This is a genomic window from Snuella sedimenti (assembly GCF_016428595.1).
GTDB classification, from domain to species: domain Bacteria; phylum Bacteroidota; class Bacteroidia; order Flavobacteriales; family Flavobacteriaceae; genus Snuella; species Snuella sedimenti.
In genome coordinates this window covers 1-219,915 of the sequence record NZ_JAELVQ010000004.1, presented here as the reverse complement: position 1 = coordinate 219,915, position 219,915 = coordinate 1, and the positions used below count along the sequence as shown (strand labels likewise).

Here is a 219,915-nt window from a genome sequence, read left to right as displayed (position 1 = left end):
ATATTCACATTTATATATAACATGACTAAGTTTCTTATATTTGTTCATAGTACAAATATAGGCATAGCCTTCAGAACATGACCACCAGCAAAGCAGGTGGTTTTATAAGATGAAATAAAAAAACAGGTGTTTACCATTTAACAAGGAGGGAAATGCACAACTAAATCACAGTCAAAAAACAATACCCAACCTATGATAATTAACAACTTACCCTATATCAAATACTCATTAATTGTTATTGAAGCAAACGTTTTTGCTTTCTTTCTTTCATAATATTTTTTATGAGCGCAAATAACTTTGTTTTAAGCGCTCTATAACGTTTCATAAAGGCACTAACCTCCAAAATAAGTTTTCTATGGGTGTCCTTATAATGTGCTTCTTCTTCCTGTTGATCGACACCATCAACCATAACTTTAAGACCATTTTCATGTGCTCTGATAGTCTCTATCAGGTTTTTTGTTTCTACTTGTAAAGCACTTAATACTTCAATTAAATGCTTACTTTCTTTATAATGCTTAGAATCTATAAGCTGCAGTGTGTAAGCCACTACTAAATCATCAAGAAACAGCTGTTCGTCCTTAACAAAATTTAGTTCGGACAGCCATTCTCGTGAAGCATTATGCATGGTCTCTGCACTTAACCATACTTCGTACTTAGCTTTGTTGCCTATCTTTTTCATCTTATTCTTATTAATGTTAATGCTTTTTATTGCGCAAATGTAATATCCATACAATCATTATATTTTACAACTAATCCTTAAGTCATGGACATTTCATTTTACAACTATTTCAATGAACCAAAAGAGCAGAACATAATATTTTTATTGTGCCCAACATTATCTTCTGCTCCATCCATTTACCATTTACAATTGGTACTATCAGGATTAACTAACCTCAATCACCTTTTTTGGTGCTACCTTTGCTTCTTTTTTCTTTAAAAGATTTAATTTTAGAATACCATTTTTGTAAGTGGCATCTACTTTACTTTCGGGATCAACAGTATCTGGTAACTTTAATGATCTTTTAAAAGCGTCGTAACTAAACTCTTTACGCGTATAGTCCACTTCTTTTTCCTCGACTTCATGTTGCTTTTCTCCACTAACGCTTAAAACGTTATCGTTTATGGTTATTTCAAAATCTTTTTTAGAAAAACCCGGAGCGGCGAATTCAACTTCAAAGTTTTTCTCGTGCTCTTTTACATTCATTGCTGGCATTAAACTGTCTTCTACAAAGAAATCGTCGTTAAAAAAATCGTCCGAACTCAAGAAGCTTTTCAAGCCGCTGTTATTCCAAGGGAATAACCTGTTTCGATTGTTAAATTTAATAAGTGTCATTGGTCTAATATTTTAAATTAAACTTGATTTCTCGTTTCTAATATATCTATTGAAGTCGTTTTAAACAATGATATATATCAGACAGTTAAATGATTTTAAAAAAATCTATTCGTTTTTAACAACACCTTGAATATATTGATACATGTTTAATTTAAAATTGGATACTTGTTGATTGAAGTTATGAACTTCATGTTCCAATGTATCGTGCTTTTTTATGAAGAAGGCATCGCAAGCAACATCTTCACATTCTATTTTATTTGCAATTTGATTGCTATGTGCGCCTATCTTATTTAATAGCCCCATACGATTCACCTCCATCTTTTTTAGCTTGCTTTTAAATTGTTCAAGCATTTCGAATAAATTTATGACATGCGGTTTAAAAATAGCCGCCTCTACTAAGAATTTATAAAACTGGAGTTCAGACTTTAAATTTCTTAGTTCAATTTGATAAGCTTCCATTATATATTGTAATTCTTCAATAGGCTTATCGGCATTAAAACTTCTATATACTTGAAATGCTTCCATTGGTACTTGCTTTTAAATAATTACTTCTACCACATCCAATAGTTTGGGAATTGATACCTTCCAACGGAAAGTGTCTTTTATTTTTACTCGAAAAATATCGAGTGCTTCAGGTTCTCCATGCACTAAAAACACATTTTCAGGAATGTTTTTAATAAGACCAAGCCAATCTATGAGTTCTGCCTGATCGGCGTGGGCCGACAAGCTCTCAATACTCTTAACAGTAGCTTTTACGGGATAATATTTTCCATAAAACTTAATTTCGTGAACACCGGACAATAATTGATGCCCCCGAGTTCCCTCCGCCTGGTAACCCACCAACAATACCGTTGTTAATGGATTATCTATAAGCTGTTGCAAATAGGTTAGCACTCGCCCACCTGTAACCATACCACTACCTGCTATAACTATTTTAGAACGGTTATCGTCTATCGTTTCCCAGGTTTCTTTATACGACTCAATAATAGTAACATGGTTACACATGGCTCTGTAATCGGACTCCGAAAGCCTGTGCCACTCTGGAAATCTACTAAAAACCTCCAATACATTGTTTCCCATCGGGCTATCAATAAAAATAGGTATATTAGGTATTTTATTCTTTTTATAGAGCTTCCAAAGTATGTACATTAAAGTCTGTAAACGTTCTACCGCAAAACTTGGGATGACAAAGTTACCATGCTTATGAAGCGTTTCATTAATTATAGTAGCCAGTACCTGTTCGACATCCTCTTTAGGGTGCAGCTTGTTACCATAGGTACTTTCAACAAATAGATAGTCGGCCCATTCCGGTTTTTTGGGCACATCCAGCAAATAGTCGTTGTTTCTTCCAATATCTCCTGAAAAGACAAAACGTTTGCCTTTAATATCCAATTCTATGAAAGTAGCCCCAATAATATGTCCATTAAGCCGAAAACGACACGAAATATTTTCGGCTAAGACTATCCATTTATCTATAAACCCAACTTGAAAAAAACGTAATGTTTTTTCAACATCGTATATGGTAAACAAGGGCAATGCGGGATTATGCTTTGTATAGCCTTCCTGATTGGCCTTTTTAGCTTCTTCCTCGTATATCTTTGCACTGTCCCTTAAAATAATTTCTGCAATAGATAAGGTGGGAGCCGTTCCAATAATCGCCCCTTCAAAGCCTTGTTGAATCAATCGAGGTAAATAGCCTACGTGATCCAAATGCCCATGGGTTAACAACACCATATCAATTGTTGTAACATCTATGGAGAGATCGAGCCAATTCATCTGCCTCAGCTCCTTAATCCCTTGAAACATACCACAATCTATTAATATATTTTTCTCGGAAGTTTCTATAAGAAATTTTGATCCGGTAACCGTACCCGACGCTCCAAAAAAATGGATTTTCACATATGCATCCATAACTTACTATTTGTGACATAGTGTTTTTATTTCCTCCAACACTTTATCCTTTCTTACATCCGACACTCCTAAATGATCCAAATAAAAAGCATCGGTTATTAGCTCTCTACACAATACAATATCCCTGCTTAATAAAAACTGTTTTCGTGATTGGTTAACAAGGTTGAAGCAGTAATAGGGTACAGTCCTAACCTATCTATTCTATCTTTTAAACCGTTATCTTTGGGATAATCCCAACTTAACAAATACAAATTTGCACATGCACCATAGGCTATTGCATCTTTGGTAAATCGGGTGTTTGTTACAACCCATCCTTGGGTTAATTTGGCATTATTTGCTTTAACTCCCCAATTAGTTTTTACATCAATATACCTACTATGGATATACAATGGTATCTTAACATTACAATTAAGCCCTTGTTCACTATGAAACTTACATTCTACCAAAATAAACTCATTATTTTTATGGGCTATAACATCTATTTCATGAGAAACGCATGCACCTTGTAAAACCTTTCCTATCTCAATTTCGTATCCTGAGTATTTTAAAATGGCTCCAATAAACCGTTCAAACGGAAACCCTGTTGGACCTAATTCGTAAATTGCCCTTTTTAATTTATATTTTGAGGCTAGATAACTTTTTTTACTCTTAAGCAAAGCATATGCTCTATTATAAATTTCCTTTGTTGAAATCCCTTGATACAATTCATCACGAACCACATCAATAATCCTTGAAACGGTTTCATTATCGGCGCCAGAATATTTTAAAGACCGCCGTAACTTTTCCAATGAAAACTTCACCTTTTCACCTGAAAATTTTATGACATCTATAGCTTCTTCTTTCATACAACATCCAATGCTTTTTATGAACGTAACACAATCCTTAAAGTTAGGAACTACACATTCTCTACTGTATATTACTACTACCTACTCTGGAATCACCAAAAAGGGTATTTTAAGGTGAAAGCCTATCTTTTCAATAACTGCTTCTTTTACAAAATTTTCAATAAAACCGTGCTTGTAATTAAGCATAACGAGAATTTCTATACCTAATTCCTCAATAAAATCATTAATCTCTTCTGCTTTCTTTGCATATTTTGGCATCCAGTGAAAACTATGGTCATAATCCTCTAAATAACTTTTTAATTTACTTAAATTATAAGTCTGCACTTCACTTAGTTTCTCTTCAACATTAATATGTACAATCCTAATCTTAGAACTGTACAAATCGGCCAATTGCTTTAACGGATCCAACTCTTTATCGCTATAAAATCGGGTAAAATCTGTAGGGAATGCTATTTGCTTAGGCGTTACAAATTCGTAAGCTTCCGGCACGATTAAAACAGGACAAATACGCATGGCCTTAATAATATTTACCGTATTGCTTCCAAAGAAAATCTCCTTTACCCCAGAAGATCCTTTTGTTCCCATAACAATTAAATCAATATGGTATTTAGTTACAGCCATATCAATAGCATCCTTTAGCGTTTTAGTGCTTAAAATAATTTTAAAGTCATGATTCGCATTGGTATTGGTTTTTTCTGCCAAGTCCTTTAAATCTTCTAACTCCTTTAAGGCAGCATCGTTAACTGTTTTTGCCAACTTGTTCGACAGATCGTACATAGTAGGCATCTTAATGGCCGTTGAATTTAAAAAATAGAAGGTGCAAACCGCATCTGCATAAAGTTTCATAACATAAACTGCGGCACTCCAAGAATTATCTGAGAAATCGGTTGGTAATAAAATGTGTCGTTCCATAACTTAAATTTATTTGTTCTTTGAAGGGATCACTAAAAATGGGACTTTTAGATGAAACCCTATTTGATTTATTTTAGATTTAAAGAATACATTCTCAAAAAAAGAATGTTTATTATTAATCATAGTCAATAAATTAACTCGTGTACTTAATTGAAAATTAGCAATGGCCTCTTGCACCGTTTGGTTACTTACACTATGAAACACATGTGGCACCTTTTTTATTAAACTTTCCAGTTTTTGCTTATTGCTTTTTTGATTGTGGGACAGATCATAACCATAGGACACATTTAAAACATGAACCTTAGAATCGTACCGACTTGCTATCTGGACAATAGATTGCATTTGGTGCTCATCATAATCTATTTCGTAATCAGTTGGAAACAAAATATCCTGCGGATGCTCGAAAGTAAAATCCTTTGGTATAGCTAGTACAGGGCACGTCATGTTTTTAAACACATGCACGGTATTGGTACCAAATAACACTTCTTTAGCACCCGTTGCCCCAGTAGTTCCCATGACTATATAATTAATGTTCTTTTCCTTAACAACATCCTTAATTTCGGGTATCAAGGTGTTAAATGCTGAAATGCTCTCAAAACTATGATTTGCATTGCGAAATGTATTGTTAATTCTATTTTCCAACGCACTTAACGCTTCTAAAGAAGCTTCTCTTACAGCATCTCCCAAACCATATTGTGTCGGATTGGCCAGTACATATTCAACATGATATACTACAGGCGTATAGGTGTTTAGCAAATAAAACCGACAAATATCATGTTTAAAAAACTGTAACGCATAAGCTATGGCATTCCAGGAATTTTCAGAAAAATCGGTGGGAAGCAATATCTTTTTCATCTGTTTAAATTTTATTGTTTTTCATAGATCAGATGTAATTCACCAATAATAATCTCGGTGGGTATCAAGATTTGTTATGGCTCATTTCATAACATTAATAATTTAATAGTTAGTCTCTTCTTATATTTTGAAATGCCAAAAACGGCATATTCAAATTCATCGCATCTATATTGTTATCCTTATTGTTATCCTTAATATTGAAGTGGCTTAAACTTTTACAAATTATCTGAAAAACCACAGGAATCATTATTTCCTCATGACCTAACTATTACCCCTTTAAAATTAAATAAGTGATTCCCAAAAAACAATGATATTTGTCAGATAGCTAATAAAGCATTCTAAGCCGAATTGCCTATTTTTTTCAACACGCCCCAAGCAGTACCAAAATGAAGGTTAATATCATCTTTCTATACTTTTTAATGGTTTCCTCATAATTATTCCATTTAAAATCTTTTGTTTCACGGGAATGACAACTCGAAAGAAAACCTCGAGGATCTACCACAAGGAATTCTTATCGATTAAGCGAATAAAAGCTTATTAAAAGTACGAAAAAAATGGCTGTTTTTAATTGTTAATAACTGATTAATATCATATACAATGCAGCTATTTATGCGTAACTTTATTAAAACAATAATGTTTATTAAAATGAGAACTAAGAAGCATATGACATTAGGGTTTTATCAAAACCTTGGCAAGTTATTTTATGCTATCGCGGCTGCCGATCATGTTGTTAACCCTAAAGAATTTGAAACCTTGAAAGAGCTTGTAAAAAAACAGTGGCTTGAGGTTGATGACATTAATGACACTTTCGGTACAGATGCTGCCTATCAAATCGAAATTGTTTTTGACTGGCTCAACACCCATGAAACAGATCTTAGCATTGAACAATACTTTAACGATTTTGTGAACTATAAAAATGAACAAAAGCATTTATTTACCGATACCGTAAATAAATTAATAATAAAAACGGCAAGTGCCATTGCTGCTTCGTTTTCTGGAATAAATAAATCGGAACTCATCCTGTTGGCCAAACTTGATATGGAACTAAAAAAATAACTTAAAAACCATTAAATTTATAATTGATTTATATAATAGATTCCTTCATTTAACTAAGTAGAATTATATAATCACCAAACGATATACAAATAAGCAAACTCATGAAAAGTAACTTCGACACAATTATAAATTCGGACCAACCAGTACTCATCGATTTTTTTGCACATTGGTGTGGTCCTTGTAAAATGTTAACTCCCATATTAAAAGAAGTAAAAGATGAATTGGGTACAGCTATAAAAATCATTAAAATTGATGTGGACAAAAACCAAAACCTAGCTACTAAATACCAGGTACGCGGTGTCCCTACCATGCTACTTTTTAAAAATGGTCAACAGTTATGGCGGCAATCGGGGGTGCTTCAAAAAAATGACATTATAGCGGTTATAAGATCACATTCATAAACAAAAACTCATCTCTATGATAAAAAGAACGGTACTTATAGGCATGCTTCTTACTCTTGTTTCCTGCAATAAATCCAGGCGTATATTATAGCAAAATAAAAGAATTTATTGAAACGAACTAACCTTGAAACAGAGCCTCGAGGAATTCTTTTTGAACAAGCCCTTTTAATGGCATCCTCCTATTGATTGACATTTGTCATTCATTTTTTCAAAATTTTAAACTATTTTTAAGTAATAACATCACGGTCTATCCTAATTCTGTCATACCCTAAAATAAAAACAAATGGCATTTATAGATTACTATAAAATATTAGGTATTTCAAAAAATGCTACCGAAGCTGAAATTAAAAAAGCTTATCGGAAATTAGCTCGTAAATACCATCCAGATCTCAATCCTAATGATAAAGTTGCCGAAAAAAAATTCAAAGAAATTAACGAGGCCAACGAAGTACTGAGCAATCCTGAAAACAGGAAAAAATATGATGCTTACGGTGAACACTGGCAACATGCCGAGGCCTATGAAGCAGCTAAACAGCAACAACAAAAGCAAGGGCAAGGGCAAAGACAAACATACTATCAGAGTTCCGGTAATTTCTCCAAAGACGATTTTTCTGATTTTTTTGAAAGCATGTTTGGTCAGGATCGAGACTCAAGATCTGGTCGCAACGTAAAATTCAGGGGACAGGATTTTAATGCCGAATTGCAACTCGACTTAAAAGATGTTTACACAACCCATAAACGGACCTTAACCGTAAACAATAAGAACATTCGCATTACCATTCCAGCGGGGGTTGAAAATGGACAGATCATAAAAATTAAGGGGCATGGAGGCAAAGGTATCAATGGAGGCCCTAACGGCGACTTGTACATTCAGTTTGCAATTACCAATACATCAAAGTTTAAACGAGATAAAGACAACCTATACACAACCATAGACCTTGATCTCTACAAAGCGATGTTGGGAGGAGAACTTACGATCGATACTTTTGATGGTAAGGTAAAGCTTAACATTAAGCCTGAAACCAAAAATGGGACACAGGTAAAACTAAAAGGCAAAGGGTTTCCTAGGTATAAAAAAGAAGGCCAGTTTGGCGACCTATATATTACCTATGCCATAAAATTGCCTGAAAACCTTAGCGAAAAGGAAAAAACATTATTTAAAGAATTATCAAAATTGAGATAATCATGGACACTCAAAACTTAATTTCAATCCAACAATTTTGCACGCATTACAATGTTCCCAAAACATTTATAAATGCCCTGAAAGACTACGATTTGATTGAAATTATTATCATTAAAGAAGAGCATTACATACACCTTACCCAAATAAACGAAGTTGAAAAAATGATGCGTTTGCATTACGATCTTGATATCAACTTTGCTGGTATTGATGCGATTTACAATTTGTTAAAACAAGTAGATGCCTTAAAACAGGAAATAAATACGCTTCATAACAAGTTACGTTTCTATGAAGATCTATAACATATTAGCTACAAATCAAAAACTTATTTGTTATGCTTCCTTTCTGTCCGTTTAAGCTCTCTTTCCATCTTTTTAAAATAACGGCGTGTTAAAAAACTATGCTTCAAGGCTTCCATATTTTCATTAAACTTATTAGTGCCTTCATTAATATTTTTAATGGAAGCTTCTAATTCTCTTACAAACAGTGAATCGTTAAGTAGATAATTGACTGCCCCATCACCAGACCTGAAGTTAGTTAGTGTTTCATTTAAATTAGCAATTACGGCTTTTACATCATCACTGGAAGCTTCATAATTTGAAATGATGCGTCGTATGTTATTAGCTTCTATTGTATCGTTTAACAGGACACCTACCACACTATTTTTATAGTTTATACTAGTAATTATAGAATCGGCTTGTTGCACGGTTTTTCTAACTTCAATACTAACCTGTTTTAAGTTATTAATAGTCTCCTTAATGTTATTGGCTGTAATGGTATCGTTAATAAGCATACCAACGGTTCCCTTTCCATTCGTTATGGCATTGGTAACTTCCAACAACTTTGCAGTTAACAACGCTGCATTTTCATTGGTAACATTCAAAGTATTTAGCATGTCATCGGCTCCTATTTTTGTATAGGATTCAATACGATCTCCCGCCGAAATAGGAGCTCCATTGCCATTACCCGGGATAATATTTACGATCATATTTCCGACCAAACCATCTGTACCTATTGTAGCAATAGCGTCTTTCTTTATATGTTGCTTCATTTTTTCATCAATAAACATATCCACCCGAATAGTGGAGTCATTCAACATGAGAATTGTTTTTACCGTACCTACGTTGATTCCCGAATAGCGTACATTATTTCCTTGCATCAGTCCGTTAACATTGTTAAAATTAGCACTGATACTAAAATTTTTAGCAAACATATTTTGGCGTTCCCCAATTAAATAGATTGCAACTATAAAAAGTAACAGTCCTATAATAACAAAGACACCAAGTCTTAATTTTTCGTTAGCTGTTTTTCTCATCTGTTTAATACTTTATAGTTTACTCGATAATCGAAATTTAAAGGCTCCAGGGCTTGTCTCGAAATCAAAAAATAATTTCCTATAAATGCCTCGTGTGCTTGCACCGAGGTAGTATACTCAAAATGAAAAATCCAAAAAATTCAACACCTTCAGGATTATTCATCGTTTTCGATCTTTTCAACGAGTCTATAAATCTCCGATTCCATAGAACAATTTAGTTATTTAAAAAATGCTTGTATTTTTCCATCGTCCGAAGCAGCCAATTCTTCAAACGTTCCTCGCGCATAATCAACCCCATCCACAAGCAACACAATGCGTTCAGATACAACACGAGCGCAATCAATATCGTGTGTAATAATAATTGATGATGTTTGATACAGGCGTTGCACCCGTCGCATAAGGTCAACAATTTCTTTGGCCGTTATGGGATCTAATCCACTGGTCGGTTCGTCGTATAGGATTATTTTGGGTCTTAATATTAATGCTCTGGCCAAGGCTACACGACGTTGCATACCTCCAGAAAGCTCGGCAGGCATGAGCTCTATTGTATGCAACAACCCTACATTCTCCAAAGCTTCCTCTACTAGCTGATTAGTGTCTACAACATCCCCAAACTTGTGTTTATGCCTTCTTAGAGGGAATTCTAAATTCTCTCTTACGGTCATAGAATCATACAAAGCACTTCCCTGAAATAAAAATCCTATTTCGGTACGCAAGTCATCCAAATCTTTTTGATTAAGTGTTGCAATATCCTTATCCATTATTTTGATGCTTCCAGAATCAGGCTGCATTAACCCTACCAAACACTTAATCATAACCGATTTACCCGAACCGGACTTACCCATTATAACCACATTTTCACCTTCATAAAGTTCTAGGTTAAAACCGTTTAAAACATGCTTATTCCCAAACGCCTTTTTTATATTTTTAATCTCAAGCATTCGCTTTCCTGAGCTTATAGTTTCAACTTTTCCTTGTATGTTTTCTATAGGATCCATCATTTAAATTTCATAAAAATATCGGTTACAAAAACAGCTATAAAGTCGATTATAAATAGTAACATTGATGAGAATACAACTGCCGAATTAGCAGCTAAGCCAACCCCTACAGTGCCTTTATCACAATAAAACCCTTTAAAGCACCCAACCAAGCCAATAGCAAAACCAAAAAAATACGTTTTAATAGTCGCTGGAATAATATCACTGAATTTTAAGGCTTTAAACACTTTATTAAAATACAATTGAAAGGACACATCGCCCTTAATGTTCTCAATAATATAAGATCCATAAAGAGCTATGGCATCTCCCAAAATAACCAAAAGGGGCAACATAAGTGTAGCTGCCAATATTCTTGTAACCACTAAAAATTTAAAAGGATTTGTACCCGATACTTCCATAGCATCGATCTGTTCGGTAACACGCATGGAACCAAGCTCGGCTCCAATACCAGAGGCAATACGCCCAGCAAAAGTTAAGGCTATAATTACCGGGCCTATTTCCCTGATGATGGAAATACTCACCATAGAAGGCATCCAGGATTCGGCTCCAAACTCTTCTAGAGTTGGTCTGGTTTGTAAAGTTATAACCAAACCTATTATAAAACCGGTAACGCATACAAGCATAAGCGAACGATTCCCAATACTATAGCATTGCCTTAAAAGTTCTTTAAACTCAAACGGTCTGGAAAAAAGTTCTTTAAAAAACCGACGCGTAAAATAAGTAAGCTCGCCAATTTCTATGAAAAACGACCCTATTTTGTTCGATCTTATCATAAAAACATACTGGTTATGATAACTAAAATTATAACAAGAAAACCTCGCACAAAATGATTAATGTCAGCCGTTATTCCTTTTAATTACCAAGAATACTCTTACTAAAGATACAAAGAGTTTTTTACTTATGGTAAAAACAAAAGAGCGCACATTTAAAATGTACACTCTTTACTAAAAATATCAGACCCACATAAGGTCTATAATGGTTTTATAATATAACTATATATTAAATCCCTAGGTTGGATCTGGTATTCCTTATGAGCCATATGTCCCCAGCTGTTATCGCCTCCTACGCCCATCTGTTTGTAATCGATATTGATATTTACCAAATCACGCTTTTTAATGTCAGTGGTATGACGCTGTTGCTTGCTCTCTCCGGCATCAAAATCGTCGTTATACTGATGGTGTGCGCTAAAATTAAACAGATCAACACCTAACACTTCTATACCATGACCTTCACCATTTGTAAAAGACACCCAGCGTACATCGGTTCTGTTACCGTTTTCCTGCGGACGGATATATGGGAAATACAAATCTGAAACGGAAGCCTCGTATTCTCCCACTAAAGCAGCCGTATAACGATCCTGATAATTCTCAAACGGTCCCCTACCAAACCACTTCACTTTCTTGTATTCGTTCTTAATTATAAATGTATTACCAAACTTTGGAAGCACAGGCAGATCAGATGCCACACCCGATAAACTGGTTTCTATTTGCAAGGCACCGGAGGTATCGATCGTATAATTAATAGCCACCTCTCCTTTTACTGCCGGTAATTCGTATTTGGTCTGTACCTTAACTGTATTATTGGAAGCTGACTTTGCATCTATAGCTATCAACTTCTGCTCTTTGGTTGCTGCTTTCCATACCCCTAATTTCTTAGGCATTCTATAACCAAAATCATTATCGGTAGGGGCTCTCCAAAAATTAGCTTGTATGCCTTCAAGAAGTATATTGCCATTACCATAATCTATGGAGCTAAGGGCTCCTGAAGCTTTATCAAAAACAATAGTAAAGCCCGTTCCTGATAGCGTAATCGCATTATTTTCTGTATTTAACTGTATTGAGTCTCCTCCATCTTGTAATTCCACATCGGTACTAGGCCTAACCAATTCAAATTGTTCGTATGCTACAACATGCCCTTCAGGTACTAAATCGGTAGCCGCTTTGGTTCTTGCATAAATATTTAAATGGTACTCGGCTTTCTTGTCTTGTAATGCGGGCAAATCCACTTTAACTTTCTTCGTTGCATACGGCGCAATATCTAAAACAGGTAGATCACCGGACGCTTTTTCCTCTCCATTTTCCAATAGTTTCCATGAGAAATCAAAGCCGTTAAGATTTGTAAAGTCGTAGATATTCTTTATTTCTAATTCTCCAGCCTTTAGGTTTAATGGTTTGAACTTAATGTACTGGTATACTTTTTTAACCTCATAAAGTGATGGGTGTGGTGTTCTATCGGGGTTTACTATACCGTTCAAACAGAAATTCTTATCATTTTGAAGGTCGAACCCTCCCAGGTCACCACCGTAAGCCCAATACTTCTCTCCATTTTCGTTCTCAGTTAGAAGTCCCTGGTCCACCCAATCCCAGATAAAGCCTCCCTGCATAATATCGTAAGCTTCGATAACATCCCAGTAGTCTTGCAGGTTCCCAACGCTATTGCCCATAGCATGGGCATATTCACACTGAATTAAAGGTCGGGTATCTTCTCGTTCGGCATAGCTGATCATATGCTCAATTGTCCAGTACATTGGAGGTGTAATATCGGTGTTCTCATAGTTTAAAGCACCTTCGTATTGGGTTGGTCTGGTGGTATCCTGTTCTTTAAGCCATTTATAGGTAGCGAAAAAGTTTTGACCATTACCGGCCTCGTTCCCTAACGACCAAGTAACGATACAGGGGTGGTTCTTATCGCGCTGGTACATTCTTACGGTTCTGTCCATATGCATCGCCTCCCATTGCGGTAAGTACGCAGGATGCTTTTTTTGCGCTTCCAAATTATTGTCCAATCCCTGGTTCGTAGCCCCCATACCATGTGTTTCTATGTTGGCCTCATCAATCACATAGAAACCGTACTCATCGCATAGCCTGTAAAAAAATGGGTTCTTAGGGTAATGACTACAACGAATAGCGTTCAGGTTATTCTGTTTCATCACTTCCAGGTCTTTCATGGTTAAGGCTTCGGTAACCACATGGCCTTCGGTATCACTATGATCGTGTAAATTGGCTCCTTTTATCAGAACAGCTTTTCCGTTAACCAAGAACTGACTGTTCCTAATGGCGATGTTGCGGAACCCTACTTTAATAGCAGTCGACTCTCCGTTTACGGTTAGAAGTAGGGTATACAGATTGGGATGTTCTGCATTCCAAGTTTTAACCTCCGGTATGTTTTTGGCAAAATCAACAGTATTGCTTTCGGGCTTTAATTCGATTGTTTTAGCCTCGGCATAGACTTCATTCGCTCCATCCAACAACTTTACGATGACTTCCTTTTCTACGGTGGCTTCTGTATTGTTATCTATCTTAAGGGATGCATTAAACACGCCGTCTTTAAAATCATTCGTCAGATCGGCAATTACTTTAAAATCTCTCAGGGTTACTTTATTGGTCGCGTAAACATAGACGTCACGCTCGATACCACTCAATCTCCAAAAATCCTGATCTTCCATGTAACTGGCATCAGACCAACGCATCACCTGAACCGAGACATCATTAGTTCCTGGCTTAACAAATGTGGTTATGTTAAACTCGGCTGCTGTTTTGCCGCCTTCATTATATCCTACCCGCTGACCGTTTACCCAAATATACATAGCACCACTTACACCAGCAAAATGCAAATAGATGTCTTTACCATTCCAATCTTCAGGTATTTCAAAATTACGCTTGTAACTTCCATTGTTGTTCATGTTGTGTGGGATATATGGCGGGCGAGCCGGAAACATGTACTTTACGTTGGTATAAACGGGAATACCGAAGCCTTTTATCTCCCAGTTGGAAGGCACGGCAATAGTGTCCCAACCCTTCAGGTCAAAATCAGTTTTATAAAAATCAACCGGTCTTGCCTGAACACTATCGGCATAATAAAAATGCCAGGTACCATTTAAACTCTTATACAGAGGAGAATTGTTCCAGGATGCATTACCTAACGCCGATTGGGTATCGCTATATCTGTAAAACGAAGCTGTTGGGGTTTCCCTGTTAATTTGAAAAATTTCCGGATTTTCCCATTCCGGATTTTCCCAGTTTCCTGCGGTGTAAATCGGTTTTGTAATATCCTTTTCTTTACATGAAAACAATGATATTAATACTAAAAGTATACATGCATTTTTTAACTTCATTATTAGAGCTCGTTTAATGTTGTTTTATGATTTTACTCCCAAATATACATTATAGCTTATGTTTTAAGAAGTTATCTCCATCAAAACAGGTTCTGCCAAACTGATTTTTAAGGAAAATAAATTTTTTGGTTAAAATCGGTATGAGTTTTCTAAAAAAGCTTACACTTATCTATTTTTTTTACAAACCAGTACCTACCAGTTGTTTTTGTAGCCATAACTATTTCTCCATAATATTTACCTTATGGACTTTGGGTTTACTTCTCATAATTGCTAAGTTAATAACTAGCAAACTTATTCTCTCAACTTTATGTCCAGTCTAATGTAGTAATTCCAGAAACTAATGAAGGTGACCCCAAATACGTATCGAAAGAACAGTCTTTCATAACAATTGTCTCTCTTCTTCTAAATTTTCGATATACAATTAACACCACTACCCCTTACTTTTTAGCATATATCTATACTTAAAAAATAAAATATGGTATCGCAGTTGGTTTGCTGTATTGAATTCGTTTTCAAACCGATAAAAAACACTAAGCCTACCATTGCCTTTAAAATCATAGCTTGTTCCAATGTTTATTCTATACTTATCAAATTCGTTGTTGTTAGTAGCTTTTTTAAACTTGTTAAAGATTTCACCCGATATTTCAGGATCCAACTTCCATTTTCTAAAATTGTATATCGAACCAACTTTTAGCCGCATGCGCTGAACGGGAATATCGCCTTCTTGATTTGATATTCCTAATTCATTCTTGTTTTGATAGCGCAACCTAGATTTGAACACCATACGTGCTATCTTATATTTATGAGATAGGTCTATTTGATACCTTACATGATTCTCATACCCTTGAACACGCCCTTGATTATCATTTTCCCTGATATACCTTAATCCCATTCCCAATTTAAGTCCGAACCAGAGATCACGACTTACATCAATCTGTCCAAAATAGGCATCGACTGTCGAGGCTTCTTCTTTTAACCGGAATTGTGTTTCTATACCAAAGTCCCATTTTTTATTGGGTTTGTATTTAAATTCAAGGGCAGACCAGCTGTTAAAATCATCTTGGCTTTGTTGACCAAAACCCGTCAACACAAAAAAAACAGACACCAATATAACACTGCTTAACCTAAAAACCTTTTTGCTATTACTACTTCCCATTTTTAATTACTTTTATAATAAATAGTGATCTTGACCGTGTTTACTAATATATTAATGTCATTAACCACAATTTTTTGAATTGCCAACCCAGTTTTCTCTTCGAGTTTTGCTTTTAAAACCTTTAAATTTTCAGGCTTGGTATCTTCTATATTGTCATAAACTATTTTTTTGCTCTCAACCTTTTTTGATAGCCAAAGACGCTCAATAACAATTATGGAAACTACAATAATGGCATTAGCAAGAATAAGCTCTGAATAGCTCATTTTTTTGTTGGCCAAGGAATTTATTACAGACACTCCAATAACGACAAACAAATAGGTCATTTCTTTTATTTCTATGGTATCTGTCCTATATCTTATAATTCCAAAGATGGCAAATAGCCCAAGTGCCATTCCTAAATCGAGTTCAAACTTCTTTAGCGTAAAGCACAGAAAGAAAACGATAATCCCTATCATAAAATAGGTAAACAAAAAGTCTTGTCGACGTGATGAAGTGTAATATAAAAATCGGATAATGACCACTAGAAACAGCATATTGATTCCGAACCTTATTAGCATTTTAAACAGGTCGTCATCAAAAAGAGGGATTTCTAAAAATTCCATAAGTATATACTTTTACGTATTTAAAAAACTAAACTAAAGGAGGGACTATAGATTTTGGATAGCTCCATCCATCCAAAGCAATCTTTCATGAATCCATTGCTTTAAAAAGTTGACCTCATCATTATAATCTGACCCCACAAAGCTATTAGGCCAAACATAGGTTCCCATAACATTCCAAATCTGAAAATTGCTGTCTAATGCCCCAGAAGTTTTTAAAAGCGTTACATATCCCTCTATTTTAGATGAAATAAATGATTCCGAAAGCGTACTGCCCCTCAATTCATTCCATCTAGCTTTTAACTGTGATACAAAAGCAGGATCCTGCAATAATCTACCCCACCAAAATGGCACGTTGCCGTATTGCGGGCAGTGATCATTAAATTGATAGGCCCAGGTATTGGTCTTATCCCCATTACAATAATCGGCATTTCCTAAACCCAGATTAAAATCCCATATGGGTCCCATTTTTAATTTCCCGTTTATATCCTTCGACATAAACGTACTTAACCTATAAGCATCAACGTTATTTGCCAATTCGTTCAACAGTAAAAAATCTATAAAACTTGCCGTATCAATATATGCGGCATAACCTAGCTGAGTGTCTTTAAAAGCATTTGAAGCCAAGGCATCTTCAAATTGATTAACATAAGTTTTTATATATGTCTTTTGCTCTGGAGTAATATATTCTGGCTTTGGATATTCGTACAAAAAATAAACGTCCTGTCCTCCTGATGTATTAACCGAGACATGTTCTGACTTAAAGGAATTAGCTTCGTTATAACCAGAACCTAAATTGCTCCCAGCTAACTTATCAATTTTTAAAATATAGCCCCCAGTTACACCCTCTCCAGTATTTTCATCGGGGTTTAATTTATTAACAGCAATTCTATTTTTATCACGCTTTAGTTTCTCCATCAAAACATAGATCCCCTGATTCGTATTGTTTATATACAATTCAACAAATAAAGTCTTGCTGGCATACCTTCCCATCTCCCTTGAAAGATCATACATCAAGACATTGCGGAACAGTGTTTTATCACTATAAGGTCCTTGTAAAATCCAATCTTCTTCTTCAGGAAACCCTAAAAACGAAACGTTTAGGTCATTATTATTGGCATCCCACGTTTCGAATCCATAGGATTTTTTAGGAAATGATTGTGATGTTGCACCCCTTAATTCAATACCTATATTACCCTTAAATGTAATCGTCCCTAATTCATCTATTTCAATTGATGCATTTATCTTGGGTTCATCAATAATAGTAGATCCATGAGTATTAATCTTTACTTTTGGTACATAGTCTATACTTTCTTGTTCAGTAGTTTCATTACTAACTACATCTTCAGATACATTATCTTTTTCACAACCTAAAATTTGTAAAAAAATACAACCTAACACCAATAATTTGTAGCATTGAAGTTTTTGTTTCATAATCATTGTAATTATTAAGATGTATAAGCTAAAAGGTTATTTTACAGCAATGCTATATAACAATCTATTTTTACAAACAAAGCATCCCTTTTTGATCCTTTTAAAAGTTTATTATCCAAAAGCACTGAAACAATTTCATGAACTTACATTTAACTCCATCCTATCTTTCTATACCCCACTGTTGGTTTGGCTTCGACCCCATAAGAAGCTCCAGTTTGCCCCCGTTCACGATATCATCAAATTTAATTTGAAAGCCGTTTAGCTTCTTTCCGTTTAAACTTGCGGACTGGATATAGATATTTTCTTTAGAATTGTTTTTAGCCTCAATAACAAACGTTTTTCCTTTATAGAAAGCATTATCCAGATGAATTGTTATTTTTTCGAATAAGGGGCTACTGATATCCACTATAGGTTCGGCATCACCACCACCATTCATTTCAAAAAACCCCATAGAGCTCATAACAAACCAGGCGCCCATTTGCCCTTCGTCTTCATCGCCTTCCCAACCATGATACGGTGTAGATCCGTAATAGGTTTCCATAATATCCCTTGTATATTTTTGGGTTAGCCAGGGTTTTCCTGAGTAATTGAATAGCCAGGAAGCTTGCATATTCACCTGATTGCCCTGATTTATATAATATTCCGACTTTTGCCCCCCTGTTCTATCCAAGGCATGCGCCGCATATTTATGTGCTTTAGACGCTTCAAAACCTTTTTCCAATCGGTCATTAAACAGGTCTTTTCCAACCATATTAACCACACTGGGGATGTCATGTGGAACATATAAGGTATATTGCCAGCCATTACCTTCTATGAGGTTATCATTATCAAATGGATTGTAATCTTCTTTCCATTTGCCCTGACTGTCTTTAGGCACTATATATTTAAGCTCTGGATGAAAATTATTTTTATAACTCTCCGAGCGTTTTAAGAAAAATTTATAGTCTTTTTTGTTTCCCAATGCCTTCGCCATCTGCGCCACACACCAATCATCGAAAGCATAATCCAAGGTTTTATTGGTCACACCTAAATCCCTTGGCATATACCCATATTTAATATAGGTATCCAAAGCTACATTTCCTACCCATCCACCGCAATCATTATGACCGCCCTGTACGGTTACATTTTTTTTCATGGCGGCGTATAATTTTTCAGGGTTTTCAGTATAGATGCCCTTTTGATAAGCACTTAACATGAGTGCCATTTCATGTGATCCTTCCATAATTCCGGAATACTCCAAACCGGTAGGGCCTTTACCGGTCCACCCTGTTTTATCGAATAACTCCAGTTGGGTAATCACCCAATTTTTCATAATATCCGGCGATACCATCGATAGCAACCCGTTAAGATTCCAAAACGAATTCCAAAAGGCATCCCCGCCATAAATGTCGGCACCTGCGGGTAGTTGTTGTACATTTTCGCAAGGGTCTACATATTTGCCATTAACATCGTTCCAGGTTTGTTTTGCCGCATACACACGATATAAATTGGTATAAAACTTTCTTTTATCTTCTTCGGTACCCCCTTCTACTTTAATGGTTGAAAGACGCTTATTCCATACATCGCGCGCATTGTTTTTCACAGCTTCAATATCCCATCCAAAAGGTTCCATCTCGGTTTTTAAATTCAACCGGGCCTGTTCTATGCTAACTAGAGAAATACCAGAGCGCACGTAAACCTGCTCGCCTTCTTTTGTGGAATACGTTACAAATGCCCCAACATCTCCTTTACCGGACACTTCATTATTATTAGGTTTTAACTTTGAACCTATCCAGGTATTCATACTTTGAAAAGGTTTATCGAATTGCAGCACAAAGCATAATTTATAATCGTTAAAACCTCCTGTATGCGACATGGCATAGCCTTCAATCTCTGTATCTGATACTTTGGTTATTTTAGCCTCGCTTATATTAAAATTGTATTCCGCAGGAAAAAGCAAATCAATTAATATTCTGGATTCTTTCTTTTCTGGAAAGGTATAACGTTGTAATCCACATCTGGTTGTTACCGCCATTTCTGCTTGTACATCATGATCGTACAAATAAACCGAGTAATACCCTGGTGAAGCCTTTTCTGAATCTTTTAAAATACGTGAATGTGGGCCTGCACCAGCACCTTTATAAGGCGCATCGGTTGGTTGGTCGGTAAATGCCAAATCTGCCGTGGTAGGCATTATGCGTAAACCTGCCATCGTCCAGGCATGTATATGGCTAAAACCATCCACACTATTTATGGCATATTCATAACCTGCCATCCAGTTATATCCTTGATTGGCGCCTTGATTGTCCGGCCCCAACTGTACCATTCCAAATGGCATCGTGGCATGTGGTCCCAACATCCAACGGGAATTGGAGGTTCCCATAAACACATCTACATAGTCTACGGGTTCTTTATTGGGTTGTCCAAAGACAGTAAAACCATATAAAAATGCTATAATGACCGAAAGTCTAAAATTTGTATTCATTGGTTAATCGTATTGTTTAATAATTAGATTAAAATTATTCATGACACCCTATCTAAAGGATACTCTTTAAATTTTATAGGCAAGCCAATTCAATGGCCAAACTGTACTTTCATTATAAACAGTCAATAGCAATTTGAAAAATAGTCTTTTGCCAAAAGCAAATATAATATTTTATATGTATAAACATATTAACATTATTGATTTTAACATCCTCCATTTATATTGGGATTTCATATTTTATGTTTTTCAACATCAGTCAAAAGGATACTGGACATCTTTTAACTTGCAGGTGCAAAATATCTATCACATTCCACTGCTACAGGGCACAGCGTTAATTATACCATTTCAATTTGGATAACGGACTAACAAAAGAATCTTTTGAATCAAACACCTTAGTGACTTTGTTTTGCCCTTGCTTTACTTTCATAAAAACACCGTACTTATTTAATTTTAAATGTTGCCAAGACTCCTTTATGATCCGTAAGCCATTTGCCCATAGGTTCCAAAAATTTATCTGAAGCCCCTTCTTCCATTCTTTCTCCTTTTAAAATACTTTCAGAAGGCCCCACTATAATAACATCCTCCAAAACCAAACGCTCATTTTTGTTATAATAAATAAAATCGATGCGATCCCTCTCATCGGCTTCCTTAGCCCATGACAATTCAGACAGTTCTACGTCTGCAGTAAAAGCTGGCCAGGTGAACCCTGGGTGGGTTACAGGATTAGGATATTTTACACGGTAGGCATCAAGATAGCCATTTTCCTGTAATGTTAAGCTATTCTGCCACGGCACTATGGCACCATTATGGTCGAATTGGTTTTTGGTCGCTTCTGTCCAGTCTAAATGCGAGGGTTCGTTAAAATCGCCAGCTAAAAGGATTATGTTCCCTTTATCTTGCTCCTGCTTAGCATCCTTCACAAAAACATCAATGGCCTCATCACGAACCGACGCCAAATTTTCTTGTAATATTAAGTTAACATCAACTATAGGCTCTGGCAGCTTCTTCCAGGAATTTCCATCATAACCTCTTGGCAAATAGCAGGCATAGTGGGTATAATCTAAATGGGCTGCGTAAACCGTTAGGCTTTTATTTTCTCCCAGATCAACAATAGCCTTAGTAATTAATTGTCCCACCGCTTTTGATATCGTTTCAGAGCCATCCTTAATTGGCCACTTGGAAAGCACCATTGTTGATATTCCTGAATCGAAATAATAGTATGTCTTTCCTTTGTTTTTCAATGCACCAACCATCTGTTCTCCAAAATCCTTGGCGTTATTTACCTCACAAAACATCATTATATCTGCTTGAGACTGTAAAATAACTTCTACCAGTGCTTCAAAAGCACCTTCGGCCTCTTCTTTCCAAATATTTAATGATAAAACCTTAAATGCAATGCTAACAGATGCTTCAGAATTTAAACTCAGCTCCCGTTGTTCTTCAGTTTTCTTACTTCCTAGCGAATTACAACCGTAGCTTACTATTATAACGATTATATAAATAAACGATGTTTTTAACTTTTTAGTTAGATTGTCCATATTATAATTTTTTCTTTAATATTCGTATTTAAATCCCCTGATTATTTAAATTCAAGATCAATTATCTTGATTAATAAGCCCTGCTCCCTTTTTTTAATCTATAGGTAACACAAATATATGTGTAAAACAGAGCACCATTTGTTACTATGCTTAATGGCAGTCTACAATTTGTATGCATTGGTTAATCGCCACTGTATTACAACTTCATTAAAAATATTAAGGTCATCCTCCTGTAATTTTTTATTTAATGTCCGTAAACAAACCAACATCAACATACATATTATATTTGCGCTCTAAGTGTCTGGCAGTAGTTTGGTCTATTTCGGTTTGCCAAGCATAGATCCGGTCCGGAGTTATGGAACTCAATAGTTTTTTTAGACCAGTACTGCTAATACTGGTATTATAAAGCGTAATTGCCCTTAGTTGTTCCAGTTTTGCCAATCTGTTCAATGTTTTATCTGTTATTTTAGTGCCGTTAAGGTCTAACTTGACAATATTTTTCATTTTTTTCAGGACGCCGGTCATATCATCAGACAAATTGGTATTTCCCAAATCGAGTTCTACAATTTGGTCTTTAAGCTCGGATAGGCTATTAATTCCATCCTTAGGTAGCTCCTTATTCTTATAAGACACCCACAATCCTGCTTCTTGAGGAGCGATCTTTCGAACCAGAAACCCTTTATCTATTACGGCATTCAATGCTTCAGCAGTAGCCTCTTCTATAAATACTTTATCAATAACAAGATAATCTTTAAGGAATGTTCTCAAGGTATCATTTTTAGGAAGTGAAGCGACTCTATGGTTCGTATTATCATCCTGGTTAATCCAGTATTCAACCAACCACAGTTCCTTTTTAGTCAATTGGGGCTTCCCTTCCGGAGGCATATGCTTATCGTCTGATATGGGCAGTATACAAAGCTCATACAGCAAGCTTTCCTTAGCATTTTGCTTTATGATTGCCTTTCCGGAATCCCCTCCAGAAAACAAACTTTCCTTCGAACTTAAAGATAGTCCTCCTTTTCGTTTTGTCGAATTATGGCATTGTATGCATTTAGCATCAAAAATTTTAAAGACGACATCATCATACAACCGAAGACTATCTACGTGGGTTATTGGTTTAACCGGCTCTGGAGCCTTTATAAATTCGGTTAAAAAATCCGATCCATGGGTCAATACGCTTCCATAATGCCCTGCTATACTAATAGAACAAATGGTTAGTATAAAAAAAGGCACAAAAATCACTTTTGCTTTTTTACTCTTTACAAAACTTAAAACAAATAACACGGTTGTTAAAACGGTTGTAAGGATCCCCATCCACAAATGGAGTTTTAAGGTTTGCTCTGAATACCCGCCTTCCAAGGACAAAATGTAACCAAAAACACAGGCTATAATTGAAAAAACAGATGAAAAGCCCAATGCATAAATAATAATTACTTTAGGATAGTTCCCCTTTACACGTCCCAAAATATCAAGAAAAAAAGTTACAATAAGGGCTCCAATTGGCAAATGCAAAATTAAAGGATGTAAACGTCCTAATGTTAATATAACCCGGGGGGCCATATCGACACTAAGCAGTAATAAAATCAGTAATGTTAATAACACCACCCCAATAATATAATATTTACTATGTCTGTGTCTCATTTACTCATTGTTTGAGCTCCATATTATTTGAGCTTTTAATACCAATACAGCCACCCAATCGGCTATTCTATGCGATCATTTAAGTTAAAATATCATGTACCACATGTCCTCCAATATCCGTTAAGCGGAATCGACGTCCTTGGTGCTTATAGGTTAATTTAGTATGATCTATTCCCATTAGATGCATGATGGTGGCTTGTATATCGTGCACATGTACGGGATCCTGTGTAATATTATATCCGAATTCGTCTGTTTGACCATAGGAAAACCCCGGTTTAACACCACCTCCGGCCATAAACATCGTAAAGCATTTAGGGTGGTGATCACGTCCGTAATTAGTCCCTGTTAGCTTCCCTTGACAATAATTGGTTCGCCCGAACTCCCCTCCCCAAATGACCAACGTATCTTCAAGCAAGCCTCTTTGTTTCAAATCCTGTATCAATGCTGCTGTTGCCTGATCTATATCTTTAGATTGCTTTTCAATTTGAGCCGGCAAGTGTTCATGCTGATCCCATCCCATATGATATAACTGAATAAACCGCACATCTCTTTCTGCAAGTCTTCTGGCTAATAAACAGTTTGCTGCATAGGTTCCCGGCGTTTTGGCATCTTCTCCATACATATTTATTATATGTTCGGGCTCGCTTGCCACATCCATGGTTTCTGGCACCGAGGTTTGCATACGATAGGCCATTTCGTACTGAGCCACCCTGCTCCTAATCTCGGGATCGCCAAATTCCGCCTCTTGTTTAAGATTGAGTTCACTAATATGATCCAGAATTAAACGTCGATCTTTTCTGGTAATGTTTTCAGGGTTTTTGAGATACAGCACGGGATCTTTACCCGATCTAAACTGTACGCCCTGGTGCAGGGAATTTAAAAATCCATTGCCCCAAAGCCTGGAATACAATGGCTGGGAAACCGGCCGTCCCGTTCCCCTAGACAAAAGCACGGTGAATGTTGGCAGGTTCTCATTTAAACTTCCTAATCCGTAACTAAACCAAGAGCCTATACTGGGCCTGCCTGCTTGCTGCGAACCGGTTTGAAAAAAGGTAATTGCCGGATCGTGATTAATAGCTTCGGTATGTACCGATTTTATAAAACATAATTCGTCCACTATCTTTGCGGTATAAGGCATTAACTCACTTACCCAAGCTCGGGATTCTCCATACTGATCGAATTTAAAATTACTGCCTACCAAAGGAAAACGCTCCTGCCCCGATGTCATTCCTGTTAATCTTTGTCCTTGCCTGACCGAATCCGGAAGATCCTCACCTCTCATTTTATTAAGCAATGGTTTATAATCAAAAAGTTCTAACTGTGAAGGCCCTCCACTTTGAAAAAGGTAAATCACACGTTTTGCCTTGGGAGCAAAATGAAGTGAGTTAACAGGCAATATGTTTTGAGCAAAATTATTTTTCCCATCAATAATAGAAAAAGGATCGACCATGGAGGCTACTGCCAACCCGCCAATACCTACTCCTAATTTCTTTAGGAAATGACGTCTGTTGTTATTGATTAAATGTTGCGTGAATTCATCCATATTACTATCCTTTGATCATTGATTCGTCTAAATTGAAAATTAAGCTTATCATTGTAGTGTAAGCCTTTAAGTCTTCTGAAGACATGGTTGATCCTTGTTTTTGTGAATCTATATTACTATGGCTGGAGCCTTCGTCGTTACGCTTTACTTTACTAATGTAGCCTCTAAGTGTTTCTACTTCTTTTTCATCAGGGTAACGAGACGTTATTTTCCTGAAAATATATTTTATGCGTTCCTCTTCAGGTGTCTGGGTGTCTTTTAATATACTGCGCGCCAACGTTTCTGATGCTTCCATTAACTGCGGGTCATTCATCATGACCAATGCCTGTAAGGGCGTACTGGTTTTTTGACGCTTTACTTCACAAAAATCCCTAGTAGGCGCATCAAATATAGCCATGGACGGTGGTGGTATTGTGCGTTTCCAAAATGTATATAAACTTCTTCGGTACTTATTTTCTCCTTTATCGGGCTTATACTTGATAAGCTGCCCCTGTACCCCCGATGAAGTCTCTGCCCATAAGCCCTCGGGCTGATAAGGTTTTACACTGGGACCACCAAGCTTATTGACCAATAACCCACTTACTGCCAAAGCATTGTCACGTATCATTTCTGCTGTAAGCCTGCTTCGGGTACTTCGGGCCAACAACACATTATCGGGATCTGCCTCTAATAGTTCCAAACTCACTTTAGAGGTCTGGCGGTAGGTACTCGACATGACCATACGCTTGTACATTTTTTTCATATCCCATCCTTCTTCCCTAAAAGTAACGGCCAACCAGTCCAAAAGTTCGGGATGGGAAGGCAAAGCGCCCTGGTTCCCAAAATCATCGGAAGTCGACACGAGGCCCACTCCAAATACTTGCTGCCACATTCTATTTACTGCAACTCGCGCTGTTAAAGGGTTCGTTTCATCGAAAAACCACTTGGCCAGTCCTAGTCGGTTATTGGCGTAGGTCTCAGGAAATGGTAAAATACTTGTTGGGGTACTAGGTGCAACTTCCTCCTTTGGAGCATCGTATTGTCCCCTGTTTAAGACAAAGGTCTTACGGTTAGCTGCATCATCTTTCATTACCATTAACTTTACCTCTTTTATGGAATCGGGCATGTTTACAAAGGCCAAACTTTCTGCTATCTCTTTCTGTGTTATGCTTATATTGGGTTCGGGTATTTCTCCAAAGTTAATCTGTCCCCTTTCTTTTACTTTATTGAAAAAGCCATAGAAACCATAGAATTCCTTTTGAGAAATGGGATCGTATTTATGATCATGGCAACGTGCACATTCCATGGTTAAACCCAGCAATGTTTTAGCCGTAGTGCTGGTTCTGTCCATTACATACTCTACGCGGTATTCTTCATCAATTACACCACCCTCCTGTGTAATTTTATGATTTCTGTTAAACCCTGTGGCAACGATTTGTTCTAAACTCGCATCGGGCAGTAAATCACCTGCCAATTGCCAAGTTATGAACTTATCGAAGGGCATGTTTCTGTTAAAAGCACTAATTACCCAATCGCGCCATGGCCACATAATACGTTCCAGATCGTCCTGGTACCCATGCGTATCGGCGTAGCGGGCAATATCAAGCCAATCTGCTGCCATACGCTCTCCATAAGCTGGGGAAGCCAATAGTTTATCGACCACTTTTTCATAGGCATTCGGGTCTGAATCCGCTAGAAAGGCATCGATATTTTCTGGTGATGGCGGCAATCCGGTAAGATCAAAATATAACTTTCTAATCAGCTTTTCTTTTCCTTCCTGCGGCGAAGGTTTTAACCCTTCCTGTTCCAAACGTTTAGCTATAAAAAAATCAATTTCATTACGCTGCCAATCCGCATCGGTTATGTGTGGGACCGGTTTCTTTACCGGGGCAATGAAAGCCCAATGCGCTTTCCATTTAGCGCCTTGCTTTACCCACTTGGCCAATATTTGTTTTTCGGTATCTGTTAGCATCAGGTTTGAATCTTTAGGAGGCATCACTTTTTCCTGATCTGTTTCATTAATACGCGAAATCATTGCACTTTTCTCAGGGCTTCCGGGCACAATGGCATGTCTATCCAAGTGTTCACCTATGGCGGCATAGGCTCCTTCTTGCGTATCTAAACGCAATCCTCCCTCTCTTGTCCCTTCATCCGGTCCATGACATAAATAACAACGATCTGACAGAATAGGCTTTACATGAAAAATAAAATCGATGGTATCGGGCAATTTGGCCTGCGAATGCCCTACCTCCCCATTCATATTCATTATCGGATTGCCTAACGAAACATACCCCATTTCAGATTTCTGAATGGCATACTTAATAATTAAAAGTAAAATGAGAGGTGTTATAAAACATACTAACAAACCTTCTGTACTAAATTTCTTTTCATTTTTCATCTGTTTATATTTATTGCTTTTCATGGGTCAGATGTAATTCGCCAATAATCATCTCGGTGAATATCAAGATTTGTTATGGCTCATTTCACACGTTTAAATTTTAGTAATTAATTGATTTTATTGTAATTATAAAATTAAGAACGTGTGCAACCACGCCTTACACTCGTTCTCTCATTAAAAATTTTAAACATTTCCTTTTGTGAAAAAATGCTTAAATTTTGTTAATGTTCGTTTCATGCGTCAACAATTCTTATTCTAAAACATTTAATATGAGCATTTTGCCTTTAAGAGCAAATATAATATTTTTTATGTTTAAACATATAAACATAATGTGTTTTACTATTTTTTTTTGACCGTGATTCTATACATTATTCCTGTACAACACAAAACATAACAACGCATGGCATTGACATTCAAACACCCCACACTCCAATTCTGGTCTAACTTGTAATATTTCATTACAAAATCTGGTTCTACTTCCCCTGAAAAGTATCCTGCTGACGCTCTACTTCTTTAAGACGGAGTTGAATCAACTCTTTCTCCAGCTCTTTGATTTTCTTTTCCTGATCTGATAGGGACTGTGTCTTTATCTCGCTACTTCCCTTATATCCATAGGAACTTTCACTTACTTCATCAAAAACGAAAGCATTGCTTGAAGCGATGGATTCAATTTCCAAAACACCACTTGCTGGACAATTTACCCCTTCCTTAGTAAGGAATGCCCTTATTGTTATCTTACCGGGTGTTATGGATGACCGTACTAAAATAGGGGCATTACCCCATTCAACCCGTCTGGGATTTCCACCGTTTTCAACATTACCAATAAGTTCCCCTTCTCCTTCAATTTCGAAGCGCATGTCTGCATTACTAAGGCGTTTTACAATACCGTCCTTATCAGTGATCGAAGCCACCACCACGGCAATATCGGAACCATTGGCCACTAACGGCGTCCCTTGATCCTGTAATGTTAACACAATCTTTTCTGCGCGTTTGGACGGCATGCGCTTGTGCCTCACTACCACCTTACCATCTATCAATCCCTCGGCCACCAGACTGGCTTTATTAGCTTGCTCATGACCATACAGTTCCTTCATATCCATAAAGTCATAAACATCTTTAAACCGAATGACCGGATGCGGCATCTTCATGTGTTCTTTATTGGGTTTGGCATAAAGTGTATCGGTTTCGTATACTATCAATCTTACCTCATCACAATTGGTCAATACCGTTACATCGGGTTCAGACATGGGAGTCATCTCATGGGCGATAAAGATCATGGGGTTGTCTTTTGAACGCTGACTCTCAAAAAGCTGGTAGGAATATTTAGTCTGACGAAAAACATCGGTTATACCACCATAAAAAGGATCTGGATGATACCCACGCTGATGGTCAAAGGAATGCCAAAGCGCTCCTCCAATATGTTGCTTGGGTGCCTTATGTAAGGCTTCCCAACTGGGATATACAAAATCGGGATTCTCGTAGTGCTTTAACTGTACCAGCTGTCCATGCTCCCCCCAATTACGGGCAATACGACTCGGCGAATTATGTGCACTCCAATCATCGGGGCAATCTCCAAACTCTCGGGTAAACACACAGCGCGCCTCACTTTCGTAATCGATCTGTATGCGTTTACTGTTCGCTTCTGTATTGGGGAAGTTATTATGAAAAAATGCAACTTTATGTGGATTGGAATACACCACATCAAAATGTTCTTGTCCTTTAGCCTGTTGGTCACAAGCTGTAAATACACCATTACCGGGCAATTCTTCATGTACAATATCGTGTACGTTTTTGGCAAAACGATCCGGATACCATGTTTCGTTCAATATGGGTTCCCACATGATCACACAGGGGTGGTTACGGTCACGACGCACCATGTTACGTACATCTTTATACACACGTTGTTCGAAAATGGGTTTGTCATTCCAGAATTGCCAACCGGGTGTAGCCACAATGTAAAATATGCCCAGTGCATCGCATGCTTCCATGAATGAAGGATCTACTGGATAGTGTGCCGCCCGTATAATTTCTGTTCCCGCATTTTTTAGCAGCACGGCATCGCGCCATTGGCCATTATTGGGAAGTGCATTACCCACATAGGCGAAATCTTGGTGACGGTTTACCCCCATCAACTTTCCTGGATAAGGTTTGTTATTCAACCAGAACCCGTCCTTACCTCTCATTTCCAGTTTCCTGATGCCAATATGCTGGGCTACGCCGTCTACCACATCTCCCCTATCATTTTCAATAATAAGCTCTAATCGGTATAATGAAGGCGACCATGGTGACCATAATAAAGGTGAAGCTACTTTTAACCTACTGGAAAGTGATTTATCATCATTGCCACCAATACTAACATCCTGGCTTTTAACTGAAACCGTTTTACCGCTTTTATCCTTTAGAAGTACTTTAACTTTTAGGTCTTGGGATTTTGAATTGTTGTTTCTGATGTGTACACGGCATAAGACATCAGCGCTTTTTTCGGAAATATTTTCATACCGAACCAACAAACCGCCACCAGCTACTATATTCTCGTCGTTGGCATTGGTGACAAATATATCGTTGGTTGAAACCAGCCATACATCGCGATAGATGCCTCCAAAATAACTAAAATCCAGAGTACTTTGTGGTTTCCCTGGAGGAAAATCTGGATCGTCCGAATTATCGGCCCATACGGCAATGACATTTTCTTTTCCATATTTTAATCCCTTACTTAAATCGACTGAAAACGGAAGATAACCTCCATAGTGTTCGCCTGCCAATTGCCCGTTTACCCAAACCTTACATTTTCCCATAACACCTTCAAAATGTAACTTCAACTGTTTTCTTTTGAGGGAGTCTGAAGGCGTAAAATGTTTACGGTACCATGCTGGCCCTTGATAATTAACCCCGCCACTGGCCTCTGAACCGACCAACTCCAGACCATGCGGACAATTGACCAGTGACCAGGATGAGTCATCAAAGGTTTCTGATTGTGCTCCTGTGACATCGGCTTTTATAAACCGCCAACCTATATTAAAGTCAAATACATTGCGTCCGGCATCCGGCACTTCCAAATAACCGGCTTTGGTATATACTATGGGTTGTTGTGCAAATGCTATTGATAATTGAAGAATACTAAATAGCAGTACAATGTTCTTTTTCGTCATAATGATTGGTTTCATCTTTCGCTTTTTAAATGCTTTTCTATTTGAAACAAATATAATGTTTATATGTCTATACATTTAGATATTGTGTCTTTAATAACTTCTATCTGAATTGAGGTTTACTATTTTTACAACACATACAACTTTCGGTTATACCACATTCAACAACTGTGTAACCAGCTCTATCAACGCCTCTCTTTCTTCTGCCGTTAGATAATGGAATTCGAAGTCGGTTAAATGCGTATTTGACTTCTCAATAATGATTACTTCACTGCCCTCCTCCATGGCTATATTGTGCCAGGTATTTTGTGGAACATTATAAGTAATGTTTGGTTTCATTAATTCCATTTCAAACACAGGACTATTCTCAATAAAACGCGCTCCAATTAAAACAGCCTTCCCCTTTAATAAAATAAAGACCTCATCGGTATGATGATGGATGTCCAGTTTATCGATATTTTTAATTTCGTATGTGTCAACATAATTTAATTGGGCTACTTGCCAACCCTCTCGAATCAAAAAAGGATGGTACCCTTCTTCTTTTATTCTATACGCTTCTATTGTTTTCATCAATGTTATTTTAATTAAATATGGTTCCCAAGAAATGCTATAAGCTCATTCCTAACTTTTCTAACATTAATTGTGATTCTCCAAACCATTTTCATAACCAACAAATATTAACCGGGGTTTCTGCAACAGTTTCCATGTGATAACTTAATCTTCCATTTTTAGGGTTTAGTTTAAAAACAACCAAAGCATTCGAATCCTGATTGGCCACGATCAACCATTTTCCAGATGGGTGAATATTGAAATCCCTTGGGGTTTTGTCTCCTGAATTATAATGAGCAACTAGAGAAAGTTGGCTTGTGACCTTATCGATTGCATATACCGAAATGGAATCGTCTCCCCTATTGGACGCATATAAAAAATTGCCATTGGGGTGAATTCGTATCGCTGCCCCACTAAATGCACCTTTATAATCGTCTGGACATAGGCTTATTTTTTGAACTGAGGAAAATCCGTTGGATTGCCTTACTAAAACAGAAATCTCACCAGACAATTCCCCTAGAACATAAATAACATCTTTATTCGGGCCCATAACCATATGCCGTGCTCCCATTCCTTTTTCAAGATATACATCTTCTCCTGCCAATGCCTTCCAAGTATTGGTTGTGTTATCAAGTCTATAGGCTTTTAGCATATCGATTCCTAAATCGACCGCATACATAATGTTATCATCTATGGGATACACCATATGAACATGGGGTCCTTCCTGTCTTATCCTATCTGTTCCCTTCCCTTGGTGTTGTATGGTCTGATGGCACTTACCCAAACTACCATCGTTCATTATTGGAAAAGAGAGCCAATTCCCTGATGTATAATTGGCCACCACCAATGTATTTCCGCATTCGGCAAGATAACAGGCATGATCTCCAGCAAGTACTTGATAATTGATTAGTGAGAGGCTGCCTTGACTCCCGATTTTATAGGAACAAACACGGGGTTTTTCATTTCCTAACAGTTCTTCTATAGCAAACAAATAATTTCCGTCTCTGGAAACTGTCAAATAACTAGGGTTACGTTGATCTGTGGATCGCAAAAACGCTATGGTTCCTTCATTATGATTAAACCTATAACAACCTATGCCTTTACCAATAGGCTTTGGAGCCGGAGCACCCTTTTGTGTGTAACTGCCTGTATAAAATAGTGAGTCATCCATATTACCTTACTGAAGTCTAAAATTAATCTGTACCTCTATTGCCTTCCCCTCTAAAGGCTCTATACAGCTCGTTTAAATCCTTGACCAACTTTTCGGATGCTGTTCCCAATTGTATGCCTTTGTGCAATAGCTCTGCCCCCTGTTCCTGAAATTGATTCCAACCAGGGTGTTGTGGGCGAACGTATGCCTTTTGCATTGTTTTAAGGATGTCCTTAAAAAAATGATGACAAAGCCTATTATTGCTTTCGTCTTGCCATGCTACCAAATTACCGGGTTGGCCTCCATTATTAGTATAGGTTCCCTGTTGTGTTTGTGCATTTGCCACATAAGACGCGAACGCCACGGCCCAATTTGCATGTCTGCTTTTGGAAGAGATTGCCAATCCCACGCCTCCTAGAATTGTTGAAACATTGGTTTTGGGGTTTGTTGGGCTATTGCCAAAACACACCCTATTTTTTGCATATCCTTCTCTGGAGTAATTAGTATAACCGAACACAAAAGGGGCATATATGATATGATCGCTGCTTGCCATATGATCCAAGACCTGGATTGGATTCCAGTTAATCGATTCTGGATGTAAGTACTGTAAATGCTTTTTTAATTCATCCAGAACGTTTATTCCTGTTTTTTCATCAATGGTGCCGTTTTTTATAAAATTCCTTCCAGCATCCTGGGCACACAGGCTCAAGAAAGAGCACCACAAATCGGTAGCACATAAGGGCCATGCGACGCTATATTCTTTTGGTATTCTTTTATAAAATCTGAACAGATCCGCCCTAGTTTTGGGCAATTCTACATGTATTTTTGTAATTAGATCTTCTCGGGCAGCCGCAACCAAAGCTGCAGCATCTATTGGTAGGGCATATAGATGTCCTTTGTAATAATAGGACTTAAAACTTGGGCCTACCGATTGGGTTTCTAAGGCCTTTAAAAATGTATCTAACAAGCTTCCTTCCAATGGTAATAATAGTTGATCGACATGCGCTTGTCCCATATAGGGGTGATCTATTGTAATGAGATCGTATGTATCTATTAAATCTTCAATTGGTGTGTCCCCAAATTCCTTTAGGGATCGAATATCCCATGCTATGCTTACTTCTGGATGTAATGTCGAAAATTCCTTGGAGGTGGCTCGAAGGGGTTCATATCCTCTAGGATGGTCCCAGGCTATGCCTTTTAATTCAATTATATTTGATGCTTTATTTGTATTCATTATTTTCTATTGGAACTTCAACCCCATACATCTGTAGTTTTTGTTTTTACGGGTTGACTATATTCACACCAGTACTTGAAGTCTTGAATTCATAACTTTTATTTCCATATCTAACATTCTTAAGGCTTGCCTTGAAAAATCGCTGTGAATCTGACATATAAGGCTTAAACTCCCCGTCTATTTCTGGCATATAGCCCATTAATCCATCAATTATGGCATTCGCAAAATTGGCTCCAACAATTAGGAAGGACGCACCGGCACGATCACCAATACGATTAATACGCTCACTAGATCCAATTGGTGTTAAAAACTCAATAGCCTGCCCCATACCAGATTCAACAAAAGCGTCCCTAAAGTTACTCATTAGGTTTCTGGCTTTTCTAAACTCCCCAAATTTGGCAATAGCTTGTATGGTCATAGGCGGCCAACCAATATAACAGCCCACAGGCCCATGATCTGAACGGTCGGAATTGAGCGCGGCATGATCTTTTAACGACATGGCTCGCATAAAATTGGAAGTAGAAAGCAGTTCGTCTTCGACGAAGGTTACCATCTCTTGCTTCATACTTAGTGAAAGATCTTCGGTCATTGTTTTTCCTATCGTAAAAAAGTCATAACTATGTCGGCTAACAATGGTATGACCGTTAGGATATTTGACTTTCCATACCCCTTCTCCGGGCACATAGAGCGATTTTACCGCTTCTGCGAGCTTTGCAGCCTTATCTCTTAGGTCTACAGCACGTTTTCCATCGCCATAGTGTTCATTATACGCTGCCATCTGCCGGAGCATCCACACGTTTTGGGCATTCATGGCCGGCACTAAATGGATATAATCGGGGTTGGTCTCAAAAAACGACCAGGGATTATCTCCATAATCTGCCAGGCCATATTCGGAGTTAAAGCGCTTCTCCCATGCCGTGGCATGACCATATAAATGCTCCATTACGGTCTTACCATTATGCTTTTCTTTAAGGAAATTGAAATCTTGATTTATTCGGATATAACTATCAATTGCCTTGAATATCTGATAGTTGTTCACGGCATACCAATGGCCTGCTATTTGACCATTCCTATAATTAAGGGCATTGCCATGGTCGACATTCAAATTAAACCACATAAGTATTTCCTGTTTCATCCCTTTGGGTTCAAGTAATGCATATATATCGGCAAACTGCCCCATTTCCCAAAAATAGCCTACAGAGCGTGCCCACTCATTGTTTGTTGCAAATACGGTATCTAGTGTTGGATAGACATTATTGAACTGACACTGAAGCATACTGGCAATGGATAAGTAATATATCTCATAAAGGTTTTTATCTGTGGTTTCAAAGATTGGCAGATGGCCCGAATAACTTTTATTGCCAGGGGTAAACACATCATGCCACTGGTTTTCCCAGTCCGTTTTAACTTGCTTAAAGGAAGTATCAAAACTATTGGCAATCTGCTTTGCCTTTGACTTTGCCCTTTGACTATCATCATCCATATAAACTACATAGGAAATATGCTTTTGTTCTCCAGGTTTCAGTTTTATTTCCCAAGCAACCTCGGTTCTTTTTTGAACTGTCCTGATCGCGACGGGTTCATTATTGGCGAATGCGTAAGCGTAGTTATTGGTTCCCTTTGTAATCACCGGATTGATCTGATTGGTTGTTCCTAAAACGCCCTCAACAAGATCCATAGTTAAAGGAAAATCAATCTCCACTTCACCTTTATTTTTCAATGACACATCCATCAACACAGCACTTTTTCCAACTATCAAGCGCATGGTAGAGGTATATTCCACGCCTTGATGGTTCGATCTATTGATGATTTGATAAGGAAACCACTTTGATTGCTGACTAAAAACTACAGAATCTCTCACCTTAAATGTACCGGCTGGATGAACAAGGCCTTCCCCATAAAGAAAATCTGTACGGAATGCCCCCAGGCATTTGGAAGACTTAACAGATCCCAAAAAATTAGACAGAGCCGGGTAACCTGTTAATGTTTTTGTCTCGACCCATTGCCCTGCAAGCGAGTCTAACAAAGGAATGCCCGTATATTGTTTTTCAGGTTCCAGTGTGAGTTTCACATCGTCTAACAAAAAGCCTTCTATCATGTCCCGCTTATCGCCCTGGTTATCGGAAACGATTTCACAAGCATCCATTTTGAATTCAAGTGTATGCTTTCCTGCTTCCAGATAAAATTGCGGGACATTGATCACTCTCCAGTCCATATGGTCGGTGAGTATGGTGTTGTCCTGTGTCCAAAAATCGGAATAATACCATCTTCCAACGGGGTTGCCATCTACAAGTACCCTAAGCCTTCCGTTCTCCATTCGCGAAGCTGCCAATGCAAAAGAAATGGCAACTGTTCCTGCTTCTTTAGAAACAAACTCTTGCCTTATATAAGGCTCCTGTTCTGGAGCATGTTGTAAAAGTATAGACTGGTAATTAGAATATGGAAATAACCGTAAATGGTTGACCATTAAAAGCGGCGTCTCCGAAATCCACCCTGGAATGGCGTTAGCTCCCTGTACTTCCATGGAGAGCTTATCGGTAATCGGATACTCGAAATCGCCATTTTGTATGAGATCTTGGGCTGATAATTGCATTCCCGAAATCAAAAATAGCGTTACTAAATATAGGTATTTATGTCTGGATCCCACTTCTGTCTTTCTTTCTGTTCTGTTACTTATTTCCGCTAGATTTTTATTGCACATCTGATTTTTGTGTTAAAGGCATGAATTACTTCATTTCATCCATTGCAGCTTTTTTCATTAATGCAATCGTCTTTCCCAATGCCCCGGCAGCTCCAAGAAACGTATTGGAACCATGTGGCTGATGGTCCTTAACTGAATACCACTCATAAAATCCTTTATTCTTTATCACCCTGTCGAGAAAAGGACTTATTTCCTGATACGCTAAATCCAGATGCCCAGTTTTTATCATGGCTTCAATGGTTCGTCCTCCCCACCAGGTCCAATCGGCAGCATTAACATATAGAAACGGTTGAGCCATAGGATTAGCAAAGCTTCCTTCCGGATAAGGGGGCCAATTAATAACAGCGATGGTCATAGAGCCGGAAGCTTTTTTCATCTCCAGCATTTTATTGTAAGAAGCTTCTATTTCTTGTTCATTTAAGATTCCTGCCATGATTGCATATACCGTTCCTCCTAAATAAAATATTTCATCTTCATTAAATCCGGAAAAAGGAGAGTCCTTCAAATAAACGTGAGGGATAAACTTTTGGTTTTTTTCGTCCCACAAGTACTTTTTTACATTTTCGGCAACCGATTTTTTTTCTTTGCTCCAAAAGTCATACTTCACTTTATCTTCTTTTGTCCACTCTAAATATTCGTTAATAGCAAGTATGTATAACGCATTGTCGTAAACATCAACACACCAGTGTGTGTCTTCCGTAGTAAAAACACCCCACGGGGTTTCTGGTTGAACATCTGTCCAGTCGATAGTTGTCGCTCCATATATCAATCCGTATTTTTCTGAAAACATGTTTTTCTTCAAAAAATTAAGAGCCATTTCACAACGTTCCAGGACTGTTTTTCCATTCTTCTCCTCTAATAGAATACTCTTATCTCCAGTAGCCCTAATATATCGGGCAATGGCCAAGATTAATGAGGATTCCTGATCTGTTTCCACAGTATTTTTGTGGGCTTTATAATCTGGTGCTGTTTTGGAGTAGATATAATCGTATCCGGCTTCATTTTCCAGTTCCGTATATCCATCTACAATATTGCCATCCTCGCCTTGAAAATCAAAGAACAACAGCAGTCTGTCTTTGATTGCTTCTTTCGAATTAACTTGAAGTGCTACCTCAATAAATGTTGCAAAGTCCCTTATCCAGGTCTCTGGATAGTTGCTACCCGCCTTAAATTGACCGCTTTCAGGTTTTAAGGTTTTTTCTGCCATTTCCAATACCATATCCAACCTCTTGTCTGCAAGTATTTTTTGGGCCAACTCTATATCTTGCCCCTTTTTCTTTTCTCCACAACTTACAAATAGTAACGCGATTGCAATCAGTACCAGTAAGTTTCTTTTACCTAAACAAATTTGATTCATAACTTAAGATTTAATTATTTACCTATTCCTTAATTTTTTTAATTGTAATGCTTATCAACAGAATCTAATTCAACTGTTAAATATTTCTCAATCAATAATCTATTAGACAAATCCGACATACTTCAAAACAAGAACAGAACAAACTGCCTGAGAATTCTACTTTTTTAAAAATATCTCGGAAGTGTACACAGCCCCCCATCTATTTTAATATCATCTCCCGTGATAAAACGTGCTTCGTCTGAAGCCAAAAACACAGCGGTCATGGCTACCTCTTCGGGTTTACCACATCGTTGCATCGCTGCTTGCTTTTCGGAGGCCTTTAAAAACTCCTGTCCTTCATTTTCCACTCTTTCAACTAACATCGGGGTCATTATCGGTCCGGGAGAGATACTGTTAAACCGAATGTTTTTGTTTCCAAATTGACCTGCCAGTTGATTGGTCATGGATAATATGGCACCTTTGGCTGCCGCATAAGCCGTCCAGTCGTCCCAACTTCTGTGTGCCTGCGTGGATGACAGGTTGATGATACTTCCCTTTTCAGCAGAGAGCATATGGGGCAAACAGGCCTTTATACATCGAAATACCCCTTTGAGGTTTATGTTCATAAGCCGGTCCCAATCTTCTTCGGGCATTTCCGTAATGCGTCCCGGTATGGCGACAGCTGCATTATTTACCAACACATCTATTTTTCCATAGGCTTGTATACAATGGTCTACAACCGCTTTCACCGATTCTGTTTTGCCTACATCGCAAAATAGCGGTAACACCGTGAAGCCCTCTTCTAAAAGATTATTTGCTTCTTCTTTGCATTTCTCGGCATTAACATCGGCCATGATAACAGTTGCCCCTTCTTTAGCAAAAGCCTTGCAAATGGCAAGACCTATGCCATCGGCTGCTCCGGTTATTATGGCCACTTTTTCATTTAATCTAGACATACTATTTCTTGTTTAACCAGTAATGTTCAATTTCCTCTAGGGTTTTTCCTTTGGTTTCAGGCAATATTTTTATAACTAAATATATGGATGGCAAAGTTAAAAGCGCAAAGAGCCAAAATGTCCCATATGGCTTTAGGTTTTCTAAAAGCCACGGTACGAGTTGTCCAATACCTGTTGCGCCTATCCAAAGCGCAAAAGTTGCTATGGACATAGCAAACCCCCTTATGTTTGTGGGATATATTTCAGATAATAACACCCAAATAACAGGCCCAAAAGAAAACGCAAAACAAGCTACGAAAATTAAAATAAATCCAATGAGCAAGTACGGATTATCGACCTCCATATAAAACAACAGACCTATAATAACTAATGACAAAATGATGCCTGATATACCGTAAACGAGTAGTTTCTTTCGACCAAACTTGTCTATTTTCCATATTGCTATTATAGTAAAGAGCACATTTACTATACCTATAATAACCTGGCCTCCAAGGGCATCTCCCAATTGCAAACCGGTCTCCTCCAACAATCTTGGCCCATAATAAATTACTGCATTTATACCGCAAAGTTGTGTAGAAACAGCCAGGATAACACCAACCATCAAGGCTGTTTTAAATCCTCCTTTAAGAATTGACCTAAAATTTATAGCAATGCTTTTTATATTGCTTTTGTATATCGCCAATTCCTGTTTGGCTTCTTTTTCACCAACAATTCTTATCAAAATACGTTCGGCCTTATCAACTTTATTTCTACCCAAATACCATCTTGGACTTTTAGGTATTATGAGCAACAAGACCAAAAACAATAAAGCCGGTATGGTCTCACTCCCCAACATAATGCGCCATACCTCACTTATAAATATGTTTTGAATGGCACCGTTAGAATTTATAAAAACATTGGATTCACTTATTCCCAAAAACCATGCATTGGTAAAATAGGCCACTAATATCCCAAAGGTGATTGCGAATTGATAAAGCGAAACGAGACTTCCCCTGATTTTTGCCGGCGCAATCTCAGAAATGTAAAGTGGCGATAAAATAGAAGCCAAACCAACACCTATACCCCCTAGTAGGCGATAGACAATAAGCGCTTGAAAACTTTGGGACATCATACAGCCAAAAGCTGAAACCCCAAATAAAATAGCCGATACAATAAGTATTTCCTTCCTGCCATATTTATCGCCCAAAATACCGGCAAGTAAGGTACCTGTAATTGTACCTACCAAAGCACTGCTCACATACCAGCCTTCCATCACAGCATTTAAACTAAATTGGTCCCGTACCAGACTAATGGTTCCGGATATAACTGCTGTATCAAAACCAAATAAAAAACCGCCTAGGGATGCTATAAATGCTAATTTGTAAACAATGCTTTTATTCATAGAGTATGTTATTTTATAATCCTTGGTTTAATGCCGCTATGATTCCTTTTATATACCCAATGGTAAAGGAACGTCCTCTTTCTTCCCAGGATCCGTCTCCAATCATTTTGGGGACATGTCCGGGCATGATCATGCCATTGAAGCCTACATCCTTTAATTTTTTGAGTACGGAAACGGGGTCATAATACCCTGGCATATCTACAAACACCTCGTTTAATTTATCATTATTAACCAACGAGTTTGATACCGTTTGAAAGTGTACATACACTAATTTATCCTGCTTTGCAAAATAGTCTGTTACGGCATTGATATCTTCTCCCATAGCTGAAAAGTTACCCAGGCAATACTGTAATCCATGGTTTTCACTTTCTACTATAGACATGGCCTTTTTATAGGCTTCAAAACTTCTAAAAAGTTGGGGCACACCTGCCAAACTTGGTACTGGCGGGTCATTGGGATGTAAGGCCAATGTCACTCCAGCTTCTTCGGCCACGGGCAAAACGCCTTCAAGAAAATATTGGTAATAATCCCACATTTCTTCTTCTGAAAATACACGCCCATGGGAAAGTGGTGCCTTTTTAAAATCGTTAAGGTCTATACTCATAGAATGCGCGCCTCCTCGAATTGGGTAGGTAGTTGAGGAACGCCAAACGCCTGTGGGCGTCCAACCATAACCTAAAACTGGAATTCCGGCACTACCCATGTTAGCAATGGTTTCCTGTACATGTTTTAGTTGTTCTTCTCTACCGGGTTGTCCCATCATTATTTTATCGTAAAACGAAAATGGCATGTTTTCCAATGCCAAAAATCGAATGCCAGCATTTTCTACCGTATTGCGAAGCATCAATAGGTCCTTGTATTCCCATTGACGGTCACCTGGCAGTGGTAAATGATCAAAGTTGGTATCAATCAGATTATTTCTGTACATGTTTAGGATGATATCATCGACACCCAATTGCTTAATGAGTGTCAACTTTTCCTCGGTTGGATGCATAAATGATCCAAAGCCCGGGCGCATGGGTAAATTTGCCCATTTTTCTGTTTTTAACAGTCTTACCATATTTGCTGTATTTTTCTTATTGGTGGTTATTTATTTTTTGATGGTAAACGATTCACCGTAAAACTTTGTGGCCATTAATTTATCATCTTCATAAACAGAAAATGTCTTTCGCATTAATTGAACGCCAAATTTTCTTCCTTTCCAAACTACATTCGTTAATGTTGCCTCGCCAATATCCTCATGATTGAAAGGTTTAACCGTTAATTCGTCCGCTTCCATTTTTATCCCAAAAGTTCCAAATACAATGGCCTCTAGACCTGCGCCTGCGGCAATTTGAACTGGCATGGACGACCTATCTTGCTCTGGCTCGTCAATACGCGGATTTTGAGGCAAATAAGGAAAATGGTCAATATACCTAATATTACGCTTTAACACATCCCAACCTTTTCCAGCAAAACCTTTCTGATACAGGTTACGCGAAATACGTCCCGGCATTCCGGCATATTGACCGCCACCGCCCCAATCGGAGTCGATTAAATCCCAATGCACACTGTCGCGACGAGCTATGGAATAAACGCCATATTTGCCTAAGAATTCGCCTTCCTGCAAATGGCTTACCAACTTATACGCCTGATGATCGGGAAGATAATCGGTACCCAGTAAATCGAATAAGTGATAAGTCCATATAGTGCCTTTGGTTCCGTTAGGGTAATAATTATCAAACCAACCCAGCTCTTCATTCCACATGTACTCATCAACCAACCCTTTAAGTTTTTCAGCATCCTTAAAGAATTTCTGTTCCAATTTACTTTCGTTTCTTTTCTTAGCCCAGTCGGCCATGGTATAAAGCAGATCGATAGTAAGCGTATTTGTAATTGGTACAGCATGGTTGTAGCCATCGGTGCGTATTTCAATAATCTTTTCGGTATTGTAGCCCACATCAATTAGCCCTAATTCGTTAGTGTAGTTGTCCTGAAGCTCATCTACCCAGGCCTGCATCCATTCCCATACAGTTTTTCCAGCTGCTTTTTCATCAAAAATAGTATTGTCTCCTGTATGCCTTAAATAGGCTTCGAGCATAGTTTGAAGAGCAAATGGTTCCTGAATATAGAGCATGTCCCAATAAGCACCGTTCCACCCCACATAGGTCCTTTTCATCTTTACTTGCTCAAAATCGGTAATTATTGCTCCTTTTAAGCTTTCTGGTTCTAACATGGCCAGTAAATCGGACGTGTATGAGTTGTCCCAGCTAATGGTATAAGGCCAGGTCCCCACAGCCCAAAACACATCTGAAATGAAATTGGGGTTTTCATAACGGCACATTAGTACGGACAATAAGCAGCGATAGTAATAAGCTTCAAGTTGTTTATTGGTACTCGTGAATTTTGGTAGTTTATTGTAAGACCAAGCCAACATTTCTCGTGTTTTTTTATCGGCCCTTTCCATACGTTCTTTAATGTCCGACTGGTAAATTTCGGGCGCCCCGTTTTGAGGCTCGAAAAACTTAACGGCAAAATAGTAGGCTTCGGTTTTACCCGGGGCAATGCTAATTTCAAAGCCTTTGTCACTGGTTTCTTTTATAGAAGAAGACACCCTAGCACGTGCTACATCACTTCCAAAAGTGAACACATCAACAGAGGAGGCTTTGGTATTGCCTTGTTTAAAATGACATTCCATGGTTTCAACAAACTGATTGGGAATGATGGTCATATTCAAATCCTTGGAATTCCGGTTGGTAAGCACCAGTTTGATGAACACTTCATCATCATCAAACGAAACATTGGTCCAGCTTTTGGCTGAAAAACTTACCCTTTTATGGTTGTATTCCTTATGGAATGTAGCCGATCTGAAATATTGGTTGGGCTGCCATTTCTCGTCCTGTGTGACCATAATGGAGGGCGAGTTTGGGCGGAAGTTAGAACCCAAGGGATCATAAGCTGTACCATCGTCTATATACGATTTCCATTTCGTGGGCACATCATCTTCAATTAGTCGACCAGTACCTTTATCAAAAAAGTTAAGGTTGAATTCGTAACGTTGAGCACTAAATGGTAGAAACTGAACGTTTGTAAACTGGGTTACGCTATACTGCCTAGGAGACACATAGCCACGATAGTTGACCAATAGTACTTGCTCATCATCGAAAGCCATATCTTCCCTGTCCATGGCATAATATTCTGGATCGGCTGGCGTAAATGCCCTTTGCGCCGAAGCCTCTATGACCGATCCAAAAAACAGTGCCAAAATAAACAATACCAATCTTTGCCTTTTCATAATATCTGTAATTTAATGTTTCTATTTTATCCAAACACAGCGTCGCTAATAACACCAGTCGCTTCCATGATTGCTCTACCATGCCAGGATTAAGACTACTTTGCTCAAGACATTTATTGTATAGAGATCTATACCTATTTAAAATAACTAGTACTTTATAACTAGTGTTAAGTTAAATATGAAAAAATCATTTCCCACTAATAAAAACATTGAACTTCAGCAAATTTAGCCACCACATAGTGTTAAAAGTGATATGATAATTTCCAATGTTGAGTCAATATTAACATAAGAACCAAAGAAATTAAATCATTGAGATTCCATTTTATTCATTGGTTCTTCTTTCATTTTAATGAGTTTATGAATCTTCGGTTTTACGGAAATGAGAATTCCAACGAAAACCCCGATGCATAATACCAAGGGATTTTTGTCGATCAAGGCCATTTTCTCTTTAATACAAAACACGAAACCCAAGCTTTTAAACTTAAAAACACTTGTTTCCAATGCCTTTAAAATGCTTTTTTATTTTTTTCTATATATTGAGAAGGTGTTTGCCCACCATTAAGTTCTTTGAATTTCTTATTAAAATGTTGAATGGTAATGAATCCTGAATGCAACGCTACATCTCCTATGGGCATCTTTTTGTTTTCCAATAACATTCTTTTTGCGTTGTTTATTCTATATTCGTTAAGAAACACAAAAAATGACTTTCCGGTTTTTTGTTTGAAAAGTCGACAAAAAGAAGGTTTGGTTAAACATGCCATGTCGGCCATATCCTGTAAGGTAATTTTATTTTCAAAATTATTCCTGATATGGTTAAATACTTTATTCATAAGGTTGTGGTCCTTACTGGTTAATTGTGGGGTATAGCCCGGGCTGGCCAGGAGATCATAATCTGTGGCTTCTGTTAACTGAAACAGAAGGTCGAATACCGCAATCCATTTTCGCAAGCCATTTTTTTCATTAATTTCCAAAAACAACGATTCAATTTGCCTACTGGTCTTTTTGGAAAAGCTTATGCCCCTCTCTGCCAATTTGAAAAGTTGAACCAGTGGTTCCAATTCCTTAGCCCTTTTAAACATGCCATTCATAAAGTCTACTGGAAACTGAAGCGTAATCCTTCTGCTTCTTTCTTCCACATCCTCCAAATGAGCCTTGCTCTTATTGTTGTTCATCCATATATGCGGCAAATTAGATCCCACTAATATCAAATCCCCAGCCTTAAACCTGGATGTATGGTCGCCTATATACCTAATGCCCTCACTTTCCAAGATTAGGGTCAATTCGCACTCGGGATGAAAATGCCAAGGATGATTAAACGCGGGAAGGTCTATATAGGTACATCGAAATGGTGTTTCCTCATCAAATATTATTTTGTAAAAAGAAGCCTTCATTTTTAATTTTAACGCTAAAACTACCTTTAAATTTACTCAAAATTCACCTAATTTAATTAATCCAATCGACTAAAAATGGTATACTTGTATTACCTACCAGCGTTTGTTAGAGGTTATGAGCAATTACGCCATACCTATTCCTTATTATAAATTTGTTGTTCTTATACACTTCATAGGACTCTGGCTTCAGGATAACATCATACAAATGCCCTCGATATCTAAAGCCCCTAAGTTCAGATTCACCTATCTCCTTGTTATAGTTGGGGTTGACACTAATTGAGCCATCCTCATGAAGCGCTATCCCAAAAATGCCATACCAAATGGCTTCCAGTGCCGCTCCCGACGAGATTTGCATAATCCCTCCAGTCTTAATTTCAAAAGGTTCATCGGCTCTGGGCGATTGTGGCATAAACGGAAAGTGGTCGGGCAATAAGGCTATTCTTTTCATGATCTCCCATGCCCGTTGTGGCTCGTTATGCGCGTATAAACTCTTAGCTATACCCAGTGGCGATCCCATATAAAAACCACCGCCACCAAAATCGCAGTCCAATACATCCCAGTGTACCTCATCTTTAGGCGAAATGGAGTACATGCCATATTTTCCCAAGAATTCGCCCTCCTTAATATGGGCACTTAACTTGCTCCGCTCATTAGGTGTTAGCACAGGTGTCCCCAAAAGATCGAATAAGTGAATCGTCCAGATGATGTCCTTTGATCCATCATTATACATATTATAAAACCATCCTTCTTTATCGTTCCAAAGCTCTTTATGAAAAGCTTCATTCATTGCGCTGGCCCATGTATCGTATTTTTTCGAATCTTTATCTTCTCTTGTCTTAGCCCATTGTGCTAAAGTGTGGTAAAAATCAATGGCCAATCCGTTAACCACGGGTACGATATGATCGTAACCGTCGGTCCTTATTTCTATCAGCATCTCATTGGCATCCCCCATATTGATTAATGGACCTGAAGTACGAAAATTGTCATTTATGAAATTGGCCCATTGTTTCATCCATTCATAAACGGTATACTTTCCGGCCTTTGTATCCAGTATGGATGTATCTCCAGTATACTTTATATACGATTCAATAAGGATTTGCAAGGCAAAGGGATCCTGTATGTAAAGAATATTTGCAGCATGCTCACCATTCCTCCCTATGTAGGAGGATTCCATTTTTCCGTATTTTAAAACATCTACAACAATAGTTTCAACTATTTTAGGGTCTACCATGGCCAAAGCATCTGCCGTAAAGGAAAAATCCCAGGCAACGGTTAGCGGGAACCAACCAATCTGCCAGTAAGGATCATGTATAAAATCGTCTCGTTCCCATCGGCTAAGGTACATGGTACCAATAACCCGCTTATAGAGGTTCATTAGCTTTTCATTGTCGGAACGGAAAGCAGGAAATTTAGATGCAATGGTATTAAATTGTCGGTTGGCATCTGCTATGGCCTCATTAATTTTATTTTCAATTTCCGGCTGAAAGTATGCAGGTGCCTGTTCGTTCAAATCGGTCGCCTGAATTGCAAAATGCTTGGTAATGGTTGATTTAGGGGGAAGCACCCATTTGATCCCAGCTTCGGTTCTTTCCGGCAAATCGGAGGAAACGGTCATCCTAGCCTGCTCTGTATCTACCACAAAAGCCTCCTGCCCCATTTGATAGGGCTTTAATATCAGTTCCAAACTAATGTCGGCTCTGTTTTCCAAGGTAATAGCCATTAAAACCTCATCTGTCTTATTGGACACATAGGTTTTGGTTAGAATACCGAATGAAATCCATTTACCATCTATCTCCTTATGAAAAGTTCCATTCTTTTCATAGTAATATGGAAACCAGGTCTCATGTTGCGGAACCGTAACATAGGGCGCTCCTGGCCGGAAATTCCATCCTAAGGGATCATGGGTTTCTATGGTTTCATGAACATTATCCCTTACTACCGTGCCTGTCTTTTGATCTACAAAGTTAAAATGAAACCGATAATCGGCTATATGGTGCTTAAACTCAAAACCGTTAAACCCGGTAAGTGTATATCTTCTTGGGTATACTTTGCCCCTACCGTTAAATATCCACAATTGCTGATACGCATGTGGTGCAATGTGTTTTCTGTCCATAGCAAGGTCATCTATTACTATAGACTGAGCGTTTCCATTTAGAATGATTGCAAAAAATAATATTACAAAACTTAATGAACTTCCCCTTGTTGTTGAAGTTTTTAGTAATAAACGACCTTTCATCTGTTTATATTTATTGATTTATATATGCTTATCTTACAAGTAATTTCAAAGTTTGACTTTTTTCATCACCTCTCAGTTTCACCTTAACAAAATACAATCCGGATTTATATCCCGATGTATTAATCTCTACAAAATTTTCATTGCCGATATGGTCTTTACGGAAGTATACTCTTGCTCCCAATTGATTTAAAACCGTAATGGATTCTATTGGATCTTTAGCTCGCACGGTCACCATATTGCTGGCTGGATTTGGATATAATCTCAATTGATCTTTTATTATCAAATCTTGCTCTTCGGATGAAGCTTTAGTTCCATTTGCAAATTTTGAGGTTACTGTTGATATTAGAGTTGGGACATTAGCGTTTATCTCAGTGTTTAAAGCCCTCAGTAAACATTTGGAATTTGTGTAATCGGTATCGGTCCTGCTGTCCCAATACATGATACCACCCATGTTTTGAGCTGCTACATAGGCGGCCTTCTTCTTTACCGTGTCCACTCCATTAAAAATTGCAGGATAATTATTTATCTGTACGGTATCTTTTTCTGTTTCAAGATTAGGATACACATCAAGAATACTTTTATACGTTATTTCGGTACCATTGTTCATTGCATAAAAGGGAAGCCCCATAACCAGTTTTTTCGCTGGATAACCATAATTAATGAACTTATTGTAATCGGCAACAAAACGATCGTATGGGAACAGTTCTGTTTGGGGACCATAAATTTGCATTCCAATAAAATCTACGGCATTCATTGCTGAGGGGGTTAAGCTATAAAAATAGGAGTGCAACGACACGCTAAATATACTACTAGCTGGTAATGAATCATTCACCGTTTCAATTAGGGTATTGTAGTCTGCCCATTCCTGTGAGGTATAGTTCCATTCAAAATCAAGGTCTACCCCATCTAAATTATATTCGTTCAGGAAATCTTTAACATGGTGCGCAAAGTTTCTCCTTCCGGTTTCGGTTTTCATCATCTTCTTATAATCTCCTGTTGCTAAACCTATCCTGAACTTAGCACCTTCTCTTCCATTAAATATCTGCTTTATAGTATTGATGTCGGTTCTAATATTCTTCAAATCCTTGGCTGGCGCAACAGAATCATTCACCTTCCAGTAAGCACTCATCAGGCTATAATCCCACCAGGTTTTATTAATCTCCCCATTCATATAGCTTGCTATTTGGCCTGGTGTTCTGTAAACACCCCACATCCTGATCTCGTCCAACTTACCCTTGAAACCATTCCCCAAGTAGAAATTATCATTGCCACTAGGGCAAGTTGCAGGAATGGTAGCTCCTGAAGTATTATACCATGGTGTTACAGCCGAACCATTGATTGTAATAGCGATCTGACCAAAAGCTGGATTAGAACCTTTATAGGAAAAAGCGATATGGTTCCAGCTTCCAACCGTAATGCTGTTATCGACAGCAGCATAAGTGTTTCCATTATTGTTTACATGGAAATACAGCCGTTTACTGGCTACTTCCCCCAATTGGATATCTACTTTATTGGTCCAATCATTACCCTGCTTTAAGAAGATGGTACTATTTTCTACCCATTCGTCAATATAGACCCAGGCCTCGAAAGTAAATTCACCCGTAGCGTTTAATAATCCTTTATTACAATTTGCACTTGAGCCAGCTCCGTTAAACTTTAACACGCCGTTTCGCCCTGAGTAGCTACTAAGATAATCTACATTGGTTAACACACCATCGTTATCTGGATAGGACACACGAATCTGCCCTTCACTATCGGGAGCTGCTCCAAATAGAATAAGATCATTATTGTTTAAAAGGTATTCATCTTTTATTTCACCTATTTGATAAAATCCTTCCCTTATATAAGCACTAACAATTTTATAATTAAAATTATCATTTCCAGATACGACACCTTTGGTAACATTTCCGGAAACAGAGCCATGATGAGTTCCTTTATAATCCACGACATTAGTTGATTGGTACTGGTCTCCTGTATAATATACAACAAGGTCGCTGTAATAAGGGTGGTATGTATTGATGGTATTTCTATACTCTATTTCCAAACCGCTTAAAGTTCTGGACCATACCCTAAGTTCATCAATTTTCCCGTTAAAGTCTCTTCCTATTACTAAATCACCCGTGGTTGAAGGTGTTAATGAAGGGAGTACGCCTTCATAATTTGAAAACCACTTATTGGTAACCTCTGTTCCATCAATATACACCTTCATTTGGTTATAGGCTGACCCTCCTCCATTATAGGCCACGGCAACATGGTGCCAGTTTCCAACACTTATTGCCGAATTATCTATAGCCATATAGGTATTGATGCCATCTGAAACGTGAAAATAAAGACGCTTAGAAGCAACAGGACCAAGCGACATACTAATCTTATAAGTCCAATTTGCGCCTTCCTTCTTATAGATATAGGCACCTTCATTCCATTGATCTATATATATCCATGCTTCGACCGTAAATGCAGAAACGCCATCAAGCGCATTAACGTCTCCTGCAGACACATAGGTGTTAGATTGTCCATCGAACTCTAAGCAACGGTTGGTTATCTGAGCACTTAATGTATTTGTAAGCAATACACTTATAAGCAAAATAAAATTTCGCCATAGCATAGAGGTATTCTTGATCTTTTTAGGGTAAAAGCTTCCTGTGCAATAAGGTTTATTGCATGATAATTTACAATTCATGATTTATGGTTTAGTTTAGTTAATACATTTTCAACGAGTAAATAATCTCTTTTCTTCTATAATAGCTAAGTAGAGGCTGGGTCTTTACTGGCTAACTTTTTATAGTCCTATTCCTATAACGAAACTAAAATTGCATACCACCACGCCTGTATAAAATTTATTATTCCTTTTTTATTCTTACCAACTGCAAATAATCGTTATTCTTGGCAAACAGGATGCCTGTTTCGCCATTTGCCAATCGCATTTTTTTAGCTGCTTTTACTTCGCCTTTTATCATTAAACCACTTTCATAAGGCATTTGTGACTTAAAGCCTCCTTTCCCATCTCCTAACAACAGACCACCGTAACTGGCATCTCCCCTTGGGGTCTCAACTTCCGAACCATATAAATTACCTGCATATACCACATCGGAATGTCCATCCTGATCGATATCGTCTACAACCATTGTATTAATAGCCGCCAACTGGGCTAAGTTATCTAGGGGCTTTAATTTAAATTGTCCATTTCCTAAGTTTTCCACATAACAACTGGCAAAACTTTTTACTTGGTAATGGGTTGACTTTTCTAAATGCTCTGTAGAATAAATATCCTGTAAACTGGCCGTTGCAAAAGAGTGATAATCTTTAAATTTCACTTTAATGGCCGGTATTTGTTGCGAGGAACATTCCCTACCTCGTACAGGTACTTGAACACCTTTACTAATGTAACTTAATACGATATCCTTTTTACCATTATTATCGTAGTCGTAGGTGTATAAGCTGAAAGGTGAATCGGGTTTGGCCTTGTATTTATAGTTCTTACCCAAATTGCCCATGATAAAGTCCTGATCGCCGTCGTTATCAAAATCATAACTTTGCATACCAAACCACCAGCCAGTAGTATCTGAAAAACCAGCGGCATCACTTTTGTTTATAAACCTACCGTTTTCATTTTTTAAATAGGTAATGCCCATCCATTCCCCTATAATGATCAAATCCTTATGGCTATCGCCATCCATATCCAGCCATTCGGCTTGGGTTACCATGCCTAAGTTTAATAAATCGGGGGCTACGGTTTCGGTTACATCAACAAATTTAACCTCGTTGGAAGTACTTTCATTTTTTAAAATGTAGCTTTTAGGGGCTGTTGGGTAATTTCTGGGTGTTATTCTTCCGCCTACAAACAAATCCAAATCCCCATCATTATCATAGTCTGATGCAACCACTGTAGAGCCGCTTTCGGTCATTTCAGGTAAGGCCCCAGTAGATTTTTCAAAAACACCATTCCCTTTATTAAGGTAAAACCGGTCTTGGTAATAGGCATTCCCCCGTCTGTATTCGTTACCTCCAGAAACCACATAAAGGTCTAACAATCCATCGCCATTGGCGTCAAAAAATGTAGCGCTTACATCTTCTTGCTGCTTGTCGTTATCCCATATTTCAGTTGCTATTTCCGAGAATGTCCCATCTTCATTTTGACGATACATTTTTCCTGAAGCCCTGTTAGCCCCTCCAATATAAAAATCGTCCAACCCATCATTATCTATATCTCCAACAGCAAGGGCTGGGCCATACTGTGAGGTTTTATGCGGCAATAATACTTGGTAACGAAAATCATCGAACCAATTTTCTTCGTGCTTATAATTTAATTGCGCCGTTTTTGTTATATCTGAAAAATAAGACTTTGTGGTCTTCGCTGTTTTAGATTCAGTTAATACCGCGCTTTCATAATTGACATTAAGCGTCTGGTTTGCTTTTACATTATGAAGTATTTCTTCTTTACCATCCTGCCAAAGTATTCTAACTTCTTTTACTGTTTCACTTTTACCAACTCCAAAATGGACGATCGGTTCTACAGACGATTGAAACCCTCTTGTTAATGTTACTTCTTGAAATTGACTGTTCGCTCCATCCTCAATCCATATTTTGGTTCCCAATCCAAACGCATTGGCTTGGGGCCCTTGTAACTTTAATCTTAAATAATGGTTCGATTTGTTGTTGCTTACTTTATTTTCATAGATGGTACTTGTATCGTCCAAATTATTAACCACCAAATCCAAATCACCATCGTTATCTAAATCGGCATAAGCCACACCGTTAGAAAAGCCTTTTAAATTAATACCCCAACTTTTAGATACATCTGTAAATGTTAAATCTCCATTGTTTTTAAAGGCATAATTTTCAATTTTCTCTGAAGGTATCTTTTTGGTAAGATCTAAGGGGTTGCCTTTTTCAAAATCCTTGATCTCATCACTCCTAAAATAATCACTGTTGTTTATGTCCCTTCTTACACCATTGGTAACATATAAATCCTTGTAGCCGTCGTTATCAAAATCGGCAAATAGAGAAGCCCAACTCCAATCTGTAGAGGAAACACCAGCAATTTTAGAGATATCTCCAAAATGGGGCAATCCTATACTATCATTCCCCATATTTAATTGTAAGGTATTGATAGAGTACTGATGGTGCATATCGTGGTTTACAATATTATAAAACCGTTCGGGATCCATGCTATCCATATTTTCTTTGGCCCTTCTATAGCTTTTGGGCATCATGTCTACCTGGTAAAAATCCAGCAAGCCATCATTATTAAAATCGGCTACATCTGAGCCCATACCAAAGTAAGCCGTATGATTTGTCAAATTCAGGTTTTGGTCTGAAAACGTCCCATCTTGGTTATTTATTAAGAAGTAATCTGGGGTACTAAAGTCGTTAGAGACATACACGTCTGGCCAACCATCTTGATTATAATCCCCTACGGAAACGCCAAGAGATAAAGCATATTTTGCCAAGCCCGATGCTATGGTAACGTCGGTAAATTTCCCATTGCCTTCATTTTTGTATAGCCTGTCACTTTTATCGTAAGGGGACCGGTCGCGATATGCCAAATAATCTGAAATACTGGTACGCGAATCAACAATTGGGTAGTTTATCACATACAGATCCTGATCGCCATCCAGATCGTAATCGAAAAATACGGCCTGTGTACTGTTTCCGGTATCGGCTACACCATAAGCTTCAGCGGCTTCGGTAAACGTTGGTATACCATTCTCATTAGCGTCGTTTATATAGAGTAAATTTTTTGTAGTGGTCCATTTTCCGGAAACACTAACATAAATATCCAGCCAACCATCCTGATTGGCATCACCCATGGTAACGCCTGTTACCCAACGGTCATCTCCCGCAACTTTTGCTTCTTCTGTAATATCCTTAAATTTTAAACCGCCTTGGTTCAAATACAATTTATTCTCTACCATATTGCCGGTAAAATAGATATCCTGCAAGCCATCATTATTCACATCGCCAATAGCCACGCCACCTCCCATGTAAATGTACATATACTCAAAATAGTTTATGGAATCGTTTTCTGTAAGATTATTTGCAAAATTAACCCCTGTTTGTTGAGCCGTTAATGCTGCAAATAATTTTTCATTCTTAGATTCCCTTTTATCAACAGTACAATTGATAAAAAGCATTAAGACTACATTTAATATTGACCACTTAATAAAAGTTGACTTAGATATTGGAGATACTCTTAAATTCTTATTTAACATCATCACTCTATTTTTTTAAGATCCCACTTATTTTTATTTTATATAGAAACTATCTTAATCTATTCCTAAAACCCCAGGCACAACATACTTTTCCTGTTTATGTTTAAGAAAAATAGGTCATCAAGACTACCTTGTGTTTTAAATGCCACAAGCCCAACTATAAAATATAGTTGAACTTGCAGCCAATTAATAAAAAATATTAACTCAAAATCTTTTAGTTATACCCTGGGTTTTGTTCCAAGGTGTTATTACTTCTTTGAACTTCATCTCTTGAAATAGGCATCAAATAGTAATGGTCTCCTGGCCATGCTGTTCTATTATCTGTCTCTGTTCCGTAAGTAAAATGCAATACGCCGCCATTAGAGTAATCTTTGGTTACCAACTCAATACCTCTTGTTGGATTCATATCGACCTTACCAGGGGCGTCTTTCCAACGCATTAAATCGTAAAAGCGGGTATCTTCCAAATGCAACTCAACCGCTCTTTCCCTTTTATATACCTTAACAAGTTCTGCTCCTGAGGCTGTAACATTTGGCATGTTAACCGACGCTCTTTGGCGTACTTTGTTGATATACTCACGCGCTTCAGCTTCATTTCCTAAGGCAATTTGAATCTCGGCATAGTTTAAATACATTTCTGCAAGCCTTATATAAGACGTTACTTGATTATATTCAAAATCTGTACTCGCTCTAGGCCCTGTAAAGTCCATTAACTTTCTAAAGGCATAGCCCGTTTGTAAACGCCAGTGAAACGGTGTTCTTCCTTCTAACCAATAGGTTTTAGAATCTCTACCAAAATCAAATAATTCCTGGCCGTTTATTGGATCTACGGCATCTGGATTTTCATCCTCGATATCTGGATTGGCATCTTCCCAATATTCGAAAGTACGCACTGTAGATTTTGATCCATCCACAATATTTACAGGCTCACAACCAGGATACAAAATGGCATCATAAAACCTTGGATCCCTGCCTGCTCCTGGATCTTGATCGTCATAACCTGATGTCGGATTGATGGTTATCCCATCATCCATATAGGGGTATTCTCCGTTGGCCATTTGGAACATGTTAACAAACTCTTGTGATGGTGCAACTTTGTATTGGGCATCAAAACCACTAGGCCAATACTCATAATTATACCCCCAGGATAAGCCAAAAGACACAGCTCCAACACCATTGGTTCCTGTAAACGATCGTCCAAAAATTACTTCTTCTTCTTTAACAGGGCTTTTAAATACTTGAGCATAGTTGGGGTGCAACGCATAGCCCATATCGATTACTGCTTTGGTTGCCGTAGCTGCCGCTTGCCATTTCGAGGCATCATTAGATGGGTTGTTTAATGGACTTGCCATATATAATAACATTCTGGCCTTTAAAGCCATGGCCGCTCCCTTACTCGCCCTACCACTAGGCATGGCTTTACCATCTAGTTTAGCTATAGCATTATCACACTCACCAATTACATATTGAGCTACTTCGTCATAGCTGTTTCTAGCAACATCGTACGATTCATCATTTAATGAAAACGGCTTTGTAATTAAAGGCACACCTCCAAAATGACGGGATAACTCAAAATAGATATGAGCTCTTATAAAATGCATTTCGCCTTGAAACCTATCTAACACATCCACATCGATTGATGAATCTGCTGTACTTTCAAAAAATAAATTAATTCTGTTCAACCAAGAATATTGATTTCCCCACAAGCCTCCAGTAATGCTGTTTACGTTATCTGGAGTCATCCCACCGGTTAAATATTCGTTATAAGGATTAGCAACCAAATGAGTATCTTCGTTAAGAATCCCAATATCGGTCAAAGAGATAAACCCTCCTGTTTCGGGTTTCCAATGTGGCTTTATGCCATTATAGTTATTGTTTACATAATTCTGTAAATAGTTTGGATCTGAAAAAACCGCTCCTTCCGAAATAGCGTCCAAAGGCTGTTTATCTAACACTTCTTCACTACACGACGTTGTTAAGAGTCCCACAACAAACAGTACAAATACAGATTTTGCCCTTACTTTACTATATATTCTATTTTTCATATTCATTGTTTTAGAAAGTTAAATTAAGCCCTAAATTCAGCGTTCTCATATTAGGGTAGTATGCTCCCTTTCCACTTAAGAATTCAGGGTCACCAGCTCCAAATTTCTTTAGACTGTTATATACCATAAACAGGTTTTGTCCAGAAACATACAACCTTAAATTGGTGATCCCTACAGCCGACAAAGGCTTTTGTGGTAACGTATACCCCAATTCAAAAGACTTTAACCTTACAAAGTTGGAGTCATGATACCAAAAATCACTGTTTTGAGCTCCGGTACCTGTAGGACGTATTCTTGGTAGTTCGGCATTAATATTATCGACTGTATAACTATTGTTGGCTACATAAGCCAAACCGTTACCATTGGCATCTGGAGAAAACCCATTATCCAATCGCCATTTGGCACCCGCTTGTCCTTGAAACAACACGCTAAAATCGAAGTCTTTATAATCTAATCCCAAACTCAAACCAAACTGAGTTGTTGGAATACCTTGTGCTATAACTCGCCCTGTATTATCCCTTGCTACACTTGTATCAAATCTGTACCTATCATTTCCATTAATCTCGCCATCACCATTTAAATCGGCAAAGATTAAATCTCCCAAACCGGCACCGACATAATTCACATTATTATCTAAATCTTCCTGGGTTCTGTAAATCCCAATGGCTTTATATACTAAGTTTGAACTTATGGTCCTCCCTTCTCTTTTCTGATATTCTTCGGATTGAGGTGCTTCGTCGAAGTAAATCACTTTATTTTTGCTATATGAAATATTTCCACTGGCTTTAAATACCAAATCATCTCCAAAGTTTTGTCTGTAACTGGTTTGGAATTCAAACCCTTTGTTCTCCATTTTTCCAATATTCTCATCTGGCAAGGATAATCCGGTATATTGTGGGATTGAGGCCTGTCGCCTTGCCAATATGTCTTTTGTTGTTGTTTTAAATACATCTAATTCAAAAGTCAAACGGTTATTTAACACACCTACCTCGAGACCTAAATTGGTGGTTTCTGAAACCTCCCAGGTAATATTAGGGTTTGGCGTGGTGGTTGGTGCAAGACCTTGAACATCATTACCATCTACAACATATCCTTGATCAAATCCAAAAGCAGCCAAATACTGGAAAGGATCAACCCGATCATTACCCATTTGCCCCCAGGAACCTCTTAATTTTAGGTTACTAAATACATCGGGCATAAACGCTTCTTTACTAAGTACCCAACCTGCAGATACCCCTTGGAAGAAGCCCCAGCGGGACTCTTTGGGGAAAATGGTAGAACCGTCGTATCTAAAATTATAGCCAAACAGGTATTTTCCTTGATAGTCGTAAGTTAAACGCCCAAAGTAATTCTGACGCGCATTTTCTCTTGCCGTCCCATCATTCCCCCAGTTATTTCGGTTTGTACTCCCTGCAAACAATTGGTCTATTAAAGGCGAATCGTACCCCAATCTAGAGGCCTGAAATTCGTTAAACTTAAATTCCATTTGCTCAAAAGCTACAAAGGCACTAATGTTATGGTCTTCTGCTATAGTTGTATTGTAGTTTAACTTAGTATTGACCGTAACTCTGGAATCTCTACCAAAATATTCGGCTAATCCTATATCCTCAATGGTTCTGGAAGGTACTTTTACAATGTTACCATCGCCATCTTTCTCGTAAAAAAACCAAGTGTAATTAAAGGCCTTTTCATAATTCGTATTTTTAACTACCGAAGCAAAACCTTCTAACGACAAACCTTCTATAACAGGAATATCATATTTATAGCGAAAGGTACCACTGGATATTTGCGCATCAAACTTTCTATAGCCAGGACTTAACAACCTTGCCGCAGGGTTTGAATGTGACCAGCCTTCAGCAGGTAAATCATAATTATTATCAATATAGGCCACCCTTAACGGGCTATAAGTAGCAACATAAAACAGGTCTCCTCCCGGGTTCATCTGCGGTGTATTGGTAAGCTTTTGCCTGTATGACAAATCAATACCCACTTCCAGGTTTTTGGTTACCGAAATGTCTAAATTACTTCTTACGTTATATTGCCTAAGCTTTGTTTTATTATCGCCACGTAGAATTCCCCCTTGTGATAAGGCTCCTAAAGAAGCAAAATACCTAACATTATCATTACCTCCTCGTAAGGTAAGAGATTGTCTGGACTGTGAGGCTGGCGCATCTATTAATGCATTGTGCCAATCTTCAGATCGCAACTCACCACTAGTATATTTATCAATTAATTCTTGTGGATAATCCAAATCGGTACCATCTAAAACCCTAGAAGAATTCAATATAGACATATACTCTAGAGCATTGGCTGTTTTCACCTTAAAGGTTGGAAAATCAAAGGCTTGTGTCGAAGTAAAATTTACCGATGTCTTACCTTTTTTACCACGTTTGGTCGTTACCAAAATAACCCCTCCGGCCGATTGCGATCCGTAGATAGCTGCCGATGCATCTTTTAATACCGATACACTTTCAATATCGTTAGGATCCAATCGGTTAAGCCCGTCCGGATCGGCACTGGCTACCCCGTCTATTACTATTAAGGCGCCATTATTACGATAGGTATTGAACCCTCTAACCAAAATTGTAGCATCATCAAAACCTGGTGCCGAACTTTGTTGGTTTACGGAAAGTCCTGGTAATCTACCTGCTAATGAATTTGACAATGACGGCGCCACCGATTTTTTAATTTCTTCCCCCGATGTTTGCACTACGGCATTGGTTACTTCCGATTTTTTCTTGGTTCCGTAACCAACTACAACCACTTGTTCCAATTGTTGCTGGTCAGGTTCCATGGCAATATCTATTGCCGTTCTTGATCCTACAACTTCTTCTTTGGTTGTATATCCCACATACGAAAACACCAACACACTGTTGGATGCACTTAATGTTAGTGTATAGTTTCCGTCAAAATCTGTAGCTACACCATTGGTAGTCCCTTTTTCAAAAACACTAACGCCTGGCAACGGCACGCCATTTTCATCGAGCACCGTTCCTGAAACACTTTGCTGTACAGCAAGATTGGAGCTTATACTTTCTGTACGCTCATTGACATCAAAACCCTTAGCTATTTCAGAAGGATTCTTGTCGATTGCCCATGCACTAACACACAGGAAACTCGAGAGAACAACTCCAAACAAATGATGCTTGGAATAACACCTGGAGTTTAGTAATAGTTTACATTTCATAGTTTTAGCTTAATTATTAGTTAATATTGAGTTGGATTTTAATTTAGGATTAGTTAATTCCTGGTACTTACAATACCGATTCTTTGAGTAGTTTTCTATCATATAATGGTTTAATTAGTTAATTAATTGTATGAATGTATATACATATTAGCCAATAATGAATCAATACAATTTTGCTCCTTACCGAACAAACACAATGTTCATATGTATATACATACTTCAAAATTAATAAAAAAACTGAAGTAAGCAAGTTTTAATTAAATTATTTTAAAGTTTTAACAAACAACGCATTATAAATATTATAAACTAAACCACTTAATTTACAATACGTTAATTCTAATTTACTATGAGTAAACTTAAAAGTTGTATTCTATTCATATAGAATTGAATCTTGACAAAATTCGTAACTATTTATTATTTAATTTGATATGATAATTTCCAATATTGAGTCAATATTAACATAATCACGGCCTTAAAGCCCATAACCTATTAACTTAAAACAACTTAACAACGCTTCAACTGTTTTTTAAACCCAAAACACTTAATTGAATCTTCAAAAAAGAATCGCCTATAAATTACTTTATAGACGATCGCTTTGAATGTTGAAGAAACTACTTCTTTTTAATGATAACCGTAAAATCTCCCCAATAGTCTCCTCTATCCAGGTTATCAATATGTAACCGGACACTAATGATGCCATTACAAGCATAATTATCATTACTCTCTATGCTTTCGGCGGTCATGTACCAGGGTGGGCCAAAATTACCGATCTCCTGCAGTTCCACCGATGTCACATGGGTATCTGGATCCACATTTATAACTAGCGGCACCTGGTCTGATGCGACCGTTGATAGGATATATGAAAACTGGGTATCGCTTATCTGTGTAACTTCCCTGGTCTGACCCTGCTGGGGCATCCAGGTATGCGCCGTATTGTTTACCGTTATGACCTCATACGTACCACTTGATAGACTAATGTCATTAGACAAGATCGTTTTAAACGGTGTATAAAAGGTATCTATTGAAAGGGAGTCCGGCTTATAGGCGGTACGGTACTCAAATGTTTCACTGGCATCAATATCCGACAGGGTTGAAGTATCCTGGTCATTTTCTACGAACACCACCTGGCCATTGCCCGATGAGTCGGTATAACTTACCTCAACACCTAACATAATACTGTTGGCCTCTCCCCATCTTATATTCCCACAGGCTGCAGTTAACAAAGGCCTGTCCAATAGTGACGCTTCATAGGTAGTTCCATAAACGGTACCCGAAACATTTGTGACGACCGATCTATTTCCAAAATCATCGAACGCAAACAATTCAAAGTTGTAAGTCCCTTCAATAAGGTTTTCAATTACCAAGTCTAAAGTATCTATGGCGCCTGTTCTGGCAAACGTTATTTCCGTAGAGTCCTGCCTGTTCTTCCAATAGGCCTTTATCTTATTCACTGTTGGGTCGGCCCCTAGTATCATGCCCAGTTTAATCCTTTCCTTTCCCGGATACACAATTACGGAATCTACCTTCCCGGGATAGGTTATCGCTCCCCCAACCCTGAATTTTTCAAACTCATCCATTTGCGTACAGGAACCTGCCAATACACCCACTGTAATCGATACCAGTAAAGCTAAATATTGTATATGTTTCATCATTCTATTTTTTTGTTATACATTTAAAGATGTCCACTAATTCTGTGGCTGCCCCCATACCGTGATTTCATTGAAATTCACATAGGTTCCGTTAGACCAGTTACGCAGTGTTTTAAAACGAATATATCTATAGGGTGGGGTATCTAATGGAAAGGCCACCGTTTCACCCGCCTCCGCTGCAGCAAGATCATCATTGGTCAATTGGCCGTTAGGCAAGCCTGATGGCTTGATCTGCTCGTACTCTATGAGTAAGTCCCAGGAATCCCAGCTTCCGTCGGGTGCCGGGTTATTAGATCCCCAAATCTCAATATCTCGCGGATTGTGCAAACTATACAACCAACGGGTACCATCGGATCGCATCCACCAGGCAAGCCTGCTCAACTTCACTTCTTTCCCTAAATCGAACGTAAACCATTGTGGCATTGCAGCGGCATCACCACTGTGATAATAACCACTTCCCTCGGTAACATCATCAGTAAATAGTGCATCGACATCTCCCGAATAGCCTAAAACAGCATCATTAGGCAAGGTATATCCTGAAATCCCACTTTTGTCTATCAACTCTTCAAAGAATGGCGTTAGCCTTACCATGGTGGTATCCGAAATATTCCCCCATCTATCCCGTACATACACCCCAAAATCGGATTCTACAGGGTCAAATCCCCTAGTGGAAAACCTTCCGGCTTCTAATTTGGTGTAAAAGGTATTATAGGGGATGAAATTCCCCAGCGTATCGTTAGCCAAAACAACAATGGCTATATTTTCCTCTTCAGGGTTCTCAAAACTGACGAAAAGCCCACCAAAATCGGGGCCGATCTCCAATTCTTCTCCTACTATTTGATAGGGTGGTTCTAACGGATTAACGGTTACAGATACCGGCTCTGAGGCATTTTCGCCCTTATCCACGGCGTAGACCTTAACCTCATATGGCTTGGCCGCCCCAAAACCTATCAGGGCAACCTTATTGGTATAGTACGACGACTTGGCCTCACGCTCCACACCCCCCTCGGTTGTATATACCGCCTTAACAGAGAGCACATCCGAATCCTCAGGCAGTGTATAAGTAAGAATGGCCTTGCCCGCCAAGTTCTCTACCTGAATATTGCTTACCGGACCAGGTGCCTTACCGTCGTTCTCAACGGGTCCAATAACGTCTGTCTTTGTACATGCAACGACCACAATTAGCAGTATTGCAGTACAACATATATATGTTAATTGTTTCATCTGTTTTATCTATTTTGTTTGTATTTCAAGTTTATGTTATCCTTATCGCTACCAGCCCGGGTTTTGAACCAGGTTTGGATTAACAATAAGCGCTCCATCTGAAAGGGGCCAAAAATAATCCCGCGGCGCATTGAACTTCTGGTCAAATAATAACACCCTGCGATTATAGTTCTCATAATCCTCCTGAATGATATCCCATCCATAAATAGGTGTATTCAATCTTAAAGCGGCTTTCTTCCATCGTCTTAAATCCCAAAAACGATGGCCCTCAAGAGCCAATTCTATCAAGCGTTCCTGATGGATTATTTCCCGCAACCCGTCTTTCGTTTGGTACTTATCTGGAGTAATGGAATAATTCGCCCATGCACTCTCTACGGTTTCCAAACCGGCCCGTTTGCGCACTTTGTTCAAATATGTTAAGGCTGTGACCTGGTCTCCGGTTTCGTTTAAAGCCTCTGCGTACAGCAAATAGAGGTCTGCCAAGCGCATAATGGGCCAGGGGTAGGGCTCTACGCTCACACCGCCACCAGGAGAAATCACCATTTCCCAGTTCACCAGTTTTTTGGCATAATAACCCGTAACCGAATACAGCACACTTTGCTTTTTCCCTGTGGGTTGCCCAGATTTACATTGTATGTCCCAGGTATTGTTTTGCATGAACCATTTGGCGCCATCAAAAGCCAGATCGGCATAAAAACGGAGCTCCCTGTTAAAATGAAGGCCAACGGTCTTGTAGCCCTCCTGTAAGGAACTATCGGCTGCTGTTGCTGTACGAAGGTCGAACCTTTTCTCATAGTCCCATGTTTTATCCTCGGTTATTGGCACCCCATTTTCTGTATAGAACAACTCGGCCATACGCATCGTTGGTGCCAAATGGGCTGAAACCGCTAAGCTTATTATATTGGGGTCAAAATTTGCGGCTGCATTTAACTGGATCTGTCTTGAAGGCGCTCCCGATTCGACACTTCCCCATATGAGTTCCGGGTTCCATTTCTCGCAAACCGCATTGCGGATGCTCATCTCTGTTTTGATCCTGTCTGTGGCACCTTGTATGTTCTCGTTAAATTCATACAAGCTAATCCCCACCTGTTCACAGACTTCCACTGCTTCCCTACAGGCTTCCACGGCCCTGATCCATTTTTCATCACTTACTGAGGCGTTAAAAAGCGGTGTTCCATCCGAATCGTTAAAGTTGGCATAATCGGAATTCCCATTAAACAAAGGACTGGCTGCTGTTACTAGGATACGGGCTTTGATTGCCAAAGCAATTGGCTTGGTGATTCTACCCAGCTCTGTAGTCTTGTTGTCTATCTTATTTGGCAAGACTGCATTGTCGTCTCCTTCTTCTGCGGTCGAATCGATTAAATCTATAATATAATTTACAACCTCATCTACAGGCTTTCTCTTTACCCTTACCTCGTTAGATGATGCCGAAATAGGCAGATTCTCGTCTACAATGGGGATAGGACCATATAATTTTAATAAGTACCAGTGGTAATAGGCCTTTAAAAATTTAGCTTCGGCAATCCATCTGGATTTCATAAAAGGCGCTAGGTCCCTGACCTTATCCACATTTTCAAGAAAAATATTACAGGATCGAATTCCCTGCCATAAGGGTTGTGTAAGATTTCCACCGTCCCAGAAGTTCATCAATGGCCTTACCCTGTTCTGTTGCCCCCTTGCTATGTTATAGGGATCCCACGAAGAAGAATAACCGCTCGGTATGGGCCAAAACATCCAAAATTCGTCGCCTGCATAAAACCCGGGGTTTCCCTCTGTATGGTCTATGGTAGGTAAGAACGAATAACAGGTAAATAGGTATTTCTCGGCTTGTGTCTTATCGCTAAATGCATTGTCTATGGTAGCCACATTATCCGGTACCACATCAAGGTAATCGCTGCATGCATTGAACAGGCATGCCATTATTAATATATATAATAATCGTATATTTTTCATCTCGTACGTTTTAATCAATTAAAAGTTAACACTTACACCCATATTAAACACGCGTTGGATAGGATATCCCAGGCCATTGCCGCCCATCTCTACGTCCCACAACTTAAATCCGCTAAACGTTAGCAGGTTCGTGCCATTAAAGTAAATGCGCGCGTTGGTGAGGTGCAGTTCGCTAATCAACTTCTCCGGTAACTGATATCCCAGCTCAACGGATTTCAACCTTAAGAAGGCACCATTGCGCATAAACCAGGTACTGGTCTGTGTGTTATTAGTATTTAACGTACTGCTGAGTCGCGGCCAAAGCGCATAGGAATCCCGGTTATCCTCGGACCAATGGTTATTGGCATACACATCAAGCAATGCATTTTGGGAACCTGACCCCAAGTCCGGGTTGGCAATAAACGGCGCCGTTCTAACTGGGTCGATCCAAAACGAGGAGCGCGCAGACCCCTGTAGGAAAAATGAAAAATCAAAAGCCTTATAGCCCATCGACAAGCCTCCACCATATATGATTTCAGGAACCGTGGGATGCCCGATAGGGACCCTGTCTAGGTTTGTTATTTCCCCATCACCGTTAACGTCCCTGTATTTAATATCGCCCGCAGCGTACTCTCCAAAATTTTGTCGGGGAGCATTGGAAACATCGTATTCATCAATAAACAAACGTTCGGCAATGAGCCCCCATACCTGTGAAAGCGACTGCTCTTTGTGAAATAAATGCGCCTCACTTTTTGCATACTGTGGCTCTTCGAAAAACAGGTATTCGCTATGGGCATAGGTAAAATTAGCACGCCCCTGTAGCCAAAGACCATTCGTAAATGCCTTATTATAGTCCATAGAAATATCTACACCATTGGATTTGGCCTTCCCAAGATTGGCCCTAACCCCTGCCGTTAGTCCCATGGTAGTGGGGATATAAGCCCTGTCCATCAAAATATTGCTCCGGTTCTCGGTAAAATAATCTGCTTGTATCTCCAGGTTATTGAAAAGGTTTATTTCAAACCCGGCATTGAACTTACGGGCCGTTTCCCAACTAATGTCGTCATTGGCATATCGGTTTACATTGACCCCAAAACGGGAATAACCATAATTGGTACCAAATCGTGCGCCTCGCCATGAGGCATTCATATTAACTTCCGAAAGGTAGAAAAAACGATCGTTAGCACTTCCAATGGCATCGTTTCCCACCAAGCCGTAGGTTGCCTTTAATTTTAACTTGGGTATCGTGTTTTCCAAACTGCTCCAAAAGGGTTCGTTGGACACGAACCAACCAATGCCGGCAGAAGGAAAAAACCCATAGCGATGCGACTTATGGAAACGTTCGGAACCATTATACCCAAAATTTAATTCAGCCATATATCTGGTGTCATACCCATAAGTAAACCTTCCTGAAATTCCCTGGTTACGATAGGGCAAGGATTTTTGCAAGGAACCCTGATTGGCAAACAGCTGGTTTCTCCTGGTCCCAACCAATAATCCAGAAACCTCATGTTTCTCTGAAAACACGTTGTGGTAATTTATGGCCACTTCGGTATAAGTAGACGTATTGATACTTTTCAAACCTTCAGTATAGTTTAAGTATTCGGTACCTGTAAGCTCGTTCAACACATTTACCTTATAAGCATCCTCTGTTTTATCATAGCCGTATGCCGAATAATAAAAGGGATTATAAAACCTGGAAACGTCAAAGTAAGAATAGCGTTCGGTATTGAACAACATCCGCGCTGAAAGCCCTTCCAAAATAAAATAAAAATCCTGCTTTAACTCAAACTGGGCAGACATGTTGGACTCGGTATAATCTCGATAACCCTTTACCATATCGGCATAGGGGTTTATAAAACTTGGGCCTACGCCCCCCCCTCCTAAAACATTGCTATTCCCAAAAAGGATATGGTTTGCTAGGGGCTTAAGCTCCGACGGGTAATATGCCGGGAACAATACAGGGTTTGTGCCCAGTATCTTTCTAAACATTCCCGATCCGCCATCAATTGGCCCCCTATAGTCATTAAAGGCTCCAGATAACCTTACAACGGCCTCGGTGGTCTTGGTCAAATCGATATTGACATTGGACCGAAGCTGGTAATTCTTCAAATCGATATTACTGTTGAAGTTATTGCGCTTGTCCACTTTTAATATACCGTTATCCTTGCTAAAAGTCCCTGAAATATAATAGCGCGCCACTTTACCTCCCCCGCTTACATTGAGGTTAACTCGCTGATTACTGGTATTGTCCTTAACCAAGTCGTCCAACCAATTATTTGCAGGGTAGACATAAGGGTTCAAGCCCGCAATGGTATTATCGATCTTATTTTGAGAATAGGGTAATACCCCGGATGGATTGCGGGTTAGTACCGATTCGTTCTCTAACCTCATATAGGTTATCGGATCGGCTATCTTAATATTTTTGGTATTGCTTGAGAACGAAGATTCAAAACGCACAAAAACCTTAGCTTCCCCGGTTTTACCTTCTTTGGTAGTAACCAATATGACACCATTGGCTCCCCTGGCTCCATAGAGTGAGGTTGCCGTAGCATCTTTCATTATGGAAAATGCCTGTATATCGTCTGGCGATAATTGCGCCAGCTCGTTGGTCGTGGACTCCACCCCATCGATTAGTATCAAGGGATCTACCTTATAACCAAAAGAGGTTACGCCCCTAATGAAAAATGAGGCATTGTCCTGTCCGGGCTCTCCACTGCGCTGGTACGAAATAATACCGGCCATTCTCCCGGCCAGTGCTGTGGTTAAGTTACTTGAGGGCACTTTTAGCTCACTTGGCTGTATAGTCGTAATTGATGCCAATACACTGGATTTCTTTTGTTTGGCAAAGGCAACAACCATCACTTCGTCCAACTCGTCCTGGTCGACCGCCATTTTAACATTAATAGCCGTCTTAGTACCTACTACTTCTTCCTTTGTTACATAACCTACATAAGAAAAAACCAGTACGCTGTTTGCTCCCCTAACCGTTAAGGTATAGTTCCCGTCAAAATCTGTGGACACACCATTTTGGGTGCCCTTTTCGAGCACGCTAACCCCGGGCAAGGGAACGCCTTGTTCGTCAACAACTGTTCCTGTAACAATTTGTTGATTAATCAAATTAACGTTTTGGATTATAGGGTGGGGCTTGACTTTTAATATAATTTGCTTCTTGTAAACGCGATAAGAGACATCAGTATCCGAAAACAGCTTATCAAGAATGTTCTTTATGCGTTCTTGTCGCCCTTTAATTGAGACAATTCTTTTTGTGTCAACTTTTCGGGTATCTATAAAAAATTTAAATTCTGAAAGCGCTTCAATTCTATCAAGTACTTCTAGCACACTTACCTGATCCATATCCAGTGTTATTTTTGTGTTCTGGGAATAGGATGTATGCGCATTAATATTTAGAAGTGTCAGAAATAAAAAAAGTGAGGTTAACTTCATTTTTAAATCAATCTTTTCCGGAACTTTAAACGCGTTCCAGAACTTAGCGGATTTTTTCATACTTTTGAATAATCTATAATTTTGGTTAATTAATTTTAATCAATCTTTATCATCGGGAAATGTTCGCAGCATTTTCCGATTTTTTTTTAGTTGATTATTTTCTATCTAATGTTTGTTTGTAGTTTTATTTATCCATAAGCAAATGTTGGTTGTTTGGTTTAGTAAATAATAATTTCATTGTTAACAATTTCATATTCAATTCCGAAATTGATTTTAAAAACCTCAAGTACCTCCTGAATGCTTTCAACATCAAAACTGGCATTGAAGGTATGTTCGTTTAAAGCATCGTTCTTATTGATAATGGATACGTTATAATGTCGTTCCAATTTCTTTGTGATCTCTTTAAATTGCATTTCCCTAAAAATGAGTTTCCCTTCTACCCAACCGGTATAAATCCCTGTATTTACTTCTTTTACAGACATGTTATGCTGATCCTTATTCCATACAGCCATGTGGTTTGGCGTTAATTTTAAAGACGTATCTGCATTGTAGCTGGAGTACCTATCATATAGTCTTACTTCACCCGAAACCAAAACGGTATTAATAAAGCTATCTTCTTCATAGGACGACACATTAAATTCCGTACCTAAAACGCGAACGCATAAGGTATTAACATTTACAATAAATGGGTGTTTAGCATCTTCTGCCACTTTAAAAAAAGCTTCTCCTTTTACATAAACATTCCTGTCCTGTCCTTCCAAAAAGGTTACGGGATACTTTAGGGAAGACCCTGAGTTTAAGTGTACCACTGTACCATCTGATAATTCTAATTGAAATTTTTTACCATAAGGGATATTTAAAGTATTGTACAACAGTTCTTCAGAATTAGCTTTTCCTGTGTATACTAATTTGTCCTTTTGCTGTTGTACTACAACCTCCCCATTTGCTTCTACAATTTGGGTATTCCTTTCTGTGTTAATTTTTTCTATTTTACCATTTTCAAGTTGAAGCGTTATGGCTTCATCCTCAATTTCAATGGGAGGCGATATGGGATTTGATTGTAATCCATTTTGTAAAATTACAGCATAGGTGAGCCCTATTATACCAATAAATAAGGCAGCGTATTTAAACACTACAAACGGTCTTTTTTTAGGTTGACGTCTATTAAATCGTTGGTCTTCAACTTTCTTTAATAGTTTCTTATATGATTTAAGTGAATCTAAATCATGTATGGTTTTTGGAGAAATAAGAAAATGTATCTCTACCAACTCATCAAATAGTAACCTGTTTTTTGGATCTCTTAGAAGTCCTTCAAGAATCTCATACTCATGATCCAATAGTTTGTTTTCAATAAACTTGATTATTAATCTATTCACCTCTATTTCCATAGTCATAAAAAAGCATCTATTGGTACAATACGATTAATTATTCCAATACCCCCAAAAAAGTTTTATTTTTTTTGTATAATTGTTTATACATAAGCAAAATTATTTCCCTAAATGACCAGAAACCCACAAAATGAAAGAATTTTACTGGAGCTTATAAAAAAAGGCGACCAAAATGCTTTTGGGAAAATATTTAATATTTATTATAATGTAATTCTTGTGTTTATTTATAAACTAACCAAAAATCGTATGCAGGCCGAGGATATTGTTCAGGAGACCTTTGCAAAGTTGTGGGCATTTAAAGAAAGAATAGACATTAATCGCCCTATTAAGAGTTATCTCTATAAAACATCTTATAATCTATATATAGATATATACAGGAAAAGTTTACGGGCAAAAGAAATGCTCAAAGAATTATATTATCAAAAAATTATAAGCTTAACGGAAGAGGACGATGCCATTAAAGAAAAAAAAATGGCACTCATTGAATATACCATCAATGAATTGCCCCCCAAATGTAAAGCCATTTTTATGATGAGTAAATTTGATGGGTTAACCTATAATGAGATTTCTTCTGAATTAAATATATCTGTTAAAACAGTAGAAAATCAAATCGGGATTGCACTCACAAAACTAAGAACAGCATTAAAAACACAAGTATTCTAGTTATTCTCCCCAATTTTTATTCGGTTTTGAATCCATCCACAATTGTAAAACGCCTCCTTTAGAAAATTCGGCGTGTTCAAACCAATATTTGTTTAACGGCTTTCCATTTAAAATGGCTTTTTGGATGTACATATTCTCCTTAGAATTATGATGCGTTTTAATTACAAATTCATTCCCCTGATAATAATCTGGGTTTAATTTAATTGTTATCTCGTCAAAAACCGGACTCGTTATCTCATACACGGGGTGTAATGATGTGTTTCCTTTTAAACTAAAAAGTCCTAACGACATTAAAGCGCTTACGCCTCCCATTTGCCCTTGGTCTTCATCATGACCACCATAACCTTTATCCGGTGTAATGCCACCGTAAGCTTGTTCATTAACTTGACGTACCCAATACTGTGTTAACCACGGTTTTCCTGCATAATTAAACACATGGGCATTGCTACACCCCGGTTGGTTAGCATAACTAACGTAACCATTGCCATAGGCAAATACAAAATCGGTGGTATCTGCTTGTTCGAAAGCATAATTTAACTTATTACACAGTGCATCATTACCTCCCATTAACTTAGCCAGACCTTTAATATCATGAGACACCGACCAGGTGGCCTGCCAGGCATTGGCTTCAATCCAGCCTTGACCGCTTAACGGATTGGTATGCAACCAATCGCCTTTTTTGTCTTTTGGAAAAATCAGTTGGTATTGTTCATTAAATAACGTTTTCCAACCCTGGGAACGTTTTAAAAAATAGGCGGCATCTTTTTCTTTTCTCAATCCCAAAGCCATCTGCGCCAACGACCAATCTTGAAAGGCAGCTTCTAACGTCTTACCGGCATTATTAACAAAGTAGCCTTTTTCGATATAATCGTCATCTGCCTCCAACATCCCCCCTGGCATATGGTTTTGCTTCATTACTTTATAGGCGTGTTTATGGTCTACCTTTGTTAACAAACCTCTGGTATAAGCAGATACAATAAGTGGTGTAGCAGGACAACCCGTCATAATATAAGAATACCCCCCAACATTAGGTCCCCTTGGCAAAAGTTTACCATTATCGGCATATTGCACTAACGAGGCTGAGAAATCATCCAAGACCTCCGGCCATGCTAATCCCCATAAAATATTTAAGTTCCATTGGGTTAACCAAAAGGCATCGGAACCTCCTTTTACATCAATTTTACCCAACCAATCATTCCATTCCGCTTTGGCTTCTTTTCTTACCTGATCAAAATTCCAATGATTACATTCCTGTTCTAAATTGTTTCTGGCATTTTCAATTGAGGTATACGAAATAGCCATCTTCACCTTTAATTCACTACCTTCCTTAACATTGTAAAGCGCACTTATTCCTGAGGTAGGCGCATCGTAATAGGTCCATCCTTCTGGTCTTCTAGGTGTTTTTTCGGAGCTTCCAACAAGATCCTCTATATGTTCATATTTGTTTTTGTCTGCCCACCCGTTCATTTTTTCGAAAGGCTTATCAAATTGAATCACAAAAAACAAGGTAACATTATCGGGGCCTCCCCATAACCTGCCCATAGTGTTTACAGAACCGTGTATTTCGGTATCACTAATCTTTGTTACCTTAGCATCCGTCATCGTACTCGTACCAATATACCCTCCCAGATTTATCAAGATGTTCGATACGGCATCTTTAGCGTACTTGAAACGATACAGACTTACACGATCGGTAGTAGTTTGCTCTACCCATATATTATAATCTTCCAAAAAGACTTTATGGTATCCGGGCTGTACAATTTCATCGCCATGCGAAAAGCGCGATTTCCAGTTTTGTTCTCCCAATGACGGATCAACGTCACCCGTAGTAGGCATGAGGTCTAATCCTGAAAGCATCCAACCGTGTACTTGAGGGAATCCTAAAATTTCAGTCGTATTATAGTTATAGCCACCCCCCATTTGATTTTTATTTCTGGTCATTGGCGCCGCACTTATCATTCCGAACGGACGGCTGCCCGTAACAAAATAAAAATACCGTCCCCTAGTGGTTTCAATGTAAGGATCCACCCATGATACGTAGTCTTCATAATCGGCTGGAGCAGGGAATACTTCAATTTCCGATAATCCCAAATAATCACCATTGCCATCGGTAACCTCAAACTTAATCCATTCTACTTTCTTATCAGGAAACACCACTGTTTTCGGGCTTCCATCATTCGGTATGGCCGTAACGCTTATTTGGGAGCCGTCACTAAAGTATAATGTCCCACCAGCCGTGTGCGAAAGCAAGGTAGTTCGATCGTAAAATACAACTTTATTGATGGTTTGTGGGCTATCCCAATCGAGTTGCATCCATGGATAGTTTACACCACCCCAGAAATTCATTTTGCTATCCGAGGCCCATTCGCCCAAATTAGCATAGCGCGCCACACCATCCTTTACCTGGCTAATATCAAATCTGGAATTTAGACTGGCACTAGCCGTAGCTTTTGCCTTATTGGCAATATTTTCTGGACCGGCCTGAACGGTATTCGTAATAGCCACAACCATTATAAAAAACAAAAACAACTTAAACTGCCTCTTAAAAAATCGTATTACATCAAATATGTATGCTATAACATTGTTTTTGTCTACGCTCATTTTAACTTATTTAAAGATACTTTTCTTAGGGGTACTTTTCATATCCAGGATCAATTCGCCTCCCTTTATTAGTTCTTTTTGGGAAAATTTCCATGTTCTTAATGGTTTTCCATTGAGTTCTGCCGCATGTATATATTTGTTTTCCCTTGAGGCATTTTTGGCTTTAATCACAAAGGTGTTCCCATTGTAATAAGTTTCACTTAAATGAATGGTTACTTTATTAAATCGGGGACTCCCCAGCTCGTACTGCGGATTTACGGCTGCACCACCATCCATTTGAAACAGTCCCATGGTACTCATAACATACCAGGCACTCATTTGCCCCTGGTCTTCATCGCCTGGATAAGCATCCCGTGGCCCCAAACCATAATACTTTTCCTGAATGGCCCGTGCCCATTTCTGGGTTAGCCATGGTTCCCCGGCATGATTAAAAAGGTATGCCGATTGCATGTTGGATTCATTGCCATGGTTAATTGGATATTTGGTGAAATTATCGGCCAATGCATTGAAATACACTTTCTCTGAAGACACCATCCCTTCATTTAATACATTTAAAAACCGTTTTCTTCCCATAACTTCTACCAAACCTTTTACATTTTGTGGTACATACCAGGTATATTGCCAACTATTGGACTCACAAAAGCCAGGAGCATGATAGGGGCTAAAATCTTCAAGCCAACTGCCATCTTTATGTCTGGGACGCACAAACCCTGTTTCTGTATCAAAGATATTTCTCCAGTTCTCCGAGCGTTTCATAAAAGTTTGATAGGTAGCGTCTATCCCGATAGCTTTGGCATATTGTGCAAAACACCAATCCTGATAGGCATACTCCATGGTATTGGACACGTAACTTTGATACTCGTCATTAAGCGGCACATACCCCTTATCAAGATAATAGATATAGCTTTCGTTACCTACTTCCCCACCTCCAGGGTGCTTTTCCATTAATGCTGTTTGCTGATGGTACATGGCCTTGAACATCTTATCTTTATCAAAATCCCTTATCCCGTGCTGGTAGGCCGAAACAATGAGTGGAATCTCGGGCTGCCCTATCATTACCCGAATATATTCCATCCCCGGATTTCCTATAGGCAGCCAACCTCCGGCATCATACATTTCTAAAAAACTATGGATCCATCCCGAGGCATATTCTGGTGCTATTAAATTATAGAATTGGACCAGGTTCCAATGCCATCCCCAATACCCATCACTTCCATAAACGGGTTTAGACGGATCGGTTTGCTGTACCTTTTCATTCATATCCATCCATTTGCCGTTTACATCACTCCAGGTGGTTCTAGGGCTCAACGCTCTGTAGAAATTGGTATAGAATTTTTTCTTTTGAAGTGCATCGGGTGTTTCAATTTCCACACGATTTAAAAGTGTATTCCAAACAGTTTTTTGATTTTGCACAACAGCCTCAAAATCCCAATTGAACGGTTTTACCATTTCTTTCTGGAGGTTCAACCTGGCTTGCTCTGTACTTATTAAGGAAATCCCTGTTCTTACTTTTACTTCCTTCGTGCCTTTGGCAAAATTAATAATGGCTCCGGCGTCTTTTATATCATACTTTTGGGGATACCTCCGTAGCCAATCCGGGTCGTAGGATATGCTATTAATTTTGTTGACATTTTCCTTAATACGATCCAATACCCAGCCGTCCATCTGCGCTATCGGTTGGTCGAACTGCATTACAAAATGCAACTTATAATCCTGACTCCCTGCATAGCCCGTTGCAGAACAATGCGATTGGGCCCAGCCTTCTATTTCGGTATCGCTTATCTTTTTTATTTCGGCATCCTGCAAATCCCAAATATATTCAGCCGGAAAATGAAGGTCTATCAGCACCCTGTTTTCTTTGTCTTCAGGAAAAGTATAGCGCTGCAAAGAAGCTCTGGTCGTAGCGGTTAGTTCAACTTCGATATCATAATCGGTGAGATAGGTGCTATAGCGTCCTATTTCAGCCTTTTCTTTTTGTTTGTCTATTCTGGAGCGATATCCCAAATCTGGATTGCTTGCCGGCCCCGGTTGAATTCGTATTGGGCCATTGGTTGGCATCATTAACAAACCAGCCATTGTCCATTCGTGAAGGTGACTAAAGCCCATCACATTTTCTATTTGATATTCATATCCTGCTTTCCACTGGCTATCCTCATTCTCTGGGGCTATTTTCACCATTCCCATAGGCATCCAAGGCCCTGGGGCGATCATCCATCGAGAGCCACTGGTTCCCATAAACTGATCTACATAATCGACCGGTTGTACCATCGGTGCGGGCTTACGGTTTAACTTGGCATCGTATTTTAGTTTGCCATCTACAAAAACTTCCACCCTCGACGTATTTTGACTGTCTACTGCCGGAAATTGAAATTCCAGTATGGAGTGCCCAGCTTCCATCATGCGTTCTAATGGCATACCATCGACCACCGCCTTGATCTTTACTTTCTTTCCTGAATGTCGCAAGTCGATCCTTAATGGCAACGTTTTCTTGCCTTCCTGTTCTTGTTCTTTATCGGCAAATTTAACCGCATGCAAAAGGGTGTTTCTTGGGGCAACTGTATTTAATGCTTCTGGACCATAGAAAGTTATAGCATCGAAAGCACACCAATTTCCTGTCATATTCTGAAAGACAATTTCGTTAATGCCTTCATTAAGAACTGAAACAGGAATATTAAATGAAACGTTTTGTTGCTCTGGGGTTAAATTATCGGGAGCTGAAGAGCTACCTTCATGAAGTTGTTGCTCGTAAACCTCACCATTTATGGTACATCTAAATAAAGGGGCTTGTTTCGAATTAACTGCTATAAAATCTATAGATAAAACACATTCCCCTTGCTCTGGAAGTTTTGCTATTTCAAAATAAACAGGTAATTTGTTTAGGGCTAACCCTGCCCAGTACCCATACCCAGAAAAAGCATCTTTAGGGCCTGGTAACACATACGGAAAATCCTCTTTCGTACTGGATTCTCCAATCACAAAATAGCTGTTGGCTCCACCAAAACCATTGGGAACAAATTCTTTATAACCATCTGGCGCTAAAGCAAATTCGGAAATAGCATTATCTGAAATGCCAATATTCCATATCGTTTTTTTTGGTAAAGATTGTGCAACAATGCTTGCATCCCAATGAAAAATTAGAATAAAAAGAAATAAAATTAATTGCTTAAGAGCTTCTGTTTTTTGCTCATATAAATCTATTATCACGAAGCATCAGATTGGTTGTTCTTAATCAAGGGTAACACAAACATATAGGCAAAACATAAAATCAATACCAAAATACTACCTATAACACCTGCCACCGACGTTACCGCTCCCATAATTGGTGGTACCACTGCACCTCCAACAACGGCCATAATTAAGAGTCCAGATATTTCATTGGCTCTTGTGGGCATTTTGTTAATGGCTATAGAAAACACCAACGGAAATAAGTTTCCTGCGCCCAAGCCTACAATAAAAATACCTGTTTGCGCTAAAAATTCATTTGGTGAAAGCAAAATCAAGAGGGTGCCCGCAATAGCCAACACCGTGGTACTTATTAAAAAAAGTATGGGCTTAAAAAACTGTAATAAGATAGCCCCCAGAAAACGACTGATCATTAGCGCCGTAAAATAAACACTTATACCATAGGATGCATTTTCAAGGGTCATCCCGTGCAATTTCATCAAAAAACTTTGGATATTGGAATTCATCCCCACATCGGCACCTACAATCAGGAAGATGGCTATCACAACAGCTATGATAAACTTATTTTTAAGCAAACCCATGCATGACGCAAATGTTGCTGGCGTATCGGACTTAATAACCTCTTCTATTCTTGTGGTGTATAACCATAACAAAGAAATAATGGAAACCACGCTATAAACAACAAACACCAATCGCCAATCGCCATATTGTAATGCCATATAAGTTGCTATAATGGGGCCTAATAAAGAGGTAATCGCTTTTACAAATTGTGACAGGCTTAAAAAACTTGATAATTTTTCTTTTGGAATTACTTCCTGTAATAAGGGATTTGCAGCTACTTGAACAATGGTATTGCCTATCCCAATAAATACAAAAGCAATTAACACCATGATGAAGGAGTAATAAGCAAAAGGTAGTAACATACCAAATAGGGTGACTACAATACCAATGTTCATCATCTTCTTTTTACCTATTTTGTCCTGTAACAATCCAACTGGTATTGAAAACACAAAAAACCAAATGAAGACCATGGAAGGAATGAATTGTGCCATAGCATCGGAAAGTTCAAAATCCTTTTGCACATAACCTGTTGAAACCCCAACAATATCAACAAACCCCATAACTATAAAGGTTAGGAATACGGGTAAGATCTTATTTAAGTGTATTTTTTTTGAAGTCATTTGTTTATGTATTAAAGGTTAGGCAAATCATGCTTTACATGCTCCCAAAAATGAGCGTCAAATAGTTTGGCGCTGCCTATAATCGCAGCATCTTCCATAAGTTTAGATATTTCAAATCCTGTTTTCAATCCAGCTTCTTCTATTTTTTGTTTCAAGATAGGTAGGAAGAAATCATGAGCCAACGATACATTTCCGCCCAAAATAATGAGATCTGGCTGGTACTTCTGAAGAAAGGGAATCATAAATTCCGCCATATTTTCTCCAAATTCCGTAAATACTTGCCTTGAATACTCATCATTTGCTTCAGCAATCTCCTTAACACCATGAACTTGTTTTGAAGTTATTTCATAATATCGTTTAATACACCAACGCGTTGAAAAATAATCATCTCCAATACCTTCCTTATAAGGTTCATCCCATAAACAGCCTCCCTCGGGCACATCATCAGCATTAACCTGAGGCACGCCATTCTTTATAAATGCAGAACCAAATCCGGTACCCAAGGTAACGGCAATGGTCTTACTATAGTTTTTTGCTTTTCCCATAGCGGAAACCCCTACTCCAAAGGCTGTAGCGTCATTAATAAACCGCATATTTACCGAATTGGCGTTAAGATATTTTGCCAATTCATCGGGGATGGATACATTATACAGGTTTTCATATTTGTCATTACCTTCAAACATGGCCAATCCAGTTTTATAATGAAATGGGCCTGGCATCGCAAATCCAATATTAATATCTGTTGCTTTGGAAAGATGGCCTATGGTTTTATTAAGAGCCTGGCTCCAATTCTCAAGAATGTCTTCCTTTGCAGCTTTATTATTGACTTTTACGGAATGCGTTGTTCCCGAAATGATTTCAAGGGTATTAATATCTACGGCGGCACTTGTAATATGGCTTCCACCTATATCAACGCCAATAGCTATGTTTTTGTTCATCTAATTAAATATTTAGCGTGTATAATCAATGTTCGAATGTATATACAATTTAACTAAAACCATGTTTAAGCATTTTGGTTGCCTATTATGCTTAAAGTTCTCTTTTAATATCTATATCGTAAGTAAAATAATCGGTATGGTAATATACCGTGTTATATTCTACGGGTCTATCCCCTACATCCAAAACCAATCGTTCTCTTTTTAAAATAGCCATCTCTTTTTTAACATCTAACATCTCTGCTATTTTAGTATCGGCCGAGACCGCTTTTAATTTTTCTTTGGATGTGGAAACAATAATGTCGTGTTCTCTCTCTAATAGTTCATACAAGGGAACCATGAAATTCTCATCACCTGTAATTCCAATCCGCGGGTGGAAATAAGAAACGGAATATAGGTATTTGGCTTCCTTAGACCCTCTTATTTTTTCCAGTTTCCAAACCTTTTTGGTTTCTGGAACACCTAATGCATCATAGACTTCCTTCTCTGCCTGTACCAAAGCAACATTCACTAAGTAATTAACAACTTCAATACCTTGGTTGCGCATTTCTTTGGTAAAGCTTATCCAATTATCTAAGCGTGTTGATATCTTTTTTGCAATAACCTTGGTTCCAATACCTTTTTTACGTTCAATTAATCCTTCGTGTACCAATTTGTTAATGGCTTGTCTTATGGTATTTCTAGATACCCCAAGTTTTTTAGACAAGGCAACCTCTTTTGGCAAAAGCTTGTCTCCTTTAATGTAATCTTCCCTTTTAATTAACTCTCTTAGATATACTTCTATTTGAGCATGAAGTGGCACAGGGCTATTTTGATCTAATTTAAAATTCATTATTGAAGCCTTAGATTTTTTACATATTAATGAATGCTAAATATATGACATTTTTAATTTATTCATGAGCCCAATAGTAAAACTGTTCTAGAGCAGTATATAATACCCCGGCCGATCCCCTAAAAGTCCCTGAACCTTCGGGCTTATTATCGACTGTATACCACTCAAAAAAGCCATCGTTTTTAATGACACGATCCGTCATAGGTTTCATTTGCTCGTAGGCTTCCTGTACAAAACCATATTTTATTAATTGTTGAATCATACGACCTCCAAACCAAGTCCAGTCACCGCCGTTTTGATAACCATAAGGATACATCCCTTTGTTCTCGAAAGCCCATTCTGGGTATGGTGGATACATGGTAAGCCCAATAGAACCGGCTCCAGATGCTTTCACATTGGCTACCATTTTATCTAAGGCTGTTTTAATCTGCTTCTTATTTAACAAGCCTGCTTCTATGGCTACCGCTGTTCCTCCATGGTAATAGATCTCATTTTCATTAAAATCCTCTGGATATGGCGATTTATCCAAATACACATGGGGAATAAATTTTTGATTCGCTTCATCCCAAAGCACTTTCATGGAATTTTTTGCTATGTCATCGCGAATCGTTTGCCATTTCCCTTTGGTTTCTGGAATGAGTTCCATCATATTATCCAAAGCGATCAATAGCATGGCATTATCGTAAATATCTACACAATACACCGTATCATCGGTTATATAAACGCCCCAAGGATGGGTGTGCTGCACATCGCCCCAATCGGCTGTAGTTGCGCCATATATCAGTCCATATTTTTCTGACCAGCGGTGATTCATTAAAAATTCCATGGACTGTTCCATACATTCGGCAACCGTAGCATTACCCACTTGAACATTTAAAATAGCTGTATCTCCTGTTTTCTTAATATACTTGTACACGGCCTGCACCAAAGAGGTCTCATGATCGGTTTCTACCGTATTTTTATGTCCAGCATAGTTGGGTTCAAGATCGTTAAATATGTATTCATACCCGCCTTCGGTCTGTACGGCTTTTTCCTTTGGAATAAAACCATCTATAATATTGCCATCGTCTCCTTGTAACCTAAAAAAGACCAGCAAATTTTCTTTAAGAGTTTCCTTGTCAAAAACTTCTGCCGACAATTCAATAAACGTATTATAATCCCTAATCCAGACTTCGCCATAACCATCGCCTGCATTAAACCCAGTCTTAACAACCTTAAGGGCTCTTTCTTTAACTTCTTTAAAATCCTGATCGGCTAATATTTTTTGAGCTAATTCCTTATTAGCTTTGTTCCCTGAACATGCTATTAGAACACATGCAGTTATTGTAAGCACTAATTGTTTCATCTGTTAATTTTTTATTATTAAAAAGATTCTTCGCTTTGACTTCGACTGGGCTCAGTCTGACAAGGCCCTTATAATATTTATTATTTTGTGTTAGACATCGATGGGGGCATTGTCTCTACCCCCCAATTTGTATTTGGCACTTTACCTAAATTAAATTTTAAGGTTCCTCCTTTCATAAGCTCCTTATGAAACATCCAGTTATTTTTCAGGTCTCTCCCATTCCAGGATGCTTCTTGGATATAATGGTTTTCTGGTGACTGATTGATCGTTTCAATAACCAGTTCCTTTCCAGTGTAATACGCATCATCCAACTTAATCGTCATTTTATCAAACAACGGACTGCCAAACTGAACCGTTGGATTGGCGGCACTATGCCCCTGAACATCGAATAATCCCATAGATGCCATGACATACCAGGCGCCTAATTGCCCTTGATCTTCATCCTGCCCCACACCGTAACCATGCAAAGGCTCTGTTCCATAAAATTCATTGCAAATGGTACGTACCCATTTTTGGGTTAACCAGGGCTTTCCTGAATAGTTAAACAACCAGGCATCGTGCAAGCAAGGCTGATTGCCATGGTTATACAATTTTTCTACACCTGAAAAACTATGTATTTCCTCAGATCCACCTCCAAACATACTCTTTTGTGCATTGCTAAACATCTCTTCTAAACGCTTATTAAAAAGATCTTTCCCTATTAAACCGATTAACCCTGCTATATCATGCGGCACATACCAGGTATATTGATAGGCATTACCTTCCTGAAATCCATCCCATCCCCGCATGGGATCAAAATCTTTTATAAAGGTTCCATCTTCTAATTTAGGTCTTATATATTTTGTCTCGGGATCAAACAAGTTTTTATAATATCCCGCTTGCGCCATAAGCTTGCTATAACTAGCGGTATCGTTCATGCTTTTAGCCATTTGCGCCACAGCATAAGAACTGAAACTGTATTCTAAGGTATGGGAGGCTCCAAAGTTAAACACCCACCCGTTGGATATAATGGTATCTTTATAGGGTACGTAATGTTCCTTTACAAAATAAGCCAGATCGTATTTACCATTTCCTAGATCGCGACCACGGTATTCCAGCTCATTTTTAATGGCCGCTTTATACCCTGTTTTTACATCGAAATCGCGAATCCCTACATTGTATGCAGATGCTAATAAAAGCCCCTGAAAATTGGTCTGTACACCATTTGTAAACACGCCATTAGCCCCTCCATCGTGTAACCAACCACGATCTTTGTAATAGTCTATGTTCGATTGAACATAGTCGCTAAAATAATCGGGATAGGCCAAACTCCAAAGCTGACTTAAGTTCCAGAACCCTCCCCAAATACCATCGGTATTGTAATGGTTGTAAAGCGGCTTATTATTTTCATCCAAAGGTATCTGTCCTATGTCATCATTAGCTTTAGGATAATGTCCATTAACATCATTGGCAAGACCTCGCCCTAGTAGGGCATGGTATAATCCGGTATAAAATTTAACTTTATCTTTTTCCTGACCACCTTCTACAACAATGCTGTTTAACTTTTCGTTCCAGATATCCTTAGATTCTTGTTTAACTACATCAAAGGCTTTCCCATTGGACTCTGTTTGCAGGTTTAAACGTGCATTTTCTATGGAAGTATAACTCAATCCTGTTTGAATCTCTAGTATATCATCTTGCTCCATATTAAAAGTAAGATACAGACCATTATTGATCCCTTCTGTTTTAAGTGCCCCTTGCTTTTGAATGGAATCTATAAAACTTCCTGTGGCAATTGGTTCTTTATTGAACCGGGCTACAAAATACATTTTCACTCTTTTCCCAGGATCGCAAAATTTAACATATTCCGGATAGGTTTCAATATAGCCTTCTAACTCCGTACCATTTACAATGCTGCCAAAGGCTTTGGTAACATCACCACTTTCGCCTTGTTTATGTCCTAAATCGACAACAACATGGGTCTCCTTGGTTTTGGGATATGTAAAACGTTGGTAGCCCACACGTTCGGTCGCCGTTAATTCGGCTTTAATATTATAATCTTTTAAAAGTACGCTATAGTATCCCGTTTCGGCGTGTTCGGTCGTTTTATCGAAACGTGAACGATAACCTGTATCGGGATTTTCTAGAGTACCCGGTACTGTTTTTAACGCTCCAACCGTAGGCATGAATACCAAACCTCCTATTTGAAATTCATGAAAATGGCCAAAGCCTTCAATAGAGGTATGCCGGTCGTCATAACCCGTAGGCCCCCAGCCTCCGGCACTGTTATAACCATTGGTATGTGGTGCTAATTTGGCCATTCCAAAAGGGCGTGCTGCTGGCGTGTAAAAAAACCATCGCCCATGTACAGAACCTATTTGTGGATCGACATATTGTGTTAGGGAAACTAATGGTTTTTCTTGAAAAACTTCTTGTTTCTTACATGCCATAAACTGGCTAAGCAATAAAACACCTATTATCAACTTACATCCCTTCATCTTAATACTTATTTTGGGCTAGGAGGCATCTCGTTTACACCCCAGTTTTTATTTGGTTCAGGTCCCATTTCCAGTTCCAGTTTCCCTCCTTTTAACAATTCACTGGCTGGAAACCAAAAGTTCTTCAATGCTTTCCCATTAAGCGTTGCACTTTGTACATACTTATTATTGAAAGAGTTATTTTTTGCTTCAATTACAAATTTACGACCTCTATTGTATTGGTTTCCCAGATCGATTTCTATTTTTTCGAATAATGGGCTTCCAATCTCATAGATAGGTTCTGATCTTGTACCGCCATCAGTTTGAAACAACCCTAAAGACGACATCATATACCAAGCACTCATTTGCCCCTGGTCTTCATCTCCCAGATAGGCATTAGAAATACCATAACCATAAAAACGGGATAAAATGTCCCTGTTCCATTTCTGGGTGAGCCAAGGTTTTTTCACCCAATTGAACATAAACGAAAAGTGCATAGACTGTTGGTTCCCTTGGATTACAGGGAAATCCCAGTATTTTTCATTTGGTGCATTGTAACGCCAATTACTGCTTACACTAAACCCGCCATCCAAACGCTTTACAAACTCCTCTTCACCAATTATCTTTGCTAATGCCGGGATATCCTGCGGTACGAAAAAGGTAAGTTGCCATGCATTTCCTTCTGCAAATTGATGATTCCCACCTGTTTCAATAGGATCAAAATCCTTAAACCAGCTACCATCTGAATGCCTCAATCTGGCAAATCCAATCTCTGGATCTATGGCATTTTTCCACCAATAGGCCCTATCAATAAATTCATTGTATTCTTTGGTTTTTCCAAGTGATTTTGCCAGTTGCGACACAGTAAAATCGTCGAATGAATATTCCAAAGTATTGGAAAAACGTCCCTTATTATACGGTACATATTTGTGCTTTAAATAGGTTTCTAAATCCCTGTTTCCTGCATAGCCGCCACCTACCTGCTCGCCTTTGGTGGTTTGCATTTTATAAACAGCATTAAAAGCCTTTTCGGCATCGTAATCCCGAATGCCCATTTGGTAAGCTCCCACAATAAGTGGAATTTCATGTTCGGCCACCATTACCGGAATATATTCCATTCCTGCTGGACCTTTGGCCAACCAGCCATTGGCATCGTACATAGCCAATTGCGATTTTACCCATTTGGATGACCATTCGGGCGTCACTAAATTCCAAAACTGGTTCAAATTCCAAAAGGTGTTCCAAAAAGCATCACAACCTAAAGCTACGTCATTAGGATTGTTAAATTTCTGAATGTTTTCCTCGGCATCTACCCAGCTTCCATCTACGTCACTAAATATATTTCTACTTACCAAAGCACGGTACATATTGGAATAGAACCTCGTTTTTTCCAATCTATTATTTGATGCAACTTGTACCCTTCTAAATAAATTGTTCCAAGTATTTTCCTGATTTTCGCGAACCTTTTCAAAATTCCAACCGAAAGGCTTCGTTATTTCTTCTTCCAAATTCAATGCAGCACTCTCTATGCTCACATACGATATTCCGGTTCTTGTTTGCACCACCTGATGTACAGATGTATCAAACTCAACAAAGGCTACAATGTCCTCCGGATTAGCAACTGTTAATTCGGCATCATTTATTATTTCAGCATCCCCTTTACCTGTTTCACTACCATTTACCCATGTACCAAAGGTTTTTATGGGTTGGTCAAATTCCATTACAAAATGAACTGTATACTCTTGTGCTATGATATCCCATTCCCTTGTTTTATCACCACCTTCAACCATTTTGCTTCGGTAATACTGTTCTCCCCAAACAGACGGAGAAACTTGTTTACTATACCCCACAATCTTATGGTCGCCTATCTTTTTAAAATGGGCTTCTTTAATGGTATAATTATATTCTGAAGGGATTTGAAGATCGACCAATATTCTGGAGTTTGGAACATCCTTCGGATAGGTATAACGCTGAAAACTGGCGCGCGTTGTAGCGGTCAATTCGGCCTTGATATTATAATCGCTCAACAGCACCGAATAATATCCCAAAGGTGCTTCTTCGGTAGTTTTATCTACTCGCGAACGGTATCCAGAATCGGGCTCTCCCTGATTGCCAACTTCGGTAACCAATGGTCCGTTGGTAGGAAATGTTCCCAAACCTGCCATGGTCCATTCATGAATATGACTGAAGGTCCCCACACTTTCGAAGGTGGGCTGATATCCTGCCTGCCAGCCTTCATTTTGATTATCGGGGCTTATTTTAACCATTCCAAAGGGCATCCAAGGTCCCGGTGCGATCATCCATCTGGAATGTCCTGTTCCTATCTTGGTGTCCACATAGTCCACCAATCTATTGGTCTTATTTGGAGCTCTTTTTACAGTACCTTTTTCTATTAGCATACCATCCAGAAAAACAGCATATTGACTCACTTTTGACCTCGTAACAGCAGGCATAGGTGCTTCATAAATAATTCGACCATGCTCAACTTCCTCTTCAAAAATAACCTTACCATCCAGTTGTACCTCAAGTTTCGGGCTGCGTTGAAGATGCTGAACATCCACTAACAGAGGCTGCACCTGGCTCCCATCAACCATTAACTCATATTCTGCTGGGGTAACACTTCTTATAAATGCCGTTTCTGGTTTTAATAGTTGTACGTTCTCTGTCCCTACCAGTCTTACTTGGTCAAACACCATCCAGCTGCCTTCCAACGTGGTAAGCTGAACATTGTTCCCTCCATTCGTTATGAGATCGACGTCTAATGGGATTTCTATTATCTGCTCTTTAGTATTGGCGACCTTTCCTTTTAAGGCTTCGGCATTGCTCCCTTTGTCTAATCTATACTTCCAAGATTTGCCGTTTACCGTAACCTTAAGATAGGGTGGTGTTTCGGGATTACAATCCAGCACATCTACAACCAATTTCCAATCACCGCTTTTAGGTTTATCTTTTATACCAAATAAAATATTGATTTCATGAGGGCGTATACCAGCCAACGTTGAAGTTCCGCCCCAATAATCTATCGCTCCGGGCAATACAAAAGGAAAATCGGTCTTGTCCTCGGAATATCCTACCACGTAAAATCGGTCTTCCCACCCAAAATCCTTTTCCAAAAATTTGCTATACTCACCATTTGCTAAGGCAAACTCAGCACTACTATCATCAGATTTTCCTATTTGCCATACCGTTGTGTTTTGTGCATAACCAACTGTAAAAGACATTACAACAGCAATCAAGAGTTTAAATTCCATATAATTTCAGTTTAGTTTTTTAACAGGCCTCATCTTTAACAAAAGATACAATTACTTTTGCAGCTTCCTTTCCTTTATTAACCAAGCGATAGCTATTGGCAGCTGCCGATACTGCAAAGGTCTCGGCATAATGAAACGTTTGGGAATCATTCACTAAATCCAATTCTACAGCCGTACCTTCAACAAGCATTAAGACATGACATTGATTTAAAGTTTCAATGACAACCTCATCATCAAACTCATATCGATATATATCATAAAAGTGGTCTGGATGCGTTGGTAAATGTATTTTTTTCCAATGGTCTCCAGACGATACCACATATGGTTTAGACACCAAGGTATCTTGTACAACTTGTCCTTTTCTGTTAAAGTTCAAATTATCATAGGCGCGGTCTATATTTAAGGGTCTCGGGTTTCCATCCATATCCATACGCTGCCAATCGTACATTTTAAAGGTAAAGATGTATGGGGTTGCACTAATCTCCAGCACAAGGTTATTTATTCCAGAACAGTGAACCGTTCCGTGTGGGATAAGGAATAGGTCGTGTTTTTTGGCAGGCAATTTTTGCACATACCTTTCGACGTCCAGTTCTTCCTTGGTCTCATAACTATGCTCGAGCGCCTTTTTGAAGGCTTCTGGATTGATATCTTCCTGAAATCCCAAATACACATCGGCACCTTCCTTGGCGTCCAAAATATAATAGGTCTCATCCTGTGTGAAGTTTTCTCCAAATTCCTTTTTAATATAGTCTGGCTTCGGATGGCATTGCACCGAAAGGTTACCGCCATCGAAGGTATCCAGAAAATCAAACCGAATAGGAAACTCATCCTGAAATCGCTTAGCTGCTTTGCCTAATACGTTCTCTTGTTCCTGGAACATTAACATATCAAACGACACTTCCAACATGCCATTTTCATCTCCAAAAACCAATCCATTTTCGGGCACGATCATTTCAAAAGACCATGCATAATTGGGCACTTCTTGATTCAAGCCTTCAATGCGTTCCCTCATCCATTGTCCTCCCCAAATACCGGGCTCAAACCAGGGTCTTACCCTGAAATATCCTTTAGATAATTTTGATAAACTAGATCTTAAAGCCTCTCCTTCTGTCCATATAGGCATCCCCGGACGCTGTTGATCTACTATAATATCTATTTGGGGCAACAACCTTTTCTTTTCTTGGTTTAACACGACCCAATCCACAAAGTAGAAATGCTTATACATTTGTTTGTGAGCCTTAGGTGAAGAAAACCCTAAATTGGTGATGGCATCTGCCCTCATTCTAAATTGCAGCTCATTTTTTGGTAAATCGAAATACACCAAACAACCTTCTATATTAGCCAGACTTGCTCCAGTTCCGTATATAATATTGATATCTTTACTTTGGTCCAAATCAATACTTATAAGCTTTTCCCTATCAAAGTAATCATTAAGTACTAAGCTTGTCTTACGACCAAAAACAGGATCGTCACCTCCTAAATATGGTGTAACCAATGCATTAATATCCATTTCGGATTTTAAACAATCCTTAATGTTATATGCACATATAGAAAGTTTCGCAGCTTTAAAGACTTCGACTAAAGACGTTATTACCTCATCCCAATCTACTCCTACATACCCATCTAAAATTATAACTTTCTCATTTACCAACCTATCGGCCAAAGCACCATATCCTTGTACTATTTCACCATTGACCACTTCATGGACCGGATTAATATCATAGCTACCACTAACTGTCTTTTTCTTTTTAACCGGCATCAAATATTGACTTGTCTTTCTTTCCATTTTTTTAATTAAGATTACGCAAATATACAAAACATGTTCATATGTCCATACATTTAAATTATTTATTTTTATGCCAATACCATTTCTTGTTTTACAATAAGTCGAGTAACTTCATAGACAAAACAAAGGTATTACATGTGGAAATCAGTTAATATAAGTAATATAGTCAAATTATAACATTATTTTGTCGTACTTGATCATTACAGCATAGTGGAGTTAAAATTTGTATTATATACTAGCAAAGGTTGTTTCTGTGATTTTCATTAATCTATTTCAATGTTGTTTTTAACGAAGTGATTTAAACTTTTACAAATCCTTATAGATATTTAAGAGACTGCTTAAATTCCACCTTTTGGTTTTGTTATGCTCCTTTTTTCTCCACTTTTCGTTATGAAAATCCTCATTTAGCGCTGCTAAACTCCGGTTTTAAAGCCTTAATTGGCAAAAAAATGACCTATAACTAATTTCAAAAACGAATTTTAAACAGTCTCTAAATATAATACTCGGTAGTCTGAAAAATTTCTTTAAGCACAAAATAACTTTCCAAAACACCAATGTTCTCAATTTTAGATAGCTTCGTCCTTACAAACTCATGGTATACATCAAGGCTTTCCAAGTTGATTTTTAAAAAAAAGTCAACTTTTCCAGCCATATGATAGCATTCCTGCACCTCGTGCAAGGCTCTAATTTGTCGATCAAATTTATCAATAAATCCTTGGTCATGATAACGCAGGGACACCATACAAATAGCAGTAACTGGTCTTTGAATTTTCTTTTTATCCAAAAGTGCCACGTAATTTTTTATAAATCCTTTTTTCTCTAAACGCCTAATACGCTCATATACTGGTGAAGCCGTTAGATTTAACATTTCTGCTATTTCTTTCGTTGTCTTTTTGGAATCCTTTTGTAGAATACGCAAAATATTTAAATCGACTTCATCTATTTTTTCCATATAAAGATAAATTTACTTTTAAGCTTTTATTTAATACACCACAAAAGTAAATAATAATAAATAAACCTTAATAAAAAGATTATTTTACTTTTTTTATTATTTTAAAAAGACATTTTAATTGTAAAATATTGTTTTTAAGTAATTTTGTTCTTTATTAATATATAATATAATGCAGCAAGAAACCATATTAATAACAGGAGCCAGCGGACAACTAGGTTCTGTTCTATCAAAAAGACTTCAAGATAAATTCGGTGTAAATAATGTTATTGCTACCGACTTAAGGGACAATCCTTCATTTGTTGGTCAATTTGAAATATTAGACGCTACAGATTTTGAAGCTTTAACTACTATTGTTATAAAATATAATGTTACTCAAATTTACCATATGGCCGCTATTTTATCGGCAAATGGTGAAAAGAATCCGCTATTAACTTGGGATATCAATATGAAAACCCTTTTTAATGTGCTTGAAGTATCTAGAATACATACTATTAGTAAAGTATTTTTCCCAAGTTCGATTGCTGTGTTCGGAGCAAATGTAAATCGTGACAACACCCCTCAAGATTCCAACCTAACACCATCAACAGTATATGGTATGACCAAAGCTGCTGGTGAAAATTGGGCCAATTATTATTATGAAAAATACGGATTGGACATTCGTTCTATTCGTTATCCAGGTGTTATAGGCTACCAATCCTTACCGGGTGGAGGCACTACAGATTATGCTGTGGACATTTTTCATAAAGCTATTAAAAATGAACCTTTTGAATGCTTTTTAAGCGAAAAAACCACACTTCCAATGATTTATATGGATGATGCCATAAGAGCAACTATAGAGGTTATGGATGCGCCTTCTGTAAACATTAAAACCAGAACCTCATACAATGTTGCGGGTGTAAGCTTTAATCCTGAAGAAATAACAAATGCAATCCGAACTATTTATCCCGATTTTAAAGTAACTTACAAACCCGATTTTAGACAAGGTATTGCGGATTCGTGGCCAAAAAGTATTGATGACACAAATGCCAAAAATGATTGGAATTGGAAACCAAATTACAATTTGGAAGCCATGACAGAAGATATGATTGAAAACCTAAAAGCAACTTATTTAGAAAAAATTTAAATCTAAAGACATTATGTACAGTATTAAAAACGACTTATTAAACGATATTCAAGATATAAAAGATAGTGGTCTTTATAAAGACGAACGTATTATAACCTCTAAACAAGGTGCTCAAATAAGTACGACAACCCAAAACCAAGTACTTAACTTCTGTGCCAACAACTATTTGGGGCTAGCGGCAAACCCCGATGTTCTTGAAGCTGGAATTAACGCTATTAAAACCCACGGATTCGGACTTTCATCGGTGCGCTTTATTTGTGGCACACAAGACATCCACAAAGAACTGGAGAAAAAAACTGCCGAATTTTTGGGCATGGAAGACTGTATTTTATATGCTGCCGCTTTTGATGCCAACGGTGGACTTTTTGAGCCTCTGTTAAAGGCTGAAGATGCCATTATATCAGATGAACTTAATCATGCTTCAATTATTGACGGTATTCGCCTTTGTAAAGCGAAACGGTTTAGATATAAACACAACAACATGGACGATTTAGAAGAACAGCTTAAAGCTGCTAGTTCTTCAAGACGTATATTGATTGTTACAGATGGTTCTTTTTCTATGGACGGCACCATCGCACAACTCGACAAAATATGTGATTTGGCTGATAAATACAATGCGCTTGTAATGATTGACGAATGTCACTCTACTGGGTTTTTAGGAGCTACCGGAAGAGGTTCTCATGAGTACAACAACGTTATGGGACGTATTGACATTATAACCGGCACTTATGGGAAAGCCCTTGGTGGTGCTTCTGGAGGGTTTACTGCGGCCAGAAAGGAAATAGTAGATATCCTAAGACAACATTCACGTCCGTATTTATTTTCAAATACCTTAGCTCCTGCAATTGTTGGAGCAACTTTAAAAGTGTTAGACATTCTTAAAGGATCTACACATTTAAAAGACAAATTAGAAGCAAATACCAAGCAGTTCCGCTCTGGCATGACAGCTGCCGGTTTCAATATTGTTAAGGGTATCCACCCTATAGTTCCTATTATGCTTGGGGAGGCCACCATAGCACAGGAGTTCGCTAAACGCCTTTTAGACGAAGGTATTTATGTTATTGGATTCTTTTATCCGGTTGTTCCTAAAGGCAAAGCTAGAATAAGGGTTCAATTATCAGCAGCACACGAACCTGAGCATATTGATAAAGCGATTAAAGCATTTATTAAAGTAGGAAAAGAATTAAATGTTATTGCATAACACACTCAATCTAATATATCTCTAAATTAATAAGCCCTTGAAATAATTACCAAGGGCTTATTTCATTATATACTGTATCTTATTACAAATCGAACAATCGTGGTAACAACATCGATATTTCAGGAATATAGGTAACCAATAACAACACGATAACCATAATTATTAAAAAAGGAATTAAGGGCTTTACAACTTGGGTAACTGATATATTGGCTATACCACTTCCAACAAACAGAATGGTACCTACTGGTGGTGTACACAGTCCAATACATAAATTAAGTACCATAACAATACCAAAGTGTACAGGCTCCATACCCAATGCCACTACAACTGGCAAAAATATAGGTGTAAATATAAGTACCGCTGGGGTCATATCCATAAAAGTCCCTACAAGCAACAACACAATATTTATCACCAAAAATATAGCAAACTTATTACTAAACTGACCCAATAAAAAGTTACTCATTAATTCCGGGATACCTTCAAAAGAAAACAACCACGACATGGCCATCGACGTACATATTAAAAACATGACCACGGCTGTAGTTTTGGCACTTGTGAGCAAAATATCGGGAAAGTCCTTAACGCCAACCTCACCATAAATCAACGCCAAAACGGCGGCATATAAAACTGCAATAACGGATGCTTCAGTGGCCGTAAAAATTCCGGCAACAATCCCCCCTACAACCACAACCAAAAGTAATAAACTAAAAATAGCTTTGCTAAAATACCCCAATACTTCAGACAAACTCGCCCTTGTTCCTTTTATAAAATCCCTTTTTATCGCAACAAAAGCCACGTAACCCATCAGTGCTAATCCCAATAAAACACCTGGTAAATAACCCGCTATGAACAAAGCCGCTACCGATGCTGATCCCCCACTCGCTAAAGCAAAGACAATTAAGATATTACTTGGCGGAATTAATAAGCCAGTTGTTGAGGCCGTTATATTTACGGAAGCACTAAAAGCTCTTGGCAGACCTTCCTTCTCCATTCTATCTGTCATGATACTACCAATTGCAGAGGTAGCTGCCAATGCCGACCCCGAAATAGCACCAAATAACATAGATGCCAATATATTTACATAAGCCAAACCTCCCGGAAGACTCGCCACTAATGATTTTGCAAAATTTATGAGCCTATTGGCAATACCGCCACGCTTCATGATTTCACCGGCTAACACAAAAAACGGAATGGCCAGTAATGCAAAGCTGTCTATCCCTGTCGTCATACGCTGGGCAATAGTAGTGATCCCCGGCAATTTATCAATATTCAACAATAGGCTGACCGTTGTAGATATTCCAATACTGTAAGCCACCGGCACTTTTAACAACAGTAGTATAAAAAAGCTTAAAAATAGAACTAATATACTTATAACTTCAATGCTCATAATTAATCGACTAGTTTATTTGTATAAATTTTTGACATGTGATATACCGAAAAACACATAATTAACAAGCCGCTAAAAGGCATGATAGCATAGATATATCCTAGAGGTATTTGTAATGTTCCAGAAAGCTGATTTAATTTTAAAGTAATATATACCAAATTAAACCCACCAACAACCATCACGATGGCAGCAAATAAAAATATAAGCACTTCTATAATTAAAGAAACCTTCTTTTGTTTTTTAATGGATAACTTTTGGTAAACAAAATCCATTGACAAATGCTCTCGCTTTGCATTCAAATAGGCTGCTCCTAAAATAGACAGCCAGATTAATGAAAACCTTGCCAACTCTTCTGTCCAAGAAAACGATGTTTTTAAAATATACCGCGAAAAAACTTGCCAAAGCACATCTAAAACCAAAAGACCAAAAATGCTAACTAAAAAAATTTCGATAAAACGAATTATCTTATTAAACAAAAAATCTATATGTTTCATAATTATTGTGCTTTTATCTGATGTACTAAATCTGCCAACTCAGGATACTCTTTTTCAAAGGCTTCTAATACTGATTTTGATTGTTCTGCAAATAAGGATTTATCTGGAATGATAATTTCAACACCTCTGTCTTTCGCCTTTTGCATGGACTCGGCAACCGATTCGTTCCAATATTGTTTTTGTGCTTCAGAAGATTCAGCCGCGGCTGCTTCTACCCATTGCTTTTCTTCATCTGTTAATTTATCCCAATATTTAGTCCCCATAATCAACACATCTGGTACGGACGAATGCTGATCTAGGGTATAGTACTTACTTATTTCGTAATGATTGGACGACACGAATGATGGTGGATTATTCTCGGCACCATCTACAACCCCTTGTTGGATAGCTGTATACAATTCACCATACGCTAATGGTGTTGCCGACCCTCCCAGAGCATTAACCATATTAATAGCCATTTGATTGTTCATGACCCTTATTTTAAGCCCCTTTAAATCTTCCGGGGTTCGTATCGCCTTATCTTTGGTATAAAAACTTCTGCTACCAGCGTCATAATAACACAATCCACGTAACCAAAACTTACTTCCTTTTTTCAAAATAGACTTGCCTATCTCACCTTCCAACACACTAAATTGATGTGCTTTGTCCCGAAACAAATAGGGAATACCCAAAACATTGTATTCGGGCACAAAATTAGACAAGGTCGCCGCACTTACTTTAGTAATAGCGACGCTTCCAATTTGTAATAACTCCAATACTTCACGTTCTGACCCCAACTGACCGTCTGGAAAAATCTTAACGGCCAACTTCCCTCCTGACTTTTTATGGAGTGCTTCCTGAAACTTTAAAATACCTTTATGAACCGGATGTGTTTGTGGCAAGCCATGGGCCAAATACATTATTTTTGTGCCAGATTCTTTTTTACAAGACCAAAGTCCCGACAAAAGCATTAAGATGATTAGTGTTTTATATCGCATCATACTAATTAAAATCAAAATAATTTACTGCATTGTAATAACAAATATCCTGTATCATTTTACCTAAGAACTCCAAATCATTAGGCACTAAGCCCTTATTTACATCCTCTGCAATCAAGTCACATAGAATGCGTCTAAAATATTCATGCCTTGGGAAAGACAAAAAACTACGGCTATCTGTTAACATGCCTACAAACCTACTCAATAATCCCATATTGGATAGGGTGTTTACTTGTCTTTCCATGCCGTCTTTCTGGTCTAAAAACCACCATGCAGACCCCCATTGCATTTTCCCAGGTATACCGCCTTCATTAAAATTCCCCATCATCGTTACAAACACTTCGTTTTGCGATGGGTTTAAATTATAGGTTATAGTTTTCGCAAGCTGATCGCTAGAGTTTAGTGTATTGAATAATTTAGACATCGCTTCCGCCATTGAATAATCGGCAATGGAATCGCAACCAGCATCGGCACCAATTTGCTCTTGCAATCGCGTATTATTATTTCTCAAAGCTCCTAAATGGTATTGTTGCACCCAATTTTTCTTATGGTATTGTTTGCCTAAATACAACAATAGGTAACTTCTGTATTTATTAATTTCGGAATCGGATAAGGTTTCTCCCTTTAAAAACTTCTCAAAAATAGCAGTCACATCTTCTGTGGTTACTTCCTGCATCACAATTGGACCTGCAATGCCATAGTCACTTAATCGGCAGCCATTGTCATGAAAATACGCTATCCGGTTGTCAATAGCCTTTAAAAGAGCTGAAAAACTATCGACAGCAAACGCAACGCAGTCTTCTAACTTTTTTAAGTAATCTATATATTTTGATTCTCCGATAAAAAATAACGCGTCTGGTCTAAACGTTGGTAATACTTTTGTAAAAAACTTACCAGCAGCTATTTTTTTATGGTACGCCAAGTTATCTGTAGGATCATCAGTAGTACATACTACTTCCACCTTCATATCCTCTAATAATTGTGCCGGTGTTTTTGTTGCCAGTACAGCATTCGCTTTTTTATAGATTTCCTGTGCTGTACTTGGTTGTAAAATAGCATCGATATCAAAATAACGTTTTAACTCTAACTGTGTCCAATGGAACAAGGGATTACGAACCGTATGCGGTACCGTTTCTGCCCATTTAAGGAATTTTTCTTCCAAAGAAGCAGTACCCGTAACAAATTTTTCTTCGACGCCATTGGCTCGCATACCCCGCCATTTATAATGATCTTCGCTCAACCAAGCCTCCGTTATATTACCCAACGGCCTATCTTGGGCTATTAATTTAGCCGATAAGTGATTATGATAATCTATAATAGGCATGTCCTTTGCATACGCGTGATATAATATCTCTGCTTCTTTAGATTGGAGCAAAAAATTATCCGTAATAAAGGTTTTTGTTTTTATCTGAGTCATTTATATTGATTGTCTGTCTTATTCGTTAACCTGAGTCACTTTGCCTTAAATAATTAAATCCACTACAAGTCCAAACTTCGTTTAATTCCCATGGCAAGACCTCGAATTTCCGCTAGACCGCGTAATCTTCCAATAGCCGAATAGCCTGGAATCTCTTCTTTCTTTAAATCGTCCAACATTTGATGCCCGTGATCTGGTCGCATTGGAATAGAAATACCTCTACGGTTTTCAACTTTTAAAACGGCCTTTACAATTTCGTACATATCGGACGACCCCTCTAAATGGTTATCTTCATAAAAACTACCATCGTGTTCTCTTTTTACATTGCGTAAGTGCAGAAAATGAATGCGGTCTCCAAATTTTTCTATCATGCGTGGCAGATCATTTTCTGGATTGGCTCCTAATGAGCCAGTACAAAATGTTATACCATTTGAAGGACTATCAATAAAATTCAATAAATCTTCTAAATCTGCTTCGGATTTTACAATTCTTGGCAAGCCCATAATATCGAATGGAGGATCATCGGGATGAATGGCCATTTTAACACCATGTGCTTCGGCTACTGGAATGACCTCATTCAAAAAGTACGATAGATTTGCTTTTAAATCTTCATGGGTAACACCTTCGTACTGTGCGATCATATCTTTAAACACTGGAATTGTAAGATCATCGACCGTACCGGGCAAGCCTTTTAAAACACCATCTTCTAACCGCTGTTTTTCTTCAGGGGTCATGGAAGCAAATCTGTTTTTGGCTTTTTTTAAAATGGCTTCAGAATAAGATGCCTCACTACCTTCCAAGGCTATAATATGACATTCAAAAACAGCCATATCTACTTTATCGAAACGCAAGGCTGTACTCCCATCCTGCAATTCCCAAAATAGATGGGTACGTGTCCAATCCAATACCGGCATAAAATTATAACATACGTACTTAATACCACATTGTGCTACATTAATAATGCTTTGCTTATAATTTTCAATGCGCTCTAAATAATCACCTCTTCTTAGCTTTATATTCTCATGAATGGGAATACTTTCTATAAAGGTCCATTCCAACCCTGCCTCCTCAACTGCATTTTTTACTTTTCTAATTTCTTCAACTTCCCAAACCGCTCCATTTTGGACATGATGTAATGCCGTTACTACACCCGTTGCCCCAGTCTGCTTTATGTCTTGCAAACTTACCGTATCCTTAACACCATACCACCTAAACGTCTCTTTCATGTTTATTTTTAATATTTAAACCCCACTAAAAACACTAAACCCTCCATCTACGGGTATAACAGCCCCTGTAATAAATTTAGAAGCTTCGCTACATAAAAAATGAACAGCTCCATGCAATTCATTGGCCTCTCCAAAACGCTTCATCGGTGTGTTTCTAATAATATCGTTTCCTCTTTCTGTATAAGAGCCATCATCATTAATCAATAAACGGCGGTTTTGATTTCCAACAAAAAAACCTGGTGCTATGGCATTCACCCGAACGCTATCTCCAAATTTTGTAGCCATCTCAACAGCCATCCAACGTGTGAAATTTTCCATTGCCGCTTTTGCTGCAGAGTACCCTGCCACCCTAGTGATCGCTCTATCTACAGCCATGGACGAATAATTAATAATGACACCTTTCTTTTGTCTGGCCATAACTTCTCCAAAAACGATTGAAGGAATCACCGTTCCGTTTAGGTTTAAATCTGTTACAGCCTTGAAATCATCCATATTTAAATCAAAAACCGTTTGATCTTCACCAATGGTCGCTCCCGGTCTGTTACCCCCTGCGGCATTGATAAGCACATCAATTCTATGGTATTTTGCTACAATTTTTTCGCGAACCAACCTCAAACTATTTTCCTCCAGAACATTACAAACAAATCCATCAACATTATACCCTTTGGCCTTTAACCCCTCTATAGCTGTCAACAAAGGTGCTTCTTTGTAATGCAAAAGCACCACTATTGCTTCTTTTTTCAATAAGTATTCTGCAATACTTCCTCCCAACACCCCACAGGCTCCTGTAACTAGAATAATCTGATCCTTAATATTAAAAAGCGAATTCATTATTTTTTTGTTTATTTGTATTTTATTTTCGTGTTCGCACACGCAAATATAACATAAAAAATGATTTTATTAGTACAAACAATAGTTTTGTATACCTTTGGAGACCATATAGAGCGTATCTTAAAGAAAAACAGATGGTAACAATAAGTGACATAGCAAAAGAAGCCAATGTATCTGTTGGAACAGTAGACAGAGTCCTCCACAATAGGGAAGGCGTGTCTAAAAAAACGGCTAAAAAAGTCAAAGCTATTATAAAAAAACACAACTTTAAAACCAATAAAATTGCAAGCTCACTTGCTCTTAACAAAAAACTTAAAATAACTACTTTAATCCCTCAATCTAATGCCGACAATACGTTTTGGAAAGCGCCTTTAATGGGCACTCAAAGTGCTCAAGAGGAGGTTGAAAAATTTGGCATTACTGTAAACAACTTTAGCTTCGACCAATTTGATGCCTCTTCCTATTTAAATACTTTCGAAACTTTAATGCAATCCAATCCAGACGGTGTTGTTATTGCTCCAATATTTATTAAAGAAACGCATCAAATAACCAAAACACTAGACGACAATAACATTCCTTATGTGTTTATTAACGTAGAACTTGAAGGCTTTAACAACATTTCCTTTATAGGTCAGGATGCTTTTAAAGCTGGACTTTTAGCGGGAAAACTAATGCACTTATGTTTAAAAGACGATTATTCTATTTTAATTATTCACACACGGTTAAACGTAGATAATCACCAAGCAATTTCCGAACGTATTCACGGTTTCAATGACTATTTCCTAAACAATAGGTTACCCATAAAAAGCAGTATCGCAAACATTATCGACCTAAACAACACCGAGCAACTCAAAAAGGACCTCAAGCTCATTCTAGAAGAGAACCCCTCCATAAATGGTGTTTATGTCCCTAGTAGTCGAATTTCGGTTTTCGCCAATTGCCTAAATAATATTACGTCAAAAGAACTAGCACTAATAGGCTTTGATAATACAGAACAAAATATTAAATGCCTAAACGAAGATAAGGTTTCATTTTTGATATCGCAGCAACCTTTTATCCAAGGACACAAATCCATTACCTTAATGACCAACTACTTAATTGAAAAGAAAACGCCAGAACAAAAAATTTATTCGCCCATAGAAATACTAACCAAGGAAAATGTAAATTTTAGCTAAAGAATGGGGTTAATTATCAATTATTTCATATTTTCGTGTGCGAACACGTTTTTTTAACTTAATCATAATTCATATAAACTTAAAACCATAAGTCATACACTTAAAGCACAATACTAAAATGATATCTAACATGAAACAACTAAAAATGACAGCATTCTTTTCATTTATTGCATTGTTATTGTTTACCAACTGTAACAATACTAAAAAAGAATCAGAACCGTGGGTTTACTTATTTGATGGCAAAACATTAGATGGGTGGCACATTAAAGGAGGAAAAGCAACTTATGAAGTAAAGGACAATACAATTATAGGAACCTCTACACTTAATACCCCTAATACCTTTTTATGCTCTAACGAGATGTACGGCGATTTTATCCTAGAACTCGAATACAAAGTAGACCCAAAACTTAACTCAGGTATTCAAATACGCAGTAATAGCCTCCCTTCCTATAATAATGGAAGAGTTCATGGGTATCAAATAGAAATTGACCCTTCGGAAAGAGCTTGGAGCTGCGGCATTTATGATGAAGCGCGAAGAGGCTGGTTATATCCTCTATCGAATAACCCTACTGCACAAAAGGCATTTAAACAAAATGATTGGAATAAATATAGAATTGAAGCTATTGGAGACACCATTAAAACATGGATTAATGGCACACCTGCTTCTTATTTAATAGATGATAAAACTGCGAGTGGTTTTATTGGTTTGCAGGTACACGGCATTGGAAATAACGAAGAAAAAAATGGCACACAAGTCATGTGGAAAAACGTAAAAATAATAACAGATCAAGTAGAAAAGTATAGTACACCATCAACGGCTCCACCTATTACCACTAAAAACAATTTAACTGCTGATGAAGAAAAAAATGGCTGGAAACTGCTATGGGACGGAAAAACCACCAATGGATGGCGTGGCGCCAGACTAGATACGTTTCCTGAAAAGGGTTGGAAAATTGAAAATGGCGTACTAGCTGTTCTTGCATCGGGTGGTGCCGAATCGAATGCAGGCGGCGACATCGTTACGAACGAACTTTTTGGTGACTTTGAATTGAAAGTAGATTTTAAATTAACCGAAGGTGCCAATAGTGGTATTAAATATTATGTAGATACCGAACTTAATAAAGGCCCTGGATCTTCGATCGGGTTAGAATTCCAAATACTCGACGATGCCAAGCACCCAGATGCAAAACTTGGAAATCACGAGGGCAGTAGAACAGTTGCCTCTCTTTACGATTTAATACAAGCAGATCCTACTAAGCCTGTAAACCCAATAGGCGCATGGAATACTGCTCGTATTATCTCTAAAAACAACCATGTAGAACATTGGTTAAATGGTGTAAAGGTGTTAGAGTACGAACGTAAAAGTGAAGCCTATCGCAAGCTAGTAAAAGAAAGTAAATATGCCAAATGGCCAAATTTTGGAGAGGCAGAAAAAGGCCAAATTTTACTTCAAGACCACGGTGATCTTGTATTCTTTAGAAATATAAAAATACGCCCAATTAACAACGACAAAAAGTAATGAGTTATGAGTACAGATAGAAGAGATTTTATAAAAAAAACAACAGCAGGAGCCATGGGGCTTGCTTTTAGTAACGGCATTAATGCCATGTCTGCAAAAAGCTATTCTAACATAATAGGTGCCAACGATCGTATTAATATAGCTATTCAAGGCTTAGGAAGGCGTTATGGCGCTTACATAGAACCCATCGCTCACAGAAAAAGCAACGTTCGCCTACTCTATTTGTGCGATGTTATGAAAAGCCAAAGAGAAAAGGCCGCCACCTATGTAGCAAAGCATATTAAGAAGGCGCCCATTTTGGAAAATGATATTCGTAAAGTACTAGAAGACAAAGAGGTGGATGCCGTTTTCATGGCAACTCCCGACCATTGGCACACCCCCGGAGCGATTATGGCCATGCAGGCGGGGAAACATGTGTATTTAGAAAAGCCATGTAGCCATAACGGACGCGAAAACGAATTGGTCGTAGCCGCCCAAGAAAAATACAACAAGGTGGTCCAAATGGGCAACCAGCAACGTTCTTCCCTAGAAACTACGGAAATTATAAAGGACATCCACAACGGAATAATTGGTGATGTTTATAAAGCCATAGCCTTTTACGTTAATAGCCGAGGTGAAGTTCCTAAACAAACGCAAACAGCACCTCTAGATGGGCTGGATTGGGATCTGTTCCAGGGACCTGCACCACGAAGAGCGTATACGGACAATACATGGGACTATAACTGGCATTGGTACGGTTGGGATTACGGAACAGCCGAAATGGGAAATAATGCCACCCATGAGCTTGATATTGCGCGTTGGGCCTTAGATGTAGAATACCCAGAACATGTAGATGTATTATCAGGGAAATACCATTATAAAGATGATGGCTGGGAGATGTACGATACCATGGAAGCAACTTTTAGATTCGCCAACAATCGCGTTATACAATGGGATTGCCAGAGTAGAAACAACTACAACAAATATGGAAAAGGACGTGGTACCATTATTCATGGTTCTAATGGTTCTGTATTTGTAGACCGCAGTGGTTACAGCTTATATGATCTGAAAGGAAAACTGGTTAAAGACAGCCAATCCGCAAGTAAAGAAAGCGGTATTGCTCTTGGTGGTGGCGGTAATTTAACAACACGACATGCCGTTAACTTTTTTGAAACCATTCGCGGTAAGGAAACCCTAAACTCACCTATACTGCAAGGTGCCATCAGTCAGGCGATGACGCATTATGCCAATATTGCTTCCCGAATAGGAAAATCATTTGATATTGATGAAACAAGTGGTCGCATATTCGATCGCGATGCCATGAAATTATGGTCCCGTACTTATGAGCCCGGGTGGGAGCCTAAGTTGTAAATGCCATTTTTATAAAAAGTCTGAAAAGTTCATTCTGAATGAAGTGAAGAATCTTAAAATATAAATCACTAGTGATTTATATTTTAAGATTCTTCACTTTAGCCTGTATTGAGCCACAGCTGAAAGGCTCTGGGTGACAAAATAAATCACTTTTTAGACCAGTTTAAGAATATAGCATTTAAACTAATTTTTAATAACCTTGAATACTTGTAGTATATCATTATTGTTTGCTACAAGGAGTAATTTTTGATTTTTATAGGATAATAATTTTGCCTTTTTTGCATCTTTATTACAAAATATACCGCTCTCTAAAAAATGTAAGGATTTAAAATTATTCTTACCGTCTCCTAAGAGCACCAAACCATGACCTGCATCATTACGTGTCGTCTCTATTTCTGAAACAAATAAATTACCAACACACAATACATCTAAATTTCCATCTTTATTAAAATCGTCTATTACGAAATCGTTAATATTTGACAATTGTGCCATATTTGGTAGACTAGTCACATTAAAATTACCTTTTCCTTTGTTTTCAATAAACACAGAAGCAAATGTATCTGTCTTATAATGCAAAGCCTCCCGAAGCTTATCTTCTCCATATACATCCTTTAATTCCAATGAGGCAAAAACATCATATTTTTTAAAGGTTTTTTTTAAGCTAGGCACCTGTTGGGATGAACAAGAAAAACCTCTTAAAGGGTAGTGTTTATTTTCTTGATAATACCCCAAAACGATATCTAAATTACCATTATTATCGAAGTCATGATAATATACATCGAAAGGATTATCTGTTGCTGTTTTGTATTTGTAATTAAGCCCCAAATTACCTGCAATAAAGTCCAAATCCCCATCGTTATCAAAATCGCCTTGTTCGATACTAAACCACCAACCCTTCGTCGCCTCCAAATCTTCTATTGACTGTTTCTTTAATATCCCTTTGTTGTTTTTAAACAAGGTTATGGGCATCCATTCGCCAACAACAATTAAATCGGTCCAGCCATCTTGATCATAATCACTCCAAACCGCATCTGTCACCATACCAATATCATTCAATTCTTTGGCTATAGTATTCGTTTCATTAATAAGTTCTCCCTCGTCATTTTTTAAAATAAAGGATGAAGTAGGTCTTGGATAGTCACGAGGCGACAGCCTTCCTCCTACAAAAACATCGAGGTCGCCATCCTTATCAAAATCGTTAGCTTTAACAACACTCCCACTTATACTTGGCAGATCTTTTATTGTCGTTTTTGTAAATATTCCTTTTCCATTATTTAAATATAACCTGTCTGCATAAGTTTTATTATTTGCTTCAAATTCATTACCACCACTCACAACATAGAGATCCAAAAACCCATCACTGTTAATGTCTATAAACGACGCATCTATATCTTCATATTCTTTTTCATTCTGCCATAATAATTCGTTCGATTTAACAAAGGCATTATCCTTGTATGTGTATAACGTTGCTTCCTTATTGGCTGCACCACCAATAAATACATCGTCAAAACCATCATTATTGACATCAGCCACAGCTAATGCAGGTCCAAACTGGGATAGTTTATGAGGCAATAACACCTGAAAATCATAATCATTAAATATATTTTCGATGTGCTTATGCTTTAGAGCTGCCGTTGAAGTTATATCATTGAACATTTGATGTTCATTACTTTTATTGTGTAGTTCTTCACTAGCATCTTCTAGGTAAAGCGTGAGTTCTTGATTGGCTTTTACTCCTTCTAATATTGTTACTTTTCTATTGGGCCAAATAACCTTAAGAGAATCAACTTCTAATGTCTGCCCCAATCCAAAATGTACTATATCTTCACTTGTAGAATATATGCCCCTTACATTAGTTGTTTCAAAAAATTGCTTTTCTCCATTAACACGAATTTCAACTCTGGAGCCAAGGACAGGTCTATTATTTTTTGATTTTAAGTTTATTCTTAAAAAGTTTTTATTGGTTAAATTATTTCTGTACAAAAAAGCTGTTTTGTTAATATTATTGACAACAATATCCAAATCTCCATCATTATCAAAGTCGGCATAAGCTGCACCATTAGAAAAGGATTCATCATCAAGCCCCCAACTTTCACTTGTCTCTGAAAAATTCAAATTGCTTAGATTTCTATAAGCATAATTTTTAATAGGTTGTGAAGGTAAAAGTGATAAGGTTTCATCTAAATCGAGAATATCCCAAATACTGATGTCTCCCCCTTGGGGGTTTTCCTTCACCCATTTGTTGGCTACTTCTATGATATGTTTACCAACTTTTTTATCGGCATCGGTATTTCTTATGTCCCTTAACAAACCATTGGTAATATAGACGTCCTTATGACCATCATTATCAAAATCGGCAATTAAATTAGCCCAACTCCAATCTGTAGCCGCCATACCCGTTATTTGAGCTATATCACTAAAGGTGTTATTTCCATTATTCAAATGAAAATTATTAAACATATATTGGTAATGCCCCCCATCTTTGACCACTTTCCAAAACGCATTTGGATTCATGCCACTCATATTAGCCTTTAGCCTAAAGTTATCCTCTGCTACCATATCTACAACAAACACGTCTAAAAACCCATCATTATTGATATCAGAGACATCTACTCCCATGCTGTAATATGACATGTGGTTTAACGCTTGATTTCCTATATTGGTAAATGATCCGTCCTGGTTATTTATAAATAAAAAATCTGGAGCATAAAAATCGTTTGCTACATAAAGATCTGTCCAACCATCATTATTAAAGTCACTTGCAGAGACAGCATTGGGAAATCCGGTCATATTTACTCCCGCTTCTTGTGTTACTTCAATAAACTTACCTTTTCCATCGTTTTTATATAAGACCAAATGAAATTCGGGCTTTAAAAGTGTAGATCCAAAAAATTCTGAATAACTTCCTGGATTTGGTGGTTGTGTCAATAGAAAAAGATCTAAAAAACCATCTTTATTATAATCTAAAAACGTAGCATGTCTAGTCCTCCCCCTGTTAGCAACCCCATACTTTTCTGCTAACTCTGTAAAAGTTAAATCTCCATTATTTATATATAGCAAATTCCTCCTAAGTTCTGGCTTATGGTCGAATAGTTCCCTACTTACATAGATATCATCAAACCCATCATTATTTACATCTGCTATAGTTACACCAGTTGACCAGCCTCCATCATTAATTAATCCAGCTTTTTTTGAGATATCTTTAAATGTTAATCTTCCTTCATTTAAATAAAGTTTATCTTCAACGATGTTGCCTGCAAAAAAAATATCTTCTAAACCATCATTATTGAAATCTCCAACACCAACACCTGCTCCTCCATAAAAATTAGAATAAATTAAAATATTTTTCTCTTTGTCATCCTTTATGGTATTATTAAAGCTTAAGCCACTCTTTGATGCAGAAACCTTTGTAAATAATTTACTGTTTTGAGCACAGACCCCCACAGAATAAATCACTATTAAGGACTTTAATAAAAACATTAAAAACCTGCTCATTATTTCTTTTAATTTAAATACTGGATATTTTATTTTCCAAAAAATTACGCTATCAACTAAAATAAAATAACTCTTAATAAAAACGAAACACTAAATGGATAAAAAAAGGGAGGGTACAAAAACCACTCCCTTTTTTAACATTATTTCTTGCATACAACTTACTGTTTATCCCACCATACTCTAGTAGTAAGTTCGTCTGGACCTTGCGCTGCAACAGCAGCTGCATAATTTTCAGGGTTATTACTTTGATCACTTTCTGGGTAAGTTAAGCGTCTTGGGATTGTTCCGTTTGTAACGTTACCAGGATAATTTACAGGTGTTAAAACAGGAAAGCCCGTTCTTCTCCAATTTGCAAAGGTCTCATACTCATTTAAAAATGTAGCTGCCCAATATTGATTATTAATTTGTTCTATGGCATTTCCAGAATCGTACGGATTATTCGCTAAATAATCGGCAATATCAAAATCACTAATAACCGCCCCATCACCATACATAGATAAAACTTTCATTGCAGCTGTTACTCCTGCATTATAATGTGCTTCCGCATCTGTACCAATACCCCATCTAACATTAGCTTCAGCTAACATAAATTCAACCTCAGCATAAGTTTGAAAAAACATCGGCGCATTCATTTGCCCTATATTTGTAATGTTTGGTTCTGCAAATGCATCCGTACTTGTTTCACCTGTCGCCCCTTCTAATGTATTAGAATCCAAACCATTTGGCAAACCTTTTAAATCGACAGGATTAGTACTCTCATCACTATTTCTTCTAGCAAGCACAGGCAACCTTGGATCTCCTGTTGCTTGCATCCAATCGACAAATGTTTTACTCAAACGTTGATTTCCATCAGCATCAAATGCCTCACTATTTCCATTTCTGTTATTAGTATCATCATGAGGAAAAAAGAACACATCATCATTAGACTGCATTACACCTCCATTTATAGCTTTAGTAACCCAAGCTTGAGAACTACTTGGATCCACCTTTATTAACCTAAATCCTAACCTTAACATTAATGAGTTTGCTAAACGCTTCCATTTTGCTTGATCTCCTTGATAAATTACATCAGCAGCACCAAAACCAGATGTGCCGGAACCCAATGCCGCAGCAGATTCTTCTAATTCTTTTAATAAATCTGGATATATTACACTTTGTGCATCATATTTAGGTTTCAAAATACCACTAATAAAGGCTTGCCCTGCCTCAGAATAAGGAACATCTCCATATAAATCTGTCAATCTAGAATAAATATATACTCTCATTATTCTGGCGATAGCTTTCATCTCATCTGGAGCTTCTTCTGCATTCAATTGAAACATAACATCTTCAATGCTTTTTACTGCATTTTCATAATATCTATCGATTAAAGAAGATGCATACCCTTTATTCCAAGTATATTTATCACCACTCCAATAACCTGCAGTCGTAGATATATGCTGCATCATGGTAGATTGATAAATTAGATTTGCCCTCCAATTATCATAACGTTCACTTGACATGAATTTTTGTGTAGCTGTTAGTTTATTCGCTACACTAACTTGTACTGGCTTAGTCGGATTAACATTTAGTTCCTCAAAACCATTGTCACATGCACTAAAAGAAAGCAGTGCAATTAGTAATATATAAATTGAATTTCTCATATCTTTTTTTTTAAAACTTAACATTTAAATTAAATCCATAACTCCTAGCAGAAGGCACACCAAAATATTCAAGCCCTTGAGAATTTCCAACATTATAAGCACTTTCAGGGTCAATATTATCTACACTTCTTTTCAAATAGAATAAATTAGAAGCTATAAAGGAAATATTGACATCCTTTAAAAAGATATTTTCCAAAATACTTTTAGGAAAAGTATATCCAATACTTAACTGTCTAAACTTAATATAATCTGCATCTTCAACAAACTCTTCTGCAATATCATTAATTCTACCATAGTAAGTTGCTAGGTTTTCTGGTGCAACAGTAGTTGTAAATTCGTTTCCAGTATCTACATCAATTCCTGTAACAGACAACCCATTCTCTCTACCTTCGAGAGTGACTTTATGTAATCCGTTACCATATAGAGATGTATTCGTTCCAGAGAAAACTTGCCCCCCAAATTTACCATCAATTAAAAAGCTTAAACTAAAATCTTTATATCTAAATGTATTGCTTAAACCCAAAGTTAATGGAGGCACACCTTCTCCTAAAATTTTACGTGCTCCAAGAACTGCTAAAGGCACACCATCTCCGTCAATTTCATAAATAATATTACCATTATTATCTCTTTCATAAGACACTCCTACAATAGTTCCATAAGCTTCTCCAACAATATGCGTTATACGAACATTTCTAGAGCGTGGCTCATCTAAATTAACATCGGAGTTAGTTTCATTTGTAGCTAATATTTTTCCATTATTATGAGCACCATTAAAACTAGCTGACCATGTAAAGTCCTCTGTTTTTATAGGTGTGAATCCTAATAAGAATTCAAAACCTTTATTTTCAATTTTTCCTAAATTAGCTTTTGCCCCATTATATCCTGAAAAAACAGATGTTGAAACATCTACTATATCATTCGTTGTTGTATTAGAATAATAAGCTAAATCTAAAGATAATCTATTATTAAACAATCTAGCATCTATACCAATCTCTGTTTCTTCTTTACTGAAGGGCACTAAGTTAGCATTTGGTACAGTCCCCCCATTAACGCGTCCTAAAGGTTGTCCATTTACAGGGTTCCCAAAAATTTCATACGTCAAAGATAAAGCATAAGGATCTTGAGCTCCTCCTGCTACTTCAGAATAGCCTCCTCTTAACTTTAAGAAGTTAACAAAATCTGGCATCTCTAAAACTTCTGAAAGAATTAAACTTGTATTTATTGAAGGATAAAAATCATCATTAGGAGATGTTTTCCCAGGTGCCGACAGAGTAGAGAACCAGTCGTTTCTTCCTGTAAACGTAAGGTAAGCCCAATTATCATATGAAACTTCTACTGAACCATATAACGAGCCTATTTTTCTTTGACCAAAATCACTAATGCTTCTACTTTGGGTTAATGTATTACCAATATCTTCTAAACCAGGGACAATAAAATCATTACCTCCCAAATTTAACTGTTCAGTTTTCACGCTATTGCTATTTGCTCCAAATACAGCTACGGTAGAAATTTTATCTGTAATATCCTTTTCCGCACCTATCATAAAATCTGCATCAATCTGAGAGTAACGTATTTCTGTTTCATTTATTCCTCCCAAGGGTTTATATGCTGTACCAAAAGGTTCAACTGCCGTTCTTCTAATAGTGTAATGATCAACTCCCCCTCTAACTAGGGCATATAACCAATCTGTAATATCATACCTTAATGTAGAATTAGCTATAATTCTATTTTTAGTATCCTCATTTCTAAAATTATAGGCCGCAAAGTATGGATTTTGCGAAAATGTATTAGTAGAATAGGTTCGCTCTGTCAAGTCCTCATTTGCACCTGGATTCATAGTACGAACATCTACGTTAGCAGGTAAATTGGCTACAGTAAAATTAGCATTTCCAGGAGCATCAGACAATCTTGGTCTATTTTGAACATTTTCTATAATGTATTTAGCATTCACTGTTGTTGTCAACTTATCGGCTAAAATAGCACTTGAATTTAATGAAAAAGTTTTTCTGTTTAATCCTGCATTTGGCATGATATCCTCATTTGTTAAGTCTGAAGCAGAAAATCTATAATTCATTTTATCTGATGAATTTGTTAAAGCTAACGTATTAATAAAGGTCGTTCCAACTCTATAGAAATGATCCAAATTATTACCAACATAAGAATAAGGTCTTGATTCACCGTCCCATTGTACAACACTACTGCCATCCAATCGTGCTCCCCAAGATGACAACCCATTATCTCTAGCTTCGTCAATATTTGCAGGCTTTCTTGCCTGAATACCATGCCCATATTCTGTTTGATAATCTGTAAGTGACGTATCTACGTTATCAAAAGTCACAGAACTACTAATCTCTACTCCTAATCCTTCTTGACCCTTTCCAGATTTGGTCGTAACAATAATAACTCCATTGGCTGCACGAGAACCATATAATGCTGATGCAGCACCACCTTTAAGAACATTTATAGATTCTATATCATCTGGGTTAAGACTTGAGATCCCATCTCCACCATCAGAACCACCCCATAGACCGGCAGAACCATTATTTCTATTACCTATTGGCACACCATCTACAATATATAATGGTTGGTTGTTACCTGTTAATGAACTGTTTCCCCTAATTATCACTCTACTGGATCCCGCAGCACCTGTTGCATTTTGAGAAATGCTAACTCCCGCAATTTTCCCTTGCAAAGAATTAATTGCATTAGTAGTTTTTACTGTAGAAATTTCCTCTCCACCAACTTCAGTTAAAGAATAACCAAGTGCTTTAGTGCTTCTTTTTATACCCAAAGCAGTTACAACGACTTCTTCCAATTGGCTTGCATCTTCAACCAACGACACATTAATAACCGTTTGGTTATTAACAGCAACTTCCTGTGTAACATAGCCTATATAGGAAATTACAAGTGTTGTTGATTGATCGGAAATCGTTATACTATAATTTCCATCAAAGTCGGTAGACACCCCATTCGAGGTCCCCTTCTCAATAATGTTTGCCCCTGCTAGAGGGATTCCACTGTTACCATCGGTAACAGTTCCCGTTACTGTTGTTTGTGCTTCGGCATAATGAAAACCGAACAAACAAAAAATTAACAGTAATTTTAGTACTTTTTTAATCATAAGTTTAGTTTTTGAGTTAATAATTAGTAATTTAACAAAAATTAAAGAAAAAAACTATTTTTTTTTCGACCAACGACAGTCTTGAAATGCTGAAGGTTGTCAAAATTATTGATCAAACGTTTGATCAATTTAATTAAACATGAATTATTTGTTCCTAAAGAAACTTTAAAGTTATGCTCTAAAAAAATGCCTAAAGGGCAAGTAAAAAGGTAAATCGATAAAATAATAGAAAATAACTACTTACCCTGAGTCTTGGATAATGAATTTGAGTAAGTTAGAGTGCCAAATCTTGATTTGGTGTACTTCGACTTAGTTTGTCCTGAGCGAAGCCGAAGGGTTCAGTAGAGCTTTCGACAACATGTCTACCGATGAGCAGGTAAGAAATTCATAAGTTTAAAACACTTCTCAAAAGTTCCGCTGAGATTGCCGAAGTACAAAATTCTTGCAGAATCTTACTAGAAAATACATACTTGAACTTTAGCATAGAAGATTCACATTATTAAAGGTTAATTAAAACCAAAAAACAACACCTTACATAGTGTTGTCGCAACTTATATTCATCTATTATTACAAAAGAAGTAATAATTACTTAAAACTTGATTTCAAGACATCGTATGATTAATACAAGTTCAATTTATATTAAAAGCTAAGGTCAATAATTAATACTCATCGAACCTTAGCTTTCAAAATTAACAATCAAGTCTTTCTATCTACTGTTTTTGTGTGAGTGTTAAAGCAACTTCTTCAACAATTTCATCACTTACATATACAATACGAGGTCTATTCCCTGTATCCCAAACATCGCCCTCTACTGTAACAGTCGCTCCTATATAATAGTTGCCTGACTCAAGACCAGTAAACGCAAAGTTACCTTCACTATCGGTTTGAGTATCCCTGAGAAATGATGTGTTCTCCGAGTATAATTTAACAGTGATTCCCGATAAAACAGTTCCTCCACCTGCTGATGCAGTTCCTACAATTGAACCATCGTTCTTCTTGCTACACGAAACAAACAAAATAAGCGAAAGTATTAATATTAATATTTTTTTCATATTACTAAATTATAATGTTAATAAAGATTTATTCAAGAACATTCGACCATTTCGTCTGGCGTCCCGTAAACCAAAGTGGTAAATTATAGTCATCGTGCTGACTAATTTGAGCCCAAGCTTCCGGATCGGTTGCCTGTATATTTGGATTGTACAGCATGCGCTCTTTCCAAGCAAAAGTATCAAAAGGCGCACCAGGGTTATCGCCTAAGTATTTAATCAAACGTCGTGCTGTTGCATAAGGTGTTTCAAAATTAAACATATTGTAATGCAATTGCATTTGATCGAATATAGCTTTTACCTTCTCTTGATCTGTCATAGCATTAAACTGTTGGGCAGCAAAATCGGCATAAGCACTTGAGTTATACTCCATTGATGGACGGTCTCTATCAATCCTAGATTGATCCATATTACTTGGGAACGATGGCGTAGTCTGTTGTGAGTATGTATTATTTGCATTTTTATCGTACCAATATGCACATGATAATTCTATTGCTTTTTTGTAATGATCGGCAGCATTACCACTACCAAATCCTCTAACTGCAGCCTCAGCCAATAAAAGTTCCGACTCAACAGCATGTAAGGTAGGATAACGAATATCAAAATTATACTGAGGACGAACATTATACTCAGAGATCATATTTCTATCTGTTCCAATTGTCCAACCTATATCTTGATACTGAGAACAATACGTTCTAAACGCCTTTAATAAAAATGCCTCACGCTTGGTTAAATCTCCAGCAGCCTCTTCACTTAGCTTTATGGTCATTTCATTGCCAGGCTTTCCAAAAGTAATTTCAGTTACACTAATATCTGTCATAATTGGATGGTTAATATAATAACCCCTCATGGCTTTACTGTAATAGCTATTTGGATCACTTCCATCATCCCAACCTGTTTCCGCTCCTACATATCTTCCTAAAATATCTTTAGAAAACAAATAAGCTACTCTAGGGTCAACCGTGCCATCCATTAGTCCTTGTGCAGAGTTATCACCATCAAAGTAATATAACAGCTCTCCATTTACTAAAGCACTTTTCTCTATAGGCTCACAATTCAATACATCTTCTAAAAAGCGTTTAGGAGCACGACATTCATCAGCACGTTCTCTAAATGCTCTGGTAATCCCTAATTCTACTTGTAATCTGTAAGGTTCGACAATCGCAATATCGGCCAAACCTGCAACATCTTCAGCCTGATCAAACAATGGTTTTCCATTCAACTCTGCAAGTACAGTAGACGTTAAGCTAGGCTGTACTTCACTAACATTCATTGCCCATCTTAAACGAAGCGAATTGATATACTTTCTCCATTGCATGATATTGCCATTAAAAATAACATCTTGCTGAGAAAAAGAGGTCTGTTCTGACGAACCAAGTTGTAAACTCGCTAAGTAAGCTTCAATTTCCTTGGCTTCTTCAAGAATAATTGGATATATTTCTTCCTGACCGATCCATTCAGCTTTTTCACCATCTAGAGCTCCTGCTGTACCTGTTTGAAAATAGGGTACCTCATCATACAAATCGGTTGCACGTTGGTATGCTACTGCTTTCAAGATATGAAGTAATCGCATATAAAGTTCATCACTTGTTGTACGATCCGCCTCTGGAATTTTATTATATTCCTTTTGAGCCCATAAATATTGCTTTATCCAGTCACTATTAATCTTATTAAAAACCGTACGATTAAAAGCATTGGATCCCCAGTCATTTTCTACATCCCTAAGTACAAGAGACAATCCGTAATCGGCAGTAGTATAATAAAGCTGAACACCTGTTCCCATAACGCGAGAGCCACTTCTTAACTGATGGTAAGAAGCTCCATATTCTCCTCTTAGGAAAAACCCTCGAGTGAGTTGTGATGTAAAGTACCCTGCAATAATACTAACCCCAGCAGCATCTGCCTGAGCCTTTGAAAATCCATCAGGGTCTTGATACAAATCCTCCAGTTCACTACAATTAGTAGCACTGAATACCATTAATATTGACAGCGTCAATCTTAAAAATAAATTCTTCATAGTGATATTTTTTTTAATTAAATTTTGCCTTTAATCGACAATCCAAATGTACGTTGTAAAGGTAAAGCCGTAGTTCCATAAGAGCTATCCGACCAACCTGTACCGTTAGAAGATTCTGGCACTGTATTTGGAGCTGCCTTGTAAAGATAACCAACATTGTTGGCAAAAACAGACACAACAACATCTCTCAACCCAATTTTTTTAGAAAAATCTGGTAACCTGTAGTCTAAGGCTATATTACGTAAAGCAATGTAATCACTTTTAAACAAACGATCTTCTGGGTAAAACCCATTAGAAAAATAAGAATCGTAATAGTAATCCTGTGCCGCAACAACTTGATTGTTAGGTGTACCATCTGCTTTGACACCATCTAACATTACACCATCATAATACGTAGGACCACTAGGGTTTGTTCCTGCTACCTTTGTACTACCATTTAAATAATAGGCCATACCACCTGTATCTGCATCTCTATACTTCAAGCTTTCATTTAAAACACCGGCAGCCATCATATAAGTTTCTGCTTCATGAATAAAAGTAGCTCCGAAAGAGTAATCCATATTCAACACTAAACTGAAGTTCTTATAACTAAACCTACTGAAAACACCACCAAACACATCTGGCAATAGTTTTCCTACTACGCGGTTACTGCTCGTAGAATAACTATAACGTGTACCACTATTATCTACAATACGTTCACCATTATTGGAATCGTTATCATCAGAAGGATTTATATAATGCTGCCAACCTCTTTGTTGATAAATTAAACCATATTCGCCACCAACTCTTGCTACAGCATTTAAGCCATTTGTTGACCAAAGATTTAACCCTTGTAACTCACCATCTAATCGCTTAACTTTCGTTTTGCTACCAGAGAACGTCATATCCAGATTCCATTGGAAATCGTTGTTAAAAATTGGTTTTGTCTTAATACCTAATTCCCAACCAGTGTTGGCAACGTCACCTGCATTAATTCTAATATTGTTTACACCTAATCCTGGAGGCGCCGTTATTTTCATAATCTGATCGTAGGTATTAGAATGATACACAGAGAAATCAAGCCCCAAACGTCTATTCTCAAAGAAATATCCTTCAAGACCTACTTCAAATTCACGCTTTCTTTCAGGCTTTAAGTTAGGAACAAAATTATCATCAATTGGAGGAAGGTCACTAGGAGGCGATAAAATAAAGCCTCCTCCAGAGGCAGACACACCAAGATTCACATTACTAAAATAACGTGGCCCCGGACGTCCTACATCTGCCCAAGATGTTCTTAATTTCAAAAACTTAACTGCGTCTGGCAACTCCAAAGTATTAGAAGCAATCCATGTTGCACTTAATCCTGGATAAAAATAACTGTTGTTTTCTGGAGGTAAAATTGATGACCAATCCTGACGTGCCTGAGCTTCAACATATACCTGACCTTTCCAATCTACTTGGAAAGAACCTAACAAACTGTATAAAATATCCTCACCGTTATCAAAATTATAAACAGGCTGTACACCAGAAGGTAGGTTAGTAAATGAAAAATAGTTAGGAATAACAAAACCTCCTATTTTTTCAGCACCTTTAGATTCAGAATAATTTTTTCTTATAACACCACCAACAAACCCAGACAGGTTAAAATCATTAACTTCAGTATTAAAGTTCAATGTAGCCTGTCCATAATTTTTACGGATAATCCTGTTCGTATCCCTATATACTGAACCACTATTAGGACCTATAAGCGCAGGATCCTGCAGCTTTCCTTTGTATTCGTTACGTTCAACAGTATTATCTAAACCTCCTAGTACAGTAAGACTTAAATTATCAGAAAACGTAAAATCAACAGTTAGCGATTGGAGACTGTGGACACGGTTAAAAATGGATTCATTTTGTGTCCAATCCCAAAGCGTACCTACAACAGACGCTCTACCCGGCGAAATAAAATTGCTATTAAAATTTGGATTCGCAAAATAATTATATCCATTTTCAGTTACTAAAGACCCTCTTAACAAATCTACATCAATGTCTCTTGCATAGGCTCCTAAGCTCGCTCTGGCTCCTTGAGCATCAAATGAACTAGCATAAGAAGCATTAAGGTTGTCTGTTGTATAATAATTACCCGAGTATTTTACAGATATAAAATCATTTAAATCATACGAAGTAGCTATACTAAAGGCATTTTTGGTATACTTAGCACCCAAGTTTATTGGGCTATACTGCGTATTCGTATACGAAAAACGCACAGACCCCTTGTCACTACCTGAACTTAGAGAAACATTAGCTACCTGCTGTGAGCCCGTTCTAAATAATTGCTCGTAAACCGATTCCTTATTGGCGACCCATGGTCTAGTCGACCCATCCCACCATTTTAAGCTAACATTGGGATCAAATCTTGGCCCAAATGCCGCTCCAGCTGGATCCAAGGCTCTTTCCAAATTTTCATCAAGAAAATAGCCTTCATCATCTGTCACACTTAAACTGGCACTTCTACCAGTACCGTACTGATCTTGAAACTCTGGGAAAAATGCTGCTTTTTCCATAGTAGTCGTCAATGAAAACGACACACCTAGTCCACGACTTTTAGATCCTGTTTTAGTTGTAATTAACATAACACCATTAGCTCCTTCACTACCATATAATACAGATGCTTTGGCTCCTTTAAGTATTTGAACAGATTCGATATCGTCAGGGTTAATATCATTAATCCCCGTACCATTATCTCTCCCTGATCTAGCATTATAGCTGATATTTGAATTCTCATCATGAATTGGAATACCATCTACAACAATTAGCGGTCTCGTAGTGGAAGCTGCATCAAAAGAAACAGCATTACGAATGTTAATTTTCATCCCCCCAGAAGGCCCCGTAGCCGTTGCAGCAACAGTAACACCAGAAGCTGCTCCATACAATGACTGTAATGCATTAACAGGTGTACCACTGGCAAGAATACGTTCGCTATCGACTTTAGCAACAGAATAACCAAGTGCTTTTGCCTCCTTTTTAATTCCTAAGGCAGTTACAACTACCTCGTCTAATTGGCTTGCGTCTTCAACCAAAGACACATTAATTTTCGTTTGGTTTTCGACAGTAATCTCCTGCACAACATAACCTACATAAGAAATTACCAAAACAGACGATTGACTGGAAACTTTAATACTATAATTTCCATCAAAATCAGTGGACACCCCATTCGAGGTTCCTTTTTCGACAATATTAGCTCCTGCAAGAGGAACTCCGCTATTACCGTCGGTAACAACTCCAGTTACTGTTGTTTGAGCTTCGGCATATTGAAAACCGAATAAGCAAAACACAAACAGTAATTTTAGTACTTTTTGAATCATACATTCTTAGTTTTTGAGTTAATAATTGCTGAATTAACAATTTTAAACAAAAAAAACAGGTATTTTTTCGACCAGTAACAACTCTAAAATGACGGAGGTAAAAAAAACAAGATCAAACGTTTAACTAAACGCTTAAAATACGATACAAATGTTGTGCTACTAACTTTTTTATTGGATTCAAATCACATTAAAAAAAAGCAAGAATTATATTATAAATTGTTTCAGTTTAAGTAAAAACATCATACTAAAAAACTGAGTTAGATTTTATAAATATTGTTTTTAAGCACAGTTCATCCAAACGTTACTGAAATTAAAATATATTTTGATTGAAAGTACTTTACGAAACAAATGAGGGGAATCATATAATTATGGTATTTCTCGTCATTCTTTCCTCACTCCGTCATAATGACAAGCGCCTAAAAAACAGGTATTTATAACAATTTTAACCGCTCAATTAACATAGAGTTTGTATGTTTAAAGCGTCGTTCTAAAACCAGGAGGTATTATTAACTTGTTAAAGATAAAATTAACTTAAATAATACCACCTGACATGAAAGAACTACAATTTACGAAAAAAGAAGATTATTCCAACGAGAGCATCTACGTTGGAATAGATGTGCACAAGAAAAGTTGGGGCATCTGTATTTTGACAGATTACTATGAACATAAAGTGTTTTCACAACCGCCAGAACCTTTAGTTCTGATGAACTATCTTCATAGAAATTTTCCAAAGGGAAATTATTATAGTGCCTATGAGGCAGGTTTTTGCGGATTTTGGATAGCTCACGAGCTAGAAAGGTTGGGTATTCGTAATTTGGTAGTGAACCCATCGGACATTCCTACTACCAATAAAGAAAAGAAACAGAAAAGTGATAAACGGGATGCTCGTAAGATTGCGAGATCGTTAAGAAATAAAACGTTAAAGGGGATTTATGTTCCCAACCAGAAAATATTGGAGGACCGGCTTTTAGTTCGCACAAGGCAAAAACTGTTATCCGATATAAAACGGTGTAAGTGCAGGATAAAGTCCCATTTGAATTATTTTGGCATAAAAATACCTAAAGAGCTTGATAAACCTTATTGGAGTAAAGCATTTCGTCTTTGGTTGACCACAAAGTTGTTTACTGGTTCAGCACAAGTGTTAATTCAGGCCTTGCTGGAAGAAATGCAACAAATTGAGCATCAAAAGAAGGTATTGGAAAAGCAAATAGTCACATTGGCCAGTAGGGATTATAAGCCCATAATCACATTATTGCAAAGTATTCCGGGAATAGGGCTCTTAGGAGCCATTACCCTAGCTACAGAAATTGCAGATATTAAGCGTTTTAAAACACAAGATCAATTACATAGTTTTGTAGGGCTGGTTCCCAATGTGTATGCTTCAGGAGAAACTGAAAGAGTAGGTAGAATTACCAAAAGGCACAATGCATTTTTAAGGCCTGTGCTTATACAATGTGCATGGAGGGCCGTGAAGGCCGACCCCCGATTGGGATTGGACTATATCAATCTATGCAAGACGATGAAGAGCAATAAGGCTATTGTTAGGATTGCCAAAAAACTAATGAACAGGGTAAGGTTCGTTTGGAAGAACCAACAAAAACATTCTTATAACCTATAGACCTTAATTTGGATGGGAGATCTGTTCACCTGAGTTGCAGCACTCTGTCGTAGAGAAGTCTGTTTTAATCGAGTTTACAGCTCCCTTCCTACTTATCCATAATACAAAGTTGCAGCTAATTGTAAACAAATTAGTCTGTTGATAGAAGTCTGGGAGGTAGGTTATTTAAGAAATAGGGCAAAAATATAAAACGGAACTGAAAATCGTTCCTAGGATTTCAATGCCATAAAACAACAAATAATGCCTTTTTATTTGGTTTTTAACATAGAAACTCAGGTTAAAAGTACATGGCAAAAACCAATTTTACCTCCATAAAACGTTAGTAGTGCTTCTTGGAACCTGTCAAATCTATAAAAATAAAAAAAATATACTTATTAAAAATCAGCGCATTATATATGATGTTTCAATTTTTGTCATGTACTAAACATAATATTATAGCTTATTAAATTGAACCGCAACAAATACAGGTAAATGATCTGAGGGGTATTTACAATCCTTAGAATCGCTCAACACTGCATACTTATTTACCTTAATATTATCCTTACTAACAAAAATATAATCAATTCTATTTTTTACCGGTTTTTTAAACTTAAAACCGTTAAAGGTTCCTTCTGGCCCAAAAGGTTTAGATTGACTTACTTCCTTTGTATCATTAAAAATACCTGACAAATATGCTATTGAGACGCTGTCTGGTTTTAAATTAAAGTCTCCCATAAGGATAACCGGTAAGTTGTTCTGATTTAATGCATTAACTTTTTTTACTATAAGTTTGGCACTTTCTTCCCTTGCCTTTAGCCCTCTATGGTCAAAATGAGTATTGAATACCCAAAATTGCTGTTTAGTGTCTATATCTTCAAATAGAGCATATGTACAGATACGCTCCATAGATGCGTCCCATCCAACAGATATTCCCTGAGGTGTTTCTGATAACCAAAAGGTATTACTATTAATGACTTGTAACTTGTCTGAATTATAAAAAATAGCACTGTATTCTCCTTTTGTTTTTCCATCATTTCTTCCTACCCCAATATAATTATAATCTAAAAGCGTACTATCTATATATTGTACTTGATGCTGCAAACCTTCTTGTATACCAAAAACATCTGGTTTGTAAAAAGCTAGTTGTTGACACAAAAACGCTTTTCTCTTCGACCATTGGTTCTCACCATCATTTGGATTGTCATAACGAATGTTATAAGTTATAAACTTGTAATTCTGCCCAAGGGCAATTTGAAAGGCTCCAAATACTATAAGTACCAGGAAAAAATGTTTTTCTGATTTCATCTTATACATGTTTTACTTAATTAACAATAACCTCATCGGCAAAAATCCACGAAGGAAGCCCGGCCGCATGATGCCAATACGGTGGTTCATTCCTATTTTCACCTATTATTTTAATATACCGTGCTTTCACCTCTGGAAACTCCAATTCAAAATATTTAATATCGTTGATTTTACTTGTTTTACTTAACGGCGCATCATTAACGACTGTTCCTACTTTATAAAAATGTTCATTATCGTTAGAATAGTAATACGTAACTGATTTTGGAAAAAACACCACATGATTGGTAACTTGTAAAAAGGCCGTAGAAATGGAACGGATGCTTTGTTCCTCTTCAAGATCGATTACAGCTTCCAGATGATTACCCTCAAACCCCAACCAGTTGGCATAAAAACTATTGCCTCCTAGAGCCCCATCTGTTAACACTTGCGAATCCTCGTTAGCATATTTTTTCGGCTTCGTAAGCAAAGTAACCTTCTTCCCAAGTGCCTTATTAGGTTGCGTGGCTACTGTCATGGTGTTTTTGTAATTTGCATAATACTCGTCAACCGTAAACCGCATTTCGTTCATTAAGGTAATATTGGCACCTTTGCATGTTTGGTAAAATCGTTCTAAACGTTTAACTACATCTGGATTAATCATTTTACTGTCATCGGCATTCACGAGCACCATAGAAAAATCGTTGTCCAAATTCTTTTTGTAGGCTTCAAGAATAGCATAGTCCACACTTAACCTTGCTTCTTTCACCCGTTTTAAAACAGTATTATTTTGGGCAACCACTTCCTCTGCCTTGTTAAAAAAACCATCGTATGTTGCTAATAGTTCAGAATTTAAAAATGATGAAAACGCCTGCGACGGATCGCCATATAAAAAAAGGAAAAAGTTATTATCTTCTTGTATTTTATCATGGATCAAATCGACGTATTGCTTTATATAAACGCCTGCCTCTTCATAATAACCATTGGTAAATTCGGTGATTAATTCATCCATATTCCTATCAGGATTCCATAATAACTTGGCCATAATATAAGACCGTAGTTCGAACAACTCACTCGGGTTACTACTATGCTGCTCAAAGATCCATCTCGCATGGTTCTCCCTAAAGAATTTAATGTTAGGTTGAAGGGTATAAATGTTAGGAAAAGGTGCTAAAAAATTAGTGAACTGGGTGGTATAATCCCAAATTCTGATGTTTTCGGTTAGCTCCTTCCAACCTTTCAAATCGTTGGCAAAATCGACACATTTTTCCTCTATGGGTCCACTTCTATCGCACTCAATGGAGCACAATGTAATCAATACATTATCCAGAGGTCTGGTCTTTGAAGGCTTTCGGGTGTATTGATAGGCTAATGTTGAAACGGTCTTATCCGGATAGTCTGCAGCTATTTTATTTACAAACTGAATCATAGTCCCCGAGGGGCTTCCTTCTGCTGCATCAATAGCTTTACAATGCTCACAAGTACAATACTGCTGATTATCATTCTGGCTCACCGAAATAACCGAAGCCTCTGGGAATTGATCAAATAAAGCAGCAACAGAATCTCTAACAATGTTATAGACCTCCTCATTAGTTAGACATAATTGTGTGGGTAACCGCTTATTTCCGCGTAAAGCAAAATACTCCGGGTGTGTCTTATAAAAGACTTCTTCCGGCACAAACTTGTGAAACGTATGTACCCTGGCCGTAGGGACATAATAAGGAAAGGCCTCTGTTGTAACTTTATGCTTATCTGCAAAATCAGGGTTTTCGTAGAACAATCTGGAATGTACCGTTCGTGTGGTAATTTCCGGAGTATATTTATAATCAATCGGTTTATTTAATGCGATGATTTTATTATTTGGAACGGCTTCTGCATCTGGCGCATACCATTTACAATTTAAAAACACCTCTAAAAATTCATAAACGGCTTGCCGAACCGTCAAATCCGAACCACCAGTAATAATCAGATTATCTTTATCCGTATAAATATGAATGGCATGTTCCTCAATATTTTCTTCGGATGGGGTGCCAACATAAATTTTAGCAATATCCGCACTTTGCGCACTCTCACTAACAATGGCAAGGTTAACCCCACTTATTTGTCGAATATAATTTTGTAATATTTCGGCTGACCCGTGACTCTTCTTTGAAGCATTGTCAAGGACTACAATTTCATAATTTGCCTCGCCGTTAGTCACTAATTCTAACTTATTACTAGAAGTACAGGATACAATTATGACAGCAAAAAAACATACAAATAGGTGGTTTAAAACAGTATTTTTCATCTTACAGGTATTTTAATTTCATTGCTAATAACCTCAGTTTTGAATAATTTAACGCGAATCCTATTTAGGAGTTCAAGATGTCACTTCTGTAAAATTCTGAAAGAATTTTGTATCGAGAAGCTTTTTTAGTCGAAAAATTTACTCGTTTTCGATACGATTTTTTTCAAAAATCACTCAAACTGGCATAAATTTTCTTATCCAAGATTCACGTTAATTTAAAGTGTTGATACAACTTGTCAAATTCGACAGCGTAGGGAACAAACTAAGCCTGCACTGAGCGAAGTCGAAGTGAGACATCTTAATAAGATCGAGATCCCTCCTCGTTCCTCGTTCGGGATGACAACATTAAACACCCAACACGCCAACTTAAATCGTGGCACGCCACAACATTCGGATCATTTTAATATAATCTCCAATGTGTTTCCATTAACCAATGTTCCATGATCTATAAAATACCCTTTATGGATCTTACCGTTAAGCTTTACTTGTTTAATGTAACCATCATTATTGCGTGCTTTCTTTATTACTAATTCTTTATTCTTATAGTATTTTGAATCCAATTGAATGGTGATCTTATCAAACATAGGGGTTGTTATGGCATACTTTGGTTCTCCGGGAGCTACGGGGTAAATTCCCATCATGGAATAAACCAACCAAGCAGACATGGTTCCTGTATCGTCATTACCGGGAACGCCTCCTGGCTTGTTTTGAAAATACTTATGAACAAGTTCCTTTACCAATTTCTGTGTGCGCCATTCTTCTCCTTTTACATAATTGAACAAGTACGGATAGGCGATGTCAGGCTCGTTAGCCATATCAAATTGATCCATATCAAATACCTTTTGCAATTGCTTTGAAAAGGCTTTTTTTCCTCCCATTAGTTTTGCAAGGCCTTCAATATCATGAGGTACCATAAAGGCATATTGCCATGCGTTTCCTTCAATAAAGCCAACATTTTTGGTGAAATTAGCACCTGCATTGGGGTTAAATGGTTCATACCAATTGCCATTGGGTAATCTTGGCCTTAGTAACTTCAAATCTTTATCAAACAGTTTTCGATAGGATATTGAACGCTTTTTAAACCGCTTATAATCTTCATCTTTTCCCAGTGCTTTCGCTAACAGCGCAATGGAATAGTCCGCTGCATTATACTCCTGGGTTGTAGAAACCGGCCCTCCATTATCTGTGGTTAAATACCCTTTTTCAATATAGTCCTTTAATCCGGGGCGTAGGGGATTTTCTTTAATTTGATCGGCACTTTTCAGCATAGCCTCGTAGGCTTTTTCCACATCAAAATCCTGAATGCCCTTTAAATACGTATCTGTAATGACAATACTTGCCGGGTCACCAACCATAGTAAAGGTTTCTGTTGAGTTTAATTCCCATTTGGGCAACCAGCCATTTTCATCGTACATATTCAACATGCTATTAACCATGTTTAATTGTTGTTTGGGATACACCAACGACATTAACTGATGTAAATTTCTATAGGTGTCCCAAAGTGAAAATACGGTAAACCGTGTTCCGGAGGTATTACCTATCTTACCTGTTTTTATCTCTGGGTAATCACCATTACTGTCGTTGAGCGTATTGGGATGGATTAAAGTGTGGTATAAAGCGGTATAGAAAATGGTTTTATCATCTACAGTGCCTCCTTCAACCTTAATTCTTGAAAGCAGTTTATTCCATTCATCATAAGTCTCCTTATGAATGTCCTCAAACGATTTGTTTGCCGTTTCTTTTTTTAAGTTTTCTCTGGCGTTCTCAATACTTACATACGATACACCTATTTTAACCTCAACGGTTTCCTGCTTATCAAATTTATAAGTAAAGTAAGTCCCTATACTGTCTCCTACCACCATTCTGGTCGCGTTTTCCATAATACGGGTTTTTCCATTGTAACCCATCCATTGTGCTTCCACACCTTCGTATGTATATGGTGTTTTCCAAACACCATAACGATCGGCAGGTTTAGAAAATTTAGCAACAAAATAAACCGGATAAGCCGCTTCAGGGCTATTATAACAAAATGAACCAACGGTGCGCATGCCTTCTATTTCTGTTGAAGACACTATTTTAACCATCGCTCCTTGCTCATTGGTAAGGCCTAATCCTAAATTCAGTAAAATATTAGCCTGTCCTTTTGGAAAGGTAAATTTACTCACACCCACACGTTTAGAGGTTGTAAACTCTGCCTTTGTATTGTACTTATCTATTTCTGTACTGTAATAGGCTGTTTTTGCAACTTCGTTTGAATAGGTGGATCCATACTTTAAATGATTCGTCTCTAACGTCCCAGTAGTAGGCATCAATAATAAAACACCCAGGTCGGGGCAACCAACACCACTTAAATTCACCTGACTAAATCCTGTTAGAAAAGTATTCTGGTGTACATAGGGATTAGACAACCAACCACTATCCTTTTCCGATGGTAGGTTTTGAGGTCCTGCCACATTAAAGGGACTGATACTCGCCATCCCCCTGGGCGCTATGGGTCCTGGGTATGTAGCTCCATAATTTGAGGTGCCAATAAACGGATTAACATAATCGGCGGGTTGTTGAGCATGCATATCGCAAAGCGATAACAGCACAATTATGGAAAGTAAATAACTGTATTGGAATCTTTTCTTTAAACAAAAAATTTTGAGACTAAGGATCTTCATCTGTTTCTTTTATTTTAAAAAAGGCTGACATGTTCTACTGCTCTTCTTAAACATGCCAGCTTAATATCTACTGATTTACGGCTTCAATCTTTAATGTCCAAGCATATTTAGAAGGCAAATTATTTCTCAAACTTTCGGGGATGATCACTTTAAAGCCTTCATCCTGTTTTACCCATTTTAATCGCTTATTCGATCCCAGCATGGTAATCTTTGATCCTCTTTTTGGTGTAATGGATTTTACGGTTACTTCTGACGGAATTTTATCTTCTCCTTCTGCTGCCAAATAGAATAAAAAGACATTACCTTTTTTATTCTGAGTCATACAAATATTATTTTCCTTGAAGGGTGCAATTGGTTTTGTTTCATAAATGGCACTACTATTAACAGCCATCCAATCGCCATAGGCCTTTAAAAGATCGTAAGCGCCTTGTTGCCACGCTCCTTCGGGACTTGGTGCTATATTTAATAACAAATTCCCTCCTTTAGCAACAACATCAACAAGCATATGAATGCCTTCTCTGGCACTCATATATTTTGCATTTGGGGTGTAAGACCATCCGCCTCCGGAAATAATACAGGACTCCCATGGATAGGGCAATGTTTTCTCTGGCACTCGGTTTTCGGGTGTTAGGTAATTTTGGTTTTTACCGTGAACGGCGCGATCGACTACAATTAAACCAGGTTGTTTTTTACGAGCTTTAACAACCAATTCGTCCATCTTTATATCCTGATTGATAATTCGATGCTTTAAATAACCTTCTTCGTCATTAGCAACAGTATGCTTATACCATTCGGTAATCTCTGCTTTAGGTGTTTTAGCCACCCAACCGCCATCTAACCAAAGGATATCGATCTTTCCGTAGTCTGTCATCAATTCCATAATTTGATTATGGGTAAAATCTACATATTCCTGCCACTTTTCGGGATAATCAACAGGTGAATAATTTACATTCCTGTCTTTCGGTGGAAAATACGGATCCCAGTAACTTTTAACATTCCAATCGGGCTTTGAAAAATAGGCTCCCGCCCAAAGTCCTTGATTCCTAAAGGAACTAAAGATTTCTTTTGCAATGTTTGCTTTAGGATTGGTCGAAAAAGGGGTTTTTGGGGAGGTTATTTTATAGTCGGTATATTTGGAGTCGAACATGCTAAATCCATCGTGATGTTTCGTTGTAAAAACCACATATCGCATTCCTGCATCCTTAGCTGCATTTGCCCATTTATCTGGGTCGAATTTTACTGGATTAAACGTGGTTTGTAATGCTTCGTATTCCTTTTTATAGGCAAAATAGTCGTTTGGATTACTTCCTTTTTTGCGTTCGCACCAACCATACTCTTCCGGACATAACGACCAGGACTCCACAATACCCCATTGACTATAAGTACCCCAGTGCATTAACAATCCAAATTTAAGTCCCTGCCATTGATCCAATTTTTCCAAAACCAAAGGATCGGTTTCCGGAACATAACGTTCATCCTCATAAATTGCCTGTGAGAACAATTGCATTGAAAATAGTACTGTAACAATGAGTAATTTCTTTTTCATCTTTGCTTATAATTATTTATTGATTACTATATGAATACGGGGCATTCTCTGGTTTACTTGCCCAGTCTTTATTTGGTGTGTTTCCTAAATTAAATTGTAATTCGCCTCCTTTTTGAATGGTTTCAAAATTCAGGTAACTATTATTGTAAGATGTACCGTTCGAGGTTACAGATTGAATATAAAAATTAGCATCTGAATTGTTTTCCGAAAGGATTTTGAAGGTGTTCCCATTTTCAAGGTGCAGTGTTGCTTTCTTAAATAATGGGCTTCCAATTACATATTGGTCGGTTCCCGGGGTTACTGGATAAAACCCTAAAGAGCTAAATACATACCATGCCGATGTTTGTCCGTTATCCTCATCACCACAATAACCATCTGGCGTAGCTGAATATAACTTAGTAAGTACCTCACGAATACGAGCTTGTGCCTTATAAGGGGCTCCTGCATAATTATACAAATAGATCATATGCTGAATAGGCTGATTACCATGCGCATAATTACCCATATTTACAATTTGCATTTCCCTGATCTCATGAATGGTTTGTCCATAATAGGAATCGTCAAAATCTGGTGGCATGGAAAATACTCCATCCAATTTTGCAATGAAGGCGTTTTTTCCTCCCATAAGATCTATAAGTCCCTGAACATCTTGAAAAACGGACCAAGTATAATGCAGACTATTACCTTCGGTAAAGGCATCTCCCCATTTAAGCGGATTAAAAGGCGATTGAAAAGTTCCGTCCTCATTCTTGCCACGCATTAAACTACTTGAAGGGTCGAACAATTTCTTGTAATTCATGGCCTTCTCAAAATATTTCTGAGCGATATCTTTTTTTCCTAGCTTTTCGGCCATTTGGGCAATGGTATAATCGGCATAGGCATATTCTAAAGTTCTGGCTGCATTTTCATGAATCCCAACATTGTAAGGCACATAACCAAGCGAATTGTAATAATCCAGTCCGGCGCGACCCACCGAGTTAACGGGACGGCCTTCGGATACGGTTGCATTTTTTAGCATAGCCTCAAACAGTATATCGACATCTTTTTCTTTTACATTCCCTTTCAAAAAAGCATCGGCTATGATAGGGGCCGAATTGGAGCCAATCATACAATCACGATGTCCCGGGCTTGCCCACTCGGGCAACCAACCCGATTCTTTGTAGGTGTTGGCCAAGCCTTCCATTATATGACTGTTCAGCTCTGGATACATCATATTAAAAAATGGGAATACAGCCCTAAACGTATCCCAAAAGCCATTATCAGTAAACATATATCCGGGTAATACCTTGCCATTATAAGGACTGTAATGCACAATTTCGTTATTGGCATCGAATTCATAAAATTTTCTTGGGAATAATAACACCCTGTACAGGCTAGAGTAAAAGGTTTTAATATGATCTATATTGTCATCTTCAATTTGAATACGGTTCAATTCCTTCTCCCAGGCTTGTTTTGCCTTTTCTTTAGTTTGATCGAAGGTATCATCTCCTATTTCTCTTTTTAAATTTAAAGCTGCCTGCTCAGGACTGATGAAGGATGACGCTACTTTTACATGAACAACTTCGCCCTTTATGGTTTTAAAACCTATGATGGCCCCAACATGTTCGCCCTCACTTTCATTAGCATTTTCTTGTAATTCCCAGTCATCGTGCCAAGTATGTGTTATCTCAAAATCCCGATCGAATTCTGCAACAAAATAGTTATGAAAATTATCGGGTACACCACCGCTATTATTTCTGCAATAGCCTATTATTTTTCGTTCGTTCGGCAAAATTTTAACCATAGAGCCTTTAAAAAAAGCATCCAAAATAATATAGGATTGCTCAGATTCAGGAAAGGTAAATTTGAACTGCGATGCACGCTCTGTCGGAGTCACTTCGACCACTACATCATGATCGGCTAAATACACCGAGTAGTGGTAAGGTTTTACCGTTTCGGCCTTATGGGAAAACCAAGAGGCGCGCTCATCTTCTTGAAACTTCAAGTCACCCGTTACGGCCATTAATGAAAAGGCTGCATAATCATTAATCCACGGACTGGGCTGATGGGTTTGCTTGATTCCTCTTATTTTGGTGTCATCATATTTATAAGCCCAACCATCTCCCATTTTAGCTGTTTGTGGCGTCCAGAAATTCATGGCCCATGGTCTTGCTATTGCTGGGTAGGTATTCCCATTAGACAATTTGAACTCAGAATCGGTTCCCATAAGTGGATTGACATAATCTACAAGCTCATTGGAAGTTCGTTTGTTTACCACTATTTCCTCTGTCTGATCTTTACAGGAAAAACATACTATTAGTATCAGGAATCCCAAATATTTTAAATTCATCGTATTCATTTATAATCTTTAATTTACTCTTTTACTTTAATCAACTATTTACCAAAACATGATTTCACTCACAAAAATCCAGGATGCATTTCCCTCGCCTTCATGCCCCTTAGGTAACACCTTTGGATTCTTGACTACAACTTTATAATATCTTGCTTCTGTTTTGGGAATTTCAACGAAAAACCTTTCAATAAGTGGCATATCGTTGGTATTGTCCTTATTTGTTTTCATCGTTCCAATTCGTTTAAAACCAGAGGCTTTATTGTTAGAAGCATAAACCTCTACAGCTGTTGGAAACAAAATCCACTGTTTTGGTTGTCCTAAACAATCGACCGCTATTTTGGTTACGGGCTTTACAGCTCCTAAATCGATAACCGTATTAATATCATTACCCAAAAACCCAGTCCACTTATCATCTTTAAAATTTAAAGTTCCCAATTCTAGATCAAATAGTTTATCGGATCCGGGATATTGTTTTTCTGGTTGATGTGTGATTGTATAATCCGAAACTTTATGGTTTACTTTATAGAAATCACGCTTTAATGTCTCACTTGGATTCCATCCTTTTTTAAAGGCTTTAACTGCAATAGTTGCATTTGTATCAAGCATGATAGGTTTGGTATACTGTAAGGCAGTGGTATCTGGTTCGTCCCCGTTTAAGGTGTAAAATATTTTTGTGTTTCTTAACTTGGAATCGAGCTTAATGCTTATGGTATCAACAAACAATGCCTTTTTTGTTACCATAAAAGGTACTTTTAACTGCGTCGTTTCTACAAAGCCTGTAACACCACTGTTTATCTTAACATCAAAGTCATTACTTAACTTTTGAGCCAGCCTTTGGTCTATTTTTGTTTTCCAGGCATACACGTGCTCGGGAGTTATGGAAGTCAACAAATTCTCCAACCCTTGTTCACTAATATCATTGCCGACAAGATTTAAAATTTTAAGTGCTTTTAAATGTTTTAAGTGTTTTAAAGCTTTATCTGTTATTTGCGTATTATTTAATTCCAGCTTTTCCAGATTCTTTAGTTTTCTCAACCCGCTTGTCATATCGTCGGTTAAAGACGTATTGCTTAGATCCAATTCAACAATTTGATCTTTTAGATCGACCAATGTCTTTACTGCTTCTTTTGCAATTACCTTATTATTATATTTCACCCAAAGTTCGGGTTCTGTAGGCACCAGCTTTCGGACTAAGAAACCTTCGTCTTCTACATCTTGGATAGCTCCTAAGGCAGCTTCCTCGATATGCTTTTCTTCAAAGACCAGATACTTCTTCAATAACTTGTTTAAGGTATCATTTTTTGCGATGGCAACCACTTTATTATCTACCTCTCCACTATTATCTAACCAATATTTTATAAGCCATAACTCATCTTTTGTTAGTTGGGGTTTACCTTCCGGCGGCATATGATCCTCGTCTGAAATGGGAAGCATGATATGCTTGTACAGCAAACTCTCCCTGGAATTCCCCAAAGAGATCACGTCTCCCGATTCACCACCCTCTAGTAAACTTTCTTTAGAAATTAATGCCAAATCCCCTTTTCTTTTTGTGGTATTATGACACTGCGTACATTTATCATCAAATATCTTTAACACCACATTGTCATACATATTTAGACTGTCTATATGCTCTATAGTTTGTAGTTTAGGTGGTGCTTTTATATATTCTGTTAAAAAATTATCACCACGTGTTAAAACACTACCGTAGTGGCCAGCGACACTTATACTAACAATCGTTCCAACAAATAGCGGAAAGAATAATCGTTTTAATTGTTTATTCTCTTTATCACATAATAAAAAAAGCAGCGTAATTAATGTAGCTGATAAGATACCTGTCCAAAAATGGATATCTAGGGTTTTTCCAGAATAACCATCTTCTAAAGAAAGAAAATAACCAAAAACACACGCCATGATTGAAAATAGCGACGAAAAACCTAATGCATATTTTATAATTTGCTTTGGGTAATTCTTTCTTATTCTTCCAACAATATCCAGAAAAAACGTTAACAGCAAGGCTCCTATAGGCAAGTGTAAAATCAACGGATGCAAACGTCCTAAAGCCAGTATTATTCTGGGAACATCATCTCCATTAGAAGCATTGGAATAACCCGATACTAATAAACATACTGCAAATAAAAGACTTTCCTTAAAGTTTCTTAAATCTTTTAACATACTTTCTTTAGTTTAAAATCCATTCATCCATAAACAACCACGCTTTTGTACCATGTCCCTCATGCCATTCTGGTATAGACTGTAAATTATGTACTTCTACCCTTAAAGACTTAACTTCTGCTTCAATAGGAATCTTTACAGTTTCCATTTTTCTTGCCGTTAGGGAATTTAAAGATTTTATAGTTTCTGTTTTCTTGGTAGATATATCTTCGTTTAAAATCACGGTTATAGACTCTGGAGGGAATATCCAAGAGCCTGCATCGTTTAAATAACTTACGGTTAATAATTTCACAAACGTATTGTCTTTAAATGAAACGGTTGCGGAAGCAATGGTATCAAAGCCAACCCATTGGGGATCACTAAAATTCAATGAGGCTTTGGTTTGATTAATTAACGTGTTTTCACCTTGTCCTTTATATTTTTCACTGCTTTTAGAATGCCATACAATAGTATCTGCATCCAGCCCCTTTTTATAGAGTGTCAGCGCGGTAAATTCACTGGGATTCCAATCGGTATGATAGGCCTTAAATTTAAAGGTTCCTGGATTTGACACCTTGATTGGATGTTCATATTTTGTTGTTGACCTGCTAGGCTCTTCTCCATTAGAGGTATAATAAATAGACACGTCGTCCAATTTTAAATTGGCTTTAATAGTAACAAAAGAATCTATTAAGGTACTGTTAGCTACTACTCTGGGCTGTGCCAAACTAACCTGATTGGGTTGTAAAAATTGCGTACTTCTTTTTTGGGTACAGTTAAAAAACACCAAACAATAAAACACCAGTAACAGTCTCATACACGTATTAGTTTTATTGGATAGGTATGACCTGAATTCCATTGTGCTACATACATGTTTTCATCATCATCTATACAGACATCATGCGGGTGTTGAAACAACCTAACCGTTTGGTATAATTCTTCCAATTTGTTATTGGCATATGATGGAGCGGTAGCTCCCGGACAAGAAACCACTTCGTTCTTTTCATTCATAATCAACAAAAAGCCCGAATCGCTATTTGGTGCATTTTTCGATTTTAGGACGGCAAAATAGATGTCGTTCTTATGGATTACCGGTCTGCAGATCAAAGCTCCGGGTACGGGAACCGATTCTAAATAGTTACCTTGTAAATCGAAGCGCTTTAAAATATTTAATTCTCTAGCCGATATTAACAGCGAGGGGTTATTCTTGTCCCTGTTATCGTAACAAATACCATGTGCATTTAAAAACTTGTCATCTTCAATCCCCCTGCCACCAAATATATTGAGCAACTCTCCTTTATGATTGTAATGTGTAATATACTGGTTACCATAGCCATCAGCCACATAAAAATCGCCATTCTCCAAAACGGTTGTTTCTGTTGGCTTGAACTCGTTTTTGTTATTGTATTTTCCAGTATCTGCAGGGTAATTTATTTCAAAAACGACTTTACCATCAATTGTCGTCTTTATGACCTGATGTCGCTCGTAATCGGTTATCAATAAAAAATCCTCACCATTTTCCTTAACTAAAGTAAGACCGTGCCCTCCGGGGTATTCGGTTCCCCAACTTGAAATGAACTTCCCGGACTTGTCGTAAATAATCACATTGTTTTTAGTGTGATTGGTAAGTAAAACGATACGTCCTTTGGAATCCTGTACCATCTCATGGCAGTCTTTAACCGGCGTTTTGGATGCATCCAAATTCCCCCATGCCATATCCACTTTGTAGCGATGCGAATTATGGCCTATTATCACATCACTGTTTGCATTAAAGGAAAAGGCACTACCATACATTGAAGTAGTTAACACACCAAGTGACAATAAAGAGGATTGTTTTAAGAACTTTCTACGACTCATAATTAGTTAAGATAAAAGATCGTGAACAACATGTCCGGATACGTCGGTAAGTCTAAATCGTCTTCCCTGATGCTTATAGGTAAATTTTGTATGGTCAACTCCCATTAGATGCATAACCGTAGCTTGTAAATCGTGTACATGTACCGGGTCTTTTACAATATTATACCCAAAATCATCTGTCTCACCATATGTAAAGCCTGGTTTTACACCACCTCCTGCCATAAACATGGTAAAACATTTAGGATGATGGTCCCTACCATAATTTGTTTCCGTTAGCACACCCTGACTGTAATTTGTTCTTCCAAATTCACCGCCCCATATAACCAAAGTATCTTCTAACAAACCACGTTGCTTTAAATCCATGATTAAGGCTGCTGTCGCCTGATCGATGTCTTTGGCTTGTTTTTCTATCTGTGAAGGCAGATCAAAATGTTGATCCCATCCCATATGATACAACTGAACAAACCGAACATCGCGTTCTACCATACGTCTTGCCAACAAACAATTAGCGGCATAAGTCCCCGGTGTTAGGGCATCCATACCGTACATCTGGATAATATGCTCGGGTTCATCATCAATATTCATGGTATCCGGAACTGATGTTTGCATGCGGTATGCCATTTCGTATTGCGCAATCCTGCTATTTATTTCCGGATCTCCAAATTCTGCTTCTTGCTTCTGGTTTAACTCATTTATATGGTCTAACATCTTTCTACGTTCACTCCTGGACATACCTTCCGGATCCTTAAGGTATAGTACGGGATCTTTACCTGACCTGAACTGTACACCCTGATGCAAAGAACTTAAAAAGCCATTGCCCCAAAGCCTAGAGTATAGGGGTTGTGAAAAAGGTCTCCCGGTACCCCTTGATAGCAGTACCGTAAATGTTGGTAAGTTTTCATTTAGGCTTCCCAAACCATAACTCATCCATGACCCCATACTAGGACGTCCAGCCTGTTGGGAGCCTGTTTGAAAAAAGGTAATAGCCGGATCGTGGTTAATAGCCTCTGTATGCATCGATTTTATAAAACAGAGTTCATCGACCACTTTAGCAGTGTATGGCATCAAACTACTAACCCATGCCCTGGATTGTCCATATTGGTCAAATTTGAAATTACTTCCAACCAGAGGAAATTTATCTTGTCCAGAGGTCATTCCTGTTAAGCGTTGTCCATTTCTGACAGAATCGGGCAAGTCTTCACCCCTTAATTTATCCAATAGGGGCTTATAATCAAAAAGCTCTAATTGAGAAGGCCCTCCACTTTGAAACAGGTATATAACCCGTTTTGCTTTTGGAGCAAAATGTGGCAGTTTTAATGCCAATTCATCCGCGGGATTACTTCCTGCAACAGAACTAAACGGGTCCAACAAAGAAGCAGCGGCTATCCCACCAATGCCTAACCCCATTTTCTTTAAAAAATGCCTTCTGTTATTATTAATAAAATGTTGTGATAATTCTTCCATGGCCTTACCCTTTTATAATAGCTTCATCCAGATTAAAAATCATACTTGTTAAAACGGTGTAAGCATAAACGTCTTTAGATGGCCCCTCTGCTTTTGTTACATCGCTGTTAGTTGTATCGTAACTATCTTTTACATATTCTAGATATTGCACTAATTCGTCTATTTCGTTTTCTTCTGGGAAACGAGAGGTTATTTTTCTAAATATGGTTTTAACGCGTTCCTCGTCTGTGGTTGCTTCATTCTCCAGTGTATTCATAGCCAGATGCTCTGCTGCCTCAATCAACTGCGGATCGTTAAGCATTACCAAGGCTTGTAAAGGTGTGCTTGTTTTTTGGCGCTTCACTTCACAAAAATCCCTGGTAGGTGCGTCGAAAGTCATCATAGACGGAGGGGGAACTGTACGTTTCCAGAACGTATATAAACTACGCCTATAAAGGTTCTCTCCCGTATCGGGTATATACTTTGTAAGCCCCTGACCAGAGGTAGTTTCAGCCCATAACCCTGGTGGTTGATAGGGTTTCACACTTGGTCCACCAATTTTATTAACTAACAAGCCACTTACAGCTAATGCATTGTCCCGGATCATTTCGGCAGTTAGTTTACTACGAGAACTTCTGGCCAGCAAAACATTATCTGGATCGGCTTCTAAAAGCTGTGGCGTAACTTTTGATGTTTGTTGGTAAGTGCTGGACATGACCATGCGTTTATACATTTTCTTTACATCCCATCCGTCTTCCCTAAAGGTAACGGCTAGCCAATCTAACAAATCGGGGTGGGATGGTAGGGCTCCCTGATTTCCAAAATCATCGGAAGTAGAAACGATACCAACACCAAAAATGTGTTGCCACATCCTGTTTACTGCAACTCTGGACGTTAAAGTGTTCCCTTCACTAAAGAACCAATCTGCCAATCCAAGTCTGTTTTTAGGAAGCGAATCGGAGTAAACAAATACGACTTCTGGAGTACTCAAAGAGACTTCTTCTGATGGTGCGTCATATTGTCCGCGCTTTAATATATGTGTTTTTCTATCTGGCGCATCGTCCTTCATAACCATGAGACGTACTTCCTTAATAGAGTCCGGCAAGTTTATAAACGACAGTGTTTCTTTAACCTCTTTGGGCGTTATCTTTACATTAGGCTCGGGTATTTCATTATAATCAATACGCCCTTTTTCATTTACTTTATTAAAAAACCCATAAAAGCCGTAGTATTCTTTTTGTGAAATAGGATCGTATTTATGGTCATGGCACTGCGCACACTCCATGGTTAAGCCCATAAGTGCTTTAGCGGTAGTATTGGCCCTGTCCTTTACGTATTCTACACGGTATTCTTCATCTATCACCCCGCCTTCTTGTGTTATTTTATGATTTCTGTTGAAACCTGTTGCTACAATTTGTTCGAGTGTTGCATCTGGCAATAAATCGCCTGCCAACTGCCATTTTACAAATTGATTGTAAGGCATGTTTCTATTAATAGCACTTATTACCCAATCTCGCCAGGGCCACATAACCCGTTCCAGGTCGTCTTGATAACCGTGTGTATCGGCATATCTGGAGAGATCCAACCAACCTGATGCCATATGCTCTCCGTAAGCAGGAGAGGCCAACAAGTGATCAACTACTTTTTCGTATGCATTTGCATCCTTATCATTTATAAAAGTATCTATTTCCTCTATAGACGGCGGCAACCCTGTAAGATCAAAATATACCTTTCGTATTAGTTTTTCCTTAGTTGCTTTTTCAGAAGGTGCTAATCCTTCTTGTTCTAGACGTTTTGCGATAAAATAATCTATTTCGTTACTAGCCCATTCGGGATTTGAAATGGAAGGCACTTCCTTTTTCTTGGGTGGCACAAACGACCAATGATCTTTCCAAACAGCTCCTTGTTCTATCCATTTGGTAAGGATTTGCTTTTCGTACTCCGACAAAGTAAGGTTGGAGTCTGGTGGTGGCATTATTTGTTCGGGATCGGTACTATTAATTTTAAATACCAATCTACTGGAAGCAGCATCTCCAGGAACAATTGCGTATTTATCTAAATGTTCTCCAATAGCTGCAAAAGCCCCTTCTTTGGTGTCAAATCGTAAACCGGCTTCACGTGTCCCCTCATCGGGACCGTGACAAAGATAGCATCGATCTGAAAGTATTGGTTTCACATGAAAAATAAAATCGACAGTATCTGGAAGCTTCATACCCATGTCTGCCAGCTGCTCTTTTTCCGAACCAGCAGAATTTTCACCAAGCCCCTGATACTGATCTCGAGACATGCTAATACTATACTTTACTAACAACACAATAATGAAGGGTATTGCAAAATATAATATTAAAATCCCCGATTTTTTATTTCCTTGTTTATTTGACATTACTGCTTCCTATTTTGATTTATAATACAATTGAAAGGCCTAAACACTAAAAATCTCACAAAATAACACAAATTACTATTAATCAACACTTTATCTTTTAAATATACAAAATTGCATCCAAAAGATTTCTAATATAAAGACCTCTAATCCACAATTATTTCATCAACAAACAGCCAGGTTCCGCCACCATTTGGAGCTCGCTTTAAATTGATCGCTTTTACTTTTACATAGCGGGCCTTACGCTCTGTAAAACTCACGGTAAACTCTTTTAATTCAGATTTCGAATTTTCAGCATACCTTCTTTCGATTTGTCCAGTTTTTTCAAACGTTTTGCCATCGTTAGAAACATAAACCTCAACAGCAATTGGGAAATAGATACCTGGTCCTTGATTCTCTAAAGTTCCCACTGTTACTTGATGAATGGTCTCTTCATTTTCTAAATCAATCGTTACTTCCATATCTTTTCCTATCCATGCCTGCCATTGCCCATCATGGAAATTTTTTGATCCGCGTAATGCATTTACCATTCCAAAGGCACCGGCTCCTTGATAGCTATCACTATACTTCTCTTTGTATTCAACTCTTTTACCAACCGCTTTATGGAATTTTATTGTTTCATCAAATGCTTTACCTACTGGTTGCTCTTCATCGAACAAAGAGGCTCTTATACGTGTTGTTTTGGTAAGTTTTATCGGTTTCATATATTTTTCCGAACTGGCATTTACTTCACTACCATCAATGGTGTATCGAATATCTGCTGAAGGAAACTCATTCTTTAAAACAACGTCCACTACCTTTTCTTCAATATTTACTTTAGCTTCAGACGTTACCAAATAGGCACTTTTTGCATAGTTGATGCCTAATTGTTTGTATCTTTTAAACATGGTACTTATACGCGACGAAAAATCTTCCCAATTCCGCAACTCTTTAGGGCTCCAAACGGTTTCGGATAAAGCGGCCAATCTTGGATATATCATATACTCAGACTGTGCTTCGGTTGGAATAAATTCTGCCCATAAATTGGCTTGACCTCCCAACACATGCTTAGCTTCTTCTGGTGTCATGGTATCGACTACCGGATCGAAGGTATAAACCTTACTTAAGGGTGTAAACCCTCCCCAAGCAAGTGGCTCGTAACTTTGAGGGCCCTGATAATGGTCAAAATAGCAATGCGTTCCGGGTGTCATTACCACATCGTGTCCTTGCTTTGCTGCTTCTACGCCTCCTTTTACACCACGCCAACTCATAACTGTAGCATCAGGTGCCAGTCCGCCTTCTAAAATCTCATCCCAGCCTATTAGTTTTTTGCCATGGGCATTAATGAATTTCTCCATACGTTTTACAAAGTAACTTTGCAATGCTTCTACATCGTGCAATCCTTCTGTTTTCATTCGCTTTTGACAATGCGGACAGGTTTTCCAATTGGTCTTTGTTGCTTCATCGCCTCCTATATGGATGTATTTAGAAGGAAAGATTGCCATCACCTCGGTAAGGATATCTTGTAAAAACTCGAATGTGCTATCCTTTCCTGCGCAATAAATGTCTGTAATAGGCCAAAGTCCTCCAGACGGTACACCTACAGGTTTCTCTAAACAGGAATATTCTGGATAGGATGCAATAGCACTGGTAACGTGTGCTGGCATTTCGATCTCCGGTACGATCTCTACATTTTTGGTTTTTGCGTAAGCTACCAGTTCTTTTAATTCTTCTTGTGTTAAAAAGCCTCCATAGGTTCCTTTTTCTCCCGGTTTGGTTGCTAATCTTGCATTCCATGCCAAGTGTTCCTGATCCACACGCCAAGCTCCTACTTCGGTAAGTTTTGGATATTTTTTTATTTCTATACGCCAACCTTGATCATCAACTAAATGCAAATGCAATACATTCATTTTGTGCATTGCTAATCGATCTATGGTCTTTTTAAGATACTCCTTACCAAAAAAATGACGGGACAGATCCAACATTAAACCACGCCACTTAAAACGTGGTTGGTCCTGAATCAGAACATTAGGGATGACCCAGTCGATGTTACTTACAACTTCTGGGCTTTCAATAGCTACAGGCAATAACTGACGAACAGTTTCCAAGCCATAAATAAATCCTGCATTTGCACTGGCACTAATATTTATATGATTTGAAGTTACTTCTAATTTATAGGCTTCTTCTGCAAGTTCGTTGGCTGTTATAAATTGAACATAATTTTTTGAAGGGGCACTATTTGTTACACTGGGAGTCCATCCCGCGGCTTTTTGAAACTTAGCTAATAGCGCCTCTGAAATAACCTTTTGCGTTTCGTCTGAAACGACAAACTGTGTGCTCTCAGAAAACGCAAAACCACCTTCTTGTAATGTTACCTCAGCTGGCTTCGGGATTATTTGAATATCACTTTCGGTAAATGAAACGTGTTTTGTCTGACATGCGAACAACCCTAAAAAAAGAGCTACAATAACTAATCTATATGTTTTAACCATTCTATTTTTATTTCTATTTTTCATCCCAAGTCATTTTAAATGAGGCATCTTCCATCCTGTTTCCTTTTTCTGCATCGCAAACGGCATAATTAAATCCAGATCGCAAGCTGTAACCTCCGTATTCACCATTTTTGTTAACAGCTATAAACCCTACTTGAAGATACTCCATATCTTTATGGTTTTGGTGTTTATTAAAAATGCGTTCTACAATAATTTTACATGCTTCTTCTGGCGATTTCCCCATACGCATTTGTTCTACTACCATGGCACTACCTGCAGTTCGTATTACGGCTTCTCCTAAACCTGTAGCTGCTGCCGCTCCTACTTCATTATCTAAAAACAACCCAGCTCCAATGATAGGTGAATCGCCAACGCGTCCATGTAGCTTCCAAGCGGCTCCACTGGTTGTACATGCCCCTGACAGGTTACCGTTTTCATCCAAAGCCAGCATACTAATGGTATCGTGATTCTCGATATTTATAACAGGTTTATACTTCGATTTTTCGAGCCATTTTTTCCAATCCTTTTCAGATTCAGGCGTTAGCAGGTTTTCCTCTTTAAAGCCTTTTGATAATGCAAAATTCAGAGCGCCTTGGCCTACCAACATAACATGGGGCGTTTCTTCCATAACCTTTCTAGCTACCGAAATAGGATGTTTAATCCCTTGTAAAAATGCTACGGAACCACAATTACTATCGGAGTCCATAATACAGGCATCGAGCGTTACTTTACCTTCTCTATCTGGTAAACCACCGTACCCTACACTACGTTCTTTCGGGTCTGCTTCAGACACTCTAACACCGGCTTCTACGGCGTCTATCCCAGTTCCACCACCGCTAAGTGTTTTCCAGGCCGCTTCATTTGCCGGAAAACCGTGTTTCCATGTTGAAATAATTACCGGTTTGCGCTTACCTTGGTCAATTGGCTTGTTGGTAGCTGCTATGGTTTCTTCTTTCGCCCCTTCTTTACATCCTATTACGGTACTTATTCCTATAGTTCCCAAGGCCGCTTTTTTTATAAAATCTCTTCTATCTGACATGTATTTCCTTATTAATTGTATATTTTTGATGATAAGGCCATTGTGTAGTTGCTATTTTTAGCAGGTTTATTGCCCATAACAAAACGTAAGGTGCCTCCGTTCATAATTTCTTTATGTGTAATATAGTTTCGCTTTATTTTTTTTCGATTTAAAACTATCGATTGGATGTATTTGTTCTCTTCTAAATCATTAACAGTCTCTATGACAAACGATCTCCCGTTTTCTAAATTAATCACCGCTCTATCAAAAATAGGGGAGCCAAAGGCATAAATCCCTTGCGCTGGATTTACAGGGTAAAAGCCTAATGAACTAAACACATACCAGGACGACATTTGTCCGCAATCCTCATTACCGCAATGTCCGTTAGGTGTGTTTTTATATTGGGATTCTAAAACATCTCTAATAATCTCTTGTGTTTTCCACGGTTTACCTATATAGTTATAAAGGTATCCAACATGATGGCTTGGTTCATTGCCATGGGCATATTGCCCAATCATGCCGGTACTAAAAATGGGCAACTTATCGGTAGGCAATGGATTTAATGTAAACATAGAGTCCAGTTTCTTTTCGAAAGCCTCATTACCCCCAACAGCTGCAATTAATCCTTCAATATTTTGGGGTACCGACCACATATATTGCCATGCATTACTTTCACAGAAATATGGTGTATACTCTTTTGGAACAAATGATTTTATAAAGGAACCATCCTCAAATTTTGGACGCATAAACGTACTTTTCGAATCATATACATGTCTCCAATTTTCGGAGCGCTCCATAAAATAATCATAATCATCCATTTCTCCTAAAGCCTTGGCAAATTGTGCAATGCACCAATCATCGTAAGCGTACTCTAAGGTTTTTGAAACCGACCAGTTCTCGTGATGTTCATCTATAGGAACATAGCCCAATTCTTTATAGTCTTCAATTTGACGGGCATCGTCCATAGCACTGGCCTTACAAGCCTCGTAAGCTAGTTTAACATCAAAGCCTTTAATGCCTTTAAAGTAAGCATCAACGATAACGGGAACTGCATGGTAACCAATCATCATATTGGTTTCATTGCCTTGCATAGACCAAACAGGCAGCAAGCCTGTTTCTTTATAATGCGCTAATAGTGACCGCATCATATGTGACACTCTAGCAGGATGCATAACAGTATACAATGGGTGTGCCGCCCGATAGGTATCCCATAAAGAAAATGTATCGTATCTATTAAAATCTTTGGCTTTAACAATGGTATCGTTGGCCCCTTTATAATCGCCATTAAGATCACTTAGCAAGGTGGGTGCCAACATAGATTGATACAGCATGGTGTAAAAAATCTCCTTTTTGTCTGGTGCGCTGGTTTTAATCTCTATTTTTTGTAATTGCGCTTCCCAAATACTATCGGCTGCTTGTCTATAGGCTTCAAAATTAAAATGTGGAGCCTCAATGCTTAGAGACTTTTTTGCGCCTTCAATACTCGCTGTTGATAAACCTGTTCTTAAAACAATTGTCTCATCAGTTTCTGTCTTATAATTTAAAACAACTTTGGTATTCTTACTACTAGCACTACCTTTTACAAGGGAATCTCCTTTATAAAGCTGATACGAATCAAATGGTTTGGATAATTTAATTTCAAAATAAATGCGTTGGTCTTTTGCCCAACCAGTTGATTTTCTATAACCTTGAATTGTGGTATCATTAACGATCTTTATACCTGTATCGGTTGGAGCATCCCAGTTAAGGGCATAGCCCAAATCGATATGGATTTGCGACAGTGAATCTTTAGGAAACTTGTATTTGTGTATTCCTGTTCTTGCGGTTGCCGTAAGTTCTGCTTTTATGCCATAGTCTAAAAGATCAACCGTGTAATAGCCTGGTGCTGCAGCTTCCTTTTTATGGGAAAATTTAGAAAAGGGTTTAAAATTGTTGGCTTCTATACGTTCGTTAAATCGTCTATTGGTGGGCATTACCAGAATATCGTATAAATCGCCAGCACCTGTTCCTGTTAAATGGGTATGGGAAAATCCGGTAATTATGGAATCCTGATAATAATAGCCCGCTATCCGGTCCCAACCAGGAATACCAATATCGGGGCTTAATTGCACCATTCCAAAAGGCACTGTTGCTCCGGGATAGGTGTTCCCGGGTCCTTCGGTTCCTATAAATGGATTTACAAAGGAGGTGCGTTTTAATTTCGTTTCATGGGCCTTTTGGGCACAATTAAAAAAAAGTGCTGTTATTGCTACAACAATGAAACTATATTTACGCATAATCTTATTCGATAATCGAGATTTAAATACTCTGAGACTTGCTCCGAGGCAGTTTACTTTCTTATATCTTCTTTTGCTTCTTTAATTACTTTTAAATGATCTTCTTTTAATGCTGGTCCATCAAAAAATGTTACACCCTTTGCGCCATTATCCTTTGCTAAATAAATTGCTTCTTTTAATTCATCGGCCGATGCAAAAGCCGGTAAAAAGACACCTGTATTGATACCTGTGTTCATTTCTTCAACATCACTAACGCCTTGCTTGGTAGCATAGCCTATCCAATCTATTTCTTCATTGTAAAATCCATGGTATATCATAGGGTAGACTTCATCTATATCCCATTTATCCCAACGTTGACGTACCATATGGTCTGCCATTTCTGGATAGGGAAACACGGCTGCTGTTAAGCGTTTATTGTATTTGTGTACTATTTTATAGGCATCATCTACAACGGATTTGATTGCATTTAACCTAAAGTTCTTCCACTCCATATCAATTGCCGTATTTTCACTTTCTTTAGGGTTTTTATGGTGTATTTTTTCGAATTCGCTAATACACACATCGCAATAACAAAAGTCGTATTCTGCCATTTCGGTGTCTTGGGTTAAGTTATATTTGGGCAATAAACCAATCGGTAAAAAAATGTCTGGGAAACGGATATAATCCAAATGCACACTTTCTATGCCATCCACTTTTGCCAAACCTTCTACCAAACCTAAAACATGATTACGCGACTCTTTTCTGGTTGGGCATAACCACTGGTAGTATCCTACATAAGGGCGGTGGTCGAAACAGGATTTTCCATCGCGACTTACAACGTACCAATCGGGGTGTTTTAAAGCCACCGTATCGCCCGGACGATTCATAGCCATAATCCACGCGTGTACTTTTAACCCTGCTTTATCTGCTATAGGTACTAATCGCTTCAATTCTACAGGATCGGTACCGGTGTTTATTAAAACCTCATCGATCCCTGCATCGCTATACTTTTTAAATTCCTCGGCATAGGCTTCATCCGATTTTCCCTTTTTTGAAGTAATCCAAACACCAAATTTAAATGCTTCTTTTTCTGGCTCTTCTTGCGTTATATGAGCTGTATTTTTTTCACTTTCCTTTTGGTTACATGAAACAAAAAGCAAGCTTATTGCAAATAATAATATGTATTTCGTTTTCATTTCTAAATGTTTTTATCATTGAACTCATCTTTTAACTTAATCTTTAATGTAAACTTTCAAAGAGTACATTTAACAGTTCTTGATCTTTATCTAAACTATACTCCCAAAACATGGCGCCTCCTAATCCTTTTTCTTTAATGAATTTCGATTTTAATTGGATTTCTTTGGGCGTTTCCCAGGAAATAAAAATACTGTCCTGTTCATTCCATAGGTATGAGGCTTTAGCTGACTCATCGTATCCCTTCTTATACTTACCAGACATTAACTTTTCAACAATATCCCAATAAGGCACAATAACCCCGGTTGACATGGCCGACTGGTATAAGCCATCGCTTCCTAGGTTTACTTTTTCCCATTGTCTTCCATAAAAAGGGATTCCCATTATCAGCTTATTTGCTGGCACACCTGCTTCTATATGTCTCTCAATGGCTTGCAAACCACTGTTGCCTTCAAATCTTTCTTTATTTGATGGGAACAAATTAGCATGGTGACCCGTTTGGAAAAACCATCCATGATAGAAATCGTAGCACATAACATTAATGAAATCAAGGTATTGATGTGCTTTTCCTAAATCGGTATGATCGATATATGCTTGATCTGATCCTGTAGCAATGGTTAATAAATAATGGGTGTTGTCCTTCTCTCCTTGTATTTCTAAAGCTTCACGAATGGCCTTAAGGAGTAAAGTAAAGTTTTCTTTATCGGATGGACGAAAGGCATTATCTTCTGCACGTTGTCCTGGGTATTCCCAATCGAGATCCACACCGTCAAATCCGTGTTTTTTCATTAGTTGCACACAACTATTGGCAAACTTTTTTCGGGATTTATCGAAAGCAGCAACATGGGAAAACTTATCTGACCAAACCCAACCACCAACGGAATACAGCACTTTTAAATTGGGATTTGATTTCTTTAAAGCCATTAAACTAGCTATTTTAACGGAATCTACATCTAGTTCAAATTGAACATTCCCATCCACAATATTCGCAAAGGCATAATTAATATGTGTTAGTTTGCTTGCATCTACTTTTGAGGGATCAAAATCTTCATAACCCGCGACATATCCAATCACTTTCAAGGGTTTGTCTAAAACGTCTTGTTTTTTTTCTGCCTTTGAACAGGAAAAAAATGTTAATGCGAGCAAAAAAAGAACGCTTGATCTCACAAATCCATTCGTATTATTTTTTAAACTTAATTGTAGCATCTGTATATCATTTAATTACAACTAACCCTGCTGCGATCGAATCACTATTTTCTTTTTGAAAACGCACCATCTTCTTTAATTATCAGTAAATCATTTGTAAAGGGGCTTTTAACTGAAATAGTCCAACCAAAACTGTGATTTTCCAATACTGGTTTTATTTCAACACCTTCAACAATAATAGCTAATGGATTAATATCTTTTATGGTCGTTGCTCGCTTCTTATTTGAGGCATAATAGCTTCTTTGCGCTCGATATAGCTTGAACAACTCCCATTTTATTTTTTCATCGTTGGGTATGGTGAAATCTACCTGAGCCTCCAGCCCTTTGGAAGAAAAATACACATAGCCCCAATTTTCAGGTTCGTGCATGTTAATTACACCTATTGGAGACCACACCCAGTTATACTCGTGAAGGTGTTTTCCGTTAGCGTCCTTTTTCCTTTCGTATGTTCCATTGGTAATTTGATGATCCCAATTGACCCTCGAAAAATTAACACGCCAAAATGTATCTCTTGGCACCACATCGTGATGATAGGATGTTTTATAAACACTCCAAGGAATAGCCATTTCCAATGTCCAGCCTTTATCTATATCGTTTGGGTTGTTTAAAGTTCCATCGACATGTACTGCCGATTTAAAACCATTAATATCCCAGTCGTTTAAAACGACATTGCCCGCTCTGTAAGGCTTTGTTAAAAACAAATCCCAGACCGTATTCAGGGCATTTAACTCTAGCTCATAATAGTTAAAACTGTCACCATCGGGATCTACAAACACTTCAAAGTCGTTATTGTAAAAAATGATCGTATCCCGTTGTTTTAAAGTTGCCCATACATGAGGTTCTTCCATCTTTGCCAATATGTAAAAATACGTTTCATCCCATAGCATTTTTACCTGTGTTTGATAGGTTGGCTTTACCACACCCTCAATATCAATAAAATCATTTGTCCAAGGAGCTTGCTTCCATGAAGACTCATCTGCTTTCCCATCTATAACAATGGTCTCAGAAACTTTATGAGCTACATAGGTTTGTGGTATAATTTCTTTCTTTTGCTGGGCATAAGCAGCAAAAGAAATACTACTAACAATTATTAAGAATTTAAACTTTAAATCCATTCTAAAAAATTACAAACTGTTTTCTTTTGTAAACTGAACCACTTCGCTCAATTTCCCAAAAGCCATTGCTACTACTGTATCGGCCGCACCATAGTAAACCGCCAATTTATCTTCTTTAGTGTCGTGCAAGGCCGCACATGGAAATACTACATTAGGTACGTCGCCAACCATCTCATATGTTTTTGCTGGTCCCAACAAATAAGGTTGTGTTCTGTATTTTACCTTATCGGGTGCATCGGTTTCAAGAATGGCGGCGCCCATTGCATACCTAAATCCGTTGCATGTATTAATAACCCCATGATATAACATAAGCCAACCTTCGTCTGTAAGTATCGGGATTGGCCCTGCTCCTATTTTGGTACATTGCCAGGCGCTGTCTTCAAAAGGCGTGGCTTTCATCACACAGCGATGCTCGCCCCAATATTTCATGTCTGGGCTGTAACTAATATAAATATCGCCAAACGGCGTATGCCCATTGTCACTGGGTCGACTCAACATTGCATACTTTCCATTGATTTTCTGGGGAAAGAGCACACCATTTCTGTTAAACGGTAAAAAGGCATTCTCACACTGAAAAAACTCCTTAAAATCAAAGGTATAGGCAATCCCTATTGTTGGTCCATGGTAACCATTACACCAGGTAATCCAATAACGATCTTCTATAAAAACAACACGTGGATCGTATTTATAGTCTGAATCTATCATTTCTGTATTGCCTGCCTGCATGACAATAGGCTCATGATTGATATCCCAATCGATTCCATTTTTACTGAATCCGGCAAAGATATTCATCTGCACCGCCTTATTGTCACATCTAAAAACCCCCGCAAAACCATCTTTAAATGGTACAACTGCACTGTTAAAAATACTATTAGACGATGGTATGGCATATCTATCTATAATAGGGTTTTCGCTGTAACGCCACATTACATCACTACAATTTTCCGGTCTATCTTGCCACGGAATAGAATTCATCTTCATATTTAATTTTTATATTTTTTTACTTTATCCAACCAGGTAAACTTCAGTATAGCTGAAGTAATCAAAAACACAAACAAAGCCACAAACATCTTAGGATATTCTCTTACCATAAAGTAGATAGGCAACAAAATCATACTGGACTGCCATATTACACCAATAATACAGTTCAACATATCGCTTGTAAAATCTGTATTCTTAGTAATGTTTGCATCCTCCTTTTTTAGGGTATTATATACTGGTTTCCACCAACCCCAAGGTCTCACATTTTCATAGAAAGCCGTTAATGTTTCCATGTTGGTTGCGGGTGTTAGAAAGGTTCCTAAAAAAGAGCCCAATAAAGATACTCCAAAAATAATTGGGAACATATAAATTGCCGGTATTTGAGCCAAATCGTATAACCAAGAACCCATTTCAAAATTTGCTTTATTTTGATCTAGTAAAAACTGCAAGGTTGCTATAAACAAGCCAGCTGTCATCCCCCAAAAATAGCCCCAACCATTAAAACGCCACCAGATCCACTTTAAAAAGTTAGCCGCCACGTAGCCTCCGTAAAGCGCACTGGTAATCCATAGGGTTAAAGAATTTATCGATTCTGCAAAGAAGCCCATAATGACACCTATAATAACTACTGCAAATGATGCAATGTGGCTTGCTCTTATATAATGTTTATTACTTGCCTCTGGTTTAAAGTACTTTTTGTAAATATCGTTTACAATATAGGCCGGCCCAGAGTTAACAAAAGCCGAAAACGTAGACATAAAAGCTGCCAATAAACCTGCCAGCAACAAACCTTTAATCCCAACAGGCACATGATTGTTAATGACCTTTGGCAAAATAATCTCCAAATCGCCAAGGCTAAGCGTACTTGACACCGCCATCTCGGGAGCAATATAAGCCAGGGCCAAAACAACAATCCCTCCAATAAGCAAATAACGAGGAATAAAAAGAATTAAATTGGTAAACCCACTCATGTAGGCAGCTTCTTTGACAGTACGCGTCGATAAAATCCGCTGCATATCGTAACTAGGCGTAGGCCCTGCAATACTTGCAAAAAAGCCTTTAAAAAGTGACATGCCTATAAATGCACCAAACATTTTATAACCCTGAGTATCAATTAAACTGTTAAAAGCCTCATATTTACCTGACCAAGAGCCTTCTAGCTCCCACCCAAAAAACACGTTATTCCATTCTCTGGAAAGCACACTGCTTATCTCAGCATCCGTTACAGTAACAAACGCATATACAGCTATTAAAATACCTGCTAGTACCATAATACCGTATTGTAATACCTCTGTGGCTACTACCGAGAACATACCGCCTTTAATAGTATACAAAGTGGTTAAGAAGATAATTATCAAGGCATAGCTTTGATCGGAAGTCAACAACACACCATCATTAAACATTAGTGCTAAATCCCAAGGCAGGATAATGGTCATAAATTTTCCAACACCCTCAAAGAAATAAGCGATGAAACCTACCGAAGCAACAATTGCAAAAATTGCTACAATTAAATGTGACGCCCTGCCCGCCCTATCATCTCCAAAACGTGTTAATATCCATTCGGAGCCCGTCATTATATTGGATCGCCGTATCCATGCTGCCAAAAAAATCATGATGAAAACCTGATTCCAAATAGGCCACATCCACATAAACATAAAGCTTTTTACGCCATACAGGAACAAGATACCAACCATCCAGGCAGTTCCTGATACATCGAACATTCCGGAGCCATTACTTAGGCCCAAATAGTACCACTTAATACTTTTTCCACCAAGAAAATAGGAATCTAAACCTTTTGAAGCGCGTTTAGATATCCATATACCCACACCCAAAGTTAAAACGATGTACAGTACTATTATTAAAACGTCAATGATATTCATCTATAATTCTATATTATTAACTCCTTATTTCGAGTTTGATTTCAATGCCTGAGCACAGTTCTATTAATTAATTCGCGCAAAAGTAATCATAAACCTACTTAATACCCCATTCTTTATTCGGTTTTGATCCCATTACAAAATGAAGTACGCCTCCTTCTTTAATTGTTTTATGGGAAATACTTGTTTGGTTAAATACTTCACCGTTAAGTGTTGCAGATTGTATATATATATTTTTATCTGAAACATTTTCCGCTTCTATTACAAATGTTTTTCCTTCTGAGAGGTTAATGCTCGCTTTTTCAAAAATGGGGCTACCTATTTCATAGGCTCCCGAAGCTGGATTTAATGGGTACAAACCAATCGAACTCAAGACATACCATGCCGACATCTGTCCGCAATCTTCATTTCCACTTAAACCATTAGGTGTGGTATTGTATTGTGTGTCCAAAATGTGACGTACCCAATATTGGGTTCGCCAAGGTTGGTTTGCATGGTTAAACAGGTAGGCTATATGATGGCTAGGCTCATTGCCATGCGCATACTGCCCAATTAAACCAGAAATATCGGCTGAAATATTATCTCCTGTAATCTCGGAGCTTTCTGTAAAGAGTTGCTCCAAACGACTGGTAAATATAGCATTGCTATCATGTAAATTAATAAAGTCTTCAACGGCATGTGGCACAAACCAACTATGTTGCCAGGCATTCCCTTCGGTATAATCGGTTTGTTCCCTGTGATTGGAATGTTTAGGATCAAAAGGTTCGTTCCATGACTTACCATCTACAGATTTACCTCTCATAAACCCAGTTTCTTTGTCAAACAAATAGCGATAGGCTCTGGAACGGTTTAAAAAATATTCATAATCTTCAGTTTTACCCAATGCTTTGGCCATTTGGGCAACACACCAGTCATCATAGGCATATTCTAAAGTAATTGTAACCGATTCATCTAATAAACTGTAAGGAATATACCCGAATTTCTTATAGAGGTGCAGTCCACGTTCGTCTTGCATCATGGTAGTTTTCATCGCTTCAAAGGCCTTTTCTGCATCAAACCCTCTTATGCCTTTTATATATGCTTCGGCAATTACCGGAATAGAGTGATAGCCAGTCATTGTATTGGTTTCATTAGCATAAAGCGTCCAAACAGGAAGTATCTTTTTTGTTTCATAATATGCCAACATCGAATTGATGATATCTGAAACTGTATTAGGGGCAATTAGGGTTAACAAAGGCTGCTCTGCCCTAAAAGTATCCCAGAGGGACAGTGTTGAATAAGCTGTATAATTGGTTGCTGTAACAATGCTATCGTTCTCTTTTCTAAACTGTCCATTTTTATCACTGAATGTCACTGGGGCAAGCTGTGCATGGTACATGGCTGTGTAAAACATCGTTTTCAATGAATCGACGGCACTTTCTACTTTTATTTTACTTAGGGCATTATGCCAATCCCTTTCAGCATCTCCTTTTACAACTTCAAAGTCCAAATCCCCTGTTTCTAAATTGTCCTTCGCATTTTCAATGCTTACCGAAGATAAAGCAACCTTTACCTGTAACTGATTTGTTTCTTCTTTATCAAAAAACACCTGTACGCCCGTTTTAACGCCATTGGCAATAGCTCCCTGTAATGCTTCTCCATCGGCAAACATTTTTTGGTTAACTATTGGCTTTGAAAATTTCGCTACAAAAAACACCTTTTGGTTTGCTGCCCACCCTTTACTAAAACGGTATCCGCTTAAGGTATAGGCATCTTCAACTTGCAGTCCTGTCTTAAGGGGATTATCCCAATTAATAGCAAATCCAAGATCGACGACTACAGTTTGATCGTCGCCTTCTTTAAAAGTATACTTGTGGTAAGCTGTTCGTTGGGTCGTTGTTAGCTCTACATTTATATCGTGATCCTCTAAAAACAGTTGATAATGCCCAGGCGCAGCCTTTTCGTTGGAATGACTGTAACGGGATTTGTAATTTATACTATCACGTGATTTTGGCATTTTAGACAAGTCAACAGTCTTATTAACCGGCATAAACAAAATATCTGCTAGGTCACCTATCCCCGTACCACTTAAACTAAGGTGACTAAATCCAACTGCAATGGAATCGGAATAATGATAACCCGAACACCAATCCCAAGAACTTATCCCATTTACAGGGCTCACTTGTAGCATTCCAAAAGGAACTGTTGCGCCTGGATAGGTATGTCCATGTCCACCTGTCCCGATAAAAGGATCTACATGTGCCGTTAATCTTGTCTTTTTTAATTTTTCTTTTTCACCATCTTTACTACATCCTAAAGTGAATACTGCTAGCAAAAAAAATAAATAAATGTTCTTCATGAAATTTAGCATACTATTTAACAATATAAAAATTCATAATTTTAGCCTGAAATAAAATAAATTTAGACGGGCGACACCTTAACTAAGTTAAACATCAAAAAAAATAAATTTTTTAACCATGAACTTTAATACTAATCGGTCTTATCGTGTTTCCTTAAAACACCATGTAATATTTTGGTTGATTTATTTTTTATTTAACACATTTCGTTGGGGAAGTTTTTTTAACGACTTCACTTACGCCCTTAAAACAAGCTTGTTCGGTTTCCCCATTCACATGATTTTATGTTATTTCAACATTTATTTCTTAATGCCCAAGTTTGTATATAAAAAGAAATACATTCCTTTTATAATTTTAATCTTGTCGGCCATTTTTTTAATGGTACTTGTTAAATTCAACCTAACTTACTATTTGGTTAGTACCAATGTATGGCCTGAAGGGCCGGTGGTAACAGAAAGCCTGACATTAAACTACACCATCGACATGATGATTGGCGAACTTTATGTCGTTACATTTGTTACTGCCATTAAGATGACTTTAGATTTCCTGGAAGAACACAAGCGCGTGGCCGACCTTGAAAAAGCGCAACTAGAAACGGAATTATTGTTTCTTAAGAGCCAGATATCACCCCACTTTTTTTTCAACACTCTAAACAATATCAACTCTTTAGCTCTCGAAAAATCAAATAAAACCTCAAAGATTATCCTAAAGCTCTCTGAACTGATGCGTTACTTACTTTATGAAACAAAACAGAAACGCCAAACCTTAGCCAACGAAATATTGTGTATTCAAAACTATATAGATTTAGAAAAGGTAAGACACGATGAGCAACTAGAAGTAAACATGTCTATATCCGGATCTATCCAAGACAAAGTCATTGCTCCTATTTTACTACTCTCTTTTATAGAAAATGCTTTTAAACATGGCGTTAATAAAAATATAGGAAATGTTAAAATTGATATTGACTTTACTATTAAGGAAGATTTTCTTTATTTTACAGTATCTAATCCTATGCCATCTAATACCAAACACAAAAAACGCTTTAATAAAGCTGGTGGAATTGGCTTAGAAAATGTAAAAAAACGACTGGCCTTGGGTTATAACCGTAACGATTATAAATTAACAATTAAGAGCGACAAAAAGCTATTTGTTGTAAAGTTAAAAATCAAGGTGTCCTAGATTTACACCTTCCTCACGCAACAGATAGATGTTTAAATAAATTGGCAATTAACACGTCAATAAAAACCTTACAGATGAAGATAAAATGCTTGATTATAGATGATGAGCCATTAGCTATTAATGTTGTGAAAAACTACCTGCAACAAATTGAAGACGCTGATCTTGTAAACACATTTGGCAATGCTATTGACGCCTTAAATTTTTTAAAACACAACGCAGTAGATGTTATCTTTTTAGACATAAATATGCCTGTTTTAGATGGACTGAATTTTATAAAAAGTTTAGAAAATCCACCGCTTATAATCATTACAACGGCATATACTGATTTTGCAGTTGAGACCTACGAACTTGATGCGCTTGATTACCTAATAAAACCTATTGAATTCCCTAGGTTTATGAAAGCCATTAACAAGATTTACAGAAGACTAGATATTAACAAAGCCTCTACAAATAGGGAAAAACAACGCCCTTATCTTTTTATTAAAATTGATAAGAAAAAAATGAAAAAGATATTTTTAGATGAAATCTTAATTATTGAAAGTCTAAAAGATTATTTAAAAATTAGTACTACTTCTGGTAAATACATAATTCATAGCACCTTATCGGATTTCACAAACTTATTGCCTACAAAAGATTTTATTCGCATCCACCGCTCTTATACCATCGCTATTAACAAAATTGACGCTATTGAAGGCAACAGTATTGAAATTGACGGGATTAAATATGTTATAGGTAGATCTTACCTCGATACAGTTAAAGATCAGATCTTAAACTCCTCCATATAACATCACTAAGACAACAAATTAACAAATTAGCATTCCTTTTATTAATGTTCTGACAGCATTTGGGGAGTGGCCACAGTACGAAAACCAACATGTTCTGCAGAAGAATCCATACTAGTTCCCATGCGGGCAGACACTCTGTAACTAGCACAATACGAATCGCTACACAAAAAAGAGCCACCTTTTATTACTTTTTCCTGAATATATGGGTTGTTAGGGTTATAGGCCTTAGCGGCTCCTTTGGGGTTATTCACCGCCCCCTTTTTTTCTGCCAAGGTTTTATAATAATTTAAATGATACCAATCTGTAGTAAATTCCCAAACGTTACCAGCCATATCATAAAGCCCAAAACCATTTGGCGGATACGTTCTTACTGGTGCTGCTCTTTCAAATCCATCTTCTAATGTATTACTTACAGGAAACTCACCTTCCCAACTGTTAGCCTTTTTAGACAATTCACCTCTATCATTCCCCCAAAAAAAAGTAGTATTCTCTTTATTTCCCCTTGCAGCATACTCCCATTCTGCCTCCGTTGGCAAACGTCTTCCTGCCCATTTACAATAGGCCTGCGCATCTTCAAAAGCTACATGGACAACCGGATAATTTTCTTTCCCTTCAATAGTGCTATCTGGTCCGACAGGATGTCGCCAATTAGTACCAATGGACCATTGCCACCATTGCGAAAAATCATATAAATTAGGTACTGATGATTTTGTTTTCTTAAACAACAAAGACCCTGGTTTTAATATACTATCGTGAGGTTTGGGAGTACCTTCGGGGATTTGTTTTTTCATTTCTTCCCAATCAATTTCCCGCTCAGCAACCGTAACATATCCAGTGGCTTCAACAAACTTCGAAAATTGCGCATTGGTAACCTCGGTAATATCCATGAAAAATCCATCTACTTGAACTGGATGCTGAGGCTTTTCATGGGCCATAGCCATCTGATCATGAGGAACAGCGCCTTGCAAAAAAGTGCCAGAAGGAATCCAAACCATTCCCTTTGGAGGATTATTGACCAAACTATCCTTATCCTCAATTTGTATACTACTATTTTTTACTGAATCAGTACCACTGCCTACTTTTTGATCCTTACAACCAAAAAGCACCAGAAGCCCAATACATGAAACCATAACAATCAATCGATCCTTCATTTACTAATCAATGTTTTTTTTGACAAACGACAAATATATGAAAACTCATCCTGGAAAGCTTTAAAACAAGAGCCAAAGGTCGTAAAGTGTTTTCAGAATTACTTGTAAGCCAAACAATATTATTTTAAGTATTAAAAAAGTTACTTACAAATAGCCAAAATGACGTCAACCATTTTAAATTTATTGGTTTACCTTCTTTATGTTTTGATTAGCTTACTTGAATGAGTATCAAGATTTGTTATAGCTCATATCAAATGAAAAAATTCATGTACTTTTGCATAAATTAAAAACATCCGTTTATGATTTATTCAATGACAGGTTATGGAAAATCTGTTTTACAATTACCTACAAAAAAAATCACAATTGAGTTAAAATCCCTTAACAGTAAGAATCTGGATTTAAATGCCAGAATGCCTACCATATACAGAGAAAAAGAACTTGTCATTAGAAAACTACTTGCAGATGCTTTAGGACGTGGTAAAATAGATTTTTCTATCTATGTGGAAGCAACTGCCGAAGATACTTCTACACAAATTAACACGCCTGTTGTGAAACAATACATCCAACAGCTAAAACAAGTTGTTAATGGTGACGAAATAGAACTTCTCAAAATGGCTGTTCGGTTTCCCGATGCTTTAAATACTGTTAGAGAAGAAATTGATGAACGTGAATGGCAAGCTATAGAAGAAGAAATCAAAATAGCTGTAGCCCAATTAAATACTTATAGACTTGACGAAGGCAAAGTACTTGAAATCGATTTTAACAACCGTATTACTATTATTGGCGATTTACTCGATCAAGTTATAGCAATGGATCCTGAGCGGATTGAAGGCGTTCGTGAACGCTTGCTTAAGGGTGTTGAAGAACTCAAGGAAAAATACGACGAAAACCGCTTTGAACAAGAGTTGGTATATTATATTGAAAAATTTGACATTACCGAAGAAAAAGTCCGTTTAAAAAATCATTTAAACTATTTTACTGAAAGTATTAATTCTAAAGATTCCAACGGGAAAAAACTTGGCTTCATTGGCCAAGAAATTGGACGTGAAATCAACACCATAGGTTCTAAAAGTAATTATGCACCAATGCAACAATTAGTGGTACAAATGAAAGACGAGCTCGAAAAAATCAAAGAACAGCTACTTAACGTACTTTAGTTACTATAAATTAAAAAGAAGCGTGATAAATAACAATTTAAAAGAAGGCAAGCTTATTGTATTTTCTGCCCCTTCTGGCTCGGGAAAAACAACTATTGTAAGACACTTGCTTGGCATCGATAATTTAAATCTGGAGTTTTCAATTTCTGCAACGTCTAGGGCTAAACGCGGAACAGAAGTAGATGGTAAAGATTATTATTTTTTATCGGCCGATGCCTTTAAAGACAAAATCAAGCACGGCGAATTTTTAGAATGGGAAGAGGTATACCGTGATAATTTTTACGGCACCCTAAAATCGGAAGTAGAGCGCATTTGGGCAAAAGGAAAACATGTTATTTTTGATATTGATGTTTCTGGCGGCTTACGTATTAAACGCAAATTCCCTGAGCAAACGTTAGCTGTTTTTGTTAAACCGCCGAGTATTGATGAATTAAAGATTAGGTTAAAAAAACGAAAAACCGAAACCGAGGACAAAATAAACATGCGTGTTGCCAAAGCATCAGCCGAATTAGCCACCGCTCCCCTGTTTGATGTAATTATAGAAAATGACGACTTACAAAAAGCATTTAACGATGCCGAAAATGTAGTAGGCAACTTTGTGAATTCATAAACGGTAAATCATGCAAATAGGATTGTTTTTTGGTTCTTTTAACCCTATACACATAGGACATCTTATCATTGCCAATTATATTGTTGAATACAGTAACCTCGACCAAGTGTGGTTTGTAGTTACTCCTCACAGCCCCTTTAAAAAGAAAAGTACTTTGCTTGATAATTATCAACGATTAGAGATGGTTTATCGTGCCACCAAAGATCACCCTAAGCTCAAACCAAGTGATATTGAATTTAACTTGCCTCAACCCAACTATACAATTAATACGCTCACTTATTTACAAGAAAAACACCCCGAACATACATTTTCTTTAATTATGGGACAAGACAATCTAAAAAGCTTTCATAAATGGAAAAACTATGAACTCATTCTGAAAAATCACCACATTTATGTTTATCCCCGAATTACTCAAGACAACACAACCCCTCCTTTGATTGAGCACAATAACATTCTTCCTATAGATGCCCCTATTATCGAACTGTCTTCTTCTTTTATTCGTCAGGCCATTAAAGCTGGTAAAAATGTAAAACCCATGTTACCAGAAAATGTTTGGAACTATTTAGATGAGACCAGCTTTTATAAATGACCACAGCTAACCATTAAAAAAAAGAAACTGCCTAAGAAAAAGCATCTTAAACAGTTTCACAACTAAATAACCAACCAAATTATTACTTAACCCGAGTATGCTCTCTCGGATTTTCTACTTTATCTTTTCTATGTTTACGCATCTTATCGGTGGTAGTTTCTCCTTTAACATTAGCTTTCTTTAAATACTGTATATAGCCTCTACCCTCAAATTCATATACCGTCTCCGATGCTGGGTGATATAATTCTATCTTTCCATCATTTATAACGCTCAATTCAAAGAATTCATTGTCGAAGTAATCATAATCTAATGTTAAAGTTTTCAAATACATATTCCCGTTAACATCCCCTACACCATAAATACCTGTATAATCCCACTCCAACTGATCTATGGGCGTTCCGTTTTCGCTTTGGGAACTTTGAAAAGTCGAATCGTTCCCTCCTGCCAAAAATTGCAAGAATGTTTCATTATCAAATTCATTTATAGCACCATATTCGCTCGTATATGTTTTTTCCCATGCTTCGTATTCCTGTAAGAAATAATGAATGTTATCATAAAATACAAAATCGTAATCAAAAGTGCTACGCTGATAGCCTTCTAAAAAGTAAGACGTATCATTATTGGGATTATAAAGTTCTATCGTGTTATTATCGATTTGAAACACATCAAAAGTCTCAAAACCATCAATATCATGATTTACATCCAATATCATATCATTAGCATCGTAATCGGCCACTGCAATGCCAAAACCATTTCCTGTAGCTCCTAACCCAACAATATTATTGTTTGCATATAGTGTACCATTTCTAAATGAAATAGTAAAGGCCTTTTGTAAAAATGGAGTTTCTCCATAACCTATGGTCTTATTAATATCGACGTACCACAACTCATAAGAGCGCAATAACTGATTTATTGAAATTGTAGGCTCTTCATAATCATCTACCACTACCTCTGTATAACACGAGGTAAACAACATCGCAATTAAAGAAAAGCTTAAAAGTAATTTTACTGGCTTCATAATCATACTGTTTTAAAGTTCATATTTCAAGGAATTCAAAACACGTGCCAAAAAAAAGAAAGCTATGGCTTTATGTTTAAAAAGAGGTTAATATTTTTGTGTACTTTTGATACCTCAATGATATTTTTATTTATATGAGTAACCATTTAAAATATGCCGTTTTTGGAGCTGGCAGTTGGGCCACCGCTATTGTAAAAATGCTTTGTGAAAACTTGGATGAAGTAGGTTGGTATATGAGGAGCGTTTACACAAAGGAGCACTTATTAAAAGAACAGCATAATCCAAATTATTTAAGTTCTGTTGAATTTCACTTAAATCAATTAAAACTTAGTAATGATATTAATGAAATGGCAACTTATGCCGACGTGTTAATTTTTGTAATCCCGTCTGCCTTTATCCACAGTGAATTAGAAAAATTAACCGTAGACATATCAAATAAAACCATTGTATCGGCAGTAAAAGGCATTATGCCTGAAACTGGCTTATTAGTTGGCGAACATTTTCATGAGGCTTATAAAATTCCTTATAAAAACATTGCTGTTATTGCAGGACCTTGCCATGCCGAAGAGGTCGCTTTGGAACGCTTATCTTACCTTACTATTTCATGTGCTGACGATGAAAAAGCACAAGATATAGCTAACGCCCTATCAAGCGACTATATAAAGACCAAAATTAGTGATGACATTATAGGTGTAGAATACGCCGTGATGCTCAAAAACATTTACGCTATTGCTGCCGGAATTGCACATGGCCTGGGATATGGGGACAACTTCCAAAGTGTTCTAATGAGCAATGCCATTAGGGAAATGAAACGCTTTATTAAAAAAATGCATAAAATGAAACGTAACATAAATAATTCGGCTTACCTAGGCGATTTACTAGTTACTGGCTATTCCGTATTTTCCAGAAACCGCATGTTTGGGAATATGATAGGTAAAGGGTACACAGTAAAATCGGCCCAAATGGAAATGAGTATGATTGCTGAAGGCTATTACGCCAGCAAAAGTGCTCATTTACTTAACGAAAAAAACAAAAAGAAAACACGCTTACCTATTATAAATGCTGTATATGATATTTTATACGAAGGCAAAGACCCTAAAAAAACCTTTAAAAAACTAACTGAAAAATTGGACTGAGAATATGGTTTTTCGGCTTCTGAGCATCTGTTTGCTAACAACACTTTTTTACTGCAACCCTATCAAAACAGATAGTTTACAGGTCATTGCCAAACCCATAGATGCTACAATTAAAGGTAATATTCTTATAGGACCATCTGTATTAAACGATCCCAATCGCTTTGTTTGGGGTGGCAGTGTAGTTAAAGGCAATGATGGTAAATACCATATGTTATATAGTACTTGGGAGTGTGGCGACTCACTCCCTGCTTTTAGCAACTCTTGGGTGCTCCATTCCAAAATAGCCTATGCCGTTTCCGATTTTCCCGATAGGGATTTTAACTTTCAAAAAATAGTGCTTAAGGGCAGGGCGCTAATGGGAGATTCACTGGCTTGGGATGCACAGATGGTGCACAACCCACACCTTAAAAAGTTTAATGGCAAATACTACCTATACTACATAGGTTCAAAAGACCCAGGAATACAACCAGAAGGTTCTCCTGGCTCTCAATTGAGCAAGCGGGATCGTGTACAGCAAAACCAAAAAATAGGCCTTATTGTATTTGACAACTTCGAACAATTACTGGCTGGTAATTTTAAACGTTCCAATACACCTCTACTAGCTCCAAGAACGCGTGTTAAGCCTAATAATATTATAAACCCTTCTCCGGAAGGCACTGTTACAAAACCAGACAACATTATAGTTGTTAATCCATCTGTCGTACAACGTCCCTCCGACGGCAAATACTTACTGTATTTTAAAGGCAATATATACAGCCCCTCATGGCGTGGGGTTCATGGTGTAGCCCTTTCTGATAGTCCAACAGGCCCTTTTACACCATTGGATTCTTATGTTTTTGATATAAAAATGGATGATGGCTCAATAGCTTCTGCAGAAGATCCTTTTGTGTGGTATCATGAAACACACGAAAAATTTTATGTGGTGTTTAAGGATTTCTCAGGAAGAATCACTGATAATCAACCTGGGTTAGCCATCTTAGAATCGAATGATGGCATTATATGGGTAAAACCTTCTAATTCTTTTTTCATGAAAAAAGAAATCATACTTAAAAATGGTGACACCCTTAAAGTTAATCGCTTAGAACGCCCACAACTCCTTATCGAAACCGATGGATCACCAAGTACTTTATATTGTGCTTCTGCTCTTACAAATGTAAACAAACGCAAAGACGGCAGTTCCTTTAATGTACATATTCCGTTAAAAGTAAATCTCTCAAAAAAATAAAAACAGCCAATCTAGCTCACCAAAACCCCTTTAGCCTGCATTAAAGGAATGGGTCGTAGTGCGTTACCATTAATCGTGTTTTTTCTAAAAGTATAGGTTTTGTCGAACATTTTATTGCCTTCAAAAAAGGACACTTTAAAGGTATTGGTCAATGCAAACAATTCTTCTTGCATCAGCTCAATTTTAGCATAACTTTTTGCCGGCAATTTATCCAATCTTTTCCTAAAAGTTGAAGTGGTCTTAGATTCGGAATACCCACTGGTAACTATAAGCACAATTTCCAAATCAACGGCTTTATCATTAACAATATACGCATTCCAATCTTGGGTTTTGTATATATCGTTATACTCATTCACTACAGCTATATAAACGTTTTCTACTTTAGGAATTTCAATATCTTTCTTCACTTTTAAATTTTATCGTTCTTATCCTAATGGATTCCAAGGCAAATACCATCAAGAAATACTAATTAAAGTGCAGATTTAAACTGCTCTAAGAAGCGCACATCGTTCTCACTTAACAACCTAATGTCGCTTATTTGATGAAGTAGTAAAGCAATGCGATCTATTCCCATACCAAATGCGAAACCTGAATATTCTTTAGAGTCAATCCCACAATTATCAAGTACATTAGGATCTACCATACCACATCCCATAATCTCCAACCAACCAGTTCCTTTGGTCATTTTATAATCTGTCTCGGTTTCTAAGCCCCAATACACATCTACCTCAGCACTTGGCTCGGTAAACGGGAAATATGAAGGCCTTAAGCGTATTTTGGATTTACCAAACATCTCGGTTGTAAAATATTGCAGTGTTTGTTTTAAATCTGCAAAACTCACATTCTTATCAATGTAAAGCCCTTCCACTTGATGAAAAAAACAGTGAGAGCGTGCCGAAATAGCTTCATTTCTATAAACACGGCCTGGTGAAATTGTTCGAATAGGTGGTTTATTATTTTCCATATAACGCACTTGAACCGAACTGGTATGTGTACGTAATAAAATATCTGGATTGGTTTGAATAAAAAAGGTATCCTGCATATCACGTGCCGGATGGTATTCCGGTAAATTCAGGGCTGTAAAGTTATGCCAGTCGTCTTCAATCTCAGGGCCTTCACTTACATTAAAACCAATACGGGAAAAAATATCGATTATTTGATTTTTAACGATAGAGATAGGATGTCTTGCTCCAAGTTGTATCGGTTCTCCAGGGCGTGATAAATCGCCATAAACACCTTTTACATCTTCCTTACTTTCCAGTTCAGCCTTAAGTTCATTCACCTTTTCTTCAGCTGTTTTTTTAAGCTTATTAATAGTCTGTCCAAACTCCTTTTTTTGGTCGTTGGCTACATTTTTAAACTCAGCAAAAAAATCATTTAACACCCCTTTTTTACCCAAATACTTAATTCGGAATGCTTCTACTTCTTCTTTAGACTGTGCTGTAAAGGCTTCTGCCTCACCTATAAGTTCTTTTATCTTATCTATCATAATCTCCTTAAAATGATGGCAAATTTACTATTTTTTACGCGAACTGCATTACATGATTACTAGAGAATGTTACTGTTCTAACAATAAGCACTACAAAAGAATACCTCTAGAGTAAATTATAATTAACACGCCTCAATGCTAAAAAACTAGTCTATAAATTCAGTTTCTAGAAAATAATTTACAATGGCCTCCTTCATTAAAACACTTTGTTCTCCTGCTTTAAGAAAGGGTAACTTTTCTTTAGCCCTATAATGTGGCCAACCTTCATTGTCTACATATTCCAATTCGTAATAGCCATAAGGCACCAACAACTTACAAATAGCTATATGCATTAAATCCAGCTTTTGGTCTTTTTTATAACTTCTGTCCAATTGCCCAAGTTCCTGTACTCCTATTAAATAAATAATAGCATCTAGATCTAAGGTATCACCATCGGCAAATTGATTGGAAAGTTTTTCGACCAACAATTCCCAGCGTTCTTTTAATTGTATATCTCTGGACATTTTTATGTAAGGAGCTAAGTTATTAAATGGCAAAGTTAACTTATATTTGATAAATTTCTGTGTAACATGAGCATAATTGATATTGTTTTAGGTGCTTCAATTCTATTTGGGTTAGTACGTGGCTTTATGAAAGGGCTATTTGTTGAAGTTGCTTCCCTTATCGCTTTAATAGCTGGAGTTTATGGAGCCATTCACTTTAGTGATTTTGCTGCCGATTTTTTGCAAAATAACGTAGATTGGAACAAGGAAACCATACACATTGTAGCTTTTGCCATCACTTTTATAGGTATTGTTGTAATTATAGCATTGGCGGGAAAAGCATTAACAAAACTTGCCAATCTTGCTGCCCTTGGCATTATTAACAAACTACTTGGCGGTGTTTTTGGAGCTTTAAAAATTGGCTTGGTTTTAAGTGTTCTTTTAATTGTCTTCGACCGAATGAACAATACCATTCCCTTTACGGAGACCAAAGATTTAGAAGATTCTGTATTGTACGAACCGGTAAAGTCGTTAGTGCCACTTGTTTTCCCTACAATACTGCAAACAGAAACAGACAACGAAACATCTTCTGAAAGTAACGAATAAAACAGCTTTTAATTTCTTATAAAACGACTTACAAAATTTATACCTCACTTTGTTTACAATACCTCCCTCCAATTTGAACTTACTGCGTTAAAACAAAAAAACCTTGTCTCAATTCCGAAATACATCGGCAGAAACAAGGTTATATAAATTGATTAATAGCATGACAAATATAGTCATATTTTTATTACACGTTATAGCTTTAGCCAAATTATGTAAATAATAACGTTCTTTTTAGTTGTATTTCACCTTTCTTAATATTCTCAACGTTTCTTTGTAAATACTATAAATTTCTGGACTATATCCTTTTAAATAAGGTTTCGCTTCATTTAGCTTATCAATAGCTTCATGAAATTGATTGAAATAACAAATCAAATAAGTCGCAGGTAAATTTTTTAAATCCAAAGCTTCACCCTTCGTTAGAGCCCTTCCTTTTTTTAATTTTTCCAAAATACTATTATTGGAATTGTAAATGTGGTACAGTGTTTTTTTATCAAACTGAGGCGGCTCAAATAACAACGTTGTATCTATATGGTAATTGGCATTATTTTCAAAGTGAATAACAGTTTCTTCCAAAGGATAAAACTTATAGGTGTTTTGAAGTCCGAGATTAACGTACTCAACTATTTTAAAACTATCATTATCGTAAGTTATGGCCACTTCATCCAATGCAGAAAAAAACAGTCGCACTTGCTCATTAATAAGTTCTATATCGACCCTAGAAAAGAATACTTCATCCTTTACGATCTTCTTTTGCCCCGCCCAACACATTACAAAGTATTCTTTAAACACTTTATATTGCGCATTGTAATCCTTTCGCTTATTTAAAAAATGAAAAACACCATCTAGAGTATGCTCAATATTATTTTGGGCATTGTTCTCAATAGCCTGAACAATCTCAGAATTAATATCTTTAATTTCAATATCGAATACTTTAGGCATACTTATACTACCCTCTCTAAAAAACACAGCACCCCCATAATATTTCCAAATATTCTTTCGCAATGAAGTAATCTCATTATTAGGCCTAATAGTTACCAAGCCAACAACCTTATCATCTGACAAATGTGGAAAAGGAATGTTTTCATATTGTACAACAGGCGGATTGGTTAAATACGCATTAATGAGGTTTTGTATTTTGCTATCATCAAAAAAATCTACGCCAATAATATTATTATCCTCATCTTCAACACCAATAACGATATATGAATTGTTTTTGGGGTTGCTATTAGAAAGCGCACAAACATGCTTTAAAAACTTGGCTTTCCCTTCTTTTTGACCAATATCTATTTTTCGTTTTTTGTCATAAAAACTGTTTTCATCATTATGGGCCAAAAGGTGTTTTATAAGTAAGCGCTTGTTAATCATACTTGTTTACTTTGCAAAGACTAGCCTAATTTAAAGATTTTTTCACCACAGTAGAACTGGCCTGTGCTGTTGGAAGCACTAATAAATCTGCGATATTTACATGTGGTGGTCGTGATATTGCAAAATAAATAATATCGGCAATATCCTCTGCCTGTAAAGCACTATAGCCTTCATATACAGTATCGGCCAAACTGTTATCTCCTTTAAAACGAACTTTAGAGAATTCGGTCTCTACCAAACCAGGGTTTACGGCTCCTACTCTTATTCCAAACGGATTTAAATCGATACGCATACCTTCGGTAATTGCTAAAACAGCATGCTTACTACCACAATACACATTCCCATTTGGATAGGTTTCTTTCCCTGCCAGTGAACCAATATTGATTATATGCCCAGATTGACGTTCAATCATTAGCGGCATAACCGCTTTACTAACATAAAGCAATCCCTTTACATTAATATCGATCATAGCATCCCAATCTTCAACACTTCCAGATTGGATAGGATCAAGACCATGCGCATTACCAGCATTGTTTATCAGAATATCTATATCTTTAAAATTGAAAGGAAGCGATGCTATGGCTTCAAAAACCGCACTTTTATCACGCACATCAAAATGTAAAACATGAACTTTTACGCCTTCCAAATCTTTCTTCATAGCTTCTAAACGCTCTATGCGTCTACCACAAAGTATTAAGTCAATCCCACACGCTGCAAATTTGTAAGCTGTAGCCTTTCCAATACCACTAGTCGCTCCTGTAATAAGGGCTATTTTATTCATATTTTAATAGTTTTAACTTAAAAGGCATTCGTTGACCGGTTCTTTTAACATTATACTACAGTTTATATCTCTTTTTTGGTAATTCACATATAAAAATACTTAAATAGCCTATAATATTGTATAATTGTTTGTTAATTCTAAACCGATAGGAATTACAAATTAGACATATTTTAGTAAAAAACTTACGAGTGTATTTTTAAACTGTTCACAATGTTGTCTCTATTTAAACTTATATTTTTCACTAACTTTTTAGATGTCAACAATTTGCCCTTGCCAATACAATAAGATCGGGACACTAATAATCCAAACATTAAAAGACACCGTATATATTATTGTATAAATTTTTTAAAAGAATAAAATGACTATGAAAACATTAAAAAAATTAAAATTAATTGCTTTTTCATTATTGTTGATTTCATTTTTTGGGTGTAATGATTCGGAATCAGGCAGTGCTAACAAAGAAGCTCCAACGATTTCTGTAAGACTTGTAGATGCTCCTGGGGATTTTGAAGCTGTAAATGTTGAGATTGTAGATGTTATGATCAAGATGGATGATGATAGCGACGATGACAATGGATGGCTATCTCTTGAAGCAAACAATGAAACTGTTAACCTGTTAGACTTTACAGGCGGGTTTAGCAAGGTGCTTGTAGAGCGTTTCCCGATTCCAGAAGGAACATTATCCCAAATGCGATTGGTTTTAGGTGATGGCAATACCATTGTTATAAAAAATGATAACGATGAGGATGAAACATTCGATTTAAAAACACCAAGTGCCCAACAATCGGGTTTAAAACTTAAAGTTGATGCCCTTATCGAAGAAGGTTTTACCTATGATTTTATTTTAGATTTTGATGTTGAAAAATCTATTGTAATGGCTGGAAACTCCAACAATATTATTTTAAAACCCGTATTATATGTTAGTGCCGAAGCCAGCTCTGGTATAATTGAGGGAACTGTAAGCCCTACGGAAGTACCATCGATGGTTTCAGTATTGGTTAACGATATGGAAACTCCGGAAACCGATGACGACTTTATCATTTCGGCTTACACCGACGAGAATGGCGCATTTGCTTTATGGGGTGTACCAGCAGGAACTTACGAAGTTGTTGCAACACCTATTGATGAAGCATCTGATTATGGCAGCGGAAGTGCCATGGATATAACGGTTATTAATGGTGAAATCACAACCATTGGCGATCCAATTGAATTACAGTTAAAACCAGGATCAATTAGTGGCGATGTTACTAATGATATTGTGGTTACAGTAACCGTGAAAGATGGAGACGATGTCGTGATAGCTACACAAGACTCAAACGAAGCAGGAGAATTTTTGTTAGAAAACATTCCTGCTGGAACTTATACCGTAACCATTAGTGCTACTGGGTATGTTTCACATGATACTGAAAATGTCCTTGTAGAAGTAAATGCAGAAACTGCATTAGAAGCAATTACTTTAGTAGAAGAATAAAGAAAATACGACAATATTTTGCAAATAGGCAGCCCTTTGAGCTGCCTATTTCTTTTTAACCAATTATTAACAGGAAGTAATGAAATATTTTAACCAATCATTAACAGGGGATAAAGAAATATTTTAACAATTTGCATTGCTCAAATAAGGACTGTATATTCGAGGTTTTTAAAAAACAAACATAATGGAAGAGATAGGTACAATTGACATTAAAACAATTAATGAAAAGATAGAGAAAGAAAGTGCTTTTGTTGATTTGTTAATATTAGAAATGAACAAAGTTATAGTTGGACAAAGGCACATGGTAGAACGTTTACTTATTGGGTTGCTTGGTCAAGGCCATATTTTGTTAGAAGGTGTTCCCGGATTAGCAAAAACATTAGCCATTAACACATTAGCCAAAGCGGTACATGGTAGTTTTAGTAGAATACAATTTACTCCCGATTTATTACCTGCCGATGTAACAGGGACGCTGATTTACAACATGAAGGTTAACGATTTCTCTATAAAAAAGGGACCTATTTTTGCAAATTTTGTCTTAGCCGATGAGATTAACAGAGCTCCCGCCAAAGTACAATCGGCTTTGCTTGAAGCCATGCAAGAAAAACAGGTTACCATTGGAGACGAAACCTTTAATCTGGATAAGCCGTTTTTAGTAATGGCAACCCAAAACCCGGTAGAACAAGAAGGGACATATCCATTACCAGAAGCACAAGTAGACCGTTTCATGTTAAAAACGGTAATCGACTACCCTAAACTAGACGAAGAACAACTTATCATGCGCGCTAATTTAAAAGGCGTTTGGGATAAAGTGAACCCTGTGGTATCCATTGAGCAAATCTTAAACGCCCAAAAAGCAGTTCGAGACGTCTATATGGATGAAAAAATAGAAAAATACATTCTGGATATTATTTTTGCTACTCGCTATCCAGAAAAATATAAACTTGCCGATTTAAAACCATTAATTTCCTTCGGAGCATCACCACGTGGTAGCATTAACTTAGCAACAGCAGCAAAATGCTATGCCTTTATAAAACGCCGTGGCTATGTAATTCCCGAAGATGTTAGAGCCGTTGTTTACGACGTATTAAGACACAGAATTGGTATTACCTACGAAGCCGAAGCTGAAAATGTTACTTCAGTGGACATCATCAACAAAATAGTAAATGAAATAGAAGTACCTTAAAAGTTAACAGTACTCAGTAGCAGATAGTTGTTACTTGCCCTACTGAATACTAAAAAGACTCAACAGCTAATTATAATAACTGTGAACTGAGGCTGAAAACTGTTTACTGAATAAATGGATACTAAGGAATTACTAAAAAAAGTACGAAAAATAGAGATCAAGACACGACGGTTGTCCGATCATATTTTTGGAGGCGAATACCATTCGACCTTTAAAGGCCGTGGTATGACCTTTAGTGAAGTGCGTCAATATCAATTTGGCGACGACGTACGGAATATAGACTGGAACGTGACGGCTCGTTACAACGAACCCTTCGTTAAAGTTTTTGAAGAAGAACGTGAACTTACCATGATGCTCATGGTAGACGTTTCAGGTTCAGAGCTATTTGGTACCGAGTCCCAATTTAAAAATGAAGTAGTTACTGAGATAGCAGCCACCTTAGCTTTCTCTGCAACACAAAACAATGATAAAATTGGCTTGATTTTATTTTCCGACAAGGTTGAGCTTTATATTCCACCTAAAAAAGGGCGTTCACACGTGCTTAGAATTATTAGGGAACTTATAGAATTTCAACCTGAAAGTAAACAAACCAATGTAGTAGAGGCTTTAAAGTTTATGTCTAATGTGATGAAGAAAAAAGCTATTGTTTTTGTTTTATCCGATTTTATAGCAGATGACTACCATCAAACAATGAAGATTGTTGCAGGCAAACATGATGTTACTGGCATTCGAATCTACGATAAACGTGAGGAAGAAATTCCAAACTTAGGTATGGTACAAATGCAAGATGAAGAAACGGGTGAGCTTATGTTGGTAAATACAGCTTCCAAAAAAGTACGCCGAAATTATAGCAAATTCTATCATGAAAAAGTAGGTTATTATAAAGAGAGTTTCAATAAATCGGGTGCAGGAACAATAGATTGTCGCGTAGACGAAAGTTATGTAAAAAAACTTTTAGGCTATTTTAAACAAAGAGGATAATAAGATTAACGATTTATGATTAACGATTTTAGATTTACAAATTTTAAAATAAAACAGGGGAAGAAGCTTGTTTTGTCTTTACTCTTTGTTTTTTATTCTTTGTTTTCCTTTGCACAAGTAAAAGCTGCTATCGATTCTACAAGCATAAAAATAGGAGAACAAATAACCTATCATATTCAAGTGGAAACCGACACTACAAGCTTAGTGGTTTTCCCAGAAGGGCAAACATTCAATCCTCTGGAAATGATAGTATCCTATCCTATAGATACTTTAAAAAATCAAGACAAGTACAACCTTATAAAAAAGTATGGCTTAACACAATTCGATTCAGGAGCCTATACTATACCTAGACAAAAAGTAATAATAGGAGATAAAACGTTTTTTACCGACTCCTTAAAAGTTGAAGTAAACAATATACTAATAGATACAACCAAACAAGGACTCTACGATATAAAACCCATTATCGAGGTAAAAAAATCGTCGAGTAAATGGTGGCAATATGTTTTGCTAACACTTTTAATACTTGGCATTATTGGCTTTTTAATGTTTTGGTTTATTTGGCGTAAAAAACCGTTAACAGAAGCAGAACAAATAGCCTTATTGCCGCCTTATGACCGTGCTAAATTAGCATTGAAAAAACTGGATGAAAGCCATTATTTAGAACACTCCGAATTAAAAGAATACTACTCCGAATTAACGCTAATCATTCGTAAATATTTAGACGAAAAAGTATATGACCATTCTTTAGAAAGTACCACAGAAGAATTAATTGCAAGGCTACAATTGCTAAAAGAAGCCAATCAAATAGACCTTAGCAAAGACACCATAAAGAACATTGAAAACATCTTAAAAAGAGCCGATTTAGTAAAATTTGCCAAATCGGCTCCCGATATTGCTTTAGCCGAACTGGACAGAGAAACAATTGATGCAGAAATAGACCATGTAAAAGAAGTACTGCCCGAGCCTACAGAAGAGGAAAAACTTTTAGATGAAAAATATAGAGAGACTTTAGAACGCAAAAAAAGGCGTAAAAAAATCATCATAACCGCTGTTATAAGCCTGTTCCTAATATGTGCTACTGTAACAGGGTTTTCAATAAAATATGGGTTTAATTATGTAAAGGACACTATTATTGGCCACAGTAGCATGGAGCTTTTAAAAAGCGATTGGGTGACCAGTGCTTATGGTTTCCCTCCTATAACCGTATCGACGCCAAAAGTACTAAAACGGATGGATCCTCAATTACCTAAAGATTTACTTGCTCAAGTAGACATGACCATGTTTGGCTATGGTAGTTTAATAGATAAATTCAATGTTGTTGTAGCCACTTCCAAAGTTAAAAACCTAGGCGAAAATAAAATTGATATTGAACAGGCTCTAGATGGAAGTCTGAAAACATTTGAAGCGGCAGGTGCTCAAAATATTGTTACCTTGAACGAAAAATTCGTTACCCCTAATGGTGCTGAAGGATTAAAGGTATTTGGTACTCTGGATTTACCTGTTCCTAATTCAGATCAATTGGAAAGAGGCAATTATGTGATTTTAGGATTTACCGCAGAAAATGTTATTCAGCAACTTGTTCTTAAATGGCGGAAAGATGACGTATATGCTGATCAAATAGTAGAGCGTATTTTAAATTCAGTTGAACTTAAAGAAGCAGCAGAATAATGTTTGAAGGTATCCAATTTTTAAATAAAGAATTTTTCTGGTTATTATTAGCACTACCCCTAGCCATACTTTGGTATAGTTTTAAAAACAAAAAACAAACTGCAGAGCTTAAAATTTCCAGTTTAAAAGGGTTCAAGCTCACCAATTCCTGGTTGCCAAAAGTTAAGCACCTATTGTTTATATTTCGCCTAATCGCTTTAGCCTTGCTAATCACTGCCCTGGCCAGACCCCAAACGGTCGATGTATCTACAAGAACAAAAACCACGCGCGGTATAGATATCGTCATGGCAATAGACGTATCGGCAAGTATGCTAGCAAAAGACTTGTCGCCTAACAGGCTGGAAGCCTTAAAAAATGTGGCTGCCGAATTCATTAAAGACCGTCCAAACGATAGAATTGGTCTCGTAGAATATGCAGGTGAAAGCTATACAAAAACACCCATTACAAGCGACAAAGCCATTGTATTAAGATCGTTAAGGGACATAAAATACAATACCATTATTGAAGGAGGAACAGCCATAGGCATGGGATTAGCTACTGCCGTAAACCGATTAAAGGACAGTAAGGCCAAGAGCAAAGTAATCATTTTACTCACCGATGGTGTAAACAATTCTGGCTTCATAGATCCTAAAATAGCCAGTGAACTGGCTGTTGAATACGGTATTAAGACTTACACTATTGGATTAGGTACCAATGGCATGGCCTTGTCTCCAATAGCAATAGACCCAAGGACAGGCGATTTTCAATACGGACGTGTACAGGTAGAAATTGACGAAGAACTCTTAAAAGAAATAGCCAATGTTACGGGAGGTAAATATTTTAGAGCAACCAATAACAAAAAGCTTCAGGAGATTTACAGTGAAATTAACAAGCTTGAAAAGACAGATATAGAAGAGTTTAAATACTATAATTACCAAGAAAAGTATCGATCCTTAGTGATCTTAGCCGGACTACTTTTAATAGTTGAATTACTTTTGCGATTTACTTTTTTTAGAAGTTTTATATAACAATAAGGTGTATAATAGTAGGAAAGAGAAAAATAAATCTAAATAAGCTTATAAAACATATAAATAGTAAAAATATAAGATAATTTGGTGTATTTGAAGAGCGTAACTAAACAACAAATCCACGAAAAACAAACAAAAGATTAATGTATCAATTAGAAGAAAAAATATGGTTTTGGGCATTGGTTATTATTCCAGTAATAATGCTATTCTTTTTGGTGCTCCAAATATGGAAACACAAAACACAAGCTCGTTTTGCCGATAAACAATTACTTAAAAGATTAAGCCCTAACAGGTCGTTATTCAAATCTATTCTCAAAATCATTGTTCTAAGCTTAGCCTTTGCCTGTTTGGCTATAGCCTTGGTAAACCCCAAAGTTGGAACAAAATTAGAAACGGTAAAACGTGAAGGGGTAGATATTGTCTTTGCCGTAGATGTTTCTAAAAGTATGCTGGCCGAGGATATTGCACCAAACCGATTGGAAAAAGCAAAACAATTGGTAACACAAATAATAAACAATTTAGCTAGCGACCGTATTGGCGTTATTGCATATGCAGGGAAGGCTTTTCCCCAATTACCAATTACCACCGACTATGCAGCCGCTAAGATGTTTTTACAAAACATGAACACCGATATGCTATCCTCACAAGGAACCGCAATAAATGAAGCTATTAAATTAGCAAAGACCTACTTTGACGATGAAGAACAAACCAATCGCGTATTGATTATTATTTCTGATGGTGAAGATCATAGTGAAGAAGCAGCTCTTGTTGCAGAAGAAGCAAACGAAGAAGGCATTCGCATTTTTACCATTGGTGTAGGCGATGTAAAAGGCGGTCCTATTCCCGAGAAGCGTAATGGGATTGTACTAAACTACAAGAAAGATAGCAAAGGAGAAACAGTAATTACACGCTTAAACGAAGAAACACTTCAAAACATTGCAAGTAAAGCCAATGGCATTTACATTAACGGAAAAAACACTAATAGCGTCGTAGAAAATATTCGTGACATATTAAATGCCATGGACAAAACAGAATTTGAAGCAAAACAGTTTGCCGATTTTAAGGATCAATTTCAATGGTTTTTAGGCTTTGGTGTTTTCTTTCTGCTATTAGATATTTTCTTGCTAGAACGCAAAACGGCTTGGCTTAAAAAGTTGAATTTATTTAACGAAAATTTATAGTTATATAATAAAGCAACCCCATTTATTAAAGAGTAGATTAAACATTTATAATTTTTTTAACGATAGGAAAAATGAGGTTTTATATCTTAGAAAGAAAAATGAAACAGATAACAACACTTATCTTGGTATTGATTGCTTCATTTTCTTTTTCGCAAGAAATGGACAAAGAACAATTATTGGCGCTAAAAAAAGCAAATGATTATGTATACAAAGCCAATAATTTAATAGGCAAAGAAGATTTTGTTTCGGCCGAAATGGCCTACCGAAAAGCCATTTCCAAACAACCAGAAAATATTGCAGGCATCTATAACTTAGGTAATTCTTATTATAGCGAGGGCAATTTTGAAGAAGCACTATACCGACTTCAGGAAGCAGCCAAAAATGCCGCGACAAAAGCTGAAAAACACAAAGCTTTCCATAACATTGGCAATGCTCTAATGCAGAATAAGCAATGTAAAGAAGCTGTTGAAGCCTTTAAAAATGCTTTAAGAAATGATCCTACCGACGATGAAACTCGCTATAACTTAGGAATAGCAAAAGCCTGCGAAGAACAGCAAAAACAAGACCAAAAAGACGATAATAAGGACGACCAAAACAAAGATAACGAAGACAAAAAGGATCAAGATAAAAATCAGGACAACAAGGAAGATCAAGACAAAAAAGATAAGGAAGGAGACAATAAAGAAGAAGATAAAAAGGACGAAGGCGATCAGGATAAAAAAGAAGGAGAAGACAAAAAAGATGAGGAAGGAAAACCCAAGGACGAAAAAGAAAATAAGGGCAAAGGCGACAAAGACGAAGACAAACAACAACCCAAACCAAAACCACAGCCCGGACAGTTGTCACCTCAACAAATAAAAAGTTTGTTAGAAGCCATGAATAACCAAGAACAAAAAGTTCAAGAAAAAATGAATGCCGAAAAGCAGAAAGGCATCAAAGTAAAAACAGATAAAGACTGGTAAAATAGATTGCGATTAATAGATTACAAATTTTGAGATATGCCGTTAATGCAAAAAATGTAAATCGTAAACTTAATATCGTATACAAAAATGAATTTTCTAAAAAAACATATAACACTAATTTTATTGCTTACAGTAGGTTGCTTATCTGCACAGGTAACATTCGAAGCAAAAGTTAGTAAACAAAAACTAGGCGTTAATGAACGTTTACGCATTGATTTTGTAATGAACCAAGATGGCGATAATTTTAATCCTCCCGATTTTAATGGTTTTACGGTAGTAGGGGGGCCTAATCAATCGGTAAGCAATTCGTGGGTTAATGGAGTTAGAAGCTATAAGAAAACCTATAGTTATTTTTTAGCCCCCAAAAAGCGTGGCAACTTCACTATTAACCAAGCAACTATCAGCATTAAAGGGAATGTCTATAAAACACTCCCAATAAAAATTGAGGTCACAGCCGCTGTAGACAAACCCAAAGACCCTAACGACCCAGACTATATTGCTTCTGAAAATATTCATCTAGTTGCCGAAGTATCTAAAACCAATCCTTATTTAAACGAAGCTATTACAGTTGTTTACAAGCTTTATGTAGCTTTGGATACCGGTGTAAACAATTGGCGTGAAATAGACAGCCCCAGATACAACGATTTCTGGAGCCAAAATATGGATACACAAGGGCAAAAAGTCCAAAATGGCACCTATAATGGCGAGGATTATCGTTACTTGGTATTACGAAAAACAGTCCTGTATCCCCAAAAAACAGGGAAATTAAATATAGAGCCATTAACCTTAGACATTTCGGTACAAGTCCCCACTAACAGGCGTGACATTTTTGGAAGCCGATTAATGAAGCGTGTTAACAGAACGGTTTCTGCAGGTAATAAAACAATTAATGTCAAACCATTGCCAGAAGCAGGAAAACCAGTGGATTTCACAGGAGCTGTTGGCGATTTTAGCTTTGATGTTACTGCATCGAAAACAGAACTCAATGCTACCGAGTCCTTACAAATAAAAGTTGGTGTTAGAGGTAATGGTAATTTAAAGTTGTTTAATCTTCCCAAAGTTTCTCTACCAAGTTCGCTTGAGGTCTACGAACCAGAACACACCGAAAATGTTAAAACAACTTTATCCGGTATGCAAGGAAGTATTTCAGATACTTATACTGTGGTACCACAATACAAGGGCAAATATCCAATACCCAACATATCGTTTGCATACTTCGATTTAAAAACCGAAAGTTACAAGCGACTATCTTCCAAAGATATTGTTATTGATGTACTGGAAGGCCCTACAAATAATACCGATGTAAATAACAATGCAGCTACTTCCAACATTGGAAAACAACGCGTTGTTTTAAATAGTGATCAATTCGCATTTATTAAAACCAAAACAGCATTTAAAAGTATTGAAGAATCGTTTTTCTTCAAAACAAAATTGTTTTGGAATTTGTTATTACTGCCATTCATAGCGATTCCATTGGCTATTGTAATTCGCAAAAAGAAAGCCAGTCGTGATGCCGATATTTTAGGTAACAAAATTAGACGAGCAGACCGTTTAGCTAAAAAATATTTAAGCAATGCAAAAAAATCACTTGGCAAGAAAGAAGCATTTTATATAGCTTTAGAAAAAGCATTACATAATTATTTAAAAGCGAGATTACTTATTGAGACAAGTGACTTAAGCAAAGATAAAATTAGCAGTTTACTTAAAGAAAAGCAGGTCGATGAAACTGTTATCAATGATTTTATTCAAATTATTGAGAGCTGTGACTTGGCACGCTATACCCCAATTAATAATGTGACTATGCAGGACGACTATAACAAGGCTGCAAAAACTATTTCTTTAATCGATAAACAAGCAAGTTAAGATGAGAAATATCCTTTATATCCTAATATTTTTGTCTAACCTAGTTGGTTTTAGTCAAAATGATGCTTTATTCGAGCAAGGAAACACCTTGTATAATGATGGAAAATATGCAGAAGCTATAGAAAAATACCAGGCTATTTTAGATGCTAAGCAGCATTCGGCTGACTTGTACTTTAATTTGGCAAATGCACACTATAAGCTTAATAATATTGCGCCAAGCATTTACTTTTATGAAAAGGCACTTCAGCTAGCCCCTAACGACACCGATATAAAAAACAATCTTTCCTTTGCAAAAAACATGACTATTGATGCTATTGATATAGTTCCCGAAGGTTGGGTTGCCAAGCTCATAAAAAATATTACTAATAGCTTGTCTTTTGATAACTGGGCCAGACTTGCCATAGTTTGGGTGTTCTCCTTCGTGATCCTATTTTTAATTTATTATTTTGCTTACTCTACCTTTAAAAAACGACTGGCATTTATTGCGAGTTTAGCATCCTTGTTTCTATTGTGCATCACTCTTGTATTGGCTTTTCATAGCTACAACTTAGCTAAAAAGGATCGACCTGCAATTGTATTTGCTCAGGAAAGCAAGGTGAAAAGCGAGCCCAATTCCCGAAGTGAAGAATCCTTTAGATTGCATGAAGGTACCAAAGTTCAAATTCTGGACACCGTTAACAACTGGAAAAAAATTAAATTAACCGACGGAAAAACTGGGTGGGTTCCCAATCAAGATATTAAAGCCCTTTAATAGCTTACTTTTCATTACCTTGTAAACTAATACTATCTCCTATTCTTTTTAATTTTAGGACGGTTAAACACATTGTACAAATAATTCAAAGGATGCATTCTATGGATATAAATAAAGTTTTTGAAAACAATAAAACGTGGATTCAAAATAAACTAGAGGAAAGTGAAAATTATTTTGAAGAATTGGGTAAAGGCCAAAACCCAGATTTGTTATACATAGGTTGTTCCGATAGTCGTGTAGCTGCCGAAGACCTCATGGGAGCTCAACCAGGCGAAGTTTTTGTACACCGCAACATAGCCAATATGGTAATAAGTATTGACCTTAACGTGATGTCCGTTGTAAATTATGCTGTTGACCACCTAAAAGTAAACCATATTGTTGTTTGTGGACATTATGCCTGCGGTGGTGTAAAAGCAGCCATGCAGTCGGCAGATTTAGGAATATTAAACCCTTGGCTACGCAATATTAGGGATGTATACCGTATTCATAAAGAAGAATTGAATGCAATAACCGATGAAGACAAGAAATACAATCGCCTCGTTGAACTTAATGTAAAAGAACAGTGTGTTAACCTAATCAAAACAGCAGCAGTTCAACGAGCATATAGAGATAGAGGCCTTAAAGTACATGGTTGGGTTTTCGATGTGCATACAGGAAAACTTATAGATTTAAAAATTGACTTTATAAAATATCTAAAAAACATCATGGAAATTTACCATTTAGATTAGGCATCCATCCCAATAGCCCTCCAAGATTTGAGCAGGTATGCTAAACCCGATTAATCAAATCAGGTTTAGTCTATACCTTACATTTTTAAGATAAAACGACTTTACAAATCGAACTTTATCCCTTGAGCCAATGGCAATTCAGTTGTATAATTAATCGTATTTGTTTGGCGCCTCATATACACTTTCCACGCATCGGAACCAGATTCTCGACCACCTCCGGTTTCTTTTTCACCACCAAAAGCACCTCCTATCTCTGCTCCAGAAGTACCAATATTTACGTTTGCTATACCACAATCGGAACCTGCTGCCGATAAGAATCGCTCGGCTTCTCTTAAATTATTAGTCATTATCGCCGAACTCAATCCTTGGGCAACTTCATTTTGAATAGCAATAGCATTCTCAACATCTCCAGAATATTTCAACAAATATAATACTGGAGCAAATGTTTCATGCTGTACAATGTTATAGTCTGGTTGTGCTTCAGCTATTGCTGGCTTTACATAGCAGCCACTCTCATATCCTTTTCCCAAAAGCACACCTCCTTCAACAACAATCTTTCCGCCTTCATCAACCACTTTTTCTAAGGCACTTTTATACATCTCAACAGCATCCAAATCAATTAACGGCCCTACATGATTGTTCTCATCCAACGGATTACCAATGCGCAATTGCCCGTAAGCTTCAACCAGGGCATTTTTAACCTTTTCGTAAACACTTTCGTGAATAATTAGACGGCGTGTTGATGTACAACGCTGTCCAGCTGTTCCAACAGCACCAAAAACAGCACCAATAACTGTCATTTTTATATCGGCATCGGGCGTCACAATAATAGCATTATTACCTCCTAGTTCCAGTAGTGATTTTCCTAAACGTGCCGCCACTTCCTGTGCTACTATTTTGCCCATTCTAGTCGATCCTGTTGCAGAAATCAAAGGAATACGCTTGTCTTTAGTCATAAACTCACCCACCCTATAGTCGCCATTTATTAGACACGAAATGCCTTCTGGCAAGTTATTTTCAGCTAGAACTTCTGCAATTATGTTTTGACAAGCAACACCGCATAACGGTGTTTTTTCACTTGGTTTCCAAACGCAAACATCACCACAAATCCATGCCAAAGCAGTATTCCAAGCCCAAACAGCAACGGGAAAATTAAAAGCTGAGATAATCCCCACTACTCCTAATGGATGGTATTGTTCGTACATTCGATGTCCTGGACGCTCAGAATGCATCGTCAAACCATGCAACTGCCGCGACAACCCTACAGCAAAATCACAGATATCTATCATTTCTTGAACTTCTCCCAACCCTTCTTGATAGCTTTTTCCCATTTCATAAGACACTAACGCCCCTAATGCTTCCTTCTTTTCTCGTAACCTTTCACCAAACTGACGCACAATTTCGCCACGCTGTGGAGCAGGCATAATCTTCCATGTTTTAAAAGCTGAGATAGCAGAATCCATCACTTTTTCATAATCCGATTGGGTAGTTGTTTTTACCTGTCCAATTAATAGCCCGTCTACAGGCGAATAGCTTTCAATAACAGATCCACTGGAAAAACTATTAGTTCCTGTAGAGGTTCCTTCATTTATATATACAACACCTAAGGTTTTAAGTGCTTTATCTATGCCCATATCAGTAGCAATTGCTTTCATAAATTATCAATTTAATATTTGCAATGGATTTATTTGCGAATATACTAATAATAAGCTTTTATATTAGTAAAAACACACCAATCTTATACAAAACTACGTAACAGAATTAGGCTTCTTTTTACTTATTAGAAATCTTAATATAATATACCCTAAAATACCTGAAACAAAGGATCCTAATATAACACCTATTTTAGCAGAACTCAATAAAACAGGATCCAAAAAGGCAAGATTAGCAATAAACAATGACATTGTAAAACCGAGTCCACCAAGAAAAGCAACACCGATTATATACTTAAAGTTAACGCCTTTAGGCAAATAAGCTATTTTTAGTTTTACTGCCACCCAAGAAGCTAGCGTAATTCCAACAAACTTACCTCCCACTAAAGCAATAGCAATAGGCAATACTAACTCAAAATCAACTAGAGTACTACTTGTTAAAGTTACCCCTGCATTAGCAAAAGCAAAAACCGGCATAATAAAGAACACAATCCACGGACGTAAATCATGCTCTATTTTCTGTAAAGGTGAATTGATTTTTTCGGAAGCTATTCTTATATCTACCGCAGCATGTACTTGCTCCATTTTTAATATCTGATGCGAGCGCACATGCTCCTTCTCCTTTACAAAACTTTGCAACGACGCCCTAATGTTTTCAAAAAACATATCAAGAGTAGTCCTCCTTGTTGCAGGAATGGTTAAAGCCAACAGCACACCTGCAATAGTAGGATGAATACCAGATTTTAAAAACAGTATCCATACCACAACACTAAGTGGAAAAAAGATAAATTTTGAAAAGTATTTTTTAAGCCCTAAAAAGACCATAAAAGCTAAGATGACACCTGCGTATAAAATCAGCGTTAATTGAATATCCGCAGCATAAAAAACAGCTATAACTATAACAGCCGCCAAGTCGTCTACAATGGCAAATGCTGTTAAAAACACCTTTAGACCAATGGGTACTTTTTTTCCAAACAATTGCAAAATCCCCAGTGAAAATGCGATATCAGTTGCCATGGGGATTCCCCAACCCTGGACTAAATCTGGATTAGAAATAGAATTAATATAAATAATAATTGGCACTAAAACACCTCCTAATGCAGCAATTACGGGTAACGATGCTTTTCGAACAGATGAGAGCTCTCCATCCAATATTTCTCGCTTGATCTCCAAACCAACATGAAAAAAGAAAACAGCCATTAAACCATCATTTATCCAAAGATAAAAGGGTTCTGTTAACTCAAAACCTTTCTCTACAAACCCAAAGGTGAATTCACTTTTTAAAAGATCATGGTATAAATACCCCCACGGTGAATTGGCTGCAATTAATGCCATTACAGTGGCAAACAACAACAAAAAACTGCCAGAGTTGGAAGCATTGATTATGCGATCAACAGGTTTTAAGAAGGTATTCATTAAACTATTCTTTTCGATTTTCAATATACACAGACCAATAAAAGCATCATATGACGATTATCATGTTTTGAGACTAAGTCTACCCAGATTAATCAATTTCAACCCTGCTTCCATTTAAGCTACTATAAAATCAGGTGCACTATTTACGTCATGTACCACAATAAAAAATCTTTTTAGTGAAAATTCTCAATGAACTCATCTTGACTTTTTTGATTGAAGTGAAAATTAGCTATTTTGAGCTTGATGGAAGGCATTTTTAAGTTGCATAGCAGGGCTACGGAATGAGAAAATGACGAAAAGCAGGCTCAAAAGAGCAATTTTTTAACCAATTGGGAAAAGTCAAAATGAGTTCAATTATAAAACTGCTACCTTTATTACTTAAAACACATTAAAAATTGCTGGTGTCACAATAATAATTCATTAAAATGAAAAAAATCATATATCTGCTTACCTTGGTTTTCACTTTTGCATCTTGTAAAAAAGAAACCAAATCAACAACTACGGAGATGATAGACAAACAACAAAGTCCTAAATTCGCAATAGTTATTCACGGTGGTGCGGGAACCATTTTAAAAGAAAACATGAGTTCCGAAACAGAACAGGAGTACAAAGAAAAACTTGAGGAGGCCATTCGTGTAGGTCATGACATTTTAAAAAACGGGGGCAGTAGTCTGGATGCCGTCACGAAATCCATAAGTGTTTTAGAAAACTCTCCTTTGTTTAATGCTGGAAAAGGCGCGGTGTTTACCAATTCGGGCACCAACGAACACGATGCCTCAATAATGGATGGAAACACGTTAAATGCAGGGGCTTCAGCCGGAACAACAACTGTTAAAAACCCTATCAATCTAGCACGATCCGTTATGGACAAGTCTCCCCATGTCATGTTATCGGGAAAGGGGGCGGAAGACTTTGCAAAAAAACAAAGACTTGAAATTGTTGACCCCAGTTATTTTTATACACAACCTCGTTATGAATCGCTACAAAGAATAAAAGAATCCGAAAAAACAGAACTTGATCACGATAATAAAACAGCTTTTTATGACCCCTCAATTAGAGATTCAAAATTTGGAACTGTTGGTTGCGTAGCTTTAGACCAATCTGGTAATTTAGCCGCAGGAACCTCTACTGGAGGGATGACCAACAAACGTTGGGGGCGTATTGGCGATTCTCCAATAATAGGTGCAGGCACCTATGCCAACAATAACACCTGTGCGGTTTCCAGTACTGGATGGGGGGAATATTTTATTCGTGCCGTGGTGGCTCATGACATATCCGCACTTATGGAATACAAAGGTTTGTCTCTAGAAGCTGCTGCAAAAGAAGTCATTCAAAAAAAACTACCAAAACTTGGAGGTAACGGTGGCATTATAGCCGTTGATAAAAATGGGAATATGGTCATGGAATTTAATACGGCAGGCATGTTTCGAGCAACCATGAACAGCCTTGGTGAGGTTTTTGTTGGTATGTACAAGGAATAATTAAGAAGAATTTCTTGAAACGATTTAGTCCTTAAGATAGCCCATTCTAAGCCTGAGTTGACCGTGTTTTGGTATATTGACAAACATTACATAGGTAGCACTAACGATATTCACGAAATGGCTGTTAAACCAAGGAAAGGTGAACACCTAATTACTGTGGTTGATGAATTAGGGAATGAGGCTAAACGTCACATAACCATTTCAGAATAGTGCCTACCGTAAAGGGAATCCTTTTGCAGCCCACCAAGGATGTATTTCAACTTCTAAGCGCTTTGCTTTTACCATAGGATCGGCATTTGCCAAGCTATCGGCCATTTTTAAAGTTGGCACATTGTAAATAGTCATTCCACGAATATCACCATCGTCTCCGAAAGGCCCTGAAATATCTGCATAACCCAGCTCATACATCTTAGTTAAATGCGCTAAATGGGCTTCTTGTAACATAGCAGCTTCTTCTTCGTTTTGAGATCGGATAGGCCCCTTTTTCAAAAACACTATAAAATACTGCTGCATTAAAATAGTATCTTGCGATTTTTCATCAACATAATCAAAAAACTTAACCCCTTTTGCCTCTAGCTCATCTTTTATTTGCTTAACCGTTTTTTTCGCTGGTACTTCAACAACCTCATTAAAAACAGAATCTTTTTCTTTATCGACATTTTCGAAAGTATGCCTATCTAAATCAACTTGATTGTCTTTTGACTCTTTCTTACAAGCGATTAACAGACTAATTAGTATATAAAATACAAGTATTTTTCTCATCTGTATAAATTTTTAATTATTGTTTATATTGACTACTCAAAACACCTTCCTCAGCAATATCTTTAATTTTTACCAGGTATTAAAAGGTTGTTTACTTAATTGTGAGTTATAATATTGTACCAATCCGGTAACTTCTTTTCCTAACCATAAAGGTCTTTCAAAATTTTCATCCACATCATCTAATTCTATTTCGGCCACTACCAAACCTTTATTATCTCCGTAAAACTCATCTACTTCAAAAACATGGTTTCCTACCTTTACCTCATAGCGCATTTTATCAATTATGCCCGGCTCACACAACTTAAAAAGTAATTCGGCATCCTGTTGGGAAATTTCTTTTTCCCATTCAAAACGAGATAATCCATCGGCCGAAGACACCCCTTTAACAGTTATATAGCCTATCTCTCCTTTTAACCTTACACGTACAGTTCGCTCTTTATCGGTATTTAAAAAGCCTTGAATAATTCTTGTTTTTTTTAATGTCCCAACTTTAAAAGCATCAGAAATTACTAAAAATTTACGTTCTATTTCTATCAATTGTCAATAATTTTAATTGTTTATCATGATATTTACCAAATAAGGTCAATGCAATAATTGCTCCTATAGTAGCATATAGCATATCTGACTGTGTATCCCAAATATACCCTTGCGTACCTAGAAACGCATTACCTCCTTCTCCTGTTGATAAAGAGACACCCCATTCAATAAATTCATAAGTAGCACTAATTGCCAAAGCAATACACACAACAATAAAATACAACCATTTATAATTGTTAACCACTTGTTTTCTAATAAGCAATTCTCTGGCTATCATCGCAGGTACAAAACCTTGTGCAAAATGCCCTAATTTATCGTAGTTGTTCCTTTGCTGGTTAAAAATTTCCTGTATCCAATCAAAAAGAGGTACTTCGGCATAAGTATAATGTCCCCCAATAATTAGAATGGCACAGTGAATAAAAATGAGCGTGTATATTAAATTAGTAAACCTAAATCTTTTAAAACTAAAAACTAAAATTACAATTCCTAAAACTGCTGGTAAAACTTCTAAAAACCATGTAAAGTAATCGTAAGGCTTAATTGACGACCAGATAAACAATGCACATAATAACCCAAAAAGCAGGTAAATTAATCTCATGATTATAAACGTTAATAGTATCTCATCCAAAGATATCTTATTTTTGAAATATTCAAGTTTAAAAAGTGTCTAACAATCTCCACATACGAAAAATTATCCATGTTGATATGGATGCATTTTATGCCTCCGTAGAACAAATGGATAATCCCGATCTTAAGGGAAAGCCCATAGCGGTTGGAGGTGGTGGCAAGCGGGGTGTAATAAGTGCGGCTAGTTATGAAGCCAGAAAATTTGGTGTAAAAAGTGCCATGTCTGGCAATTTAGCCATAAAACTATGCCCTGAACTTATTTTTGTAAAACCTCGCTTTGAACGCTACCATGATATCTCTAAAAAAATAAGACGCATTTTCTTTGACTATACCGATCTGGTCGAACCTTTATCATTGGATGAAGCGTATCTGGACGTTACCCACAACAAAAAAGGTAATCCAAGTGCTTCACTTATTGCTAAAGAAATACGTGAGCGTATTTTAAATGAAGTAGGGCTAACAGCTTCAGCCGGTATTTCCATTAACAAATTTATTGCTAAGGTTGCTAGTGATTACAATAAACCCAATGGACAAAAAACCGTAAATCCAGAAGAAGTTATCTCTTTTTTAGAACAACTGGACATTCGTAAATTCTACGGCGTTGGAAAGGTAACCGCAGAGAAAATGTACCAATTGGGCATCTTTACGGGAAAGGATTTAAAATCCAAATCCATTGAATTTCTAAACGATCACTTTGGAAAATCGGGCAAGTTTTATTATTATGTTGTTAGGGGCATCCATAACAGTGAAGTAAAACCAAACAGGATACGTAAATCCCTAGCTGCCGAACGTACTTTTAAAGAAAATTTGTCGAGTGAAGTATTTTTACTTGAAAAACTAGACCATATAGCCGATGAAGTATCTCGGCGCTTATCAAAAAGTAAGGTAGCAGGAAAAACTGTGACCTTAAAAATTAAATATAGCGATTTCACCCTACAAACCCGAAGTAAGACCCTTCCTTACTTTGTAAGTGACAAGGAACTTATTCTTGAAACAGCCAAAGAATTATTATACCAAGAAAAGCTTAATAACTCGGTACGGCTATTGGGCATTTCTCTTTCCAATTTAAATACTGAACCAAAGAAAAGACCAGAACAAAATAGCGTAAGTGCTCAGTTAAAGTTTGAGTTTTAAAATCGTTGTAAATTTTACCCCCAATTAAATAAAAAAGCGGTGTAAATCGAAATTAAGACTACACCGCTTTAAATTTATTACAAAAAGGATCTTTTACGATTTGCAAGAACCTATTTCTGTTACCCTTAAAGTATTTACCATTCCCTTTTCTTGAATAGGCATTGCCGCTAAACTAATTACCATATCACCATCGTGTAAATAACCTTCCTTACAGGCTATCGCATTTACATCCTCTATGGTTTCGTCTGTACTTACAAATTTATCATAGTAAAATGCACGAACTCCCCAAAGCAAACTTAGGCGCGTTAAAATACGTTTATTAGAAGTAAAGACTAAAATATGACAGGAAGGACGCCAAGCAGAAATTTGAAAAGCTGTATACCCACTATTCGTTAAAGTTGAAATCGCTCTGGCATTAATCTCATTAGCCATATTTGCTGCATGGTAACAAATAGATTTTGTTATGTAACGGTTTGTGCGTATATGTGGTGGCAATTGTGGCACCTGAATGAGATCGGAGTTTTCTACACTGTCAAGGATACTGGCCATTTGCTTGATTACTTGTACTGGATAACTCCCAACGGAGGTTTCTCCAGAAAGCATCACGGCATCGGCTCCGTCCATAACAGAGTTCGCAACGTCATTCACTTCTGCCCTGGTAGGTGTTAAACTAGAAATCATTGTTTCCATCATCTGCGTCGCAATAATCACCGGAATTCGAGCCTTTTTTGCTCTTAATACCAATTGCTTTTGAATAAGTGGTACTTCTTGAGCAGGAACTTCAACTCCTAAATCTCCACGTGCTACCATTAATCCGTCACAATATGCTACAATCTTATCGATATTAACAACAGCTTCGGGTTTTTCTATTTTAGCAATAATCGGAATTTTATGGTCGCAATGTTCACTAATTAAATCCCTAAGCTCTATTAAATCATCGGCATGACGTACAAAAGATAAGGCAATCCAGTCTACATCTTGACTAATAGCAAAAATAGCATCCTCAATATCTTTTTCAGTAAGCGCGGGTTGTGAAATATTGGTATTGGGCAAATTCACCCCTTTTTTTGACTTTAACGGGCCACCTTGAATAACGCGCGCCTTAACTTCACTCTTTTTATCGGTAGAAACAACTTCGAAAATAAGTTTTCCATCATCCAAAAGTATACGTTCTCCTGGTTTCGCATCTTGGGGAAACCTATCGTAAGTCATATATACGCGCTCCTTAGTGCCCTCAAAACGCTCTCCTGTAGCAAATATTATCTCATCATTCTCGTTAACAACAACTTCGTCCTTCATTACGCCTACACGTAATTTAGGGCCTTGCAAATCAGCTAGAATAGCTGCTGTATAACCATATTCATTATTTAATTCCCGTATTATTTTTATACGTTCTGCAACATCGGCATAATCGGCATGAGAAAAATTTATCCTAAAAACATTAACGCCCGCATCGAGCATTCCCTTTAAAATTTCTTTTGAGCTTGAGGCCGGACCTAAGGTGGCTACTATTTTAGTTTTTTTTGTTGTTGACATTAGTTAAAAATTAAATTGTCTTTAGATTTTAATTGATTTATATCAATACTGTAAGCTGTGGCAATTTGGGGTATTTTTAATATTGCGCTTAAAATATACTTTTCTTTACTATAATTAAATTCACTTTCTATTTTTAAAAAATAGTTAACCCGTTTATATTCGGGTATCAAACTATAAGTATTTGTTATTTTTTCTTGCGTATCGAATAACGACACACTATTTTTTGTTTGATACATTTCTGTCTTACAAATATTAGAAATTAAATTCCATGTTGTAAGCTGCTTTTCATCTTCCCACTCAAAAATGGAAAATGATGATTTGCCATTATCAAAGTCAATGTCTGCTGGTTTTCTTGAGAGTTTTACACTCAAATCCTTGTTAAGAAGATAAGCCAATCGATAATCTTCAATTGTACAATGAATTGCAATTAAAGCATATTGCTCCTCCTCAAAAACATCCTCAAGAATAAGCTTATGAACAGCCATAACTTAAATTAAACGCCGTAAATATAACATTTAAATAATTGGTCTTGATATGTTTTACGCAATCTTAAGGATAAAATATAACTAAAACGTTATAGTTAATTTGTTTTGGAAAAAGAAACTTACAGCATCTTAGATATCTTTTTCTGGAAAGCAAAAAAAGCGCGTTTTGAAGCTTTTTCCTCTGCCTTTTTCTTTGAAGTTGCCCGAGCTTTGGCAATAACTTTATTGTCTATGGATAGTTTTACTGAAAAATGCCTAACGTCGTCATTTCCTGTGTCTTCGTATACATTATAACTAAATGTCTTCTTCTCCTTTTGGCACCATTCTATTAGCAAACTTTTGTAGCTAATAACTTTTCCTTCAAGTTTTTCTATATCTACATAAGGAATGATAACGCGATTGTAAATAAATTTTTCACAATACTTATAACCTCTATCCAAAAATATAGCACCTATTAAAGCCTCGAATAAATTACCATGAATATTATCCCCAAACTGTCCTGAAGGTATTCTACTTTGTACTAAATCTATTAGGTTCAATTCTTTTCCTAACTCATTTAAATGTTCTCTACTAACTACTTTCGATCGCATTTTGGTTAAGTAACCCTCATCCCCTCCTGGCACTTCAAGATACAAATGAGAGGCAATAACAGCTCCAAGCATAGCATCTCCAAGAAATTCCAACCGTTCATAATTTATAGCATTTCCATGCTTATCCTTTATGTTCATGGAACGGTGTGTAAATGCCGTTTGATAAAATTTAAGATGCTTAGGTTTAAACCGTAGAACCTTAGTTAATACCATAAAAAAATTCCCGTTGCGTTTAAAACGGGAATTTAATATGTTACGAATGTATTTCATCTGATATTTAATATCTTATTTTAATGTCAGATGCATTAAACCATGTTTCATTTTACTAGATGATTTAAATTACCACTATGGTTTACCTCATTCGAAATTTAATCTAGTTTTTTGAACAATACACAGGCGTTATGTCCACCAAATCCGAATGTATTACTCATTGCTACTTTAATATCTCGCTTTTGAGCTTTATTTAATGTTAAATTCAATTCAGGATCTATGTTTTCATCTACTACTTCATGATTAATAGTTGGAGGAACAATACCATGTTCTATTGCCATTATAGTAGAAATAGCTTCAATAGCACCTGCTGCGCCCAACAAATGCCCAGTCATAGACTTAGTTGAATTAATATTTATATGCTTTGCGTGATCTCCAAATACTTCCGATATAGCTTTAAGCTCAGCAACATCACCTAGTGGTGTAGATGTACCATGTGTATTAATATGGTGTACATCCTCTGGGTTAAGTCCTGCATTCTCCAAGCAATTCTTCATAACTGCAATAACACCTATTCCATCTGGGTGAGGAGCCGTCATATGATGTGCATCAGAAGATAAACCACCTCCTAAAAACTCGGCATAAATTTTAGCACCTCTGGCTTTTGCATGCTCATATTCTTCAAGCACCAATGCACCTGCACCTTCCCCTAAAACAAAGCCATCTCTAGTAGCATCAAACGGACGAGATGCTGTCTCTGGACTTTCATTTCTAGTCGATAATGCGTGCATTGCGTTAAAGCCTCCCATACCAGCTATAGTAACTGCAGCTTCACTTCCTCCAGTAACAATCACGTCACAATGCCCTAATCGTATTGAATTTAAAGCATCAAACATGGCGTTAGCAGAAGATGCACATGCCGAAACAGTCGTATAATTTGGTCCCATAAAGCCATACTTTATGGAGATGTTTGCCGGCGCAATATCTGCAATCATTTTAGGAATAAAAAACGGGTTAAACCTTGGGGTTCCATCTCCATCAGCAAAATTTAAAACTTCTTGCTGAAACGTTTCTAAACCTCCAATTCCTGCCCCCCATATAACACCAACACGCAATTTATTTACCGCTTCCAGATCAATTTTGGCATCGGCTATGGCTTCATCGGCAGCAACCATAGCGTATTGTGCAAACTTATCCATTTTACGAGCCTCTTTTCTATCTAGAAAATCGGTTGCATTAAAGTTCTTTAATTCGCAAGCGAACTTTGTTTTAAACTTTTCGGTGTCATAATATGTTATAGGCGCAGCACCGCTTTTACCACTAATTAGACCTTCCCAATATTCTTCCTTGGTATTCCCAATAGGTGTTAAAGCGCCCAATCCTGTGACTACAACTCGCTTTAATTCCATAAAGTATCTTGCTTATTTTGCAGCTTCTATATATGAAATAGCTTGACCAACTGTTGCGATATTCTCTGCTTGATCATCAGGAATTTGAATATCAAATTCTTTTTCGAATTCCATGATTAACTCTACAGTATCTAATGAGTCTGCTCCTAAATCGTTTGTGAAGCTTGCTTCAGTAACAACTTCGTTCTCATCAACTCCCAATTTGTCTACGATAATCGCTTTTACTCTTGATGCAATGTCTGACATAATCTTTTAAATTTAAGTTTTAATTAAGTGGCAAAAATAAAAAACTTTATTTTAAAACACACTTTTACTTTAAAAATGTGTTTGTAATTTACTAAAATTACTTTTAAGTATTTCAAATTTACCTTCTAATTGTTAATATTTATTCTTTTTTTTGTCTCAAATAATTAATGTTACAACAATAGCTTGATGCAATAGGTATATTATACAAAACAGTATACCATTTATTCATATAGCTAACTCAAAATTATAAAAGCAACTGATGAAACGTATCGTAATTTTTGCATCTGGAAGCGGCTCTAATGCTGAAAATTTAATCAAGTTTTTTCAAAAAAGCCAAAAGGCTTCTGTTGTACAGGTTCTTACCAACAACCCACAGGCCAAAGTACTGGATCGTTGTAAAACTTTAAAAGTTAGTGCACTCTCGTTTAACAACATTGCTTTAAACCAAACGCCTGATGTCCTCAATATATTAAAAGCATCACAACCAGACCTTATTATATTAGCTGGCTTTTTGTGGAAATTCCCCGAAACCATTTTAAATGAGTTTCCAAATAAAGTCATTAATATACACCCTGCCTTACTACCTAAATATGGCGGCAAGGGCATGTATGGCATGCACGTTCATAATGCCGTTGTTAAAAATAATGAAAAAGAGACGGGCATTACGATACACTATGTAAATGAGCATTACGACGAAGGAGCTATTATCTTTCAAGCAAAGTGCTCTGTTTCCCCTACCGATTCGGCAGAAGATATTGCCGCCAAAATCCATGAATTGGAGATGGAACATTTTCCAAAAGTTGTAGAAAAGCTATTAATATAGAATTTGGTCTTATACGATTTTCGCCTTAGTGGAAATAAAAAATGAGCAAAAAAAAGAAAAAATATTATACTGTTTGGAAAGGACACCATACTGGTGTTTTTGAATCTTGGAATGATTGTAAAGCGCAAATTAAAAATTTTCAAGGCGCTCAATACAAATCGTTTTCCACGTTTGAAGCTGCAAAAGCAGCATTAAAGGGAAACTATAAAGACTATATAGGTAAAACAGCCTCTTTTAAAAGCGATCTAACTCCCGAACAACTAAAAAAAATAGGACAGCCCAACTACAACTCCATTTCGGTAGATGCTGCATCAAGTGGCAATCCTGGCATAATGGAATATCGCGGTGTAGATACCAAAACTAAAAAGCAATTGTTTATCCAAGGGCCTTTTGAAGAAGGCACTAATAACATTGGAGAATTTTTAGCCATAGTACATGGATTGGCATTTTTAAAAAACAACAATAGCGACCGTATTATCTATACAGATTCCAAAACAGCAATAAGTTGGGTGAAAAAAAAATCCTGTAACACAAAGTTAGAACGTAACGACAAAAACAAATCGTTGTTTGAATTAGTCGACAGAGCTGTCCATTGGCTAAAAAAGAACACCTACACGACAGTTATTGTAAAATGGGAAACTAAGGCATGGGGGGAAATCCCTGCTGATTTTGGAAGAAAATAAAACAACTATTCTACCAATAATTCATTATTAAATAAGAATTTACATTCCTAAAAATATTCTTGAATTAGTAGCCAAAAGGCGTATATTTGCAAAAAATTATCGCTTCTTTTTATGAGCAAATTAGTAATAGTTGGCACCGTAGCATTTGATGCTATTGAAACGCCTTTCGGGAAAACCGATAAAATTCTAGGTGGTGCCGCTACTTACATTGGCCTATCGGCTTCACAATTTAACTTAGATGCTTCTATAGTTTCTATAGTAGGAGGTGACTTTCCCCAAAAACATTTAGATTTATTATCCAATAAAAACATAGATATTTCTGGTATTGAAATAGTAAAAGAAGGCAAAACATTCTTTTGGAGCGGACGCTACCATAACGACATGAATTCCCGGGACACATTAGCGACAGAATTAAATACGCTTGGTGATTTTAATCCGGTTGTTCCTAAAAATTATAAGAATGCCGAAATAGTTATGTTAGGAAATCTGCATCCTATCGTCCAATCTAGTGTTTTAGACCAAATGGAAACTAAACCTAAATTGGTGATTTTGGACACCATGAACTTTTGGATGGACACTGCTTTAAATGATTTGCATAATATTATTAAGCGCGTGGATGTTATTACCATAAACGATGAAGAAGCTAGACAACTGACCAAAGAATATTCCTTAGTGGTTGCTGCTAAAAAAATTCAAACTATGGGCCCAAAATATGTGGTCATTAAAAAAGGAGAACATGGGGCCTTACTATTTCACAATGATAATGTCTTTTACGCTCCTGCATTACCTTTAGAAGAGGTTTTTGACCCTACTGGTGCAGGAGACACGTTTGCCGGTGGGTTCGCTGGTTATCTTGCAAAAACCGAAGATTTATCTTTTGAGAACATGAAAAATGCTGTTATTTACGGATCAACACTTGCTTCTTTTTGTGTCGAGAAATTTGGCACCGAACGCATGGAAAATTTATCAAGGAACGAAGTCCATAAAAGGCTGTTACAGTTTAAACAATTAACACAATTTGAAATAGAATTAACATAACCCAACGCGCTCTAAAACGAGTGCGTTTTTAATTTAAATAAAACCCAAAAGTGACGTTATTTATTTTTGGTATAAAACATTATCTTTCCTAGTATATTATACAGGAAACTAACACAAACACTAATTTGTAATGAGTGATGCTTTAAAACATGAATGCGGAATAGCACTTATAAGGCTTTTAAAACCTTTAGAGTTTTATAAAGAAAAATACGGTAGCGCATTTTATGGCGTAAACAAAATGTATCTTATGATGGAAAAACAGCACAATCGAGGTCAAGACGGTGCTGGATTTGCTAGTATTAAGCTCGATACGCAACCGGGTGAACGCTATATTAGTAGAGTACGTTCCATTGCGCAACAACCCATTCAGGATATTTTTGGTCAGATTAACGAGCGCATTAATAAAGAATTTACAGAACACCCCGAATACGCAAGCGATGTTGCCTTACAAAAAAGGCATATCCCATACATAGGTGAAGTATTACTAGGTCATGTACGTTATGGTACTTTTGGCAAGAATAGTGTAGAAAGTGTCCATCCGTTTTTAAGACAGAACAATTGGATGCATAGAAACCTAATTATGGCCGGTAACTTTAACATGACAAATGTTAAAGAGCTTTTTAGCAACCTTATCGAGTTAGGTCAGCACCCTAAAGAATATACCGATACAATCACCATCATGGAGAAAATTGGTCATTTCTTAGATGATGCCGTAAGCAAAATATATAAAACCCTCAAAAAAGAAGGCTATAGTAAAAGAGAGGCTTCTCCATTAATAGCAGAACGCTTGAATGTAGCCAAGATTTTAAGGCGTGCAGCCAAAAATTGGGATGGCGGCTATGCCATGGCTGGACTCATTGGACACGGCGATTCTTTTGTTTTAAGAGATCCTGCAGGTATTAGGCCAACCTACTATTACCAAGACGAAGAAGTGGTTGTAGTGGCTTCAGAACGCTCTGTAATACAAACGGTATTTAATGTAAACTTTGAAGACGTTAAAGAACTAACTCCTGGGTATGCTATTATTACCAAAAAATCTGGCAAAGTCGTTATTAAAAAAATATTGGAGCCCTTAGAAAGAAAATCGTGTTCCTTTGAACGTATTTATTTTTCCAGAGGTAGTGATGCCGAGATATACCAAGAACGTAAAAAACTAGGTAAATTGGTAATGCCAAATGTACTTGACGAAATTAACCAAGACATTTCTAACACGGTGTTTTCATACATTCCCAATACAGCAGAAACCTCATTCTATGGTATGATAGAAACAGCCGAGGAATTTTTAAATAAAAAGAAAACAGCCACCATTTTAAATGGCCAACGCTCATTATCGGCCGAAAAGGTAACTGAAATTTTATCTGAGCATACACGGATCGAAAAAATTGCTATTAAGGACGTAAAACTTAGAACCTTTATTACAGAAGATAGCAGCCGTGATGATTTAGTAGCACACGTCTACGACATAACTTACGGTGTCATTAGACCTAATGATAATTTGGTTATAATAGACGATAGTATCGTTAGAGGGACTACACTAAAAAAGAGTATCATAAAAATGCTCGACCGCTTAAATCCTAAAAAAATCGTTATTGTGTCTTCTGCGCCTCAAATTAGGTATCCAGACTGTTACGGCATTGATATGGCAAACCTTGAAAGCTTAATTGCTTTTAGAGCTGCCCTTGAGCTTTTAAAAGACATCAACCAATACCATATTGTAAAAGATGTGTACAATAAATGTATCGCACAAACAGATCTTGAAGATAAGGACGTAAGAAATTTTGTAAAAGAGATATATGACCCATTTACGGATCAAGAAATATCGGATAAAATAGCCGAGCTATTAAGCGACGAAAGTATTAAAGCCGAAGTGAAGATCATTTTCCAATCGGTCGAAAATTTACACAAAGCTTGTCCTGAGCATTTAGGAGATTGGTACTTTACAGGAAATTACCCAACCGTTGGAGGCAATAGAGTTGTTAACCGTGCTTTCATTAATTTTTATGAAGGGAACAAAGAAAGAGCGTACTAATTTTACCACACTCATTTTCTGACAGTTAAACCTAAAAAATTACGGTTTATCTGAAAAAAACGCGGTTTATCTAATAAATAATTGAGTTATTTAAAATAAACATAAATTAGCATCACCATAACATAAGTAGGTTAAGTTCATGGTAGATTTGGGGCAAAAAAAGGTGAACTTCTGTTCGCCTTTTTTTATGCCCAACACTCTCAAAAAAGTAATCCTATTCCTTCTTTTTTACAAGAAAAAAAACCTCAACTTCATTTAAACCAATATATTAGTAGTTGACCTAAAAAAATATTAGAATCCTATATAGATATATACTTTTGGATTTACCATAACATAAGTAGGTTAAGTTTATGGTAGATTTGGGGCAAAAAGGGTGAACGAAAGTTCACCTTTTTTATTATACTTCACTTTTAATCAAAAAGTAATTTACCTTTCTCCTTCAAAAAACTCTAAATCCGTTTAAGCTAATATATTAGCAGTTGACCTAAATTTTTTTTAGGATCTCTTTTAGTTCTATATCTTTGGATTCACCATAACATAAGTAGGTTAAGTTTATGGTAGATTTGGGGCAAAAAGGTGAACGAAAGTTCACCTTTTTCATTTTAACAAGCTTTTTGCCATAAAAAAACGCCTAGAATACATTTTTCTAGACGTTTATATCTTTTTATACGCTATTATTTAGCTTCAGCATAACGCCTTTCAACTTCATTCCAGTTAATTACATTAAAAAATGCGTTGATGTAGTCTGGACGTCTATTTTGATAGTTTAAATAATAAGCATGTTCCCATACATCCAACCCTAAAATTGGCGCACCAGCACATCCAACACCCGGCATTAAAGGGTTGTCTTGGTTTGGTGTAGAACATACTTCTACTTTACCTCCTTTATGAACGCATAACCAAGCCCAACCAGAACCAAATCGTGTTGCTGCCGCTTTACTAAAAGCGTCCATAAATCCTTCCTTAGAACCATAGGCTGCTTCAATAGCATCTTTTAATTCTCCAGACAAATATCCTTTCCCTTCAGGGTTCATTACATTCCAAAACAACGTGTGATTATAAAATCCACCACCATTATTTCTAACCGCAGCATTGTTCATATCAAGATTTGCAAGAATATCTTCAATAGATTTTCCTTCTAAATCGGTTCCTGCAATAGCATTATTTAAATTGTTTGTATACCCCTGGTGATGTTTCGTATGATGTATTTCCATTGTACGTGCATCAATATGAGGCTCTAAAGCATCATACGCATAACCCAATTCCGGTAATTCGAAAGCCATAATTTATAGTTTTAAATATTAGTATTTATTTTCATTCAAATTTACACATAAAAGCCTTTAATTAAAAATAATTAATTGCTATCAAACCATTGATAGTTTTTATCTTGTATGCAAATTCATGTTTATGCAAAAAAATCATTCTTTTACAATCTATAATGCCTCTGCCGGTAGCGGCAAAACCTTTACCCTAGTAAAAGAGTATCTCAAGATTTTATTTAAGTCGAATAATTACGACCAGTTTAAACGTATATTGGCAATTACCTTTACAAACAAAGCTGTTGCCGAAATGAAAGAGCGTATTATTGAAAAATTAAAAGCGTTTTCGGACGCGTCCGTTTTAGAATCATCAGATAGCATGTTCGACACAATTTGTAAGGAACTGGAAATAGCTCCTAGAACCCTACATACAAAATCAAAAACCTTACTTAACACCATTATACACAATTATGCGGCTTTCGATATTTCTACGATTGATGGCTTTACCCATAAATTAATACGCACCTTTGCTCACGATTTAAAATTACCTCTAAATTTTGAAGTAGAACTTGAACAAGAGTCATTACTAAATGAAGCTGTAGATAGTTTAATTGCTAAAGCAGGTACCGACAAAAAACTAACCAAAACGCTTGTAGATTTTGCTCTTGAAAAAGCTGATGACGATAAAAGCTGGGATCTTTCTATAGACTTTAATAAAATGGCGAAGCGCCTTGTTAACGAAAACGACATACCTTTTATAGAAACCTTAAAAGACAAAACACTTGAAGACTTTAAATCCCTTAAATCGTATTTACAAAAACAAATTCTCCAAACACAAGACAACATCGTAGAAACGGCAAAAACTGTTTTGAACACAATAGAAAATGCAGGTTTGGACTTTAATGACTTTACCAGAGGCACACTCCCTAATCATTTTAAAAAAGCCTCAGAACTAAACATAAATGGTCTTTACAGCAATAACCTAGAAACAAACATCACTGAAGGAAAGGGCATTTATAATAAGTCCTTAAGCCCCGATAAAGCTACTACAATTGACCATTTATTACCAGATATCGCTTTGTCATTTAGAGATATAAAATCACAGGTATACTATTTAAAGTTTTTAAGTTCTTTCTATAAAAACATTACGCCCCTTTCTGTTTTAAATGCGATAAACAAAGAATTGGCAGCATTAAAAAAGGATCAAAATAAAATACTTATTTCAGAATTTAACGCCATTATAAGTAAGGAAATAAAAAACCAACCTACACCCTTTATTTATGAACGTCTAGGTGAAAAATTCAACAACTATTTTATTGACGAATTTCAAGATACTTCGGTTACACAATGGGAAAACCTAATTCCGCTTATAGACAATTCACTATCAAGTGGCACCGGAAACACCATGTTAGTAGGGGATGCAAAACAATCTATTTATAGGTGGCGAGGTGGCAAAGCTGAACAGTTTATTGATTTATTTAACAAGAAAGCGATTCCATTTCAAGTTGAACAAACCATACAAGACCTTAAAACCAACTACCGTAGTTCCAAAGAAATAATACGATTCAACAATGGTTTCTTTAAATATCTGGCGCATACCGTCTTTCAAGAGAAAACCTATGAGGATCTGTATGAAAAGGCTTTTCAAAATACACATATAGAAAATGAAGGCTACGTAAATATAAACTTTCTGGATTTTGACAAAAATGAGGACAAAAACGTACTTTACCCCGAAGCTGTTTTAAAAACAATACACGCCTGTTTAAATCAGGGCTATCGTTTGGCCGACCTTTGTGTACTGGTTCGTAAAAAAACCGAAGGTGTTGCCATAGCTAATCATTTAAGCCAAAATACCATACCTATATTGTCTTCTGAAACATTATTACTGAACAACGCTCCTGAAGTTAATTTTGTAAATAACATGTTAACTTTATTGATCCAACCAAAAAACAAAGAGGTAAAAATAGCTGTGCTTAACTTCCTAACTGATCTATTAAAAACCAAAAACAAACACGATTTTTTTAGTCAGCACATTAACCTTCCGCTTTCAGAACTATTTAAGAGCTTTGAGTCGTTTCAAGTCTATATCGACCCCGACGATTTACTAGCACAACCACTTCTCGATATGGCCGAAACCATAGTTAGAGAGTTTAAATTAATTAAAACATCTAATGCCTATCTTCAGTTTTACTTAGACGTGGTACTCGAATTCTCTCAAAAAAAAGGCACTAATGTTTCTGATTTCCTGAATTATTTCGATAAGAAAAAAGAACAGCTAACCATCATATCTCCCGAAGGGCAAAATGCTGTTCAAATTATGACCATACATAAATCGAAGGGCTTAGAATTTCCTGTGGTCATTTTTCCATATGCCGATTTAGACATCTACAAAGAACAAGATCCTATGGAGTGGGTTTCGCTTGATAAAGAACAATACCTAGGTTTTTCACATACGTTACTAAATTTTAATTCAGATTTTGAACATTATGGCGACGAAGGATTTCGCATTTACCAAACACACCGTTCCGAACAAGAATTGGACAATATTAACCTACTCTATGTAACGCTAACACGTCCAGTAGAGCAGCTATATATTATTTCAAAAAAAGAAATGACACCCAAAGGAGTTGTTAACTCCAATAAATATTCTGGTCTATTAATCAATTATTTAAAACATATTGGTATATGGGACAACACACAATTGAGCTACACTTTTGGAACAGCAAACACATATACGCAAAAAAGCCTCATAAAAAAAGAAGTCACAATTCAGCAAGATTTTATTTCAACCAAAAAAGAAAAGCATAATGTAAAAATTGTGACCAACGTGGCTTATCTATGGGACACAAATCAACGTGAAGCTATTGAAAAAGGAAACCTCATACATAACATTATGTCCAAAATACTAACCCGTGAAGATGTAGATTCTGTTTTTAAAGATTTTATCAATACATCTAATATTAGTGAGGAACAAGCAGACATCTTAAAACAATTGGTCGTTAAAATTATCGAGCACCCTAAGCTTAAAGACTATTATAGCCCACAATATAAGGTATACAATGAACAAGATATTATTAGTAAGCACGGCTATATTTTAAGACCGGACAGAGTGGTGATCAATAAAAATAACGAGGCAATTATTATTGATTATAAAACAGGCTCCGAGGACATAAAACACAAGCAACAACTCCAATCATACCAAGACATTTTAGAAAGCATGAAGCTACATACAACTAAAAAAATGCTTGTTTATATTAATAACGACATACAAGTAAAAACGCTGTAACCTCCAAGTTCATTATTAATATTATCCCTAAAATATTAAAATACAGCTCATGTGTTCCTTTATCGAGGTGGGAAAAACACTAAATATTATCTAAAACCATTCTGAACTACAAACAAATAGCACGAAATTGTCAATAATTTTATACATTTAACTTTGTAAATAACATTTAACAACTTACTTTTGTTAGCAATTAACACTTAAAAATTAAACTTTTGAATATGAAAAATCTTAGCAGATTAATGTTCGCTATGTTGCTTGTACTTGGTTATAGCAACGCTAATGCGCAAGACAAAAACAACCCCTGGCAAATTACTATTGGGGCAAACGCAGTTGACTTCTACCCTACTGGTGAAGATGGACAAGGTACAATCTTTGACGAATATTTCAATGTTAGTGACCACTGGAATATATTACCGTCTTTATCTACAATCTCTGTTTCTAAATATTTAGGTGACGGGTTCTCTTTTGGAGCTGCTGGTTCATTAAATAAAATTGAGAATTGGGGAGATACTACTGTTGATGATCTATCTTACTACGGAATAGATGGAACCATCAAGTATAGCCTTGGAGAATTAATTGGATGCGAAACATTCGAGCCTTATTTAGGTGTTGGTGGTGGTTACACTTGGGTTGACGAAATTGGTGCCGGTACTTTAAACGGAACTTTAGGATTTAACTTATGGTTTAACGACAACATTGGCTTAACTTTTCAATCTGCGTACAAACATGCGTTTGAAGATTATTTAGCTACACATTTCCAACATACAGTTGGTCTCTCTATTAAATTTGGAGGTGCTGATACTGATGGCGATGGCATTTACGATAAAGACGATGCTTGTCCAGATGTTGCTGGTTTAGAAGCTTTCAACGGGTGTCCTGATACTGACGGTGACGGCATCGAAGACAGTAAGGATTCTTGTCCTAACGAAGCTGGTTTAGCTGAGTTAAACGGGTGTCCTGATACTGACGGTGACGGCATTGCTGATAAAGATGATAACTGTCCTACTGTTGCTGGGTTAAAAGCATTATCTGGTTGTCCAGATGCTGACGGTGACGGTATCACTGATGCTGATGACAAATGTCCAAACACTGCTGGTCCAGCTGCTAACAAAGGATGCCCATGGCCAGATACTGACGGTGACGGTGTATTAGATAAAGACGATAAATGTCCTGACGTAAAAGGTACTGTTGCTAATAACGGTTGTCCAGAAGTAACTGCTGAAGTTCAAAAAACATTGAATGAGTACGCTAAAACCATTTTATTTGATACTGGTAAGTCTACAATAAAAGCACAATCTGCAGAGGTGTTAAAAGACATTGTTAGTATTTTAAAGGAGTATCCAACTGCTAAATTTACAGTAGAAGGTCATACAGATAGCACTGGTAGCGATGCTACTAACCAAAAATTATCTGATGCAAGAGCTAATGCTGTTAAAGAATACTTAGTAGAAAATGGTATCGATGAATTTAGATTATCTGCTCTTGGATATGGTGAGTCTAAACCAATAGACACTAACAAAACTAGAGCTGGTAGAGCTAACAACAGACGTGTAGAAATTAACTTAGCTAAATAAGAACAAACCTCTTTTTTTAGTATTCTAAATAAGTTTAAAAAACGCTTCGGATATCCGAAGCGTTTTTTATTTTTATAACATGACAACTTTCATTTTCGATGTTCTAAAAGATTTACAGAACAATAATGCAACCCTATCCAATATTACCTTTATCTTGCCCAGTAAACGTGCTGGCCTGTTTTTAAAGTCCCAACTAGCACAGATAACTGAAGAAACCATTTTTTCCCCAGAAATCATAAGTATCGAAGCGTTTGTTGAAGACTTGTCGCAACTCAAAAAAGTTACAAATACAGAGCTTCTTTTCGAATTTTACAATACTTACGTTCAACATACAAAAAAAGAGACCAGAGATACATTCGAGCCCTTTTCAAAATGGGCACAAATCTTACTTCAAGATTTTAATGAAATAGACCGTTACCTTATTCCACAAGAACGCATTTTTAATTACCTAAGTGCCATAAAAGAAATAGAACTCTTCCATTGGTCGCAAGAAGAAAATCAAACAGACTTTATTAAAAATTATTTAAGCTTCTGGAACAAGCTAGGCTCCTATTACACAAACTTTACTGAACAACTTTTAAGTAAAGGTATAGGCTATCAAGGACTTATTTATAGACAAGCTGTTGAAAAGTTAGAAACTTACATTAAAAATAATGTAAACAAACAACATGTTTTTTTAGGCTTTAATGCGCTTAATACTGCTGAAGAAACAATTATTCAAGCTTTGCTTAAAAGGAAACTGGCGAAGATCTATTGGGATATCGATACCGTTTTCATTAAAAATCCACTGCATGATGCTGCCCTATTTACAAGGCAACATAAAACAAATTGGCCTTACTTTACTGAAAACAAGTTTAATTGGATAACCAATAACTATTCTAAATCAAAGAATATCTCAATTTATGGTGTTCCCAAAAACATAGGACAAGCAAAATGTATTGGATCCATACTCAATAAAATAAAAAAAGAACATCAAACCTTACAAAACACCGCAATTGTTTTGGGAGATGAAAACCTTTTAATCCCGGTATTAAATTCGCTCCCAGAATCGATAGGACCTCTTAATATCACTATGGGCTTTCCCTTAAAGTCTATTCCTTTGGCTTCCCTATTTGAAATTGTATTTCATATCCATAAAAATACTTCAGGCCGCTTTTACTATAAAGATGTTATTAACCTTTTATCACACCAATACATAAGACCATTATTTAAGATAGATGATAGTGATCATGCTTCAAAAATTATTGAAACTATCGATACTAATAACATTATTTACTTAACATCCGAACGCTTAAAGCAAATTGCCGGAAGCTCTAATAATTATATTGACCTTTTATTCTCCAATTGGAATAAAGACATCCCTAAAACCTTAAAAAATTGCCAGCAGCTCATCCTAGCAATTAAAAACCACTTTGATAAAAGCAAAGCCTCCAACCTTCTTTCTTTGGAATACCTATACCGTTTTAATGAATTGTTTAATGAATTAATTCGACTGAATTCCAAATACGAACATATCCATGACCTTAATGCTTTGTATAGTATATACAAAGAGCTTTTAAGTTCCGAAACCTTGGATTTTCAAGGTGAACCCTTGGAAGGACTCCAAATTATGGGAATGCTGGAATCTCGTGTTTTAGATTTTGAAACGGTTATAATAGCATCGGTTAATGAGGGTATACTCCCATCAGGAAAGACTAACAACTCTTTTATTCCTTTCGATGTGAAATTGGAAAATAAGCTTCCAACGTATAAAGAAAAAGACGCTGTCTATACCTATCATTTTTACCGATTGTTACAACGTGCCAAAAACATCTACCTTACTTATAATACTGAAGCCGATGTACTAACAGCCGGAGAAAAAAGCAGGTTCATTACACAACTGGAACTAGAAGGCATTCACAACATAACCCATGAAATCGTGACTCCTCAAGTTCCCGTAATACCTTCCTCCTTAAATACGATTAATAAAACTAAAGCATTACACAAAGAACTCATTAAAGTAGCAGAAAAAGGATTTTCTCCATCGTCTCTTACAAACTATATGAGAAACCCCATCGATTTTTATTATCAAAAAATATTAAAAATAAAGGAACATGACAATGTTGAAGAAACTGTTGCTGCTAATACCTTGGGAACAGTAGTGCATAACACTCTTGAAGATTTCTACAAACCTTTATCGGATGAATTTTTAACGATCGAACACGTTAAGAATATGAAAAAAGACATTAGTAAAACCGTTAAGCATCATTTTAAAGACATCTACAAAGAAGGTGATATCACCAAAGGCAAAAACCTAATCATCTTTGAAATAGCAAAACGTTACGTGTCAAACTTTTTGGATTTAGAAATTCAAGACTTGAAAGCAGGTAATCAAATAAAAATAATAGCCATAGAAACCGATAATAAAGTAGTGATAGACCTCCCCGAACTAGATTTTCCCGTTAGGATAACAGGAAAAGTAGATCGTGTTGATGAATATAATGGCATTACAAGAATTATAGATTATAAAACGGGGCGTGTAGATCAAAATAGTGTAGAAATTGTAAATTGGGGAGATATTACTACAGATTACAAAAAGTTTAGCAAAAGCTTTCAAGTTCTTAGCTATGCCTATATGATGCAGTTGTCGGGACAAATACAACTTCCCGTTGAGGCTGGCATTATATCCTTTAAAAATTTAAACCAAGGGGTTTTAAAATTTGCTAAAAAAGACCGGACAGGTGCCTATGCTAAAAAGGATGTGTTAATTACACGAGACACGCTTGACAATTTTGAAAAAGAGCTAAAACAGCTAATTTTGGAAATATGCAACCCCAATATTCCCTTCATCGAAAAAGAGGTATAAAATGGTATTTGACAAAAATATAATCTTAGAGACTGTTTAAATTCCACCTTTCGGTTTTGTTATGCCCCTTTTTTCACCACTTTTCGTTATGAAAATCCTCATTTAGCGCTGCTAAACTCCGGTTTTAAAGCCTTAATTGGCAAAAAAATGACCTATAACTAATTTCAAAAACGAATTTTAAACAGTCTCTTAAAAAGCCATCATGGCAAACCGATTTTAGTTGATCTTTTTTATCTAAAAAACAATAAAAGTAAACCCATTGTAAACTTTTGCCATGGTTACAAAGGATTTAAAAATTGAAGGGCTTGGGATTTAATGGCCAAAACATTTGCTAACGCAGGTTTTCTTTTTATAAAGTTTAATTTTTCCCATAATGGAGGAACCATCGAGCAACCCATAGATTCTCCAGACTTAGAAGCCTTTGCTCTCAACAACTACACCAAGGAACTTAATGATTTAGATACCGTAATCAGTTGGGTTTTTAAAAATAGTATAATAAGCAAAGAAGGAAACCTAAAAACCATCTAGAAATTATCTCCAATGCCAACCATGTTTTTGGTGCTTCGCACCCTTGGAACAAATCTATATTGCCAGAATAGTTAAAGACCGTTGTAAATCAAATATCCACTTTTATAAAAGACCAGAACCTTTATATAGAGGGGAAATAATCTTGTCCTGGTTCTGTCTCAAAACTCACGGTTTTTCCTTTATAACTTATCTCACAACTCCCACCGAGTTTAGAATGAATCTTTACTTCAGTAAGTTTAGCATCTGTCCATGCCATATCAACAACAAACCCGCCTCGGGCACAAAGCCCTTTAACCGATCCTGTACCCCATTCACCTGGTAAGGCAGGGAGCAATCTAATAGCTCCTGATTGGCTTTGTAGCAGCATTTCGGCTATACCCGCTGTAGCCCCAAAGTTAGCATCCATTTGAAATGGTGGATGCTGCCCGAATAAATTAGGACTTGTGCTTTTAGTTAAAACAGTTTGTAAGCTATGGTAAGCATTTTCGGCTTCTCCCAAACGCGCATATTGGTTTATCAACCATGCTGCACTCCAACCTGTATGCCCTCCTCCGTTTTTTATTCTAAAATCGAGCGATTTCTTTGCAGCTTGAGCCAACTCAGGAGTGGTTTCCATATCAATCTGATACCCTGGATGCAAAGCAAATAAATGTGATATGTGCCTATGCCCAGGTTCTACCTCCTCAAAAGCCTCATTCCATTCCATTAGGCGCCCGTCCGATCCAATCTTAGGTTTTGCCAATAGCCCTTGGGCTTCTTTTACCTCAGCCAAAAAGGTATTGTCAATTTCTAACGCCTGAGACGCTTCAATAAAGTTCTTAAAGAGCTGCCAAATAACTTGTTGGTCGTGAGCTGGCCCCATACATATCTGACTCTTACTCCCGTCGGGTGCAATGAATGTGTTTTCAGGCGACACGGATGGTCCTGACACCAATTCTCCCGTTTTAGGATCTGGAATCAACCAATCCATATAAAACTGAGTAGAAGCCTTTAAAATAGGATAGGTTTGCTTTAAAAAATCCGTATCTAAAGTAAAATAATAATGCTCCATAATATGCGTAGTCAACCAAGCACCGCCACCTACATGCATACCCCAACTGGCTGATTCTCCAGGAGCAGTATAGCCCCATACATTTGTTATAGGGTGCACTACCCAACCTCCTGCATTATAATGCACTTTGGCTGTTTTGGCTCCTGGCTCTTGAATTGATGCCATTAAATCAAACAATGGCAAATGCATTTCACCTAAATTTGTAGCTTCTGCCATCCAATAATTCATTTGGACATTTACGTCGGTATGGTAATCGCCGTTCCAAGGTGTTTGAATTTTATTAGCCCAAATACCTTGTAAGTTAGCAGGTAAAGTACCCGGTCTAGATGAAGATATCATTAAGTACCTACCAAATTGAAATAGCTGCTCTACCAAACGTAAATCGGAAGATGATGATGCTTTTATTTTTTGAATCCTAAGATTAGTAGGAATGGTATCTGGAACTTGGCTTAAGTTAAGGCTTACACGTCCAAAATAGCTTTGGTAATCTTTTTTGTGTGCATTTAAAAGCACTTCATACGTTTTTGCCTTCCCTATTTCTAGATTATCAGCCGTTAGTTTTTTATAATCTCGGCCTTTATAGGTAGGATACTCTAATACATAATTAGTAGAAGCCGTTAATAACAGAACCACTTCATCGGCCTTTTCTACCACAATACTATCGTCATTATAATTTACCGTTCCATTCTTATTTAACGCTGTTAGGCGTGTCATATATTCTAGACCTTCACCTCCCTTGCCATCATTTAGGGCACCATACATAATAAGCTGGTTTCCTTCCAATTTTGTTTGGAATCTTTCAGGTCTGGTCAATGTACTTTTAAAAGAGATCGCTCCAGGCTTATCGGCTGTTAATTTAACAACCATTACCTGATCGGGATGGCTTATAAACACTTCTCTTCGATAGTGTACGCCTTCTTGTGTATAGCTTACACGAACTATTGCCTCTTCTAAATCCAATTCCCTATGGTAATTGTCGTAATCGCTTTGGTTTTCAAAATCTATCCATAAATCGCCTAAAGTTTGAAAGCAACCAAAAGGTACTGTAGCACCATTGCCATGTCCAGAGCCTTTGCCTTTACAAATTTGTGTTTCTTGCGTTAATTTAGTTGCTTCTTTATACTTGCCTTCAAATAATAGTTCCCTTATTTTAGCTTGAGCAGGGTAGGCTTCTGGATTATCATTATCATCTGGACTACCAGACCACATACTTTCTTCGTTAAGCTGGATACGCTCTTTATTAACATCACCAAAAACCATAGCCCCTAAAGATCCATTACCGAGAGGTAAGGCTTTTAGCCATTCCGGATCGTCTTTCCAGCCATTCGGGTTATCTACTACCGTAGCTTTTGCTGGTTCTGTGTACCAAAGTTTTAGATTCTCTTTTTGATTTGGTCGCTCACTACAGGATATTATCAATAATGCCAGACAAGATATCCGACCTAAACGTTTTAAAATAGCCATATGTATAACATTTTATTAAATAAATTGTGCCAATTATTGCTTGGTAATCGTATTATTCTTGACAGTTGTACCGTCGCATTCACTAAAATAGAGCAAATCTTTAACAGTTACATCTCTTGCAATATTAATACTGTTATTTGCAAACATAATACCATCAGTACTCTTTGCCCCAACAAGGATTCCTGTAGTTATTTGAAATTGATTATCGGTAATTATAATGTTTTTGTGTACAAAGTTACCTTTTACAACTTCGGCATTCTCTGGATGAATATTAATTACCGGAGAACCACAATCTACAAACTTGTTATTCTTAACCATCACATCGCGCACATAACCAGACTCAAACCAACTATTAGCATCATCCGCAATTAAGATGGCACTCATCTGTGTTTTTAGAAAGGCATTGTTTTCTATGCGCACCTTACCTCTTGTTGTTACTAAAATTCCTCGTGTGGGAATATGGGTTATGGTATTATCAACAATGGTTACATCTGGTGTCCATGTTACATTTTCTACAACATCATTAGGTTCAATATTGGCTGGCAAGGAACTTTGCAATGTGAGTTCCATATCGGTTGCATTGAGCAATTTTGCTTCAACAACTTTAGCCTTAGAATAAGGTAGTAGGCTGGTTGCTCTAATAAATTCAATTTCATCTCCATTATTAAAGGCCTTAAATCCATACGTTTGTGGGTGCATAAAACGAACCTTAATCTTATTATCGGCAAGTGCTTCTACTATGCGTAAATGGGTACCGTGCACATTAATAGCATCGTCGTTAGCAGCCGATAAAAACGAATTCTTTACCAAAATTTCACCTTTGCACCCCGAAAAATGTAAAATATCGGCCCAGGCAGCACAGGTTCTACCCGAACCTTCTTTTGGGGCTACCCGAAGTCCGTCGAACGTAATGTTTTCACTAAACTGTGAAACAAAACCCATTCCGTGCATAAAATTAACATCTACATCTTTCCATACAACACCTTCACTGCCCTCTGTAAATATGGCTGCATAATCCCGAAAGGTGTCTCTATTTTGATAGATAAGTCCTTCTTTCAAACCTGGGTTTTTATCAAAATGAATAGCTATTTTGTCGGATCCTATTTTAGAAAACCGAAGTTTATCCAACGGCAATGTTTTTCTAGCCACACGTTGATTCTTGCCGTCGAATACCTGAAAAAGCCTGTATGCTTTATGTTCCCATCCTTCGCCTTTCCAAACCAACATACTATCCACAATATCGAACTTCGAATCTGGATGTATTTTAGCTTCGGCAACATGATCTTTTACAGTAGCAATTTCAAATTCTGAAACCGTGGGATGTTTATAATCAAAACTTATGTTTTCAATACGTATTGCTTTTGAGTTCCGAATACACGTTTCCATAACTTTACCCCTAAAAACAATCTCGGCTCCCATACCTTTAAATGCTACATGTTCGGCTTCCAAAAAATAAAAGGCTACGGCTTTTAAACCTTCTGGGGCATCATTGGTATTAGAAATATTAAACGCTGCCTTGTATGCTAACTCTGGATAAAAATTATAGACCCCAGAAGCAAACTTAACAGTGATAGGAGCTTCTTTAGTGCCTTTACCTGATAAAACCAAGGATGTTTTAAAATCTCCAGCTGATAATATTTCGATCGTATTCCCTTCGGTTAACAACAACTGATTGACTGGTTTGAACGACTTCCACGGCATATCCTTTGATGTCCCGGAATTGGTATCTTCCCCTTGATTGGGATCTATATAATAAGTTGAATGGGGTTTTGACTCCTTTCGCTCAACAACCGGCAAATAAGGATTCTTTATAAGTTGCAACGCTTTCTTATCGGTACAGCCCAAAACCACTAACAATAGTAAAATCCTTAAGTATATTATTCTCATAGTTAGGTTTTATTCAGTTAAGTTAATTATCATAATAAAGCGAATGCTAATCCAAGTTAACATAAAAACGATATTCAGGTTTTATCTCGATGTTTTTTATTTGTGCCGTATCTATCTCGGAAGTATCGACATTTTTCTCAAAATAGATTTCTGGCTTATTGGTATTGAACGCTTCCACCCTAAGGACAATAGGGTTCCCCTGTAATCCATCTATAAAGCGATCCAAGCCTATAATCCAAGGTGTTCCATCGAACAAATAATCACTAAAAAGTGTTTCGCCCAAGAAGGCATCAGCCCGATCGCCCACAAACGAGATATACAATCGCTGTGCTGCCCCATCTTCTTTAAGGGGTTTTAAAAGCTTTACTTCATAATATGCCAACCGATCTTCTTTCTTCCAGGCAAATTGAGGCAAATTACCTGTACCCTGTTTTCCTAAAACCTCAACAGGTTGTATTTTGTCCGTGCCGCTTTCCCAAGTGTTATCAGTTTGCCATGTTAAGCGACTTCCGTTTTCGAGCAAAATTTCGATTTCTCCTATAAATTGTAAACCGGAAGTTACCGATTCAATTTGAATGGTATTATGTTCCTGCCATTGTTCTTTAGGTAAGGGCACATTAAAATAATTTCCATTTTGTACCAGTTCCAAAGGTGTTCCGTTTAACAAAAGGGTAAACCCTGCCGAACCGGCACAACGTATAGTAGTCATTTTAACTTTGGACATCGCAGTATGCCCCACACTTTTACGTATTACACTTTTCCCTCCTGCACTTTTTGCCCGAACCCAATGGGCTTGTTCCATAGGACGGTACTTAACCAAGGCTACTGGCTGTTCTTTAACAGCTTCTCTTAATTTGAACTCCGAGAATATCCCATCTTTATTAGTGGCTTTTTGCAAATTGGGAAACACCAACAATTGGGTTTCGTTACTTTCAGAAAATGTGGTTATCGTATTATTTTCTAAAAAAACACCCGATTCACTAAGTACCAGATAATCTTGACCTTTCGCCTTTAGCTTCCATATGGCATCAGACTGCGCCCCTGTTAATGTTAATATCTTTAGTATTGTACCATCTGTTTGCTCAACTTCAATAACACAATTTGTGCCCGGCTTAAGTTGTGACACAAAATACCCGTGTTTTTCTTCCTTAACCATTCCATTGGTACAAGTCACTTTTTTAACCAGTGCTTTGTTAAAGACGTATTCGGCAGGTATGGCGTCGTCTTCAAAAAACACCCAGAGGTTGGTTTTCTTGTCGTTTAGTTTGCATATGGGTTGAGCTGTCGCATACTTTAATTGCACGTCACCCAAAGCCATGTTGAACGGCCATAAAAAATAGGCGCCATCTTGAATGGTTATTGGTTTACGTGGTATTTGTAATGTTTCGTTATTTAATTTAACTTGAAACTGAACATCTTTATAAGCCTTTCGCTTTTTTTTGTACAAATAGTTTGAGCAAAACAAAAAGCCTTGTCCATTTTTTGAGCGTACAGCCCATTGTAAATTATCTGTATTATTATTCGATGTTGGCAAATAGGCTACCATAGGTGCTAAATCGGAGCCAAAATCGTTCATAAAATAATTGTACTTTTTTGTCTCGTTCATGACCGCCCCTAAAGTACCAAACTCTTTTAATGGTGCCTGGTAATCGTATGAGACCCTACTGGTAGATGACTCCAAAGTTGTTAGTTCACCTATTTTATGGCTACCACCGCTGTACATATAATACCCCATCAAGTTTACCCCGCACCCCAACCTAAGGTTAATGTTCTCACCCGCCATTTCTTCGGGGACTACAGGGCGTCTATGGTAGAAACTAGGCGTTCCCAGTCCCACTTCGCAGGTAAAATAAGGCGATTCAACTTCTTTAGAATTTAAGGACTGTACACCGCCTTCAATTGTTATTAAGTCGGTACCAATATTATCTGATAAGCGATTGTATGAGAAAAACTCAAAATTGCCTACAGGCAACTCATCGTAACCTCTGGTCCAGGGCGTTTCAATATAGTAACCTGCATAGGGTATAACATCTTTTTTTGGATAATCGGAAGCCATCCAATGGGTCATCGAATAAAGGGGCGTATCGAACCCTACTTCAACAGCCATTTTCTTTAAGGCCATTAAGTGTGGCACCACATGGCCTTTGGTTACATATTCATTTTCCAATTGAACGCCCATAATGGGACCACCATCTTTATACAACAAACCTTCTACTTGCTTGTAAATAGCCTTATACCAATTTTGGGAATAGGCCAAATAAAGTGGATCGTTATAACGTTTTCGAATGTGGGTCTTTTTCATCAGCCAATCGGGGAGTCCCCCATTGCGACACTCGGCATTACAGTAAGGCCCTATACGTAAATGCACCAAAAGCCCTACCTCTTGGCATAGTTCTACAAAAGCTCTAATATTATTATTACCAGTCCAATCTAATTGCCCTTCTATTTCTTCATGGTAAATCCAAAGTAAATACGTGCTTACAATGTTTACGCCCGATGCCTTCATTTTAAGTAAGGTTTCTTTCCAGTATCGGTGATCGTAACGACTAAAATGGAACTCTCCCATTACCGGGAGCATTGGCTCACCTCCCTTGGTCAAGTACAAGCTATTAACCTTAATTTCTTCTCCCGTCCTACCTGGATGCCCCATATTGAAATCCTCGATAAGGCTGGGGTATTCCACCTGGCTTAAATCAATTTGATAGTCTTGGGAAAACAATAGTGATACGCTATTGAAAATTGATATTAATAAAACCCACTTTAAACTGTAATACTCTTTTTTCACACACATTAGTTTCTTGTAACTTGTTTTATCTATGCGAAGTATAAAAAGGTCACATCCAAATTTAATGTTAATAATGACTCTAAACTATGGACAAATACACCATATTCATGGATCATTTCACGGCATCGCAACAATCATTCAATCGTTTGAGCAAATATATATAAAACGAATGAAAATCCAAGCTGTTCGATTTTATCGACTACCATCTTAACCAAAAAAATTAAACATAGAGATGCGAGCATTAAAAAAAGAGTTGTGCAGAAGCAAGAACGTATTAATCAATTAATTCACTAAATTACATGATCTTTAACCATGTAATCATGCCCAAAAAGCACTTTATTACTTTTTTATATATCCTTATAAACAGCCTATGCATTAATGCCCAATTACAATATGCAACACCTGAGTCTGTTGGATTGGATACTAACTATATCCAAACCAAGGTTGATTCCATTATGGCGCAGGGCATACAACAACAAGCTTTTCCGGGGGCACAATTATTAGTGGCTAAGCAGGGCAATATTATCTTCCATCAAGCTTATGGCTATCACACTTACGACAGTATTCAAAAAGTAAGTCTGGACGATGTTTACGATCTAGCCTCTGTTACCAAAATAATTGGTCCTTTACCAGCCTTAATGAAGCTTTATGAAGAAGGCAAACTCGATTTAGATGTCCCTTTTAGCACCTATTGGAAACCCTGGAGGCATAGAAAAGACAAAAAAGACATTACACTTAGAGAACTATTAGCCCATCAATCTGGTTTACAGCCCTATATTATTTTCTTAAAAGAAGTGCTTCGAAAGGATCATTTAAAAAAACGCTTTGCGAGAAACCATATATCAAAACGCTTTCCCTATGAAGCTTATCCGGGCATCTTTATAAACCACCGTTTTAAGAAAAAGGCTTACCGAATGATCACACGTTCAAAAGTTAATGACAAAAAGGAATACCTGTATTCGGGATTGGCCTCATTAATCTATCCGCAACTTATTGAGGATATTACAGGAACCTATTATGTTACTTATCTTCAATCACATTTTTACACTCCATTGGGATGCCACACTTTAGGATACTTACCAGCTAAAAAAGACTTTAAAAACAATATTGTTCCAACAGAAATGGACTCAATATTTAGAAAACAACTCACTAAAGCCTGGGTCCATGACGAAAATGCCGCCCTTTTTGGTGGTATCTCGGGTAATGCGGGACTGTTCTCTACAGCTAAAGACCTTGCTACTTTCATGCAAATGTATATGCAAAAAGGTGAATACGCTGGGAAACACTATTTCAAAAAAGAAACGGTCAATATGTTTATTAAAGTACAATACCCAGAAAACGAGAACCGCCGCGGACTTGGTTTCGACAAACCTCTTTTAGGTAATGACACCCTCAATTTAAAAAAGGCTTACCCTGCCCCACAAGTAAGCCCCGACAGCTTTGGGCATGCAGGTTTTACCGGTACTTTTGTTTGGGCCGACCCTCAAAACGAACTGGTGTTTATTTTCCTTTCTAACCGTGTGTACCCATCCAGAACCCACAGGAATATTTATAATCTAAACATTCGACCAGCATTACAACAAGTATTTTATATGACGCAAAAAACAAAAGGCTAATTCATAAATAATTTAGTACTTTTAGTGTTTTAAAACAAACTATGGGTCTACTCGTTTTCTACGCTTTAATTTCTATTTTTTTTTCATTTTTATGTTCCATTCTAGAGGCTGTTCTATTAAGTGTTACACCCACTTTTATTAACTTAAAAAAGAAAGAAGGCAAAGGTTATGCTATACACCTTGAACATTTAAAAAAAGATGTAGATAGACCATTAATCGCTATTCTTACCCTAAACACCATTGCACATACTGTTGGAGCTATTTTAGTTGGTGTACAGGCAAAAGTGGCTTATACAGACCTTTACGGAACCAAAACCCAACAAATTTTCGGAATACAGTTTACAGAAGACGTTATGGTAGGAATCGTCTCGACCATAATGACCGTTCTAATATTAGTAGCTTCTGAAATAATACCAAAAACCATTGGCGCCACTTACTGGAAACAGCTAGCAAACTTTACAGCAAAAGCACTCGATATTTTAATTTTTCCTTTAAAATATACAGGCGCATTATGGTTATTACAACTCACCACAAAACTTATTGGTGGCTCTGGTCATGGTAGCGTATTAAATAGAGAAAGTTTTATGGCAATGACCGATTTAGCTCAAGAAGAGGGTGTTTTTCAGGAAAATGAAAGCAAGGTTATAAAAAATCTGTTAACATTTAAAGAGGTGTTTGCCAAAGACATCATGACCCCCAGGACCGTTATGAAAACCGAAGACGAAACGACTACTGTTGAAGCGTTCTTCAATAAAAACTTAAACCTCAGGTTTTCCAGAATTCCTGTTTATATGGACGAACCGGATAACATTAAAGGACTCGTTTTAAAAGATGATGTCTTTAAAGAAATGGCTCTTAATAATGGTTCAAAAAAGCTATCCGATATTAAGCGAGATATTATTGTTGTACACAGAAACATCCCTATTCCTATTCTTTTTGAAAAACTTATTGAAAGCAAAAACCACATGGCTTTAGTTGTTGATGAATACGGCTCTATAAGTGGTATTGTTACCATGGAAGATGTTATTGAGACTTTACTTGGTCTGGAAATCATGGATGAAAGCGATACCATTTCAGATCTTCAGCTTCTAGCACGAAAAAGCTGGGAAGCCAGAGCTAAAAAGCTAGGGATTTTTGAAGATAAAGACCCCACGGACTAATGGAATCGTGTATCATTAAATCACCTATAGGCTATACAAAGATTAGCGGAGACATTAATGGTATTACTTCCATAACGGTACTTAATTCTGAAGAAACCATAACCAATATTATCCCCGAAGTACTTCAGGATTGTGACTACCAACTCAAAGAGTATTTTGAGGGCTCAAGAAAGATATTCACTTTAAAATTGAATCCATCTGGCACACCCTTTCAAAAACAAGTTTGGGAAGAACTGCTTAAAATCCCATATGGCAAGACGATAACATATCTGGAACTTTCCAAAAAAATGGGTGATGCTAAAGCCATCAGGGCGGTAGCAAGTGCCAATGGCAAAAACCCACTGTGGATCGTTGTGCCTTGCCACCGCGTTATTGGAAGCGATGGCAGTTTAACAGGTTATGCCGGCGGCCTACACCGCAAACAATGGTTACTTGAGCACGAAAGCCCCTATAAACAACAAAGTTTATTTTAGTTTAACACTTAAAAACGGACATCTCCATTAGAATTGCTATATTTAGTTTTCGTAAAACGTACTCCAAATGAAATTTCTCCGCAAACTCCTTAAATGGTTTTTAATTCTTTTCGGACTGTTAATTATTACCTTATATGCTACAGACACCGATTACCTGCTAAAAGCCGTTAGAACCATTTACCTTAAAGGTCACACAACAGCATATCTGGAAGATTACAAAGAATTTGACAATCAAGTTATTGAGGCGGGCACACCCCTACCCTGGCCAAATCACAAGGACTATAACACTGCAGCTACAACAAAAAAACTAAACCAGGTAAATGCCGCATGGGGAACCATCGCTTATGTGATTATAAAAAATGATAGTATTTGGTTTGAAGCTTACTACGACGGCTATAACGAAGACTCTCAATCTAATTCCTTTTCCATGGCTAAAAGCTATGTATCTGGTTTAATGGGTAAAGCCATTATGGATGGTTACATTAAAAGTTTAGATCAGCCTGTAAGTGATTTTTTGCCAGAATTTAGTGAAGGCTTAGCTGCAAAAATGACTGTGGGAGACTTGTCTAGCATGGCTTCTGGAACCAACTGGGATGAAGCTTATTATTCACCGCTTTCTATAACGACCCGTGCTTATTTTGACGATGATCTAGCCAAAGTAGTACTTGGATTAAAAGTGGTTAACGAACCAGGGAAAGCTTTTAAATATGCTAGTGGAGACACCCAAATGCTAGCCATGGTTATCGAAAAAGCGACTGGCAAAAAAATGTACGACTATCTTGAAGAAAGTTTTTGGAAGCCTTTGGGTTGTGAAAACCCAACCATTTGGCAAGTAGACAGCAAACAACACGATCTGGTTAAGGCTTATTGCTGTATAGCCAGTAATGCTAAGGACTTTGCGCGTTTTGGAAAACTGTATAAGGATCACGGGAAATGGAACGGCAAACAACTATTGGACTCCGCTTTTGTTGCTAAAAGTATAACACCGCGCTTTAAAGAAAGCCCACAATACGGCTATGGGTGGTGGATGAAAAATGTTATAGGCAAACATTTTTTCATGATGCGAGGCCACCTAGGGCAATACGTTATGGTGCAGCCCGAAGATAATGTTATTATTGTACGCTTAGGCCATAAAAAGTCTCCCGATCAAGTAGGCGACTTTACCACTGATATTGATATCTATATTGAAGAAGCTTATAAAATGTTAGATCAATGATCCGCAAACTTAACTTAGAAAACATACTCTTTCTGGACATTGAAACCGTTCCAGAAACACAACATTTCTCTGATTTAGATACAACAAAGCAAACGCTTTGGGAACAGAAAACACAATACCAGCGTAAAGATGAGTTTACCCCTGAGGACTTTTACGATCGCGCTGGTATTTGGGCCGAATTTGGTAAGATCGTTTGTATATCAGTTGGTTATTTTAGCTTTCAAGGTGAAGAAAGAACGTTTCGGGTAACATCATTTCATGGCGATGAAAAACACCTTCTAAACGACTTTAAAAATTTACTGATCTCACATTTTAGTCAAACAAAACATTTACTCTGTGCGCATAATGGAAAAGAATTCGACTTTCCATATATTGCCCGACGTATGATAATTAACAACATCGAATTACCCTATAAACTTAACTTATTTGGAAAAAAACCTTGGGAAGTGCCACATTTGGACACCCTGGAGCTCTGGAAGTTTGGCGACTACAAAGCCTACACCTCCCTAAAATTGCTTACCAATGTTTTGGGTGTACCGTCCCCTAAAGACGACATAGACGGAAGCGAAGTCTACCGAGTTTACTACGAAGAAAATGATATAGACCGTATTATTGTATATTGTGAAAAAGATACAATTGCCGTGGCGCAAATATTATTACGCCTTAGAGGAGATGATCTCTTAACAGATGATGAAATTAAACATATATAAACATTCATTTTTTACCCTAATGAAATCATTGTCAAAACTGACAAAGAGAAGTGATTATTTGTGTATTTTTTCTGTTCAATTAGAGTTGGGAACAAAGCCATGACCATGAAATCAAACCCTATTTTAAGCATTAAAGACCTTTCTATTTCTTTTGGGAATAATGAAGTAATTCACACTATTTCGTACCACCTCAATAAAAATGAAATACTGGGTATTGTTGGTGAATCTGGATCGGGAAAATCGGTTTCTTCTTTGGCCATTTTAAACCTACTTCCAAAGAAAATATCAAGCATAACATCCGGTAGCATTATATATAACGAAACAGATTTAACCACACTTTCCCCAAAAAACCTTCAACAAATACGCGGCAAGAAAATTGCGATGATATTTCAAGAACCCATGAGTTCTTTAAATCCGTCTATGACATGCGGGAAACAAGTCATTGAAATTTTATTACAACATACGCAGCTAACACAAGAACAAGCAAAAAACGAAACCATAACCCTTTTCGAACAGGTAAAACTTCCCGAACCAAAACGTATTTATAACGCCTACCCACATGAAATATCGGGTGGTCAAAAACAGCGGGTTATGATTGCCATGGCCATTGCCTGCAAACCCGATATATTAATTGCAGATGAACCAACAACTGCCTTAGATGTTACTGTACAAAAAGACATTATTACACTTCTTAAAAGTTTACAGGAGCAAACCAAAATGAGCATCATTTTTATCACCCACGATCTGGCATTAATTTCTGAAATAGCCAATCGTGTTTTGGTCATGTATAAAGGTAAGATTGTAGAACAAGGCAATGTAAGTAGTATTTTTAAAACACCTCAGCATAATTATACAAAAGCGCTTATAAACTCACGGCCTTCATTAAAAACACGTTTAAAAGTACTGCCTACAATTCAAGATTACCTAAACAATACAACACAACATGATATTGTAAGCCCTGAAGATCGAAAAGAGAGACACAAAGCCCTATACAACCAGCAACCGTTATTGGAAATCATTAATGTTGAAAAGGAATACTTCTCCAAATCCGGGTGGTTTACAAAACCGAAATCCTTTAAAGCCGTTAATAATGTTAGTTTTAAGGTATACGAAGGAGAAACGCTGGGACTAGTTGGTGAATCCGGTTGCGGGAAATCCACTTTGGGTAATGCCATTCTTCAATTAGACAAAGCTACATCGGGACAAATTTTATATAAAGGCACCGATATTACCAAACTGTCTAATTCGGCAGTAAAAGTACTTCGAAAAGATATCCAGATCATTTTTCAGGATCCTTACGCATCCCTGAACCCAAGAATCCCGGTTGGCGAAGCCATTATGGAACCTATGAAAGTGCACAAACTGTTTAATTCAGATAAGGAGCGCAAAGATAAGGTCATCGATATATTAGATCGGGTGGGTCTGTCTGAAGCTTATTTTAATAGATACCCACACGAATTCTCCGGTGGGCAAAGACAACGCATCGGTATAGCAAGAACCATCGCCTTACAACCAAAACTTGTTGTTTGCGATGAATCGGTTTCTGCACTTGACATCTCGGTTCAGGCACAAGTACTAAATTTACTTAACGAACTTAAGGAAAGTTTCGGATTTACTTATATTTTTATTTCACATGACCTAGCCGTTGTAAAATACATGTCCGATCAACTACTGGTAATGAATAAGGGACAAATTGAAGAACTAGATGATGCTGACACCATTTACAACACACCTAAAAAAGCCTATACCAAAAAATTAATAAACGCTATTCCAAAAGGATTATAAGGAGAATACTTTTTTTGTCAAATACAGCAACCCCTTAAAAAACTGGATCTGCTCACGCAATGTTTCTTTGAATTTGCTGTCTTCATTTGTAGGTTGTTCAGGTAGATTTGCTGCAAAATTCATAAGCCTTTAAATTTATGGTAGATTTGGGGAAATCTATAATTATTAGGTTTCTTTGGGGATTGTAAATATGAAACATTTTCTTGGGATATCAGATTAAAAACATATTAAATCGACAAAATGCATATTTTTTTAACATTTACCCCATTTATATAATCATTTACACAACCAATTAATGCCTTTACTTTTTCTTTCATTATTCAAAACCAATACGCTTTTGATTGAAGATTGCTTATATTTAACACCAATTTTTTTAGTACATGACAAAAACTTTTCAAATGCTTTTCAATGTCAGGTCGAGACCTCTTTATTATTGATTATATTGATAAAAACCTCTCGACTGCGCTCGAAGAGGCAGAGCAACCATGTGTTTAGTTAAAACATTGAAGTGTTTTGAACGAATTCAATAATAGAAATTTCATTTTTTGTCATGTATTAAGACCAATTTTATAAAATGTCAGACAATAAACTATGGGAAGGCTCAACGCCCTTTAAAGAAAAGAGCCATCTATTTAAATATCGAAACTGGTTGGCAGATAATCGCAACATATATTTTAATTCCTACGAAGAAATATGGCAGTGGTCTGTTGATAATATTGGAGATTTTTGGGAAAGTCTTTGGGATTATTTTAACATTATTGCCCACAGTCCATACAAGTCTGTTTTAGAAACGACTACTATGCCAGATTTTAAATGGTTTGATGGCGCCCGATTAAATTATTCAGAACACATTTTTAGACATGCCCAACTTGAGCAATCGGCAATTATTTTTGGGAATGAGCAAGGTGATTATTCAGAATTATCTTGGAAGGATTTAAAGAAAAAAGTAGCATCTATGGCTACTTACTTAAAATCGATAGGTGTCACTAAAGGCGACTGTGTTGTTGCTTTTTTACCTAATGTTCCAGAGGCCACCATTTCGTTTCTGGCTGTTAACGCCATTGGAGCTATCTGGTCGAGTACCTCACCCGATTTTGGAACCGAAAGTGTTATAGACAGGTTTGCCCAAATTAAACCTAAAGTTTTTATAACAGTTGATGGCTATTTTTATAACGGTAAACCACACGACAAAACAACTGTTGCGAATAACATTGCCAGTGCTTTACCTACTTTAGAAAAGGTTATTGTGCTTCCTTATTTAAAAAAAGAGGATGTATCAGGTTTCCCAAAAGACTTTATAGACATTCATACTATATTTAAAACTGATGGTGGCGAATTGGTTTTCGAACCGGTAGACTTTAATCACCCTATCTGGGTGCTATACTCTTCGGGAACAACCGGTTTACCCAAAGCCATTGTGCACTCCCATGGTGGCATTTTATTGGAACACCTTAAGTATATGGCTTTCCACAATGATGTACATAAAGGAGAACACTATTTTTGGTATACCACCACAGGATGGATGATGTGGAATTTTTTACAATCTGCTTTATTAATGGGAGCAACTATTGTTTTATACGACGGATCGCCAACCTATCCTGATTTTTACAAGCTATGGGCATTTTCAGAAAACGTTAAAATTAATCATTTTGGCACCAGTGCACCATTTTTAGTAGCCAGTATGAAAAATAAGATTGCACCAAAAAATAACTGTAACTTGTCCTCCATACGTTCAATTAGCTCTACTGGGGCGCCTTTACCATACGAAGCATTTGAATATGTCTATAAAAATATTAAATCTGATGTATGGCTCTGTTCTATGGCAGGCGGTACCGATGTTTGTACAGCCTTTGTTGGCGGCACTCCTTTTTACGCAGTTTACCCTAGTGAAATACAGTGTAGAGCCTTGGGCGTGTCGCTTTATGCCTACAACGATGATGGGCAACCGGTAGTGGACGATCTCGGTGAAATGGTCATTGACAAACCAATGCCATCCATGCCTATTTATTTTTGGAACGACCCTAATAAAGAACGCTATAAAGCGAGCTACTTTGAACATTTTCCGGGCAAATGGCGGCATGGTGATTTCATAAAGATCAATTCAAAAACAAACGGCCTGGTTATCTATGGCCGATCGGACGCAACATTAAACCGTCACGGTATTAGAATAGGCACGAGTGAAATCTATAGAAGTATCAACAAAATTGACACTATTGAAGATTCCCTTATTGTTAATCTTGAACTAGAAGGCGGCAACCATTATATGCCACTATTTGTAAAAATGAAACCCACTTATAAGTTAACCGATACTGTAAAAAACCAAATAAACGGGCTTCTTAAAAAAGAATATTCGCCCAGACATGTACCAGACGAGATCATTGAGGTTACAGACATACCTTATACCATAAGCGGGAAAAAAATGGAAGCCCCGGTTAAAAAAATCTTACTAAAAATGCCGATAGAAAAATCCATTAACATTGATTCTATGAAAAATCCAGAATCAATCGATTTCTTTTTACAGTTTGCGAAACAAATTTAAAATTCTTGAAATTACCTTTAAAACATAGCAGAATACTGTATTATTTTAATTCACCTTATGAAATCACTACTAAAAACAACCACCTTTTTATTAATCTTTATCTGTTTTGTTTTTAACTACAATTGCAAATCTGATAAGGATTCCAACAAACCCAATATTATTATAATATATGCTGATGATTTAGGGAAAGGCCTCCTTAGCCATGAAGGTCAAGACATAATCAAAACACCAAATATCGATAAATTGGCCACAGAAGGCTTACGCTTTGAAAATGCTTACGCTGGTATGCTCTGTGCACCATCACGGGCTTCTCTCATTTCAGGAAAGCACGATTGCCACGAAGAAGCATTCGAAATCACGCCAGCTGGAATCTATAAAAATATTAGCAATCGACGAATGACTTTCGATTCCATTCAAACAACAATAAACAATACGCTATCCCCAATTTCCGATAACCAAATATTTCTAGGACAAGTAGCCAAGGAAGCTGGATATATTACAGGACAAATAGGCAAACTGGAGTGGGGTTTTGCAGCTACGGACCAACAAATGAAACGCCATGGTTGGGATTACTATTATGGGTATTTAGACCATGTGCGTGCCCATGGATTCTATCCGCCTTTTCTTTTTGAAAACGGAAAAACCATTCACATTGAAGGTAATACGCTTGCAGATTGCGGGAAGTCCCATGAACCTGAAACGTCGGCTTCCTACAAACAACGCTGGGATATGACGGGCAAAGGGATTTACTCACAGACCTTGTTTATGGAAAAAGCACTGGACTTCATCTCCGCACATAAGGATCAGCCCTTCTTCTTATACTTTCCAACACAATTACCGCATGGCCCTGTATCCATTCCAAAGGTAAACCCAGCCTTTGAAAATGACGATCGGTTAACACAAATAGAAAAAGAATATGCCTCTATGGTTACCTTACTGGATGATAATGTAGGACAAATTATGCAACATTTAAAAGCACTTGACATTGACGACAATACCATTGTTATATTTACTTCCGATAACGGTCATGAAATCTATTACGCTCTAGAAGGCCGTGTGCATAAGCCCTATACAAATATGACAACCAAAGACTTTTTTGATAATCTAGAACACAAATATTACAGTGAACTGGCAGGTGATGTTTTTAATGGCAATGATGGCAGAGCAGGTATGAAGCGCAGCAACTTACAAGGCGGCATAGAAGTGCCATTAATCATCAGGTGGCCAAAAAGAATAAAAGGCGGGACAGTATCACAGCGCCTAACAGCCAATTACGATATCCTAGCTACCTTAGCCGATATTACAGGATTCACAAAACCCCTTGCTTCCGATGGCAAATCCTTTTATAGTGAACTGAATAGTGCACATCCAATATCCGAGCACGAATTTGTTGTTTACTCTTCATTTGAAGGACCTACCCTTATTACCAACGATGGCTGGAAAATTAGAACTTACCTAAAAAAGGATGTTTTTGCACTCTATTATCTGCCTGATGATTATCGCGAAGAAAACAATCTAGCAAACTCATACCCTGAAAAGCTTGAAATACTTAAAACCAAACTTCTTGAAGCATGTGACAACAGCTTAATTAATGGCCTTTTTAATAATAAGAAGTATGTAAAACTATAATGATTTTTAATCCTTTTTTCAGAATCTCTTAACACAAAAAATATTGAGATCCTGAAAATAAATTCAATGTGATGCACTACCATTATCAGTTAACTTTATGAACTGTTTAGGCAACATTATATTTAAAACAACAAATTTCGAGTCGAACCCAAGCTAATTTAGCAGAAAAGGCAAATCGAATTAACTCACTTCTTTAAAACAATTCTAACTGACCGTTTTTATATTGTTTGTATAATTCTGTATTCAACTTTGGCATCCCCTTATCTTTAAAATATTTCCTTTTTGCCAACCTTACCAAGTCATGTATTTGCTTGGCTATCTGTCCTTCTCCATGCATCCTTGCTCCATAACGGCTATCATTTAAATGACCACCATGACAACTCTCTATCTGGTGTAAAACCTTTTCTGCTCTATCTGGCATGGTTTTTTTAATCCAATCCGTAAAAAGTGACCCAATAGCTCCGTTTAACCGTACTATTGTATGCGCTATAGACGACGCACCATGATCTGAAGCCAACTTGGCTAAATGCAAAATTTCATGACTATTAATTGAAGGGATAATAGGCGCTAACATTACATTAACCGGAATCCCACTATTGCTTAATTCCCGAACCGTATCAAGGCGCCTTTTTGTAGTTGCAGTTCTCGGCTCCAAAATACGTCGTGTATCTTCAGACAGAGTAGTAATTGACACATTAACACCAATCAAATTATCTTTAGCCAATGCCTTCAAAATATCCAAATCCCGAAGTATCAAAGCGTTTTTCGTAATGATAGCTACAGGGTGCTTATACTTTAAAAAAACACTTAAACACTTTCTTGTAATTTCAAATTCATTCTCTGCAGGCTGATAACAATCTGTATTACCAGACATAACTATTGGATGAGCCTGCCAGCTTTTCTTTTGCAATAGGGCTTCCAATAATTCGGGCGCGTCTTTTTTTACCAAAATACGTCGCTCAAAATCCAAACCAGCACTATACCCCCAAAACTCATGACTATTACGCGCATAACAATAAACACATCCATGCTCACACCCTTGATAAGGGTTCATGGAATACAACATGCCAACATCGGGACTCGTTAATTTATTTACAATGGTTTTTGGAAAGACTTCCAAATAATGTGTTTTATTTTTATCGCTTACCTCTCCTTCTTTACGACAAAACTCCAAAAAATCGTCACGTATTTCATGACTTAACTCAAAGAAACGATTGGGCACATTAATCTGTGCTCCACGTCCTTTTATAGTGGTTTTTGGATTCATTGTATTATCAAATAAAATGGCATCCCTAAATTAGTTATTATTTTACATGATTAATTTTAGTACATGACAAAAATATAATTCATTGACTATCAGCAAATTAATCGCTTGAATATTAGGTTAAAGCATTGATTTTCAGTATATTAGAATAATAATTCGACCTATTTATCTAATGAA

At 37.2% G+C, this 219,915-nt stretch carries 149 protein-coding genes and 2 pseudogenes; 48 read left to right on the top strand and 103 right to left on the bottom strand.

Annotation, left to right across the window (positions count from 1 at the left end; translation table 11 throughout):
• Positions 1 to 235: 235 nt before the first annotated feature.
• The 7 genes and pseudogenes from JF259_RS05290 to JF259_RS05260 all read right to left on the bottom strand — a co-directional run bounded on the left by JF259_RS05290 (position 236) and on the right by JF259_RS05260 (position 5,856).
• On the bottom strand, positions 236 to 679 hold the full coding sequence (locus JF259_RS05290) for a hypothetical protein (RefSeq protein ID WP_199114173.1): 444 nt from the start codon (positions 677 to 679) through the stop codon (positions 236 to 238).
• A gap of 204 nt (positions 680 to 883) precedes the next feature.
• The gene (locus JF259_RS05285) at positions 884 to 1,333 is read right to left on the bottom strand and encodes an Hsp20/alpha crystallin family protein (RefSeq protein WP_199114171.1); all 450 of its coding nucleotides are present in this window, start codon (positions 1,331 to 1,333) and stop codon (positions 884 to 886) included.
• A 105-nt stretch (positions 1,334 to 1,438) separates the two neighbouring features.
• Entirely contained in the window at positions 1,439 to 1,858 is a 420-nt protein-coding gene (locus JF259_RS05280; protein ID WP_199114170.1) for a hypothetical protein, read from the bottom strand.
• Between the two features lie 12 nt (positions 1,859 to 1,870).
• Positions 1,871 to 3,244 (bottom strand): MBL fold metallo-hydrolase RNA specificity domain-containing protein, encoded by a 1,374-nt coding sequence (locus tag JF259_RS05275; RefSeq protein WP_199114168.1) that lies wholly within the window; start codon positions 3,242 to 3,244, stop codon positions 1,871 to 1,873.
• A gap of 6 nt (positions 3,245 to 3,250) precedes the next feature.
• Positions 3,251 to 4,089: pseudogene (locus tag JF259_RS05270) on the bottom strand (restriction endonuclease).
• Positions 4,090 to 4,170: 81 nt separating this feature from the next.
• On the bottom strand, positions 4,171 to 5,001 hold the full coding sequence (locus JF259_RS05265) for a universal stress protein (RefSeq protein WP_199114166.1): 831 nt from the start codon (positions 4,999 to 5,001) through the stop codon (positions 4,171 to 4,173).
• Between the two features lie 9 nt (positions 5,002 to 5,010).
• Positions 5,011 to 5,856 (bottom strand): universal stress protein, encoded by an 846-nt coding sequence (locus JF259_RS05260; RefSeq protein ID WP_199114157.1) that lies wholly within the window; start codon positions 5,854 to 5,856, stop codon positions 5,011 to 5,013.
• 645 nt (positions 5,857 to 6,501) lie between these two features.
• Here JF259_RS05260 and JF259_RS05255 point away from each other — a divergent pair.
• From JF259_RS05255 to JF259_RS05240, 4 genes are all read left to right on the top strand, one after another.
• Positions 6,502 to 6,912, top strand: coding sequence for a hypothetical protein (locus JF259_RS05255; RefSeq protein ID WP_199114155.1), 411 nt, complete (start codon positions 6,502 to 6,504; stop codon positions 6,910 to 6,912).
• Between the two features lie 101 nt (positions 6,913 to 7,013).
• Complete coding sequence (gene trxA / locus JF259_RS05250; RefSeq protein ID WP_199114153.1) at positions 7,014 to 7,313, top strand: thioredoxin; 300 nt, start codon at positions 7,014 to 7,016, stop codon at positions 7,311 to 7,313.
• Positions 7,314 to 7,596: 283 nt separating this feature from the next.
• The gene (locus JF259_RS05245; protein ID WP_199114152.1) at positions 7,597 to 8,496 is read left to right on the top strand and encodes a DnaJ C-terminal domain-containing protein; all 900 of its coding nucleotides are present in this window, start codon (positions 7,597 to 7,599) and stop codon (positions 8,494 to 8,496) included.
• Positions 8,497 to 8,498: 2 nt separating this feature from the next.
• The gene (locus tag JF259_RS05240) at positions 8,499 to 8,795 is read left to right on the top strand and encodes a chaperone modulator CbpM (RefSeq protein WP_199114150.1); all 297 of its coding nucleotides are present in this window, start codon (positions 8,499 to 8,501) and stop codon (positions 8,793 to 8,795) included.
• 23 nt (positions 8,796 to 8,818) lie between these two features.
• Here the strand turns inward: JF259_RS05240 and JF259_RS05235 are convergent, their stop codons facing one another.
• The 33 genes from JF259_RS05235 to JF259_RS05075 all read right to left on the bottom strand — a co-directional run bounded on the left by JF259_RS05235 (position 8,819) and on the right by JF259_RS05075 (position 68,118).
• The gene (locus tag JF259_RS05235) at positions 8,819 to 9,808 is read right to left on the bottom strand and encodes an MlaD family protein (RefSeq protein ID WP_199114148.1); all 990 of its coding nucleotides are present in this window, start codon (positions 9,806 to 9,808) and stop codon (positions 8,819 to 8,821) included.
• A gap of 218 nt (positions 9,809 to 10,026) precedes the next feature.
• A complete protein-coding gene (locus JF259_RS05230; protein WP_233164119.1) occupies positions 10,027 to 10,806 on the bottom strand; it encodes an ABC transporter ATP-binding protein in 780 nt (259 codons plus the stop codon).
• Positions 10,806 to 11,579, bottom strand: coding sequence for an MlaE family ABC transporter permease (locus tag JF259_RS05225; RefSeq protein WP_199114146.1), 774 nt, complete (start codon positions 11,577 to 11,579; stop codon positions 10,806 to 10,808). The genes JF259_RS05230 and JF259_RS05225 overlap by 1 nt, the downstream gene beginning before the upstream one ends.
• Positions 11,580 to 11,776: 197 nt before the next feature.
• The gene (locus tag JF259_RS05220; protein ID WP_199114144.1) at positions 11,777 to 14,920 is read right to left on the bottom strand and encodes a glycoside hydrolase family 2 TIM barrel-domain containing protein; all 3,144 of its coding nucleotides are present in this window, start codon (positions 14,918 to 14,920) and stop codon (positions 11,777 to 11,779) included.
• A gap of 430 nt (positions 14,921 to 15,350) precedes the next feature.
• Positions 15,351 to 16,076 carry a DUF2490 domain-containing protein gene (locus JF259_RS05215; protein WP_199114142.1) on the bottom strand — a complete coding sequence of 242 codons (726 nt, stop codon included), beginning with the start codon at positions 16,074 to 16,076 and terminating at the stop codon, positions 15,351 to 15,353.
• A gap of 2 nt (positions 16,077 to 16,078) precedes the next feature.
• A complete protein-coding gene (locus JF259_RS05210; RefSeq protein ID WP_199114140.1) occupies positions 16,079 to 16,678 on the bottom strand; it encodes a DUF4956 domain-containing protein in 600 nt (199 codons plus the stop codon).
• 45 nt (positions 16,679 to 16,723) lie between these two features.
• Positions 16,724 to 18,109, bottom strand: coding sequence for a CotH kinase family protein (locus JF259_RS05205; RefSeq protein ID WP_199114138.1), 1,386 nt, complete (start codon positions 18,107 to 18,109; stop codon positions 16,724 to 16,726).
• A 160-nt stretch (positions 18,110 to 18,269) separates the two neighbouring features.
• Positions 18,270 to 20,573: a GH92 family glycosyl hydrolase gene (locus JF259_RS05200; protein WP_199114136.1), complete on the bottom strand. Its 2,304-nt coding sequence runs from the start codon at positions 20,571 to 20,573 to the stop codon at positions 18,270 to 18,272.
• 440 nt (positions 20,574 to 21,013) lie between these two features.
• Complete coding sequence (locus JF259_RS05195; protein ID WP_199114134.1) at positions 21,014 to 22,111, bottom strand: endonuclease/exonuclease/phosphatase family protein; 1,098 nt, start codon at positions 22,109 to 22,111, stop codon at positions 21,014 to 21,016.
• A gap of 240 nt (positions 22,112 to 22,351) precedes the next feature.
• Entirely contained in the window at positions 22,352 to 23,752 is a 1,401-nt protein-coding gene (locus tag JF259_RS05190; protein ID WP_199114132.1) for a c-type cytochrome domain-containing protein, read from the bottom strand.
• 79 nt (positions 23,753 to 23,831) lie between these two features.
• Positions 23,832 to 25,295 carry a DUF1501 domain-containing protein gene (locus JF259_RS05185; protein WP_199114130.1) on the bottom strand — a complete coding sequence of 488 codons (1,464 nt, stop codon included), beginning with the start codon at positions 25,293 to 25,295 and terminating at the stop codon, positions 23,832 to 23,834.
• A gap of 4 nt (positions 25,296 to 25,299) precedes the next feature.
• The gene (locus JF259_RS05180) at positions 25,300 to 27,672 is read right to left on the bottom strand and encodes a PSD1 and planctomycete cytochrome C domain-containing protein (protein ID WP_199114128.1); all 2,373 of its coding nucleotides are present in this window, start codon (positions 27,670 to 27,672) and stop codon (positions 25,300 to 25,302) included.
• A gap of 473 nt (positions 27,673 to 28,145) precedes the next feature.
• Entirely contained in the window at positions 28,146 to 30,836 is a 2,691-nt protein-coding gene (locus JF259_RS05175) for a glycoside hydrolase family 2 protein (RefSeq protein ID WP_199114126.1), read from the bottom strand.
• 132 nt (positions 30,837 to 30,968) lie between these two features.
• A complete protein-coding gene (locus JF259_RS05170; protein WP_199114124.1) occupies positions 30,969 to 31,388 on the bottom strand; it encodes a hypothetical protein in 420 nt (139 codons plus the stop codon).
• Between the two features lie 91 nt (positions 31,389 to 31,479).
• On the bottom strand, positions 31,480 to 32,538 hold the full coding sequence (locus JF259_RS05165; RefSeq protein ID WP_199114122.1) for a lactonase family protein: 1,059 nt from the start codon (positions 32,536 to 32,538) through the stop codon (positions 31,480 to 31,482).
• 22 nt (positions 32,539 to 32,560) lie between these two features.
• On the bottom strand, positions 32,561 to 33,751 hold the full coding sequence (locus JF259_RS05160) for an ABC transporter substrate-binding protein (protein WP_199114120.1): 1,191 nt from the start codon (positions 33,749 to 33,751) through the stop codon (positions 32,561 to 32,563).
• A gap of 46 nt (positions 33,752 to 33,797) precedes the next feature.
• The gene (locus JF259_RS05155) at positions 33,798 to 36,452 is read right to left on the bottom strand and encodes a hypothetical protein (RefSeq protein WP_199114118.1); all 2,655 of its coding nucleotides are present in this window, start codon (positions 36,450 to 36,452) and stop codon (positions 33,798 to 33,800) included.
• A gap of 25 nt (positions 36,453 to 36,477) precedes the next feature.
• A complete protein-coding gene (locus tag JF259_RS05150) occupies positions 36,478 to 37,809 on the bottom strand; it encodes a GH36-type glycosyl hydrolase domain-containing protein (protein ID WP_199114116.1) in 1,332 nt (443 codons plus the stop codon).
• Positions 37,810 to 37,973: 164 nt separating this feature from the next.
• Positions 37,974 to 38,744, bottom strand: coding sequence for an SDR family NAD(P)-dependent oxidoreductase (locus JF259_RS05145; protein ID WP_199114113.1), 771 nt, complete (start codon positions 38,742 to 38,744; stop codon positions 37,974 to 37,976).
• 1 nt (position 38,745) lies between these two features.
• Positions 38,746 to 40,125, bottom strand: a complete 1,380-nt coding sequence (locus tag JF259_RS05140; RefSeq protein ID WP_199114111.1) for a sugar porter family MFS transporter — start codon at positions 40,123 to 40,125, stop codon at positions 38,746 to 38,748.
• Between the two features lie 13 nt (positions 40,126 to 40,138).
• Positions 40,139 to 41,185, bottom strand: coding sequence for a mannonate dehydratase (locus JF259_RS05135; protein ID WP_199114110.1), 1,047 nt, complete (start codon positions 41,183 to 41,185; stop codon positions 40,139 to 40,141).
• A gap of 30 nt (positions 41,186 to 41,215) precedes the next feature.
• Positions 41,216 to 43,399, bottom strand: a complete 2,184-nt coding sequence (locus JF259_RS05130; RefSeq protein WP_199114108.1) for a glucosidase family protein — start codon at positions 43,397 to 43,399, stop codon at positions 41,216 to 41,218.
• 506 nt (positions 43,400 to 43,905) lie between these two features.
• On the bottom strand, positions 43,906 to 44,790 hold the full coding sequence (locus tag JF259_RS05125; protein ID WP_199114106.1) for an AraC family transcriptional regulator: 885 nt from the start codon (positions 44,788 to 44,790) through the stop codon (positions 43,906 to 43,908).
• Between the two features lie 106 nt (positions 44,791 to 44,896).
• Positions 44,897 to 47,026, bottom strand: coding sequence for a GH36-type glycosyl hydrolase domain-containing protein (locus JF259_RS05120; RefSeq protein WP_199114104.1), 2,130 nt, complete (start codon positions 47,024 to 47,026; stop codon positions 44,897 to 44,899).
• A gap of 28 nt (positions 47,027 to 47,054) precedes the next feature.
• A complete protein-coding gene (locus JF259_RS05115; RefSeq protein WP_199114102.1) occupies positions 47,055 to 49,706 on the bottom strand; it encodes a LamG-like jellyroll fold domain-containing protein in 2,652 nt (883 codons plus the stop codon).
• 160 nt (positions 49,707 to 49,866) lie between these two features.
• The gene (locus tag JF259_RS05110) at positions 49,867 to 53,160 is read right to left on the bottom strand and encodes a VCBS repeat-containing protein (RefSeq protein ID WP_199114093.1); all 3,294 of its coding nucleotides are present in this window, start codon (positions 53,158 to 53,160) and stop codon (positions 49,867 to 49,869) included.
• 292 nt (positions 53,161 to 53,452) lie between these two features.
• Positions 53,453 to 55,282, bottom strand: a complete 1,830-nt coding sequence (locus JF259_RS05105) for a RagB/SusD family nutrient uptake outer membrane protein (protein WP_199114091.1) — start codon at positions 55,280 to 55,282, stop codon at positions 53,453 to 53,455.
• Between the two features lie 10 nt (positions 55,283 to 55,292).
• Positions 55,293 to 58,469, bottom strand: a complete 3,177-nt coding sequence (locus JF259_RS05100) for a SusC/RagA family TonB-linked outer membrane protein (protein WP_199114089.1) — start codon at positions 58,467 to 58,469, stop codon at positions 55,293 to 55,295.
• Between the two features lie 611 nt (positions 58,470 to 59,080).
• Complete coding sequence (locus JF259_RS05095; protein ID WP_199114087.1) at positions 59,081 to 60,121, bottom strand: DUF4998 domain-containing protein; 1,041 nt, start codon at positions 60,119 to 60,121, stop codon at positions 59,081 to 59,083.
• Between the two features lie 33 nt (positions 60,122 to 60,154).
• Positions 60,155 to 61,342 carry a DUF5000 domain-containing lipoprotein gene (locus JF259_RS05090; protein ID WP_199114085.1) on the bottom strand — a complete coding sequence of 396 codons (1,188 nt, stop codon included), beginning with the start codon at positions 61,340 to 61,342 and terminating at the stop codon, positions 60,155 to 60,157.
• A 48-nt stretch (positions 61,343 to 61,390) separates the two neighbouring features.
• The gene (locus JF259_RS05085; protein ID WP_199114083.1) at positions 61,391 to 63,298 is read right to left on the bottom strand and encodes a RagB/SusD family nutrient uptake outer membrane protein; all 1,908 of its coding nucleotides are present in this window, start codon (positions 63,296 to 63,298) and stop codon (positions 61,391 to 61,393) included.
• A gap of 18 nt (positions 63,299 to 63,316) precedes the next feature.
• Complete coding sequence (locus JF259_RS05080; RefSeq protein WP_233164115.1) at positions 63,317 to 66,784, bottom strand: TonB-dependent receptor; 3,468 nt, start codon at positions 66,782 to 66,784, stop codon at positions 63,317 to 63,319.
• Between the two features lie 158 nt (positions 66,785 to 66,942).
• Complete coding sequence (locus tag JF259_RS05075) at positions 66,943 to 68,118, bottom strand: FecR family protein (RefSeq protein WP_199114075.1); 1,176 nt, start codon at positions 68,116 to 68,118, stop codon at positions 66,943 to 66,945.
• A gap of 105 nt (positions 68,119 to 68,223) precedes the next feature.
• Here JF259_RS05075 and JF259_RS05070 point away from each other — a divergent pair, with 105 nt between their 5' ends.
• On the top strand, positions 68,224 to 68,775 hold the full coding sequence (locus JF259_RS05070) for an RNA polymerase sigma factor (protein WP_199114073.1): 552 nt from the start codon (positions 68,224 to 68,226) through the stop codon (positions 68,773 to 68,775).
• On the opposite strand, the gene JF259_RS05065 is transcribed toward JF259_RS05070, so the two are convergent.
• From JF259_RS05065 to JF259_RS05020, 10 genes are all read right to left on the bottom strand, one after another.
• Complete coding sequence (locus tag JF259_RS05065) at positions 68,776 to 71,376, bottom strand: GH92 family glycosyl hydrolase (protein ID WP_199114071.1); 2,601 nt, start codon at positions 71,374 to 71,376, stop codon at positions 68,776 to 68,778.
• Between the two features lie 6 nt (positions 71,377 to 71,382).
• Positions 71,383 to 74,580, bottom strand: a complete 3,198-nt coding sequence (locus JF259_RS05060) for a GH92 family glycosyl hydrolase (protein WP_199114069.1) — start codon at positions 74,578 to 74,580, stop codon at positions 71,383 to 71,385.
• Positions 74,577 to 75,740, bottom strand: a complete 1,164-nt coding sequence (locus JF259_RS05055) for an MFS transporter (protein WP_199114060.1) — start codon at positions 75,738 to 75,740, stop codon at positions 74,577 to 74,579. Before JF259_RS05055 ends, JF259_RS05060 begins: the two co-directional genes overlap by 4 nt.
• A gap of 11 nt (positions 75,741 to 75,751) precedes the next feature.
• Entirely contained in the window at positions 75,752 to 76,678 is a 927-nt protein-coding gene (locus JF259_RS05050; protein WP_199114058.1) for an ROK family protein, read from the bottom strand.
• A 91-nt stretch (positions 76,679 to 76,769) separates the two neighbouring features.
• Positions 76,770 to 77,507: a GntR family transcriptional regulator gene (locus JF259_RS05045; protein ID WP_199114056.1), complete on the bottom strand. Its 738-nt coding sequence runs from the start codon at positions 77,505 to 77,507 to the stop codon at positions 76,770 to 76,772.
• A 58-nt stretch (positions 77,508 to 77,565) separates the two neighbouring features.
• Positions 77,566 to 78,852, bottom strand: coding sequence for a glucosidase family protein (locus JF259_RS05040; RefSeq protein ID WP_199114054.1), 1,287 nt, complete (start codon positions 78,850 to 78,852; stop codon positions 77,566 to 77,568).
• Positions 78,853 to 78,932: 80 nt separating this feature from the next.
• A complete protein-coding gene (locus JF259_RS05035) occupies positions 78,933 to 81,329 on the bottom strand; it encodes a GH92 family glycosyl hydrolase (protein ID WP_199114044.1) in 2,397 nt (798 codons plus the stop codon).
• Between the two features lie 8 nt (positions 81,330 to 81,337).
• A complete protein-coding gene (locus tag JF259_RS05030; protein ID WP_199114042.1) occupies positions 81,338 to 84,559 on the bottom strand; it encodes a GH92 family glycosyl hydrolase in 3,222 nt (1,073 codons plus the stop codon).
• A gap of 19 nt (positions 84,560 to 84,578) precedes the next feature.
• Complete coding sequence (locus JF259_RS05025) at positions 84,579 to 86,345, bottom strand: class I mannose-6-phosphate isomerase (RefSeq protein ID WP_199114040.1); 1,767 nt, start codon at positions 86,343 to 86,345, stop codon at positions 84,579 to 84,581.
• 490 nt (positions 86,346 to 86,835) lie between these two features.
• Positions 86,836 to 87,297: an Lrp/AsnC family transcriptional regulator gene (locus JF259_RS05020; protein ID WP_199114038.1), complete on the bottom strand. Its 462-nt coding sequence runs from the start codon at positions 87,295 to 87,297 to the stop codon at positions 86,836 to 86,838.
• Between the two features lie 169 nt (positions 87,298 to 87,466).
• Here JF259_RS05020 and JF259_RS05015 point away from each other — a divergent pair, with 169 nt between their 5' ends.
• Both JF259_RS05015 and kbl read left to right on the top strand, forming a co-directional pair.
• Positions 87,467 to 88,420 (top strand): NAD-dependent epimerase/dehydratase family protein, encoded by a 954-nt coding sequence (locus tag JF259_RS05015; RefSeq protein WP_199114036.1) that lies wholly within the window; start codon positions 87,467 to 87,469, stop codon positions 88,418 to 88,420.
• A gap of 13 nt (positions 88,421 to 88,433) precedes the next feature.
• Positions 88,434 to 89,621 carry a glycine C-acetyltransferase gene (gene kbl, locus JF259_RS05010; protein ID WP_199114034.1) on the top strand — a complete coding sequence of 396 codons (1,188 nt, stop codon included), beginning with the start codon at positions 88,434 to 88,436 and terminating at the stop codon, positions 89,619 to 89,621.
• Between the two features lie 82 nt (positions 89,622 to 89,703).
• On the opposite strand, the gene JF259_RS05005 is transcribed toward kbl, so the two are convergent.
• The 6 genes from JF259_RS05005 to JF259_RS04980 all read right to left on the bottom strand — a co-directional run bounded on the left by JF259_RS05005 (position 89,704) and on the right by JF259_RS04980 (position 95,953).
• Positions 89,704 to 91,008 (bottom strand): TRAP transporter large permease, encoded by a 1,305-nt coding sequence (locus tag JF259_RS05005; RefSeq protein ID WP_199114032.1) that lies wholly within the window; start codon positions 91,006 to 91,008, stop codon positions 89,704 to 89,706.
• A gap of 2 nt (positions 91,009 to 91,010) precedes the next feature.
• Positions 91,011 to 91,502: a TRAP transporter small permease gene (locus JF259_RS05000; protein WP_199114030.1), complete on the bottom strand. Its 492-nt coding sequence runs from the start codon at positions 91,500 to 91,502 to the stop codon at positions 91,011 to 91,013.
• A 2-nt stretch (positions 91,503 to 91,504) separates the two neighbouring features.
• A complete protein-coding gene (locus JF259_RS04995) occupies positions 91,505 to 92,482 on the bottom strand; it encodes a TRAP transporter substrate-binding protein (RefSeq protein WP_317192065.1) in 978 nt (325 codons plus the stop codon).
• 1 nt (position 92,483) lies between these two features.
• Positions 92,484 to 93,896: a glucuronate isomerase gene (gene uxaC, locus JF259_RS04990; protein WP_199114028.1), complete on the bottom strand. Its 1,413-nt coding sequence runs from the start codon at positions 93,894 to 93,896 to the stop codon at positions 92,484 to 92,486.
• A 62-nt stretch (positions 93,897 to 93,958) separates the two neighbouring features.
• Positions 93,959 to 95,122: a mannonate dehydratase gene (uxuA, locus tag JF259_RS04985; RefSeq protein WP_199114026.1), complete on the bottom strand. Its 1,164-nt coding sequence runs from the start codon at positions 95,120 to 95,122 to the stop codon at positions 93,959 to 93,961.
• 15 nt (positions 95,123 to 95,137) lie between these two features.
• On the bottom strand, positions 95,138 to 95,953 hold the full coding sequence (locus JF259_RS04980; RefSeq protein WP_199114024.1) for an SDR family oxidoreductase: 816 nt from the start codon (positions 95,951 to 95,953) through the stop codon (positions 95,138 to 95,140).
• Between the two features lie 134 nt (positions 95,954 to 96,087).
• On the opposite strand from JF259_RS04980, the gene JF259_RS04975 reads away from it, so the two are divergent.
• From JF259_RS04975 to JF259_RS04965, 3 genes are all read left to right on the top strand, one after another.
• On the top strand, positions 96,088 to 97,128 hold the full coding sequence (locus tag JF259_RS04975; RefSeq protein ID WP_199114022.1) for a substrate-binding domain-containing protein: 1,041 nt from the start codon (positions 96,088 to 96,090) through the stop codon (positions 97,126 to 97,128).
• 130 nt (positions 97,129 to 97,258) lie between these two features.
• Complete coding sequence (locus JF259_RS04970) at positions 97,259 to 98,647, top strand: 3-keto-disaccharide hydrolase (RefSeq protein WP_199114020.1); 1,389 nt, start codon at positions 97,259 to 97,261, stop codon at positions 98,645 to 98,647.
• 6 nt (positions 98,648 to 98,653) lie between these two features.
• Positions 98,654 to 99,997: a Gfo/Idh/MocA family protein gene (locus JF259_RS04965; protein WP_199114018.1), complete on the top strand. Its 1,344-nt coding sequence runs from the start codon at positions 98,654 to 98,656 to the stop codon at positions 99,995 to 99,997.
• Positions 99,998 to 100,180: 183 nt separating this feature from the next.
• Here JF259_RS04965 and JF259_RS04960 read toward each other — a convergent pair whose 3' ends face one another.
• The 6 genes from JF259_RS04960 to JF259_RS04935 all read right to left on the bottom strand — a co-directional run bounded on the left by JF259_RS04960 (position 100,181) and on the right by JF259_RS04935 (position 114,648).
• Complete coding sequence (locus tag JF259_RS04960; protein ID WP_199114016.1) at positions 100,181 to 103,492, bottom strand: FG-GAP-like repeat-containing protein; 3,312 nt, start codon at positions 103,490 to 103,492, stop codon at positions 100,181 to 100,183.
• Between the two features lie 158 nt (positions 103,493 to 103,650).
• A complete protein-coding gene (locus tag JF259_RS04955; protein ID WP_199114014.1) occupies positions 103,651 to 105,135 on the bottom strand; it encodes a SusD/RagB family nutrient-binding outer membrane lipoprotein in 1,485 nt (494 codons plus the stop codon).
• 10 nt (positions 105,136 to 105,145) lie between these two features.
• Positions 105,146 to 108,256 (bottom strand): SusC/RagA family TonB-linked outer membrane protein, encoded by a 3,111-nt coding sequence (locus JF259_RS04950; protein WP_199114012.1) that lies wholly within the window; start codon positions 108,254 to 108,256, stop codon positions 105,146 to 105,148.
• Between the two features lie 710 nt (positions 108,257 to 108,966).
• Positions 108,967 to 109,308, bottom strand: coding sequence for a carboxypeptidase-like regulatory domain-containing protein (locus tag JF259_RS04945; protein WP_199114004.1), 342 nt, complete (start codon positions 109,306 to 109,308; stop codon positions 108,967 to 108,969).
• 28 nt (positions 109,309 to 109,336) lie between these two features.
• Positions 109,337 to 111,322: a SusD/RagB family nutrient-binding outer membrane lipoprotein gene (locus tag JF259_RS04940; protein ID WP_199114002.1), complete on the bottom strand. Its 1,986-nt coding sequence runs from the start codon at positions 111,320 to 111,322 to the stop codon at positions 109,337 to 109,339.
• Between the two features lie 17 nt (positions 111,323 to 111,339).
• Positions 111,340 to 114,648, bottom strand: a complete 3,309-nt coding sequence (locus JF259_RS04935; protein WP_199113999.1) for a SusC/RagA family TonB-linked outer membrane protein — start codon at positions 114,646 to 114,648, stop codon at positions 111,340 to 111,342.
• Positions 114,649 to 115,198: 550 nt separating this feature from the next.
• Here JF259_RS04935 and JF259_RS04930 point away from each other — a divergent pair.
• Complete coding sequence (locus JF259_RS04930) at positions 115,199 to 116,266, top strand: IS110 family RNA-guided transposase (RefSeq protein ID WP_199113998.1); 1,068 nt, start codon at positions 115,199 to 115,201, stop codon at positions 116,264 to 116,266.
• 432 nt (positions 116,267 to 116,698) lie between these two features.
• Here JF259_RS04930 and JF259_RS04925 read toward each other — a convergent pair whose 3' ends face one another.
• The 19 genes from JF259_RS04925 to JF259_RS04835 form a co-directional block, all read right to left on the bottom strand.
• Positions 116,699 to 117,550: an endonuclease/exonuclease/phosphatase family protein gene (locus JF259_RS04925; RefSeq protein ID WP_199113996.1), complete on the bottom strand. Its 852-nt coding sequence runs from the start codon at positions 117,548 to 117,550 to the stop codon at positions 116,699 to 116,701.
• A 16-nt stretch (positions 117,551 to 117,566) separates the two neighbouring features.
• Positions 117,567 to 119,813, bottom strand: coding sequence for a DUF4838 domain-containing protein (locus tag JF259_RS04920; protein ID WP_199113994.1), 2,247 nt, complete (start codon positions 119,811 to 119,813; stop codon positions 117,567 to 117,569).
• 395 nt (positions 119,814 to 120,208) lie between these two features.
• Positions 120,209 to 122,476: a GH92 family glycosyl hydrolase gene (locus JF259_RS04915; RefSeq protein WP_199113992.1), complete on the bottom strand. Its 2,268-nt coding sequence runs from the start codon at positions 122,474 to 122,476 to the stop codon at positions 120,209 to 120,211.
• A gap of 67 nt (positions 122,477 to 122,543) precedes the next feature.
• Positions 122,544 to 124,022 (bottom strand): alpha-L-fucosidase, encoded by a 1,479-nt coding sequence (locus JF259_RS04910; RefSeq protein WP_199113990.1) that lies wholly within the window; start codon positions 124,020 to 124,022, stop codon positions 122,544 to 122,546.
• A gap of 16 nt (positions 124,023 to 124,038) precedes the next feature.
• The gene (locus tag JF259_RS04905; protein WP_394370580.1) at positions 124,039 to 126,351 is read right to left on the bottom strand and encodes a GH92 family glycosyl hydrolase; all 2,313 of its coding nucleotides are present in this window, start codon (positions 126,349 to 126,351) and stop codon (positions 124,039 to 124,041) included.
• Positions 126,352 to 126,399: 48 nt separating this feature from the next.
• Positions 126,400 to 128,526 (bottom strand): FN3 associated domain-containing protein, encoded by a 2,127-nt coding sequence (locus tag JF259_RS04900; RefSeq protein ID WP_199113986.1) that lies wholly within the window; start codon positions 128,524 to 128,526, stop codon positions 126,400 to 126,402.
• A 7-nt stretch (positions 128,527 to 128,533) separates the two neighbouring features.
• The gene (locus JF259_RS04895; RefSeq protein ID WP_199113984.1) at positions 128,534 to 129,322 is read right to left on the bottom strand and encodes a chitobiase/beta-hexosaminidase C-terminal domain-containing protein; all 789 of its coding nucleotides are present in this window, start codon (positions 129,320 to 129,322) and stop codon (positions 128,534 to 128,536) included.
• Positions 129,319 to 130,362, bottom strand: a complete 1,044-nt coding sequence (locus JF259_RS04890) for an NHL repeat-containing protein (RefSeq protein ID WP_199113982.1) — start codon at positions 130,360 to 130,362, stop codon at positions 129,319 to 129,321. The genes JF259_RS04895 and JF259_RS04890 overlap by 4 nt, the downstream gene beginning before the upstream one ends.
• A gap of 6 nt (positions 130,363 to 130,368) precedes the next feature.
• Positions 130,369 to 131,826, bottom strand: a complete 1,458-nt coding sequence (locus tag JF259_RS04885; protein ID WP_199113980.1) for a DUF1501 domain-containing protein — start codon at positions 131,824 to 131,826, stop codon at positions 130,369 to 130,371.
• 4 nt (positions 131,827 to 131,830) lie between these two features.
• Positions 131,831 to 134,188 (bottom strand): PSD1 and planctomycete cytochrome C domain-containing protein, encoded by a 2,358-nt coding sequence (locus tag JF259_RS04880; protein ID WP_233164111.1) that lies wholly within the window; start codon positions 134,186 to 134,188, stop codon positions 131,831 to 131,833.
• A 143-nt stretch (positions 134,189 to 134,331) separates the two neighbouring features.
• Positions 134,332 to 136,680, bottom strand: a complete 2,349-nt coding sequence (locus JF259_RS04875; protein ID WP_233164109.1) for a glycoside hydrolase family 20 protein — start codon at positions 136,678 to 136,680, stop codon at positions 134,332 to 134,334.
• Positions 136,670 to 137,695 carry a N(4)-(beta-N-acetylglucosaminyl)-L-asparaginase gene (locus tag JF259_RS04870; protein WP_199113978.1) on the bottom strand — a complete coding sequence of 342 codons (1,026 nt, stop codon included), beginning with the start codon at positions 137,693 to 137,695 and terminating at the stop codon, positions 136,670 to 136,672. The genes JF259_RS04875 and JF259_RS04870 overlap by 11 nt, the downstream gene beginning before the upstream one ends.
• A gap of 11 nt (positions 137,696 to 137,706) precedes the next feature.
• Positions 137,707 to 139,950 (bottom strand): GH92 family glycosyl hydrolase, encoded by a 2,244-nt coding sequence (locus JF259_RS04865; protein ID WP_199113976.1) that lies wholly within the window; start codon positions 139,948 to 139,950, stop codon positions 137,707 to 137,709.
• A gap of 53 nt (positions 139,951 to 140,003) precedes the next feature.
• Positions 140,004 to 141,125 carry a putative glycoside hydrolase gene (locus JF259_RS04860; RefSeq protein ID WP_199113974.1) on the bottom strand — a complete coding sequence of 374 codons (1,122 nt, stop codon included), beginning with the start codon at positions 141,123 to 141,125 and terminating at the stop codon, positions 140,004 to 140,006.
• 43 nt (positions 141,126 to 141,168) lie between these two features.
• A complete protein-coding gene (locus JF259_RS04855; protein ID WP_317192064.1) occupies positions 141,169 to 142,197 on the bottom strand; it encodes a glycoside hydrolase family 18 protein in 1,029 nt (342 codons plus the stop codon).
• 176 nt (positions 142,198 to 142,373) lie between these two features.
• The gene (locus JF259_RS04850) at positions 142,374 to 143,444 is read right to left on the bottom strand and encodes a carbohydrate-binding family 9-like protein (RefSeq protein ID WP_199113970.1); all 1,071 of its coding nucleotides are present in this window, start codon (positions 143,442 to 143,444) and stop codon (positions 142,374 to 142,376) included.
• A gap of 9 nt (positions 143,445 to 143,453) precedes the next feature.
• The gene (locus JF259_RS04845; RefSeq protein ID WP_199113968.1) at positions 143,454 to 144,419 is read right to left on the bottom strand and encodes a glycoside hydrolase family 130 protein; all 966 of its coding nucleotides are present in this window, start codon (positions 144,417 to 144,419) and stop codon (positions 143,454 to 143,456) included.
• Positions 144,420 to 144,427: 8 nt separating this feature from the next.
• Positions 144,428 to 146,305 (bottom strand): sodium:solute symporter family protein, encoded by a 1,878-nt coding sequence (locus JF259_RS04840; RefSeq protein ID WP_199113966.1) that lies wholly within the window; start codon positions 146,303 to 146,305, stop codon positions 144,428 to 144,430.
• Positions 146,306 to 146,399: 94 nt separating this feature from the next.
• Positions 146,400 to 148,640: a GH92 family glycosyl hydrolase gene (locus JF259_RS04835; protein ID WP_199113964.1), complete on the bottom strand. Its 2,241-nt coding sequence runs from the start codon at positions 148,638 to 148,640 to the stop codon at positions 146,400 to 146,402.
• A gap of 118 nt (positions 148,641 to 148,758) precedes the next feature.
• Here JF259_RS04835 and JF259_RS04830 point away from each other — a divergent pair, with 118 nt between their 5' ends.
• Positions 148,759 to 149,817 (top strand): sensor histidine kinase, encoded by a 1,059-nt coding sequence (locus JF259_RS04830; protein ID WP_199113962.1) that lies wholly within the window; start codon positions 148,759 to 148,761, stop codon positions 149,815 to 149,817.
• 74 nt (positions 149,818 to 149,891) lie between these two features.
• Positions 149,892 to 150,602, top strand: coding sequence for a LytR/AlgR family response regulator transcription factor (locus JF259_RS04825; RefSeq protein ID WP_199113960.1), 711 nt, complete (start codon positions 149,892 to 149,894; stop codon positions 150,600 to 150,602).
• 41 nt (positions 150,603 to 150,643) lie between these two features.
• On the opposite strand, the gene JF259_RS04820 is transcribed toward JF259_RS04825, so the two are convergent.
• Positions 150,644 to 151,753: a formylglycine-generating enzyme family protein gene (locus JF259_RS04820; protein ID WP_199113958.1), complete on the bottom strand. Its 1,110-nt coding sequence runs from the start codon at positions 151,751 to 151,753 to the stop codon at positions 150,644 to 150,646.
• Between the two features lie 299 nt (positions 151,754 to 152,052).
• Between JF259_RS04820 and JF259_RS04815 the strand changes: the two genes are divergently transcribed.
• The 3 genes from JF259_RS04815 to nadD are packed head-to-tail and all read left to right on the top strand — an operon-like array spanning position 152,053 to position 154,109.
• Positions 152,053 to 152,910 (top strand): YicC/YloC family endoribonuclease, encoded by an 858-nt coding sequence (locus JF259_RS04815; protein ID WP_199113956.1) that lies wholly within the window; start codon positions 152,053 to 152,055, stop codon positions 152,908 to 152,910.
• Positions 152,911 to 152,935: 25 nt separating this feature from the next.
• On the top strand, positions 152,936 to 153,520 hold the full coding sequence (gmk, locus tag JF259_RS04810) for a guanylate kinase (protein WP_199114177.1): 585 nt from the start codon (positions 152,936 to 152,938) through the stop codon (positions 153,518 to 153,520).
• A gap of 10 nt (positions 153,521 to 153,530) precedes the next feature.
• Complete coding sequence (gene nadD / locus JF259_RS04805) at positions 153,531 to 154,109, top strand: nicotinate (nicotinamide) nucleotide adenylyltransferase (protein ID WP_199113954.1); 579 nt, start codon at positions 153,531 to 153,533, stop codon at positions 154,107 to 154,109.
• Between the two features lie 82 nt (positions 154,110 to 154,191).
• Here the strand turns inward: nadD and JF259_RS04800 are convergent, their stop codons facing one another.
• Entirely contained in the window at positions 154,192 to 155,127 is a 936-nt protein-coding gene (locus JF259_RS04800; RefSeq protein WP_199113952.1) for a nicotinic acid mononucleotide adenyltransferase, read from the bottom strand.
• Between the two features lie 134 nt (positions 155,128 to 155,261).
• Between JF259_RS04800 and JF259_RS04795 the strand changes: the two genes are divergently transcribed.
• Together JF259_RS04795 and JF259_RS04790 are read left to right on the top strand one after the other, a co-directional pair.
• Entirely contained in the window at positions 155,262 to 156,263 is a 1,002-nt protein-coding gene (locus tag JF259_RS04795; RefSeq protein ID WP_199113950.1) for an NAD(P)H-dependent glycerol-3-phosphate dehydrogenase, read from the top strand.
• Between the two features lie 31 nt (positions 156,264 to 156,294).
• Positions 156,295 to 157,488 carry a glycoside hydrolase family protein gene (locus tag JF259_RS04790; RefSeq protein WP_199113948.1) on the top strand — a complete coding sequence of 398 codons (1,194 nt, stop codon included), beginning with the start codon at positions 156,295 to 156,297 and terminating at the stop codon, positions 157,486 to 157,488.
• A gap of 11 nt (positions 157,489 to 157,499) precedes the next feature.
• Here the strand turns inward: JF259_RS04790 and JF259_RS04785 are convergent, their stop codons facing one another.
• The 3 genes from JF259_RS04785 to JF259_RS04775 all read right to left on the bottom strand — a co-directional run bounded on the left by JF259_RS04785 (position 157,500) and on the right by JF259_RS04775 (position 159,480).
• On the bottom strand, positions 157,500 to 157,895 hold the full coding sequence (locus JF259_RS04785; protein WP_199113946.1) for a hypothetical protein: 396 nt from the start codon (positions 157,893 to 157,895) through the stop codon (positions 157,500 to 157,502).
• A gap of 62 nt (positions 157,896 to 157,957) precedes the next feature.
• On the bottom strand, positions 157,958 to 158,977 hold the full coding sequence (pheS, locus tag JF259_RS04780; RefSeq protein ID WP_199113944.1) for a phenylalanine--tRNA ligase subunit alpha: 1,020 nt from the start codon (positions 158,975 to 158,977) through the stop codon (positions 157,958 to 157,960).
• Positions 158,978 to 159,123: 146 nt separating this feature from the next.
• Positions 159,124 to 159,480 (bottom strand): hypothetical protein, encoded by a 357-nt coding sequence (locus JF259_RS04775; protein WP_199113942.1) that lies wholly within the window; start codon positions 159,478 to 159,480, stop codon positions 159,124 to 159,126.
• Between the two features lie 66 nt (positions 159,481 to 159,546).
• On the opposite strand from JF259_RS04775, the gene JF259_RS04770 reads away from it, so the two are divergent.
• Positions 159,547 to 160,065 (top strand): CvpA family protein, encoded by a 519-nt coding sequence (locus JF259_RS04770; protein WP_199113940.1) that lies wholly within the window; start codon positions 159,547 to 159,549, stop codon positions 160,063 to 160,065.
• A gap of 231 nt (positions 160,066 to 160,296) precedes the next feature.
• Here JF259_RS04770 and JF259_RS04765 read toward each other — a convergent pair whose 3' ends face one another.
• Together JF259_RS04765 and JF259_RS04760 are read right to left on the bottom strand one after the other, a co-directional pair.
• The gene (locus JF259_RS04765; RefSeq protein ID WP_199113936.1) at positions 160,297 to 161,430 is read right to left on the bottom strand and encodes an ATP-binding protein; all 1,134 of its coding nucleotides are present in this window, start codon (positions 161,428 to 161,430) and stop codon (positions 160,297 to 160,299) included.
• A 25-nt stretch (positions 161,431 to 161,455) separates the two neighbouring features.
• The gene (locus JF259_RS04760; RefSeq protein WP_199113934.1) at positions 161,456 to 162,211 is read right to left on the bottom strand and encodes an SDR family NAD(P)-dependent oxidoreductase; all 756 of its coding nucleotides are present in this window, start codon (positions 162,209 to 162,211) and stop codon (positions 161,456 to 161,458) included.
• A 364-nt stretch (positions 162,212 to 162,575) separates the two neighbouring features.
• Between JF259_RS04760 and JF259_RS04755 the strand changes: the two genes are divergently transcribed.
• The 10 genes from JF259_RS04755 to JF259_RS04710 all read left to right on the top strand — a co-directional run bounded on the left by JF259_RS04755 (position 162,576) and on the right by JF259_RS04710 (position 174,009).
• Positions 162,576 to 163,682, top strand: a complete 1,107-nt coding sequence (locus JF259_RS04755; RefSeq protein WP_199113932.1) for a DUF4382 domain-containing protein — start codon at positions 162,576 to 162,578, stop codon at positions 163,680 to 163,682.
• 184 nt (positions 163,683 to 163,866) lie between these two features.
• Positions 163,867 to 164,868, top strand: coding sequence for an AAA family ATPase (locus JF259_RS04750; RefSeq protein ID WP_199113931.1), 1,002 nt, complete (start codon positions 163,867 to 163,869; stop codon positions 164,866 to 164,868).
• Positions 164,869 to 164,982: 114 nt separating this feature from the next.
• Complete coding sequence (locus JF259_RS04745) at positions 164,983 to 165,849, top strand: DUF58 domain-containing protein (protein WP_199113929.1); 867 nt, start codon at positions 164,983 to 164,985, stop codon at positions 165,847 to 165,849.
• 15 nt (positions 165,850 to 165,864) lie between these two features.
• Complete coding sequence (locus tag JF259_RS04740; RefSeq protein WP_199113926.1) at positions 165,865 to 167,517, top strand: BatD family protein; 1,653 nt, start codon at positions 165,865 to 165,867, stop codon at positions 167,515 to 167,517.
• Entirely contained in the window at positions 167,517 to 168,524 is a 1,008-nt protein-coding gene (locus tag JF259_RS04735) for a vWA domain-containing protein (RefSeq protein WP_199113924.1), read from the top strand. The genes JF259_RS04740 and JF259_RS04735 overlap by 1 nt, the downstream gene beginning before the upstream one ends.
• A gap of 143 nt (positions 168,525 to 168,667) precedes the next feature.
• Positions 168,668 to 169,705, top strand: coding sequence for a vWA domain-containing protein (locus JF259_RS04730; RefSeq protein WP_199113922.1), 1,038 nt, complete (start codon positions 168,668 to 168,670; stop codon positions 169,703 to 169,705).
• Positions 169,706 to 169,803: 98 nt separating this feature from the next.
• On the top strand, positions 169,804 to 170,667 hold the full coding sequence (locus JF259_RS04725) for a tetratricopeptide repeat protein (RefSeq protein ID WP_199113920.1): 864 nt from the start codon (positions 169,804 to 169,806) through the stop codon (positions 170,665 to 170,667).
• A gap of 87 nt (positions 170,668 to 170,754) precedes the next feature.
• Complete coding sequence (locus JF259_RS04720) at positions 170,755 to 172,530, top strand: BatD family protein (RefSeq protein WP_199113918.1); 1,776 nt, start codon at positions 170,755 to 170,757, stop codon at positions 172,528 to 172,530.
• A 1-nt stretch (position 172,531) separates the two neighbouring features.
• Positions 172,532 to 173,281, top strand: a complete 750-nt coding sequence (locus JF259_RS04715) for an SH3 domain-containing protein (RefSeq protein ID WP_199113916.1) — start codon at positions 172,532 to 172,534, stop codon at positions 173,279 to 173,281.
• Between the two features lie 101 nt (positions 173,282 to 173,382).
• Complete coding sequence (locus JF259_RS04710; protein ID WP_199113914.1) at positions 173,383 to 174,009, top strand: carbonic anhydrase; 627 nt, start codon at positions 173,383 to 173,385, stop codon at positions 174,007 to 174,009.
• Between the two features lie 101 nt (positions 174,010 to 174,110).
• Here the strand turns inward: JF259_RS04710 and amaB are convergent, their stop codons facing one another.
• Together amaB and nhaA are read right to left on the bottom strand one after the other, a co-directional pair.
• Positions 174,111 to 175,664: an L-piperidine-6-carboxylate dehydrogenase gene (gene amaB, locus JF259_RS04705; RefSeq protein WP_199113912.1), complete on the bottom strand. Its 1,554-nt coding sequence runs from the start codon at positions 175,662 to 175,664 to the stop codon at positions 174,111 to 174,113.
• Between the two features lie 93 nt (positions 175,665 to 175,757).
• On the bottom strand, positions 175,758 to 177,077 hold the full coding sequence (nhaA, locus tag JF259_RS04700) for a Na+/H+ antiporter NhaA (protein WP_199113910.1): 1,320 nt from the start codon (positions 177,075 to 177,077) through the stop codon (positions 175,758 to 175,760).
• Between the two features lie 425 nt (positions 177,078 to 177,502).
• On the opposite strand from nhaA, the gene JF259_RS04695 reads away from it, so the two are divergent.
• Together JF259_RS04695 and JF259_RS04690 are read left to right on the top strand one after the other, a co-directional pair.
• Positions 177,503 to 178,558 (top strand): isoaspartyl peptidase/L-asparaginase family protein, encoded by a 1,056-nt coding sequence (locus JF259_RS04695; RefSeq protein WP_199113908.1) that lies wholly within the window; start codon positions 177,503 to 177,505, stop codon positions 178,556 to 178,558.
• 33 nt (positions 178,559 to 178,591) lie between these two features.
• Positions 178,592 to 178,768, top strand: a pseudogene (locus JF259_RS04690) (hypothetical protein); the annotation flags it as partial.
• 3 nt (positions 178,769 to 178,771) lie between these two features.
• Here JF259_RS04690 and JF259_RS04685 read toward each other — a convergent pair.
• The 3 genes from JF259_RS04685 to JF259_RS04675 all read right to left on the bottom strand — a co-directional run bounded on the left by JF259_RS04685 (position 178,772) and on the right by JF259_RS04675 (position 180,455).
• Positions 178,772 to 179,320, bottom strand: a complete 549-nt coding sequence (locus JF259_RS04685) for a YciI family protein (RefSeq protein WP_199113906.1) — start codon at positions 179,318 to 179,320, stop codon at positions 178,772 to 178,774.
• Positions 179,321 to 179,389: 69 nt separating this feature from the next.
• Positions 179,390 to 179,857 (bottom strand): CYTH domain-containing protein, encoded by a 468-nt coding sequence (locus JF259_RS04680; RefSeq protein ID WP_199113904.1) that lies wholly within the window; start codon positions 179,855 to 179,857, stop codon positions 179,390 to 179,392.
• Positions 179,838 to 180,455 (bottom strand): DUF2238 domain-containing protein, encoded by a 618-nt coding sequence (locus JF259_RS04675; protein ID WP_199113902.1) that lies wholly within the window; start codon positions 180,453 to 180,455, stop codon positions 179,838 to 179,840. The genes JF259_RS04680 and JF259_RS04675 overlap by 20 nt, the downstream gene beginning before the upstream one ends.
• A gap of 65 nt (positions 180,456 to 180,520) precedes the next feature.
• On the opposite strand from JF259_RS04675, the gene dinB reads away from it, so the two are divergent.
• Positions 180,521 to 181,618, top strand: a complete 1,098-nt coding sequence (dinB, locus tag JF259_RS04670; protein WP_199113900.1) for a DNA polymerase IV — start codon at positions 180,521 to 180,523, stop codon at positions 181,616 to 181,618.
• 93 nt (positions 181,619 to 181,711) lie between these two features.
• Here the strand turns inward: dinB and pyk are convergent, their stop codons facing one another.
• From pyk to JF259_RS04645, 5 genes are all read right to left on the bottom strand, one after another.
• The gene (gene pyk, locus JF259_RS04665) at positions 181,712 to 183,154 is read right to left on the bottom strand and encodes a pyruvate kinase (protein ID WP_199113892.1); all 1,443 of its coding nucleotides are present in this window, start codon (positions 183,152 to 183,154) and stop codon (positions 181,712 to 181,714) included.
• On the bottom strand, positions 183,154 to 183,639 hold the full coding sequence (locus JF259_RS04660; protein ID WP_199113890.1) for an IPExxxVDY family protein: 486 nt from the start codon (positions 183,637 to 183,639) through the stop codon (positions 183,154 to 183,156). Before JF259_RS04660 ends, pyk begins: the two co-directional genes overlap by 1 nt.
• Before the next feature lie 119 nt (positions 183,640 to 183,758).
• Positions 183,759 to 184,499, bottom strand: coding sequence for a ribonuclease III (gene rnc / locus JF259_RS04655; protein WP_199113888.1), 741 nt, complete (start codon positions 184,497 to 184,499; stop codon positions 183,759 to 183,761).
• A 98-nt stretch (positions 184,500 to 184,597) separates the two neighbouring features.
• On the bottom strand, positions 184,598 to 185,848 hold the full coding sequence (fabF, locus tag JF259_RS04650; RefSeq protein ID WP_199113886.1) for a beta-ketoacyl-ACP synthase II: 1,251 nt from the start codon (positions 185,846 to 185,848) through the stop codon (positions 184,598 to 184,600).
• Positions 185,849 to 185,860: 12 nt separating this feature from the next.
• Positions 185,861 to 186,094, bottom strand: coding sequence for an acyl carrier protein (locus tag JF259_RS04645; protein WP_007647141.1), 234 nt, complete (start codon positions 186,092 to 186,094; stop codon positions 185,861 to 185,863).
• A 259-nt stretch (positions 186,095 to 186,353) separates the two neighbouring features.
• Between JF259_RS04645 and purN the strand changes: the two genes are divergently transcribed.
• From purN to JF259_RS04625, 4 genes are all read left to right on the top strand, one after another.
• Positions 186,354 to 186,917, top strand: a complete 564-nt coding sequence (gene purN / locus JF259_RS04640) for a phosphoribosylglycinamide formyltransferase (protein ID WP_199113884.1) — start codon at positions 186,354 to 186,356, stop codon at positions 186,915 to 186,917.
• Between the two features lie 41 nt (positions 186,918 to 186,958).
• Positions 186,959 to 187,600, top strand: coding sequence for a ribonuclease H1 domain-containing protein (locus tag JF259_RS04635; RefSeq protein ID WP_199113882.1), 642 nt, complete (start codon positions 186,959 to 186,961; stop codon positions 187,598 to 187,600).
• Positions 187,601 to 187,711: 111 nt separating this feature from the next.
• A complete protein-coding gene (locus tag JF259_RS04630; RefSeq protein WP_199113880.1) occupies positions 187,712 to 188,638 on the top strand; it encodes a PfkB family carbohydrate kinase in 927 nt (308 codons plus the stop codon).
• A gap of 130 nt (positions 188,639 to 188,768) precedes the next feature.
• Positions 188,769 to 190,667 (top strand): amidophosphoribosyltransferase, encoded by a 1,899-nt coding sequence (locus JF259_RS04625; protein WP_199113878.1) that lies wholly within the window; start codon positions 188,769 to 188,771, stop codon positions 190,665 to 190,667.
• Positions 190,668 to 191,341: 674 nt separating this feature from the next.
• Here JF259_RS04625 and JF259_RS04620 read toward each other — a convergent pair.
• Positions 191,342 to 191,950, bottom strand: coding sequence for a superoxide dismutase (locus JF259_RS04620; RefSeq protein ID WP_199113876.1), 609 nt, complete (start codon positions 191,948 to 191,950; stop codon positions 191,342 to 191,344).
• 124 nt (positions 191,951 to 192,074) lie between these two features.
• Between JF259_RS04620 and JF259_RS04615 the strand changes: the two genes are divergently transcribed.
• From JF259_RS04615 to JF259_RS17750, 4 genes are all read left to right on the top strand, one after another.
• Positions 192,075 to 195,212: a UvrD-helicase domain-containing protein gene (locus tag JF259_RS04615; RefSeq protein ID WP_199113874.1), complete on the top strand. Its 3,138-nt coding sequence runs from the start codon at positions 192,075 to 192,077 to the stop codon at positions 195,210 to 195,212.
• A 218-nt stretch (positions 195,213 to 195,430) separates the two neighbouring features.
• Positions 195,431 to 196,786, top strand: coding sequence for an OmpA family protein (locus tag JF259_RS04610; RefSeq protein ID WP_199113872.1), 1,356 nt, complete (start codon positions 195,431 to 195,433; stop codon positions 196,784 to 196,786).
• A 79-nt stretch (positions 196,787 to 196,865) separates the two neighbouring features.
• Complete coding sequence (locus JF259_RS04605) at positions 196,866 to 199,631, top strand: PD-(D/E)XK nuclease family protein (RefSeq protein WP_199113870.1); 2,766 nt, start codon at positions 196,866 to 196,868, stop codon at positions 199,629 to 199,631.
• Positions 199,632 to 199,946: 315 nt separating this feature from the next.
• Positions 199,947 to 200,159: a hypothetical protein gene (locus JF259_RS17750; RefSeq protein WP_317192062.1), complete on the top strand. Its 213-nt coding sequence runs from the start codon at positions 199,947 to 199,949 to the stop codon at positions 200,157 to 200,159.
• 121 nt (positions 200,160 to 200,280) lie between these two features.
• Here the strand turns inward: JF259_RS17750 and JF259_RS04595 are convergent, their stop codons facing one another.
• The 3 genes from JF259_RS04595 to JF259_RS04585 are packed head-to-tail and all read right to left on the bottom strand — an operon-like array spanning position 200,281 to position 207,346.
• Positions 200,281 to 202,674, bottom strand: a complete 2,394-nt coding sequence (locus JF259_RS04595) for a glycoside hydrolase family 95 protein (protein WP_199113868.1) — start codon at positions 202,672 to 202,674, stop codon at positions 200,281 to 200,283.
• A 33-nt stretch (positions 202,675 to 202,707) separates the two neighbouring features.
• The gene (locus tag JF259_RS04590) at positions 202,708 to 204,561 is read right to left on the bottom strand and encodes a right-handed parallel beta-helix repeat-containing protein (RefSeq protein ID WP_199113866.1); all 1,854 of its coding nucleotides are present in this window, start codon (positions 204,559 to 204,561) and stop codon (positions 202,708 to 202,710) included.
• Between the two features lie 46 nt (positions 204,562 to 204,607).
• Entirely contained in the window at positions 204,608 to 207,346 is a 2,739-nt protein-coding gene (locus JF259_RS04585) for a beta-galactosidase (protein ID WP_199113864.1), read from the bottom strand.
• A gap of 320 nt (positions 207,347 to 207,666) precedes the next feature.
• Here JF259_RS04585 and JF259_RS04580 point away from each other — a divergent pair, with 320 nt between their 5' ends.
• The 8 genes from JF259_RS04580 (at position 207,667) to JF259_RS04545 (ending at position 218,474) form a co-directional block, all read left to right on the top strand.
• Positions 207,667 to 208,962, top strand: coding sequence for a serine hydrolase domain-containing protein (locus JF259_RS04580; protein WP_233164105.1), 1,296 nt, complete (start codon positions 207,667 to 207,669; stop codon positions 208,960 to 208,962).
• A 41-nt stretch (positions 208,963 to 209,003) separates the two neighbouring features.
• The gene (locus JF259_RS04575) at positions 209,004 to 210,122 is read left to right on the top strand and encodes a CNNM domain-containing protein (protein ID WP_199113860.1); all 1,119 of its coding nucleotides are present in this window, start codon (positions 209,004 to 209,006) and stop codon (positions 210,120 to 210,122) included.
• The gene (locus JF259_RS04570) at positions 210,122 to 210,595 is read left to right on the top strand and encodes a methylated-DNA--[protein]-cysteine S-methyltransferase (protein WP_199113858.1); all 474 of its coding nucleotides are present in this window, start codon (positions 210,122 to 210,124) and stop codon (positions 210,593 to 210,595) included. Before JF259_RS04575 ends, JF259_RS04570 begins: the two co-directional genes overlap by 1 nt.
• A gap of 67 nt (positions 210,596 to 210,662) precedes the next feature.
• Positions 210,663 to 211,811: a serine hydrolase domain-containing protein gene (locus JF259_RS04565; protein WP_199113856.1), complete on the top strand. Its 1,149-nt coding sequence runs from the start codon at positions 210,663 to 210,665 to the stop codon at positions 211,809 to 211,811.
• The gene (locus JF259_RS04560; RefSeq protein ID WP_199113848.1) at positions 211,808 to 212,521 is read left to right on the top strand and encodes a 3'-5' exonuclease; all 714 of its coding nucleotides are present in this window, start codon (positions 211,808 to 211,810) and stop codon (positions 212,519 to 212,521) included. The genes JF259_RS04565 and JF259_RS04560 overlap by 4 nt, the downstream gene beginning before the upstream one ends.
• 105 nt (positions 212,522 to 212,626) lie before the next feature.
• On the top strand, positions 212,627 to 214,306 hold the full coding sequence (locus JF259_RS04555; RefSeq protein ID WP_199113846.1) for an ABC transporter ATP-binding protein: 1,680 nt from the start codon (positions 212,627 to 212,629) through the stop codon (positions 214,304 to 214,306).
• Positions 214,307 to 214,880: 574 nt separating this feature from the next.
• On the top strand, positions 214,881 to 216,845 hold the full coding sequence (locus JF259_RS04550) for an acetoacetate--CoA ligase (RefSeq protein ID WP_199113844.1): 1,965 nt from the start codon (positions 214,881 to 214,883) through the stop codon (positions 216,843 to 216,845).
• A 57-nt stretch (positions 216,846 to 216,902) separates the two neighbouring features.
• Positions 216,903 to 218,474, top strand: coding sequence for an arylsulfatase (locus JF259_RS04545; protein ID WP_199113842.1), 1,572 nt, complete (start codon positions 216,903 to 216,905; stop codon positions 218,472 to 218,474).
• A 193-nt stretch (positions 218,475 to 218,667) separates the two neighbouring features.
• Here the strand turns inward: JF259_RS04545 and JF259_RS04540 are convergent, their stop codons facing one another.
• Positions 218,668 to 219,741 (bottom strand): PA0069 family radical SAM protein, encoded by a 1,074-nt coding sequence (locus JF259_RS04540; RefSeq protein WP_199113840.1) that lies wholly within the window; start codon positions 219,739 to 219,741, stop codon positions 218,668 to 218,670.
• Positions 219,742 to 219,915: the final 174 nt, after the last annotated feature.

Coding starts and splice junctions, on each gene's coding strand:
- JF259_RS04660 (WP_199113890.1), bottom strand. CDS start 183,639: ATGGCTGTTCATAAGCTTATTCTTGAGGATGTTTTTGAGGAGGAGCAA.
- JF259_RS04920 (WP_199113994.1), bottom strand. CDS start 119,813: ATGAAAAATACTGTTTTAAACCACCTATTTGTATGTTTTTTTGCTGTC.
- JF259_RS04695 (WP_199113908.1), top strand. CDS start 177,503: ATGAAAAAAATCATATATCTGCTTACCTTGGTTTTCACTTTTGCATCT.
- JF259_RS05005 (WP_199114032.1), bottom strand. CDS start 91,008: ATGAGCATTGAAGTTATAAGTATATTAGTTCTATTTTTAAGCTTTTTT.
- JF259_RS05155 (WP_199114118.1), bottom strand. CDS start 36,452: ATGTGCAATAAAAATCTAGCGGAAATAAGTAACAGAACAGAAAGAAAG.
- JF259_RS05225 (WP_199114146.1), bottom strand. CDS start 11,579: ATGATAAGATCGAACAAAATAGGGTCGTTTTTCATAGAAATTGGCGAG.
- JF259_RS04865 (WP_199113976.1), bottom strand. CDS start 139,950: ATGCGTAAATATAGTTTCATTGTTGTAGCAATAACAGCACTTTTTTTT.
- JF259_RS04590 (WP_199113866.1), bottom strand. CDS start 204,561: ATGAGAATAATATACTTAAGGATTTTACTATTGTTAGTGGTTTTGGGC.
- JF259_RS05230 (WP_233164119.1), bottom strand. CDS start 10,806: ATGGATCCTATAGAAAACATACAAGGAAAAGTTGAAACTATAAGCTCA.
- JF259_RS04755 (WP_199113932.1), top strand. CDS start 162,576: ATGAAAACATTAAAAAAATTAAAATTAATTGCTTTTTCATTATTGTTG.
- JF259_RS05135 (WP_199114110.1), bottom strand. CDS start 41,185: ATGGTAAGACTGTTAAAAACAGAAAAATGGGCAAATTTACCCATGCGC.
- JF259_RS04840 (WP_199113966.1), bottom strand. CDS start 146,305: ATGAATATCATTGACGTTTTAATAATAGTACTGTACATCGTTTTAACT.
- JF259_RS04910 (WP_199113990.1), bottom strand. CDS start 124,022: ATGAAAAAGAAATTACTCATTGTTACAGTACTATTTTCAATGCAATTG.
- JF259_RS05280 (WP_199114170.1), bottom strand. CDS start 1,858: ATGGAAGCATTTCAAGTATATAGAAGTTTTAATGCCGATAAGCCTATT.
- JF259_RS04995 (WP_317192065.1), bottom strand. CDS start 92,482: ATGATGCGATATAAAACACTAATCATCTTAATGCTTTTGTCGGGACTT.
- JF259_RS05275 (WP_199114168.1), bottom strand. CDS start 3,244: ATGGATGCATATGTGAAAATCCATTTTTTTGGAGCGTCGGGTACGGTT.
- JF259_RS04545 (WP_199113842.1), top strand. CDS start 216,903: ATGAAATCACTACTAAAAACAACCACCTTTTTATTAATCTTTATCTGT.
- JF259_RS04565 (WP_199113856.1), top strand. CDS start 210,663: ATGAAATTTCTCCGCAAACTCCTTAAATGGTTTTTAATTCTTTTCGGA.
- JF259_RS04605 (WP_199113870.1), top strand. CDS start 196,866: ATGACAACTTTCATTTTCGATGTTCTAAAAGATTTACAGAACAATAAT.
- JF259_RS05105 (WP_199114091.1), bottom strand. CDS start 55,282: ATGAAAAATAGAATATATAGTAAAGTAAGGGCAAAATCTGTATTTGTA.
- JF259_RS04750 (WP_199113931.1), top strand. CDS start 163,867: ATGGAAGAGATAGGTACAATTGACATTAAAACAATTAATGAAAAGATA.
- JF259_RS04925 (WP_199113996.1), bottom strand. CDS start 117,550: ATGAAATCAGAAAAACATTTTTTCCTGGTACTTATAGTATTTGGAGCC.
- JF259_RS04820 (WP_199113958.1), bottom strand. CDS start 151,753: ATGAAGGATCGATTGATTGTTATGGTTTCATGTATTGGGCTTCTGGTG.
- JF259_RS04800 (WP_199113952.1), bottom strand. CDS start 155,127: ATGAAGCCAGTAAAATTACTTTTAAGCTTTTCTTTAATTGCGATGTTG.
- JF259_RS05255 (WP_199114155.1), top strand. CDS start 6,502: ATGAGAACTAAGAAGCATATGACATTAGGGTTTTATCAAAACCTTGGC.
- JF259_RS05175 (WP_199114126.1), bottom strand. CDS start 30,836: ATGAAACCAATCATTATGACGAAAAAGAACATTGTACTGCTATTTAGT.
- JF259_RS05040 (WP_199114054.1), bottom strand. CDS start 78,852: ATGAAACAATTAGTGCTTACAATAACTGCATGTGTTCTAATAGCATGT.
- JF259_RS05000 (WP_199114030.1), bottom strand. CDS start 91,502: ATGAAACATATAGATTTTTTGTTTAATAAGATAATTCGTTTTATCGAA.
- JF259_RS05075 (WP_199114075.1), bottom strand. CDS start 68,118: ATGACTATGGAAATAGAGGTGAATAGATTAATAATCAAGTTTATTGAA.
- JF259_RS04580 (WP_233164105.1), top strand. CDS start 207,667: ATGCCCAAAAAGCACTTTATTACTTTTTTATATATCCTTATAAACAGC.
- JF259_RS04955 (WP_199114014.1), bottom strand. CDS start 105,135: ATGAGAAATTCAATTTATATATTACTAATTGCACTGCTTTCTTTTAGT.
- JF259_RS05240 (WP_199114150.1), top strand. CDS start 8,499: ATGGACACTCAAAACTTAATTTCAATCCAACAATTTTGCACGCATTAC.
- JF259_RS04560 (WP_199113848.1), top strand. CDS start 211,808: ATGATCCGCAAACTTAACTTAGAAAACATACTCTTTCTGGACATTGAA.
- JF259_RS04835 (WP_199113964.1), bottom strand. CDS start 148,640: ATGAAGAACATTTATTTATTTTTTTTGCTAGCAGTATTCACTTTAGGA.
- JF259_RS04930 (WP_199113998.1), top strand. CDS start 115,199: ATGAAAGAACTACAATTTACGAAAAAAGAAGATTATTCCAACGAGAGC.
- JF259_RS05025 (WP_199114040.1), bottom strand. CDS start 86,345: ATGGAAAGAAAGACAAGTCAATATTTGATGCCGGTTAAAAAGAAAAAG.
- JF259_RS05185 (WP_199114130.1), bottom strand. CDS start 25,295: ATGGATGAATTCACGCAACATTTAATCAATAACAACAGACGTCATTTC.
- nadD (WP_199113954.1), top strand. CDS start 153,531: ATGCAAATAGGATTGTTTTTTGGTTCTTTTAACCCTATACACATAGGA.
- JF259_RS04745 (WP_199113929.1), top strand. CDS start 164,983: ATGGATACTAAGGAATTACTAAAAAAAGTACGAAAAATAGAGATCAAG.
- JF259_RS04960 (WP_199114016.1), bottom strand. CDS start 103,492: ATGAGCAGGTTTTTAATGTTTTTATTAAAGTCCTTAATAGTGATTTAT.
- JF259_RS04890 (WP_199113982.1), bottom strand. CDS start 130,362: ATGAGTCGTAGAAAGTTCTTAAAACAATCCTCTTTATTGTCACTTGGT.
- JF259_RS05220 (WP_199114144.1), bottom strand. CDS start 14,920: ATGAAGTTAAAAAATGCATGTATACTTTTAGTATTAATATCATTGTTT.
- JF259_RS04885 (WP_199113980.1), bottom strand. CDS start 131,826: ATGGAAGAATTATCACAACATTTTATTAATAATAACAGAAGGCATTTT.
- JF259_RS04830 (WP_199113962.1), top strand. CDS start 148,759: ATGAACTTTAATACTAATCGGTCTTATCGTGTTTCCTTAAAACACCAT.
- JF259_RS05165 (WP_199114122.1), bottom strand. CDS start 32,538: ATGGATGACTCACTATTTTATACAGGCAGTTACACACAAAAGGGTGCT.
- JF259_RS05030 (WP_199114042.1), bottom strand. CDS start 84,559: ATGGAATTTAAACTCTTGATTGCTGTTGTAATGTCTTTTACAGTTGGT.
- JF259_RS04675 (WP_199113902.1), bottom strand. CDS start 180,455: ATGAGATTAATTTACCTGCTTTTTGGGTTATTATGTGCATTGTTTATC.
- JF259_RS05170 (WP_199114124.1), bottom strand. CDS start 31,388: ATGAAAACAATAGAAGCGTATAGAATAAAAGAAGAAGGGTACCATCCT.
- JF259_RS04825 (WP_199113960.1), top strand. CDS start 149,892: ATGAAGATAAAATGCTTGATTATAGATGATGAGCCATTAGCTATTAAT.
- JF259_RS05235 (WP_199114148.1), bottom strand. CDS start 9,808: ATGAGAAAAACAGCTAACGAAAAATTAAGACTTGGTGTCTTTGTTATT.
- JF259_RS05055 (WP_199114060.1), bottom strand. CDS start 75,740: ATGACTTCAAAAAAAATACACTTAAATAAGATCTTACCCGTATTCCTA.
- JF259_RS04725 (WP_199113920.1), top strand. CDS start 169,804: ATGAAACAGATAACAACACTTATCTTGGTATTGATTGCTTCATTTTCT.
- JF259_RS04915 (WP_199113992.1), bottom strand. CDS start 122,476: ATGAAGATCCTTAGTCTCAAAATTTTTTGTTTAAAGAAAAGATTCCAA.
- JF259_RS05180 (WP_199114128.1), bottom strand. CDS start 27,672: ATGAAAAATGAAAAGAAATTTAGTACAGAAGGTTTGTTAGTATGTTTT.
- trxA (WP_199114153.1), top strand. CDS start 7,014: ATGAAAAGTAACTTCGACACAATTATAAATTCGGACCAACCAGTACTC.
- JF259_RS05070 (WP_199114073.1), top strand. CDS start 68,224: ATGACCAGAAACCCACAAAATGAAAGAATTTTACTGGAGCTTATAAAA.
- JF259_RS04795 (WP_199113950.1), top strand. CDS start 155,262: ATGAGTAACCATTTAAAATATGCCGTTTTTGGAGCTGGCAGTTGGGCC.
- JF259_RS05035 (WP_199114044.1), bottom strand. CDS start 81,329: ATGAAGGGATGTAAGTTGATAATAGGTGTTTTATTGCTTAGCCAGTTT.
- JF259_RS04635 (WP_199113882.1), top strand. CDS start 186,959: ATGAGCAAAAAAAAGAAAAAATATTATACTGTTTGGAAAGGACACCAT.
- JF259_RS04875 (WP_233164109.1), bottom strand. CDS start 136,680: ATGAAAAATAGAAATAAAAATAGAATGGTTAAAACATATAGATTAGTT.
- JF259_RS04815 (WP_199113956.1), top strand. CDS start 152,053: ATGATTTATTCAATGACAGGTTATGGAAAATCTGTTTTACAATTACCT.
- JF259_RS05265 (WP_199114166.1), bottom strand. CDS start 5,001: ATGGAACGACACATTTTATTACCAACCGATTTCTCAGATAATTCTTGG.
- JF259_RS05120 (WP_199114104.1), bottom strand. CDS start 47,026: ATGAAAGGTCGTTTATTACTAAAAACTTCAACAACAAGGGGAAGTTCA.
- JF259_RS05190 (WP_199114132.1), bottom strand. CDS start 23,752: ATGAGACACAGACATAGTAAATATTATATTATTGGGGTGGTGTTATTA.
- JF259_RS04735 (WP_199113924.1), top strand. CDS start 167,517: ATGTTTGAAGGTATCCAATTTTTAAATAAAGAATTTTTCTGGTTATTA.
- JF259_RS05125 (WP_199114106.1), bottom strand. CDS start 44,790: ATGAAGGCTTCTTTTTACAAAATAATATTTGATGAGGAAACACCATTT.
- JF259_RS04730 (WP_199113922.1), top strand. CDS start 168,668: ATGTATCAATTAGAAGAAAAAATATGGTTTTGGGCATTGGTTATTATT.
- JF259_RS05285 (WP_199114171.1), bottom strand. CDS start 1,333: ATGACACTTATTAAATTTAACAATCGAAACAGGTTATTCCCTTGGAAT.
- JF259_RS05050 (WP_199114058.1), bottom strand. CDS start 76,678: ATGAACAAAAACATAGCTATTGGCGTTGATATAGGTGGAAGCCATATT.
- JF259_RS05085 (WP_199114083.1), bottom strand. CDS start 63,298: ATGAAAAATATACGATTATTATATATATTAATAATGGCATGCCTGTTC.
- JF259_RS05090 (WP_199114085.1), bottom strand. CDS start 61,342: ATGAAACAATTAACATATATATGTTGTACTGCAATACTGCTAATTGTG.
- JF259_RS04965 (WP_199114018.1), top strand. CDS start 98,654: ATGAGTACAGATAGAAGAGATTTTATAAAAAAAACAACAGCAGGAGCC.
- JF259_RS17750 (WP_317192062.1), top strand. CDS start 199,947: ATGGCCAAAACATTTGCTAACGCAGGTTTTCTTTTTATAAAGTTTAAT.
- kbl (WP_199114034.1), top strand. CDS start 88,434: ATGTACAGTATTAAAAACGACTTATTAAACGATATTCAAGATATAAAA.
- JF259_RS05015 (WP_199114036.1), top strand. CDS start 87,467: ATGCAGCAAGAAACCATATTAATAACAGGAGCCAGCGGACAACTAGGT.
- JF259_RS04880 (WP_233164111.1), bottom strand. CDS start 134,188: ATGTCAAATAAACAAGGAAATAAAAAATCGGGGATTTTAATATTATAT.
- JF259_RS04575 (WP_199113860.1), top strand. CDS start 209,004: ATGGGTCTACTCGTTTTCTACGCTTTAATTTCTATTTTTTTTTCATTT.
- JF259_RS04720 (WP_199113918.1), top strand. CDS start 170,755: ATGAATTTTCTAAAAAAACATATAACACTAATTTTATTGCTTACAGTA.
- JF259_RS04570 (WP_199113858.1), top strand. CDS start 210,122: ATGGAATCGTGTATCATTAAATCACCTATAGGCTATACAAAGATTAGC.
- rnc (WP_199113888.1), bottom strand. CDS start 184,499: ATGAAATACATTCGTAACATATTAAATTCCCGTTTTAAACGCAACGGG.
- JF259_RS05245 (WP_199114152.1), top strand. CDS start 7,597: ATGGCATTTATAGATTACTATAAAATATTAGGTATTTCAAAAAATGCT.
- JF259_RS05160 (WP_199114120.1), bottom strand. CDS start 33,751: ATGAATACAAATAAAGCATCAAATATAATTGAATTAAAAGGCATAGCC.
- JF259_RS04950 (WP_199114012.1), bottom strand. CDS start 108,256: ATGATTAAAAAAGTACTAAAATTACTGTTAATTTTTTGTTTGTTCGGT.
- JF259_RS04610 (WP_199113872.1), top strand. CDS start 195,431: ATGAAAAATCTTAGCAGATTAATGTTCGCTATGTTGCTTGTACTTGGT.
- JF259_RS04715 (WP_199113916.1), top strand. CDS start 172,532: ATGAGAAATATCCTTTATATCCTAATATTTTTGTCTAACCTAGTTGGT.
- JF259_RS04540 (WP_199113840.1), bottom strand. CDS start 219,741: ATGAATCCAAAAACCACTATAAAAGGACGTGGAGCACAGATTAATGTG.
- JF259_RS05110 (WP_199114093.1), bottom strand. CDS start 53,160: ATGCTTTTTATCAATTGTACTGTTGATAAAAGGGAATCTAAGAATGAA.
- JF259_RS04625 (WP_199113878.1), top strand. CDS start 188,769: ATGAGTGATGCTTTAAAACATGAATGCGGAATAGCACTTATAAGGCTT.
- fabF (WP_199113886.1), bottom strand. CDS start 185,848: ATGGAATTAAAGCGAGTTGTAGTCACAGGATTGGGCGCTTTAACACCT.
- pheS (WP_199113944.1), bottom strand. CDS start 158,977: ATGATAGATAAGATAAAAGAACTTATAGGTGAGGCAGAAGCCTTTACA.
- JF259_RS04630 (WP_199113880.1), top strand. CDS start 187,712: ATGAGCAAATTAGTAATAGTTGGCACCGTAGCATTTGATGCTATTGAA.
- JF259_RS04620 (WP_199113876.1), bottom strand. CDS start 191,950: ATGGCTTTCGAATTACCGGAATTGGGTTATGCGTATGATGCTTTAGAG.
- JF259_RS05290 (WP_199114173.1), bottom strand. CDS start 679: ATGAAAAAGATAGGCAACAAAGCTAAGTACGAAGTATGGTTAAGTGCA.
- JF259_RS05080 (WP_233164115.1), bottom strand. CDS start 66,784: ATGAAAAAATCCGCTAAGTTCTGGAACGCGTTTAAAGTTCCGGAAAAG.
- JF259_RS04870 (WP_199113978.1), bottom strand. CDS start 137,695: ATGTCAGATAGAAGAGATTTTATAAAAAAAGCGGCCTTGGGAACTATA.
- JF259_RS05045 (WP_199114056.1), bottom strand. CDS start 77,507: ATGAATTTTAAATTAGATCAAAATAGCCCTGTGCCACTTCATGCTCAA.
- JF259_RS04775 (WP_199113942.1), bottom strand. CDS start 159,480: ATGTCCAGAGATATACAATTAAAAGAACGCTGGGAATTGTTGGTCGAA.
- JF259_RS05140 (WP_199114111.1), bottom strand. CDS start 40,125: ATGAATAAAAGCATTGTTTACAAATTAGCATTTATAGCATCCCTAGGC.
- JF259_RS04615 (WP_199113874.1), top strand. CDS start 192,075: ATGCAAAAAAATCATTCTTTTACAATCTATAATGCCTCTGCCGGTAGC.
- JF259_RS04770 (WP_199113940.1), top strand. CDS start 159,547: ATGAGCATAATTGATATTGTTTTAGGTGCTTCAATTCTATTTGGGTTA.
- pyk (WP_199113892.1), bottom strand. CDS start 183,154: ATGTCAACAACAAAAAAAACTAAAATAGTAGCCACCTTAGGTCCGGCC.
- purN (WP_199113884.1), top strand. CDS start 186,354: ATGAAACGTATCGTAATTTTTGCATCTGGAAGCGGCTCTAATGCTGAA.
- JF259_RS04975 (WP_199114022.1), top strand. CDS start 96,088: ATGGTAACAATAAGTGACATAGCAAAAGAAGCCAATGTATCTGTTGGA.
- JF259_RS05115 (WP_199114102.1), bottom strand. CDS start 49,706: ATGAATTGTAAATTATCATGCAATAAACCTTATTGCACAGGAAGCTTT.
- JF259_RS05100 (WP_199114089.1), bottom strand. CDS start 58,469: ATGAAATGTAAACTATTACTAAACTCCAGGTGTTATTCCAAGCATCAT.
- JF259_RS04905 (WP_394370580.1), bottom strand. CDS start 126,351: ATGAATTTAAAATATTTGGGATTCCTGATACTAATAGTATGTTTTTCC.
- JF259_RS05195 (WP_199114134.1), bottom strand. CDS start 22,111: ATGGACAATCTAACTAAAAAGTTAAAAACATCGTTTATTTATATAATC.
- JF259_RS05215 (WP_199114142.1), bottom strand. CDS start 16,076: ATGGGAAGTAGTAATAGCAAAAAGGTTTTTAGGTTAAGCAGTGTTATA.
- JF259_RS04860 (WP_199113974.1), bottom strand. CDS start 141,125: ATGAAAACGAAATACATATTATTATTTGCAATAAGCTTGCTTTTTGTT.
- JF259_RS05200 (WP_199114136.1), bottom strand. CDS start 20,573: ATGAATACAAATTTTAGACTTTCGGTCATTATAGCATTTTTATATGGT.
- JF259_RS04850 (WP_199113970.1), bottom strand. CDS start 143,444: ATGGATTTAAAGTTTAAATTCTTAATAATTGTTAGTAGTATTTCTTTT.
- amaB (WP_199113912.1), bottom strand. CDS start 175,664: ATGAAAGCAATTGCTACTGATATGGGCATAGATAAAGCACTTAAAACC.
- JF259_RS05150 (WP_199114116.1), bottom strand. CDS start 37,809: ATGAATCAAATTTGTTTAGGTAAAAGAAACTTACTGGTACTGATTGCA.
- JF259_RS05095 (WP_199114087.1), bottom strand. CDS start 60,121: ATGATGAAACATATACAATATTTAGCTTTACTGGTATCGATTACAGTG.
- JF259_RS04550 (WP_199113844.1), top strand. CDS start 214,881: ATGTCAGACAATAAACTATGGGAAGGCTCAACGCCCTTTAAAGAAAAG.
- JF259_RS04595 (WP_199113868.1), bottom strand. CDS start 202,674: ATGGCTATTTTAAAACGTTTAGGTCGGATATCTTGTCTGGCATTATTG.
- JF259_RS04645 (WP_007647141.1), bottom strand. CDS start 186,094: ATGTCAGACATTGCATCAAGAGTAAAAGCGATTATCGTAGACAAATTG.
- JF259_RS04710 (WP_199113914.1), top strand. CDS start 173,383: ATGGATATAAATAAAGTTTTTGAAAACAATAAAACGTGGATTCAAAAT.
- JF259_RS04945 (WP_199114004.1), bottom strand. CDS start 109,308: ATGAAAAAAATATTAATATTAATACTTTCGCTTATTTTGTTTGTTTCG.
- JF259_RS04895 (WP_199113984.1), bottom strand. CDS start 129,322: ATGAGACTGTTACTGGTGTTTTATTGTTTGGTGTTTTTTAACTGTACC.
- JF259_RS04980 (WP_199114024.1), bottom strand. CDS start 95,953: ATGAATTCGCTTTTTAATATTAAGGATCAGATTATTCTAGTTACAGGA.
- JF259_RS04970 (WP_199114020.1), top strand. CDS start 97,259: ATGAAACAACTAAAAATGACAGCATTCTTTTCATTTATTGCATTGTTA.
- JF259_RS04685 (WP_199113906.1), bottom strand. CDS start 179,320: ATGAGAAAAATACTTGTATTTTATATACTAATTAGTCTGTTAATCGCT.
- JF259_RS05205 (WP_199114138.1), bottom strand. CDS start 18,109: ATGAAACAAAAACTTCAATGCTACAAATTATTGGTGTTAGGTTGTATT.
- JF259_RS04845 (WP_199113968.1), bottom strand. CDS start 144,419: ATGAATTCTATTCCGTGGCAAGATAGACCGGAAAATTGTAGTGATGTA.
- uxaC (WP_199114028.1), bottom strand. CDS start 93,896: ATGACTCAGATAAAAACAAAAACCTTTATTACGGATAATTTTTTGCTC.
- JF259_RS05145 (WP_199114113.1), bottom strand. CDS start 38,744: ATGTCTAGATTAAATGAAAAAGTGGCCATAATAACCGGAGCAGCCGAT.
- uxuA (WP_199114026.1), bottom strand. CDS start 95,122: ATGAAAGAGACGTTTAGGTGGTATGGTGTTAAGGATACGGTAAGTTTG.
- JF259_RS04900 (WP_199113986.1), bottom strand. CDS start 128,526: ATGTTAAAAGATTTAAGAAACTTTAAGGAAAGTCTTTTATTTGCAGTA.
- JF259_RS05065 (WP_199114071.1), bottom strand. CDS start 71,376: ATGAGCGTAGACAAAAACAATGTTATAGCATACATATTTGATGTAATA.
- JF259_RS05210 (WP_199114140.1), bottom strand. CDS start 16,678: ATGGAATTTTTAGAAATCCCTCTTTTTGATGACGACCTGTTTAAAATG.
- JF259_RS05130 (WP_199114108.1), bottom strand. CDS start 43,399: ATGAAAAGGCAAAGATTGGTATTGTTTATTTTGGCACTGTTTTTTGGA.
- JF259_RS04760 (WP_199113934.1), bottom strand. CDS start 162,211: ATGAATAAAATAGCCCTTATTACAGGAGCGACTAGTGGTATTGGAAAG.
- JF259_RS04935 (WP_199113999.1), bottom strand. CDS start 114,648: ATGATTCAAAAAGTACTAAAATTACTGTTTGTGTTTTGCTTATTCGGT.
- JF259_RS04765 (WP_199113936.1), bottom strand. CDS start 161,430: ATGATTAACAAGCGCTTACTTATAAAACACCTTTTGGCCCATAATGAT.
- JF259_RS04940 (WP_199114002.1), bottom strand. CDS start 111,322: ATGAAGAATTTATTTTTAAGATTGACGCTGTCAATATTAATGGTATTC.
- nhaA (WP_199113910.1), bottom strand. CDS start 177,077: ATGAATACCTTCTTAAAACCTGTTGATCGCATAATCAATGCTTCCAAC.
- JF259_RS04555 (WP_199113846.1), top strand. CDS start 212,627: ATGAAATCAAACCCTATTTTAAGCATTAAAGACCTTTCTATTTCTTTT.
- JF259_RS05260 (WP_199114157.1), bottom strand. CDS start 5,856: ATGAAAAAGATATTGCTTCCCACCGATTTTTCTGAAAATTCCTGGAAT.
- JF259_RS05020 (WP_199114038.1), bottom strand. CDS start 87,297: ATGGAAAAAATAGATGAAGTCGATTTAAATATTTTGCGTATTCTACAA.
- JF259_RS04740 (WP_199113926.1), top strand. CDS start 165,865: ATGATTAACGATTTTAGATTTACAAATTTTAAAATAAAACAGGGGAAG.